The sequence below is a fragment of the Gordonia sp. PDNC005 genome, assembly GCF_016919385.1.
GTDB lineage: Bacteria > Actinomycetota > Actinomycetes > Mycobacteriales > Mycobacteriaceae > Gordonia.
Map to the genome: position 1 here is coordinate 1,885,339 of NZ_CP070351.1, position 230,686 is coordinate 2,116,024.

Genomic DNA, 230,686 nt, shown 5'->3' on the forward strand with positions numbered 1-230,686 from the left:
GCGACGAAGATCGACTGGATCCGGGGGCTCGCGGCCCAGCAGGGCCGGACGGTCACGTTCGGCGTGCGACTGCACGTCATCACCCGCGACACGTCGGAGGCCGCCTGGGCCGAAGCAGGACGGCTCCTCGAGGCTCTCGACGCCGACACCATCGCCCACGTGCAGGACGGACTCGGCCGGAGTGAGTCGACCGGGCAGGCATCGATGCGCGCCCTGCACGAGCAGAATCGCGCTGACGGATCATGGCAGAATCCGCGCGCCCTCGAGATCGTGCCGAATCTGTGGTCGGGAGTCGGCCTGGTTCGTGGTGGTGCAGGCACAGCTCTCGTCGGGTCGCACTCGGAGGTGGCCGACTTGATCGCCGAGTACGCCGCAGTCGGTGTCGACGAGTTCGTGCTGTCCGGCTACCCGCACCTCGAGGAGTTGTACTGGTTCGGCGAAGGAGTGGTGCCCGAACTGACCAGACGAGGACTGTTCGACAACCGACTGAGCCGTTCGATCACGACTACCGGGACACCGTTTGTTCCGGCCGCCCGCTGAGCGGGACCGACACCCACTCAAACCGCAGGAGTCAGGACATCATGACAGCCATGCTCGCATCTTCCGTCAGCAGTGATCCCGCCGAACTGCGCCGCGTCTTCGCCCAGTTCCCCTCCGGCCTCGTTGTCGTCGCCGCGCTCGGCCCCGACGGCCCGGCAGGCATCGTCGCGTCGTCGTTCACGTCCGTGTCCCTTGATCCGCCGCTGGTCTCGGTCAACATCGCACGGACCTCGACGACTCTTCCCGTGCTCAGCGACGCCGAGCACTGGGGCGTGAGTGTGCTCTCGCACGAGCAGCACCAGGTGGCCGACCTGCTTCGACGGCCGGCCTCCGAACGATTCGACGGAGTCGACTGGGCGGCGACCGACGCAGGCGCCGTGCAGATCGACGGCGCGACCGCAGGCTTCCACACCCGCGTGCACAGCATCCTCCCCGCCGGTGACCACGTGATCGCGCTCCTCGAGGTCCGCGGGCATTTCACGTGTCCGGACAGCGATCCACTCGTCTTCCACCGCAGCCGCTTCCGCCGCCTCGAACAGGAGAACAACTCATGACCACCGCACTCCGAATCGCCGTCCAAGCCGACGACGCCGAATGGATCGAACTCACGCCGGCCGACGACACGCCGGTCACCCGGATCCGGACCGGGAGCCTCGGTGAGGCCGCGCACGCGACATCGCGATCCGCACGGCCGGTGTTCGTCGACCTCGACGTGCATGTCGCCGACACCGTCTCGCACGCCTACGCGGAATACGCCGCGCAGCACCCCGGCTGGACCGCGGGTACCCGGACCGGAACGATCGTCCATCCGGGCACCGCGTCGACACTCGCGAATCTGCTCAACGACGTGTCCGCCGCACACGTGGCCGACGGGGTCACGCTTCGTGGACCCGACGCATCGAGCCTCATCAGGGTCCTGCTCGACGACGTCGCTCCCCTGCTCGCGGCCCGCGGGATCGCGCTGCGCGATCCCGCTGCCGCGTAGGGTCCGCCTTCCAGCGAAACTACTCGGCGAAAGCGTCGAGAGGCGGGCAGCTGCAGACGAGGTTTCGGTCGCCGAATGCGCCGTCGATGCGGCGGACCGACGGCCACACCTTCGGGCGTGCACCCGACGAAGGGAGTCCGTTCGGGTAGACGGCCGTCATCCGGTCGTAGCCGTGGTTCCACTCGTTCACCAGGCTCTCGGCGGTGTGCGGCGCGCCGGCCAGCGGGTTGTCGTCGACGGCCCAGGTACCGTCGGCCACCTTGTCGATCTCACCGCGAATCCTGATCATCGCGTCGATGAATGCGTCGATCTCGGCGAGGTTCTCGCTCTCGGTCGGCTCGACCATCAGTGTGCCTGCGACGGGGAAGCTCATCGTCGGAGCGTGGAATCCGTAGTCGGCGAGGCGCTTCGCGACGTCGTCGACGCTGACACCGGACTCCTTCGAGATGTCGCGGAGATCGAGGATGCACTCGTGCGCCACCCAGCCGTTCTCGCCCGTGTACAGGATCGGGTAGTAGTCGCTGAGACGGCGCGCGATGTAGTTGGCCGACGCGATCGCCGTCAATGACGCGGCACGGAGCCCCTCGGCGCCCATCATCGCGATGTACGCGTAGGTGATCGGCAGGATCGAGGCCGAACCGTACGGCGCCGCCGAGATGGTCACGCCCGTCTCGGGGAGTTCCGACGCCAACGGGTGGCCGGGAAGGAACGGCGCGAGATGCTCACGGACCGCGACCGGTCCGACACCCGGTCCGCCGCCGCCGTGCGGGATGCAGAACGTCTTGTGCAGATTCAGGTGCGAGACGTCGCCACCGAACTGACCGGGACGGGCGAGTCCGACCATCGCGTTGAGGTTTGCGCCGTCGACGTACACCTGGCCGCCTGCCTCGTGAACCGCGTTGCAGATGTCGGTCACCTCGTGTTCGAACACACCGTGTGTCGACGGGTAGGTGATCATGATCGCGGCGAGTTCGTCCCGGTGCTTCTCGATCTTGGCACGCAGGTCGTCGATGTCGACGTCGCCCGTGTCGCGGCTGGCGACCACAACGACGCGCATTCCGGCCATGACCGCTGATGCGGCGTTGGTACCGTGGGCACTCGATGGGATGAGACACACCTCGCGAGCGTCGTCGCCACGCGAACGGTGGTAGTTGCGGATTGCGAGGAGACCGGCGTACTCACCCTGCGAGCCCGCGTTGGGCTGCAGGCTGACGCGGTCGTACCCGGTGACGGCGACGAGCCAGTCCTCGAGAGTGGTGATGAGCTCGCGGATGCCTTCGGAGTCGCCGAGCGGCGCGAACGGGTGCAGTCCGCCGATCTCGGGCCAGGTGACGGGCTCCATCTCGGTGGCGGCGTTGAGCTTCATGGTGCACGAACCGAGCGGGATCATGCTGCGGTCGAGCGCGATGTCCTTGTCCGACAGCTCACGCAGGTAGCGGAGCATCGCGGTCTCGGTGCGGTACGCGTGGAACGCGATGTGCTCGAGGTAACCGCTGGCCCGGGTCTCGATGGCCTCGGCGAACGTCGCCGGGGCCGTCTCCGCGGCGCCGAACGCGTCGAGCACGGCCGCGATGTCGGTGTCCGTCGTCGTCTCGTCGCAGGCGATGCCGACACGATCGGCGTCGACCAGCCTCAAATTGATCCCGTGAGCCTTCGCGGCTGCGACGACCTCCGCAGCGCGTCCTTCCACGAGCACCTGGACGGTGTCGAAGAAGGATGCGTGCTCAACGGTGCAGCCTGCGCCGGTCAGCCGGTCGGCCAGGTCGGCGGCGTGTCCGTGGACACGCCGCGCGATGGCCTTGAGTCCCTCGGGGCCGTGGTACGAGGCGTACATCGCCGCCATGATCGCCAGGAGAACCTGCGCAGTGCAGATGTTGCTGGTGGCCTTCTCGCGGCGGATGTGCTGTTCGCGGGTCTGCAGTGCGAGGCGGTAGGCGATGTTGCCGTCCGCATCCTTCGACACGCCGACCAGCCGGCCGGGGAGCTGCCGGGTGACCTTGGTGGGGACGGCGAGGTAACCGGCGTGCGGACCGCCGAAGCCCATCGGGACGCCGAAACGCTGGGTGGTGCCGAAGCAGGCGTCGGCTCCGAGCTCTCCGGGCGCGGTGATGAGGGTGGCGGCGAGGAGATCAACCCCCGCGGCGACCAGGGCGCCGCGCTCGTGCGCTGCGGCGATCACCGGTCCGGCGTCGATGATCCGGCCCGATGCACCAGGCGTCTGGAAGATGACACCGAAGAAGTCGCCGTCGGGCAGACCCGCGTCCGCCGCCGTCGGGTCGAGCTGAGCCTCGACCACCTCGATGCCAAGAGGCTCGGCACGGGTCTCGATCACTGCGCGCGTCTGTGGGAACAGGTCCGCGTCGACCACCAGCCGCGGCGACTTGGACTTGCCCGCGCGGCGCAGCAGTGTCATCGCTTCGGCCGCCGCTGTCCCTTCGTCGAGCATCGAGGCGTTGGCGACCTCCATGCCGGTCAGGTCGGCGACCATCGTCTGGAAGTTGAGGAGCGCTTCGAGTCGGCCCTGGCTGATCTCCGGCTGGTACGGGGTGTACGCGGTGTACCAGGCCGGGTTCTCCAAGATGTTGCGCTTGATGACCGCGGGCGTGTGCGTGTCGTAGTAGCCCAGGCCGATCATTGACCGTGCAACGACGTTCCGGTTCGCGAGTTCACGCATCGCAGCGGTCGCGGCCGCCTCGCTCAACGGCGCCGGAAGTGCATCGAGCCCGGTGGGAACGCCGTTCTCGTCAACGCCGTCAGCGATCGTCGCCGGCACGACGTCGGCCGCCAGTTCGTCGAGCGACGAGATTCCGAGAACATCGAGGATGGTCGCGAGCTCGGCCGAATCGGGTCCGAGGTGACGCTGGGAGAACGGCGAAGCGGGAGCCGAGTTCGGCAGGGACGTGTCCGACACGAGGGGACCTATCTTCTTCGGTCCGAACAGCGTGCTCGGACACCGGTCCTCTCCCTCTGTCGTGTCGCGAGCGACGCCTGAGAGATTCGGCTGCGGTGACCGCAGCCTTTCACCGTGGGCGGACGAGCGGACCCGTCACTTTCCAGAGACGCCGGCAGTTGCCACGGTCCCGGGTGCCTGAGAGTTTGACGGAGAGGTGTTGCTCCTTCGGCGGCCGTCCGAGGTGATCGGACGACGCTCTCCCGCGGCGTAGCGGCGCACGCACAGGATACCAAGGTGCAGCAATGAATCCGCGTTCGGCGATCGGACGCGGGCCTCAGGCCCAGTCCGCGTCCTCGGCAAGCGGCCCCGCGAGGAGCCCTCCGTCGACGACGAAGTCTGCCCCGGTGCAGTAACTCGACTCCGACGAGATGAGGAATCCGATCATTCGCGCAACTTCGTGCGGTTCGCCGATCCTCCCCATGGCCACCGTCGCCCCCGAGTGTCCCTTGTTCGCCCGAATGCTCTCACGTTGGCCCGAGCCCTGGCCACCCATCATCGTGTCGATGAATCCCGGCAGCACTGTGTTGACACGGATTCCGTCGACTGCCAGCTCGGTGGCCGCTTGCCTCGAGATCCCCCGAACCGCCCATTTCGCAGCACTGTAGGCGCCGAGACAGGGCTGTCCGACAGCCCCGGACACCGACGAGACATTGACGATCGAGCCGCCGCCTGCTGTGCGCATCGGTCCGACGACAGCCTTGATTCCGAGCCAGACACCGGTCTGGTCGACTGCGATCGTCCGGTGATAGTCGTCCATCGGCGACGATTCGATGGTCCCGTCCAATGCTATGCCCGCGCAGTTGACGAGTCCTGTCACCGGACCGAACCGGTCAGTGGCCATCGCAACCGCGCTCGACCAATCAGACGGGTCACTGACGTCAAGCTTCTGGTAGACGAGTGAACCGTCAGTGTCCAGCTCGTTCTCAGCGGCGATGTCCCCGATCACGACGCTCGCGCCGCGAGCAGCGAGCAGCCGTGCCGTCGCCCGCCCGATACCGTGGGGCGATCCGCCGCCGGTGACGATGACCACCTGACCGTGGAGCGAACCCACCTGGAGTTCATCCGACATCAGATGATCTCCTTCGCATCGGTCTCGTCACTGTCCATGTCGGTGGCGATCTTCGCGTAGTCGTCTGGCCTGCCGCTCTTCATCCAGACACCGTAGACGCCGCCGATCACTGCGACCACAACAAGGCCCCACGGAAGTGAGTTGATTACCGGCGACGACACTCCCGTGAGGAGATCGAAGTTCTTCACACTCATGACGACCAGAGCCGCGAGGCACACGAACGCCACCGCTGTCGCAGCGAGAGTTCCGGGCAACTTCTCGCCGCGCCGCACGAAGTACGCGCCGATGGCGGCCGACGCCGCGAGCTGCAGCAGGATCACACCGAGAGTGCCGAGACCGGTCATCGACGTGACGACGTCCAGGTACGGATCGAGACCGGCGCTGACCGCCACCGCCACGACGAGCAGACTGACGACGGTCAGGATCAGGCTCGCGCGCGACGGAGTGCGGTACTTCGGGTGCGCCTGCCCCACCCAGCGCGGGAGCGTCCCTTCGCGTCCGCCGACGAAGACGTAGCGGTTGCCCGCGTTGTGCAGAGCGAGCATCGCGGCCAGAAGGCTCGTCGCGTAGGCGACCTGCATCACGTTGGTCAACGTGTGCGATCCATACTGGTCACTGAGGTTGAAGAAGGTGTCGACGAGCTCGGTCGAGGCCGTCTCCTGAACCTTGTCCGGCCCGATGGCGCCGACTGCGATCCACGACGAGAAGAAATAGAACAGCGCGATGATGGCGACCGACAGGTACGTCGCGCGCGGGACGGTCTTGCGCGGGTCTCGTGCTTCTTCTCCGTAGAGCGCAGCCGATTCGAAGCCGATGAACGACAGCAAGGCGAACATGAGACCGATCGCGAAGTTGCCGTTGTTGAGCATCGCACTTGGGGTGAGCACCTCCAGTGGGAATGCGGCCGCGCCCTTGTGCACAACAATCGATACATCCAGGATCACGATGACAATGACCTCGACGATCATAAGGACCACCAGCACGCGCGCCGCGAGATCGATCTCCCGATAGCCCAAGAACCCGACCACGAGCACCGCGAGGACAGACAGCACGGCCCAGTTGATGTGCCAGCCGAAACTGGCTTCCAACGTCACACTGCCGAAGTAGCCGATTCCAGCGACACATGTCAACGCCACAGCGATGTACGCGACGATCGCGACGAACGACGCCGCGACCGCCGGTGGCTTGCCCAGTCCTCGGGCTATGTAGTGATAGAACCCGCCTGCGCTGCTCATACGACTGCTCATCGCAGTGAATCCAACTGAGAAGATGAGGAGTACAACTCCCGCGATCAAGTACGCCATCGGAGTGGACGCACCGCTGCCGATCGCGAAGCTCAGCGGCATGATGCCTGCGATACACGAGATCGGCGCGGCGGCGGCGGCCACCATCACCGTGATCTTCGTCGTCGTGAGTCCGCCTTTGAGCGTGTTGGCGTCCGCGTCCTGTTCAGGACTGTCGCCGACCGTCTTCTCTACTGTCAATGCACCCACCTACTTCTGTCCAGGTCACCGGGCCGGGAGAGTCCCGGTGGGCCACATCACTGTGAACCACAGCATCATCCTGGTCCTGGAGTGCCATAGGCGACACTCCGAATCCGTGAAACACGGTTCACCGTTGCGCACTATCCGCAACTCCGAACACACGAATCGACCCCCGGCGGGTGCCAGGGGCCGACGTATCAGTGACTGCCTTGCTGCTAGCCGGTCTTCGCGGTCCGGTTCTTGCGACGCGCGGCGAGCTCGTCTTCCGGCGATTCCTCGCTGAAGCCGCCGTCGGCCCGCTCGGCCGGGAAGTCGGAGATGGTGCCCGTCAGCTCACGCATGGCGCCGGAGACGGCGATACCAAACACGCCCTGACCGCCCTGGAGGAGGTCGACGACCTCTTCGGCCGACGTGCACTCGTAGACGGTGGTGCCGTCGGAGAAGAGGGTGATCCTGGCCAGATCCTCGACGCCTCGCTGGCGGAGGTGATCAACGGCCACGCGGATGTTCTGCAGTGAGATTCCGGTGTCGAGAAGTCGCTTCACGATCTTCAGGACCAGGATGTCCTTGAAGGAGTACAGGCGCTGGGTGCCCGAGCCGCCCGCACCGCGAATGGACGGGACGACGAGTTGCGTGCGCGCCCAGTAGTCGAGCTGGCGGTAGGTGATGCCGGCGATCTGGCATGCGGTCGGAACGCGGTAACCGACGAGTTCGTCGGGAACGACGTCGTTGGGGAACAGACCTGGCGCGATGTCGTCGAGACCACCCTGCACAGGCTCGGTGACGGCATCGGACCGACGATCGGACGGCATATCGCCCACGGTGACTCCCTCGTGAACAGGACTGCGAACGCGAGCCCCTCTGACAAGGGTACTCCCGCAGGCAGTCTGCGTGAATCCCGAAGCGAACTGCTTCGGTGCTGGGAATGAAATTAGGGGGCTTCGCGGCCGCAATCAACGCAACACACCGTAAACCTCAACTTTAGGTTCAGCTGTGACTATTCCGTTACCAATGAGGCTGATGTTACTCGTGTGACTGGAGAGGCGACTGGATCGACTCGCGGCGACGCCTAGGAGTCGGATTCGGGTCCGAGAAAGTCCTCCGGCGACACCTGATCGAGGAACTCACGGAACGCTTCAACAGCTTCGTCACTCGAATCCGACTCTTCCGCGGCAGCGGCCGAATCGTCTTCATCGGGGATCAACAGGCCTGCATCGTCGAGGACGTCGTCGGAGGCGACGATCGGCGCTTGAACCCGCATGGCGACCGCGATCGCGTCCGACGGTCGCGCCTGCACCACGACGTCGCCGTCGAAGACCATCTCCGCATAGAAGGTGCCTTCTTGCATGTCGACGATCCGGACCTGGACCAGCTCACGACCCAACGACTCCACGAGCGAGACGATCAGGTCGTGCGTGAGCGGGCGCGGGGGTTCGACGCCGCGTTGCTCCAACGCGATCGACGCCGCTTCGCTCTGCCCGATCCAGATCGGCAGGTACCGCGGGCCGGTCACCTCACGCAGCAGGAGAACCGGCTGGTTCTGAGGGGGCTCCACTCGGATCCCCACGATGCGCATCTCGCCCATGTCTCGGGCCTCCTCACAGTGACGTGTCAGTCGAGTGCGGTGCGGACCGCGGCCTTGACGAGCTGGGTGTGGAGCGTGACGGACAGCGCCGCCATCTCCCGAACCAGCTCTTCGGCACGGTCGCGGGCACCGGTTCCCTTGCCCTTCGCGATGGGGCCGGCGATCTGCGCGACCAGCCCGGCCTCGCGGTCCGCGCTCACCTTGAACGCGCGGAGATGACGCGTCTCCACGCCGAAGTTCGCGAGCGCCGCAGCTGCCTCGACGAGACGCACCGCGTCCTCGTCGAAGAATCCACCGGGGCCCGACGACAACAGGCCGTTGCGCATCAGTTCGGCGATGAACGCCGAGTCGACACCGGTCCGCTCGATGAGCGATTCCCGGTCCACACGTCCGCCGCGCGACGCGAAGTCGGTGGCGGGTGCGACGGCCGTTCGAGCCGAGGTCAGCAGGCGAGCGCCGCCTGCCGCCTCGGACGTCTGGCCGTCGATGGCGTCGAGCTGCTCCCGGATCACCTTGAGCGGCAGGTAGCGGTCACGCTGCGCCGTCAGGACGAACCGCAGGCGTTCGCAGTCCGCGTTGCTGAAGCGACGGTAGCCCGACGGGGCGCGCTCCGGGGTGACGAGCCCCTCCGCTTCCAGGAAGCGGATCTTCGAGATCGTGACGTCCGGGAAATCCTCACTGAGGATCGCCAGAACCGACCCGATCGACATCGCAGCATCGCCGCCGGCGTCCGAACGTGCAGCGGAAGCGCTCACGCTTCCCCTGCGCGGGGTCCAGCGAGGAACACCAGACGGAACTTGCCGATCTGGACCTCGTCGCCGTTGGCCAGGGTCGCGGTGTCGACCGGCTCGCGATTGACGTACGTGCCGTTGAGGCTGCCGACGTCGACGACCTGGAAGTCGTCTCCGTCACGACGGAACTCCGCGTGGCGACGGCTCACAGTGACGTCGTCCAAGAAGATGTCGCTGTCGGGGTGACGGCCCGACGACGTCGCCGCCTGGTCGAGCAGGAAGCGCGAGCCCGCGTTCGGGCCGCGCTTGACCACCAGCAGCGCGGTGCCGGGCGAGAGACGCTCCACACCGGTGTCGGCGGGCTCACCCGTCGTCGCGGGAGCATCGATCTCCTTGATGAACTCCTCGCGGAAGACCGAAGTCGTCTCCACAGGCGCCTCAAAACCGTTGTCGTTACCGGTCACCACATCTCCTTAACCACTGCGATCGCCTGGTCCGGGGTTCCCGAACTGTGCGACCGCTCGCCTATTCGTGTGCAACAGATCGCGTTTCGACGTTGAAACGGCTGCTAGCCGGCAGATCCGGATGGTCACATCCGAACTTACCGTTATTGTCCACTCACCACCCAGGGTCGGGCGGGAATGAACGAACACTGGTAATCATATCCGCCCCCACCGACTCGGTGAGAGTTCGTCGACGCTGACGTGACGGATCGTTAGCCAATCGTTCAGATTGCGGCCGCTCAGCTGCCGATGACTGCGGCGTAGCCGGCAGCGTCGAGCAGGTCGTCGAGGACGGCGTCGAGATCGACGTCGTCGCCGACGGTGATCTCCACCAGCCAGCCGTCGTCGTAGGGCGACGAGTTGACCAGTTCCGGTGCCCCGTCGAGGGCGTCGTTCGCCGCCGAGACGGTTCCGTCGATCGGACCGTAGATGTCGGAGACGCTCTTGGTCGACTCGACCTCGGCGAACGATTCGCCGGTCTCGACTGCGCTGTCGGTGTCGGGGAGCTGGACGAACACGACGTCGCCGAGCGCGTCCTGCGCGAAGTCGGTGATACCGATGCGGACGGTCTTGTCGCCCACCTTCGAGATCCACTCGTGCTCGGCGGTGTACTTCAGATTCTCGGGGATCTTCGTGTCGCTCACGACAACTGCCTCTCTGGTTCGGACGGACTACGACGCCAGGAGCACTTCCCCCGACGTGACGGAACAGAACTCTATCGTCTGCGTTGCCGTCGATATGGCGGAGGGCGCAGATTCAGGCCCGAACCGACGGCATCGTACGGACGACGTCGATCGTCTGAATCCAGTACAGGACGAGAGTCCACACGTACAGACCAACACCCCACAGCAGGAAAGCCCACCCGAACGGGTACGTGATCGTCCCGACGAGTCCGTCGATCTGACCTGCCAACAGCCACGGAAACGAACTCATCAGCGCGAACGTCGCCGCCTTCCCCACGTAGAGAGTCGGAAGGGCACGGACGCCGCGAGACGCAAGCAACGGCGCCGTCGCGAACAACAGCACGTCTCGTCCGACGATCACCGCGATAAGCCACCACGGCACGAACTCACGTAGACCGAAACAGATCGGGATGACGATGACGTACAGGCGGTCGGCCGCCGGGTCGAGCAGCGCGCCGAGTTTGGACGACTGCCCGAGCCAACGCGCGAGCTTGCCGTCGAGCCAGTCGGTGAGACCGGACACGAACAGCACCACAAACGCCCAGCCCGCCGACTCCTCCACCATGAGGAGCCAGATGAACACCGGGATCAACGCCAGACGCAGCACACTCAGCGCGTTCGGCACCGTCCAGATCGCGTCGCTCTTTTCCGGCGCGACCCGCGGCGACGGCTCCTCGGTCACCGGAAGATGCCCACGATCCCCTGGACGGCCTGTGCGCCCGCGGATGCGAAATGATTCTCGTGGACCAGGTAGGTCCAGGTCATCGTCGAGCGGTGCATGTCGGCGTCGTCGAAGTCGATGCCGTCTGCGGTGATCGTCGCGGTCGTGAAGGTCTCGCGCGCCGCCTCCATCGCCTCATCGACGAGTTTGGTGAACTCGGCGAAGATCAGCTTGTGGAACTCCTCCAGCGGACTCTGCTGACCGAGAGCGCGGAGATGGATGCTGGCCTGCACATCGGCCACGTACGCCAGATGATCGGCCCACGCGCGGTCGAGGTGGAACAGCACGATCTGCCGTGCCACGTCTTCGAGGACGTCGTCACCGATCGTCTTCGACAGTTCCCCGTAACGCTCGGCCTCGAGTTCCTTCAGGTCGGTGAGCGCCTGGTCGGTCTTGAGGATCGACATGCGTCGACGCACGATCGAATTGCGCTGCTCGTTGACCTGCGCGTTGAAGTTCCACGTGTTCGCGTGCAGCTGCAGCATCGCGCCTTCGGCGATCCGCTGCGCCTGCTGGACGATCTCCACACCGCGAGGTCCCATCGAGCCGTCGCTGTCGATCGGCTGCGACTCGCGAAGATGCGTGTGGTTCTTGGTGACGAGCGGGTCCTCTAGGCTCGAGAAGAAGACCGACCGGCCCGGGTCGCCCTGGCGGCCTGCACGTCCGCGAAGCTGATTGTCCAGGCGCTCGGTGTCGTACCGACCGGTTCCGACCACACACAGGCCGCCGAGCTCCACGACCTCGTCGCGCGCCTCGTCGTCGCCGTCCGATCCGCCGAGTCGGATGTCGGTGCCGCGGCCCGCCATCTGCGTCGACACGGTTACCGCGCCCTTGCGGCCGGCCTCGGCGATGATCGCGGCCTCTTCGGGATCGTTCTTGGCGTTCAGCACCACCGACGTGACACCTGCGCGTTCCAAGAAGTACGCGAGCTCTTCGGACTGCGCGACATCGTGCGTACCGATCAGGACCGGCTGTCCCGTCTCGTGGACGGTATGCACATAGTCGACGACGGCCTCCATCTTGTTGGCCTTGTTGTCGTAGACGCGGTCCGGCTCGTCCTCACGAATGTTCGGCATGTTCGACGGGATCTGAGATACGCCGAGATTGTAGAACTGTCGAAGCTGTTCACCCGCCGCGATGGCCGTTCCGGTCATGCCCGCCACGCGTGGGTAGCGGCTCATCAACGCCTGAACGGTGATCGTGTCGATCACCTCGCCCGCCGCGGTGGGCTTGAGGCCCTCCTTGTACTCGACTGCGGCCTGGACACCGTCCGGCCAGCGCTGCAGGCGCGCCACGCGACCACGTGAAGCGTTGATCAGGTGGACGCCACCGTCGCGCACGATGTAGTGCACGTCGCGTTCGAGCAGGTAGTAGGCGTAGAGCGCGACGTTCACATGGACAAGCGTCGTGCCGACGTGGTCGTCGCCGTAGAGGTCGATGCCGCCGAGCGTGTCTTCGACGAACCGCGCCCCCTCTTCCGTCAGGGAGACGTTGCGTCCGTCGGTGTCGACGTCGTAGTGCTTGCTCTTGAGGTGCGAGACGACTTCGTGAATCGCGCTGTTGGGCGTCTCGGCCTCGGTCGAGCCCGCCAGGATCAGGGGAACGAGTGCCTCGTCGACGAGCACCGAGTCGGCTTCGTCGACCAGAACCACCTCGGGAACTGGAGCGACGAGTTCGTCCTCGTGCAGCGCCAGCTGGTCGCGCAGAACGTCGAAGCCGATCTCATTGACCGACGCGTACGTGACATCGGATTCGTATGCGGCGCGCCGCTCGTCACGAGTGGAGTGCTCGGAGATGGCTCCGACGGTCACGCCGAAGAGGTCGTACAGGGGACGCATCCACTCCGCATCGCGACCGGCGAGGTAGTCGTTCACCGAGACGACGTGCACGTGTTTTCCTTCGAGCGCGTACCCGATCGCCGCGATCGCGCCGGCAAGCGTCTTGCCTTCACCGGTCGCCATCTCCACGACATCGCCGTCGAGCATGCGGAGGGCGCCCTGCAACTGGACGTCGAACGGCGTCATCGACACCGCACGGGAGCCGCCCTCTCGGATCAGAGCGAGGAACTTCACCCGGCCGTCGACGGTCTCGATCTCGAGTTCAGCCGCCTCGCGTGCGAATTCATCGTCTTTGAGTTCCTGAGCCCACGACTCGTGCTCGTGTGACTGCTCGATCAACGAGATGGACTGCGACTGGTTGCGCGACGCCTGAGCGCCGAGCAGGCGCCACATGGCGTTCGAGAACTTACCCACTAGCTACCTGTTCCTCACGTGATGGTGGTGTCCGATCGTGATCTACCGTACGCGGCGCGGCGCATGATCGACCGGTGCGGCTGCACTACCGTTGCCGTCATGGAACACCGACACGATCGTGGCCCCATCCGCCGGACCCGGCTCCTCCCCGTGATCGCCGCCATCGGCGCATTGACACTCGGGGTCGCCTCGTGCGGTTCAGACTCGTCGTCCACGGCGTCGTCGACATCGGATCCCGCGGTGCTCGACGGCAAGACCTTCGTGTCGGACGACGCCACGAACAAGGTTGTGCCCGGCAACGGACCGCTCACTGTGTCGTTCGGCGCCAAAGGCCAGATCAGCGTGAACGGCGGCTGCAACGGACACGGCGGAACGGCGGCGTTCGAGGGCGAGACGATCACCGTCAGCGGCCTCGTCGGCACGATGATGGCCTGCCCGCCACCCCGCGACAAGGTCGACGGCTGGATCAACACGCTGTTCGAATCCCCTGTCACGTGGCGCCTGGACGGCCGAACACTTACGCTGACGGGCGACGACGTCACCCTCACCCTCAACGAACGCGTGACGCGTGCCGTCGCAGGGACCACGTGGACGGTCAAGGCGTTGGTCCGGAACGAAGCCGTTGAGAGCTCGGCGGTCATCGAGAGAGTCAAGCCGACCGTGCGGATCGGAGCCGACGGATCCTTCACCGGTTTCGCGGGCTGCAACCAGATGCACGGCGATGCGACGGTCGTCGGCTCCGGAAGCGAGCAGAAGGTCACCTTCGGCCCGATCGCGACGACCCGCAAGATGTGCCCACCGGAGGTGATGGACGTCGAGCAGGCTGTCACAGCGGCGCTCGACGGTGAGGTCACCGCATTGGTGGACGGCGACGAACTCCGCCTGACGAACGTCAAGAACCCGACGATCGGACTTCGACTCACCGCAGCACCGGCGACTGCGGGCAACTGACGGCGGCGGACCTCTAAGATCGTCCGCATGGCGAAGAATCCGGCACCTGCCGCGGAAACCAAACTCCCCAAGGACGTGTACGAAGCCGAGCTGTTCCGGCTGCAGACCGAGCTCGTCGCGTTGCAGGAGTGGGTGCGAGCAACCGGAGCCCGCGTCGTCGTGATCTTCGAAGGCCGAGACGCCGCGGGCAAGGGCGGCGCCATCAAGCGCATCACCGAGTACCTCAGTCCCCGCATCTGCCGTGTCGAAGCACTGCCTGCACCGACCGACCGTGAGCGCGGTCAGTGGTACTACCAGCGGTACGTCGAGAAACTCCCCACGAAGGGTGAGATCGTTCTGCTCGACCGCTCCTGGTACAACCGGGCAGGTGTCGAGAAGGTCATGGGCTTCTGCACACCTGAAGAGCACACCCGATTCCTCCGTCAGACTCCGATCTTCGAGCAGATGCTGATCGACGACGGCATTCTGCTGCGAAAGTACTGGTTCTCGGTTTCCGACGACGAGCAGCTCCGTCGATTCCGCGCACGCCGCGACGACCCGGTCCGCCAGTGGAAGCTCAGCCCGATGGACCTCGAGTCGGTGTACCGCTGGGAGGAGTACTCCCGCGCCAAGGACGAGATGATGGTCCACACCGACACGTTGACCAGCCCGTGGTTCGTCGTCGAGTCGGACCATAAGAAGAACGCCAGGATCAACATGATCTCGCACCTGCTGTCCACGATCCCGTTCACTCATGTCGAGCAGGAACGGGTGAAACTGCCCAAGAAGCCGATCGCCACCGGAAACTATCACCGTCCGCCTCGTTCGCTGTCGAAGTTCGTTCCCGACCACGTCGCGACTCTGCTCGGCGACCGCGAGAACTGACACGATGGCGCTTCCCTCCGTAACCGAGGTCGCCCAGCGGACCCGGTCGGTGCGTGCCAAGGTCCGCTCACGTCTCGATTCGGCAGACTTGATCTATCTGGTCACCACGGCAGGCTTCCCGAACTTCGGTGACGAATTGATCACCGAGGCGTGGCTCCGGCACATCGCACTCCGCAGGCCGATGGCACGGGTCGTCGTCGACTCCCCTCGCCCCGGTCAGGCGTCGTTGCTGCTCCGCCACGCGAATCGGCGCGCAGTGTTCGTGGACACCCTGTGGGAACTGGTTCATCACTCGGTGTCCCCGAACGCTGAGGACGTCGATCCCGACGTCCCGTGGGAGTGGGTCGCCGATACGGCGAGCAGGCTCGGCGCGTCACCCCGCAACGACGCGGGGATCGACATGCTGCTCCGAGCGGGAACGATCCATCTCGTCGGCGGCGGATATGTCAACGCCGTGTGGCCGCACCACGCGGCTCTGCTCTCCGCGATGGCCTCCGTCGCCGAGAAGACCGGGGCGCGGACCGTTGCGACCGGTGCCGGTTTCACCCCCGCCGTCGACGGTGCAGCGGGTGTCGCGATGCTCCGCGCCGCCTCCCGATTCGACGTCGTCGACGTCCGTGACGCTCCGACAGAGACGCTGCTCGCAGGCGCCCCCGGGCTGTCACGTACCGGAGACGACGCCTGGCTCTCCCCCATCCTCGCTCGACCTCGCACCCCTGCCGGCACCGGAGTCGTGCTGTGCGCTCAGAGCGATCTCACCGACACGTTCTCCTGGGACGGGCGGACCGGAACCGATGCGCTCGCGTCGTTCATCCGGGCCACCCTGGACGCCTGGGATGTGCCCGGTCGGGACGTGACCGTCGTCGAATGCATCCCGGGCCACGACTACACCGTCCCGACGATGCTGGCCGATCGCCTCGACGGTGCGGCGGTGATCCCGTTCCGGAATCTGTGGCGCGACGGACTTCCCGTCAACCGCGGCACCTGGCTGTCGACTCGGTATCACCCGCACATGATCGCTGCCGCGGCAGGCGACTCGGGGGTCGCGATCTCGGCGAGCACCGACTACTACGCCACCAAGCATCAAGCATTGATCGACGCCGGGTCGGCGTGGACCGTGGTGTCCGGTGGTGACCGCCTGCAGACTCCGGCCCGACCCACCGCGGGCGGCTACACGCCCGAAGCGGTGCAGGAGAACGTCAGGCGGAAGAAGTCGCTCGCCGACAGCCTCTATCCGATCGGTGTCCGAATCAGGTAGAGTCGGCGCTTCTATGTGGATCGGTACTCTTGAATTCGACTTCCTTCTCGGCGACGTCCACTCCCTCAAGGAGAAACGTTCGGTCATCCGCCCGATCGTCGCCGAGATCCGCCGCAAGTATTCAGTCTCCGTCGCGGAGACGGACCATCTCGACCTTCACCGCCGCGCGGGTGTCGGCGTCGCCGTGGTCAGCGCCGACATCGCACACGTCGCCGACGTGCTCGACACGCTTGAACGGCACGGGGCGTCTCGACCCGACGTGACACTCCTGTCTGTCCGTCGACGCGTCGTCGACACCGGCGAGCTGTAAGAAGCACAACTCAGACGCGAGCGGGGTCGTCGGCCTCCTCCGCGACGTCGTCGGCTGTGGAGGCGTACTCGGCCGACACGCTGCGATACACGGGAGTCGCGAAAGCGATCGCCGCGGCGAGCACCGTCAGCGCGCCCGCGATCAGGAAGACCAGGGCGATGCCACGTCCCGGCCCGGTGCCCAGCAAAGGTTCGAGAGTGGTGGCGCCGTCACCATCCGCCCACGGGATCACGAAGGCTTCGGCTATCGGCGCGATGAGGAACGCCGTCACCGGAGCAGCCGCTGCCTCGAATGCGCCAGCGAATCCGAACACGCGTCCCTGCTGCTGCAGTGGCACCACGCGTTGGATCACCGTCTGCTCGGCGGCCTCCACCGCGGGCATCGTCGCCATGAAGAACCAGGCGGCGATGATGCAGAGAACAGGCGACGCCCGGAACGAGATGGCGGCGCCGATCACTCCGGTGACCATCACAGCGATCAACATCGTCCGCATCGGGTTGGCCCCGAGGCCGAAGCGTCCGATGAGGGCTCCTCCGACCATGAACCCGGTGGCGCTGATCGCGAAGACCACACCCCACATCTGAACGGAGAACAGTTCAAGTCCGTACGGGTCGAACAACGCCATGTGGACGCCGCCGACGAAGTTGTTGAACGTCGAGAAGATGATCAGCGCGAACAGCCCCGGAACGGCGTGCACCGCTCGAAGGGAGCCTCGCAGGTCGAACGCGCCGACTGCGTCGGAGGCGACGACCTCTTCCTCCTCGGGCATCGTCAGGAACAACAGGTGGACATAGCCGACCGCGACGAACACGATCGAGATGACAATCGTCGGACCCATGCCGAGGAACCCGACGGCGAGCCCGGAGAACACGCTGGTCACCATGAACGAGAGACCCTGAACTGTGCCGACCCAGCCGTTGGCCTTATCGCGGCGGTCGGCGTCCACGAGGATCGTGACCGTCGTCGACAGCGCTACCGACCTCATATTCTCGATCACGGCGCCCACGAGGACCAGGAGCGCGAACACCCACAGCCACGGCGAGGTGAGCGACACGTCCGACGAGTCGGGCATCGCCACATACGCGGCTCCTGCGAGCAGGAACATGACCAGTGTGAAGAGCGCGGACCCGCGCATCACGACGAGTTTTCGGAATCGATCAACAATGGTGCCGAATCCGATGCTCGCCATCGCGATGATCAGCATGTACCCGCCACCGATCACACCCGTGGCGATCACGTTGCGGGTCTCGAGATACAGCCAGAAGGTCAGGGCGAACCACAGGAAGCTGGTGGTCACATTGGCGATCGCAGTGTTCAGCATAATGTTGGCGAACGTGCGATCGCGCTCCTTCACCGAGCGCACGACTGAGTTACTCATAGCTGCTCCAGGCTAGTTCGCGACATATCCGCCGAACAACCGAATTTCCACAGCCCAACCTTCGGCGGTCAGCCGTGTTCGGCGATGCAGAACTCGTTGCCCTCCGGGTCGGCGAGTGTGGTCCATGTGAAGCCGGGCATCGACCGCTCCCCGACAACGGTCGCGCCCGTCGACACGAGTCCGGCGACGGCAGCGGCCATGTCGTCAACCCCGAAGTCGAGATGTAGACGATTTCCGCCTGCCGGGGCGTCGACCTTCTGGAACGCCAACCCCGGCCGACTCTCGCCGAGCGAGACGAAGACGAACCAGCCGTCGTTCTCGTCGACGATTCGACCGTCGAACGCGGTCGCCCACCACTGTGCGAGACCGAGTGCGTCCGTCGTGTTGAACGTGATGTTGAGGAGAGAGTTCTTCATGGCCTGGACGCTACCGCCGGGGTCCGACAATTCCGCTCAGCGACCGAAACCCGCGTCTCGCAGCGCCTGCGCCATCGAGCCGCTCGCGTCACGCTGGCCACCTCCGCGCTGACCGCCGTTCCGCTGCCCGCCGCCCTTCTGACCGCCACCGCTTCGCTGACCTCGATTCTGTCCGCCGCGACCGGCGCCGGAGTTGTTCTGCTCAGCGCGAGGCCGGCCTCCGCGGCCCTCCTGTCGGGCGCCCTTGTCCCCCGGCTCGTCGTTGAGACGCAACGACAGGCCGATGCGCTGCCGATCGACGTCTACCTCCATGACCTTCACCCGGACCACCTGGCCGGATCGGACGACGTCGTGCGGATCGGAGACGAACTTGTCCGACATGGCCGACACGTGGACCAGGCCGTCCTGGTGAACGCCGACGTCGATGAACGCGCCGAATGCGGCGACATTGGTGACGACGCCTTCCAGGACCATGCCCGGTCGCAGGTCCGACACCTTCTCCACGCCGCTCGCGAACGTGGCGGTCTCGAATGCCGGGCGCGGGTCGCGGCCCGGCTTCTCCAGTTCGGCGATGATGTCGGTGACGGTCGGGACACCGAACCGCTCGTCGGCGAACGACTCCGGCTTGAGAGCACGAAGCGTGCGGGTGTCGCCGATGATCTCACCGAGCGGCCGCCCCGCACCGTCCAGGATCTTGCGGACCACCGGGTACGACTCCGGGTGCACGCCCGACGCGTCGAGCGGATCGACGCCGCCGCGGATGCGCAGGAAGCCGGCGCACTGTTCGAACGCCTTCGGTCCGAGTCGCGGAACGTCGAGCAGCGACTTCCGGCTCGCGAACGCGCCCACCTGGTCACGATGAGCGACGATCGCGGTCGCCAGACCGGGCGTGACACCCGACACCCGCGACAGGAGCGGCGCCGAGGCTGTGTTCAGGTCGACGCCGACTGCGTTCACCGCGTCTTCGACCACTGCGTCGAGGCTGCGGGCGAGCGTGGCCGGCGCGACGTCGTGCTGGTACTGCCCGACGCCGATGGATTTGGGATCGATCTTCACGAGCTCGGCGAGCGGGTCCTGCAGACGGCGAGCGATGGAGACCGCGCCGCGGATCGCGACGTCCAGCTGGGGCAGTTCCTGCGATGCGTATTCCGACGCCGAGTACACCGATGCACCGGCTTCGCTGACCACGGCCTTCGCCGGAGCCTTGCCGCCGCCCGCGGTGATCTCGGCGATGAGTTCGGCGGCGAGCGCGTCGGTCTCGCGAGACGCGGTGCCGTTGCCGATGGCGATCAACTCGACCTCGTGCCGGAGGACGAGCGCCGCAAGTTCGGCCTTCGCGCGGTCCCATTGCTTCTGCGGCTGATGAGGGAACACCGCTGTGGTGTCGACGACCTTGCCGGTGGCGTCGACGACGGCGACCTTGACTCCGGTCCGGAAACCCGGGTCGAGGCCGAGAGTGGCACGGGTGCCCGCAGGAGCCGCGAGCAGCAGATCCTTCAGGTTCGTCGCGAAGACCGCAACGGCCTCCTCTTCGGCACGCTGCCGCAGACGCATCCGCGCTTCGATGGTCGCGGTGATCATCAGCTTTGTGCGCCATGCCCATCGCACGGTGCCCGTCAGCCACGTGGTGGCTCCACCCGGTGTCGAGAGGTCGACACCGAGGGTCTGAGCGACGAGGGCCTGGTACGCCTCGTCCTCGCCGCCGTCGAACGTCAACGACAGCGCCTCCTCCTTCTCACCGCGCAGCACGGCGAGCACACGGTGCGACGGCATGTTGTCGAGTGATTCGGAGAAGTCGAAGTAGTCGCGGAACTTCTGCGCGGCGGGCGTCGCTTCCGCACCAGTGCGGACCTCGGTCCGCAGGCGGCCCTCCGACCAGAATCTGGTGCGGATCGCGCCGACGAGTTCGGCGTCCTCGGAGGCTCGCTCTATGAGGATGTGCCGCGCGCCGTCGAGCGCTGCAGCGACATCGGCGACGTCGTCGGTGAGGTACGCCGCAGCCGCCTCTTCCGGCGTGCGCGAGGGGTCGGCGAGCAGTGCATCGGCGAGCGGTTCGAGCCCCGCCTCGCGAGCGATCTGTGCCTTGGTCCGTCGCTTCTGCTTGTACGGCAGGTAGATGTCCTCAACACGCGCCTTCGTGTCGGCCGCGAGCAGCTGTGCACGAAGGACGTCGGTCATCTTGCCCTGCTCCTCGATCGAGGAGATGACGGCCGAGCGCCGTTCGTCGAGTTCACGCAGGTAACGGAGGCGTTCATCGAGCAGGCGGAGCTGAGCGTCGTCGAGGCTCCCGGTCACTTCCTTGCGGTAGCGGGCGATGAAGGGAACGGTCGAACCGTCGTCCAACAACGCGACGGCGGCCGCCACGCGCCCCTCGGCTACGCCGAGTTCACGGGCGATTCGGGCGTTCACGGACTCGACGGGCACAGTGTTGCTCACCCGGAGCAGGCTACCGAAGCCGTCCTCAGCCCGACGAACCCGCAGGAGCCACCAGGTCCGAGACATGGCCTAACGTGGGCGGCATGTCGGAACTCCCTCTTGTGGGCATCACCGTGGTCTCCCTGGAGCAGGCGGTGGCCGCTCCCCTCGCAACGCGTCATCTCGCCGATCTCGGCGCCCGCGTGATCAAGATCGAACGTGTCGGTGAGGGCGACTTCGCGCGCAACTACGACACGGCTGTCGACGGTATGGCGAGTCACTTCGTGTGGCTCAATCGAGGCAAGGAGTCGATCGCCCTCGACCTCAAGTCGGCAGAGGGCCTGACGATCGCCAGGGAACTCGTGACCCGCGCCGACGTCTTCGTGCAGAACTCGGCCCCAGGAGCGGCCGCGCGGCTCGGGCTCGACCCCGCCGAGCTCGCGACTGCCGATCCCGCCCTGATCACCGCGAGCATCAGCGGCTACGGCACGTCCGGTCCATACCGCGACCGGAAGGCGTACGACCTGCTGATCCAGGCCGAGACCGGATTGGTCTCGCTGACCGGCAGTCCAACCGAACCCGCCAAGACCGGAGTGCCTGCGTCCGACATAGCAGCAGGCCTCTACCTCGCGCAGTCGATCCTCGCTGCCTTGTTCCGGCGGTCCCGAACCGGCCGCGGCGGTGTTGTCGACGTTTCGATGTTCGATGCGACAGCCGAGTGGATCGGCCACCCCATGTACATCCAGATGCACACCGGGCGACAGACTCAGCGGCACGGACTCGGGCACGCGGCGATCGTCCCCTACGACTCGTTCCCGACGGCAGACGGTCGTCTCCTGATCGGGGTGCAGAACGACCGCGGATGGCAGGCGTTGATGAGCGGCGTGTTCGGCCGTCCTGATGTCGCCGACGATCCCCGGTTCGTCACCAACACCGACCGCGTGGCTCACCGGGTAGAGTGCGACTCCGCGGTGGCCGCCGAGACCATTCGGTTCACGGGGACCGACCTCACGACACGACTCGACGCCGCAGGCATACCGTCAGCCGTCGTCAACGATGTCGCAGGGCTGGTGAATCACCCGCAGCTGGCCGAACGCGAGCGCTGGCGCACGATCGGCACTCCCGTCGGGCCGGTTCGGGCGCTACTGCCTCCGATGGGCTTTGCCGACGTTGAACTCGCCATGGGCGACGTCCCGGCTCTTGGACAGCACACGCGTGCCCTGCTGGACGAACTCGGCTATCCCGCCGCGGTGTCCGCCGAGTGGATCTCCTCCGGCGTCGTCGGCGTCTGATCGGTACTCGCCGCCGCGCCGAACCGCCGTACCAGAACGACAACGACGACGATCATGCTCGCCTGTACCAGCGCGCCGCCGATCAGGGGCGCACGAGGGCCGAGCCATTCAGCGAGCAACCCGAGAAGCGGTGAACCGATCGGTGTACCGCCCATCAGGACCGTGATGTACAAGGCCATCACGCGCCCGCGGACCTGCGGATCCACACTGGTCTGCACGTACATGTTGGTCGACGTGAGGGTGATCAGTGCGGACAGTCCGACCAGCGGCAGGGTGATCGCGTACAGGAGGTAGGTGGGCGCCGCACCGGAGACTCCGATGAGCACGGCGAACACCAGCGACGAGCCGACGACGAACTTCAGACTCGGGGCAGCCTTCCGACGGGCCGCGAGAAGCGCTCCGAGCAGCGATCCGATGCCTAGCACGGAACCGAGGACACCGTAGGTCTGGGCTCCCAGTCCGAACTCGTTGCGAACCATCAGAGCGTTTGTCATCTGAAAGTTCATGCCGAAGGTGCCGACAGCAAAACCGACCCCGAGCGCGATCAGGAGGTCGGCGCGCCGTGCGACGTATCTGAAGCCCTCCCTCACTTGGCCTTTGGCCCGTGGGAGCGGCTCGCTTCGAACAAGTTTCGACTCGTCGAGGAGGACGAGCGCCAGCAGGAACGCGACATAGCTGACGCCGTTGGTGAGGATCGCCCACCCGCTGCCGAAGGCGGCGATGACGAGTCCCGCAACGCCTGGTCCGATGAGCCGGGCCGCGTTGAACGCGGAACTGTTGAGGCCGATCGCGTTGGTGAGCCGGTCCGCGCCGACCATCTCCGAGACGAACGCCTGCCGGGCCGGAACGTCGAGCGCGGAGCCGATGCCGAACACGAACGCCAACACGTACACGTGCATCGTGGTCGCGTCCCCCGCGACCGCCAATGCGCCAAGGATCAGCGCGGACACCGCCATCCACGACTGAGTGGCCATGAGCAGCCTGCGCTTGTCGAAGCGGTCGGCGAGAAGACCTCCAACCGGCGACAGCAGCAGTGCCGGAAGGAACTGGAGCGCCGTTGTGATGCCGACAGCGACCGCTGAGCCGTTCGAGAGTTGAAGGACCAACCAGTCCTGAGCGACGCGCTGAACCCACGTCCCGATGTTGGACACGAACGCCCCGGTGACGTAGGTACGGAAATTGGGTACGGAGAGGGAGGCGAACATCGTCGAACTCCCGCGTCTCACGCCTGCACTCTCCTCATCGTCCAGCGTTGTGCAACACCGCCCCGTAGCGATCTATTCCCCCGGGCGGCGGCACCGTGAAGTCACTAGTGTGGACTGCATGCGCGGAGTGATCATGAATGCCCCAGGCCAGGTGTCCGTCGTCGACCGGCCCGACCCGGTGATCGTCGAACCGACGGACGCGATCATCAAAGTCGCGGCCACGTGCATCTGCGGGTCGGACCTGTGGCCGTATCGCGGTGCCAACGACGTCCACGACGCACCGATGGGTCACGAGTACGTCGGCTACGTCGAGGAGGTCGGCTCAGCGGTCACAACCGTGAAACCGGGTGACTTCGTAGTCGGCTCCTTCATGGCGTCGGACAACACTTGCGAGATCTGCCAGGCCGGGTATCAGTCCAGGTGTGTGCAGGTCCACGGCATGGGCGGCATCGGGACACAGTCCGAGTACGCGCGGATCCCGCTCGCCGACGGCACGCTCGTCGCCACCGCCGAGGCGCCGGACGCGGACCTCGTCCCGGCGTACCTCGCAGCGTCCGACGTGCTCGGCACCGGGTGGTTCGCAGCCGTCGCGGCCGATGTGAAACCCGGATCGACCGTGGCCGTGGTCGGCGACGGCGCCGTCGGCCTCCTCGGCGTGCTCGCAGCACGAGAGCTAGGTGCCGAACGGATCATCGCGATGAGCCGCCACGCCGATCGTCAGGAGCTCGCGCGCCAGTTCGGCGCAACAGACATCGTCGCCGAACGAGGACGGGACGGAGTCTCGGCGATCAAGGAACTCACCCACGGCCTCGGCGCGCATTCGGTGATCGAGGCGGTCGGCACTCAGGAGTCGATGATGCAGGCGATCCGATCGACCCGACCGGGAGGCCACGTCGGCTACGTGGGTGTCTCGCACGGCGTGGAGCTGCCCGGAGACAAACTGTTCTATTCCACCGTCCATCTGCACGGCGGCCCGGCTCCGGTCCGCCGTTTCCTGCCCGACCTGTTGGACCGCATCGCACGACGCACCATCGATCCAGGCAAGGTGTTCGACCTGACGCTTCCGCTGGAGCAGGCGGCCGACGGGTACCGTGCGATGGATCAGCGCACCGCGATCAAGGTGCTTCTCGAGCCCTGACCGCACGCGCGGACCAGCGGCCGGCGTCGTGGCCGACCGTGATCGGGTGCTCGAAAGCCCGACTGATGATCTCACTTGTCACGACGTCGCCGACACGGCCGGAGGCCACCTGAGCGCCGTGCGCGATCACGAGTGCATGGCTCGTCGATTCTGGCAACTCCTCCAAATGATGAGTGACCAGAATGGATGCGACGTCGGGCGCGGTGACGGCCAACCCGTCTATCGTCTCGAGGAGCTGTTCGCGCGCGGCGACGTCGAGGCCGGTTGTGGGCTCGTCCAGCAGCAGCAGCTCCGGATCGCCTGCAAGCGCCCGAGCCACCAGCGCCCTGCCTCGTTCCCCCTGCGACATCGTCGGCCACGTGCTCGCGCGCCGTTCACCGAGTCCGACGTCGTCGATCAGCGCGTGCGCGCGGTCGATCTGCTCAGTGGTGGGCGTCCACCTCATCGGCGTGTCGATGGTTCCGGTGATACCGGTGAGGACCACATCGACGACGCTCAGCGGCGACCGCAACGGATGACGCGGATTCACGTGGCCGATGTGTCGGCGGAGTTCCTGCATGTCGACACGGCCCAGCCGCTTACCGAGGACGTCGACAGTCCCGGTCGTCGGGTGGGTCTGCGCCGCACAGAACCCGACGATCGTCGTTTTACCCGCACCGTTCGGCCCGAGGAGCGCCCAGTGCTCACCCGCGCGGACTGTGAGGTCGATGCCGTGCAGGATCTCTCTGCCGTCCCGCCGGAACGTCACCTGCGAGAGCACCAGAACATCGCCTGCCTCGGTACCGGAGGCGATTTCAGGGTCAGCGGTCATGACAGGGCCTCCTTCAAGGCGGTCAGGTGTTCACGGCTGGCGCGGGCGGCGTCCTTCACCCGGCGCTCGGCGACGGCGTCGGCGAGGACGACGTGAGCGGCATGGTCTGCGTCGGAACCGAAATGCCCGGCGATCGCCAGCATGTCGATCATCGACTCCCTCATGCGCGGCGTGGACAGGTCGTACAGGTCGGTCAGAACGGGGTTCCCGGCCGCAGCGACAACGGCGCGGTGGAACGCGAGGTCGGCGTCGATGTGCGCGGCCGCGTCGTGAACGGCCTCGGCGCGTGCTGCCAGGGTCCGGCGGATCTCCCGCATCTGTGCCGGGGTCCGACGACCCGCGGCGAGGGCGGCGGCTTCCGCCTCGATGGCCACTCGCGCCTCGATCACCGCGACGATCGATGCACGGCGTAGGACTTCGGCTCGGTCCTCGGCGGCGTCGAGTGCCGCAACGAACACTCCGGCCCCCTGCCTGCTGGTGAGGACACCACGACCCGCGAGTTGCCTGATCGCCTCTCGAACAGTGGATCGCCCGACCCCCAGTTGCGCGGCGAGAGTGGTTTCACCTGGGAGTTTCGCTCCGAGTGCCCACTCTCCACCACGGACTCGATCAAGAAGGAGCGCGGCGGCCTGGTCGGCCAACGGCATTCTCGTCACCCTTTGAGTCACTGGGACACCTCTACTTGTCTGACAACTTCTGTTACATTGTAGCCATGCGTTCGAGCCTTCTCCTCCTTCTCCGCCACGGCGAGTCCTGATCCCAGACCGGCGACTCTCCGTGGGGTTCACGCGCCGGTCTGAAGGTCTCGCAGAAGAAGGCTCACCCAATGAATCGCCAGCAACCGTCCCCGATGCCGTCCCACCGCTACCGCGACGTGTTCGATCGCGTCGACGTTCCCCTCGTCGACCGGACGTGGCCGTCCAATAGGATCACCGAGGCGCCCCTCTGGGTACCGGTCGACCTCCGCGACGGCAACCAAGCACTGCCCGAACCGATGGACCCCTCACGCAAGCGGGAGTTCTTCGAGTTGATGATCTCCATCGGCTACAAGGAGATCGAGGTCGGGTACCCGTCGGCGTCCGCCACAGACTTCGACTTCGTCCGGCTGCTCGCCGAGCAGCGGCTGATTCCCGACGATGTGACGATCGTCGTCTTCACACCCGCGCGCCGCGACTTGATCGAGCGAACGGTGCAGTCCGTCGCGGGCATCACGAGTGACGTTGCGATCCACATGTACACCGCTACCGCCCCGGTCTGGCGCGATGTGGTCCTGCAGCGCGACGTGGAAGACCTGAAGCGGTTGATCGTGCGAGGCGGCGAGGACGTGCTCGAGTTCGCGGGCCACGCAGACAACATCCGTTTCGAGTTCTCGCCCGAAGTGTTCAACCTGACCGAACCCGACGTGGTGCTCGACATCTGCGACACGATGACCACCTTGTGGGATGCGACCCCGGACCGTCCCGTGATCCTGAACCTCCCGGCGACCGTCGAGATCGCCACTCCGAACGTGTACGCCGACCAGATCGAATACATGCACCACAATCTGGCCCGGCGCGACTCGGTGATCCTCTCCGTGCACCCGCACAACGACCGAGGCACCGGCGTCGCATGCGCCGAACTCGCCGTTCTCGCCGGTGCCCAGCGAGTGGAGGGCTGCATCTTCGGCAACGGCGAACGGACCGGCAACGTCGACATAGCCACTCTGGCACTCAACCTGCACGCGCAGGGCGTCGACCCGAAGATCGACTTCTCCGACATCGACCGGATTCGGCGAGTAGTCGAGCGCGCGAACGGAATCGAGATCCATCCGCGCCACCCGTATGTCGGCGACCTGGTGCACACGGCCTTCAGCGGCACTCACCAGGACGCGATCAGGAAGGGCTTCGCGGCGCACAGCCGTGACGCCGCCGACCGGGGCGTCGCCGAATCCGACGCCCCGTGGGCGGTGCCGTATCTGCCCATCGACCCCGCAGACATCGGTCGCTCATACGACGCGGTGATCCGCGTGAACTCGCAGTCCGGCAAGGGCGGGATCGGATATCTCATCGAGTCGGCCGCAGGCCTGACCTTGCCGCGTCGCCTCGAGATCGATTTCGCCGCCGCCGTGCAGCGGCATACCGACGGGTCGGGCGCGGAAGTGACCGCCACCGAACTGTGGACGCTGTTCCTCTCGACCTACACGCGGACGTCCGACGGCGACGGCGTACCCGTCGGTGTCGTCGATCGGCATGCCAGGAGTGCAACCGTCGACGGCCTGACCGTGACCGTCGTCCTCGTCGAGTGGACGGCAGGCACCGGCACTCGATGGGCTGCGGGTGTCGGACACACCGCCGAGTCGGCGGAGGCGTCAGCCATCTCCGCGGCCGCGGTGATGGCGTGCGAGCATCAGCCGTCGGATGCGAGTGTGCGGTCGTAGGCGTCGTTGAACGCCTTCAACTGGGCGAGCAGGCCTTCGGGTGTTCCCGGCGCGAGATCGGAGAACACTCGGTCGAGCCGCTGCGCGCGGAGGAGGCCGTCGTGCGCGAATGCACGACGTCCCTCCTCCGTGGGCCGGTGCAATCGGCTGACCTGACCTTCCACCTCATACCGTTCGACGTAGCCGCGCTTGATCGCGGCGTTCACCTGCCGGTTGACCGTCGATTGTTCGAGTTCGAGCGCGTCCGTCAGTTCACGGAGGGTTCGACCACGACCGTCGTTCAGCTGCCAGAGAATGCTGAATGCAGAGCCGTCGAGAATCGCACCGTTGTGTTCGTCGGACCTTCGCTTGCGCATGCGCAGAAGCTCTTCCACCAGACCGCGGTACACCGGCGACGACCAGATCGAGTCGTCATCCTCCGACAACACGCATACTCCCTCTTCAGCCATCTCCACCCCGCTCTCCGCGAATGTCGCAGCCGAGTATGCCACATGCCCGATTTTGAATGTGCATCGTGCATATGTACCGTGCATAGTCTAATCGAAGTACCCCTCAGATCCACGGAGAAGGACACCCATGTCACTCGACACCGCACCTGACGAGTCGCCTGAGCAGAACCGCTCGGCACTCCTCGTCGTCGCAGTGCTCTGCTTCGGCGGGCTCGTGGCGTCACTCATGCAGACCCTGATCATCCCGATCCAGCCCGAGCTGCCGACCCTGCTGAGCACCAGCATCGGCAACGCCTCATGGATCATCACGGCGACACTGCTGGCCGCAGCCGTAGCGATGCCGATCGCGGGCCGCCTCGGCGACATGTTCGGCAAGCAGCGAGTGCTCCTCGCGAGCGCCGTCCTCCTGGTCGTCGGCTCACTGATCTGTGCGCTGTCGACATCACTGATCCCGATGATCGCAGGCCGCGCCGTACAGGGCCTCGCAATGGGCTTCGTCCCCGTCGGCATCAGCCTGATGCGTGAGGTCACTCCCCCACGGCTGACCGCCGTCGCGGTCTCCGCGATGAGCGCAACCCTCGGCGTCGGCGGCGCGATCGGATTGCCGCTGTCGGCCTGGATCGCGCAAGATCTCGACTGGCATGCCCTGTTCTGGGTGGCCGCAGGGCTCGCCGTGGTCGTCGCACTGCTCGTCCAGTTCGCCGTCCCGCACATCGACGACGCCGTCGGCGGCCGCTTCGACGGCATCGGAGCCATCGGCCTGACAATCGGCCTCTCGAGCGCTCTCATCGCCATCACCAAGGGCAACGACTGGGGCTGGGGCTCGGGCGCCACCCTCGGATTCCTGCTCGGCGGCATCGCCGTCCTGCTCGTCTGGGGCGCCTTCGAACTGCGTCAGTCCAGCCCGCTCGTCGACCTTCGGACCACTGCCCGTCCGGCCGTGCTCCTGACGAACCTGGCCGCGATCGCCGTCGGCTTCGGCATGATGGCGCAGGCCGTTGTGATGCCGATGCTGATGGAGCTCCCTGAGGCCGCAGGCGGCATGGGGCAGTCGATCCTGCACGCCGGCCTGTGGATGGCGCCCGGCGGACTGATGATGCTGGTGTTCGCACCCGTGTCGGCGTCGATGATGAACAAGTTCGGCGCAAAAGTGACCCTCGCGGTCGGCGCGACCATCCTTGGTGTCGGCTACCTGTGCGCCTACTTCCTGATGAACGCGCCGTGGCAGTTGGCTCTCGCCTCGGTGATCGGTTCGGCGGGTGTCGGTATCGGCTACGCCGCCATGCCTACTCTGATCATGGGCGCCGTCCCGATGACCGAGATGGGCGCGGCCGTCGGCCTCAACGGACTGATGCGTTCCATCGGCACCACCCTGTCGTCCGCCGTCATGGCCGTGATCCTGACCAGTTCCACATTCACGCTGGGCGTCAAGGAGGTCCCGACGAACGACGCGTTCAAGTGGTGCTTCCTGATCGGTGCGATCGCCGCATTCGTCGGCGTCGCCATCACCCTCGCCATTCCCGCCGTCAAGAAGCTGAAGCAGGACGACGTTCCGGTCAAGGACGAAGCGCTCGTCTGACGCCTTCGCGGCCCTCACTGACGAACGCTGCGCTCCTCGACACAGATCGACACTTCATTGACAAACGCGGCCTCTATGGAGGCCGCGTTTGTCAATGAAGGTCGCGACGGTGTTGAGCCGGTCTTCTGTGTGACACGTCAACTCCCTTCGGGAGCGTTGCCAAATGCGCTAAGACGACGGCACGCGCCACAGCAAGCACAAATCCGCACGTCCCCTCTGGTCACGGCATCTCTTGAGCCGCTCAAAGCACGCCTTTTCGCCGCCGCGACCCTCAACGACAAACGCGGCCTTCAGGAAGGCCGCGTTTGTCGTTTGAGCGTCGGTTTGCATCAAAGAGTGCAGCGTTGGTCTGCAAGCCTGATGGCAGACCTGCCCCTTGAGCGAACCTGCCAACCTGCTCCTTGAGCGAGCTCTCATTCCTGCTCCTTGAGCGAGCTTGCGAGTCGAAAGGTGTTGCTGCAAAGGACCTTTCGACTCGCTCCGCTCGCTCAAGGAGCAGGGGAACGATCCGCTCGCTCAAGGAGCAGGGGGACGATCCGCTCAAGGAGCAGGAGAGGCTAGACCAGCGGGGCCGGAGCGGTGCCGCGGCCGAAGGGCGAACCGCCGAGCGCTTCGCGGCCGTGCGGATCGGCCCAGTTCGCGAGGTCGGGGCCCTTCGGGACGATTCCCGACGGGTTGATGTCGCGATGCACCTCGTAGTAGTGCGATTTGATGTGGTCGAAGTTCGTCGAATCTCCGAAGCCCGGCGTCTGGAACAAGTCGCGAGCGTACGCCCACAGCACCGGCATCTCCGACAGCTTCGCTCGGTTGCATTTGAAGTGGCCGTGGTACACCGGATCGAACCGGGCGAGCGTGGTGAAGAGACGGATGTCGGCCTCGGTGATCGTGTCGCCGACGAGGTAACGCTGGGTCTTCAGCCGATCGCTGAGCCAGTCCAGGCGAGAGAACAGTTGATCATAGGCGGCGTCGTACGACTCCTGCGAGCCTGCGAATCCGCACCGGTAGACGCCGTTGTTGACGTCGCGATACACGAGTTTGTTCACCTCGTCGATCTCGGTCCGGAGATCTTCCGGGTACAGGTCCGGCGCCCCCTCGCGGTGGAAGTCGGTCCACTCGAGCGAGAAGTCGATGGTCATCTGCGGGAAGTTGTTCGTGACGACGGCTCCCGTCGGAACGTCGACGATCGCCGGCACCGTGATCCCCTTCTCGTAGCCGGGGACTCGGGCGAAGTAGGCGTCCTGCAGCCGCGGGATCTGCAGCACCGGATCGAGGTGTCCCGGATCGAGGTCGAACGTCCACGACCGACTGTCGTGCGTCGGTCCGCACACGCCCATGCTGATCGCGTTCTCCAGGCCGAGGAGACGCCGGACGATGATCGTCCGGTTCGCCCACGGACATGCGTAGGAGACGACGAGGCGATACCGGCCGGCCTCCACCGGGTAGCCGTCTGCCCCGTCACGCGTGATCCGCGTCTCGATGTAGCGCGTGTCCCGCTCGTACGGCTGGTTCGCCTCGACGTACGTGCCCTGCTCTGCCATTCCTATGCCATCCCTTCGAATGCTCGGCCGAGTTCCACGTCGACATCGATGAGTCGTGCCTTCTTGACCTCGGGCTTGTCGACCTCGTCGGCGACGAAGCGCGCGATCACGCGCCGGATCTCGTCGTCGACCTGCGCGAGGTAGCGGATTATCGATCCGCGGATGTTGTGGGAAGCGACGTCGACGAAGACGTCGCGCGGCCTAGGCGTCTCGACCTCGATACGCAGTTGGAGCGGTTCGGCGCACCGGACGGCGAGCGGCAACGTGACCAGACCGTCGACGTCGTAACGGATGCGGTCGACCTTGAGGTCGACGACCAGACCGATCGACAGCGGAAGCTTCACCGTGAACGTGATCGTGTCCGCGACTTGCCGGGTGATCTCCGGCTCGTCGATCTTGACGTTGGCCTGGACCTTGACCACACCACCGGGCCCGGCGGCGATCGGGCCCACCTGGAACTCCTCACCGGCGATCGCCGTGAAAGCGGCACCGATACGAGCCTCGGTCACTGCGACCTCGAAGAAGCGCCTGCCGAACTGCTCGTACGTCAGGTACGCACGGCCGTCATCGGTGGACTCGACCGGGGCACTCACCTGGACGACCTCACTGACTTCGCCTGTCACTTCTTCGGAAACCACGTTCTCGGGCACCATTACATCGTGCCGCATCTGCGAGGGAATCGCCTACCTCGCTATGCCACCCTCAGCGGCGGCGCGCACTCACCTAGCGCTTACTCGCGTCCGGGACGCGAGGTCCGCACCGGACGCCGGGCACCGTGGTGAACTCGAAATGCCACCACTCATTGTCGAAGGTCCGACACAGTCCGTATCGAAACCCGTGCCGTTCGAGCCACGCGGCTCCCTGCCGCGGTCCCACGTCGATCGCACGGCCTGTCACATGGGTCGACCTCGACGGAGGAAGCACCCACCTACTCGCGGCGGCGGCACTGCCGTAGCGGCGGACGCCCTCGCGCCACATCCGGTCCTGTTCGCCCCACGAGCGCTTGCCCGACGTGATGTGCATGGGTGTCCCGGCCCGCTGCGCGTCCGAGCGCGCCACCGTGTAGGCGATCGCGAGCTGCGGCGTCAATCCGGCAGTGCCCGGCGCGAGCCGTACTCCCAGCACGTTCGCGGCCGGTTCGGCCGCTGCCGATCCGGCGTGGGCCGTGAAGAGCAGTCCGACCGCCGCCATCACCGCACATGTTCCAGCACGCTTCATGGGGTCGACGTTACCGAGACCGACGGACTTTCGCGCGCACTGACTTCAATTCGCGCCCACCTCGGCCGGGTGGCGCAATCACCCTGACCGATCCGGATAACCGCAGTTCATGCGGTGTCCGGCCGGCTCACGGCATGGCGGGTTCGGCGGGGCGCGAGCGACGTGCCCGCCGTCCATCAGGACCTCTGTCGAAACGCCCATAGGCTCCCTCCCATGCCGATCACGACTGACCCCCGCCGACGCCGGGCCGACGACGCACGCGTTGTCGCCGACGTGTTGCGGCGCGAGATCGACCGAGGCGACCGGACCGGTGCACTCGACGAGAACGCGTTGGCCGCGGAGTTCGACGTGTCCCGCAACGCCGTTCGTGACGCACTCGGTCTGCTCTCCGCTCAAGGCCAGATCGATCGGGCACCACGGGTCGGAACTCACGTCGTGCGCCGAAAAGTCGAGCACGGCATCGATGAACTCCGTGGACTCAAAGAGACCCTGCTCGGACACGGCGACGTCCGCAACGAGATCCGCGTCGCGACGGTGCTCCGCGCTCCGGTCGCAGTCGCTCATCGCCTGCACCTCACGCCGGGAGACGACGTGGTGTACATCGAACGACTCCGCTACCTCGACGACGAACCCGTCAGCCTCGACCTCACGTATCTGACGCCCGACGTCGGGATACCCCTCCTCGATCACGACATCGAGAACACAGACGTCTTCGTCCTGCTCGAAGTGGTGTCCGGCGAGCGCCTCCATTCGGCCGAGCAGAGTGTCGAGGCAGCCAACGCCGATCCGCACTCTGCGGCCAACCTCGACGTCCCGCCCGGTACCGCCGTCCTCCTCATGGAACGGCTCACTCGCCTCGGGCAGAACGCTCGCCCCGTCGATCTCGAGTACCTGCGGATACGAAGTGACCGGATCAGTCTGCACGCCACCGCATTCCGCGACACACCAACGACCATCCCTTTGATCGGAGATTCCCGATGAGCCTTGTCAACAACCGCACTGATGTGCCGGTGACGATCGACGAGTCGCTGTGCATCGACGGCTGCACCCTCTGCGTCGAGGTCTGTCCCCTCGACTCCCTCGCCATCAATCCCGAGTCCGGCAAGGCCTTCATGCACGTCGACGAATGCTGGTACTGCGGCCCGTGCGCCATCCGGTGCCCCACCGGCGCAGTCACCGTCAACATGCCCTATCTGCTGCGCTGACGCGCACCGTACGTTCTCCAACCGCTCCCCTCACAGCCCCGAGGTCTCCCATGCCAAGATTTCGTCCTGCCGTCGCGGCCGCCGTCGCCGCCTTGATCGCCGCGTCCACGGCTGCCTGCTCACTCTCTCCCGAAGCCGACGGCGATTCGACGGTCGTGGTCGTCGGCTATCAGTCGAAGACGATCAACACAGTCACCGCGGGCACGCTGCTTCGTTCGCGCGGAGACTTCGAACGCAGGCTCGACGACGTCACGAAGCGAACCGGCACGAAGTACACCGTGCGGTGGGAGGACTACGACACGGGCGCGCCGATCACCACGGGCATGATCGCGGGCAAGATCGACCTCGGCTCGATGGGTGATTACCCGTTGCTCATCAACGGCTCACGCGCCAACGGCAACCCGGCGACTGCCACATCGATCCTGTCGGTGACCGGGTCATCGCCGAAGGGATCACTGAACATGGTGGTCACCGCACCCGATTCACCGATCTCGTCGATCCGCGACCTCGGCGGCAAGCGGGTGTCGGCGAGTGTCGGGTCCGCAGGTCACGGCACTCTGCTGGCCGGCTTGTCGAATGCCCACATCCCCGTCGACGACGTCGAGGTCAGCAACCAGCAGCCGCAAGTCGGCGCATCGGCCCTGGAGAGCGGAAAGGTCGACGCCCTCGCCCAGTTCGTCGCATGGCCCGGTCTCCTCGTCTTCCAGAACAAGGCCAAGCTGATCTACGACGGCGCGCAGTCCGGCCGTCCCACCCTCCACGGCACCATCACACGCAACGCTTTCGCCAAGGACAATCCCGACGTGGTCGAGGCGTTCCTTCAAGCACAGTTGGACGCGACGAAGGCTCTGGTCAGAGATCCCCTCGAGGCAGCGCGTGAGGTCGCCGAAGCGAGTGGCCTCCCCGCCGAGGTGGTGTACCTCTACAACGGCCCCGGAGGCACCGACTTCAACCCGGCGCTCAAGCCGAACCTGGTCGACGCGCTGACTGCCGACACGCCGTATCTCGAGTCGATCGGCAAGTTCCCGAACCCCGTCGACCTCGGAACCTTCGTCGACGACAAGCCGCTGCGCGCAGCGGCCGGCGCGACGGGCACTGACTACCCGGCGCTCCTGGCCCGCACCGGCAACGATTCCACGGCGGTCGGCGAAGTGTGGTACTCGGGTTCGACGACGACCAAGGTCGACGACGCGACCGCAGTCCTGCGCCTGGTCCGAGCAGCGCGCGTTGCTAAGAAGACCGTGACGGCCGCGTACATCACCGACGCCCTCGTCGGCACCCGGTGGTTCGCGGACCACGCTGTCTGGCTCAAGGACGGCGGCGTGTTCCACGCATTCACCACCGCAGACAACGCAGCCGCCTGGAGGTCCACCCACCCGACCGCCACGCCTGTGACGTACGCCGAGGCTCTCGCACAGGTTCAGTCGTGACTGCCTCGGCCGTCTCCGCCCGGCGGACGGCGACCGCGGTGGGCCTGCGCGACGCGGGACGCTGGGCGCTGCGGATCTCGGCAGTCCTGGTCGCCGTGAGCGTCTGGCAGCTCCTGGCGGCCAACAACGTCGTTCTCTGGTTGCACTTCGACACCGTCCCGTCGCCGATCGAGGTCCTCGACGCGTGGGGCGACCGCCTCGGAACACGCGCCTACTACCTCGACATCGGGCAGTCACTCGTCCGGATCGGTACGGGCTTCATCCTCGCCGGCGGCGTCGGTGTACCGCTCGGAATCGCGCTCGGCAGGTCCAGGCTCGCGGGTGACACCCTCGGCACCCTGACCGAGTTGGCGCGACCGATCCCGGCGATCGCCCTGGTACCGATAGCGATCCTGGTGTTCCCGAGCGATGAGGCGGGAATGGTGTTCATCACCTTCGTCGCCGCCCTGTTCCCGATCGTCGTGTCGACGCGGCACGCGGTCAGAGCACTCCCGACGATCTGGGAGGAGTCGGTGCTGACCATGGGCGGGACACGACGTGACGTTGTGCTCCGAGTGATCCTGCCCGGCATAACGCCAGGGGTGTTCGGCGGTCTGTCCGTCGGAATCGGCGTCGCCTGGATCTGCCTGATCTCGGCGGAGATGATCTCCGGCCGTCTCGGAATCGGGTACCAGACCTGGCAGAGCTACACGGTGGTCGACTACCCGGGTGTCTTCGTCGGAATGTTCACGATCGCCGCCCTCGGCGCCTTCACATCGGGCGCCATCGAACTGATCGGCCGCCGGGTCACCGGCTGGCTTCCTCGAGGAGAGAGGCCCTCATGAGCACGGCAATCGACATCAACGGCCTCACGTTGCGCCACGGCGACCGGATCGTCGTCGATCGACTCTCACTGGCGATCCGGCAGGTCAGATCCTGGTCGTCACCGGCCCGTCCGGCTGCGGAAAGTCGACATTGTTGCGCGCTGTCGCAGGACTGCGCCCCATCGACGGCGGCGCCATCACAGCGGACGGCGAGCCCGTTGTGGGAACGTCGAGGGACCGCGCGATGGTCTTCCAGGACGACGCGCTGCATCCCTGGCGGACAGTCCGCCGGAACATCACGCTCGCACTGGGCCTGCGCGGAGTGCCACGGGCCGAGCGCTCCGCAGAGGCGAATCGGTGGATCGACGAGATCGGTCTCGACGAGTTCGCGGATCATCTGCCGCGCGAACTGTCCGGAGGGATGCGGCAGCGTGTCCAACTGGCACGCGGCCTGGCCGGCGCACCGCGCACGGTTCTCATGGACGAACCCTTCGGCGCCCTCGACGCGCAGACCCGGCAGTCGATGCAGCAACTGTTGATCCGCACACTGCGCGCGCATCCGGCGACCATCATATTCGTCACTCACGACATCGACGAAGCCGTGCTGCTCGGCGACCGGATCGTCGTGCTCGATCACGCGGGCCGCGGGATCCGCCGGATCGTCGACGTGCCGCACCCCCGCTCGGCGTCCGTCGCCAACCAGTCCGCTCGCGACGAGGCGGCCGACGCCCTCGCCAGCGGTGCACTTCTGAGAGAAAGGGTCGTCGCATGACCACCCCGACCACTGCCGAGGCGTTCAGCGCCCCCGACATCACCGACGCGATCCGACTCGACTGCGATGTGCTCGTGGTCGGTGGCGGCACGGCGGGTTCGATGGCGGCGCTCACTGCGGCGGAGAACGGCGCACAAGTCCTGCTGCTGGAGAAGGCGCACGTCCGTCACTCGGGAGCACTCGCCATGGGCATGGACGGCGTCAACAACGCGGTGATCCCGGGCAAGGCCACACCCGAGGACTACGTCGCCGAGATCACCCGCGCCAACGACGGGATCGTGGATCAGAAGACTGTCTATCAGACGGCGACGCGGGGCTTCGGCATGATCTCGCGGCTCGAACGGTACGGCGTGAAGTTCGAGAAGGACGAGTACGGCGAGTATGCGGTGCGCCGAGTGCACAGGTCCGGGTCATACGTGCTGCCCATGCCGGAAGGACGCGACGTCAAGAAGGTTCTCTACCGGGTGCTCCGACGACGAGACATGCGCGAGAAGATCACCATCGAGAATCGCCTGATGCCTGTACGAGTCCTCACCGAGAACGGACGCGCCATCGGCGCCGTGGCTCTGCACACGCGGACCGGTGAGTTCTACGTGATCGCCGCGAAGTCGGTGATCCTTGCAACCGGCCCGTGCGGTCGGCTCGGCCTCCCCGCATCGGGATACCTGTACGGGACCTACGAGAACCCGACAAACGCAGGCGACGGCTACTCGATGGCGTACCACGCGGGCGCCGAACTCAGCGGGATCGAGTGCTTCCAGATCAATCCCCTGATCAAGGACTACAACGGGCCGGCCTGCGCCTATGTCGCCAACCCGTTCGGCGGCTACCAGGTGAACGCTGACGGTGATCGGTTCGTCGACTCCGACTACTGGTCGGGCGACATGATGACCGAGGTGGTCCGTGAGATCGACTCCGCGCGCGGACCGATCTATCTCAAGGTGTCTCATCTGCCCACGGAGACGATCAACACGCTCGAATCGATTCTGCACACCACCGAACGGCCGACTCGCGGCACGTTCCACGCCAACCGCGGTCACAGCTATCACACGCATGACATCGAGATGCACGTCTCCGAGATCGGGTTGTGCAGCGGACACTCGGCGTCTGGTGTGTGGGTCGATGAGAACGGTGCGACCTCGGTCGACGGGCTCTACGCGGCGGGCGACCTCGCATGCGTCCCGCACAACTATATGATCGGCGCCTTCGTGTTCGGCGAGCTCACCGGCCGCCACGCCAGTGAGCGGGCCAAGGACGTCGAGGCGCCCGCCGAACTTCCTGCAGGGCAGATCGCGGACGCTCACGAACTGATCTACCGGCCGCTGCGGAATCCGGACGGTCCCCCGCAGCCGCAGGTGGAGTACAAGCTTCGCCGGTTCGTCAACGACTACGTCGCTCCGCCCAAGACGTCGAACAAGCTCGGAATCGCCATCGAGACGTTCGAACGCATGAAGAGCGAGATCGCGGAGATGGGGGCTCGGACACCCCATGAGTTGATGCGCTGCGCGGAGGTCACGTTCATCCGCGACTGCGCCGAGTTCGCGGCCCGGAGTTCGCTGACGCGCACCGAGAGCCGGTGGGGCCTCTATCACCAGCGCGACGACCTGACGGAACGTGACGACGCCGCGTGGGGCTACCACTTGAACCTGCGGAAGTCTCCGACGGGTGAGATGGAGTTCCTCGGGCGTCCCGTCGCCCCGTATCTGGTGCCGGTCGACGGCCTCGATCATCTGCCGCCGGAGGACCGCGCGGTGATCTCGATCGAGCAGCCGACCGTGCACGTCGGTCCACGCGACGGATTGTCTACAGTCGGGTCGACACGTCCGGTCGCGAGTCCCGGCGCGCCGCCCACACCTCGCGAGCCCCTGTCACCGCGGATCGCCGAGCTCGTTCAGATGGAGGCGCCGACACTCGACGAACTCGCCGGATATCTCGACGACGCCGACGCTCCGGTCCGACGGACCGCCGTCGCGACCCTCACCGAGCACACCCCGGACGGATTCGAGAGGGCCCTCGCCGCGGTGCTCGGGGACGACGACGCGGGCGTCCGCCGGTCCGCCGTCGACGCGCTTCGCGAGCTGGTGGAGGTCCTCGCCGGCAAGCCCGAATTCGTCGACACGCTGACCGTCGCCGCGGCCTCGCACGATCACCTCGTCCGGGCAGGCGTACTCGACCTGCTTCGCTCGCTGAAGGCCGCCGACGTCGAGTTCTTCAGTCGGTTCCTGCACGACCGGCACCACCGGGTCCGCATCGAAGCGATACGGGGCCTCGTGTCGTTGGACGCCCACGCACCCATCTCCGTCGCCGCCGCCGACCCCGACCGAGAAGTCAGAGTCGTCGCGGCGCAGGGCCTGGAGACGGTCGGCGCGGGAGTGGAGACTCTGCGAACACTCGCAGTCGACGTCGATCCGCTGGTCCGCGCCGCCGCGCTCGCCGCTTTGTCCACACTCGGCGACGCCGACGTCGACAGTGCGCTGCTCCGCAAAGCGCTGAAGGACAGCGCGTGGCAGGTCCGCAAGGGCGCCGCGACCGGTCTTGCCGTCGCGCCGGGCCCCGAGTCGGCTGCTGCGCTGGCCTCGCTCGTCTCGGATCCGCACGGCGACGTCCGCAAAGCAGCGGTGCAGACGCTCCGACCGTGGGCGGACGATCCGACTGTCGCCGAGCTGCTGGTACTCGCGCGGTCCGACGAGGACGCCGACGTTCGTGCCGCCGCACGCTGACGGAGACCGCGACCGCCCTAGTGAGGTTCGCCCGCCCATTCGGCGTAGAACGGCGGCATCTGCGACGCGCGCGAGGTGAAGTCGGGCGTTCGCTTCTCCACGAATGCACGGACGCCTTCGTCGCCGTCCGCGATGCTCGTGTAGAACATCGCGAGCGAGTCGACGCGGTGAGCGTCCGCCGGGTCGGGCGCCGCGGAGTTGCGGAGCAGCATCTGCCGCATCAACGCCACCGACACCGGCGAGCGGCCCTTTGTCCACGCATCGGCGAGCGCGCGCGCCTGCACGAGCAGGTCATCGGGTTCGTGCACACTCTGCACCAGCCCGACCTCCTTCGCGGCCGCCGCGTCGAGGATGTCCGCGCGATACACGAGGTCGAGTGCTGCGGGCATCCCGACGATGCGTGGCAGGAACCAGGTCGAGCACGCTTCCGGCACGATGCCGAGCCTGCCGAACACAAACCCGATGCGGCCCTTCGTCGACACCAGCCGCGCATCCATGGGGAGCGTCATCGTCGCGCCGATACCCACCGCGGCACCGTTGATCGCGGCGATGACTGGCTTTCGACACGCATGGATCGCGAGGGTCACCCGACCGCCGGTGTCCCGGATCCGTTCGAGCGAAGGGTCGTCGAGGTCGGTCATGTCCCGGAGCGTCGGTGTGGCCGACTCGTCGAGACCGAACACGTTTCCGTCGCTCGCCAGATCCATGCCAGCACAGAACGCCCGACCGTCGCCGGTCACGATCACCGCACGCACCGAGTCGTCGGTGTTCACGGACGTGAATGTGTACTCGAGTTCGTTCGCCATCTCGACGGTGAACGCGTTGAGGTTGTCCGGGCGGCTCAGATGGACGGTGAGGATGCCGTCGTCGAGGTCGTGCCCGATCGTCGTGAAGTCCATGACCTGGACCCTATCGAAGGATCACGAGTTCGCGGGTCGAGCGCGTCATGGCGACGTACCTGTCGACGGCTCCTGCGATCTCCGTTCCGAACTGCTCGGGCTGCACGAGGACGACGAGGTCGAATTCGAGTCCCTTCGCGGTGACCGGCGTCAACGTTCGAACGCGCGGGTCGGAGACGGGGGCGGTTGCGCCGATGACACACACGGTCCCGTCGTTGTCGGCGAGCCACGCGGTGACGATGGTGTCCAGGTCTGTCGCGACGCCGAATCTGACCGGCTCCCCCGACGCCCGGACAGCTGTCGGAACGCGTGCGTCGTGCAAGGCTGCCGTGATCTCCGGTCCGGCGACCGCCATGATCTCCGCCGGCGTCCGATAGTTGACGGTGAGTGTGCGGGTTGTGATCTCGCCGAGCGCGGCGCGAGTCAGTCCGACGCGCCGGAAGCGTTCCTCCCACGATTCGGTGAATCCGTCGCGTGCCTGCGCGCGGTCCCCGACGATCGTCATGCTGCCCGAGGGGCACCGGGCGATCAGCATCTGCCACTGGGCGTCCGACAGTTCCTGTGCCTCGTCGACGACGATGTGCGCGAATGGGCCGGCGAGCGCATCCGGCTCCGCTCGATACAGGTCCGAGTCGTCGACGATCACTCCCGCGATGTCCTCGGCGCGGAGCATGGTCACGAGACTCCCTGCGTCGTCGGCCGCGTCGATGAGGTCGTCGACGACGCTGTCCATCACCCGGCGACGTTCGGCGCTCTCGGTTCTCGCCGCGGCGGCGCGGCGGGCGGCCCCCGAGTCGCCGAGCCGGCGGGCCGCGGCGTCGAGCAGTGGGACGTCCTCGGCTGTCCAGGCCTTCGGGTCGTCGCGTTGCAGGAGGCCGATCTCGTCTCCACTGAGCTCGGGCGCGCATCGACGCAGGTAGGCGGGCACACTCCACAGGTCTGAGACCAGATCCTCGGGTTCGATGAGCGGCCACACCCTGCCGATCGCACGATGCAGATCAGCGTTGCGGGACAGCTCGGCCCGCACGACGCCCGCATCGGCGTTGTCGGAGATCGTGTCGACGAGAATGTCGAGCACCGCGGCCCAGAGGTCTCCGCGGGCTTCGTTGTGCAGGGTCCCCGGCGGGACGGCGGCTATCGCTTCTGCCCAATCGGCGGGGCTCATCCAGAAATCGCCGTAGTCGGTGTCGATGTCCGTGCCGTCGCGTGGTGGCTCCTCGTAGAACGCCACAGCCGGTTCGATCGCCTCGACCATCGCGGTCTTCGACTTGAGCGCGGTGACACGTGGATCAGCGTCGGCGGGGTAGCGCTCTCCACCGTCGACGGTCTCGGCGAGTGTGCAGGCGGTGACACCCTCCTCGCCGAGACTCGGCAGCACGTCTGAGATGTACGCGAGATACGGGCGGTGCGGTCCGACGATCAGGAGCCGCCCACGGCCTCCCTGCAGGCGGGGATCGGAGTACAGCAGGTACGCGGCGCGGTGGAGCGCGACGACGGTCTTGCCGGTACCCGGCCCACCGTCCACCAGCAGCACCCCTCGCGACGAGGCACGTATCGCCGCGTCTTGATCGGCGGCGATGGTTCCGAGCACCGACTGCATCGTGGACGACCTGCTCGCGCCGAGGCTCGCGATGAACGCCGACTGCGCGTCCAGCGCCGCCGATGCGGTGTCGTCGCCGGTGAATCTCTCGTCCCAGTAGTCGACGATCGAACCTGAGGCCCACCGATAGTGACGCCGGTTCGACAGTCCGCGGGGATCGGCGAGGGTCGCGGCGAAGAACGGCGCGGCATCGGGTGTGCGCCAGTCGACCAGAAGCGTCGTGCCGTCGGCGTCGCTCAGGCCGATCCGCCCGATGTAGACGGGTTCGCCGTCACGCGGGTCGATCCGGCCGAGCACCACATCGGCGCCGAGCCGAGACAACGTCCGCAGGCGGGTCTCGAGCCGGCGGATCTCCAGGTCTCGTTCCACACCGGCACCGCCGCGCAGGTCGGTGAGACGGCGTGCCGCCGACAGTTCGTCCTTTGTCCGGGTGGTCTGCTCAACGATCCGGGCGGCGACCCTCGACAGGTGAGCGATGTCGGCTTCGATGAGGCCGGGCGCGCCTTTGGCGGCGGCGGAAAGTCGGAAAACAGTGCTGGTCACAGAGCCCTCTCGTCGGTGAGTGGACCATTGTGCACCCGCCACGGGGCCTTGCGGCAAGCCCACCTCCAGAGGTTATGGTGGAAGGGGAAGGAGCGGTCAGCGCACTGTGGTCGCGAGCAGTTCGGCCAATGCCGTGAGTTGAGGCGCCGCCGCATCCGCCCGCCACATGAGTCCAAGACGGCTCGTGTTCTCCAGCCCCCGCACCGGAATGAACCGGACGTCCGACCTCGGGTTGTACTCGATGTACGCCCGGCAGACGAGCATCGCGTGGTCACCGGTCGCGGCCAGCACCAGCCCCTGCTGCATGCTTGTCACACCCGTCGTGGACACGATCGGAAGCCCCTTGGGGGTGACGACCGGGGTGTGCACCAGCTTCCAGTGCTCGGGCGCGTCGCCGTCGCGGTGCAGCATGTCGAGGACCGCGAGGTCTTCGACGTCGATCGCCTCTCGATCAGCGAAGGTGTGCCCGCGACCGACGGCCACGAGTCGATCCTGCGCCGGGAACTCGAACCCGATGACGAGTCGGTCGTCGTCGGAGGGCAGTTCGACGATGGCGGCGTCGACATCGCCTGCGAGCAGTGCGGTGAACGGTGACCCCAGTGGCAGATCGACACTGTGCACACGTACTCCGTGAGTTCTGCGGAGTTCCAGGAAGGCCGCCGTCACCTGCTCGTACACCATCCCGCTGAACCCGATCCTGACCTCCTCGAGGGCGCCGCGCATCGCGCGGTCGCGGGCACGTCGGAAGGTCGTCAGGAGCCCGGCGTATGCGGGTGTCACCTCGTCGACGAACTGCTCGCCGACGCGTGTGAGCGCCACCCGCCTGCTGGTGCGTTCGACGAGCCGTGCCCCCACTCGCTGTTCGAGTTGACCGATCAGTTGACTCACACGCGACTGCGAGTAGCCGAGCCGTTCCGCGGTGCGGCCGAAGTGGAGTTCGTCGGCGAGCGTGATCAGGCACTCGATCTGCTGCACGTTCACCTGGTGCATCGTCGGTTGGCGTGAGGTCATATCGATCACTTTAAGTGATCGATCAGTGAGAGAGTCGGCGTTGATCGGCGTGCACCCCACGGGTGGAATCGATGGTGTGACCGAATGTCTTTCACCTGTTGTTGCATCGCCTTCCCCACCGTCCGCATCGCGCCGCCCCTGGGCCTGTGTCGCCGTGATCGCCGCCGGGACCTTCCTCGTGGTGACCGCCGAGATGCTGCCGATCGGTGTGCTCACCCCGATGTCGTCCGACCTCGCGACGTCCCCCGCTTCGATCGGGCTGGCGGTGACCGTCACCGGGCTGGTCGCCGCAGTCGTGGCGCCCGTGGTGCCTCACCTGCTGGGCGGACGGGATCGACGGACGGTCCTGGTGACCGCTCTCGTGGTGCTCGCCGTCGGCGACGTGATGACGGCCGTCGCGAGCAGTCTGCCCGCGCTGTTGGGGTCGCGGCTCCTGGTGGGGCTCGGCATGGCGACAGTGTGGGGCATGGCGTCCGCGCTCGCAGCCCGACTGGTTCCGGGGCGACGCGGTCCGCTGGCGGTGTCGATCGTCATCGGCGGGGTGGCCGCCGCCTCAGTACTCGGCGTTCCGCTGGGAACCCTCATCGGGAACGTGTTCGGGTGGCGGGCGGCTTTCATCGGTATCGGAGTCGCCACAGCAGTCGTCGGCGGTGTTGCGCTGCGCGTCATGCCGGAGATGCGTCGCCCACCGGAGGTCGAGTCACCGACCGGCCTCGTTCGGCCGCGCTTGCTGCGTCCGGCCGTGATGATCGGCGCGTTCACGGTGGCGTCGGTGGTGACCGCCCACTTCGCCGCGTACACGTACGTCCGGCCGCTCCTGGAGGAGCACTCCGGATTCACTGCAGCCGCTGTCACGATTGCGCTGCTCGTGTACGGCGTCGGCGGTCTCGTCGGAAACTTCGTCGCAGGATCGGTGGCGTCGCGGGCTCCACGAGCGTGCATGGCGACTCTTGGTGTCGGCATCGCCGTCGCCGTTGTCGTCCTCGCGACTCTCGGCGCTGTGCCGGCCGCCGCGATGGCAGGGATCGTGCTGTGGGGCGTCGCCTACGGAGGCGTCTCGGTGACCGGTCAGCTGTGGATGACAACGGCCGCGCCCGACCGGATCGAACAGGTGACGGGCCTTTACGCCGGTGTCTTCAACGCATCGATCGCTCTGGGTGCGTTCATCGGCGGACGCGTCGTCGGCGTAGGGCAGACTCCGCTGCTCTGGCTCGCGGCGGGGATAGCAGTCGTCGCGGCCGGGGTGGCCCTCACGCCGACGCGGTGACGCGGACCTGCACGTTCTTCATCAGTGGCTGGTCGCTCTGAACGCTGTAATCCGCCGCGCCGATCAACGCATTCATCTCGGGCATGTAGCCGGCGGCCGCACCTCGTGGCAGGTCGTATCCGACCGCTCGGTACCGGCTCAGGGATCTCTGCGAACCGTCTTTCGACGTCGAGACGATGTCGACGTACGCGCCTTCGGAGAGTCCCCTGTCGTCCATGTCGGCGCGATTCATGAACACCAGTTCGCGGAGATTCTTGATGCCGCGGTACCTGTCGTCACTCGAGTAGATCGTGGTGTTCCACTGATCGTGCGACCGCATCGTCTGCAGGACCAGGACGTCTGACGACGCCGGAATCACATCGGGAGTCGGCGCGTGGCTGAACTCGGCGCGACCACTCGGTGTACGGAAGATCCGCTCCCGAGCCGCCTGCGGGATCCGGAAGCCCTGCGGGCGTCGAACGAGGTCGTTGAACCCTTCGAACCCGGGCAGCACCCGCGACATCGCGTCTCGGATCAAGTCGTAGTCGTCGACCATCGCCTCCCAACGCGTTGCGCTCGTCGGCAGTGTCGCTCGAGCCATTCCGCCGAGGATCGCAGGCTCCGACTTGAGGTGTGGTGACGCGGGCTTCCGCTTGCCCGCGGACAGCTGGACGTTGCTCATGGCGTCCTCGCACGAGACTCCCTGGGCTCCGCTCGCCTGCACGTCCGCTTCGGTACGACCCAGGCACGGCAGGATCAGCGCCTTGCGCCCGTGGACGAGGTGGCTTCGGTTCAGCTTGGTGCTGACCTGCACTGTGAGGTCACATCGAGTCAGCCCCTGTGCGGTGAACTTGGTGTCAGGTGCGGCGAGGACGAAGTTTCCACCGAGTGCGACGAACACCTTCACCGTCCCGTCGTTCATTCCTGCGACGGTCTTCACCGTGTCGAGCCCGTGCTCACGCGGCGAGGTGATCCCGAACTCCGCGTCGAGCGCGGCGAGGAACGCCTCTTTCGGCCGGTGGTCGATGCCGCATGTCCGGTTGCCCTGCACGTTGCTGTGCCCGCGGACGGGCGACGGTCCCGTCCCCTCCCGGCCGATGTTTCCGCGCAGAAGTAGAAGGTTGGTGAATTCGCGGACCGTGTCGACTCCGTGTTCGTGCTGGGTGACGCCGAGGCACCACGAGATGATGGTGCGCGGCGACGCGAGGTACAGCTTCGCCAACGCCCGGATGTCGCTCTCGCTCACCCCGGCCTGCGCGGTCAGGTCGTCCCATGTCGCGGCGTCGACGATCGACCGGTACTCGTCCAACCCGCGGGTGAACCTGTCGAGGAACTCGTGATCGAGCGCACCGCTTCCGGGGGCCGCGTCTTCGGCTTCGAACACTGCTTTCGCGACGCCGCGGATGAGCGCGAGGTCGCCTCCCGGCCGCACCTGCACATCCATGGTGCCGGTGTCCGTTGATTTGAACATCGCCATCTCGAGGACCTCGTGCGGGACGATCGTCCGGGTGGACGCGACTTCCTTCATCGGATTGATGTGGACCACCTGCGCACCGCGCTTGACCGCATGGGCGAGCGACGTCAGCATCCGCGGCGCGTTCGACGCCGCGTTGACACCCAGCACCAGCAGCAGGTCGCATGCGTCCCAGTCGTCGAGTGACGCGGTTCCCTTGCCCGTGGCGATCGATGCCGTCAAGGCACGACCGGACGCCTCGTGACACATGTTCGAGCAGTCGGGCAGGTTGTTGGTGCCGAACTCCCGAGCCCAGAGCTGATACAGGAAGGTGGCCTCATTGCTGAGTCGGCCGGACGTGTAGAAGGCCGCCTCGCTCGGGCTGTCGAGGCCGCGCAACTCCTCGCCGACCAACGTGAACGCATCGTCCCAGCTGATGGGGACGTACCGGTCGCTCGACGCGTCGTACACGAGTGGCTCCGTCAGCCTTCCCGCGTCTTCGAGGTCGAAGTCTGTCCACTGGGACAGTTCCGCGACTGTGTGTCGGGCGAAGAAGTCGGCGTCGGCGCGCTTGTGGGTCATCTCCCAGGTGACGTGCTTGATTCCGTTTTCACAGATGTCCAGCTTCACGCCGTGATTCGAGTCGGGCCACGCGCAGCCGGGGCAGTCAAAGCCGCGGACCGGATGGTTCATCTCCAGCATCGCCTTGGTGCCCGCGAACAGTTCACGTTCGGAGATCAGCACCTTCGAGACCGACCTGGCGGCGCCCCACGCCGCCGCCGGATGGTGATACGGCGAACTCGACCACGGTTTGGTCGTCGACGGGCCGAACCCGCCCTGGCGCGGCATGTCGGCCAGCAACCCCGGGACCTGCTTCTGTCCGTGGATCGAGTCGGTCATGACACTGCTCCTTCGGTGACGCCGATCGGGTTCTCGACCCGCTGGGGGTGGGTGTACACGTTCATGGTGCGTCCGCGGAGAAAGCCGACGAGTGTCATTCCGGAGTCGCGGGCGAGTTCGACGGCGAGCGACGACGGCGCGGAGACCGCGGCCAGCATCGGAATCCCGGCCATCACCGCCTTCTGGACGAGTTCAAAACTCGCGCGCCCGGACACCGCGAGCACGATTCGCCGCAGCGGCAGCAAGTTCTCGCGGAGTGCCCAGCCGACGACCTTGTCGACCGCATTGTGTCGCCCGACGTCTTCGCGGAGCACGAGGAGTTCACCGCTGTCGGCGTCGAACAACGCCGCAGCGTGCAGTCCGCCGGTCTTGGCGAAGACGGTCTGCTCGGCGCGCAGCTTGTCGGGCAGTCGCGACAGGTCGTCGGCGGACACTTGGACGTCGTCGGCGGCGACGTCGAAGGTCGACACCGTAGACACCGCATCGATGCTCGCCTTCCCGCACACGCCGCAGGCGCTTGTCATGGAGAACGATCGTGCGTGATCCCTGCTCGGCAGCTCCGCGTCGGCGGCGAGCGTCACGTCGAGCACGTTGTAGGTGTTCTGGCCGCCTCCGGTACCCGGGCCCCCGCATGCGATGGCCGCGACGAACTGATCGCGGCGGCGGACGATCCCTTCGGAGACGAGGAATCCCGCAGCGAGATCAACGTCGTTTCCCGGCGTCCGCATGGTCACGACCAGTGGCGACCCGCCGACCCTCAACTCAAGCGGTTCCTCGACCGCGAGCACGTCGACTCGAGTGCTGTTGCTCTGCGCCACCGACATCTTGGTGATCGGCCACCGAGCGGTAATTCGTCCCACGCTTCGACAGTACGTCCGGTGACCCTCATTCGTCTGCCGGTACCACCCGAAGCCCACGAGGTGCGAAGTCGAAACTGTCGCCCGGGGACGGAAGCGCGCCGTCTCCCAGCGCCCGCGCCACGTCCACCGTCAGTTCGGCGGAGATGCCGGCATCCGTGTCCAAGCACACCACACCCGCCTGTACCGACACACCCGTCACCACTGCCGTGAGCACACCCGGACGACCCGATCGGGTGGACACGACCAGCTCTCGCGGGGCGACGATTCCGACGGCTACCTGTCCCGCGAGCACCTGCTCCGCGTCGCCCGGAAGTTCCACACCGCGGACGTTCAGGGCTGACCCGGTCCACCTGCCGCGCAATACTCCGAACCCGGCCAACAGAGCAGTGAACTCTCGGCGCGGACGCATCGTCAGCTGGTCCGGGGCACCGTGCTCCACCACACGACCGCGGTCGAGGACCAGACACTCATCGGCCCATTGCCAGGCGTCCGCGAGTTGGTGGGTCACCAGGACTGCGGTGGTCCCGGTACGCGCGAGTTCCTCGGCAAGCACCCGCCGGACGATCGGCCCGCTCTCGGCGTCGAGCGACGCGAAAGGTTCGTCGAGCAGGATCACGCTCGGTCGCGACGCGAATGCCCGCGCGATCGCGACGCGCTGCTGCTGTCCGCCGGACAGTTCGTGAGGTTTGGCCCGGGCCCGATCGGCGAGCCCGAGCCGTTCGAGCCACCCGTCGACGACTGTCCGCACCTGAGCTCGTGGCAGGCCGAGTGCCCGTGGACCGAAGGAGAGGTTCTTCTCCACGGTGAGGTGCGGAAACAGTCGTGACCGCTGGTCGAGAAGTGCCACTCCCCGATCCTCCGGAGGCACTCGTCCACCACCCGCGCTCTCGAGCAGGCGCCCGTTCAGGTACACCGTTCCCGACGCGAGCGGAGCGAGGCCGGCCAGTGCGGCGAGGATCGTCGACTTGCCGGCCCCGTTGGGCCCGAGGATCGCCAGACATCTGCCGGGTTCGACATCGAAGGACGCCGTGACGGGGAACGGCCCCCTGTTCACCACGATGTCCGCGGAGAGCGAACCCGTCATCGGACCGCGTCCTCACGCCACGATCGCAGGCCGCACACCACGATCGCTGCGCTGACCAACAGCAGGAGCGACAGCGCGACCGCCGAGTCCTGTGTGACACCGACCCCGTTGAACGCGGTGTAGATGGCGAGAGGCATCGTTCGGGTGACTCCCGGCGCATTGCCCGCGAACAACGCGGTCGCGCCGAACTCACCGAGTGCCCGTGCAAACGCCAGGACAGTGCCCGCGACGAGGCCGGGAAGCACAAGCGGGACGGTGATCTGCGACAACACCCGCCACCGCCCTGCACCCAACGTGGCCGCGATCTGTTCGTGACTCACCCCCGATGTGCGGAGTGCTCCCTCGACGGTGATCACGAAGAACGGCAGCGCGACGAACGACTGTGCAACGACGACTGCCGCCGTCGTGTACGGCAGACTGTGGCCGCTCCAGGTGAAGATCGGCTCCCCGATCAGACCGGACCGACCGAGCAGGGACAGCAACGCGAGGCCACCGACCATCGGCGGCAGCACAAGCGGAACCAGGACCAGGGTCCGCAGCAGCGATGCCGTCCGACGCGCAGCGCGCGCCATGACAACAGCCATCGGCAGACCCAGAACGATGCACACCACGGTCGCCGCCGCGGCAGTCACCAGCGACAGTCGCAGCGCGGTCATCGACGCGTGGGAGAACAGGTCGTCGCCGAGCGTCGCCCAGCGCACGCGCGACACGAGGCCGACGATCGGCAGAATCAGGAACGCCGTCCCGAACGCAGCCGGGATGTACAGGACGCGAGGCAGACTCACGGCGCGCCGAAACCGTGCTTTCGCAGGATCGCCTGGCCCGCGGGACCCCGGACGAAGTCGACGAACGATCGTGCCTCGTCGGGGAGCGTCGCGTCGGTGGCGACAGCGATCGGGTACCTGTTGATCGCGACGGCGGCATTGGCCGGGGTGACACCGACGACAGCCCCGTTCGCCCCGGCGACATCGGTCGTGTACACCAGTCCCGCGTCGGCTTCACCGTTGCGTACGCGAGTGAGGACTGCGGTCACGCTCGTCTCCTCGCTGACCGGCGTCACGGCCACATCCGCGTCTTTCAGGAGAGTCTGTGCAGCGGATCCGCACGGCACCTCGGGAGCGCACAGCACCGTCGCGACCCCGCCCTTCGTCAGGTCGGCGAGCCCTGTGATGCGTTTCGGGTTGCCCGGCGCGACTGCGATCTGCAGGGTGTTCGTCGCGAACACGACACCCGCGTTGGACTTCTTCGCGTCGACGACGGGGCCGAGACTCTTCTGACTCGCGAACGCGATCACGTCGACGTCGGCCCCCTCGACGATCTGCTGAGCCAGCGCCTGCGAGCCGTCGTAGACGATCGGCGCCACGTCGATGTCGGGGTGCACGCGGGTGAACGCCTCGACGAGTTCGTCGAATGAGCCTTGAAGCGACGCCGCGGCGAAAATCGTCAAGCGAGTCCCGGATGCATCGCTTCCGCACCCGGCGACCAGCAGACTGACAGCCGCGAGAACAGCAACGATCAGTGCCCGTGTCCGCTTCATCGATCGGCCTCTCCGGCAGTGGCCGACGTCTCGACGATGACCGTCGTGGCTTTCACGGTGGCGGTGGCGAGGGAACCGACTTCGAGGCCGAGTTCCCGGACCGCCTCTGTCGACATCAGGGACACCACGCGGTGCGGTCCGCAGCGCAGTTCCACCTGAGACATGACCGTGTCGCTCAGCACGTCGGTGACGATGCCGACGAACCGGTTGCGGGCGCTCGATCCACGGTTGATGGGATCACCGGGATCACGCGACTCGGCGGTCAGGAGCGTGGCGAGATCCGCACCGTCGACTACTGCGCGTCCGGCCTTGTCGGTGTGGGACTCGATGCGGCCCGCGTCGATCCACCGCCGGAGGGTGTCGTCGCTGACGCCGAGGAGTTCGGCAGCGCGGCCGATCCGAAAGACCGTCATCGTGCGACCCTAGCACCGCAGCTGCGTGTTCATTTGGCCAAGTACTCCGTGAATGCGGAGGTCGACGGGAAGGAGCGAGCAGGCGATACTGTTGTTCCATGCCGCTGCCTCCGCTGGTGGAACCCGCGCCGTCCCTGCCGCCGGACGAGTACACCCGCGCTGCGCGGCAGATCCGGCTGGCCTCGATCGGAGACGTGGGCCAACGTCGTCTCGCGGCCGCGCGCGTGTGTGTTCTCGGCGCAGGCGGTCTCGGCTCGCCCGCTCTGACGTACCTCGCCTCGGCAGGAGTTGGAACCATAGGAATCGTCGACGACGACACCGTCGACCTGTCGAACCTGCAGCGTCAGATCATGTTCGGCGTCGACGACGTCGGTGCTCACAAGACGTCCGTCGCCGCGGCCCGCATCCGTTCGATGTCGCCTCATACGCGCGTCGTCGAACACGTCGAGCGCCTGACCGCGGCGAACGCATCCGCGGTACTCGGCGACTACCACCTCGTGATCGACGGCACCGACAACTTCGACACCAGGTACTTGGTGGCCGACACCTGTGAGGACCTCGGCATCCCACTCGTATGGGGATCGGTGCTGGGGTTCGACGCGCAGGCGACGGTGTTCTGGTCGTCGCCGCCCGCCGGCCTGGGGGTCACCCTTCGCGACGTGTTCCCAGCCCCGCCGCCGCCCGGAGAAGTCCCGGACTGCGCCGAAGCGGGTGTACTCGGTGCTCTGTGCGGCCAACTCGGCTCGATTCTCGCCGCGGAGGCCGTGAAGTTGATCGTCGGGATCGGCGACCCGATCCTGGGACGGATGCTTGTCCTCGACGGGCTCACCGCCCGCATCGACGAGGTCCCGCTCGCGCCTCAGACCGACGTCGCCGGAATTCGGAGGGTCGACACCTCGACGCTCGCCGACCCGAATCTCCCGAACACCGTGATCCTCGACGTCCGCGAACCCGACGAAGTCGCCGCCGGAGCGATCCCCGGCGCGACGCCGATCCCCCTCGACATGTTGCTCGCCGACGCCGCCGCCGTCGGCGTCGGCACACTGACCGTCGTCTACTGCCAGCGCGGACCCCGCGCGAGGGTCGCCGCCGCGGCGTTGCGAGCCGTCCACCCCACCGCCGACATCGCCCTGCTCGACGGCGGCTACGCCGCATGGGCCGAAAGGACCGCTTCCCTGTGAGAACCGTGGACGAGCATCGTGCTCGCATACTCGACGCCGCGGCGCCGCTTCCCGTCGAGGCTGTCCCGCTCAGCGAGGCTCTCGGACGGGTCCTCGCCTCGGACGTCCGGTCTCGCTGGCCGGTCCCCTTGTTCGACAACTCCGCCATGGACGGTTACGCCGTACACGGCGTGGACGCGACTGCAGGAGCCGAACTGCGCGTCGTGGCCGACGTCCCCGCTGGATCGTCGCTCGATCCGGCGATCGGACCGGGCGAGGCCGCCCGCATCATGACCGGTGCACCAGTCCCGACCGACACCGACGCGGTGGTTCCCCTGGAGCACACTGATCTGGGCACCGAGGTCCGCGCCGCCGCGCCCGACCGGATCATCGTGACGACAGCACCCCGCCCCGGCGCGCACATTCGACGGGCAGGTGAAGACGCTGAAGCCGGATCCCTGACCGTGGGCGCCGGGACCGTTCTCGGGCCGTGGCAGCTCTCGGCGGTGGCGTCCGCAGGCCACGACGTGGTCGACGTCCGCCGATCGCCTCGCATCGCAGTCGTGTCCACGGGGTCGGAACTGATCGCGCCGTCGGGTGAGCCGCTACGCGGACAGATCCCGGAGTCGAACTCGGTTCTGTTGGCGTCCGCAGCCGCCGCCGCGGGTGCCGACGTAGTGGCCGTGCACACCGTGGCAGACGACGAATCCGACCTGATCACCGTGCTCGACGGAGTCGACGTCGATGTCGTCGTACTGTCGGGCGGAGCGAGCGTAGGAGCATTCGACGTGGTCAAGGCGGTACTCGATCGCACCGGGAGCATCGAGTTCGGGCCCGTCTCCATGCAGCCCGGCAAACCCCAGGGCTTCGGCGTCGGCACCGACGGCGCCCTCTATTTCTGCCTACCCGGCAACCCGGTGAGCGTCGCAGTGTCGTTCGAGATGTTTGTACGACCAGCACTGCTCACCCTGGCCGGTCGATCCGACGTCGACCGGCGCCGGGTCACCAGGCGCGCTGCTGTCGGCTGGCGCACTCCGCCGGGGCGGACTCAGGTCCTGCCGGTGGTGTTCGACGACACAACCGTCCGCCCGGCCACGGCCGGCGGCAGCGGCTCGCATCTGGTGAGCTCATTGTCTGTCGCACAGGCACTGGCGATCGTTCCGGCCGGAATCGAGCGGGTCGAGGAAGGCGCAGCGGTGGAAGTGATGGTGTTGACGTGACGCAGGGACATCCGTTCACTCACCTCGACGCGGCCGGTCAGGCCCGCATGGTCGACGTGACCGAGAAGCAGCCGACGGTGCGCAGTGCAACGGCGACGGGTTTTGTTCGTTGCACTGCCACGATCGTCGCCGCCCTCCGCGACGGTTCGACTCCGAAGGGCGACGTCCTGGCGGTCGCCAGGATCGCCGGCATCGCTGGGGCCAAGAAGACTGCGGATCTGCTGCCTCTCGCCCACGTGATCGGCGTGCACGGCGCCGTCGTCGATCTGGAGGTGACCGACGTGGGTGTTGCGATCACGGCGACTGTCCGGACAGCGGATCGCACCGGAGTGGAGATGGAGGCGTTGACCGCGGTGTCTGTCGCGGGACTCGCCGTCGTCGACATGGTGAAGGGTCTCGACAAGTCCGTGGAGATCGAGCAGATCCGCCTCATCCGCAAGACTGGCGGCAAGAGCGGCGACTGGCAGCGATGACCGCCGCCATCGTTCTCGGCGGTGGACGCGCCACCCGGCTGGACGGCGCCGACAAGGCTTCGATCACGGTGCGCGGTCGGAGTCTCATCGACCACGTGTTCGCGGCGGTCGCGGCCTGCCCGCAGGTGATCGCCGTCGGCCCCGACACGCTCGCCCGTCCGGGGGTGACCGTTCTGCGCGAGGACCCGCCTTTCGGCGGGCCGGTCGCGGGCATCGCCGCAGCAATGCAGGCTGTCGAAGACGATGACGTCTGGCTACTGGCGTGTGACCTGCCGCGCGCGACCGAGATCGTCCAACGTCTCGCTGACGAGCCCATCGGCGACGACGACGGAGTGATCCTTGTCGACGCCGCGGGGCGGGCCCAATGGCTCGCGGGTCGCTATCGGACGGCCGCTCTGGGGTCCGCCCTCTCCAGGATCGGTGCTCCACACGGGGCGTCCATGCGACAACTCGTCGACGGCCTGAATTTACGGGCCGTCCACGATCACACTGGTGCCACAGCCGACCTGGACACCTGGGCCGAGGTGGCGGACTATCGGCTTCGAACGAAGGGAACAATCCATGACTGACATGCAGTCACCGAATCTCGACGCATGGATCGCCGACCTGAGCCGTGAGCTCGGGCTTGGTGATGTCGACGTTCCGGTGCACGAGCTCCTCGATCTGACGCGCGACGTGGCTCACGGCGTCGCTCGTCCGGCCGGCCCGATCAGCACCTTCCTTGTCGGTCTCGCCGTCGCACGTGGAAGCACGGTGGCCGACGCCCAGACAGCTGTCTCAGCTCTCATCGAGGCTCGCGCGTGAGGATCCGGCTCTTCGCGGGCGCGGCCGAAGCAGCCGGGCGCCGGGAGCAACAGGTGGCCGGCTCGATGACGCTCGGTGAGCTCCGGCGGGCGCTCTCCGCAGGCAACGGCGTCGAGTTCCCGGCCGTTCTGGCACGGTGTTCACTCATGGTCGACGGCGTCCGGCTCTCCGACGACACCGTTGTCCCCGACACTGCGACGGTCGATGTCCTGCCGCCGTTCGCGGGCGGCTGACGAGCCAGCACACCCGAGGCCCGCTCAGCCGCCGATCGCCGACATCGGCCGGTCGGGCTGGAGGAAGTCCACGTCGTTTATTCCGTGACCTGGCGCTTTTCCTGTGATGGACCTGCGAATCATCGCGGCCAGATCGGCGTCCGACCCCCCGGACCGCAGGAGCCCGAGGACGTCGGACTCGTCTCGGGCGAACAGGCAGTTGCGGAGTTGGCCGTCGGCAGTGATGCGAACACGGTCGCACGCGCCGCAGAACGGCGCGGTGACCGATGCGATGACGCCGACTGTGCGTGGGCCGCCGTCGACGGAGTACAGGGCTGCGGGGTCTGCGCCCCGACCGGGCAGTTCCGTGAGGTCGAACGCCTCCGAGAGCCGATCCAGAATCTCGGCGCCACTGACCATCTCGGCTCGGGACCAGGTGTGTCCGGCGTCGAGCGGCATCTGTTCGATGAAGCGGAGTTCGGCGTCGTGGTCGATAGCGAACCGGAGCAGGTCGACAAGCTCGTCGTCGTTGACCTCGCGCATGGCGACGGTGTTGACCTTCAGCGGGCGCAGGCCCGAGTCCCGTGCAGCGCGGATGCCTGCGATCACCTCGCCGAAACGGTCTCGCCTGGTCAACTCTTGGAAACGTTCCGGGCGCAACGTGTCGAGGCTGATGTTGACGCGTTCCAGGCCTGCGTCGACGAGCTCGGGCATCACCGCGGCGAGGCGTATCCCGTTTGTCGTCATCGACACCCTCAGCGTGCCATCGCGCGTCTGGATCGCGGCCAGTCGCCGCACCACGTCGACGGCGTCGGGCCGCAAGAGCGGTTCACCGCCGGTCAGGCGGACCTCGTCGACGCCGAGGTCGGCGAACACGACCGCGACTCGTTCGATCTCGTCCGTGGTCAGCAGGTTCTGCTTCGCGATCCACGGAACGCCGTCCGCGGGCATGCAGTAGGTGCATCGGAGATTGCACTTGTCGGTCAGCGATATCCGCAGGTCACGATGCACGCGCCCGTATCGATCGACCAACGGCGGCGTCATACGAGACCGCCCAGGCCAATCCACGACGATGTGCCGTCGGCTTCCACCTGCTTCTTCCAGACGGGCAGTTCGGCCTTCACACGCTCAACCACATCGCGGTTCACCGCGTAGACATCACGTCGGTGTGCGGCCGAGACCGCGCACACGATCGCCACGTCGCCCACGGCGAGATCACCGACACGATGGCTGACAGCTATCCGAATGCCCGGAGCGTCCAGTCCGTCGACAATCGACGTGAGGATCGTCGGTGCGTCGGGGTGAGCGCTGTACTCGAGGCGTTCCACGCGGCCGGTCGCGTCCGGGTCGTGGTCGCGCACCGTCCCGACGAACAGTGCTGTGGCGCCCGCCGACCGCTCGACCACGGCGTCGAGGTGCTCGGTCACGTCGAGCGGGGTGTCACTGATCCGCGCGAAGACGATCATGGTCACCTCCGTCCACTTGCGACACGACGTGTGCCGCCACCTGCAGGATCACTGGTACACCGTCCTTGACCGCACCCGTCGATCCCGCGAGATTCACCACGAGCGCACCGTCGACGATGCCCGACCGGCCGCGCGACAGCATCGCTTGAGGCAGTACCGCGACGCCGACGGAACGGATCGTCTCGGCGATGCCGGGCACCTCCGGATTCAACAACGACGCGGTCGCTTCCGGAGTCACGTCGCGCGGTCCCACACCGGTGCCACCTGTCGTGATGACAAGCCGTGACTTCTCGTCCACCGCGCCCATGATCGCCCACGTGATGCGTTCGCGTTCATCGGGAACCACCACGACGTCGACGTCCCAGCCGGCCTCGATCAGCATCTGCTGCGCCAGCGGGCCCGAGACGTCGACGGCGTCACCCGCCGCACACCGGTCCGAGACGGTGATGACGGTCGCGCGCGGATTGGTCTGGTCAGTCGCGTCGGTCATCCCTCCAGTGTTCCACGCTCGGAGTGGGCCCAAATGGTCCCGTACCGAAGGTGAGCGCGTTTACTGGTCACCATGACTTCCCGTGTGCGGGCGATCGTTCCGCTTCTCGTCGTGCTCGTGGCGGCCCTCGGTCTGTTGACGGCCTGTTCGTCGAGTTCAGACTCGGGGAACTCGGGCGTCATCCGCTTCGGAACCGAGGGGACGTACTCGCCGTTCAGCTTCCACGACCCCGCCACGGGCGAACTGACCGGCTACGACGTGGACGTGGCGAAGGCCGTCGCCGAGAAGATGGGCAAGCGTGCCGAGTTCGTCGAAGCGCCGTGGGATTCGTTGTTCGCGGCATTGGGCGCCGATCGGTTCGACGTGGTCGCGAACCAGGTGACGATCACACCCGAGCGCGAGTCGAAGTACTCGATGTCCATCCCCTACGCGGTCGGCGAAGGTGTCATCGTGACACGTGCTGACGACACGTCGATCACGTCACTCGACGATCTCAAGGGGCGAACGTCGGCGCAGTCGGCGACCAGTAATTGGACCGGGGTCGCGACGAAGGCCGGTGCCCGAGTCGAGACAGTCGAAGGTTTCGCTCAGGCCATCACCCTGTTGAGGCAGGGCAGGGTGGACGCCACCGTCAACGACAGTCTCTCGGTGTACGCGTACCTCGCCGAGACCGGTGACACCACCGTGAAGATCGCCGCGAAGGTCGGTGAGCGCAGTGAGTCCGCGTTCGCCGCACCGCGAGGCAGTCCGTTGACCACCGACATCAACAAGGCCATCGAAGCACTGCAGGCCGACGGGACGCTCAGCGAGATATCGAAGCGCTACCTGAAGACCGATGCCAGCGGCGCCGTCCAGAAGGCCGCCGAGCCTCAGTCGACATGGGATCTCGTCCGCACGAACCTGTGGCCGATGGCGAAAGCCACGGTCACCACGACGATCCCGCTCGCGGCGATCAGCTTCGTGATCGGCCTGGTGATCGCGTTGGTCGTCGCGCTTGCCCGTCTGTCCGAGAGACCCGGGGTGGCCTGGCTCGCGCGGGTCTACATCTCGATCATTCGCGGCACACCGCTACTGGTCCAGTTGTTCATCATCTTCTATGCGCTGCCCGAGATCGGGATCAAGGTCGAGCCGTTCCCGGCCGCGATCGTGGCGTTCTCGTTGAACGTGGGCGGTTACGCCGCCGAGATCATCCGTGCCGCGATCATCTCGGTGCCGAGCGGACAGACCGAGGCCGCACAGACGATCGGCATGGACTATGCGACGACCATGCGGCGGATCATCCTTCCGCAGGCGGCCCGCATCGCGGTCCCCGGACTGTCCAACACCCTCATCTCCCTGGTCAAGGACACATCACTGGCTTCAGTGATACTCGTGACCGAGCTGTTCCGCACCGCCCAGATCGCGGCCGCGCCAACCTTCGAGTTCCTCCCCCTCTACGTCACTGCCGCCGTCTATTACTGGGTGGTGTGCCTGGTGTTGTCCATGCTTCAGGGTCGACTGGAGCTTCGTCTCGGAAGGTTCATCGCATCATGACCGAACTGATCTCCGTCCAAGGGCTGCACAAGGCGTTCGGTGGACTCGAGGTGCTTCGCGGCATCGATTTCACCGTCGACGAGGGCACCGTGACCGCGGTGATCGGACCTTCCGGTTCCGGAAAGACGACACTGCTGAGGTCGTTGAACGCTCTCGATCTGCCCGACGCGGGTGTGATCCGAGTGGCCGACTCGACGATCGACTTCTCGACTCGCCCGCAACGTGAAGCCATCACCGAATACCGTGCGCAGTCGGGTTTTGTATTCCAGAGCCACAACTTGTTCCCGCACAAGACGGTGCTGGAGAACGTCATCGAAGGCCCCGTGATCGTGCAGAAGCGGCCGGTCGCCGAGGCCACCGCCGATGCGCGTGCACTCTTGGAGAGCGTGGGTCTCGGCGATCGCCTCGACTCCTATCCCAGCCAGCTGTCCGGCGGCCAGCAGCAGCGGGTCGGCATTGTCCGTGCGCTCGCGATGAAGCCCAAGGTTCTGCTGCTCGACGAGCCGACGTCCGCCCTCGATCCGGAACTCGTCGGCGGTGTCCTCGCGGTGATCAAAGACCTCGCCTCACAGGGCTGGACGATGGTCGTCGTCACGCACGAGATCGCCTTCGCCCGGAAGGTGGCCGATCAGGTGCTGTTCGTAGATCAAGGCGTCATCGGCGAGCGCGGGTCCCCGTCGGCCGTGATCGACAACCCGTCAGAAGAGCGCACCATTCAGTTCCTTCGCCGGCTGACTGAGGTCTAGATGATTGATTCCCGGTGGCGACGACCCGCTCCTGCCGGCGTGACCGCCGGAGAGCAAAGGGTTCCCGCAGACGGCCGGATCACGGGTGAGACTGCGCCGAGGCCCGCAGGTCCGACGCACCGACGGCGGCCGCAAGGAGCGCAACAACGCCTGCGAACACGAGGCCTGCCTCTCGGAGGCCGAGCGGGATCGCAAGGAGCCCGACGCCGACCGCGGGAAACGCGAGCATCATGTAGATGACCGCGAAGAACGCCGACGACACGCCACCACGAAGTGACGCAGGGACACGTTCGACTGTTGTCGACAAGCCGACGTTCATGCACACACCGCACCCGAGGCCGACCGCGACGGCTGAGGCGATGAGAGGCGCCAGCACTTCACCGGCCAACGCCCAGGCGAGCAGCCCGGCCGACAGCACAAGCACACCGCAGGCGCCAGGCATCGCCCACCGCGACGGGATACGCCTGGTCAGGAGTTGCCCTAGTGCAACGCAGGTGAAGATCAGGCAGACGATGGCACCGATAGCCGAATGGCTGGAGATTCCCAGGTAACGCACCAGGAAGAGCCCAGTCGTCGCGGTGAGCACGCCGCTCGAGGCGAAGCCCGCGCCGGCGGACAGAGTTCCGCGCGCGAAGGCCCCTCGGATCTCGCGCGGCACGGTCAAACGCTCGAGACGGAGCACCAGACCACCGCGTCGTCGATCGTCGACCCCGAACACGAGCAGACCGACCATCGCGAGAAGCGTGAGACCGAGATGGATGGCAAAGGGCACCACCAGCGGGGACGCGCTCAGATCGGCGACAACCCCGCCGAACAGGTTGCCGAGCCCGAGACCCCCGGAGTTGACCGCGACGGCCAGCACGCCCGCGGTGGCCCGACGCCCCACCGGATACAGGTCGATGATCGCGGCTGTTCCGGTGCCGGTCATCAGGCCTGCGCTCACTCCGGAGAGCAACCGTCCGACAATGAGAGTCACAAGGCTCGGCGGCACCAAGAAGACCGCCGCGCTGAGGACGGCGAACACAAGCGCCGCGATCAGAACCGGGCGACGTCCGACCTGGTCGGAGACACGCCCGAACAGAAGGAGAGCTGTGAACACACCTACTGCGTACACGGCGAAGAGCACGGTCACCGTCAGCGAAGTGAAGCCGAGTCGATCAGAGTAGATCGGGTACAGCGCAGTCGGAATCGTGGTCCCGATCATGGCGACGGTGAAAGCGAATGCCGTCACCGTCACTGCGCGGACATTGATCATCGGTTGCTCACCACCGGCACCAGTTGCTCGTCCGCCGTCCACGCACCGTGGTGACCCGGCATCGCGGCTTCGATGGGCTCGGCTTCCGGCCGCACCAGAACGGTGTCGCCTTCGGCCACGACGATGAGGTCGCCGATACGCGCCCGTACGAGATCCGACGGCGCCATCGACCCGAACCAGTGCTCCTCCAACGCCTGTTCGCGGGTGACCACCTTCGCGTGAGAACCCAGGGCTCCCGCCCACGCCGAAGCCACGTCGTCTCGAGCCGATGCGTTGTCGAGGTATACGTGCCGAACTCGCGCCTCGCCTGCGATCAACCGAACTCCCCGGTGCAGGTCGACGTCTGCGTCAAGATCGACTGCCGTGCCTGCACGGATCATTCCGTGGTCCCCGGTGACAAGCAGCGTGCACGTGGTCGGGAGGTCGGAGAACAGATCGGCGACGAAACCGTCGACGGTTTTCAGGACAGCCAGCCATTCCGACGACTCGGGCCCGTGCAGGTGACCGTTCATGTCGAGATCGGGGTAGTACGCGTAGGCGAAACGTCGCTGCGGGCCGTCGTGTCGCGCAACTGCAAGTATTCCGTCGCGCAGTTCATCCAGAGTCTTGGCCGGGTGGAGGACGCCGGTGGCCCGGAACGCGGCTCGGGTGAGCCCGGAGGTCGCCTGGTACCCCGGTATGACGTAATGGACATCGATGTCCGCAGCGGCGAGGTCCTGAAGCCGACTGTTCACCGGCTGTGCGGCCTCGGGCTCTACAAGGTCGCGCGCATCTGGCCCTTGTGCCGAATCGAGTGTCCACCGCAATGCGTTGAGTGTGCGGATGTCGCCCGCCTGCGGCACCGCGAAGCTGTAACCGACCACCCCGTGGACCGCGCACGGGGCGCCGACGGCGAGAGTCGTCAGACTCGTCGCCGTGGTGGCGGGAAAACCCGCCTGGACAACGTGAGCGACATGGGAGTTCAGCGTCGGCGCGATATCGGCGTGGCGAGCGACGAGCTCCGCACCGAGCCCATCGATCAGCAGGACGACAACATCACGATTCGGTTGCACCGCAAGCGGGTTGGCCTCGTTGAGACCGTACGAGGCGGCGACTGATCCCATGACGTCGGCGAGTGTGCGCAGCATGTCTCCACCCTGACACAGGGTGTTCTCGCCGGTGTCAGTTCAGGCTGTGCGAGAGAACGCGCGCGCCGACAGGACCGACTCGAGGATCTCGCCGGAACGTATCGCGATGTTAGACAGCAACGACGACGTGAGCCCATGCGTGTGTTCGGTTCCGCCTTGGGTGTAGACGGCTCCCGAGATGGGCCGAGTCGTGACGACGCGGTAGTCGCGATCGACTCCCCCGTTCGCCTGATCAGGCTCCACCAGGTCGCCGAGCAGGCTGCTCAGGTCGGTGGGCGTGAAGCCGGTCGCGTACACCACCGCGTCCACGGCCATCGTCTCCGCATCGCCGGTGAGCAGGTTCTCGATCGTGACCTGCACGTCGTCGTCGGTCTCATCCGAGCCGACGAGTTTGGATGCACCGCGCATGAACAGTCGCCGGTCTCCATCGACGTGTTCGGCGTACTCACGGCGGTACAACTCCCGAATGAGGTCAAGATCAACGCACGAGTAGTTGGTCGAACGGTGGTAGTTGAGGAGCGAAGCGCGCTGAGCTTCATCGGCCGAGTAGAAGTCGTCGACAGCGGTGGCGTCGAATATCCGGTTCGCATACGGACTGTCGTCGGCGGGCACGTACCCGTACTTCGCGAACACGTTGTGAACCTCGGCGTCGAGGTAGTTGTCGTGCAGGTACTCGACGACCTCCGCCGCACTCTGGCCTGCACCGACCACGAGGAAGCGGTTGTGCCGAGTCGACGGCAACCCGTCGAGGTGATCGAGAAGGCGATGATTGTGGAACTGGCGAGCCGAGGAGGTGACTCCCTCGGGCAGCGATTCGCGCAGGCCACCGGCTACGACCACGTTTCGTGCGTTCAGCGTGATCGGCCCGTTCGGTCCGGTCGCCTCGACGACGAGGTGACCGTCGGCCTCCGCGACGGCGGTGGCCCTGGCGCCGTAGCGAACGTCGGCCGACACCTTCTTCTCAGCCCACCCGAGGTAGTCGTGGAACTCTCGTCGCGTGGGGAAGAACGTCTGATGGTTGATGAAGTGGGCCATCCTGCCCCGGTCCGCGAGATAGCTCAAGAACGAGAACTCACTCGTCGTGTTGCGTTGTGTGACGAGGTCTTTGAGGAAGGAGATCTGCATGGTCGTTCCGGGGAGCAGCATGCCCGGATGCCATGCGAACGCATGTTTCGACTCGACGAATGTCGCGGTGAGCCGATCCGCCTGCGGCGCCGTGCTGTTGTGTTCTTCGATCGCGATCGCCAAGCCGAGATTCGACGGCCCGAATCCGATGCCCACGATGTCGATAACGCTTGACGGGTCGGTTCGCATGAGCACGTGTTGCCTCTATCCTTCGAGAGTCGTTCGTTCATTTCGCCGAACGCGGATCGTTCGATCTTTGGTTAGCCTAACCTATATTCTTGTGAATGGCACTTGTGCCGTCGATCTCAGACGATGCCGCGTCCATTCGCCCACGCGCGCCAGATGTCGCTGTAGCGGCCTCCCGACGCCACCAGTTGCGCATGCGGGCCGGATTCGACCACTCGCCCACCTTCGAGGTGAATGATGCGATCTGCCACGGCGGCCTGGCTGAGGCGGTGGGCGATGATCAATGCCGACCGTCCCGCGAGCACAGCCGCTGCAGACTCTTCGAGTACACCCGCGCCGACGCTGCCCGCATCGGCCGTGGCCTCATCGACGATGACCACGTCAGGATCGAGCAGTTCGATTCGGGCAAGAGCCAGTTGCTGCGCCACCATCGCGTCAACCTGGTGTCCATGCTCCCCGACAACTGTGTCCAGCCCCGCGTCCAAGCCTCGAACCCAGTCCGCTGCGCCGACGGTCTCGAGAGCAGCCCAGATCCGTTCGACGTCCGCGTCGGGTCGAGCCAACATGAGGTCTTCTCGAAGAGGCCCGGAGAACACGTGGACCTCTTGAGTCAGGAGAGCGACTCGCCGAGCCCGGTCGGCGTCCGGGATGTCGAGCACCGGCGTCCCTCCGAGCGTCACCGATCCCCGTCCCGCGGGGTGGATGCCCGCGAGGATCGTCGCGAGAGTGCTCTTTCCAGCACCGGACATGCCGACCAGCGCAACGTGCTCACCCGGCCGAACCGCGACCGAGACGTTGTGGAGGATCTGATGGTCGACCGAGTAGCCGAAGTGAACGCCGTCGGCGACGAGGCCCGAGCCGTCGTCCTGGTTTCGACCGTCGTCGGACGGCACGTCGTCGCGCGGCATGTCTAGAACCCCGACGATGCGACCGAGCGCCGCGGCGCCGGACTGCAGATCGTCGAGCACGTACATGACCTGCCCGATCGGGTCGAACAGCGCGAGGAAGAAGAGCATGGCCGCAGTTGTCGCACCGACTGTGATCGCGCCGTCGCCGACAAGCGCGAATCCGACCAGAAGGATCACGGTCATGCCGATGAACTCACCGAGATTCAATCGTCCCGCCAGCCTGTTCTGCAGAACCACCGCCTGCATCGCGCGGCGGACCACAGCCCACGAATGCGTGTCGATCCGGTTGCTCAGCGGCCGTCCGAGATCGAAGGCGCGGACCGTCGGCAATCCCTGCACCGGCCCCAGGACGTGGTGGGCACGATCGGCCGCCGCAGTGCGTTCAGCGGCATAAACGGCGGGTGCATGCCGGATGTACATGCGCGCGGTCATCACGTACAGCGGCGCAGTGACGACTGCGACAAGCAGGAACCGCCAGTCGATCGCCGCCAGACCGATCACCGTGACGACCACGCCCGCTTGCGCCATGAGCAGTGCGGGCAGCGCTTTTCCGATCGCTTCGCTCACCTTGTCCACGTCGTCGGTGGCCCGGGAGAGGACATCTCCGCTGCCCGCAGCCTCGACCCGCGCCACGGGGAGTCGCAGAACGGTCTCCAGCATCTCCTCGCGCAGGTCGGCAAGCACCGCTTCGAAGACGGTGGCGGCGGCGGCGATGCCGATTCCCGCGCAACCTGCGCAGGCGATCGCCGCCAGTGCCATCAGCCCCGCACGAACGAGCACCTCCGAAGCGTCTCCACCGGTCGCAACGACGTCGACGATGGATCCCAGCAGCCGTGGCGTCACCAGCCCGAAGGCTCCCGAGGCGGCCATCGCGACGACAACCGCCGCCAACCGAGCCTTGTGCCGACCGAGATGCGTCAGCAGGCGCCGGATGGTGCGCCGCCAGTCGGCGACCGGCAGGTAGACGTGATCGGGCCGGTCGCTCATCTGTTGGCCTCCTGTGCTGCGGCGTCGAGTCGGACAACGGTGTCGGCGGCGGCGACCCACGCCGGCGATTGGGTGAACACGATGGTCGCGGCGTCGGATCGGGCGGCGCGCACACGTTCGACGACTGTCGCCTCGGTGATCGAGTCCACCGCTGTCGTCGGATCGGTCAGGACGAGGAAAGCAGACTCGGCTGCCAACGCCCGAGCCAAGCCGACTCGCTGGCGCTGACCTCCGGACAGCATCTGTCCGGCTTCGCCGACCGGTGTGTCCAGGCCGTCGCGGAGGACCGCGGCCACGTCGTCGCAGGCCGCGGCGAACACTGCACGGGTGACCTGATCGGCGCCCGCTTGACCGTTGTCGGCGACGGCCGCGATGTTGTCGACGACGGAACCCTCGAACAGGTGCGGAGTGTGCGGCGCGACGCGGACTACCGTGCGACCGGCGGCCAGCTCGAGGTCGTTGATGTGGACTCCTCCGACTCGGACAGACGACCCTGAAGGCGCCTCTTCGCGCGCCAGTGCAGCGGTGAGCGCGCGCGCAGCGGCCTGGTCGGCGCTGATCACGGTGAGCCCTCGCTCCGGAACGTCGATGTCGGGGATGCCGTGGTGGCCGCGTATCTCTAGTGGTCCCGTCGCTTCACGTTCAACACCGGCGCGTACTCCGGGGCCGGCTTGGAGTACCGACAGGACACGCGCGGCGCTGGGGACCGCGCCGTTCCACACGGCGCCGAAGTTGGTGCCGATCGCGTTGAGCGGGCCCATGATGAATTGAGTCAGACCGACGACGGTGATCAACTGTCCGAGGCCCATCTGCCCGTCGACCGCCATGACTCCCGCTGCGAGACCCACCGCGATGATGAAGATCGACGACACCGTCTGCAGAAGTGCGACGTACGCGCCCTCGGTCCGCATCGCAGCGATCGCGTGGTCACGCGCCCGCCCACTGGCCGCTCGGTATCGTTTCGCGGCTTCTCCCTCGGCTCCGATGCCTTTGAGCACCCGGAACCCCGCGACGAGATCACCCGCGGTGCCCGCGGCCAATCCGACGGACTCCTGCTGCTGCTCAGTCCTGGAGCGCAGCGGGGCTCCTGCCCTGTCGAGGATCCAGAACATCGCTGGCGCGCCGAGCAGGACGGCGACCCCAAGCGGCCACGATATCCAGAGCAGGATCACGCCGGCAACGACAACGGACGCCATCTCGCCGACCGGAAACACCGCCAGGAGCACCGCACGTGACAGCCGTCCGACGTCCGAGGTCGCGATGCTCAGCGCGGTGCCCGGCAGGCGTGCCGGGCCGTCGGTGCCCGCCGGGTCGAGCATGCGGTCGGTGACTCGCATCCGAAACTGGTGCTCGATCACGTTGAGCCCGTACACGGCCATCCGGTCGCCGAAACGCCACGTGAACGACAGGAGCGCAAAATCTGCGGCGAGGACGAGCAGCCACCTCAACAGCGCGTCCCAGTCTTGCGTCAGGACGGCTCGGTCGATCGCCAGGCCCATGATGACCGGCACCAGCGCTTCGCCGACGAAGTGCAGGACGACGAGGATCATCGCCGGAATCGTGTAGCGGTTGGCTCCCCACATCGTGCGAAGCACAAGTCGACGGGGTGTCGTCTCCTCGTCGACGAGCACGTGCGTGCCGCGTTCGGCCGGCCGATCCCCCGCAAGGAACCCAGTCGGGATCATCCCAGTCGGGATCATCGCAGTCGGGGTCATCGTCGGTCCTTTCGTCTCGGTCGGCGTCACAGAGTCATTGGCCACAAGGTTAGGGTAGCCTACGCTTGAAGCAGCGTGGAGTTCGCCCGCTGAACTCGAGTCCGACCGCGCTCGCGAGTCCATCTACGACAGGAGTTCCGTTGTCCACCAATCCTTTCGACGACGAGTCGGGCACGTTCTTCGTGCTCGCCAACGACGAGGAGCAGCATTCCCTGTGGCCGTCGTTTGCCGACGTTCCCGCAGGTTGGCACGTCGTTCACGGCGCCCCCGACGGCACCGACCGCGCGTCCTGCATCGACTACGTCGAGCAGAACTGGACAGACCTCCGCCCGCGGAGCCTGCGCGAGGCCATGGCGGCAGACTCCGCAGCGAACTGAAGCATTCCCCACCACCGACCGAAAGGTTTCGACCGAATGAACCGCACCCTTGTGAACGGCAAGATCCATCGCGCCACTGTGACCCAGGCGGACTTGCACTACGTGGGATCAATCACCATCGACGCCGACCTGATGGCGGCGGCCGATCTGGTCGAGGGCGAGCAGGTGAGCGTCGTCGACATCACCAACGGCGCTCGTCTTGAGACCTACGCCATCACCGGAGAATCCGGATCCGGCCGCATCTGCATCAACGGAGCCGCCGCCCACCTGGTGAATCCGGGCGATCTTGTCATCATCATGTCGTACGGCCAGTTCTCCGAGGCAGAGGTCGTCGTGCACGAGCCCAAGGTTGTGCACGTCGATGCCGACAATCGCATCGTCGCACTGGGCAACGATCCCGCGGAGCCGGTTCCCGGCGCCGTCGATCAGTTCGCGTCACGCTGACGCACAGGCCCCGGATCTTTCTCGATCCGGGGCCTGCGCTCGCATGCCGACGAAGAGTCAGCCGAGGTCGATGTAGCCGCCGCGAGTGCCGAAGAAATCTGTCGCCGACACTTCTGAACCGTCGTCCAGGCGCAGCGTCTCGAAGACGATGGCGGCTTCGGGCGTGATGCGCGACGAACCGCAGACAACAGCCACTCCCCCTTCGTAGGGCACGGTCACTCGGCCGGGGGTGCCGCCGAATCGGCCCGTGGACACATGCGCCTTCAGCACACGGACGCGCGCGCCCCGGAACGTGAAGTGCGCGTTCGGATACGGATCAGACTGTGCCCGCACCAGCAGTTCGATGTCGTCGGCGCTCGCCGTGAAGTCGATTCGGGACTCGAGGTCGGATCGCTTGTGGAAGTAGGTCATCGACGCCGGGGCCTGGACGGTGTCGTGCAGGGTTCCGGCCGCGAGTTCGGAGAGTGAACGGACCACAAGGGGCTCGATCAGGTCCATCGTTGCGAGGACCAATTCTGTCGTGGTGCTCGTCGGACCGACGGGAACCGCCTGCTGTGCGACGATCGGTCCGGTGTCCAAGCCCTCGTCCATCCGGTGAACGGTCACCCCGACATGAGACTCTCGATTGAGGAGGGCCCACAGGATCGGCGAGAAGCCCGCGTACCGCGGCAGCAGCGAGTCGTGGATGTTGAGCGTGCCGTGCGTCGGAGCTGCGTAGATCTCCCGCGGCAGCCATGTCCGCCAGTTGTTGGCGACGATCACGTCCGGCTCGGCCGCCACCACCGCGTCGATCAGCTCCTGGTCCGCGCGTGTCGCCACGTGAACGGGCACACCGTTGGCACGCGCGAGGTCCTCCACGGAGTCGGCCCACATCTGCTCGTAAGGGTGATCGCTGGCCGGATGAGTCACCGCCAGCGCCACCTCATGATCGGTGCCGAGCACCGCGGAGAGCGTCCGATGTCCCCAGGTCTGGTAGCCCAGTGTCACAACACGCATGTCACACCTGCCCGGTCAGTTCGCGAACCCACGCGCCGACTTCCGGTACTTCGGCGAGTGTCACGAGGTCGACGTCGACGGCCCCGGCTGCTCGCCATCTCTCGACCAGCGACATGAGACGCACCGAGTCGAGCCCCATGTCGAGAACGTTGACGTCGTCACCGAGTTCGTCGGACCCCACTCCGAGCATCTCGGCGAGATCGTCGACGATCCGCTCACGTGTCAGTGTCGATTCGCTCGCTGTCATGTGGGTGTTCACCTTTCATCCGCCGCGACCGTTCGCGGCTTGTTCTGTTCGGTCAGGAGCTCGCGCAGTCGACGCCTGCTCACTTTGCCGACACCCGTCTCCGGGAATCCGTCGACCACCACGACGCTGTCGGGCAGCTTCCAGTCGGCGAGTCCGCGATCACGCGCGAACGCGCGGAGCATCGGCAGGCTCGGCGGCTCGCTGGAGTCGGCGGCGATCACATATGCGCAGGTCCGCTCGCCGAGGTATTCGTCGGCGACGGCCACAACGATCACGTCCCGTACGTTCGGGTGCTCAAGGAGATGTTCCTCGAGTTGCTCTGCGGACACTTTTTCGCCGCCGCGGTTGATGCGGTCGCCGCCGCGCCCGAGAACCACCAGGTCGCCCCCATCGGTGATCTCGACGACGTCCCCCGTGCGGTACCAGCCGTCCGGCGCGAACGACGCCGGGGCCGCGCCGTTCCAGTACCCGCGGATCGTGTACGGCCCCTGAACCTCGAGGAAGCCCGGTCCCGTGACGACGGGCGCACCGTCGTCGTCGACCAGTCTCAGCTGGTCCAGCGGCGACATCGGGCGCCCCTGTGTCCGCGTCACGACGTCGATGGGGTCGTCGAGCCGGGTGTAGCAGACGAGCCCCTCCGCCATGCCGAACACCTGCTGCAGAGTGACGCCGAGTGCAGGGCCGATCCGACGAGCGAGTTCATCCGGGCAGCGCGCTCCACCGACCTGGATAGTCTCGAGACTGGAGATGTCGTGTGTCGTCCCGCGTTCGGCCGTTTCGGTCCACAGTCGCGCAAGTGGTGGAACGAGTCCGACCATCGTCGCGCGTTCGCGGTGCACAAGCGGCCATGCCGCCGACGGGGCGGGCGACGGTGCGAGCACCACTGTCCCGCCCGCGTACAGCGCACCGAGAATCCCCGGCGACGACATCGGGAAGTTGTGTGCGACAGGCAGCACGACGAGGTAGACGGTGTCGCGCGACACGCCGCACACCTCATTGCTGCGCCACACGCTGTACAGGTAGTCCGCGTGGGTGCGGGGAATCAGTTTGGGCACGCCGGTGCTGCCTCCCGAGAGCTGCAGGAACGCGACGGACGAGGGCTCTGATCGCGGGTGGTCACGCGGGTCGGTGTGCAGGGCTTCGAGGGTGTCGATCGGAATCAAGTGCCGAACGGTGTCGACCTGGTCTGCGACGGACTGCGCGAGCGCCGAGTGATCGAACCGCTCATGCACCCGGGGATGAATGATCGCGACCGCATCCGCGGCGCGCGCGATGCCGACGAGTTCGGCCTCCCGGTGTGCGGGCAGGCCGAAGACCGGCAACGCACCGAGTCGGAACAGTGCGAACACGGTCTCCACGAAGCCGACCGCGTTCGGCATCTGGAGCAGTACACGTTCGCCTGGTTCGATCCCGAGTGCCGAGAATCCTGCGGCGAGGCGTCCGACCCGTAGATCTAGTTCGCGGTAGGTCCACGAACGATCCACGTCGACGACGGCGGTACGGTCGGCTATCGACGGATCTGCTGCACGCGCGGTCAGCACATCGTCGAACGTCTCGGCGCGCCACAGCCCCTCGGATTGATACTGTTCAGCGAGTTCAGAGGGCCAACTGGTGAAGGTCACAAGGTAAGGCTAGCCTAATGGCATGCCGATTCCATCCATCGCCCCGTACCGAATCCCGCTCGGCCCCTTCCCCGCTCGTGTGGAATGGGACTTGTCCGCCGACCGGACAGCCCTGCTCATCCACGATATGCAGGAGTACTTCATCGACGCCTACCAGCGAGATGAAGAACCGATGTCGACAGCCTTGGCGAACATGGTCCGCATCCGCGAGGCCGCGGAGGAGTCCGGTGTCCCAGTGGTCTACACGGCCCAACCCGGCGATCAGCACCCCGCTCGGCGCGGCATCCTGCGCGACTTCTGGGGAACGGGCCTCGTGTCCGGGCGTGACGAACAGATCGTTCCCGAGCTCGCGCCACGCGACGGCGACATCCAGGTCACCAAATGGCGCTACTCAGGGTTCGCCCGAACCGATCTGCGCCAACTGCTCGCCCATCACGGACGCGACCAGCTCATCGTGATCGGCGTCTACGCCCACATGGGCTGCATGATCAGTGCGACAGATGCGTTCATGAGCGACGTCGCGCCGTTCTTCGCCGTTGACGCCATGGCCGACTTCAGCCGTGACGAGCACGAGATGGCCGCCACCTACATCGCCAAACGAGCAGGTCTTGTCATGACGACCGACGCGATCGTCGACGCCCTCCTGTCATCTCGGACCCGCGCCAGCGCCTGACAGGTTCGCCACCCGATTCAGCCGGGCAGCAGCCGCCGTATCGTGCCGATGGTGTCGGCCTCGGACGGCGGTTTCGCGTCCACGCCGGTGCGGTACCGCTTGACCCGGGCGAAGCGAAGCGCGGCCCCGCCGGGATATCGAGTCGACCGCTGCACACCGTCGATCGCGATCTCGACGACGGTCTCGGGACGAACGTGCATCACGTGGCCGTCTTCGCCGGTGGCGATCGTCGGGAAGTGAGCGGTCTGCCAGCGGAGCGTCTCGTCGGTGAGTCCTTTGAACGTCTTGCCGACCATGACGAATCCACCCGGCTCGCCGAACTCGCCGTCCGGATCGCGCGCTCCGAGATGGAGGTTCGACAGCCACCCCGACCGACGGCCCGAGCCGCGCTCAACGGCGAGCACCACGAGGTCGTAGGTGTAGACGGGTTTCACCTTGACCCAGTTCGCACCGCGTCGTCCAGCTGCGTACACCGAGTCGAGCGACTTCACCACGATCCCCTCGTGGCCTCGCGCCAAGGCCTCGCCGAGCACGATCTGCGCCGCGGCCGGATCGGCACCGGGCAGGACCGACCCGCCGATGACGTGCTCGCCGGCGACCCGCATGAGCACCTCGCGTCGAATGGACAGCGGTTCGTCGATCAACGACCGCCCGTCGCCGTACAGGACGTCGAAGAACCACACGTGCAAAGCAGACGCGGCATCCCGACCGAGTCCGCTCATCGTGTCCTGGAAGGGGCGCGCAGCACCGGACTCGTCGAGTGCAAGCGTCTCCCCGTCGAGAACCAGGTCGCCTCCGGGGAAGGTCGCAACCAGCGCAGCGATGTCTGGGACTCGATCGGTGATGTCGGCGAGGCTCCGCGTGTAAGCGGTGACCACACCGCCCACGCGGTGCACCTGTAGCCGCGCGCCGTCGAGCTTGTACTCGACGGACGACGCACCCATGCCCTCTGTCGCCTCACCAGCGGTCGGAGCCGATCCGGCCAGCATCGGCTGGACTGGGACGCCGGGCGTCAGATCGACGGCCCTGAGGTCGGCGCCCGACAGTGCCGCGCGGACAGTGGCGCCGAGGTCACCGCTGAGCATCGCCGCGCGACGGACGATCTCCTTCGGTGTGTCGGTCGCCAGTGCGGCGGCGTCGAGGAGCACTCCTTCCAGCGCTCCCGTTCGCATCTCGCCGATCATGACGCGCATCAGATAGTCCTGTTCGGCGACGTCGGCTCGGCCGAGCAATCCGTCGAGCGTCTGTGCGCGCACGGCAGCCGACCCGGTGCCGTGTGCTCCGGCGAGTGTCTGGAAGGCCGCGTCGACATCTGTCACTGTGAGCACCGACCCAGGCCCCGGCTGGGGCCGTGCCTTGCTCAGTGTCCGCCACCCGATGCCGAGTCGGCCTTGGCGCGGACGCCCGAGGATGAGCCCGACGGCAGCGACGGCTTCGTGTGGCTCGAGTCGCCCGACGACGTCTGCCAAGGCCCGTGTCTTCGCCAGCCTGGAGCGAGTGGCGGCCACCGTCGACGCCGCGGCGACGAGTTCGCTGAGCAGCATCAGGACCCGAACGCCGAGCCGTCGAATCGCTCCCGGGTCACGAACGCCTCCACTTCGGCGCGGCGCAGCCTGGTCAATTGCTTCACCGGTCGCCCCAACGGGACGACGGCGGCCAGGGCGTGCGGCTCGGGAATCCCGAGGAGTTCACGGACGGCAGGCTCCTGAGCCACCGCCATCGTGGTGATGGTGCCGCCGTACCCCGCCGCCCGCGCGCCGGTCAAGATGTTCCATACCAGCGGATACACGGACCCGCCAGGCACGACCGCTATGCGGTCGAGATCGGAGTCCAGCGCTGCGACCGCTGCCAAGTCGATCGTGACGACAAGCACCACCGGCGCATCGGCGATCGGCGCGACAAACGCATCGAGACCTCGGACATCGTCCAGATTCGACTGGGTGACAGTCGTCGGGTGGACAGGATTCCAGGGGTTCTCCCCTGCCGCCTTCTGAGCGAGGTACCGGCGGGCACCGGTCCTGCTCAAGTCGGCCAGCGCCCTTTTCGTCTCCGCGTCGCGGACCACAACGACGTGGGCTCCCTGGCGGTTGCCGCCGCTCGGCGCGAACCTCGCGGTCTCGAGAATCCGGTAAAGGTCGTCGTCGGACACGTCGTCGGCGGTGAACTCGCGCGCGGCGAACGTCGTGCGGACCACGTCGTCGTATTCCATGGTCCGATGGTCGCACCCGGACGAGACCGGCGCTACCGCTTGGTGAACGCGATCGTGCCTCCACTCGACGGCGGCTTAGCCGACGTGCCCGGGCCGAGGAAGTCACGGCCGATCCAGACTGTCGAGGTGAGTCTCCGATATTCGTGCGTGCTAATCATCAAGCCGCCGAAATCGCGGCTGAAGTCGGCCGTCCACGCCGGTCGCCGATCGGCGAACGAACGTGGCGCGAACACCACAGGGCCTCCCGCGTCTCTGCCCGTGATGTAGTTCTTGTACACCCACGGCTGGCCTTGAGGTCCTTTCGCAAACGTCAGTCCGTCGCCGAGCCTCGACTGAGTCGTGGTGAAGAGTTTCGAGTCCTGGTAGTCGTCGATACCGTTCTTTCCCTTCTGCGCGGGAAGCAGGTAGAGGCGGTAGCGGCCCGGATCGGGGAGGGTTCCCGGGGCCGCGGAATCGAAGAGGTCGAGAATCTGCTTGCTTGTGCAGTGATCCATCAGGCTGTCTATCGTCTTCGCAGCGCTGGTGTCGTCGATGACGCACCTGCCGTCCGGATCGCCAGGAGCAGCGGACGCGACACTGGCCGAGGCGAGAGCCACGACGCCGACTAGCGGGACTAGCACCATGCGCATCAGTGCTGACTTGGTCATTTCACGATCACCTTCGTCTGGTCGAGAATGCTCTGCGCGAGCGGCCCGAGGTTGAACAGGACACGGTGTTGCTGCAGCTGACGATCGTACGGCGTACGCATGTAGGCGGCGAGGGCGTCCCAGTTGTGCGCCACCTGCCACTCGTATTTGGGCAGCAGTTCGGCGTTGATGTACTCCCAGCGCGACGCGAAGACCGACCAGTTCCACGAGGGCAGCGGTGTCACGACACGAACGGTCCGCCCCTCGACTCGGGTCGTCACATCGTACGGTCGATGAGCCCTCATCGGCCGCACCCCGGCCACGGACGGCGAACCGACGATTGTCGACGCGTAGGTCAGCGCTTCACCGACCGGGGCGCGGTACGCCCTCGTCTCATCCCATTGGCGCGCGACCACCGCCTCCTGCTCCCGACGGAGGAGTGCGCCGTTGCCTGCAGAGATGCGGTCGGCGCCACCGGATGCGATGTCGGTGAACGCGTCGAGCACGTCCGGCGGGTAGAGGCCGGTGCGGACGAGTTCGCGGACGGCGCCGAGGCCTCCGGCGACGTAGGCGGTGTGCAGCGGCATCAGGTCGCCGAAGATGTTCTTCTGCATAACGAGGATCTGTCCGATCACCGCGGTGATGTCAGCGGGTGTGATCGTCGCACCGACCTCGGCGAGCGCACGCACGCCTCGTGGCAGCGCCGCTACCAGTCGGTCACCGCCCGCGGCAGATGATCTGCGGACGATCTCCGCCATGACCGGTTGAAGCCGCGAGATCTCGAAGACACGTCCGCCCAGTTCGAGGTCGATCAGCCCACCGCCGAAATCCGCCCCGACCTGGCCTGCCATTCCAGCCCAGCGGAGTTCGCGATGAGCTAGCTGGAGATCCTCGTAGTAGCGGTAGGAGCGTTCGAGATTGGACAGGTTCGCTGTTGCGCCGGCACGAGGATCCCACCGCTCGAGGTCGATCCCGGCTTTCTCCGTGGTCCGCAGCAGCCAGTACGCGTACAGCAGCGCTCCGTAGCGTTTCGGCGACAGTCCTTCCGACCGCGCCTGTACGAGCAGCGGGCGGATATCCGAACTGCGGTGTGGCAGGTCGGGATTGGGTGCGCCGACGCCGTGCGACGCGTCTCGATTGGGCAGCGGCGCATCGAGGTACCGCGCGAGACTCTCGGGTGTCGGCGACGCCGTCACCGCTCCAGCCGGTATCAGCGCGCACGTCAGAAGCGCCGCGCCAATAACCGTCGTGATTCTTCGCCTCATACCGCCTCGATCCGTCGTCGGCCGTCCCCGATGACCGGCGACGTGCGGCGGCCAGACTACGACAGACTCCTCGAGCGGTGCCAAACGAGGCACAGATCAGGCGGTGTCGCCTCGTCGTGGGCCCCGGAACGCTGACGGTGGCGATCCGAGGGCTTTGGTGAACGCCGCTGTGAAGGAGGCTGGTGAGGAGTATCCCAACCGACCCGACACCTCTGTGACCGTATCCGTCATCAGCATCGGCATCGATGCGAGCAGGCGGGCCCGTGTCCGCCACACCGCAGCGCTGAGGCCTGTCTCCGCGCGGAACCTGCGGTCGAACGTGCGCATGCTCATCGAGGCCGCGCCTGCCCATTCGCCTGTGGTCAGGCCCGCGTCCGGGTGCTCGAGGTAGTTCCGACACAGTCCGCGGAGTGGTTCGGAGTCCGGGAGGATCACCTCGAACGGCGACGGTGCGAGGGCCCTCACCTCGTGCAGCATCAGCGAGACGAGCGTTGCGTCGCGCTCGGACCGCATCGGGTCGATCGGTATTCGACTGACCTCGCCGAGGATCTCGCGAAGCAGCGGTCCGACGTCGATCACCCTGCAAACCGTCGGCCACCACGGCACGGCGCCAGGTTCGATGTACACGCTCCAGGTGGACACCCCGTGCATGTGCACCTGGTGAGGGGTGAGGGGCGGGATGAGCACGGCGCGCTCGGCCGGTACGAACCATCGGCCGTCGTCTGTCACGACGTCCATCACTCCGCGCGATCCGTACAGCAACTGCGCCCGACGATGGCTGTGCAGCGGGAGAACGGTGTCCGCACCGTAGTCGGTACCGACCGGGAGCACTTCGATCGGAAGGTTGTCGTAGTCGTCGATCGCCAATCCGAACACGGCTCCGATCCTAGTGGCCGATATTCGATGATCAATGGCAGACCATCGATTGCTCGCCGCGGCGCGTCTCGGCTGGACTGAAGCCATGACAACAACCGTGCTCTTGATCATCGGCGTGGCGGTGGGCGTCACCACCGTCCTGTTCGGCTTCGGCGGCGGGTTCGTGACGGTCCCGGTGATCACCATCGTCGACGCCGCGCTCGGCGACGGCGCCATCCGAGTCGCCACCGCAACGTCGGCGCTGGTGATGGTGGTCAACGCCGCGGTGGCCACCGCGTCCACGCGACGTCGTGTGCTCGCACGACTCGGCGGCCGGGCCGGACTGGTCGGGTTGCTCGCCTTCGGCGGAGCCCTCGGCGCGTGGGCGGGCCGTCTCGCACCGGACTCGGTGATCGCCTGGGGCTTCGTCGCCTATGTCGCTGTGACGGTTCTCGACCTTGTGCTCCGACCGGGTTTTGTCCGACGACTGCGAGTGAATCCGACCGCGGACATCGGGACTGCCGGTCTACCGACGTGGACGGGTGTCCCGATCGGAACGGTCGCCGCCTTCCTCGGTGTCGGCGGGAGCGTCATGACGGTGCCGCTTCTGCGCCGGGCCGGGTCGACTATGACCGACGCCGCGGCACTCGCCAACCCGCTCACCCTTGCGATCGTGATTCCTGCAGTCGTGGTGTCCCTCGCCGGACGCTCCGACATGGCTCCGGCATCGGATCTTGTCGGGTCCGTTGACGTCCGTGCGGCCGCTGCCCTCCTCGCGGCGTCGATACCCGTGGTGGTCCTGCTTCGACGCCGTCCGCCGACGATTCCCGATCGTCTCCACGCGATCGTCTACATCGTGTTGTTGATCGCCGCCGGCGTTGTCGTCGCGACCGTGCACTGACCGCGCCCCGCGTCGTCGGCCATGATGGACCCATGACAACACGTACCGGAACGGTTCCCGGCGAGATCGACTTGTGCTTCGAGGAGTTCGGCGATGCGGCGGACCCGGCGGTGCTGCTGATCATGGGCCTCGGCGCACAGATGGTGCACTGGCGGACCGAGTTCTGCGAGAAGATCGCCGCCGCCGGTTACCACGTGATCAGGTTCGACAATCGCGATTCAGGGCTGTCGGGCAAGCTCGACGGGGTGCACTCCGGAGGTGCTCCACTGCCGATCAAACTTCTGCAGTTCTTCGTCGGCATGCCGGTGTCGGGGTCCGCCTACACGCTGAACGACATGGCCGATGACGCACTACGGGTCCTCGATCACGTGGGCGTCGACCGTGCGCACATCGTCGGCGCATCGATGGGCGGGATGATCGCGCAGGTGTTCGCGGCCGATCATCCTGACCGCACGCTGTCGGCGACCGTCATCATGTCGAGCAACAACCGCCCGTTCCTCCCGCCTCCCGGGCCCCGTCAGATGCTCGCGTTGATCTCGCCTCCCCCGAAGGGCGCGACTCGCGAACAACTCATCGAACGCAGCGCGCGCATGTACGGAATCATCGGGAGCCCGGTGTTTCCGGCTCCACTCGACGTCGCGATCGCCAACGTCACCGAGTACATCGAACGCTCGTACTACCCGATAGGTTTCGCCCGCCAGTTCGCGGCCATCCTGGGGTCCGGCCGCCTCGACGGACACAACCGCCGGACGACAGCACGAACGCTGGTTCTGCACGGCACCCACGACAAGCTGATGCGGCCGTCCGGTGCGCGCGCCGTCGCGAAGACTGTGCCGGATGCACGCCTGGTGATGGTCGAAGGCATGGCCCACGACCTGCCGGAGCCGCTGTGGGACCAGATCGTCGGCGAGTTGACGGCGCACTTCGCGGATTGACCGCGTTCGCTCGTCAGACGGCGCGCAACTGCACAGCCCGCAGTGCCACATAGAGCTCGGCCGACTGAGCCGGGTCGGTGGTGTCACGACCGGTCAGGTCGCTGATCTTCCGCATCCGGTAACGCACCGTGTTCCGATGGCAGAAGAGCGCCTCGGCGACCGCCGCGGCCGACCCACCGCAACGGAACCATGCGTCGAGGACCGCGAGCAGGTCGGTGCGCTCAGTGTCGGACAGACCGAGGACCGGCCCGAGAATCTGAGCGGCTGCCACGTCCCCCGCCGCGGTGTCCGAGGCCAGCAGATGCGCGATCGGGTCGTCACCGAACCGTGTCACACCCATGCACCCCGCCCCAACCGCACTGCGCGCCTCCGCGAGTGCGGAGACGATGGCCATCGGCGACGAGAACGGGGATCCGATGCCGACCCGGCCATCGGTCGTGGCGCAGACGTACTCGGCCGCCCGGTACGCGTCATCGACGGTCGGCGCGATGACCAGGCCGACCACCGAATCGACGTGCATGTCCCAGGCCGACTGCACACCCAGCGCCGCCACCCCTCGGCGCAGACTCGCCGCCGTCAACGTGGTCGGGTCGCAGTCGGCGACGACGACCCCGAACACACCGGATTCCGGAAGCCCAAGACCCCGCATCGCTTCCAGCAGCCGCGACGGGTGCCCGGAGTGATCGTCGAACAGCGATCTGACGAGCCGTGCCGCTCGCATCTCGTCGGCCCTGGTCAAGTCGATCTCGGTGTCGTGATAGGCCTGCACTGCCGCATCGGAGTAGGTGTCGACGATCTCCCACAGGTCGGCGGCGACCCCACTCAACTCGATGTCGCCTGGGCCGTCGGCGAGTTCGGTGATCCGATCCCATAGCGCTCGTCCACCGAGGCGGAATGCTCGCAGCAACGAGGAGATCGGGATGCCGAGTTCGGCTTTGAGTCGACCGGCCGCGTGTGCCGGACGCAGATCGATTCGCGACCGGTCTGCCAGTGCTTCGACCATCGCGCGCAGATTTCCGACACAGGCCTCGCGCAACTGCTCGGCGGTCAACATCGTCGCCTCGGCGTAGTACGAGTCCGAGGCCACGATCGCACTGATCAAAGCGTCGACAACAGTTTCGTCGCCGGCGCGCACCTCGGCGGCCACACGTTCGGCGAGGCTCCGGGCCACAGGCACCGACAACACGGAAGTCATGTCAGGAATCGTAGACCTTCCCTAGTGATCCACGCCACGTCGATCTTGTGCTTGCGCACAATGACTGGCACCGAGACGGCGGCATCGGCACATATCCTCGCTGCCCCCGCACATGATCGAATGGACGCACACCGCGCCGCGCCCGAAGATGCGGCACACCTCACCGAGACGGAGCACCCGTGGCATCCACGACCGCCGACCAGTCCATCGCCGCCGTCGACCGAGCGATCGCCGACCTCACCGACGGCGAGCGCCGCTGGGCCGCCCTGTCGCTCACCGAGCGCGCCGATCTGTTCGACACGGTCCGAGACCTCGCCGTCGCGCATGCAGGCGAATGGGTCGACGCCGCGATCACGATCAAGAAGCTGGATCCGGAGTCTCCACTCGTCGGCGAGGAGTGGATGTCGGGGCCGTACGCGTTCGCGGGCGGTCTCGGTGTGGTCGCCCAGTCACTGCGCGCACTCGCCGCAGGCGACAGCCCACTCGCCGGCGCCACCTTCGGTGAGGCATCGGGGCACACCACCGTGCAGGCGATGCCGGCAGGCCTCAACGACATGCTTCTGCTCAGCGGATTCTCCGCCCAGGTGTGGCTGCAGGAGGGTGTGACCCGAGCCGACGCGCTCCGCGATGCCGGTCTCGCCCAGCACCACCCGGAGCAGACCGGCGGTGTCGGAGTGGTTCTCGGCGCGGGCAACATCATGTCGATCGCCCCGCTCGACACGCTCTACGAACTCGTCGCGTTCAATCGTGTCGTAGCACTCAAGCTGAACCCGGTCACCGACGCGTTGCTGCCGACGTTCCAGACCGTCTTCGCACCGCTGATCGAACTCGGGGCAGTCCGAATCCTCACCGGTGGCGCCGACATCGGAAAGCTGCTCGTCGAGCACTCGGGTGTGGCCCACGTCCACATGACCGGCAGCGCGATCACCCACGACGCAATCGTGTGGGGCACCGGACCGGAGGCCGCGGAGCGCAAAAAGGCCGGCACTCCCCTCCTCTCGGTGCCGGTGACGAGTGAACTCGGCGGAGTGTCGCCGACTATCGTCCTGCCCGGCAAATGGTCACGCGCCGACCTCGAATTCCAGGCCGCGCATGTGGCTACGCAACGCCTCCACAACGGCGGGTACAACTGCGTGGCTTCGCAATCGGTGATCGTCTCCGCCGATTGGCCGCAGCGCGACGAGTTCCTCGCCGCCTTGAAGAAGGCATTCGACACCGCACCGGCTCGACCCGCGTACTACCCGGGCAGCGACAGCCGTGTCGACGGCGCGGTCGCAACGTACCCCGAAGCAGGACGATTCGGCCCGGGCGGTCGACGTGTCCTCGTCGAAGGTCTGGCGGCCTCGAAGGACGAACCTCTCCTGACCACCGAGTACTTCGCTCCGGTCCTGGGCGTCGTTGAACTGCCAGGTGCCGGGGCCGAGTTCGCACGCGCCGCGGTCGACGCCGCGAACAACGAGTTCGCCGGCACACTCGGCGTGAATCTGATCGCGCATCCCAAGACGATCCGCGAACTCGGCGCCACGTTCGACGACCTGATCGCCGACCTGCGGTACGGCACCATCGCTGTGAACGCCTGGACCGGCCTCGGATTCCTCACGCCAACCGCGACGTGGGGCGCCTTCCCCGGCCACACGATCGATGACGTCCAGAGCGGGATCGGCGTAGTCCACAACGCGTGGCTCATCAACCGCCCCGAGCGCACGGTGATCCGCGGTCCGTTCCGCCCAGCACCACGATCGGTCATCCACGCCGAGTGGGCGCTGTCGCCCAAGCCGCCGTGGTTCGTCAACAACCGTTCGTCGGCGACCACCGGACGCCTGCTCGCTCAATTCGCGGGCGCACCGAGCCTCACCAAGCTGCCCGCCATCGTCGTCTCGGCGCTGAAGGGCTGACACGTGACCATCCCCACGCAGACCGAGTACATCGTCGTCGGAGCGGGTTCGGCAGGCGCAGTCGTCGCCGCGCGTCTCGCCGAACGAGGACGGCAGGTTGTGCTCCTCGAGGCCGGCCCAGAGAAGAAGGACAAGTTCACCGCCATCCCCGCGGCCTTCTCCAAACTGTTCAAGTCCGACCTCGACTGGAACTACCAGACCGCGGCCCAGCCCGGCCTCGGAGGCCGCAGCATCTTCTTTCCTCGCGGGAAGGTTCTCGGTGGGTCGTCGTCGATGAACGCGATGATGTGGGTCCGCGGCTTCGCCGCCGACTACGACGCGTGGGCGCAGGCCGCAGGCGACGAGTGGGGCTACGCGAGTGTGCTCGAGTATTTCAAGCGGATCGAGGCCGTCGAGGCCTCGAATGACCCCGACCACGGACGCAGCGGCCCACTTCACGTGTCCAAGCAGCGGAGTCCGCGCGAGTACACCGAGATGTTCCTCCAAGCCGTCGAGAAGGCAGGCTATCGGCGCGAGCAGGCGAACACGGCGTCACCCGAGGGTTTCACCGAGACGATGGTCAACCAGCATCGCGGCGCTCGCTGGAGCACCTCGGAGGCGTACCTCGATCCGGCACGCAGCCGCAAGAACCTGACGATCGTGACCGGTGCACTCGCGCGCAAGGTGGTGTTGGACGGGACCCGCGCCGTGGGAGTCGAGGTGAGCCACGGCGGACGGACGCAGACGATTCGCGCGTCACGCGAGGTGATCCTCAGCGGCGGTGCGATCAACACTCCGCAGTTGCTGATGCTGTCCGGGATCGGGGCACCCGACCAGTTGCGGCCACTCGGCCTGGATGTTGTCGTCGACGCCCCCGAGGTCGGCGCCAATCTCTCCGACCATCTCGTCTCGATGTTCGGCTATCGCGTCCCCTCCGGCACTCTCGCCGATGCGGAGAAACCCCTTCAGCTCATCAACTACCTGGCTCGACGCCGCGGGATGCTCACGTCGAACGTCGCCGAGGCGTACGGGTTCTTCCGTTCGCGCGATGATCTGGAACTGCCCGATCTCGAGATGATCTACGCACCCGCGCCGTTCTACGACGAGGGCATCGGGGAACCCGACGGGCACGGCCTGGTCGCGGGACCGATTCTGGTCGCGCCGAAGAGTCGCGGGACCGTGACCCTCACGTCCGCCGACCCGACGGCCAAGGTGCTCGTGGATCCGAAGTACCTGTCCGACCCCGACGGCGCCGACCGTGCCGCGATGCTTCATGGCCTGCGCGTGGCCCACACGATTCTGCACACCGAACCGATGCGCAGTGTGATCGGCGACCTGGCCCGCCCGAGACGCGCGGCGTCGACGCTCGACGAGACAGTCGCGATCGCGTTGGAGCAGAACTCGCACACCCTCTATCACCCGACCGGAACGTGTCGGATGGGCTCGGACGAGGCGAGCGTGGTCGCCCCCGACCTGACGGTCCGCGGGATCACGGGGCTCCGTGTCGCAGACGCGTCGGTGATGCCGACGATCGTCCGCGGCCACACTCACGCGCCGTCGGTCGTGATCGGTGAGCGGGCCGCGGATCTCATCACGGCGTGAAGGCGGGGATCGAGGTAGAACTCACCGCCGCAGGCCGTGCTTGCGAGCGATGATCGACGACACGATTCCGACGGGCATGAGCCGTTTGAGCAGGAAGACGACCGGAGCGTTCGACCCGACCGCGTAGAACTCGCGCGGCGGGTCGGCTTCGATCGCCTTGACGATCACTTCGGCGACTTTGACGGGCGAGATCCCGCCCTTCTCGTTGGCATCGAGATGGGTGATCATCGTGTCGACGTCCGCCTTGTAGACCGAGTCGTCGGCGGTGTACTTGGTGCGGCGTTCACCGATCCCGGTCGCGATCGATCCCGGTTCGACGTGTGCCACCCAGACGCCGAACGGCGAGAGTTCCTGACGCGCCGATGCGGCGAAGCCCTTCAGCGCGGCCTTCGCGGCGACGTACGAGCCACGGAACGCGAGCGGGAAACTCGCAAGCATCGACCCGACGGTGATGACGCGGCCGTACCCGCGGGCCCGCATGCCGGGCAGAAGTCTCTGGGTCAGCTGGACGACGCCGAACACGTTGGTCTGGAACAGTCGGTCCACCGCATCGGCGGGAAGTTCCTCCAGGGCACCGGACTGACTCTCGCCTGCGTTGTGCACCACGATGTCCACGTCGCCGACGGCATCGGCGCACGCCACGATCGAATCGCGATCGGCGAGGTCGAGGGCGACGTACTCGACACCGGCCAACCTCTTGTCCGCTGGGATCGTCGCCGGATTGCGCGACGTTCCCAGGACTCGGTACCCGCGCGCCGCGAGCAGGCGGGCTACCTCGAGTCCGATTCCCGACGAGGCTCCCGTCACGAGTGCCGTCCGAGTGGTGCTGTTCGTCATGCGTTGCCTCCCGTGATTCGGGCCGCTGCCCGTCCTGCCGCGCGTCCGGAGAAGATGCAGCCACCCAGGAATGTGCCCTCGAGTGCGTTGTATCCGTGGACGCCCCCGCCGCCGAACCCTGCGACCTCACCCGCAGCGTACAGCCCCGGAATCGGCGTCCCGTCCTCGCCGAGTACGCGGGAGTCGAGATCGGTGTTCAGACCACCGAGCGTCTTACGGGAGAGGATGTTCAGCCGAACAGCGATGAGCGGACCGTGTGCCGGGTCGAGGAGGCGGTGCGGCGACGCGACACGAACCACCTTGTCCCCGAGGTAGTTCCGGGCGCCTCGGATCAGATGAAGCTGAGCGTCTTTGCCGTACTTGTTCGCCACTTCGCGGTCTCGGGCCTCGATCTGTTCGCGAAGCCGCTCGACCTCGACAGTGCCGCCGCGAGAGAGCTCGTTCATTCCCTTCACCAGTTCGTCCAACGTGTCGGCGACGACGAAGTCGACACCCTTCTGCTTGAACGCCTCAACCGGGCCTGGAGCTCCCTTGCTCTTGATGCGCCCGAAAGCGAGCTTGAGGTCCTTCTCGGTGATGTCCGGGTTCTGTTCCGACCCGGACAGCGCGAACTCCTTCTCGATGATCGACTCGGTGAGCACAAACCAGGAGTAGTCGTGCCCGCCCTTGAGGATCGCCGCCATGGTGGCGTTGGTGTCGCAGCCGGGAAAGTTCGGTGCGGGCAGTCGTTCGCCGTCGGCGTCGAACCACATCGACGACGGTCCGGGGATGATCCGGATCGCATGGTCCGGCCAGATCGGATCCCAGTTGTGGATGCCTTCGGTGTAGGCCCACACCCGATCCCGGTTGACGATGCGTCCACCGGCCTGCTCGGTGATCCCGAGCATCCGGCCGTCGACGTGCGCAGGCACACCGGCGATGATGTGCTTCGGGAACGGTCCGAGGCGTTCGGTGGGCCAGTATTGCTTCATGAGGTCGAAGTTGTGGCCGATGCCGCCGGAGGTCACGAGCACGGTCGGAGCCCGGAATTCGAAAGCGCCGACGACGTCGCGGCCGGTCGCCACACCGCGGTCTGCGTCTGTCGCCTCCAAAACACTGCCCGAGACGCCGACGACCGCGCCGTCGTCGGTGATCAGCTCGTCGACGCGGTGGCGGAATGCGAAGCGGATGAGGCCGCGAGCTTCGGCCTTCTCGACGGGTTCGCGGAACACTCGGACCACTTCGGGGCCGGTTCCCCACGTGAGGTGGAAGCGCGGCACCGAGTTGCCGTGACCGTCGGCGACCGTACCGCCCCGCTCGGCCCAGCCGACCACCGGAGTGAACCGGAGTCCGAGGGCGTGCAGGTAGTCGCGCTTCTCGTGTTCGGCGAAGTCGAGGTAGGCACGCGCCCACCGCTCGGGCCATTCGTCTTCGTTGCCCGCACCGAGCCGGTCGAACGCCGCCGAGCCCTTCCAGTCCTGCCACGCGAGCGCCGACGAGTCTTTGATTCCGAGTCGACGCTGTTCGGGCGAATCGACGAGGAAGAGTCCGCCGAGACTCCAGAACGCCTGGCCGCCGAGATTGTTGCGGTTCTCCTGGTCGAGGATCAGCACACGCCGACCGGCGAGCGCGAGTTCGTGCGCGGCCACGAGGCCCGCGAGCCCGGCGCCCACGACGATCGCGTCCGGCGTGAACCCATTGATGTCCGTCGTACTGTCTGTCACCGCGTGACCTCTCGTCGTCTCCAGCAGATCATTCATAAATAGAACGATGGTTCTTGTTATGCGTATGGTGTCATGTGATGCCGCACACGGTCAATGGTCCGCGACGAGAGGGACAGTCATGGCAAAAGGGGAACAGACACGCGCCCGCACCGTAGCCCGTTTCCTCGAGGCGGGCGCCGAGGTGTTCGCCGAGCGTGGATTCCATGCGGCGACGATGGCGGAGATCTGCACACGAGCCGACTTGTCACGCGGAGCGTTCTACTCGAACTTCGACGGCAAAGAATCCCTGTTCCTCGCCTTGTTCGAACAGCACGCGGCCGCCCAGCTCGACGCGGTGGCCTCAGCCTTCGAGGGGTCGCCCGACCTCGCAGGCGCGATCTCGGCAGCCGTGCACGCCGCGGTGGCCGACGCGGATGCGGAGCGCCGATGGTTTCTCATCTCAACGGAGTTCACCATCTACGCCGCCCGCAATCGCGACGCTGCACGCCTGCTCATCGAGCACGACGATCGGGTCCGCCGCCGCCTCGCGACGACGATCGCCCGATTCGCCTCCGGCGACGACTCCGCAGAGCCGACCGACGACGACCTCGCCACCGCGCGGTTCACGATCGCTCTCTACGAAGGCGCCCACCTCGGCGCGCTCGTCGACAACAACACCGACCAGGCACGCCGCACCCTGTTGGAGTTTCTTCCGATGGCGATTCAGCGCTCCCGCACCAGTCAGGAATGAAGAAGCGCCGGTCCAGGCGTCGCCCTACGCTGAAACCATGGCCGAGAACAGCTCTTCAACAATTGATTTCCACGCCTCTGTGGAACAGGTCGGCGACCGAAAACTCCTCCGCCTGCCCGCGGACGCGAGTGCCGCACTGCCCTCCCGAGGCCAGGTCGCAGTTGTCGGGACACTCGCAGGCCGAGAGTTCACGACAGTTGTCGAGCCCGACGGCAAGCGAGGCCACTGGCTCAATCTGGACCACACGGGCCTGCCCGCGGGCGACGCGGTCTACGCGAGCCTGAGCCCGACGAAGTCGTGGCCGGAGCCCGCGATCCCCTCTGATTTCCAGGACGCCCTCGACCAGGCGCCAGACACCCGCGAACTGTGGTCGGCGATCACGCCGATGGCCCGGTGGGAGTGGATTCGGTGGGTGCAGGCGACGAAGAACTCCAACACTCGAGCGCGACGCGTCGACGTCGGGATCTCCAAACTTCGTGATGGCAAGCGCCGACCGTGCTGCTTCGACCTCGCATCGTGCACGGACCCCGAGGTCGCAAAAAGCGGTGTCCTCATCGACTGACCGTCCACTTCCGACTCCACCACCGTCTCCAAATAATAATGAGACAATATGCAATCATTTAGAGAGTCTCCGGCTTGCCTCATGACCAGCTATATAGGAGTCCGCGGTCGGCGGGTCCCGTCTTGAATCTCAAATAGTGAGCGTGTCACCCACCAGCTTCTGCGACATTTTGAGATACGATTCGCGACATGAATGACTCGGCCACGAGCGGCGGCATGCTGCTCGGTTACGCGAGGGGCAGTGTTCGAGCCGCTCCGATCGAAGCGCAGATCGACACGCTCTCCGACGCGGGCGTCGTGCCCGCACGCATCTACAGTGACGACCGCCGCACCTCCGATGGCGGCTACGAACGTCCCGGTTGGACGGCCCTTCTGGACTACGCCCGATCGGGTGACACCGCCGTGGTCGTCGGGATCGATCGGCTCGGCCGGACTGTGCCCGAAATGCTGGCGAGCGCTCGAGATCTGTCCGACCGTGAGATCGGCCTGCGGTCGATCCGGGAGGGTGTCGACACGTCGGATCCCGCAGGGTCGATGATCGTCGGGGTCCTCGCATCTCTCGCGTCACTGGAAGAGGAGTCGAGGCCCGTCGGCCGTCGACGGCGCTCGCGCGGCGCGGAGCCCTCGGTCGGCCGACCACGCGCACTCGACGACAATCAGATCGCGACCGCCGAGCGCATGCGCGCCGACGGAGTCCCTGTCCCTGCCGTCGCAGAGGCGCTCGGCGTGAGCCGCGCGACGCTGTACCGTGCGCTCGCCGAGCGGAGGTCGGTCCGGTGATGTCATCCACTCCGCCGGAGTACCCCGAACTGGACATCGTCACCCCGTACGGAATCGTGACTCGTCTGCCGACGTCGTTCCCGATCATCGACCCAGAACTCGACGGCCACCTCGACCCGTGCCTGTTCCAGGCGGGGTTCGACGACGCCAACATGCGTCTCGGCGCGTTCCCGCCGTCGTGGGCCAGGCATCACGCGTCAAGCGTCCTGGACACCGAACCTGCGGTCGACGACGAACCGAGCTACACCCGCGGGTACCGAGCGGCGCTGTACGGGTACCTCAAGCACACGTCGGATTGATCAGCCGTGTCTTGATCGACGGCGTCAGGCACGCGGGCGCAGGATGACCACTGGAATGTCGCGGTCCGTCCGCTGCTGGTAGCCGTCGTAGCCCGGATTGGCTTTGACGATCGTCGGCCACAGCGCAGCTTTTTCGGCACTGTCAGCGTGGTGTGCAGTCCACTCGGTCGTCACATCGTCGACGGTCACTTCGACGTCCGGCTGTGCCACCAGGTTCTTGAACCAGTCCGGGTGGTCGGAGTGCCCGCCCTTCGACGCGACGACCACTATGCGATCCGCCTCGTAGACGGGCGCGGTGAGCATCGTCGATCGGCGTTGTCCCGACTTCCGTCCGACGGTGTGCAGTTCGAGCGTCTGCATTCCCAGCATCTTCTTCGGGAAGCGTCCGCCGGTGACGGCGAGGAGCGTGCGATGCCCGTTCTCGAGGATCCAGGCTCCGGCTGAGGCTGTCGTGTCATGCAGGTTCATGGATCTATTGTGCACCGCCGGTCACAGTCAAGCATTCTGCGCGGACCGACGGGAATGCACTCGACCACGCCCGTGACCGCGTTGTGCCTGTGGACCGCATGTTCTCATTCGTCAGGAGTTCCGCAATGACACAGACCGTATCGACGCCAGACCGCTTCGCCACCGATTGGGAGGAGTGGCACGATTCGCGCGAGCGCACCCTCAAGGATCCGCTCGGCTGGTTGTCGATCAATCGGCTCGAATGGCTCGACTCCGAGCCTCAGCGATTCGACGAACTGCCCGGTGCCTGGTGGACGGACGGCGACACTGCGCATGTGACGGCGGCCGATCGCGAGACGTTCGATGATCAGTCGTTCACCCTGCACCCGACGGGCGCGGGTGAGGTCGTTGAACTGGCCGGAGTGCACGTCGAGGTCGCCCGGCGAGGCGCGGGCTACCTGATCCGCATTCACGACCCGGAGGCGTCCACGCTCGCAGCTTTCCGCGGTGTCCCGACGTTCAAACCGGATCCCGCGTGGCAGACCGCGGGACGATTCGAACCGTACAGCGAGCCTCGGGACATCGCCGTGGGCGCCGTCGCCGAAGGGTTGGAACACGTCTACGTCTCCCCCGGCGAGATCGTCTTCGAACACGACGGCGCGGAGCATCGCCTCATCGCGTTCAACGGGCATTCCGGAGGGTTGTCGGTCCTCTTCACCGATTCGACATCGGGAGTGTCGACATACGCCGCCAATCGCAGTCTCGCGGTCGGTGCCTCCGACGACGTGGTTCGCAACGGCGGCGATGTGGTTCTGGACTTCAACCGTGCGACGAACCTTCCGTGCGCGTTCATCGACTTCGCGACGTGCCCGCTCCCACCCGCCGGGAATCACCTTCCGTTCGCAGTGACCGCGGGAGAGAAGACTCCGTACGAGCGGAGCTGACGCGCGACGATATCGTGCTGGGCGTGGCCCATCTCCTGTTCTCCTACGGAACCCTTCGCCTGCCCGCCGTCCAGGCGTCCCTGTACGGCGGGCCGGTCCCGACCGTCGACGATCGTCTCCTCGGATTCCGCGTCGATTGGGTGCAGATCACCGATCCGGCGGTGGTGGCGGCCAGCGGATCCGACCGTCATCCGATCCTGGTCAGGGGTGGCCCCGAGGACGCCGTCGACGGGTCATGTCTGACGTTGACCGACGACGATCTGATTGCGACCGACGACTACGAGGTGGACGACTACCGTCGCATCGAGGCCGACTTGGCGTCAGGTCGTCGAGCGTGGGTCTACGTGTCTGCCGACACCGAGGCTTGAGTTGATCCGCTGGTCCCCTCGTCCGGCGTCCATCGACGCAGTAGCGGCATGACGCCCCGCCGGGCGACGCCCGACAGGAACAGTACGAACAGCGAGTAGTACCCCACTGACGGCGCGGCGACGGCGAGAGCACCTGCCGCGAAGAACAGGATCGCTGTGGCGACGCTGTCGGCGACTCCTCTGCGCACCTCGTCGCCGCGGAGGTCATGCAGGTCCGGGTGCCGCCCCAGATACACGCGGACGGCCAGCCACATCACGGCCGTCGCGAGCATGCTGCCGATGTACACGACAACCGTGTCCGACGAGCCGCTCGCGGAACGCCCCGTCAAAGCTGTAGCGACAGGAAGCCACACGATAGTGAGCAGCCAGCCGATGCTCAGCCACAGGAGTGGCAGTGAGACGTGCTCGACGTGCGAGAACACCCGGTGATGCCCGAGCCAGAACGAACCGATGACCGCAAAGCTGATCAGGAACGTGATGACCTGTCCATTGTGTTCTCCGAACCAGTCCCCTACCGCGGTGTGTTCCCCGGTCTCCGACGCCGATTCCATGAGCGGCAGGATCAGCAGCGTCATCGCGATCGCTATCACCGCATCGATGAACGCTTTCGCTCGCTCCGCGGGCAGCAGTTGAACGATCGCGGCGTCGGTGTCAGACCTCTCATCCATTCCGCTCACGGTAGCCGCGACGGATCCCTTCGACCACCGGAGATCCGAGTCCGAGCACAGGGATGCAAGAAGGCTCCTTCCGATCTCTCGGAAGGAGCCTTCTTGTTCGGTCGGGCTGACAGGACTTGAACCTGCGACCCCCTGACCCCCAGTCAGGTGCGCTACCAAGCTGCGCCACAGCCCGTCCACTTCCCTTGGGAAGCGAGATTCACCTTAGCCCACTCGACTGCCAGTCGACGAATCGCCTGGTCGGAGGGCCTGGAGGGCGCCGCAACTGATCAAGCCCTGGCTGATCACATAGGTCGCCATCGCCAGCGGGTCGAACCATCCCGGCGAGGTGTCGGGAAGGAACAGAAGCAGCGCCAACAACGAATCGCTGGTCAGGAACAGCGCGGCGCCGACGGCGATCGTCCGGTTGCATCGGGACGCGGTTGCCGCCGTGGCCTGGAGCACCAGCCCGTAGGCTCCGACTCCGAGGAAGAGCGCGCCTGCGCGCAGGCCGACCACCGCGACCATGACCACCCACCAGACCACATACACGAGTGCCCATCGCGGCATCGGGCCGATCGCCAGCACCCGAACGAACAGCACTATGTACGCGACGTGCGCAGCGGCGAAGAACAGCAGCATGAACGGCAATTCGTCGCCGTCGGACACCACCGCCCCCGCACTGTCACCGAGCCAAGAGAACAGCAGAGCCGCACCGATGAGCACGATCGCTCGACGCTCGGCCCCCTTGGCCGCTGCGATCACCGGTATCGCCAACAAAGGCATCAACAACAGCTTCGTCGGCCCAGCGATCGTGCTCTGAGCAGCGAGCGACCCGACGTGCACGGACGCCACGACGACGTACGGAAGCCAGAGCGCGATGTCCCGCGCCTTCGGTGTCATGCGCCCATGCTAGGGCGGACACCCAGTCTCACATTCACCGGATCGCCGGGATCGGCATGAAAATCATGCCATCGTCCGACGCATTCGGTTACTTGCGGCGCTGTTCTCGCTTGTCGCGGACTCGAACGTTCACACGTACCGGCGAACCGTCGAACCCGAACTCCTCTCGGAGACGACGCTCGATGAAGCGTCGGTAGCCGGCCTCGAGGAATCCGCTCGTGAACAAGACGAACGTCGGAGGACGGGTCGCAGCCTGCGTCGCGAACATGACACGAGGCTGGCGGCCGCCACGAACGGGCGGCGGCGTGGCCGCGATGACGTCCTTGAGCCAGTTGTTGAGGCGACCGGTCGACACACGCCGGTCCCACGACTCCAAGGCGCCTTCGAGCGCCGGAACCAGCTTCTGGACACTTCGGCCGGTGTGCGCCGAGATGTTGACTCGCCGCGCCCACGGGACACGGGCGAGTTCCCGGTCGATCTCCTTGTCGAGTTCGTACCGACGGTCCTCGTCCACCAGGTCCCACTTGTTGAAGACGACGACGAGCGCGCGGCCCGTCTCGACGATCAACGACAGGATGCGGAGATCCTGCTCGGTGATCGGCTGGCCCGCGTCGATCAGAAGCAGCGCGACCTCGGCCGACTCCAGTGCTGCGCGAGTGCGCAGCGATGCGTAGTACTCGTGGCCGGTCGCCGTGTGCACCTTGCGGCGCAATCCCGCGGTGTCGACGAAGTGCCACGGCTTCCCGTCGAGTTCGATCATCTCGTCGACGGGGTCGACCGTGGTGCCTGCGACGTTGTCGACCACCGACCGCTCCTCGCCTGCGAGGCGATTGAGGAGGGAGCTCTTGCCGACGTTCGGCTTGCCGACCAATGCGACGCGACGCGGTCCGCCCGGCGCGAACCGCTCACGCGGCTTCTCCGGGAGCTTCTCCAGGATCAGGTCGAGCAGTTCCGCGGTGCCGCGTCCGTGCGCTGCGGAGATCGTGTGCGGTTCGCCGAGTCCAAGCGACCACAGGACCGCGGCGTCGGCCTCGGCGCGTTCGCTGTCGACCTTGTTCGCGGCCAGGATCACCGGGGCCTTGGCACGGCGGAGGACGCGGGCGACTGCCTCGTCGCTAGCCGTTGCGCCGACGGTCGCGTCCACGACCACAACGATCAGATCAGCGGTGCGCATCGCCAATTCGGCCTGCGCCGCGATCGACTGGCCCATGCCCTTCGCGTCCGGCTCCCACCCACCGGTGTCGGTGACCATGAACGGCGTCCCGGTCCACTCGGCGCGGTACGACACCCGGTCGCGGGTGACGCCGGGGACGTCCTCGACGACGGCCTCGCGGCGACCGAGGATGCGGTTGACCAGAGTCGACTTGCCGACGTTGGGGCGGCCGACCACGGCGACCACCGGCAGCGCCGGAGCCTCGTTGAAGACGTTCTCGCTCAGGAACTCCCCGAGTTCCCAGTCGGATTCGCTCTCCCACGTGCCGTCGCCCGCGGTGTCGGGCGCCTCGAGCGCGTCCGTGTAGTCGTCAGTCATCGGTTTTCTCCGATCCGCTCGGAAACGAGCTCGGTGAGCCGGTCGAGGACCTGCTCCAAAGTCATGTCACTGGTGTCGACGAGAACCGCGTCGTCCGCGGCGCGCAGCGGTGACGCCGCGCGTGTCGAGTCCAGATGGTCGCGTCGGTTGACGCTGTCGAGCACCTCGTCGAGGACGCTCTCGCGGCCCGCCGCGATGTTCTGGCGGTGCCTGCGTTCGGCACGCGCCTCGGGGGTGGCGGTGAGGAACACCTTCAACGCCGCGGTCGGAAACACGACGGTCCCGATGTCGCGTCCTTCGACGACGAGCAGCGCTGAATCCGCGTGATCACGCTGCAAGTCGACGAGGCGTTCCCGCACGTCGGCGTTGGCCGACACCGCGGACACGTCTGCGGTCACGGTGTCGGTACGGATCTCGGCCGAGACGTCGTCACCGTCGAGCGTGACGACGGTCGTGCCGTCCTCGCCCGGGGCGAGCCTGATGTCCGCGGCCGCAACCACACGCGCGACGTCGTCCGCATCAGGGGCGACGTTTGCACGCTGGACGGCAAGGGTCGCCGCGCGGTACATGGCGCCGGTGTCGAGATAATGGGCGCCGACCCGGTCGGCGAGACGCCGCGCGACGGTCGACTTGCCGGTTCCGGCGGGTCCGTCGATGGCGACGACCGACATCACAGGCCCACCGCCTTGTACAGCGCGCCGATCTCCTTGCTGTCGAGCGCGCGCAGACTGCCCGGGCGCTGCGTGCCGAGATTCACCGCGCCGATGTCGGTGCGGACCAGGCGGATCACCGGGTGGCCGACGGCGTCCATCATGCGTCGGACGACGTGCTTGCGCCCTTCGTGGAGGGTGAGACGCACCAGGGACTCGCCCTGGTAGAGCTCCATCTGCGTGTAGGAGTCGACCTTGACCGGGCCGTCTTCGAGTTCAACGCCTTCGCGCAGGCGGCGACCGAGACCACGGCCCACCTCGCCGCGCACCGTCGCCATGTACGTCTTGGGAACCTCGAACGACGGATGCATGAGCCGATGCGCGAGTTCCCCGTCGTTGGTGAGCAGGATGAGCCCCTCGGTCTCGGCGTCGAGGCGCCCGACATGGAACAACCGCTGCCCGGACATGACGCGTTCGGCGACGAGGTCGCCGATGCACGGCCGGCCCTGGTCGTCGCTCATCGTCGACTGCCAGCCCTTTGGCTTGTTGAGCGCGAGGTACTGCTTCGTCTCGTCGATGACCACACGCGCGCCGTCGACCTTGATGATGGCGGTGTTCGGGTCGATGCGGAGACCCTGCTCCAGCACGATCTCGCCGTCGACCTCGACTCGACCTGCGGCGATCATCTCTTCCGCGCCGCGTCGCGATGCGACACCCGCTGCGGCGAGGACCTTCTGGAGGCGCATGCCGTCGGCGATGTACGTGGCGCCGTCACCGTCGACGACGGGCTTCTGCGTACGTGCCGGGCGTGAGTTGTTGTACCGGATCTTGCCGACCTCGGCGTTCGGGCGTGAACCCTTGCGGTGCTGCTTGCGGGTGCCCTGACCGCCGCGGCCCTGGGCCGCTGCGCCGCCCTTGCTCTGGCCTGATGCGGACTTGCCGCCGGTCTTCTTACCCGTCGGCTTCTGGCCGCGAGAGTCGCCGGCACGGGATCGTCCCGTACCTTCTCCTCGTCCCGGTCTGCCGTCTCGGCTAGCGGATGCCATGAGTGAATCCTTCGATTGCTGGTGTGCAGTTGTGTATGACGCGAACGCGGCGCGAGTTATTCCTCGTCGGCCTGCCGGAGTGCTTCCTTCGACGCGTCAACCTCTGATTCTGACGGACGAGCGCTCAGTTTGGCGAATCGCGGATCGTCGAGGAGTTCGTCGCCGAGGTCGTCGATGACGTCGACGTCCGGCAGCAGCGGAGCGAGATCTGGCAACTCGCTGAGCGACGCGAGACCGAGCCGCTCGAGGAACAGCTCACTCGTCGCGTACAGGGTTCCCGTGGTCTGGGGATCGTTCCCCACCTCGTTGACCAGGCCCCGAGCGACAAGTGTGCGCATCACACCGTCCACGTTGACGCCGCGGATCGCGCTGACTCGCGCACGCGTGACGGGCTGTCGGTAGGCCACGACGGCGAGCGTCTCGAGTGCCGCACGTGTGAGTTTGCTGCGTGTCCCGTCGAGAAGGAGACGTTCGACATAGGGCGCATACTCGGACCGTGTGTAGAAGCGCCAGCCGTCGCCCGCGTACCGCAGATCGATGCCGCTGCCGGCCTCGGAGAGGTCGCGGCTCATCCGGGTGAGCATGTCGCGAACTCGTCTGACCTCGTCCTTGACGGCGTTAGCGAGTTCCTCAGCTGTGACCGGCGTGTCGACGACCAGGAGGACGGCTTCGAGCGCCGACCGGAGTTCGTCGTCGTCGAGCCGGTCGAGGTCGTCGACGCCGACATCTGCGGGGTTCTCGGTCATCGGTGTTCCCTCACCCATAGTCTTCCGTGGTGTCGATGTCGATCTCGTCGGTGTCGCGATCGCTGCTCCAGACCACTTTGAGTTCACCCAGCGCCTCCGGCTGGGAGAAGAGAACGGCTCGTTCGCGATACAACTCGAGCAGACCGAGGAATCGCGCGACCACTTCGAGTCCGCTGGTGCACTCCGCGACGAGTTGGGAGAAGCTGAGCCACTCCCCTTTCGCGTCCGCCAGGAGTTCCGACAGTCGTTTGGCCTGTTCCGGCACCGACACCGGCGACCCGTGCAGGTGATCGAGTCCGACCGTCGGAATCGGCTTCGGTGCGATCGCCGTTGCGGCGATCTGCGCGAACTGCGCGACGTCGACACCGATCGTCACCTCGGGCAGCAAGTCCACGTAGCGGTCATCAAGCGATACTGCACGTGGGTAGCGTTGCAGTGCAGCAGCTTCCAGCTCGGCGAACAGGACTGCGACCTGTTTGAACGCTCGATACTGCAGAAGTCGCGCGAACAGCAGGTCGCGCGCCTCGAGGAGCGCAAGGTCCTCCGGGTCGTCCACCTCACCCGACGGCAGCAGTCGCGCCGCCTTCAGATCGAGCAGCGTTGCCGCGATCACCAGGAACTCGGTGGTCTGCTCAAGATCGGAGTCGGGACCGAGCGCCTTGGTGTAGGCGATGAAATCGTCGGTGACCACGTGCAGGGCCACTTCGGTCACGTCGAGGCGGTGCTGACTGATCAAGTTCAACAACAGGTCGAACGGGCCCGTGAAATTGGTCAGCTTGACCGTGAACTTCCCGTCGTTCGCGGGATCGGCCTCAGTAACGTCCTGATCAGGATCGTCCTGGGCCGCCTCGTCGAGGACGGGAGTCTGCGTCACGTGCGCGTTTCGTTGTGCGCGATCACCTCTCGCGCAAGACTGCGGTACGCGGCCGCGCCCGACGATTTGGGCGCCCACGACGTGATCGGTTCGCCGGCTACCGACGTCTCCGGGAACCGCACGGTCCGATTGATGACGGTGTCGAAGACGGCGTCGCCGAACACCTCGACCACACGGTGCATCACGTCCCGCGAGTGGAGCGTGCGCTGGTCGTACATCGTGACGACGATTCCGCCGAGTTCCAATCGCGGGTTGAGCCGGTCGTGCACCTTGTCGATCGTGTCGGTGAGCAAAGCGAGTCCACGGAGGCTGAAGTACTCGCACTCCATCGGGATCAAGACGTTGTCGGCGCACGCAAGCGCGTTGACCGTCAGCAGACCGAGTGACGGCTGGCAGTCGATGAGGATGTAGTCGTACCGATCGGCGACCGGATGCAGTGCTCGCGCCAGCGCCTGCTCACGACCGACCTCGGTCACGAGCTGAATCTCGGCGGCCGACAGGTCGATATTGGACGGAAGAAGGTCGAGTCCGTCGACACGAGTACGCATCAACACGTCATCGGTGGCCGCATACGGCGGGACGAGGAGATTGTGGACGGTCTGCTCGAGCTCATGGTGCGGCACTCCGAGTCCAGCGGACAGCGCACCTTGGGGATCCAGGTCGACGAGCAGCACACGTCGGCCGGCCTCGGCCAGCGATGCTCCGAGGTTGATGGTCGACGTGGTCTTGCCGACGCCACCCTTCTGATTGCACATCGCGATGATGACGGCTGGGCCGTGCTTGTCCCGCGGAGCCGGATCCGGGATGTCGCGATAGGGACGGCCGGTCGGTCCGAGCTTGTCGGCGGGGACGTCGAGCTCGCCCTGCGTCGCCTTGGCACCGGCTTTGTAGTCCACCTGTCCGATGCTCCTTCTCAGTGTTCGACGGTCCACTGGCAATCCTAGAGGGTCGCCGCCCGAAGGGGTGCGACGCCGTCGGCGAGCCGCGCATCGTTCATGGTGAGCGACGACAAGAGCCTAGTCTCAGACCCTTTGGCCTAGTCGAGAACGCTTCTCACGCATCCCACTAATTACCTATTGCAGACATTCGAGATCAGCGTTAGTATTAGAACATCAGTTCGAATTCTTCTTCCACCTCCCCGCCGCAGGCCGAAAGGAGTCCGACAATGACCAGCACCATCACCGGTTCGCTCGGCGTCGTCACCTCGGGCAACGACTTCGACGATCTCTCCGCGGTCCGGACGCTGATCGCCGATGAGGCGAACTTGGCGTGGCGTCGCCTGCAGATGATCGGTGGGGTCGCTGCTCGTCGTGAGACCGCCGCAGCCGACGGCGACGACACGCTGCTGCTGAACGTCACCACCGTGCTCGGTGCCGAGGTGTCCGCGATCATGTCGGTCGGTAAGAGCACCGGGTCGGCCCTGGTCGAGTTGGCACTCGACGCACTTGATCGCCTCCCGCGCGTGGCGGGACTGTTGCGCGACGGCCTGATCTCCTTCGCCACCTTCCAGACGATCGTCCAGCAGTGCGCGGCGGTCGACGACACCGACACCATCGCCGCCGTCGACGCCGACCTCGCCCAGGAACTCCGCGACAGTGGTGCCGTCTCGTGGAGCACCGGCAGAGACACCGCCCGCCGGATCGTCGCCGAACACGACCCCGACGCCGTCCGCGAAAGCCGCACCGCCCGCGGCAAGGGCGTCACCGTCGCCCACGACGGCGACGAGTCGGTCCTGACCGTCGCCGCCGACCCGGAGCAGGTCCTGCTCGCGAAGAAGGCCATCGATGCCGACGCTGCAGCGCTGACCTGTGACGACGACACCCGGTCGGTCGGCGCACGACGCTCCGATCTAGCGGTCGCCCGGATGACCGGCGACGCGTTCGTATGCAACTGAGGCAACCCCGACTGCCCTGTCGCGGCAACCGTCGCCGAGATCGGTGAACGGTTCACCAAGGTGATCGTCCACGTCATCGCCGACGCGACGACCCTCAGCGGGGAGTCCACCAAGGCCGGCTGGATGGACGGATACGGCGTCATCGACGCTCACCACGCACGCGAGATCGCAGCCAAGCCCGGCACTGTCGTCCGGCCGCTCGATCTGACCGCCGCCACCGCGAGACCGACTGATTACCGTCCAGGCGCGGCCGCCGACACCGCCTCACGCGCGGTGCACGGACGATGCACCGTACCCGGCTGCAACCGGACCGCGTGGGACTGCGACCTCGACCACGTCACCGAGTTCAACCACAACCGCCCAGCAGCAGGCGGCCCGACGTGCCCATGCAACCTCGGCCCGAAGTGCCGGTTCCACCACGTGGTGAAAACCCATGTCGCCGGCTGGCTCGACGACCAGATCATCGACGCGAACGGTGTCATCTGGACCGAGACCACCACCCCGTCCGGCCACACCATCCGCGCCCGAGCGCGCAACTACTGGCTCCTACCAGGCCTGGGTCTTCTGCCCTGCCGACACGGCGCGCCCGTAGAACCCGGCGTCGACACCAGCGAGGCACCGACGCGCAGCAGAACCCGCACACAGGCCAAACACGCCTACCGCATGCAGTTGCGGTCGAGGCGTCGGTTCACCCGCGCCTGCACGGAAGCGGCACGCGAAGTGGAATTCGACTCCGCTGGGCCACCACCGTTCTGAGCGGCGTTTCCGTACAGTCGGTCATATGCGTCATTGTCGCCCGGCCGCGTTGTTGATCGCTCTCATCGTGTTTGCACTCGGTGTTGTGTCGATGATCGGGGCGGGTGCGGCGTTGGCAGACTGTATGGGCTACAAGGACGATCAAGCTCGGATCGATTCCACGCTCGGCAACGATGGAGCGCGCACCTATGCTGCGGTCGCCAAGGGGCGAGTGGTGGACCAGAAGACCATCGAACGTGATGTCACCGGTTCGTTGCGTCTCACGCTGGTCGATATCAAGGTCACCGAGGCGTACCGCGGCGTCAGTGTCGGCGAGGTTATGCGCGTGGCGACTACCCCAGATATCTCTACTTGGCGCGAGTTCACTACCGGATCCGACTACTTCATCGCCCTTAAGGAGTTTCGGGGCGGAGAGTTCGTGGACCTCGATGTGTCGCGATGGGCGCACCTGTACGACGACGACTGCAGCCCGACTGTCCCGACCGATGAGGTCGGACCGGAGTTCTTCGCAGAACTCCGCGCGAAGACTGGAGTCACCGCGGCGCCGAGCTGTGAGACCTCCGCGGCCGATCCCGGTCGATCATCCGACGCCACATTCGTGTGGCTCGGCGCGGCAGGCGGCGTTGCCCTGGTCATTGCCGCTGCAGCGCTTGTGTGGAGGGCACGCCGCGACAGAGATCAGTAGGCGTCAGCGTGCTCGAGGATGGGCCGTGGCGTACACCTCGCGCATCGTGGTGACGGTGACGAGCGTGTAGACCTGCGTGGTCGTGACCGACGAGTGCCCGAGGAGTTCCTGCACCACGCGGACGTCGGCTCCGCCGTCCAGGAGATGGGTCGCGAAACTATGGCGCAGAGTGTGCGGCGAGACGTCCTTGGTGATGCCGGCCCGGTCGGCCGCGTCAACGAGGACCTGCCATGCGCTCTGCCTCGACAGCCGACCACCCCGAATGTTGAGGAACAGCGCGGGTGTCCCCTTCTTGACCAACGCTGGACGGCCACGCACCAGATACGCATCCACCGCGGCGAGCGCAGGACGGCCGACCGGAACGATCCGCTCCTTGCCGCCCTTACCCCGCAGGACGACGGCGCGATGCTCCACGTCGATGTCGTCGACGTCGAGTGACGTGACCTCGGAAATGCGTGCCCCACAGCTGTACAGCAGTTCGAGCAGTGCCCGATCACGAAGGGCGCGAGGGCCTTCCGACGCTCCCGCAGCATCGAGGATCGCGAGAACGTCGTCCACCGGCAACGACTTCGGGAGTCTCCGGGGAGCCTTCGGCGGCCGCACGGCATGTGCCACATCCTCGGGCACGAGACCTTCCGCCGCCGCGAACTTGTGGAAACCACGGGCAGCGATCAGCGTCCGAGCCACCGAACTGTCCGCAAGCGGGGCCACCTCCCCTGCGGGATCACCACGTCGGAGTGCAACGAGAAACTCCCGAACCGTCTCCTCGCGGACATCGGCGAGATCCGTCACTCCCCGGCCGGCCAGAAACTCTTGATAGCGGCGCAGGTCACGGCGGTACGACGAGATCGTGTTGACGGCAGCACCGCGCTCCACCGTGAGATGGTCGAGATAGGCAGCCACCACGTCATCGACGCCGGACCGGCCCGCCATCAGGAGTTCCGACGCGTCTCGAACGCCCTGGGTCGATCACGCCACACGTCATCGACGCCACGAAGTTCGGCGCCGGTGGCGTCGGCGGCGGCAAGAGCAAGGAGCCCCGCGACCGCGGTGGCATTGACGATCTCTCCGGACAATGTCAGCCCGACTGCCTCCGACAGCGGGTACCACTCCAGAGCCAAGTCTGCCTCTTCGTGCTCACGCTCCGCCTCGGGAAGCGTCGTCAGATCCTCGGCGAGGTAGACGCGCAACGCCTCATCCGTGAATCCCGGCGACACGTCGAGGTCGACAAGCACACGCCACCGGCCGGCTGCCAGATCGGCTTCCTCAGCCAATTCACGTTTGGCGGCATCGAGCGGTTCCTCCGACGGCCCGCCGTCGAGCAGACCTGCCGGAATCTCCAAGAGGCGTCGTCCCACCGGATGCCGGTACTGGCGGATCAATGCGACCCGCCCCTGCTCGTCACGCGCGACGACCGCGACCGCGCCGTGGTGTTCAACCACTTCGCGGCGTGCCGTCCTACCGCCGGGCATCTCCACCTCGTCGAGGCGGAGCGCCAGGATCGCACCCGAGAAGACGGTCTCCGACCCTGCTGTCCGGAAGTCGTGCGATCCCGGGTCGCTCACTCCGCGACCTGAGCCTGATCGTCTTCACGGTCGGGGGCGTCGTATCCGTCAAGCTCGACTGGAAGACGGGTGGCCTGCTTGTAGCGCAGCGCTGCATCGATCAACGACTTGAACAGCGGATGCGGACGGGTCGGGCGGCTCTTGAGCTCCGGGTGCGCCTGAGTGGCGACGAGGAACGGGTGCATGTCCTTCGGGTACTCGACGAACTCGACGAGACGACCGTCGGGTGAGGTTCCGGAGAATACGAGGCCCGCTTCGGCGATCTTTTCGCGGTAGTCGTTGTTGACCTCGAACCGATGGCGGTGGCGTTCGCTGACATCGGTGGAACCGTACGACTTCGCGACCTGCGAACCCGGGATCAGAGTGGCCGGGTACGCCCCGAGACGCATCGTGCCGCCGAGGTCGGCGTCGCCGGCGACTGCAGCTTCCTGATCGGCCATGGTCGCGATGACCGGCGACGGGGTCTCCGGGTCGAACTCCGTGGAACTCGCATCAGACAGTCCGGCCGAGCGCGCCGCCTCGATGACCACACACTGCAGTCCGAGGCACAGGCCGAGCAGTGGGATCTTGTTCTCGCGGGCGTAACTGATGGCACCGAGCTTGCCTTCGATTCCGCGGATGCCGAACCCACCGGGTACCAGAATCGCGTCGACGTCTCGAAGCGCGGTGTTGGCGCCTTCGGGTGTCTCGCAGTCGTCGGACGGCACCCACTTGATCTCGGTGCGCGCACGGTGGGCGAACCCGCCTGCGCGGATGGCCTCGGTCACCGACAGATAGGCGTCGGGCAGGTCGATGTACTTGCCGACCAGTGCAACGGTGACGGTCTCTCGCGGATTGTGGACCCGTTCGAGAAGGTCGCCCCACACGGTCCAGTCGACATCGCGGAACGGCAGACCGAGCTGGCGGACGACGTACGCGTCGAGCTGCTCGGAGTGCAACACCTTCGGGATGTCGTAGATCGACGGAGCGTCGGGCGTCGAGATGCAGCCGTCGACGTCCACATCGCACATCAACGCGATCTTCTTCTTCAAGCCGTCCGGCACGGGCCGGTCGCAACGCAGGATCAGGGCGTCCGGCTGGATGCCGATGCTACGGAGAGCGGCGACGGAGTGCTGCGTCGGCTTGGTCTTCAACTCACCCGACGGCGCGAGGTACGGAACCAGCGAGACGTGGAGGAAGAACACATTGTTCCGGCCCAGGTCGTGGCGGATCTGGCGAGCCGCTTCGATGAAAGGCAGCGACTCGATGTCACCGACGGTGCCGCCGATCTCGGTGATCACCACGTCGGGGGCCTCCCCGGACGAATCAGGCTCGTGCATGGCGAGCATGCGGGCCTTGAGCTCGTCGGTGATGTGCGGGATCACCTGCACGGTGTCGCCGAGGTACTCGCCGCGTCGTTCCTTCGCGATGACGGTCGAGTACACCTGACCGGTCGTCACGTTGGCCGTACCCGACAGGTTCCGGTCGAGGAAGCGCTCGTAGTGACCGATGTCGAGGTCGGTCTCGCCGCCGTCCTCGGTGACGAACACTTCACCGTGCTGGAACGGATTCATCGTTCCCGGATCGACGTTGAGGTACGGATCGACCTTCTGCATCGTGACGCGCATACCGCGAGCAGTGAGGAGCTGACCCAGGCTCGAAGCGGTGAGCCCCTTGCCGAGCGAGGATGCGACACCGCCCGTCACGAAGATGTGCTTGGGGCTGACACGCTCGGAACGCAGTGATCGCAAATGATTCTCCCGTCGGGGTGTATCAGGATTGCCGAATACCTGATGACCTACGGGACTTCAGCCTAACAGGGTTTCGCACGGGTGCGCGCGACACGCCGCCGCTATCTTGCAGGTTCGGCTCCGACCGTGATGGCCGTCGCACCCGGGCCCGTGCCGAACGCGCCGGAACGACCCGAGATCTCTTCGCCGAGCGCCAGAATCGTGGTCAGTCTCCCCGTCTCACGGTCGACGTTGTCGACAGTCGAGACGGCATTGCCGAGGCCCGGGTCGGATCGGATGACCCCGATCGGCGAACCGCCCTCGGCCGAACCCGTGCGCCCGACGAGTGCGCCGCCCTGCCCTCGCATCGCCATGGTGGCCGCGAGTCGACCGACGAGTTGCCCCTGAGCGCCGGAGTCCTTGCCCATCTCGCCGCCTGCCACCACCAGAACGAGGTCGGCGGGCTTCACGTTGCCGTCGGCGAACTCGATGAACTCGCCTCCGCGCAGCGTGTCGAGAACTGTGCGACGGTCTGCGTCCGATGCCGCACGCTGACCGCTCCGATGCAACAGCGTGACGCCCAGCAGGTCGCCGGTTCGCGATCCGGAGTCGGTGAACTCGACGCGCAGTTGAGCACCGGTCGGGATGGACTGGTCGATGACGGTCCGCAGTTTCGATGCGTTCTCGTCTCGGATGAACGACGTGGTGAGTCCGATCTGGCCTGCGAACGTCGCGCCCGCGTCGTTCAGCAGTTCTTTGAGCGCAGTCACGTCGGCGTCTGCGGCGTCCGGTGCCGTGACCACCAGCACCGACCTGTCCTTCAACACACCCTTGGTGAGTCGTCCGGCGATGGCCGATGTGAAGCTGTCGGCAGAGTTGACCTGAGCAGACAGATCATCCCGCTCGTCCTGCAGGGAGCTGATCTTGTCTCGGTCGGTACCGGTCAACGCGTTGACACGGTCACCGATGAACCCTGAGCCAAGGAAAAGACCGAGCGCAAGCGCGAGAAAGACCGCGATCAGTGAGATCGCATGTTGACGCATTGTGATCATTTGGTGTTCCACACAGCTTTCATTTGGTGTTCCACACCCCGGAGATCCAGTCGACGAACACATTCCAGCGGTCGACGATCCAGCCGGTCATGTCGCTGCCGCCCTGAGTGATGATCACGGTCGCGATGATCGCGATCAGAGCTGCCAGCATCAGCATGGCGATCGCCGTCCCGCTCACCCGACTGCGGTAGAGCGTTGAGACCGCTTTGGCGTCGACGAGCTTCGGACCGACCTTCAGACGGGTCAGGAATGTCGACGGGATCTGATCGCGCAGTTCACGATCGAAGAAGTCGTTGAGCGAACCTCCGAGGCCGGCGGTCACGATCAGGTCGGCACCGTGAAAATCGGCCAGCAGCAGCGCGAGATCCGCGGCGGAACCCGCGGCGGGGAACGTCGTGGCGCCCACACCGAGATCCTGGATCCGTTCGAGCCCCGGCGCGTGGCCGTCCGGGTCGGCCGGCAGTACCAGCTCTGCACCCGACTTGAGGGTGTCATCGTTGATCTCGTCGGGGTCGCCGATGACGATCGCCGGACGGTACCCGGCCTTCATCAATGTGTCGGCGCCCGCGCCGACACCGATCATGATCGGCTGATACTCCTTGATGAACGGTTTGAGCGACTTCAGATCCGCGCCACGGCCGACGCCTTCGGCGACGACGACCACATGGCGTCCTTCCAGCTTGCAGTGCACATCGGGGATGCCCACCCCGTCGATGAGCAACGGCGACTCGCTGCGGATGAACTCGATCGTGTTGCCCGAGAATGCTTCGAGATGGTCGACGAGCCCGGTCTTCGCATCCAGCATGCGGTCGGCGACGATGCGCTCGTCCAGCTCTTCGCCGCGCGCCACAACCCGGTCACCGACGTAGAGCCGCGCGTCGTGTAGGCGTACCTTCTGGCCGTCTTTGATTCGCGAGAAGACCTCGTCACCGACGTTGTCGAGCAGCACGATGCCCGATGCCGCCAGGACCTCGGGTCCAAGATTCGGATACCGACCGGTGATCGACTCGCTGACGTTCACCACGGCCGCGACCTTCGCCTCGATCAGCGCGTCGGCGGTGACGCGGTCGAGATCGACCTCGTCGAGGACCGCGATCTCGTCCTCCCCGATCCGCTGCAGGAGTCTTTTGGTGTTCTTGTCGATCCGCACAATGCCGATCAGACCGGGAAGTACTTCGGTGTTCCGCGAGAGCAGGGCAGGCATCCTCATGCCTGTCATGGTGGGCCGGACTGGCGACGATAACCAGGAGGCGCGCCGTAACTCAGGAAACTTTAATCACATGAGTCACACGCGTCCCGTGCTGTCAGGGCAGCGCAGACGCCTCAGTGTTCCGCGCGGGCGGCCTCCGCGGTCTGCAGAAGCTCTTCGGCGTGGGCCCGGCCGGTGTCTGAATCACCAAGACCCGCAAGCATTCTGGCCAGTTCGGAGACACGGGCACCACGATCGAGCGTGGTCAAGGTCGACCGTTGCCGTCCGGCGGAACCGCCGCCTTCCTTGCCGATCAGCAGATGGTTGTCGGCAAAGGCCGCCACCTGCGGCAAGTGCGTCACCACGATCACCTGATGCCGCCGCGCGAGACGTGCGAGGCGAGCACCGATCTGGACCGCGGCAGCGCCGCCCACCCCGGCATCGACCTCGTCGAAGACCATCACAGATCCCGAATCAGGCTCGGCCAGAACCACTTCCAGCGCAAGCATCACGCGAGAGAGTTCACCGCCGGAGGCCGACTTCGCGATCGGCAGGGGTGCGGCCCCCTTGTGCGCCACCAATCCGAATTCGACGACATCAGCCCCGTGACCGCCCGCGTGAGCCGGTGTCCCGTTGACGTCGATGGCGAGGCGGGGATCGTCTGCGGGGCGCAGCGAGACGACGACGGCGAGTTCACTTCCGCCCATCGCCAGTCCGGCCAACTCACCGGACACCTTGGCCGCCAACGACTTCGCCGCTTTCGATCGCTGGCCGTGCAGCTTGGCCGCCAGAGCGGCGACCTCGTCACGAATGGTGCGCGACGACGCTTCCAGTTCGTCGATCCGCGCCTGCGGATCGTCGATTTCAGTGAGGCGGCGGCGCGCCTGCTCCTGCCACTCGAGCACACCGTCGACGTCGGCCGCGTACTTGCGAGTGAGAGATTTGAGCTCGGCCTGTCTGGTCAGGAGCGCATCGAGATCGGCGGCGTCGTCCGGCAGTCCGGCGAGGAAGCCGGTCAGTTCGTCGCCGATGTCGCCGACTACGGCCAGTGCCTCTTCAATCCGTGGACGCAGGTCACGCAACGCTTGATCGGCGGCCGACTCCAGCAGTGACCGAACGGTACCGAGTGCGTCGACCACCGAACCGGAGTCACCCGCCACGATCCCCTGCGCCTGCGATGCGGCACCGCGGATGTCCTCCAGGTCGGTGAGCCGTCGAATGATCTCAACGAGCTCCGTGTCCTCACCCGGCACAGGTTTCACGGCGTCGATCTCTTCGAGACCGAACCGCAGACGGTCCGCTTCCTGGGCCATCTCCCGTGAATCGGCTCGCAGTCGATCGAGTTCGTCGAGAACCTTGACCCACTTGTCGCGGGTCTGCCGGTACTTCGCCAACGTCTTCGCCACGGCGTCACCCGCGTAACGGTCGAGCGCGGCCCGCTGTTGGTCACCGCGGATCAACCGGAGTTGATCGTTCTGGCCGTGAATCGCGAGGAGTTCCCCGGTCAGGGCACCGAGGGTGCCTACCGGTACGCTGCGGCCGCCCAGCCGCGCACGTGACCGCCCGTCGGCGTTCACGGTCCTGGACGCGATCACGGTGTTGTCGTCGTCGACGTCGGCACCGGTCTCATCGAGGAGTTCGGAGATCGTCGTGGTGTGCTCGCCTGGCAGACGAAAGCGTCCTTCGACGACGGCCCGGTCGTCGCCGGTGCGAACGCGCCCGGCGTCGGCCCGCCCTCCGGACAGCAGCCGGAGGCTGGTCACGATCATCGTCTTGCCCGCTCCGGTCTCACCGGTGAGCGCGGTGAACCCGGGATGGAACTCGGCAGACGCCGACTCCACCACGCCGAGGCTTGTGATCGACAGTTCTTCGAGCACCGCGGATCAGCTCCTTCCCCGCCAACCCGTGACGGGCAGCGAGAACTTCGTGACGAGTCGGTCGGCGAACGGTTCCGAGTCGATCCGGACCCAGCGGAGGGATCGCGGAGCGCGCACGACTTCGATCCGCGAGCCCGCGGGGACGTCGATGGCGCGTCTGCCGTCGCAGAGTGCAACCCCGTCACGACCGCCACGGTGGATCTCGACCGCGACACGGGATCGCGGGGAGGTGACCATCGGCCGTGCGAACAGCGCATGTGCGTTGCTGGGAACCACGAGGATCGCCTCCAGGTCCGGCCACATGACGGGACCGCCCGCCGAGAACGCGTACGCAGTGGAACCGGTCGGCGTCGCAACGAGCAGACCGTCGGCACCGAACGCCGAGACTGGTCTGCCGTCGACTTCGGTGACGAGTTCGAGGACTCCGCTCTTCGCCTTGTTCTGGATCACCACCTCGTTCAGCGCCCACGTACGGCTTCGCGGCGCCGTCGCTCCCGGATCGCTCACCGTGACGTCGAGCACCATCCGGTCTTCAACGCGGTAACGTCCGGAGATCAGCATGTCGAGCACTTCGTCGACGCGGTGTGACTCCGCCTCGGCGAGGAACCCGATGTGTCCGAGATTGATGCCCATCAGCGGCACCGACGATGGGTAGGCGAGCTCGGCGGCGCGGAGGAATGTGCCGTCACCGCCGAGGACTATCACTAGTTCACAACCGGCCGCAGACGCGGATACCGGATCGGTCACTTCGACGTCGGCCCCGGTGCGGCGCAACACCTCGGGATCGATGGGATCGGCGGCGGCCGTCTGGTCCGGGTGACCCGAGTTGTGCAGGTCGTGGTCGACCAGACGCACCGCGACGCCAGCATCGGCGCATCGCCGCGCGATCGTGGTCAGGGTGGTCGTGACTGCGTCGCGACCGGAGTGCGCCACCACCATGAAGGTGCGGTCGGACATGCTGGCCTCGCCTTCGGAGTTCATTCCGGACCGTCGGCGACGGCCTGGACGATCATCTGCCACACGTCGTCGTCGATCGGCGGCACCTCAACGGTATCCGCAGGCCCCGTCGACGTTTTCGCCGTGTCCGTCTTCCGCAGCCACAAGAAGTACTCGACGTTGCCGGACGGTCCCGGCAGCGGGCTGGCGACCACACCGAGGGTGGTGAGTCCGAGCGTCCGTGCTGTCCGGGCGACGTCCGCGACCACTTCTGCGCGGAGCGCCGGGTCCCGGACGACTCCTCCGGAGCCGACCCGCTCCTTGCCGACCTCGAACTGCGGCTTCACCATCGGGAGTGCATCCCCTCCGACGGCGAGACACGCCGCAAGCGCGGGCAGCACGAGGCGTAGTGAGATGAACGAGAGGTCACCGACGATCAGGTCGACCTCTCCCCCGATCGAGTCTGCTGTGATCGTTCGGACGTTGGTGCGATCGTGGACGTGTACGCGCTCGTCGGTCTGCAGCTTCCACACGAGCTGGCCGTAGCCGACGTCGACGGCTTCGACCTCTCGGGCTCCCCGACGTAGGAGCACGTCGGTGAAGCCGCCGGTGGAGGCTCCCGCATCCAGGCAGCGCCTTCCAGCGACGGAGACTCCCCGCGGTTCGAACGCCTCAAGGGCACCGAGCAGCTTGTGCGCTCCACGAGACGCCCAGTCGTCGGTGTCCGGTTCGGTGACGAGCACCGGTGTGTCTCGTGCGACGTTGGTCGCGGCCTTGGAGGCCACGGTTCCGTTGACTTTCACCTTGCCTGCATCGATCAGTTCGCGGGCCTGCTCACGTGACCGGGCGAGACCGCGGCGGACGAGCTCGGCATCGAGGCGCGCACGGGCCGCCATCAGCGTGCGTCCTCGAGGGCGGCCGACAATGCGTCGTGCGCCTGAGTGAGCAGCTGTGCCTGCCGAGACACTGCGCCGAGGTCGAACTCGTCTCCGACAACGGCAGAGATCATCGAGGCCTCCTCCAGGAGTTCGTCCACCGCACCTGACACCGGATGATCTGCCGGGTCACCCGGCTCTGCGTTGCGCTGAGCTGCGTGTGCGGCCATCGCCCCGGGTGACGGATGTCCCGCTGTTGGACCTGTATGGGTAGGGCCTGCCTCAGGGTTCATAACGTCTCCAGGCTAACGCAGGACGTCGAGGCCGACCGCCGAGAGTGCCTCCGCCGCCGTGTCGTCCTCCGCCGCGATACGCAGGTCACGGCTCCAGACGTCGGCCGTCCAGACCGCGTGGGCCAAAGTCGGCAGGAGAGAGTTCGGATCGCCGTCACCGCGAGAGGCCACAGTGACATGCTCGTCGATCACCGTCACACGCCAATCATCATGCTGTCCGATGCGCTGCGAGTCGGCGTCCGAGGCGAGCCCGGCGAGCCCGCTCGCCGCGACATACGTGGGTCGGCTGTCAGGGGCTGCGGCGAGCAGGTCCGCCGCAGACGACACTCCGGTCAGCACGAGAAGGCTGTCGAGACCGACTGTGTGCGCACCTGCGATGTCGGTGTCGAGTCGATCACCGACGACCAGCGGACGGCGTCCCTCTCCACGGGAGAGTGCATCACGCATGATCGGCGCCGCGGGTTTTCCCGCGACGAGCGGTTCCGCTCCGGTGGCCGACTTGACCGCCGCGACCATCGAACCATTGCCGACGAGCAGACCTCGCTCGTTGGGAAGTGTCGTGTCGACATTGCACGCGACCCACAACGCACCGTTGCGGACGGCGAGCGCGGCTTCGGAGAGTTCGGCCCACCCGGTGTCGGGTGAGTGTCCTTGAACAACGGCCGCCGGCTCGTCGTCCGCGGAGTCGACGACGAGCAGGCCTCGAGCAGTGATCTCGTCCCGGAGGCTCTGCGCACCGACGACGAGTACGCCGCTATTGGCAGGCACACGCTCAGCCACGAGTGCCGCACCTGCCTGTGCACTCGTCACGACTTGCTCGGGGCGTGCCTCGAACCCGAGAGACGTGAGATGTTCGGCGACCTGAGACGGAGACCGGCTCGCGTTGTTCGTGACGAACAGGACGCCGGCGGTGGCGTCGTTCACTGCCGCTACTGCATGTGGAAGCGCCGATGAACCGGCGAACAGCGTCCCGTCCAAGTCGAACAGCAGTGTGTCGTACTGAGCACCGAGAACCGAAGACTCCTCGCCCGCGCTGTCGGCGCCGGCTCCGCCGGGACTCGGCTGATCATCCCCCGTAAGCTCCATCAGCCGGAACTCTGCGTCGGTGAGGTCCTCGACGTCGGCGGCCGCCGCGTTCTGGAACCAGGTCAATGCGTCCGCACGCCGGCCTGCGGCTTCGAGCGACGATGCGTACGCGTAGAAGAGTCGCGCCGCGTCGCTCCCTACACGCCCTGGTCGCAGATCGCCTGTCTCCAGGAGCGCGACTGACCGTTCGGGTTCCCCGAGGTCGAGACACGCGCCGGACGCCACGATGAGCATTTCAAGGGCTTCATCACCGGTCAATGAACGGCCGTCAGCACTCTCGGCGATCTCTACGGCACGTTCAGGACGACCGAGACCGCGCTCGCTGTCGGCGATCAGCGGCAACAGTTCGTCGGCCCCCGTCATGCGGCGTGCCGCACGAAGCTCGGTGATCGCCTCCTGCCACTCTCCAGCGTTGTACGCAGCGATTCCCGCCGTCTCACGCACGACGCCGACCCGCGCGCCTCGCGCGCGAGCGGCGCGGGCGTGAGCGAGCGCCGCATCGGGGTCGACACCGAGCAGGTCAGAGGCCATGACGAGGTGGCGAGCCACGCGATCAGCAGTCGTCCGATCCAGTGCCTGGAGGTCACGTCGGATCTCTGGATCGAGGTCCGACGCCGACACATCGTCTGGCAGTGCCGGCTCATCGATTTGGGGCTTGCTCATGTCGTCCAATCTACCCGGGTGCACAAAGTATTCGAGCCCCTCAACCACAAGGGTTGAGGGGCTCGAATAGAGTTGAGTTCGGCGGTGTCCTACTCTCCCACACTGACTAAAGTGCAGTACCATCGGCGCTGGAGGGCTTAGCTTCCGGGTTCGGAATGGGGCCGGGCGTTTCCCCTCCGCTATAGCCACCGAAACAATATGAAACTATCACCAACCACAAACCTAAACGGTCGTGATCGTGTGTTGTTTCAGAAGTAGATAGTGGATGCGACCATCACAGACATCAAACAAAATGTGTGTGAGTGTTGTTAGTAAGTCCTCGGCCTATTAGTACCAGTCACCTGAACACATTACTATGCTTACAGTTCTGGCCTATCAACCCCATAGTCTGTAGGGGGCCTTACCCACCCCGAAAGGTGGTGAGAAACCTCATCTTGGAACAGGCTTCCCGCTTAGATGCTTTCAGCGGTTATCCCTTCCGAACGTAGCTAACCAGCAGTGCTCCTGGCGGAACAACTGGCACACCAGAGGTTCGTCCGTCCCGGTCCTCTCGTACTAGGGACAGGTTTCCTCAAGTTTCTAATCGCGCGCGGCGGATAGAGACCGAACTGTCTCACGACGTTCTAAACCCAGCTCGCGTGCCGCTTTAATGGGCGAACAGCCCAACCCTTGGGACCTACTCCAGCCCCAGGATGCGACGAGCCGACATCGAGGTGCCAAACCATCCCGTCGATATGGACTCTTGGGGAAGATCAGCCTGTTATCCCCGGGGTACCTTTTATCCGTTGAGCGACACCGCTTCCACTTGCCGGTGCCGGATCACTAGTCCCGACTTTCGTCCCTGCTCGACATGTACGTCTCACAGTCAAGCTCCCTTGTGCACTTACACTCAACACCTGATTGCCATCCAGGCTGAGGGAACCTTTGGGCGCCTCCGTTACATTTTAGGAGGCAACCGCCCCAGTTAAACTACCCACCAGGCACTGTCCCTGAACCCGATCAGGGTCCGAGGTTAGAAGCCCAATACGATCAGAGTGGTATTTCAACAACGACTCCACCAACACTAGCGTGCCAGCTTCACAGTCTCCCACCTATCCTACACAAACCGTACCGAACACCAATACCAAGCTATAGTGAAGGTCCCGGGGTCTTTTCGTCCTGCCGCGCGAAACGAGCATCTTTACTCGTACTGCAATTTCGCCGAGTCTGTGGTTGAGACAGCAGAGAAGTCGTTACGCCATTCGTGCAGGTCGGAACTTACCCGACAAGGAATTTCGCTACCTTAGGATGGTTATAGTTACCACCGCCGTTTACTGGGGCTTAAATTCTCAGCTTCGCGGATTACTCCACTAACCGGTCCTCTTAACCTTCCAGCACCGGGCAGGCGTCAGTCCGTATACATCGTCTTACGACTTCGCACGGACCTGTGTTTTTAGTAAACAGTCGCTTCTCTCTGGTCTCTGCGACCACAACCAGCTCACACCGCAAAGGTGATCACCAGCCATGGCCCCCCTTCTCCCGAAGTTACGGGGGTAATTTGCCGAGTTCCTTAACCACAGTTATCTCGATCGCCTTAGTATTCTCTACCTGACCACCTGTGTCGGTTTGGGGTACGGGCCGTGCACCAACTCACTAGAGGCTTTTCTCGGCAGCTTAGGATCACTGAATTCACCTGAACGGCTACGCATCACCTCTCAGGATCAATGTGACACGGATTTGCCTATGTCACTCCCTACAGGCTTACACCAGTACAACCACTGACTGGCCCAGCTACCTTCCTGCGTCACCCCATCGCTTGACTACTACACCCAAGGTCCCACGCAGCCACACTAAGACAACCCCGAAAGGCTGAAGCAATGCTTTTGGATGGTTAGTACAGATGATTCGCCACTGGGCGCGGATACACGGGTACGGGAATATCAACCCGTTGTCCATCGACTACGCCTGTCGGCCTCGCCTTAGGTCCCGACTCACCCTGGGCGGATTAACCTGGCCCAGGAACCCTTGGTCATTCGGCGGACAAGTTTCTCACTTGTCTTTCGCTACTCATGCCTGCATTCTCACTCCCACACCCTCCACCACTAGATCACTCTGTGGCTTCCACGGATGCAGGACGCTCCCCTACCCACCCACACCACTAGACAACACAAGGTTGCCGATGTACATGTGTGAGTGCCGCGGCTTCGGCGGTGTACTTGAGCCCCGCTACATTGTCGGCGCAGGATCACTTGACCAGTGAGCTATTACGCACTCTTTCAAGGGTGGCTGCTTCTAAGCCAACCTCCTGGTTGTCTTCGCGACCCCACATCCTTTTCCACTTAGTACACGCTTAGGGGCCTTAGCCGGCGATCTGGGCTGTTTCCCTCTCGACTACGAAGCTTATCCCCCGCAGTCTCACTGCCACGCTCTCACTTACCGGCATTCGGAGTTTGGCTGACGTCAGTAACCTTGTAGGGCCCATCGGCCATCCAGTAGCTCTACCTCCAGTAAGAAACACGTGACGCTGCACCTAAATGCATTTCGGGGAGAACCAGCTATCACGGAGTTTGATTGGCCTTTCACCCCTACCCACAACTCATCCCCTCCATTTTCAACTGAAGTGGGTTCGGGCCTCCACAAAGTCTTACCTCTGCTTCACCCTGGCCATGGGTAGATCACTCCGCTTCGGGTCTAGACCCAGCGACTCATTCGCCCTATTCAGACTCGCTTTCGCTACGGCTACCCCACACGGGTTAACCTTGCCACTGAGCACTAACTCGCAGGCTCATTCTTCAAAAGGCACGCCATCACCCCACCACAAAGGGAGGCTCTGACGGATTGTAAGCGCTCGGTTTCAGGTACTATTTCACTCCCCTCCCGGGGTACTTTTCACCTTTCCCTCACGGTACTAGTCCGCTATCGGTCACCAGAGAGTATTTAGGCTTACCGGGTGGTCCCGGCAGATTCACAGCAGATTCCACGAGCCCGCTGCTACTTGGGAAACACCAAAGCCAGACCACAAGTTTTCGGTTACGGGACTCTCACCCCCTACGGCAGACCATTCCAGGCCACTTCACCTAACCCATGATTTTCTTACTGACCTCACCGCCGGCAGACGATGACATGATGCTCCCACAACCCCACACGCACAACCCCTGCCGGGTATCACATACGCGCGGTTTAGCCCCATCCGCTTTCGCTCGCCACTACTCACGGAATCACTATTGTTTTCTCTTCCTGTGGGTACTGAGATGTTTCACTTCCCCACGTTCCCTCCACACTCCCTATACATTCAGAAGTGGGTAACACGACATAACTCGTGCTGGGTTTCCCCATTCGGACACCCTCGGATCACAGCTCGTTTGACAACTCCCCGAGGACTATCGCGGCCTACCACGTCCTTCATCGGCTCCTGGTACCAAGGCATCCACCGAACGCCCTAAAACACTTACAACAACACCCACAAACACACCACAACAACAACCACCCCACAAAGAAACAGGACAGCCACCACTGTGACACGAATGTGGACATCACAATAGATTCAACATACTTTTTGAAATTGCAATACAATACACCTTGAACGTGTCAAGATGCTCGCATCCACTATCCACTTCTCAAACAACACACACCCACCCACCCCCACACCCCAACACAGAGGCGGAAAGTCAGCGAGCAGCAGAAAAAACAACAACAACCGACAGAAAAAATCCGCCGGCCGGTGTGTTCTCTCAGAACCCCGATAGTGTGTATCTAGCAGCCATACAGTCACCCGCATGACTCCACCCACATAAAAGCGACCACACATAATTGTGCTCGCCGCAGGCGCGTCTTGTGTTTCACCCTGAACAAACACCGATCTCGACCGCATTCGGGTTGAGCATCGGTATTGTTGTTTGCTCCTTAGAAAGGAGGTGATCCAGCCGCACCTTCCGGTACGGCTACCTTGTTACGACTTCGTCCCAATCGCCGATCCCACCTTCGACGGCTCCCTCCCCGAGGGGTTAGGCCACCGGCTTCGGGTGTTACCGACTTTCATGACGTGACGGGCGGTGTGTACAAGGCCCGGGAACGTATTCACCGCAGCGTTGCTGATCTGCGATTACTAGCGACTCCGACTTCATGGGGTCGAGTTGCAGACCCCAATCCGAACTGAGACGCGCTTTAAGGGATTCGCTCCACCTCACGGTCTCGCAGCCCTCTGTACGCGCCATTGTAGCATGTGTGAAGCCCTGGACATAAGGGGCATGATGACTTGACGTCATCCCCACCTTCCTCCGAGTTGACCCCGGCAGTCTCCTGCAAGTCCCCACCATTACGTGCTGGCAATACAGGACAAGGGTTGCGCTCGTTGCGGGACTTAACCCAACATCTCACGACACGAGCTGACGACAGCCATGCACCACCTGTACACCAACCACAAGGGGGGCTATATCTCTATAGCTTTCTAGTGTATGTCAAACCCAGGTAAGGTTCTTCGCGTTGCATCGAATTAATCCACATGCTCCGCCGCTTGTGCGGGCCCCCGTCAATTCCTTTGAGTTTTAGCCTTGCGGCCGTACTCCCCAGGCGGGGTACTTAATGCGTTAGCTACGGCACGGAACTCGTGAAATGAGCCCCACACCTAGTACCCACCGTTTACGGCGTGGACTACCAGGGTATCTAATCCTGTTCGCTCCCCACGCTTTCGCTCCTCAGCGTCAGTTACTACCCAGAGACCCGCCTTCGCCACCGGTGTTCCTCCTGATATCTGCGCATTTCACCGCTACACCAGGAATTCCAGTCTCCCCTGTAGTACTCAAGTCTGCCCGTATCGCCTGCACGCCTGCAATTGAGTTGCAGAATTTCACAGACGACGCGACAAACCGCCTACGAGCTCTTTACGCCCAGTAATTCCGGACAACGCTCGCACCCTACGTATTACCGCGGCTGCTGGCACGTAGTTGGCCGGTGCTTCTTCTCTAGGTACCGTCACTTGCGCTTCGTCCCTAGCGAAAGAGGTTTACAACCCGAAGGCCGTCATCCCTCACGCGGCGTCGCTGCATCAGGCTTGCGCCCATTGTGCAATATTCCCCACTGCTGCCTCCCGTAGGAGTCTGGGCCGTGTCTCAGTCCCAGTGTGGCCGATCACCCTCTCAGGTCGGCTACCCGTCGTCGCCTTGGTAGGCCATTACCCCACCAACAAGCTGATAGGCCGCGGGCCCATCCCAAACCGCAAAAGCTTTCCACCAACCACCATGAAGCGGAAGGTCATATCCAGTATTAGACCCAGTTTCCCAGGCTTATCCCAGAGTTTGGGGCAGATCACCCACGTGTTACTCACCCGTTCGCCACTCGAGTACCCCCGAAGGGGCCTTTCCGTTCGACTTGCATGTGTTAAGCACGCCGCCAGCGTTCGTCCTGAGCCAGGATCAAACTCTCCAACAAAAAATACAGAAAAACACAACCCCACAAAGAGGCCGATCATTTCAGCACAAGCCAGAAAGCAAAACCTGACCAAATCCAAAAAACTGACAAAGATTCAATCATAAACAAAACAAAAACAAATTCTTGTCCGTCACAACATCCTCAATGCCACAAAACAAAAATAATGTGGCACAAGAACATCTATCTACACACTATCGAGTTCTCAAAGAACACACACCCACCAGCACCAACCCACACAAACACAGGCCGAACTCCAGTGAACTCAATTATCCGCCGACCGTTTCGGGCCAACTCTTCCAGCCTACCAGGCTGGTTTCTGCTCCGCAACCGTCATTTCGTATCCCGTTTCCGGGAAAGTTGATCTGGTTGGTCGAGCGGGTCTCAACTGTACCCTCCGCGATCTCGGTCTTGCAACCGGCCGGGATGGAGTTGATGTCCGCGCGGTGTCGCGCTGACTTCGAATAAGTTACACAGCTGTCGCCGTAAGGACAAACTCGCTGGTCGTCAGCCGATACGTGCGCCGGCGAACGTCTTCTTGCCTCGACGGAGCACCAGCCAGCGTCCGTGGAGCAGGTCGTCGGGCGTAGGAGTCCAGTCCGCATCGGTGATCTTGGCGTTGTTCACGTACGCACCGCCTTCGTCGATCGCACGGCGTGCGGCCTTGTTCCCGTCCGCGAGCCCGGACTCCACGAGCAGATTGACGATTGTCGGCGTCGCGCCTGCGTCGAACTCGGCGACTCCGGTCTCGCTGAGGGCTGCGGCGAGGGTGCCCTCGTCGAGGCCGTCGAGCTCTCCCCTGCCGAACAGCGCCTGGCTGGCGAGTTCGGCGGCGGCAGTCATCTCGGCGCCGTGAATGAGCGTGGTGAGTTCTGCGGCGAGCCGCTTCTGGGCGAGTCGGAGGAACGGCTTCTCCGCAGTGGCCTGCTCGAGTTCGGCGATCTCCTCGCGCGAGAGGAAGGTGAACCACTTGAGGTAGCCGACGACATCGGCGTCAGCGGTGTTCACGAAGTACTGGTACCAGGCGTACGGGCTGGTGAGCTCGGGATCGAGCCACACGCTTCCCCCGCCGGTCGACTTCCCGAACTTCTTGCCGTCGGCAGACGTGACGAGCGGAACGGTCAGTGCGTGCGCGGTCGCACCTTCGACCTTTCGGATGAGGTCGACGCCGCCGACGATGTTGCCCCACTGATCCGAACCGCCGATCTGCAGGCTGGCCCCGTAGCGGCGGTGAAGCTGAAGGTAGTCGTGCGACTGGAGGAGGAGGTAACTGAACTCGGTGTAGCTGATGCCGTCGCTTTCGAGCCGACGCTTGACGGTCTCCCTGGCCAGCATGACGTTCACCGAGAAATGCTTGCCCACGTCACGCAGGAACTCGATGGTGCTGAGAGCGCCGGTCCAATCCATGTTGTTCACCAGGACGGCGCCGGTCGTGGAGTCGTTGATGTCCACGAAGCGCTCGAGCTGTCCGACGATCTTCTCGGCCCAACCGGCGACGGTGTCCGTCGAGTTCATCGAACGCTCACCGACGTCTCGGGGGTCTCCGATCAATCCCGTCGCGCCGCCCGACAGGACGATGGGCCGGTGCCCGGCGAGTTGGAAGCGGCGGAGGGTCAACAGCGGTACAAGGTGCCCGGCGTGCAGACTCGACGCGGTCGGGTCGAATCCTGCGTACAACGAGATCGGACCGGCGTCGAGCGATTCGCGCAGCGCGTCACGGTCGGTGGTCTGGCCGATCAGGCCGCGCCATTCGAGTTCGTCGAGGATGTTCTCGGTCACTCGGGTCACTGTCCGTTCTTCGTCAACGTGAGGTGCTCTTCGTCGGAGACCGCGCGTGCGTCATCGATCAGCATGTTCGGGATGCCGAGTTCGTCGATCCGGTACGCCACTCGCAGCCGCGGGTTGTACAGCTCATCCCCCGCGTTGATCAGTTCTCCGAGGTCCTGTGGGCAGACGAGCCGGTCGCGGACGACCGGGTCGAGACGTTCAGCGCGTGTGCTCATGGCTCCCTAGGTTACTCGGCCACATCAACGAGGCCGTCGACCGTCTCGCCGTGTGCCGTCGGCCAGCTCCAGTCGATCGACTTCGCCACGCTCGGGGTGTAGCGACGGTATCGGCCCTCCGAGTCCCGGTACCAGACCTTCGAGCCCGGCTTGGGAACGCCTCTGGCGACGAGCCCGGTGGCGATGGGACGGAACGACTCCGACACCGGGATCGAGTCGGTGACCCAGATGATGTCGGGACGATCGGCCGCCTCCAGCTCACCGAGACTGACCCGAAGCATCGTCGGCGTGACCGACGGTCCATCCGCACAAAGACTGATCGCGGCTACCGCCAATTGAGCGCCCTCGTGACGGACGCCGTACACGGCAACCTGCTCGACGGCCGACAACGCCGACAGCGCGTTCTGGATCGGCACCGGATACACGACGCCGCGCGCGGTGCGAATCACACCTTGCGCGGAGCTCATGTACCAGAGGTCGCCGTCGGCGTCGGCGCGGAAGAGACTGCCCGACACCTCCCAACGGTCGTGCGATCGGAACACGTCACGCAGGACGAGACCCGCCGCATCGAACTTCTGCGTGGCCTGGGAGACGAGCATGCCGACTTCCCCGGGGTTCGCCTCCCGGATGAAGCCACGGTCACGGTCCACTGCGAGTTGCTCCGTGTCGGTGTCGTACGCGGCGATTCGGACGTTGTTGGTCCCCGGCAGCGAACGGCCCATGGCACCGATCTTGGTGCCATCGACATTGGCCAGGATCGCCGAGCCGTCTGCGGTGGCGAAGAACTCGAGAACCTTGGCCTTCGGAAGTGCCTCCTGTATCTCCGACCACAGGCCCGATGTGAGTCCGGAGCCCATGAACAGTCGGACGGTCGCCAGTTGAGCTGCATCGAAGTCGTCGCGGCGGATGATGTCCGCGAGCATCGACCACGTGTAGGAGACCACCGTGACGCCGTAGTGACGCACTTCGAATGCGAAGCGGTCCGGATCGACACCGTTCGAGAGCGCGATGCGCGATCGTCCGGCGACGGTGGCGCCGAGTGTCGTGAGCAGACCCGACGCATGATGCAGCGGCGGAAGGCAGTACACGGTGTCGCGGTTCGAAAGCCCAGCCGCGGCGGCCGCACCGAACGCCGACATCGCGAAACGATGATTGGTGATCGACCAACGCGAGATCCGACCGTTGATCTTCGTGAAGAGGATGAACGCCAGGTCACCCGCGAGACCGGGATCCCGTCGGTACCAGACGGGCATCCGCACCTTGTCCGGATCGATCTGCTCCATGTCGACGATCGTGACGCCGTCGGCCCGATCGATGACACGCTGATCTCCGCCACCGAGCACAAGGACTCTGTCGCTGACCGCCGTGGCCACGTCCAGGTGGTTCGGATCCGTCAGGATCACGTTGGTGTCGGCCAGCGTCAGCATCTCAGGCAGGTCGTCGCCGGACGACACGATGACCGCGACGGCGCCGAGGCGGGACAGTGCGGCGACGACGACGAGCGCGGACGGACGAGTGTCCATCAACACGCCGACGTGCTCCCCCGGTCGGATACCGCATTCGATGAGGCCTGCCACGACGTTGTCGATACGCGTATTGACCTGGTCATGCGTGAGGACACGGTTCTCGAAGAGGAACAGTTCGTCGTTGGGAGTGCGCTTCTCGTTCTCACTCATCAGCTTCGCGAGCGAGATCCGCGTCGACGGCTGAATCTGACCGAGTCGGAACAGTCGCGGAACCGTCCGCACCGATTCGGATGCGACGGCGACCGTCGTCCGTTGGATGGAGGAGACGGCGTCGATGAGTTCCTTCGACACCGCGGTTCCCGCGCCCGCGACCTGACCGACGCCATAGGTGAGTCGGTTCGCCCAGCTGATGCCGCTACCGGTCGTGACTGACGAATCCATCTCCTGCGCGGCTTCGGGTCGTGGTCCCTTCGAGTCGCGCCAGAGGATCCACTCCGCCGTGGTCGGCCACGACATCCGACCCGCCGTCGATCCGACGACCAGACCGAAGTGGCCGGCCGGGATCGTCGACTCGAAGACGTCGGCTTCGGGTGCGGCGCGTTGGATGCCGCGGACGGCGACAGGTTGGCCGATGTCGTCGGTCTCACCGACGAAGGCAAGGACAGGGCACGTGATGTCGCTCATCGACACGACGTCGCCGTCGATGACGAACCCGCCGGACATCATGCGGTTGTGGACCACGAACTGTCGCATGAGTTCGGCGACGGCCGGGCCGGACCATGCGACCCAGCCCTCCTGCTCGATGAATCGGCGCTGGTCCTCGCGTGGGAGAAGCGCGTCGCGATCATGAAGTTTTCGGAGGAAGTCGATTCGGCTCTTGGCCGTCTTGACCGGGTCGGCGAGTTGGAAACCGGTGCGGGCCAGCCAACTCGGCACCCAGATGTTGGAGAAGACGCGGTCGCCGAGGAACTCGACACCGGGGACGACAAGATTCGCAGGCAAGCCGAGCGGCATCGCAGCGGTTATGTCGACGGGACTGCCGTAGGTGAGGAGGCTCGCGAGTCCGTCGGCCCTCCGGTATGCGGCGGTTTGATACGCGAACATGCCGCCCTGCGAGTACCCGCCGAGGTGCACGTCCCGTCCGACGACACCGCGGACCAGGTCGATGGCGCGGCTGATCGCCACCACATGGTCGGTGAGGGTGCGCTCCATGCCGCCCTCTTCGTGGTCCGGCGACCCGAAGTCGATGACCCACGGGATGATTCCGTGGCGGTGCAGGACGGAGACTGCTCCGTTGTGCTCGGTGACGTCGTAGACGTTCGCCGACACCATCATCGGCGGGATCAGGATGATGTGCGACGCACCGTCTCCGGCATCGTCAGGGAAGTATCGCCGCAGCCGGAACATCTTTTCGGTCTCGACGACCCGGAACGGGGCGGGCTGCGTACCGGTCTCCAGTCCGCCGAGCCGGATCACCTCCAGCCCGTTCTGCGCGGTCGCGACGATCCGGCCGACAGCGGCCCCTACGTTGGGCAGTCCCACAGCCGTCCCTCTCTCCGCCGCGGCATCGGTCGTCACCGCTGATGCGGGTCCGCGACGCGCATCACCTTACCCGTTGCGTGCGGTAGCAGACACGTTCGCCCGGCCCACTGCACAAAACTGTCAGCGGCCCCGTCCGGGTACGCCGACTCAGGACGGGAGCAGCCGCGCTCGCAGGTCTGCAATCGTCGCGGTTGCGACCTCGATCTGCCGTTCCACCTGCGTCGATGACGTTCCGCCCAGCGCGTTGCGCGACTCGATCGACCCGATCACGGTCAAGACGTCATGGACGTCGTGGGTGAGTGCCGGATTGATCGATGCGAGGGTCTCGTCGTCGAGATCGGCGAGACCGATTCCGCGGGATTCGGCCTCGCGGACACACGCTCCCGCGACTTCGTGCGCCACGCGGAATGGAACTCCTTGACGCACAAGCCATTCCGCGATGTCGGTGGCAAGCGTGAAGCCTGCAGGCGCCAGTTCTGCCATTCGCTCGGGATGGAAGGTGAGCGTTGCGACCAGTCCGGTCACGGCGGGCAGCAGCAGCTCGAGCTGCGCGACCGAGTCGAACACCGGTTCCTTGTCCTCCTGCAGGTCCCGGTTGTACGCCAGCGGCTGAGCCTTCAGCGTCGCGAGAAGACCCGTGAGGTTTCCGATGATCCGGCCGGCCTTGCCGCGGGCGAGTTCAGCGACGTCCGGATTCTTCTTCTGCGGCATGATCGAACTGCCCGTCGACCACGCGTCGGCGAGGGTGACGTACCCGAACTCCGGTGTGCTCCACAGAATCACATCTTCGCCGAGGCGCGACAGGTCGACGGCCGCCATCGCGAACACGAAGGCCGCCTCGGCGGCGAAGTCGCGTGAGGACGTCGCATCGATCGAATTGTCAGCTGCGCTGTCGAAGCCGAGGTCGGCGGCGATCGCGGCCGGGTCGAGTCCAAGGGACGACCCGGCGAGCGCGCCCGACCCGTAAGGCGAGACGGCAACCCTGCGATCGGCGTCGGCCAAGCGAGCCACATCGCGGAGAAGCGGCTGGGCGTGAGCCATCAGAGTGTGTCCGAGCAGCACGGGCTGAGCCGCCTGGAGATGCGTCTTGCCCGGCATGACAACACCGGGGTTCGCCGCAGCCTGGCCGACGAGCGCTTCGGCGACGTCGAGCAGTCCGGCGCCGACGCGGCGCATCCCGTCCCGCAACCACATGCGGAACAGCGTCGCCACCTGGTCGTTGCGGGAGCGCCCGGCGCGCAGGCGCCCGCCCAGTTCGGTGCCGACCCGTTCGATCAGGCCGCGTTCCAGTGCACCGTGGACGTCCTCGTCCGACTCTGCGGGCCCGAAGGTGCCGTCGGCGACGTCGGCGGCGAGCTGGTCGAGACCTTTCTGCATCGCGGCCAGATCGTCATCGGTGAGCAGGCCCGCACGGTTGAGGACCCGTGCGTGCGCCTTCGACGCGGCGACGTCGTACGGAGCAAGAGCCCAGTCGAAGTGCGTCGACTTGCTGAGCGCGGCCATCGCCGCTGCGGGGCCGTCGGCGAAGCGGCCACCCCACAGGGCGCCTTCGTTGGTGCCCTCTTTGCGCGGAGTGGCTGCGTCGGTGCTGTCGGCCATGGGTGTCTCTAGCTCCTTGAAGAAGTCGGTAGTCAGGGTCAATTGTGCATGGCGCGTCCGCCCCTCAGACGAGGGACTCGATCTGTTGGGCGAGATCGGAGCCGGACAGCGGTCGTCGCGCGAGAACGAAGACGGTGTCGTCGCCCGCGATCGTGCCGACCACACCGGGAAGTCGTGCGCGGTCGAGTGCGCTGGCGAGATAGCCTGCAGCGCCCGGAGGGGTGCGGAGGACCGCCATGTCCCCCGACGAGTCCGTCGACACGAGCAGTTCGGCCAGCAGTCGCGCGACGCGGTCGGTGCCGCCGGACACACCTCGCACGGGACTCCCGTCCTCGGGCACCACGTACACGCCCGCTCCCCCGTCCGCGGCCCTCAGCTTCACCGCGCCGAGCTCGTCGAGGTCACGCGAGAGGGTCGCCTGTGTCGCCTCGACCCCTTCTCCCGCGAGCCGCTGCTGCAATTCTGCTTGGCTCCGGACCGACTCGGCCGCGAGGATCTCCACGATCCGGGCATGCCGTCCCGCGCGAGTCGCGGCCAGGCGACCGGACTCCGACGCGTCGGTCATTGGTTGCCCAACAGCCACGCGAGCAGCGCCTTCTGAGCGTGCAGGCGGTTCTCGGCCTCGTCGAACACCACGCTGTGCGGGCCGTCGATCACGTCATCGGTTATCTCCTCGCCGCGGTGCGCGGGAAGGCAGTGCATCACGATGACGTCGGCGGCGGCGAGCGCGACGAGCTCCGCGTTGATCTGATAGGGCCGGAACGGTCCGACGCGGTCGAGGCCGTCGCCCTCCTGCCCCATCGACACCCAGGAGTCTGTGACGAGCACATCGGCGCCTGCCGCCGCGGCCTGCGGGTCGTCGATGACGGAGACGCTGCCCCCTGTGGCCTTGGCCTGCCGCTGAGCGGTCGCGACCATGTCGGGATCGGGACGGAACCCGTCAGGTCCACTCACACGAACATGCATCCCGGCCATCGCGCACCCGATCATCAACGAGTTGGCCATGTTGTTCGCGGCGTCGCCCAGATAGGTCAACGTCAACCCGCGGGCATGCCCCTTGTGCTCGATGATCGTCTGCAGATCGGCGAGGATCTGGCACGGGTGGAACACGTCGCTCAACGCGTTGACCACCGGGATGGAGGCGAACTCGGCGAGGTCGTCGAGACGGTCCTGACCGAATGTGCGCCACACGACGGCGTCGACGAATCGCGACAGGACCCGGCCGGTGTCGGCGAGCGATTCGTCACGGCCCATCTGCGTCGTCGAACCGTCGACCACAACCGCGTGACCGCCGAGCTGCGAGATCCCGACCTCGAACGAGAAGCGGGTACGTGTCGAGTTCTTGTCGAAGATGACGCCGACGCACTTCGGTCCGGCCAACGGCCGATGACCGAGAGGGTCGGCCTTCATCTGTGCGGCGAGGGCGAGAACCTGCGCCTGCTCATCAGGCGTCAGATCATCGTCTCGCAGGAAGTGCCTGGTCATGATTGGTTCTCCGACTCTGCCGCCAGTGCGGCGTCGAGGATCGCAGGCAGATCGGCGACGAACGCGTCGGCCTGCTCATCGGACAGGATGAGCGGCGGGGCGAGCCGTAGGACGTTCGGCGCGGGTGCGTTCAACAGATAGCCCGCGTTCCTCGCCGCGACGTCGACCCGGCCCGACAGCGGCTCGCTGAGCACAACGCCGAGCAGCAGACCCTCGCCGCGAACGTGATCGATCAACGGGTGCCCGATCCCCTCGATGCTCGCTGCAAGGCTCTTGCCGAGCGAGTCGACCCGACTGCAGAGATCCTGCGCGTCGATGTAGTCGAGCACGGCGAGGGCGGCAGCGGCGCACGCCGGATTGCCGCCGAACGTGGTGCCGTGATGGCCCGGGCCGAACAGGTCGGCGGCCGGTCCGGTCGCGATGCAGGCGCCGATCGGCATCCCACCACCGAGTCCCTTGGCCAGCGTGATCACGTCGGGGACGATGCCGACACGCTGATGAGCGAAATACACGCCGGTTCTCGCGATCCCGGTCTGAACCTCGTCGAGCATCAACAGAGCCCCGTGCCGCGAGGTGATCTCGCGCGCTGCGGCGAGATACCCCTCCGGAGGCACGATGACGCCGTTCTCGCCCTGGATCGGCTCCAGGATCACCGCGGCCGTGTCCTGGGACACCGCCGCTTCGAGCGCGGCGACATCGCCGTAGGGAACGAAGTCGACGCCTGCCGGCATCGGGTCGAACGGCGCACGCTTGGCCGGCTGACCGGTCATGGCGAGGGCACCCATCGTCCTTCCGTGGAATCCGCCTTCTGCGGCGATGATCTGCGGACGACCCGTGCGACGTGCGAGCTTGAAGGCGGCTTCGTTCGCCTCGGTACCCGAGTTGCACAGGAACACCCGGCCGTCGTGACCGAACGCTCCGAGCAGACGCTCGGCGAGATCGACGACCGGCGGCGCGATGTACAGGTTCGACACGTGGCTCAGCGTCGACAGCTGTGCGGTCACCGCTTTGATGATCTCGGGGTGCGCGTGCCCGAGCGCGTTCACCGCTATGCCGCCGAGCAGGTCGAGGTACTGCTTGCCGTCGGCGTCGTACACGACGGCGCCCTCACCACGGACCAACGCGACCGGAGGTGTGCCGTAGTTGTTCATCAGCGATGCGTTCCACCGCTGCTGCAACGGTGCGGTCATGCGTCGACCCCTTCTCCATTGTCCGCGACGACCGATGTCCCGGCCGTCGACGCGGTGAGCAATGCGGCCAGCACCGCATGCGGTTCCCGGCCGTCGATGACGTGAGCTGCGCCGATGCCGGATTCGACGGCCCGCAGGCACGCCTCCATCTTCGGGACCATGCCGGCGTCGAGGCTCGGCAGCAGTGCCGCGACCTGCGACGCGCTGATAGTCGACACGAGCGACGACCGGTCTGGCCAGTCGGTGTACAGACCCTCGACGTCGGTGAGCATCACGAGATGTTCCGCCTGCAGAGCAGCGGCGATAGCCCCCGCAGCGGTGTCGGCGTTGATGTTGTGGACCACACCGTCGACGTCCGGCGCGATTGTGGAGATCACCGGGATGCGACCCGCGGCGATCAGATCGTCGACGGCCGACGTGTCGACCGCGGTGATGTCGCCGACGAGCCCGATGTCGGTGGCCTCACCGTCGACCATCACGGAACGACGCGACGCCGTGAACAAGTGCGCGTCTTCGCCGGTGATGCCGACCGCGTAGGGGCCGTGTCGGTTGATCAGACCGACGAGTTCACGGCCGACCTGGCCGAACAGCACCATGCGAGCCACGTCCATCACCTCGGGGGTGGTGACGCGGAAACCGCCGCGGAACTCGCCGTCGAGGCCGAGCCGGGCGAGCATCGCGGAGATCTGCGGGCCTCCGCCGTGCACCACGACCGGATGAATGCCACAGGCGCGCAGCAGGACCATGTCGGCGGCGAACGCCGCCTTGAGATCGTCGTCGACCATCGCGTTACCGCCGTACTTGACCACAACACGCTTGCCGTGGAGAGCCTGCAGCGCAGGCAGCGACTCGGCGATGATTCCGGCTTTCGCCAAAGGCGTGAGGTCTGTCATGACGAGTACGCCGAATTCTCTTCGACGTACGCGTGCGACAAGTCGGTGGTCCGGATCGTCGCGGAGCCCTCACCGAGCTTCAGATCGGCGACGACATGGATGTGATCGCCCGACAAGTCGACATCGCGCGCCCCGGGAACACCGGTGCCGTTCTCGCACACCATCGACCCGTTGAACGACACGGCGACGGCGTCCGGATCGATGATCACCGGAGTCACGCCGATCGCCGCGAGCACACGCCCCCAGTTCGGGTCGGACCCGAACAACGCGGTCTTCACCAACGAGTCCCGTGCAACCGACCGTGCGACGACAAGCGCATCGGCATCAGTCTTCGCACCGGTCACCGTGATCTCAACACGCTTGGTGACGCCCTCGGCGTCGTTCTGCAACTGCGCTGCGAGGTCGTCGCAGACGGCGAACACGGCGGCGTCGAGCTCATCCTGCGACACCTCGATCGCACTGGCGCCCGACGACAGCAGCAGCACCGTGTCGTTGGTCGACATGGCTCCGTCGATGTCGAGCCGATCGAAGGTCCGCTCAGTCGCGTGCCGGAGCGCGGCGTCAAGCTGCTCCGGGGTCGCCTTCGCGTCGGTCGTCAGAACTATCAGCATCGTCGCCAACGACGGCGCGAGCATGCCCGCGCCCTTCGCCATCCCGCCGACATTCCAGCCGCCGGGATGATGCAGAGCGACCTGCTTCGGGATCGTGTCGGTGGTCATGATGGCGTACGCCGCGTCAGTCCCGCCTTCGATGCCACCGCCCATCTCGTGCACGATCTCGGTGACACCCGCGAGGACCTTGTCCATCGGCAGCCGATCGCCGATCAGGCCCGTCGAACAGACCGCGATCTCGCCCGCGCCGGTCTCCGTGCCCCAGTTCGACAGCGCCTCGGCCAGAGCCTCCGCCGTCGCATGAGTGTCCTGGAAGCCGCCCGGACCGGTACACGCGTTTGCACCGCCCGAGTTCAGGATCACCGCGCGCAGACGCTGCGCCTTGAGCACCTGCTGCGACCAACGCACCGGAGCCGCCTTGACCTGATTCGCGGTGAACACACCCGCCGCGTCGTACTCGGGTCCCTCGTTGAAGACCAGTGCGAGGTCGGCGTTGCCGTTGACCTTGATGCCCGCCTTGATGCCGGCCGCACGGAACCCGAGCGGAGCAGTCACGCCCTGGCGACGAACCATGCGACCCCCCGACACCTCATCGGTGAACTCCACCGGCGTCATCGGCGGGTTGGTCGTTGATGCGGTCACTGTCTCTTCAGCTCCTGTCGTCATGGTGCGACTCCTACGGTGGTCAGGCCCTCGGCCTCACCGAAACCGACGGCGAGATTCATCGATTGGACGGCGGCGCCGCCGGTCCCCTTGGTCAAGTTGTCCACCACGCCGATCGCAGTGAACGTTCCCGTGCGCTCATCCACGGCGATGCCGATCTGCACAGCGTTCGACCCGATCACCGAACCCGTCTCCGGGAACTCGCCCTCACCGAGCACGTACACGAACGGCTCGTCGGCGTACGCGGCCTCGTAGACGGCACGGAGTTCGGCCTCGGTCGCCGCGGTCCGCGCCGTGCACGTCGCGAGAATCCCGCGCGACGTCGGCACCAGGACCGGAGTGAACGAGACGTCGACCGGCGCGTTCGCCGCTGCGGACAACGCCTGCGTGATCTCCGGTGTGTGCCGGTGCGCGCCTCCGACGCCGTAGGCGCGGACCGATCCGATCACCTCGGACGCCAAGAGGTTCACCTTCGGCGCCCGGCCCGCACCCGAAGTTCCAGACATCGCGACCACATTGACCCGAGTGTCGACGAGGCCGGATGCGATCGCAGGCAACAGCGACAAGATCGAGACCGTCGGATAGCAGCCGGGAACGGCGATCCGCGTCGCACCGGACAACGTCTCACGATTGCCGGGCAGCTCCGGCATCCCGTACGGCCACGTTCCGGCGTGCTGGCCGCCGTAGTACTGCGTCCACTCGGAAGCGTCCTTGAGCCGGAAGTCGGCGCCGCAGTCGACGATGAGCGTCGACGGCGGCAGAGCGTCGGCGATGACCGCCGACTGCCCGTGCGGAAGACCCAGAAAGACGACGTCGTGGCCTGCGAGGATTTCCGGAGTGGTCTCGTCCAAGACTCGATCCGCCAGGGGCAACAGATGCTTGTGGTGCTCACCCAACCGCGTCCCGGCATTCCCGCCGGCAGTCAGCGAACCGATCTGGAGTTCACCGGTTGCCAGACGCGGGTGGCCGCACAGCAGTCGGAGGATCTCGCCGCCTGCGTATCCACTCGCTCCGGCTACGGCAACCTTGATAGTCATGTGATCATTATGCATCATCGCGTAAATAGATGCACACCCTTTCGACTCGGGTCGACACGTGACCGCTCGGGAGACAGCTGGGGCTCGGTCGACGCGGCGCGAGGGATCACTGCCGCAAGGTCAGCACCGTGATCTCCGGAGGCGCGAGCACTCGGACCGGCGGACCCCAGGCCCCGGTCCCCCGCGTGACGTACACCGGCACTCCGTCCACATCGCCCCAGCCGGCGCGCACCGGCTGCTGCAACGCCACGATGTACGTGTTCGGCCAGAGCTGCCCGTCGTGCGTGTGGCCGGACAACTGCAGTTCGGCACCACCGAAGTCTGCGGCGTCGAATGCCTGCTTCGGCTGGTGGGCCAGCAGGATCAGTGGTCGAGAAGCGTCACGCCCACCGAGTGCCGCGCGGTAGTCGGGCTCGTATGGCGCCGGCGCGGTCGCGTCGTACACACCGGCCAGATCGACCACGCCGTCTCCCTTGCGCAGCTCCACCCGTTCGTTGCGCAGTACCGTGATCCCGAGAGTCTCCCAGAAGTCGAGCCACGCGCCGCCGTCGTCGACGTAGTACTCGTGGTTGCCGCTGATCGCGAACACACCGAGCGGTGCGTGCAGATCGCGGAGCGGCTCGAGGTCGGATCCGACCTTCGCGACGGTGCCGTCGGTGAGATCACCGCCGAGCACGATCAGATCAGGCTTGCTCGCATTGACACGCTCGACGACCTTGCGAGTGAAGTCGGCGCCACGCGCCGGTCCGACGTGCACGTCGGTCACCAGGGCGACACGAACACCGTCGAAGGACGCCGGCAGCTTCGCGACCCTCGCGTCGACGTCGACGACCCTGGGATTCGCGGCCTCAGTCAGCCCGTATCCGGTCAGCGCCAACGCCACCACCACGACGACAGCGGTCGCCGGTGCGAGCACACGTCGACTCAATCCGTCGCCTGGTCCTCCGCGGACCTTCCGGATGAGCCTGACAGCAATGGATGCAAGACCGATCAGGACGATCCCGACCGCCAGGTAATAGATGGCCGCCGCCCAGGTGAAGCCGACGAACCCGATCGGCCGAGCCCACGACGGATCGAGGGTGTCTCCGACCTGGAACGCGGCCGCCGTCGTGGCTCCGAGAACCACAAGAGCGATGTTCGAGACGAGTGCCCACCGCCCGGTGAGTCCGGGCGCCCTGACCAGTCGTCGGTGCAGCCAGAACGTGATCAGCGCCGCGACGACGACCTCGACGACAGAGCGGATCACCGCAGGCGGGCCCCGACACGCGAGGTCGCACGTTCGACCGCCGACAGCTTGGCTGCGGTGGCGTCGTCCTCGGTGAGAGTCCGATCGTCGGCCCGGAAGGTGAGCGCAAACGTCAACGACTTGTTGCCCTCGCCGACCTGCGCACCGGTGAACACGTCGAACAGGGTGATCGCTTCGAGCAATTCGCCTGCACCGTCACGAAGGGCGTCGAGCACTTCCTGTGCGGGGACGTGGGCTGCGACCACGACATTCACGTCCTGGAGGACCGCGGGGAACGGCGACACCTTCGGCGACGGCAGCACCTGCGTCAACGGCAATGCGTCGACGTCGATCTCCACCGCGCACAGCCGTGCGGGCAGACCGGCACGCTCGAGAACGGCCGGATGCAGTTCACCTGCATGTCCGACGACGACTCCGTCGACTTCCAGACGCGCGCAGCGGCCGGGATGCCAGGGAAGCGTGTCGTCGGCGACCAGCGTCAACTCGACGCCGGCCGCCGCGGCGATCTCACGTGCGGCGGCGAACGCGTCGTACGCGTCGGCGGCGCGACCGGGACCCCATGGGCCCGCGGGATCGCGGAGTCCGGCGAGCACTGCGGCGGCGTGCAACGGTTGACGCGGAAGCGACGCGTCGAGAGCGGCCAGCTCGTCGTCGGACGGACGTCCACTCACATCGAGCGCGCCGACCGTCGGGCCCTGGTCACCGCCGAGGACGACCTGTCCGATCGTGTACAGAGCGAGGTCGCGTCGGCCTCGTGCGATGTTGCGCGCAGCCATCTCGAGAAGGCCCGGCAGCAGAGTCGTGTTGAGTTGGGGACGGTCGGACTCGAGCGGGTTGAGCACGGAGACCGCAGCCCGACGCGGGTCATCGTCTGCGAGACCCCATGTGTCGAAGACACCCGCAGGCATGAAGGGATACGGAAGCACCTCGACGAAGCCGTCTGCCGCGAGTGCAACACCGATCGCCCGGCGGCGACGCTGCGCCGCTGTCAGACCCGTGCCGCCGGGAGCGCGCGGAACAACTGCCGGAATGTCCTCGAGCCCTTCCAGACGCAGCACTTCTTCCACCAGATCCGCACGCTGTCGCAGGTCGGGACGCCACGACGGCGGTGTCACCGCCAGCAGCTCACCGGAGTCGTCGACCGTACAGCCGACTTCCCGCAGGCGGGCGACGGTGGTGCCTGGCGCGTACTCCACGCCGGCGGTCGCATCGGGCTGGTCCGGTGCGATCTCGATCGCAGCGGCAGGAGCCGCATCAACACGAACGTCGGCAATCGGGCCTGCGATCTGACCACCTGCCAGTTCGACGATCAGCGACGCGCCGCGATCCGACGCCACCGCAGTCAGTTCGGGATCGACGAGACGCTCGAAACGCTTCTGCGCCTCCGAGCTCATCTTGTGCCGCTTACCGGTACGGAACACGCGGACCTGATCGAAGTTCGCGGCTTCGAGGAGGACAGTGGTCGTTGAGTCGGTGACCTCGGTCGACGCACCGCCCATCACACCGGCGAGTGCGATCGGACCCGAGTCGTCGGCGATGACCACGTCTTCCTGGTCGAGTGTGCGGACCACGCCGTCGAGCGTCTCGAGCGTCTCCCCCGCTCGCGCCGAGCGGACAGTGACTGTGCCCTGCACCTTGTCGGCATCAAACGCGTGGAGGGGCTGGCCCAATTCGATCATCACGTAGTTCGTGACGTCGACGATGGCCGAGATCGGTCGGATGCCCGCGACCATGAGCCGCTTCGCGATCCACCACGGTGACGATGCTGTCGCGTCGACCCCGGTGATCACGCGTCCGGTGTACCGCGTCGCATCGGAGTCGGCGTCGATCGCAACCGGCCACGGCTCGCGGTCGACATCGGCTGCAAGCGGATCGCCCGGCAATCCGGCGTCGACGAATGGAACCGAGAACGCACTGGCGAGCTCGCGACCCAGACCACGCATCGAGAACGCGTAGCCACGGTCGGGCGTCACGTTGACGTCGATCGCCGTGTCGTCGAGACCGAGCACCTCGCGGGCGTCGGCACCCGGCTCCGCTGTACCCGGTGTCAGCACCAGGATGCCCGAGTGGTCGTTGCCCACCCCGAGCTCGGTGACCGAGCAGATCATGCCGTCGGACGTCTTGCCGTACGTTTTGCGAGTCGCGATCGCGAACGGCCCCGGAAGGACGACGCCGGGAAGCGCGACCACGACGAGGTCGCCGACAGAGAAGTTCCGCGCGCCGCACACGATGTCGCGGGGCGCGTCCTCCCCGACCTCCACCTGGCAGAAGCGGATCGGCTTCTTGAACTCGGTGAGCTCTTCGATCGCGGCGACACGGCCGACGACGAGTGGCCCGGTGATCTCCGGGAACGGCTCGACGTCCTCGATCTCAAAACCGACGCGGACGAATCCTGCGTCGATCTCGTCGGTGGTCGCGGTCCAGCCGGGAGTGCCGTTCTGCAGGACTTCGGTCAGCCAGGACTGTGGGAGTCGCACGGGGTAACCAATCTTCTTTCGTGTCGAACGAGTGGTGGGCGCGTCAGAACGCCGGGCCGAAGGGGGTGGTGAAGCGGACGTCGCCCTCCACCATGTCGCGCATGTCGGGCAGGTCGTTGCGGAACTGCAAGGTGCGTTCCAGGCCCATTCCGAACGCAAAGCCGGAGTAGACGTCGGGGTCGATCCCATTGGCGCGCAGCACGTTCGGGTTGACCATTCCGCAGCCGCCCCACTCGACCCAACCGGCGCCGCCCTTCTTGGCGGGGAACCAGACGTCCACCTCGGCGGACGGCTCGGTGAACGGGAAGTAGCTGGCGCGCATACGGGTGGTGGTGTCCGGGCCGAACAGCGCCTTCGCGAACACTTCGAGAGTGCCGCGCAGGTTGGCCATGGTCAGCCCCTTGTCGACGGCCAAACCCTCGATCTGATGGAACACCGGCGTGTGAGTCGCATCGAGCTCGTCGGTGCGGAACGTGCGTCCCGGGCACGCCACGTAAATCGGCACGTCGCGGTTCAGCATGGATCGGACCTGCACCGGAGAGGTATGGGTCCTCAGCACTTGACGCGACCCCTCGGGCGCGATGTAGAACGTGTCCTGCATCGATCGAGCCGGATGGTCCGGGAGGAAGTTGAGTGCGTCGAAGTTGTGGTGCTCGGTCTCCACCTCGGGGCCTTCGGCGATCTCCCAGCCCATGCCGACGAACACGTCCGCGACCTGCTCGGCGATCACCGTGATCGGGTGACGCGCCCCGGTCCGGCGACGTTCCGCGGGAAGCGTGACGTCGATCGACTCGGCCACCAGGACTGCGGCGTCGCGTTCGGCGGTCAGCACGGCGGTCCGCTCCTCCAGAGCCGAGGAGACCTGTGCCCGGAAGATGTTGACGAGCTTGCCCGCCTCGGCGCGTTCACTCTTCGGAATGGAGCCGAGCGCACGACGTGCGAGTGCGATCGGCGACTTGTCGCCTACGTGGGCGACCTTCGCTGTCGCGAGCTGGTCGAGGTCGGCGGCAGCGGCGAATGCTGCGCGCGCCTCGTCGACGACCGACGCGAGCTGCTGCTCGGTCGGGAACTCATTGGCTTCGCTTGGGGTACTGACGTCGGCCACCTGGCTCGCATCTCCTACACCTGGGGTGGAAAAGGACCCTTTCAGGGTAGTCGACAACACCACGGCCTCCCGACGCGGTCGACCCGGCGACGCGTCGCGCATCTGAGCGACATCGTCGCCGCGCGTCTGGACCCAAGTCCACGACGACCAGTTCCCGGGGCGCATCCCTCAGTCGAACGACCCGCGCCTCGTTCACGGATTAGTCTGTACGAGTTCACGTCCGCCCCTCGAAAGGACCTCGACGTGCCAGCGCAACCGGGAAGCCAGATCGCCGGATACACAGTTCTCTCCCTGCTCGGTTCAGGGGGCATGGGTGAGGTGTACCTCGTCGAGAACGAACAACTGCAGCGCCGCGAGGCGATGAAGGTCATCTCGGTGGCCGGGGCGTCGAACCCCGACTTCCAGCAGCGGTTCACCAACGAGGCGCGCACGGCGGCGTCGTTGGATCATCCGAGCATCATCACGATTCACAACCACGGCATCGCTGAAGAGTCGCCCTGGTACACGATGTCGTACCTCGAGGGTCCGGACCTGGCGTCCACACGGTTGACGCCCGCCGAGGTCGGGAATGTGCTGCGTCAGGTCGGCGACGCGCTCGACTACGCCCACCAGCATCATGTGGTGCACCGCGACATCAAGCCCGCGAACATCGTCGTGACCCGCGACAAGGACGGCGCCATCCGGCGCGCGGTGGTCCTCGATTTCGGCATCGCGAAGCTGGCGAACTCTCCGCAGCTCACTGCGATGAACTCGATCGTCGGCACGATGACGTATACGGCGCCGGAGGTGATCGGCGGGCAGTCCGCGGGCCCGGCAGCCGACCAGTACTCGCTCGCATGCGCGACGTACCAGATGCTCGCCGGCAATCCTCCGTTCGCCGCGGACAACGCGACGGCGTTGATGATGGCCCACGTCCAGCAGCCGGCACCGCATCTGGGCGCACTCCGACCCGATCTCGCCGCAGTCGGACCCGTTCTGCAGCGCGGGATGGCGAAGAACCCCGCCGACCGGTTCGCGGACTGCAGCACTTTCGCCGCCGAATTCAACCGAGCGTTGAGCACCACGAGCTCCGGTACGCAGACCACGGTCGCCCCTGTCCCCCAAGCGGGCTTCGGGGCGCCGTCCGGTTCGGCGGCGTTCAGCCCGATGCCGCCGTCGTATCAGTCCGGACCGCAACACCAGTCCGGCCCACAGTTTCAGTCGGGGCCACAGCACCAGTTCGGCGGGCAGCACCCGCCGGGGCAGCAGTTCCAGGGCACTCAACCCGTCTCCGGTCCACAGTTCCAGCCGGGGGCCGCGTTTCAACCGCAGCCCGGCCAGTACGGGCAACAGCCGTACGGGGCAGTCGGCGTCGCACCGAAGAAGTCGAAGAAGGGCCTGTTCATCGGCCTCGCCCTTGTCGCGGCCGTGATCGTCGCAATCGCGGGCACGTCGCCGCTGTGGTGGCCGTCGTCGGAGACGGCCACCGCCGATCCGCTTGTCGCACCGCTCGCGTCGACCGCCGTGGACACCACGTGCATGGTCGATTCGAAGAAGGACCTGTACTGCTGGGGTCAGAACGACCACGGACAACTCGGCGACGGCTCCGAGTCCAAACGCACCACACCAGCCAAGGTCAACGGCGTCAGCAACGTCACGGCAGTGACCGTCGGCGGATACCAATCCGACGAGTACACCCGAGTCACGACCTGCGTCGCCGCATCCGACGACGCATACTGCTGGGGCGCCAACCTGTTCGGTCAGATCGGCGACGGCTCGAGCGATGACCGATCGACCCCGACCAAGGTCGCGGGCCTCGGTAAGGTCACCGGCATCACCACTTCGTGGGATTCCACCTGCGCAATCTCCGACGGAAACGTGTTCTGCTGGGGCGACAACGGACTCGGACAGCTCGGCAACGGTGGGACGTCCTCGAACAAGACCCCGACGAAGGTCGCGGGCGTCAGCAACGTCACCTCCATCTCATCCAACGAGGGCACTGTGTGCGCAGTCGCCGACGCCTCGCTGTACTGCTGGGGAGTCAACCGCGACGGACAGATGGGCGACGGCACGACCGACAACCACTACACCCCGGTGAAGGTGCCGTCGTTGACCGACGTCACGTACGTGTCGGTCGGCGCGGGGCGCTCTGACGGAACGCCCTTCTCCAACACCTGCGTCGTCGCAGGCGGCGAGGTCTACTGCATGGGCGCGAACGGCAACGGGCAACTCGGCGACGGCGGTTCGACGTCCAGTTCCAGCCCGCGCAAGGTCAACGGAGTCGAGAAGGCCACGACGGTTGCAGTAGACGTCGCGACCACCTGCGCGACGGCCGACGGCGGGATCAAATGCTGGGGCAACAACAAGTTCGGCCAGGTCGGCAACGGCGGAACCACCACCGTGTCGACGCCGACCACGGTGAACGGCGTCAGCGGTGCACAACAGGTGACCACCGGGTGGAGCATCACCTGCGCGATCGCGGGCGACAAGCGGTATTGCTGGGGCGCCAACGGCAATAACCAACTCGGCCGCAGCGACATCACGTCGACCGAGCAGACGTCTCCGCTGGAGATCACTCTCGGCTGATCCGCATACGAGAAGACCCCCTGCACGCCGTTGTGCAGGGGGTCTTCTCAGCGCTGTCGACCTCTACTTGACCGCGGCGAAAGCCGGGCTCAGCTTGTCGAGCAGCGCCGGGATCGAAAGCGCGGAAGGAGTGTTGAGGCCGAAGATGTCCACATACGACGTCCAGGCGACCGCGCCGTTGCGAACTGAGTTGAGGGACTTGTACGACGGCAGGTTCTGCAGCGTGTTCTTCAGTTCGTCCGAGACTGCCGCGATGACCAGCAGGTCAGAATCCAGGATTTGGACGTTTTCCGGGCTGACCTGGAAACGCGGAGTCCCCTCCGCCTTGGCGCGATCGAGCTGCGCCTGAGGGAAGGAGAGACCGAGTTCGGTGAACAGAGCCGCTGCGCCGTCGTTGTTGTCCGCGAGCAGAGTGATCATGGTCGGCGACTGGAAAGCCGCGAACGAGTAGGTCTTGCCGGCGAGCTTCGGATTCGCGCTCTTGATTGAGGCGATCTTGTCGTCGATCGACGTCTTGACCTCGGCGGCTTCGTCCGTTCTTCCAAGCGCCGTTCCTGCTGCGGCGAGGAGGTCCTGCCACGAGTCGACCTGCTGCTTGCCGACAGCCGCGATCACCGGAACGCCGGTGTCCTGCAGCTTCTTGAGAGTCGGAGCGTCGGTGATGCTCCCCTGCGTGAAGATGACGTCGGGATCGAGGTCGGCGATCTGAGTGACGATGTCCTTCTTGATGTCGATCTCACGACCGTCCCCGACCTTGCCCGCGAGCCACGGCGCGACGGTTCCGGTGGTGGCCTTCACCGCGTCGTAGTAGGCGACGGGCTGCTGGCCGAGCGCGACGACCGTCTCAGTCCACTGCGAGCCGATGGTGACGATCTTCTCCGGTGTGCCGTTGATCGTGACCGGACCGTTGGCGGTCTGGACCTGGACCGAGCCGGATGCGCCCTCGGACCCGCCGTCGTCGGTCGATCCGCAGGCGCTGATCGCGACTACTGCGGTCGCCGTGGCGAAGGCGGCGAGGACTCGCCGCGTGGTGATGCTGACCTTCATGTGGTTCCAGGCTCCTTGCTCATGCACCCCATCAGACGGATGAAGTAGGTGAGCCTAACCTTATATCAAACTCATGGCTTGCTGAGAAGGGTGCCCGTACGTCGACGCGCAGATGCGACGGTGGGGACCACCAGCGGTCCACCGGTCTCCGGATCGGTCAGCACCTGCGCGGACAGCCCGAAGGCGTCATCGAGCACGTCGACGGTCAGCACCTCGGCCGGGGTTCCGCGAGTCAGCACGACGCCGTCGCGCATCACGATGAGGTGATCACTCGACCGCGCCGCCAGGTTGAGATCGTGCAGGACCATGACCACGGTCTTTCCGTGATCATGACGGAGTTCGTCGACGAGGTCGAGAACGTCGACCGCGTGCGCCAGGTCGAGGTAGGTCGTCGGCTCGTCCAACAACACGAGGTCGGTGTCCTGCGCCAATGTCATCGCGATCCACGCGCGTTGACGCTGTCCGCCGGACAGATCCTCGACCGGACGATCCGCTAGTTCCAGAATCGAAGTGAGGCGCATCGCCCGGGACACCGCCTCCTCGTCGTCGGAGCTCCACTGGCGGTACCACGATTGGTACGGGGACCGCCCACGGGAGACGAGGTCGAGAACAGACAGGCCGGACGGTGCAATCGGATTCTGCGGCAGCATGGCGAGCCGTCGTGCGATGTCTCGCGGCCGCAGCGAGGCCAGGTCGACGCCATCGAGGCGGACCTGCCCTGCTGTGGGAGTCAGCAGCTTCGACAAGGTCCGGAGCAGCGTCGACTTGCCGCATCCGTTGGGGCCGATGATCGTGGTGACCTCGCCCGCGGCGATGTCCACGTCCAGGTCCGCGACGACGATGTCGCCGTTGTAGCCGACCGACAGTCCATGTGCTGACAGGATGGGGTTGGTGGTGGTCACAGACGCCCCTTCATCTTGGCGATCACGAGTGATGCGACGAGCACCGGCCCGCCTACTCCGGCGGTCACGACCCCGACGGGAATGCTGCTGGGCAGCAGCGTTCGGCAGAGGAGTTCACTGAGCAGAACGAGCAGTGCGCCGCAGAGACCACTGGTCAATGGCCCCGGCACGGTCCCGCCCGTCACACGTAGCGCAATCTGCGGTGCGAGGAGCGCGACAAACGCTATCGGCCCCACACCCGACACCGCGACTCCGGCGACCGCGACGCCGATCGCCATCGTGACACCTGTTGTGAGGGCGGGTCGGGTGCCGAACGATCGAGCGAGGTCCTCACCCATGCTGATGGCGGACAGCCGTGGTCGCAGCAGCAGCGAGGCTATGACGCCGATCGGCACCACGACGAGGACCGGTGTCAGGGTGTCCCAGGACGCGCCCGACAGGGACCCGACAATCCACCGTTGCGCTTCCTCAACCTCCCAGACCTGTGCGCGCGTCAGCAGGTAGCTGGTGAGCGCAGTGAAGAACCAGGTGGCGGCCACGCCGACGAGTACCAGGCGGGTGGTCTCCAACCCGTTCCTCCACGCGAGCGCGTACATGGCCAGAGCGGTCCCCGCCGCACCGACGAGTGCAGCGCCGGGAACACCGATTCCGTCGAACCAGGCGCCCCACGACCCCGCGAACGCGATGGCCAACACCACCATCGTCGACGCACCCGCTGTGATGCCGAGCATGTCTGGGGTGGCGAGCGGGTTGCGTGCCACGGTCTGCATATTGGCGCCTGCCACGGCGAGCCCGGCACCGGCGAACGCGCCGAGCAGGACGATCGGGAGTTGGCCGTCGACGATCGCCTGACGAGGTAGTCGTCCGCCACCGCCGAACAGGGCCTTGGTGACGACGTCCGGGGGCAGGGTCTCGATGTACAGCAGTCCGAATCCGAGTGCCACCACCGACGCCGCCAGCACCAGCGCTACTGCGACTGCCCGCGGTCGCACGATGACGCTCACCAGTCCGGCGCGGATCACGTTGCGCCTCAGGGGCCGGTGGCCCACTTCGAGGGTTGCAGTCACAGGGTCACCAGCTTCTTCCGACGAATGATCGCGATGAACACGGGTGCTCCCACCGCGGCGAGCACCACCGCTACGGAGATCTCCCCCGGGCTCCCGAGGACTCGACCGATCACGTCGCAATAGAGGAGCAGACACGCACCGAGCACTGCGGAGAATGGAACCATCAGCCGGTAGTCGGGCCCGGTGAACACCCGCGCGATGTGCGGGACGACCAATCCGAGGAAGGCGATCGGTCCGCAGGCCGCGGTCGCGGCGCCTGCGAGGACCGCGACTGCGGCGACGCCGGAGAATCGGATCCATCCGACACGCGACCCGAGCGACTTCGCGACCGAATCGCCGAGCGCGAGAATGTTGAGGAAGTAGCCGCCCGCGAACGCCGCGATCAGACCGACGATGATGAACGGCGCCGCCGCGCCGACCACGTCCCAGTCACGTCCACCAGTGGCTCCGACGTTCCAGTACCGCCACGCGTCGAGCGAGCGCACGTCCGACAGCACGATCGCTGAGGTCACCGCCACGAGGAACGCCGACATGCCTGCACCGGACAGAATGAGCGTGAGCGGCGAATTGGCCCCACCGCCGACCGCGAAGGCAAACACCGCGGCCGCGGCGATCAGGGCACCGGCCATCCCGAACCACATGTAGGCCCACGGGGATGCGACGCCGAACGCGAAGACGCCGAGCACGACACCGAGACTCGCGCCCCCGTTGACTCCGAGCATTCCGGGGTCTGCGAGCGGGTTCCTGGTGTGTCCCTGGACGAGAGCGCCGGCCGCGCCCAGTGCTAGCCCGACGAGAAGCCCGAGAACAGTGCGCGGAATGCGCTGGGAGAACACGATGTCGTTGGCTCGCGACAACCCGGTCGACGAGGCAAGTTGATCGGCGGACGCCCACAGCGAGGTCCACGCGTCACCGGCGGACAAGTGCTCGCCGGACCCGAACAGCACGGAGAGGACGAGGCCACCGACGAGCGTTATGGCGCCGAGCACAAATCCGATCGCACTGCGCGACGCAGAACGCTGAAGCGGTTCGTCGACGGCCTTCGTCAAGGTCATCGCATTAGGTTAGCCGAACCTATGTCATTGTCGCCCGTCAGCCCTGCGCTCGCGCGCTCGCGTACAGGCAGATCGCGCTGGCGGCGGCGAGGTTCAGACTCTCAGCACGGCCGCGAATCGGGATCGACAGGCGGTGATCGGCGCCCTTGAGAAGTTCCGAGGGAAGTCCATGCGCCTCGTTCCCGAACAGCCAGGCATGCGGCCGGGCGAGGACGGGTGCGGCGTCGTCCAACGACAACTCACCGTCCATCGTGGTGGCGAGGGTGACAATCCCACGTCGGCCGATCGCCTGCAGGGCCCGCTGCACGTTCGCATCACGGACCACCGGGATGTGGAAGATGCTGCCGGCCGAGGCCCGCACGGCCTTGGCGTTGTGCGGGTCGACGGTGTCGCCGAGCAGGACGACGGCATCGGCCCCCATCGCGTCGGCACACCGAGTGAGTGTTCCGACGTTGCCGGGCTCCCGCGGTTCGACGGCGACGACGAGCAGAGTCGGATCGGCGGCGAGCACATCGTCGAGGTCGGTCGTGACGAGCGAGCACTCGGCGAACACACCCGGTGCCGTCGTCGTCTCAGACAGCCGGTCCGCGGCCTTGTCGGACAGCCAGTACAGCGGAATGTCCGCGTCCAACACACGGTCGACGAGACCGACGTGCTTGTGAGAATCAGAGTCACGCACCAGGACAGACAGGACCCGGCCCGTCGACAAGGCGGCGTCGACCGAGTTGAAACCTTCGACGAGGAATCTCCCCTCGGCTTTACGCGCCGAGGCCCGTCGATACTTGACCAATGAGACGACCCGCGACGAACGTTCGGAGAGAACGTCCATCGCGGGTCGATACGAGTTCATATCTCGCGTCTGCTCAGGCGATCAGGCAACCGGAGCGTTGACGTCGGCAGGCAGTGCTGCGCGAGCGATCTCGACGAGGCCGGTGAAAGCTGCCGGGTCGGTGACGGCGATGTCGGCGAGCACCTTGCGGTCCACCTCGACCTCAGCCAGCTTGAGGCCCTGGATGAAGCGGTTGTAGGTGATGTCATTGGCGCGAGCAGCCGCGTTGATGCGGGTGATCCACAGCTTGCGGAAGTCGCCCTTGCGAGCCTTGCGGTCGCGGTATGCGTAGGTCAGCGAGTGGAGCTGCTGCTCCTTGGCCTTGCGGTAGAGGCGCGACCGCTGTCCGCGGTAGCCCTTCGATGCCTCCAGAACGGAGCGGCGCTTCTTCTGGGCGTTGACGGCCCTTTTCACACGTGCCATTAGTCAGTAATCCTTTGAAGTCTTAGTCGTCAGGGAAAGATCAGCGGTTGAGCAGTCGCTTGATGCGCGGGGCGTCGTTCTCGCTGACGACCTCGGTGCCGCTCATGCGACGGGTGACGCGCGACGACTTGTGCTCCAGGAGGTGGCGCTTGCCCGCCTTCTCGCGGACGATCTTGCCGCTGCCGGTCACCTTGAAACGCTTCGCGGTGCCCTTGTGGGTCTTGCTCTTCGGCATGGTTTTCCTTCATTCGGGCGAACTCCACCGGCACCGCCCTCGCGGTGCTCGTGTGGAATCCGCTGGTGCGGGTGTGGTGCTTGGCCTATTCGGCGTTCTGCTGGGCCTTGACCCTGGTCTTCGCGCCCTTGTGCGGGGCGAGAACCATCGTCATGTTGCGGCCGTCCTGCTTCGCGGAGGTCTCGACGAAGCCGTACTCGGCGACGTCGTTGCCCAGGCGCTGCAACAGTCGGAAGCCCAGCTCGGGGCGGGACTGCTCGCGTCCGCGGAACATGATGGTGACCTTCACCTTGGAACCCGCTTCGAGGAACCGGACTACGTGACCCTTCTTGGTCTCGTAGTCGTGGTCGTCGATCTTCGGGCGGAGCTTCTGCTCCTTGATGACGGTCATCTGCTGATTACGGCGTGATTCGCGCTGCTTCTGCGCTGCCTCGTACTTGAACTTGCCGTAGTCCATGATCTTGCACACGGGCGGGCGAGCGTCAGGCGCTACCTCGACCAGGTCCAGGTCGGCTTCGTAAGCCAGGCGGAGCGCATCTTCAACACGCACGATGCCCACCTGCTCTCCCCCGGGACCGACAAGACGGACCTCGGGAACGCGGATGCGCTCATTGATGCGGGTTTCAGTGCTGATGTGGCCTCCTCGATAAATGTGTACTCACGTGGCCGGCCAGAATACTGGCAGCAGGAGACATCGAGACCGAAAAACACTCGTCACGCGCGGAAGCAGCCGAGAATGTAGATCATCTCGCTGCTCCGTCGTCTCGCGACGGTGTGACCGGAACCGGACAACTCCTCGCCCGAAAGCGTGTGTCGTACGGTGGGACCTCGAACATCCTCTTGCTACCCCGGCGTGAGCCGGAGCGGTCATGCTGTGAAAGTCTAACAGGCGTGAGCGCTAACTCCTATTCGACCGGCCGCCCCTCCTCTGACGACGCGCATGCGCACGTCGCTCCAGGTGGAGCCGAAGACGTCAACGTCCGCGAGCTCGCGACCATTCCCGCGGTCGAGGTGACCACCCGTGCAGCGATCATGCTGATGAGCGCTGCGGCCGAGAAGATCGGTCCCGACGCGGGCGGCGAGGAAGAGCACAAGGACCTGCCGGAGGCGCGCGCCCTGATCACAGCCCTCGCTGGCCTCGTGACAGCGGCTTCGATGGACCTGGGCTTGCACCGCAAGCCCATCCAGGACGGCCTTAAAGCCCTCCAGCTCGCGTTCCGCGAGGCGTCGTCGTATCCAGACGCCCCTGGCGAAGGTCCCGGCGAGAAGTACACCGGCCCGGTCAAAGGCTGAGCTCTTCGCATCGACGACGCGCCGGTCGGACTACCCTGGTCTCATGACCACAGGTGACGACGATCTGGAACCGATCGACGCGGAGATCGTCGAACCAGTCGGCACGCCCGATTTCACCCCAACGGTCCAGGCTCCGTCGTTCGCAGACGTCACGGGCTACACCGAGGCGGGCGTCCCCACGTTCGACCATGTCCGCGACAAGATCGAGAAGCGGACCACCACTGCGATCGGAAGCCAGGAACTGTCCGAAATGGGGCGTGAATCGACCGCCCTGGACGAGGCCATCGCCAAGCGCGACGAAGCCGCCAAGAAGAAGCTCGAGGAGATGAGGAAGTCACTCGGGTTGTGATCAGCCGCCGGTGATCGGCGCGACGGGCACGCAGGGCACCGGCCGAGGATGCGCCGGATCGAGTGCGTTCAGAACCATGGCGGCACTGCGTCGGTTCGCTGTGATCGACATGTGATCCGACCGGTCCTGGGCACACCCGTCCTGGACGACGATGTTCGTAACGTGTGTGCCGGCAGGTCCGGGAAGGAGCCCGGCGGTGTACGGCGTCACCATCTCGTCGTCGCGCGTCACGATGTTCGTGTAGCGGACCGCCGTCGAGTAGGGCGTCGGGAGCCGTACGGCACGGTTGAAGTTCAGGCCCGCCTGCGGCAGCGTGCACTCCGGGCATGCCGGTCTGATCGGCTCAGGAACACCCAGTCGCGCGCGGAAGGCCGCGATCATCTCTCCTCGGGCGTCGTCCTCGTCAGGCCCCTGTCGCCAGTAGGGCGCGAGCGAAACGTAGTGGGCCACCCGGCCCCGGCCACCGAGGTACTTCATCCAGTACACGCCCATCTCGGTGCCGAGCGAGTGTCCGACGATGTCGAGCTGCGCCACGCCCGTCCTGCTCAGGACGTCGTCGGCGAACAGTTTCACGTCCCATGCGCTGTCCGGCTTGGGGCCGAGACCGCCGAGCGCCGACGCAGGCCATACACTCGACAGCTTCCCGTAGGTCGGCGCGAACACGCAGTACCCGTCACGAACGAGGACTGCGGCGAGGCTCGCCCAGTTCGTCTGACGGCCTCCCCCACTTCCGTGCAGCAACATCACCGGGCGCGGGTGGCGCGAGCTCGGACGACACGAGAAGTCGTTTGTGCCCGGCAATGACCCGCCAGGGTTGGCGAGCTCAGCTCGGATCCCGTCGAGGAAGCTGTAGGTGATCCGATCCGCCCCGGCCGGGGCGGCGGCGACCCCGACTGCGAGCGCCGCCACGACACTTGCCACAAGCAGTTTAGAGACCGTCCGGATCATGCAGCCACACTAAACCTGATCCTCACCATCGTGAGGTCCGATCAGCTGACCTCTTCGACCGCGGGAAGAAGCTCGCCGATGAAGCCTCCCGTATGCGACGCCGCGACCGAGGCCACGTCCTCCGGTGTGCCCTGCGCGACGACGGTGCCACCGCCGCTGCCGCCCTCGGGGCCCATGTCGACGATCCAGTCGGCGGTCTTGATCACGTCGAGGTTGTGCTCGATGACGATGACCGTGTTGCCCTTGTCGACGAGTCCGTTGATCACGAGGAGGAGCTTGCGGATGTCCTCGAAGTGCAGTCCAGTGGTCGGTTCGTCGAGAATGTAGATCGTCCGTCCCGTCGAGCGTTTCTGCAGTTCGGCGGCCAACTTCACACGCTGCGCCTCGCCGCCGGACAGCGTCGGTGCGGGCTGACCGAGCCGGACGTAACCGAGGCCGACGTCGACGAGCGTCTTCAGGTAGCGGTGGATCGAGGTGACCGGCTCGAAGAAGTCGGCGGCCTCGTCGATCGGCATGTCGAGGACCTCGGCGATCGTCTTTCCCTTGTAGTGCACCTCGAGCGTCTCGCGGTTGTAGCGCGCGCCATGACAGACCTCGCACGGCACGTAGACGTCGGGCAGAAAGTTCATCTCGATCTTGATCGTGCCCTCGCCCATGCACGCCTCGCAGCGTCCACCCTTGACGTTGAAGGAGAAGCGCCCCGGCTGGTAGCCGCGGACCTTCGCCTCGGTGGTGGCGGCGAACAGTGTGCGGACCTTGTCGAATACGCCGGTGTACGTGGCCGGGTTCGAGCGCGGGGTGCGCCCGATCGGCGACTGGTCGACCTGGACGAGCTTGTCGAGCTGCTCGATTCCCTTGATTCGAGTGTGATGTCCCGGAACCTGGCGTGCGCCGTTCAGCTTGTTTGCGAGAACGGTCGCGAGGATGTCGTTCACGAGTGTCGACTTGCCCGAACCGGAAACGCCGGTGACCGCGGTCAGGACTCCGAGGGGGAACGACACGTCGATGCCGTCGAGATTGTTCTCGCGGGCGCCCACGACGGTCAACTGCCGCTTCTTGTCGACGGGGCGTCGGATCGCCGGAACCTCGAGCGCTTCGCGGCCCGACAGGTAAGCGCCGGTCAACGACTCCTGGTTGTCGAGAAGCCCCTGGTAGTCACCGCTGTGCACCACGCGGCCGCCGTGCTCGCCTGCGCGCGGACCGATGTCGACGATCCAGTCGGCGGCCCGAATCGTGTCCTCGTCGTGTTCGACGACGATCAGGGTGTTTCCGAGGTCGCGGAGCCGGACGAGGGTGTCGATGAGCCTGCGGTTGTCTCGCTGGTGGAGTCCGATCGACGGCTCGTCGAGCACGTAGAGCACGCCGGCCAGACCTGCGCCGATCTGTGTCGCGAGGCGGATGCGCTGAGCCTCGCCGCCTGACAACGAGCCCGCGGCCCGCGATAGCGACAGGTATTCGAGTCCGACGTCGAGCAGGAAGCGGATGCGGGCCTGGACTTCCTTGAGGACGCGGCCGGCGATCGCGGCCTCGCGTTCGCCGAGTGCGAGTCCGTCGAGGTAGTCGGCGCATTCGGCGACCGACAGCGCCGTCACGTCGGCGATCGACTTCGGTCCGTGGACCGGGTGATCGAGCGTGACGGCGAGAATCTCGGGACGGAGTCGGGTGCCCGCGCACGCACTGCACGGCACGTCACGCATGTATCCCTCGTACCGGTCCTTCATCTGCTCGGACTCGGTCGTGTCGGCTCGGCGTGACAGGAATGCCATGACGCCTTCGAACTCGGTGTAATACGAGCGTGTGCGGCCGTACCGGTTCTTGAACTTGACGTGCACCTGGTGGTCCGAGCCGGTGAGCAACGCCTTGCGCGCGTTGCGCGGCAGTTTGTTCCAGGGAGTGTCGACGTCGAACCCCATCTGATCGCCCAGGCCTTCGACGAGGCGAAGGAAGTAGCTCGCGTTGTGCCCGCTCGACCAGGGCGCGATCGCCCCGTCTCGGAGGGTGGTGTCCGGGTCGGGAACGACGAGGCTCTCGTCGACCTCCTTCTGAACACCGAGGCCGTCGCACTCGGGGCAGGCGCCGAACGGCGAGTTGAACGAGAACGCCCTGGGCTCGAGATCGTCGATCGCGATGGGGTGGAAGTTGGGACACGCCATCTTCTCGGAGAAGCGACGCTCACGGTTGGCGTCGTTCTCATCGAGGTCGACGAAGTCGAGGACGACGATCCCGTCGGCCACACGCAGAGCGGTCTCGATGGAGTCGGTGAGTCGCTGTTTCGCCGACGGCTTCACGACGAGTCGGTCGACGACCACGTCGACGTCGTGCTTCTCCTGCTTCTTGAGCTTCGGCGGATCGGCGAGCTGATGGACGACGCCGTCGATGCGTGCCCGGGCGAATCCCTGCGTCTGCAGATCCGTGAAGAGATCGACGAACTCGCCCTTGCGCGTGCGGACGACGGGCGCCAACACCTGGAAGCGTGTGCCCTCATCCATCGCGAGGATCTGATCGACGATCTGCTGCGGCGTCTGACGAGCGATCTTCTCACCACACACCGGGCAGTGGGCGGTGCCGGCTCGCGCGTACAGCAAGCGCAGGTAGTCGTAGACCTCGGTGATGGTGCCGACCGTCGACCGCGGATTCCGGTTGGTCGATTTCTGGTCGATCGACACCGCAGGCGAGAGGCCTTCGATGAAGTCGACGTCCGGCTTGTCCATCTGACCGAGGAACTGACGCGCGTACGCCGACAGCGACTCGACGTACCGTCGTTGGCCTTCCGCGAAGATCGTGTCGAACGCCAACGACGACTTGCCCGACCCCGACAGCCCGGTGAAGACGATCAGCGAGTCGCGCGGCAGATCAACGTCGATCCCCCGCAGATTGTGTTCGCGCGCGCCACGAACGATGAGCCGATCAACCACTAGTTTTCCTCACATCGCACGACTATCTTCCCCGGTCGACCACAGTACGCGGCCCCTCTGACAATTCTGGTCGAGCTCGCAGCGGACTGTGTCTGAGGTGACAGCTACGGTGGAGCCATGACGCAGCAGATCAAAGTCTCCGACGACTACACCGGCGCCGTCTCGTCTGACGGCGAGCAGCAGAATCTCGCACAACGCCGGACACTCGACAACGCGACGATCGTCAAGGTGTCGGTCGGTCCGATGGACAACAACTCCTACCTCGTCACCGACGCAGCCACCGGTGATGCTCTGCTCATCGACGCCGCCAACGACGCGGGCGTGCTGCTGGCGCTCGCCGACCAGGAGGCGGGCACCGTGCGTCAGATCGTCACCACTCACGGGCACTTCGACCACTGGCAGGCCCTCGTCGAGGTACGCGACGGGCTCGACGTCCCGCACGCGATCGGCGAGGACGACGCTGACGATCTGCCCATCACCCCGGATCGTCGCCTCTCCGACGGAGACACGATTCGAGTCGGCGAGCTGACTGTCCAGGTCATCGGCATCCGCGGTCACACACCCGGTTCCGTCGTGCTGGTGCTCACCGAGAAGTCGGGTCGTGTGCACCTTTTCACCGGCGACTCCCTGTTTCCCGGCGGTGTCGGGAAGACCTGGCAGCCGGGCGACTTCGAGATCCTCCTCGGCGACGTCGAGGACAAGCTCTTCGGCCGATTCGACGATGCCGACGTCTACCCGGGTCACGGCAAGGACACCACTCTCACCACGGAGCGCCCCTCTCTCGGCGACTGGCGTGAAAGAGGCTGGTGACCGGACGGCATCACTCCCCCGCGTAGCTGCTGAACGTCCAGACGTGTCCTTCCGGGTCGGCACATGTGTACTCGAGGACGCCTGCGAGTGACTTGTGGACCGGATTGAGGATGCGCGCGGACGACGTCTCAGCGTGAGCCTGGTGCTGCGCCAGCTCGCCTTCCGGCACTCGAATACACAACGCCTGGGTAGTGCCCCGGAGTACCTCCGGGCTGTGCATCCCGTATCGGTCGGCTTCGTGGTCGCGGCTCAGAAAGACAAGGTTCGTGCCGACCAGTAGCTGCGCGTGTTCCACGTCTCCGTCATCTGCGTCGACGATGAAGTGCACGTCGAATCCGAAAGCCGACGACAGGAACTCAATCGCGGAACGCGGGCTCGCGTACCGCAGGTTCGGAAACACCAGCTGACCACTCATAGCGTCGCCCATGAACAAGATGGTAGCCCGTTCAGACGACCACTGGTGGGCCTCGACGCACGTTTGCGACCGAGACGAATTGGGTACCTTCGAGAGAGACGGCGTGCTAGACCCGCGGCCGACCACTCGTTCGACGTCGATGCCGACTCGCGCCGTTCCACACCGCTCGACGAGACGAAAGGCATACGCCATGATCCTTCGACGAATCGCACGTCCGCTGCTCGGAACGGCCTTCATCGCGTCCGGAATCGACGCAGTCACAGCGCCTGCCGGTCCAGCACGAACGGCCGAACCGCTCCTGGAGAACGTCCCTGCCGACACCGAGACCGTCATTCGCGTGGCAGGCGCCGTGCAGGTCGGCGCCGGTCTCGCACTGGCCTTCGGCAAGGCGCCGCGGATCGCGTCCACCGTGCTCGCCGGAACCCTCGTTCCGACCACCGTGTTCGCCAGCGACTTCTGGAACGAGAACGACCCGGCGGTCCGGAGCGCGAAACAGTCGGCGTTCGTGAAGAACCTCGGCCTCCTCGGCGGCGTTCTGATCGCGTCCGCGGACACCGAGGGGCGTCCTTCGCTGGGCTGGCGGGGCCGACGCCGGTTGGTCGACGCTAGAGAGTCGATCGTCGAGGCACTGCCCGGGGAGTCGGGGCAGGACACGTTGACGGCATCGGTGAACAAGGCGGAGCAATGGGCGCATCAAGCCGCCGACCGCGTGCCGACCGACAGAATCGCGGCGAACGCGTCGACACTTGCCGCCTCGGCCAGGTCACGCGCCGAGGATCTGGCGCACACCGTCGCAGATCGAGCTCCCGACGTGATCGACGCGACCCGTCAGCGTGCAGAACAATGGGCCGACGAAGTGGCGCACCGTGCCCCCGAGGCCGCGGACACCGTCGCCGACACCACGCGCCGATGGCGGCGCGCCCTCGCACGCTGACTGCGTGAGCCGACGTCGCCGCGGTGACGGGCACCACGTTGTGGGCCCGCCACCGGCGGCGATCCGCCGGTAATATGGAACGACTGTGACAGCCGAAACGCCCGATCCCCGCCTGCCAGACGAGCAGATTCATCTCGACGCGGTCTACGCGCGCCTCGACCGTATGCGCGCGACCACACGCCGCCGCCTGAACGAGACGCTGCGCGAATCCGCGGGGACGCCGCAAGCACTGTCGGAACGCGAATCGTACGAGCGCATGTACACCGATGAGCTCACCAAGATCGACGCTGCCGAACACAATTTGTACTTCGGGCGTCTCGACATGATCGACGACGACGAGGTCCGGCGCATCGGCCGTATCGGCATCCTCGACGACGACGACCGCGACACGACTCTGCTGCTCGACTGGCGAGCGCCCCTGTCGCGGCCGTTCTATCTCGCAACTCCGGCGACTCCTGAAGACGTGGAACGTCGCCGCCATATCAGGACGCGATCTCGTGCGGTCCGGAGCGTCTCCGACGAGAACCTCGTCTCCGGCGAGATAGTCGACTCCGATTCGTCACATGACGTGTCCGGTGCGAACGTCGTCAACGAGTCGGCACTGGTCGACGCCCTGAACGCCGCACGCACCGGCGAGATGACCGACATCGTCGAGACGATTCAGCGCGAGCAGGACGAGATCATCCGCTCGACGCATCGCGGCGTTGTTGTGGTGCAAGGCGGTCCAGGTACCGGTAAGACCGCCGTCGCCCTGCACAGGGCGGCGTATCTCCTGTATACCCACCGCGACCTGCTGTCCCGGAGCGGTGTCCTGATCCTCGGGCCAAACGAGGACTTCCTGCAGTACATCGGCCAGGTGCTTCCGTCACTCGGCGAGACGGGTGTCCTCCTGTCCACTGTCGCCGACTTGTTCCCCGACGTCCGCGCGCGTGGTCGTGACACGCGCGAGGCCGTCGCACTCAAGGGCGACCAGCGGATGCTGAACGTGCTCCGTGCTGCGGTACGGGCCCGCGAATCACTGCCCGCGGCCGGACTCACCACCCGCTTCGACGGGTACGACTTGCCGATCGACCCTGAGATCGTGAAGGACGCACGCGCTGACGCCCGGTCCACTCGGCGTGCACACAACCTCGCCCAACGGACCTTTCTGCGTACGGCGCTCGACCGACTCGCCGGCGTTCACGCGCGTCGAATCGGTTCAAGTCAGCTCGACGGTTCTCAGCTGTTGACCGCGGGTGACCTCGACGACATCCGTGTCGAGCTCGAAGCGGATCCGGATGTGACGGCGACTCTCCTCGAGTTCTGGCCGACGCTGACGCCGCAGGGTGTGCTCCGCGACCTGTACGACGATCCGTCATTCCTCCGGAAGTCGACTCGGGGCTGGACGGATGCCGAACGTGAGGCGCTGTACCGACAGGCCCGTCCCCTCCGCGAGGACGCGGACCTGTCAGCCGCGGACGTCCCGCTGCTCGACGAGCTCGCCGAGCTCATCGGATACCGGACGGACGAAGCCGACCGGGTGAACCGGGCACGGTGGCGCCAGCAGCTCTCCGAGGCTCAGGACGCATTGGACATCCTCACCGGGTCGGCTCCACAAGATCTCGAGGACGACCTCGATCCGGAGATCTTGATGGCGTACGACCTGATCGATGCGGAGCAGCTCGCCGAACGTCAGGTGCACACGGCTCGACGGACGACGGCCGAACGGGCCTACGAGGACCGGACGTGGACGTTCGGTCACGTGATCGTCGACGAAGCGCAGGAACTGTCGCCGATGGCGTGGCGAATGGTGATGCGACGGATCCCGAACCGCTGGATGACGGTGATCGGCGACACCGCGCAGACCGGCGACGCGGCAGGCGCCACGTCGTGGTCGGACGTGTTCACCCCGTACGTCGCCGACCGGTGGCGACTGCACGAACTGACCGTCAACTACCGCACGCCGTCGGAGATCACTCACTACGCGAACCGGGTTCTCGACTGGATCAACCCCGACCAGTCACCGCCGACGTCGTTGCGTTCCAACGGGATCGAACCTGTGGCGATCGCGACCGCCGACGTCGCATCCACCGTGTCCGAGCTCGTCTTGTCGTCGGACTGGACCGGACTCACCACGGTGATCACCTCCGACGGGACGGCCGACACGCTGCGCGCGGCGCTCGCCGACACGAGCACCGCGGTGACCGTGCACCCGATCACCGCGGCCAAGGGGCTCGAGTTCGACACCGTGATCCTCGTTGATCCCGCGGATCTGATCAGCGAGTCTCCCCGTGGCTACAACGATCTCTACGTCGCCCTCACACGTGCGACCCAGCGTCTCGTCGTGGTGCACTCACGCCCGCTTCCGCCCGACCTCGCCGACATGCCGCGCTGATCGCGAGAACACAAAAGGCTCACTTCCATCGAGGAAGTGAGCCTTTTGTCGTGAGCCCGAAACGGACTACGTGGTGTGAACGATCAGCACGTCGCAGGCTGCCTTGCGGGCGACGTCGGCCGGAACCGAGCCGAGCAGGCGTCCGGCGATCGAGTTGAGGCCCTTGTTGCCGACGACCAGAAGGTCGGCCTGGACGTCGACGACGAGCTGCAACAGTGCATCGACCGGTGCGCCCTGCACGGCGCGCTGAACGACGGTCGCGGCACCCGCGGCCTTCGCGCGCTCCTTGGCCGTGCGCAGGATCTCCTCGGTGGGCGAGCTGCCCATCACCTGGTATGCCTCGTCGCGCAGAGTGTCGGACGCAGAGCTAGCGGCCTTGCCGTCGTTCGGGAAGTAGGCGCAGGCGATGACGACGGTGGCGTCGCCGGCGATCGCGCCCGCACGCTCAACTGCCTTCAGCGAAGATTCCGATCCGTCGGTGCCGACGACGATCGTCGAGTATCCGCTCATGTGTGAGTTTCCCTCCAGCTGATGAATCGCAGATTCTCATCTCCATTGTGGAGACGAATTCTTATCCGTTCATGAACATACCCTGCGCACGGCCCATTGCCAGATGCTTGTGTGCGACTTGTCGCCCAACGAGCATCGCTGATCGGTGTGCAAGATACGTCACTTTATGCCCGCGGCGTCCATTCCGCGCAGTTCCTTCTTCAAATCGGCGATCTCGTCGCGGAGTCGGCCTGCGAGTTCGAACTGCAGATCGCGCGCCGCATTCATCATCTGGTCGGTGAGTTCATGCACCAGATCGGCGAGCTCTGCGCGAGGCATCGACGACGTGTCGCGCTGTTCGTACACTCCCGCACTGACCGACTTCGACACCTCCCCCTGTGCACGGCGACCGCGGCTCGCGTTCCGCCCCGACCCGCCGACATCCACCGTGTCTTCCGCTTCGGCGTACACGGTGTCGAGGATGTCGGCGATCTTCTTCCGAAGCGGCTGAGGATCGACGCCCTTCTCTTTGTTGTAGGCGATCTGCTTGGCACGGCGACGATCCGTCTCTTCGATGGCGTTCTGCATCGAGTCGGTGATCTTGTCGGCATACATGTGGACTTGACCCGACACGTTTCGCGCGGCGCGGCCGATGGTCTGGATCAACGACGTCGTGGAGCGCAGGAAGCCCTCCTTGTCGGCGTCGAGGATCGCGACTAGCGACACTTCGGGGAGGTCGAGACCCTCACGAAGCAGGTTGATCCCGACGAGCACGTCGTATTCACCGCTGCGGAGCTGCCGAAGGAGTTCCACACGACGCAGAGTGTCGACCTCCGAGTGCAGATAGCGGACTCGGATCCCGAGTTCGAGAAGGTAGTCCGTGAGGTCCTCGGACATCTTCTTGGTCAGAGTCGTGACGAGCACACGTTCGTCACGAGCCGTCCGCTCACGGATCTCGTGGACCAGATCGTCGATCTGCCCCTTGGTCGGCTTCACCACGATCTCCGGATCGAGCAGTCCCGTCGGTCGGATCACCTGCTCCACGAACTGGCCGCCCGACTGGCCGAGTTCGTAGGGCCCCGGAGTCGCCGACAGGTACACCGTCTGCCCGATGCGGTCGACGAACTCGTCCCAGGTGAGCGGTCGGTTGTCGACCGCCGACGGGAGTCGGAAGCCGAACTCGACGAGGTTCCGCTTGCGCGACATGTCGCCTTCGTACATCGCCCCGATCTGCGGCACCGTCACGTGCGACTCGTCGATCACGAGAAGGAAGTCGTCCGGAAAGTAGTCGATCAGGGTGGCGGGCGCGGTTCCCGGGCCGCGGCCGTCGATGTGCCGCGAATAGTTCTCGATGCCGGAGCAGAAGCCGACCTGCCGCATCATCTCCAGGTCGTACGACGTGCGCATGCGCAGACGCTGGGCTTCGAGCAGCTTCCCCTTGGCCTCGAGGTCGGCGAGCCGTTCTTCGAGTTCTTTCTCGATGCTCGCCATCGCCTTCTCCATGCGCTCCGGCCCGGCGACATAGTGGGTGGCCGGGAAGATGCGCAGCGAGTCGACCTGCCGGACGACGTCGCCGGTGAGCGGATGAAGGTAGTACAGAGACTCCACCTCGTCGCCGAAGAACTCGATCCGGATCGCGAGTTCCTCGTACGACGGGATGATCTCCACGGTGTCTCCGCGCACGCGGAAACCGCCGCGCGTGAACGACATGTCGTTCCGGGTGTACTGCACGTCGACGAGAAGTCGGAGCAGAGCGTCTCGATCGATCGTCTGCCCCACCTCGAGCTCGACGGACCGGTCGAGATACGACTGCGGAGTGCCCAGACCGTAGATGCACGACACCGACGCGACCACCACAACATCGCGCCGCGACAGCAGACTCGACGTCGCCGAGTGGCGAAGACGTTCGACGTCGTCGTTGATCGAGCTGTCCTTCTCGATGTAGGTGTCGGTCTGCGCGATGTACGCCTCGGGTTGGTAGTAGTCGTAATACGAGACGAAGTACTCGACGGCGTTGTTGGGCAGCATGTCGCGCAGTTCGTTGGCGAGCTGCGCGGCGAGCGTCTTGTTCGGGGCCATGACCAGCGTCGGGCGTTGCACACGCTCAATCAGCCACGCGGTGGTGGCCGATTTACCGGTGCCGGTGGCGCCGAGCAGGACGATGTCCTTCTCGCCCGCCGTCAGACGATTCTCGAGGTCCGCGATGGCGGTGGGCTGATCACCCGCGGGCTCGTACTCGCTGACGACGACGAAGTCGGCTCCCGACCGCTCGATGTCGCCGACGGGCCGGAACTCCGAGTGTGCGACGATCGGCCGCTCTGCTGCGAATGCCATGAGTCCAGCGTAGACATCCCCTCTGACATTTTCGTTTCGGCCGACTTCGTTCCTGTGACGGCCGCCGGTTTCAGCACGCGGCACCGCGTCAGCTGTTCCAATAGGTGAGGATCACAGTCCCGACCAGCCCAGGGAGCCACGATGACCGACACCACCAAGATCACCCCCGAATCGACCCCGCGGCCCGGGGTCTCCCGCCGAGCCCTGCTCGTCGCGGCGCCGATAGCCGTGGCCGCGGTCGGCGTAGGAGTCGCAGCGTGTGGCAGCGACGACTCGTCGACCACGAGCGACGCATCAACCACCCCCGCCGACACCGGCACCAGTGGCGCATCCGGAGCCGACGTCCTCGCATCGACGACTGACGTACCCGTCGGCGGTGCGAGAGTTGTCGGAGACGTAGTCGTGACTCAGGCTACGGCCGGAGCATTCGCCGCGTTCTCGACCCGCTGTCCTCACATGGGCTGCGCCGTCGCACCGAAGGACGGCACGCTCGACTGCCCGTGCCACGGCAGCGAATTCAAACTCGACGGGTCCCTGGTCAAAGGCCCGGCGACGACTGGACTGACCGCTGTTCCGGTGAAGGTCAACGGGACCGACATCGTCAAAGCCTGATCGTCACCACCCGATGGCCGCGCTTCTCGGAGCGAGCGCCCGTATGGTCAGCCAATGACGGTCCACGACATGCACCCGCCCAAACGGGAGGTGTTCAACGTTCCCGCGATGACGAACACCGACAACAAGGGTTTCGTCCGGCCCGTGGAGGTGTACCGCGAGACGCCGTACGGCCTGTACATGTCGCGAACCGCCGACCATCCGAGGTTCGACCACCTCGAACTGTGGCTGCTGCCTGCGCTCGGACTTCGAGCGAACATCTTCCACTTCACCGACGGGTACCGCCCGGGTCAGCGCCTGTACCTCGACATCGGCGAGTTCATCGGTCCCGACGACGCCGGGCGCTGGCACTCGACCGACTGGTACCTAGACCTCGTCGACACCATCGGTGCGCCACTTGAACTGATCGACGTCGACGAGCTGTTCGACGCGCACGCTGCCGGTCACCTCACGACCGCACAGTGCGAAGCGGCGGTACTCATCGCGACGCGGACGATGACCGGTGTTGCAGCCGTCGGCGATGTGCAGGCCTGGCTGGATGCACAGGTCGGTGAACGCCTCACCTGGCTCGATCGACGTTAAGCAGGCATGCCAGACTCGGACACATGACGACGCCGCCTCATGGAGGGCCGTACCCTCAGCAGCCGAATCCGCAGCAGCCGGGGAACTACGACCAGACACAAATCGGTCAACCGGCCTTCGGGCAACCGTCGACTCCGCAGGGCCCGGGTCCGCAGGGAGCGCAGGGGCCGCAGCAGGTGTACGGTCAGCCGCCCGCTTACGGTCAGAACCCGTTCAGCCAGCCGACCGGCGGACAGGCCCCCTATGGGCAACCCCCGTACGGACAGCAGCAGTACGGCCAGAGCCCGCACGGGCAGCCTCCGTTTCAACAGCCCCCGACGCCGCAGAACAGTTCGACGCGCATCGTCATCGCCGTCGTGGCCGTCATGGCAGTCATCGCTTTCGGCGGTCTGGCATTCCTGGTCTTCGGCAGCGGTGACGACAAGAAGCCCACCGACGCGGCGGCCTCATCGTCGTCGACCACGCCGTTCACACTTCCCACGTCGACGACCGGAGACGGGACGACGGTCGATTCGAGCCCGGTCGGCTCGTGCATCACAGTCCGCGGCTCCACGTCGGTCACCACTGAGTCGGCGAGTTGCAGCTCCAGCCGTCCGACGTTCATCGTGGCGGCGAAACTCTCCACCAGCCGGGGGTGCGACGCAGCGAAGTACCCGTTCTCGGTGACCGAGTACAGCTCTCGCGGCCGCGACAACGTGATGTGCCTGGTCCCGAACTACCAGGTGGGGACCTGTTACACGCAGTCGCAGTTCTCAGTGGGAATCTCTCTCGAGACGGTGTCGTGCAGCCAGGATTCGACGACGAACACCACGAACTTCAAGATCACCGAGCGGTCCGAGTCGAGCTCGGTTCCGGATTGCTCGGACTCCGACAAACAGCGGAGCGACACGTTCACCATCCGTACGTCACCTGCGCGAAAGCTGACCATCTGCCGCGAGATCCTCGGCGACTACGTGTGGAAGTGAGCCAGTTCACGCCGTGACGCGGGCCGTCGGGCGGACTCGGCGCACAGCGTCCACCGAACGTATGTCACACTTTGACGGAATCTCTCATCTGTCTCACAGGAAAGTCCGCCAAGAATGACGACGCCTCCTCCCGGCCAGCCAGGCCAGCCCGCTCCCGGAAACCCGTTCGGCGCTCAGGGCCAGCCGGTTCCCCAGCAGCCCGGCCAGCCGGTGTACGGCCAGCAGCCGCCCCAGCCCGCACAGCCCTACGGCGCCCAGCCCGGTCAGCCCCAGCCCGGTCAGCAGCCCTACGGCGCCCAGCCGGGTCAGCCTCAACAGGGACAGCCGGGCGGCTATGCTCCCGTCGCCGGCGGCACCGACTACGCAGCGGGCGCACCGCAGGCCCCGCGTCCGAATCCGCTTCTGCGCATCCTCAAGTTCGTCGGACCGATCATCGCTGTGATCGCGATCATCGCCATCGCAACGCAGGTCTTCGGCGACAAGGACAGCGGCACGTCCGTGGAGTCGAGCCCGGTCGGCTCCTGCCTCACGGTGGAGGGCACGACATCTGTCACGACCAAGGCAATCGACTGCAGCACGACCGACCCGTCGTTCATCGTCGGGGCCAAGCTGGACAACAGCGACGCTTGCGAGAGCGCAAACTACGAGTTCTCCGTCACCGAGTACGGCAACGGCGCCAGCGACAAGGTCTTGTGCCTGATCCCGAACTACCAGGTCGGTACGTGCTACACCCAGTCGAGCTTCTCTATCGGCATCGAACTGAAGACGGTGGCGTGTTCCGAGGAGTCGACCATGTCGACGACGAACTTCAAGATCACCGAACGCAGCGAGACCGGTTCCGTCCCGAACTGCACTGATTCGGACACGCAACGAAGCGACACGTTCAACATCCAGGCCGACCCGGCCCGTCAGATGACGATCTGCCGCGAGATCCTGGGCGACTACACCTGGAAGTAGTTCGACGGCATCACCTCTTCAGAACCGCCTCGGCCGCCATTGGCCGGGGCGGTCCTGTCATCTCCGGGCCAGACCGGCGATGAGCGCGGTGAGACCGAAGTCGTAGGCGTGATCGGCGTTGCCCGGTCCAGAGAAGAGTTGGCCGACAGTTGTTCCGACCCGCGATGAGATCGGGTACGCCCCGGGTGGCATGGCGTCGGCGAGCGCCGGTCCGGCGATCTGCCACCACTGCTCGTCGTCGAGTCCGGATGCCGCGTGCTCGGACATCTGGTGGATCCTCATCCGCGCGTTACCGGTCGCGAAGGATCGCAGCGCGGCGATGACGGCGTCGAGGGTCACGTCGTCCACCTCGATGTCGCCGTACGCGCGTGTGAGAGCGGCGAGTTGTTGTTCGTACCGCCGCGACGATCCGGGGCCCGGAACCGGTCGCCACGCCGGAACGTCGACTAGCCACGGGTGCCGCAGCAGTTCATCGCGGTACTGGTGTGCGATCAGTCGCATGCATTCGGCCAGGTCGAGGCCCAGGTCGATGTCGGAGGCTTCGAAGGCGACGGCGTCGACCATCAGTGCAACGAGCACGTCGCGGTTCGGCACGTACGTGTACAGGCTCATCGGTTTGAGACCGACACGTGCTGCCAGCGAACGCATCGACAAGTGCGCCAGTCCGTCGGAGTCGGCGAGGTCTATGGCGGCTCGCACCAGATCGTCGACGCTCGTACGCCTTCCCGGACCGGACCTGGGCCCAGTCGCTTCTCGTCGCCAAAGCAGGTCGACGGTGCGTCCGACGTTGTGGTCGTGATCGGCCACGGGGCTCCTTCCGGCGAGCTTGCAGACATACACCGTAAGGCGTACGGTGTCTATTCCGTACAGCATACGGCATCTGCTCGGCCGACCCGGAGGAAGACCACTGCCTGCTTCGACGACTCATTCGCACGCCACATACCTGATCGATCGCCACGTGTTCGCAGTCTGGACGGGTGAACCACCCGCCGCAGACTCACCCACTCTTCGGATGCCTGTCCCCGTCGGCTACGGCAGGGACACGACGTTGGCGGCGACTGAACTCGCGCATCAGATCGTTGATGTTGCCGACCTGCCACCCGGCGACACCGCGTCGCTCCGGGCGTGGCGTGAGCTTCGGGCCGACCCCTCGGGAGACGTCGTGCTGCCCGCCGCAGCACACGCGGTTCTCAACGCGGTAGGCGACGCCGTCGTCTCCGCGGACTACGCGCGCCAGACGTTCGCGGCGACCGTTGAGGTCGAAGCGAGGCTCATCGAGCGACTCACTGCCGACCTCCGCGCCTACCAGGTCCGTGGGATCTCGTGGTTGGACGAGGTGTGCGGCGACGGAGGCGGCATCCTCGCCGACGAGATGGGGTTGGGTAAGACTCTCCAGTCGATCGGGCACCTCGCACTGTCGGTGTCGGGGCCTGCGCTGGTCGTCGGCCCGACGGGGCTGGTCACCAACTGGCTGCGCGAGATCGCGCGATGGGCGCCGGACGCCTTACGTGCCGTCGACTATCGTGGCGGCGATCTCCCGGAACTCGGCGGGGATGTCCCGACCGTGGTCGTCACCGGGTATCCGACGCTGCGGAGGCACACCGACGCATTGGCAGCCGTCGAATGGTCGCGGGTGATCTTCGACGAAGCGCAAGCGTTGAAGAACTCCCGCACTCAGGTGTCGAAGGCGGCACGACGCCTTCGGGCCGACGCGACGATCGCGCTGACGGGCACCCCTGTCGAGAACAGTCTCGACGAGCTCTGGTCGCTCTTGAATCTGGTCGCTCCCACCGAGTTCGGCAATCGGGCATTGTTCCGGCGACGGTATGCCGCGCCCATTCAGGCGGGATCGTCTGAGGCGAAACTGCGGATGCACGATGCGATCTCCGGACGCGTCCTCCGGCGGACCAAGTCGGACGTCGCAGCGAGCCTCGGACCGAAGATCCACACAGATATCGAGTGCGACTTGTCGAGCGAGCAGGCGAGGCTGTACGACGCGATCCTCGATCAGGCGTCGAACGACGGCTTCGGAGACGGCATCGGCCGACGCGGCGCGATTCTTGCAGCCCTCACCAAGTTGAAGCAGGTCTGCAACCACCCGATGCTCGCGGGAGCGGGCCGGCCCGGCGACGTGGACGGCCGTTCCGGCAAACTCGACGTCGCGACCGACATCGTCGTCACGAACCTCGAGAACGACTCGCCCACGGTTGTGTTCACTCAGTACCGGGAGACCGGCGATCTGTTGGCCTCTCACTTCGGCTCGGTTCTCGACGCCCGAGTTCCGTTTCTCCACGGCGGCCTGTCTCGTGCCGAACGCGATCGGATTGTCGACGACTACCAGGCCGGACGCGGCTGCGGTGTGCTCGTCGCGAGCCTGAAGGCTGCAGGCACCGGTCTCACGCTCACTCGCGCGGCCGACGTCATCCACTTCGACCGCTGGTGGAATCCCGCGGTCGAAGCTCAGGCGACGGACCGTGTCCATCGGATCGGCCAGGACCGCGTCGTCACCGTCACCACACTCACGACCGCGGGCACCGTCGAAGAACACATCGCGGCGATGCACGACCGCAAGTCGGCGCTTGATCTCGACGCCGATGCGGGCGCGCTGGCGGTGTTGACCGAGCTGTCCGACGAGAAGCTGATCGAGGTGCTGCGCCGCAACCGAGAGGAGACCGCATGACCAACGTCAGCGCCGAATACGGCTACACCGTGTGGGGTCGGGACTTCCTCCGGGTGGTGGAGCCGACGAGCATCACCAAACCGGAACCGATGCTCCCCCGCGCACGCAGCCTGGCACGGAACTCCGTCAGCGGCGTCGTCGTCGACGGCAGGCACGTGCGCGGAACCATCGCCCGCGGTGGTACAGCGTCGGTCGCGTACCTGGAGTTCGCACCGATGGACCGTGCGCCCGCAGAAGCCTTGGCGGCCGTCGTCGGATCGGCTCCGACAGCGTCGGCCCTCACCGAGCAAGCACACGACACGATCGTGGGCACACCCGAACTCGCCGTCGTCGACTGCTCGTGCAAAGCCCGGACCGCGCGGTGCATCCACGTCCTGACGCTTCTGTACGAGACCGTCAGGCGGGTTGACGAGGATCCTCGGATCGCGTTGCAACTGAGGGGATTCCACGACTCCGTCGACGCACCCCCGGAGTCGGAGGCGGTTCCGCGCTGGACTCCCCTCTCCGCCCTCGACCCGGCCGCCTTCTACGGCTGACCGTCTGTGCCGTTGATCGTGACCACTATGTGGTCACGATCAACGGCACAGTCACTTGTAGCGGGCGAGCATCCCCGCACCAACGAGATATAGCCGCGGACCAATCTGCACCCACCGGCTGCCGTGCTCGGTGGGCGGGAGTCGCCACGCGAGTCTGCCGCTTCCTATGTCGATCGCAGTCAACTGCGGAATCGACGGTAGGCGATTCGGGTCGGGATCGCCGTCGACCACGAGTCGTTCTCCGTCGAAGCCGGTGAGTTCCCGCGCGCTGGTCGACGCGACAGTCCGTGTGCGAGTACCGGTCTCAACGTCATTCACTTCCCACACCATGCCGCGCCGCATTTCTGCGGCCATGATCTCGTACGACACGAGGTACCGTCCGCCGATCACATCGACGAAGCCGAACCCGGGGCTGAACGGCTCAAAGCTCCCGTCGTTCACCGACACGACTCCACGGTCGGTGGTCCCTACAAGTCTGACCGGGATCATCGTTGTGTCTCGCGACTGCGCAAGCACCGTATTGCCGATATCCGACAACCGGAATGGACGGAGTTCTGACACCACCTCGCCATTCGTGTCGTACACGGTGAGTGCACCGGGGCTGGACTCGGGCGGACTCACGGCAAACCCGCCGTGGAAGAGCACATAACTCTCGTCAGCGTCGTGGGACTCGTAGACGAGCTTCCCCGTGTCGGCACGGTACAGCGAGAACCCCGAGTCTTTACCGTCGGCGGCGATCAACTGCGAGGTCAGCGATCCCCTCACGTCCAGGTGATTCACCGGCGGGTCGACCGACCACGCCTCTCTGCCGGTCGGCGAGAACACGACCAGCGACCCGCGCCTATCCGGCGATGAGGTTCTGTACAAAATGACACCGCCCTTGGTACGCAGGTCCACTTCGGTCGGGATAGAGATGTTCTCGGTTCCGTCGAAGGCCACGACGAAACGTTCTCCTGCAGCGTGAATCGACGGCCAACCTGTCCGGCGAACAGTCCTGGTCTGCTGAAGCTCCCCGGTGCGGAGATCTATGAAATCCACCCGACCCACGGTCTCGCCATCGACCCGGTCGAGCCCTACGCAAGCAAGTCGGCCACCTCCGCTGATCGCACACCCCTCCGAGCTGTCCACGTGCGGCTTCCGCCAGAGTGTTCGGCCCGTTGCAGCATCGATTGCAGTGCGGCCAGACCTCAGGTCCCCACGAAATGCACCGGCGAGCAGGATGACGCCGTTTCCTCCCGCCTCAATCCGCAGGGAATCCGGGGCCGCCGAATCGCCGAACAGCTCAACGCTGCGTACCTCCCACTGACGATGCGGGCTCTGTGGCATCGCCTCAAGCAAAGTCGTCCCTTGCGGCTCGGCCATCACAGGCTCATGTCCCCTCGGCCACAGCACCACCCCGACGACGACAACCATGGTCACCATCAGCGCACCGACCACAGTCGGCAAACGTGGTTTCACAGGTGTCTCCAATCAGTTCCAGCGAGTGCCTGACCGGTCGGGTTCGGAATGGCCGATCACGAATAGCGCGCCACATATCCCTCCCGGTATCCAGTCGCGCCAGTCAAAAGCAAGAGCGGACCGGCCTGTTTCCAGTCGGCATTCCGGTCAGGGGCCACGAACTCCCAACGGATCGCGCCACTGGACGGGTCGACCGCCGCGAGTCGCGGCGAGTTGGGCTGTTGCTGCGCATCCGGGTCTCCGGCCAGTATCAGTCGGGTTCCGTCGTAGCCGAGCAGCCATCGCCCCCACTTCGTTGAGAACGAACCACTCGGCTCGCCTGAGGCAAGATCGACAAGCGACATCGTGCGGAACACGTCGTCGCTCGGTCTGATGTCATCCGCGACAGTCACCAAGTGCCGATCATCAACCACGCGGATGGCCGGAGCATGCGCTTGATGCGTCCAGCGGAATTTGCCCGCATCCACATCGAGCACACCGACTTCGCCGGTCCATGATCTGACCAGGGGGAAGTGCTTGCGGTCAAGGAGCGACAACGAAGCGGCTGGCCCATTGTCCTCTGGGATCTGCCAGGCGGCGAACGATCCGATCGGTGCCCCTTCACTGTCGAAAAACGTCGTTCGCGGCACTCCGTCATATCGAGTTAGCGCGTACCCGCCGCTGATCAGAAACGAACTTTGTCGGTGCCGTCGAACCACCTGCAACGACGGTGCATATGCCACCTCCGGTGTCGAGGCACACCGATCGTGTCGGCGGCGGACCCGGTTCACTGTGGAGTCGCCGCCCGTCGTCCACTCGGTAGATCTCAAAAGCTCCACGGGCTGCTCCCCAGTCGTCTGCGGTCACGACGACCACGTCTGCGCCCGGGACCGATACAACCCCGGAAACTCCGGGCGCCGTCTCGGAAGTCCACAGCCGCCGACCGTCCGCTGAGAAGCGAGTGATCACCGAAGTGTGGCCCGCGCCCGTGTCGGCTGATTCTTCTTTGGATCTTGACGGCAGCGATAGCGGACCCTCCTCGAGGAGGGGGTTCCGATCCGTGTGCGCCACAGCCACGACCACGCCGTCGTCCACCCCGACGATGCTGGGCCTGCCATGGTTGCGAATTGTTCGGGTGAACTCTACGTCGCCCGACGTAGCATCGATGAACACAACGTTGACCGCGACAGTTCCTTGATCACGCGCGATTTTTACACACGCGAACACTCCGTCACCACCGTACGCGCACCCGCTCCAGTGACCCGGGCTGCGGTAATGCCAGGCCACCTTGCCCGACACCACGTCGATCGCCGCGAGAGTAGTCGTGGCACTGTACGGATCCGCGACACCCTCGACAAGCAGAACACCGCCTGACTCCGCGACGACGTTCAGTTCCCCTGACGCGCCCTCGTCTCGAAGGATGTCTCGCGCCGTGACCTTCCACGCTTCAGTTGGTTGTGTCGACAATGGCCCCAGCATCGGCGGCCCGAATACGTTCGAGGAGATCTCGGCCCTCGGCCACAGCACCACCCCGACGACGACAACCATGGTCACCATCAGCGCAACGATCACAATGGGCAAACGCGGTCTCACCGACATGTCCCCCATCCAATCAGTTGAACGGTCTACTGTCCGAGTTCTCGCGAACGGATCTGACACACTGGCAGGCGTGATCAGAGTGGGACTGACCGGCGGAATCGGTGCCGGCAAATCGACGGTGGCCAAAACGTTGATCGACCAGGGTGCGTATCACGTCGACGCGGACCGGATCGCCCGTGAAGTGGTCGAGCCCGGCACTCCCGGCCTGGCCCAGCTGGTCGAGGCGTTCGGGCCCGAGATCTTGGACGCCGACGGCGCGTTGAACCGGCCTGCGCTCGCAGCCCGCGCGTTCGTCGACGACGAGAGTCGGAAGACGCTGAACGGGATCACTCACCCGCTGATCGGCGCACGGACGCAGGAGCTGACCGACGCGGCACCCGCGGACGCGGTGATCCTGCACGACGTCCCACTGCTCGTCGAAGGCCACATGGCGCCGTTCTACCACGTCGTCGCAGTCGTACACGCCGACGCCGACCTTCGCTTCGAACGTCTCACGACCCTGCGTGGCATGGACCCCGACGACGCCCGCGCTCGCATCGCCGCACAGGCCACCGATGACCAGCGCCGCGCCGTCGCCGACATCTGGCTCGACAACTCCGGCACCCCCGACGCGCTCGCCGCGCAGGCCCTCGACGTGTGGAACAACCGACTGATTCCATTGCGCGACAACGTGTCCGCTCGTCGCGCCGTAGAACTGCCGACTCATGTCCAGGCCTACGACCCCGAGTGGGCAGTGCTCGGCAGGCGGCTGGTGAACCGAGTGTGGGCGCTCGTCGGCGCGAACGCGACAGCGGTCGAACACGTCGGACCGACGGCGGCACCGGGAACTGCCGCCGCTCCGGTCATCGACATCGAGGTCGCGGCCACGGGCGACGTCACCGACGCCCTCGCCGCCGGCGGCTTCCCGCAGACCGCGCCAGGCGTTCACGTCAGCGCCGACCCAGCCAGATTCGCCCGCGTGACGATACGCGTGTAGATCGTTACCCGATTCGGGTAACGATCTACACGCGAGAATTGCAGAGCTTACGAAGCCTGGGCTTCCTCGCGCTCCTCGACCAGAGTGAGGGCGATGTCGACGATCATGTCCTCCTGGCCGCCGACGAGACGGCGCTCGCCGCAGACCGTGAGAATGTCGCGGACGTCGAGCTCGTAGCGCTGCGCGGCTGCCTCGGCGTGGCGCAGGAACGACGAGTACACACCGGCGTAGCCGAGCGTGAGGGTCTCGCGGTCCACGCGGACCGGACGATCCTGCAGCGGACGGACGATGTCGTCGGCAGCGTCCTCGAGCTTGTTGAGGTCGCAGCCGTGCTCGAAGCCCGACAGGTTCGCCACGGCGACGAAGGGCTCGATCGGGCAGTTGCCTGCACCTGCACCGTGCCCTGCGAGCGACGCGTCGACGCGGTACACGCCGTTCTCGACGGCGACGACGGAGTTCGCGACCGACAGCGACAGGTTCTCGTGCGCGTGAATGCCGATCTCCGTCTCCGGGTTCAGCACGTCACGGTAGGCCTTCACGCGGGCGACGACGTCGTTCATGGTCAGGCGGCCGCCCGAGTCGGTGATGTACACGCAGTGCGCGCCGTACGACTCCATCAGCTTGGCCTGCTGTGCCAGCTTCTCCGGCTCCGACATGTGCGACAGCATCAGGAAGCCCGACACGTCCATGCCGATCTCGCGCGCTGCGGCGATGTGCTGCGCGGAGACGTCGGCCTCCGTGCAGTGCGTGGCGATTCGAACCGAACGAACACCGAGGTCCCAGGCCTTCTCGAGGTGCTCGACGGTGCCGACACCCGGAAGCAGCAGAGTGGTCAGGCGCGCATTCTTCAGCACGCTGGCGGCCGCCTCGATCCACTCCCAGTCGGTGTTGGAACCCGGGCCGTAGTTGACCGAGCCGCCGGCGAGACCGTCTCCGTGAGCCACCTCAATGGCATCGACGCCCGCCTCGTCGAGCGCACTGACGATGCGCTTGACGTCGTCGGTGCTGATCTGGTGGCGGAGTGCGTGCATCCCGTCACGCAGGGTGACGTCCTGAACGAAGATCTTTGTCATGCGCCTGCTCCTTCAGAGTCTGCGGTCTCCTGCGCCGCGACTGCGGCGATCCGCTCGGCGTACTGGAGGCCCGCCGAGGTCATGATGTCGAGGTTTCCGGCGTAGGCCGGGAGGTAGTGAGCGGCGCCCTCCACTTCGAGGAACACCGACACCTGGTGCGTGGGAGCCGACTCCGGCTCTTCTGCCATGAGGGTGCCGACGGGCGACGTCTCCGAGATCGGGTTGATCTGCACCTTCTGCTTGAGCCGGTAGCCGGGGACGTACGCCGACACGTCGGCGACCATCTTCTCCACCGAGTTGCGGATCTGGTCCTGCGTGTCCAGGTCGGGTGCATCGACTAGGGCGTAGACGGTGTCACGCATGATCAGCGGCGGCTCGGCCGGGTTCATGATGATGATCGCCTTGCCGTTGGCGGCGCCGCCGACCGACTTGATCGCGTTCGACGTGGTCTCGGTGAACTCGTCGATGTTCGCGCGAGTGCCGGGTCCGGCCGACTTCGATGCGATGGATGCGACGATCTCCGCGTAGGCGACGGGCGCGACGCGAGAGACGGCTGCGACGATCGGGATCGTGGCCTGCCCGCCACACGTGACCATGTTGACGTTCTGCGCGTCGAGGTGCTCGTCGATGTTGACCGCGGGCACCACGTACGGGCCGATCGCGGCGGGCGTCAGGTCGACGAGACGCTTGCCGAGCGGCGCCAGGATCGACGCGTTGTACTCGTGCGCCTTGGCCGACGTCGCGTCGAACACGATCTCGATCTCGTCGAAGTTCGGCATGTTGACGAGGCCTTCAACACCCTCGTGGGTGGTCGGCACACCCATGCGTGCTGCCCGCGCGAGACCGTCGGACTCGGCGTCGATGCCGACCATCGCCCCCATTTCGAGGTGCTTGGCGGTGCGGATCACCTTGATCATCAGGTCGGTGCCGATGTTGCCCGAGCCGATGATGGCGACCTTGGTCTTTTTACTCATGTGCGTTTCCTTCACTGAACTTCGCGACGACCGTGCCGAGACCGGTGATCTCAACGGTCACCTCGTCACCGGATTCGATCGGCCGCATGGGACCGAGAGCGCCGGACAGGATGACCTGACCTGCGCGAAGAGGCTCGCCGAAGTCGCGGGCGGCCTTGGCGAGCCATGCGACAGCGTTGAGGGGATCACCGAGGCAGGCCGCACCGTTGCCGGTGGACACCTCCTCGCCGTTGATGAGCATGCGCATGCCGACCTCGACGGGCGCGAACTCGTCGAGCGTCTTGCGGTCGCTTCCGAGCACGTAGACGCCGGACGACGCGTTGTCGGCGACCGTGTCGGCGAAGGCGATGTCCCAACCGTCGATGCGGCTGTCGCACACTTCGAGAGCGGCCACTCCGTAGTCGACGGCGTCGCGGATCTGCTCGATGTCGAGTGGGCCCTCGGCGAGGTCCTTCTTCAGGACGAACGCGACCTCGGCCTCGGCCTTCGGCTGAAGAAGGCGGTCCATCGGAACCACTTCGTCGCCCGTGTACGCCATGTCGTCGAAGAGGACGCCGAAGTCGGGCTGGTCGACACCCATCTGCTCCTGGACGGCCGCCGAGGTGAGCCCGATCTTGCGCCCGACGATTCGCGCGCCGCCCGCGACCCGGCCGGCGGTGAGACGCTCCTGCACGCGGTAGGCGGCCGGCAGATCGGTGGGCCCGATGAGATCACGGACAGGGGTGCATGCGGTGCGGGTCTGCAATGCAGAGAGGAGTCGCTGTGCCGCCTGGTCTTCGGCGACGTCGCGATCAACAGAAGAAGTCATGAGACGATCGTCACCCGGTTCGCCGACGACGCCAAGGGTTCCGTCTCGCTGAGTGAGACACAGAGCTACAATCGGCATGTGACCAGCACAGATCAGACTCAGACAGTCATCGGCAAGGTGATGCTGATCCTGCATTCGTTCACTGTGGACGACCACGATCTGCCCCTCGCCGAGATCGTCCGGCGATCGGGCCTACATAAGGCGACCGCCCACCGGCTAGCAGGCGAGCTGGTGACCGCACGCCTCCTCGACCGCACGGAGAACGGCTACCGCCTCTCCGGCGGGCTGTTCGAGCTGGGGATGCGCGCGTCGGTCGAACGCGGACTGCTGGAGATCGCGATGCCCTTCCTCCAAGACCTCTACCAACGGACAAGGGAGACGGTGCATCTCGGTGTCCTCGACGGCCACGAAGTGGTCTACGTCGCGAAGATCGGCGGACACCGTCAGGCGAGCGCACCGTCGCGCACCGGAGGACGAATGCCCCTGCACTGCACGGGCATCGGCAAAGCACTGCTCGCGCACGCCGATCCGGCGCTGCGTCACGACGTGCTGAGTGGCCCGCTGGCTCGGCTGTCGCCTCGGACGATCGTCGCGCCCGGCCTGCTCGCAGCCCAACTCGACGCGGCCCGAGAGACCGGCGTCGCCTACGAGTTCGAGGAGTCGACCCGTGGCATCGCCTGCGTCGCCGCGCCGATACTCGACGTCGCGACTAACGATGTCGTGGCGGCCATCAGCGTGACCGGTCCGCTGAGCCGCTATCGCCCCGAACCCCACGCCGACGCGGTCCGTGCTGCTGCAGGCGGAATCGCGTCGACCCTGCACCGCCGTCGCGCCCTGCAGAAGTAGAAATACAGCGAAAAGCCACAGAAGTCGCGCAGTGGTCGTGTTCATCCACGACCACTCCGTGACTTCTGTGGCGTTCGGTGCTTGCTGTTGTTACACGGCGGCCGACGCCTCGGTCCGTTCGGCCGGAGCCTCAGCAGGCGTGCGGAACAGGACTGCGGCGCAGACCAGGCTGAGCGCACAGACGATGGCGAGATACACGGTCACGCCGGCCGAGCCGCCCGACTCGCCCACCAGAGCGGACGAGATGATCGGCGCCAGTCCGCCGCCGAGGATCGCGCCGACCTGGAGGACGAGCGACGTGCCGGAGTAGCGGACCGACGCAGGGAACAGATCGGCGATGATCGCCCCCTGAACGCTGTGTGTCACCGGGACGATGAACCCCATGCCGAGGAACGCCACCGCCGCGACGGCGTTGCTGCCCGTGTCGAGCATCGGAAGGAACGCCACACACCACACGAGAAGTGCGAGCGATCCGCCGATGAACATCGCCCGGCGACCGCTTCGGTCGGCGATGCCGGTCCAGTACGGGATCGTCGCGAACCAGATGACCGCCGCCACCGAGACGCATGCGATCAGGAAGGTGCGGTTGTAGTCCAGGTGTTTGGTGCCGTACGACAGGGTGAAGACCATGAAGACGTAGGCGGCGGCCGAGTTCGCGACCATGAGACCGACGGTGAGCGCCATCCGTCCGACGCCGACACGGACTGCTTCACGCAACGGGAAGCGTTCCACCGCGCGGTGGCTGACAACGGATTCGAACGTCGGCGACTCCTCGACGTGGAGACGGATCGCCAGCCCGACGATCACCAGCAGACCGCTGAGCAGGAACGGGATCCGCCATCCCCAGGAATCGAACGCATCGGACGGCATGAGGGCATTCGTCGAGAGGAACACCACATTGGCCAGGACCAACCCCGCCGGGGTGCCCATCTGCGGGAAGCCCGCATACAGGTTCCGTTTGTCGGCGGGAGCGTGCTCCATAGACATCAGCGTCGCACCGGCGCCCTCGCCGCCGAGGCCGATGCCCTGCACCACGCGGAGGAGCACGAGCAGCACCGGCGCCCACACTCCGATCGACGCATAGTTCGGGACCACACCGATGAGGGTCGACGCGATGCCCATCATCAACAGCGACACGATCAGCGTGTTCCGCCGACCGATCCGATCACCGAAGTGCCCGAAGACGAGTCCGCCGATCGGGCGTGCGACGAAGCCGACCGCGAACGTGCTGAACGCGGCGAGGGTGCCGGCCGTGGGACTGAGCGACGGGAAGAACTGCTTGTTGAAGATCAGCGCCGCGGCGGTGCCGTAGAGGAAGAAGTCGTACCACTCGAGTGTGGTGCCGACGAGCATCGCCGATCCGACTCGACGCCGCTTCTGCATGTCTGTCACCGCCTGGGGCGACGAGTGTTTCTGGGTCATCGGGATGCCTTTCTGGAGCTGCTCGGGGTTGGGGCGATCGATTCGGGAGGGTCGATCCACTGCGGGTAACCCGCCACACCTCAAGCCAATGTCAGTGCTTCATGTCACACAAATGCTCTTTGTCGCTGCCGCCATGCCTGCGTGAGCATGGCAGTGGAGACAGATCGCGGCACGTCACGACGTCGACAAGCCGAGGAACCGTTCGGCGTTCCCCCTCAGGATGAGATCGCGGGTCGCGGGCTCCAGGAATTCACTCTTGACGACCACTTCGCCGACCGGCCGCTCCCCCAACGGGTACGGATAGTCACTGCCGACCATGACGCGTTCAGATCCGATCGTGTCGACAAGCAGTCGCAGGGCGCGGTCGTCGAACACCACCGAGTCGACGTAGAACCGTCCGAGGTAGTGCGACGGCGGGAACTCCGAGGTTCCGATGACGTCGTTCCGACGGTGCCACGCGTTCTCCATGCGGCCGAGCCAGAACGCGAAGGATCCACCACCGTGGGCGAACCCGATCTTGAGCCGGTCGTCGACCCGATCGAAGACGCCACCGAGGATCATCGCAAGGATCGAGAGATGTGATTCGGCCGGCATTCCGACAAGCCACTTGGCCATCCACCGATCGAGCCTCGGCGATCCGGTCATGTCCCACGGATGGACGAACACCGGCACGTCGCGGGATGCGCAGTGCTGCAGGAACTCGACGACGCCCGCGTCGTCGAGGTCGCGGTCGCCGACGTGATTGCCGATCTCGACACCGCGGTGACCGTTGTCCAGGCACCGGTCGAGTTCCTTGCAGGCGAGTTCGGGATCCTGCAGAGGGACCTGACAGAACGGGATCATCCGGTCCCCCGCCGGCCCGGTGATGTCCAGGGCGAGATCGTTGAAGATCGTCGCGATCTTCGCGGCCTGCTCTCCGGTGCGCGCGTAGTTGAAGAACACAGGCGTAGGTGAGACGACTTGTGTCTGCACGCCGTCGGCATCCATGTCGGCGAGGCGGACCTCGGGATCCCAGGCGTCTGACTGAATGCGACGGAACTCGACGCCGCCGGTCATCATCATCGCTTCACGTTCGGACTCCACACGCAACCACGGCGCGTCCGGGCCCGCGACGTCGCTGACGTCGGGCCAGCCGTGCGGAACGTAGTGGGTGTGGACGTCGATGGTCCCCGCCATCTCAGCCCTTTCCCGGATGGAGGGCGCCGCACCGACCGCATGTCCGTGCGTCGATGTCCTCGTGGAATGCAGCGAACACCGGGGGCATGTCCTTCACGAGATCCCGCACCTGCAGGCGGACCTCGTGAACCAGCGCGTCACACTCCAGGCAGTACCAGCGGAAGTTCTCAAGAGTGCCCTCGTGCCGCACCCGCTCGATGACGACGCCGATCGACTCCGGGTCTGGTCGCTGCGGAGAGTGAGCGATGTTCGCAGGCATCAGCCACGTCTCACCCTCGCGGATGTCGACACGTACGGGTCCGTCGTCGGTCATCAGGTTGACGTGCATGTCGCCCTTCACCTGGTAGAACCATTCCTCGTACGGTTCGAAGTGGTAGTCGTGGCGCTCGTTGGGCCCGCCGACCACCTGGACGATGAAGTCGTCTCCCAACGCCATCATCTGGTTGTTCACCGGCGGCTTGAGCAAGTGCTGGTTGTCGCGGATCCAGCCGTGGAAGTTGATGACCGGAGGAATGCTCGTCATGTCTGGGTCTCCTGTTAGTGAATGGTGGCCGGTCACGACCGGGTTGGGCGGTGCGCGATCGCTTGAATCTCGATGAGAAGGTGCGGGTGCGGCAACTGGTGGACGGCGACGGTCGTCCGCGTGGGGCCGTTCTCGTCGAAGTACTCGCCGTACACCCGGTTGTAGACACCGAAGTCGTTCATAGACACGAGATACGTGGTGAGTTGGCAGACGTCCTCGAGACCCGCCCCGACCTCGCCGAGGATGTCTCGGATGTTCTCGATGACGGCTCGCGTCTGCTCCTCGATGCTGAGGTCGGTGGTCCCCATCTCGTCGACTTGCACACCGACGAACGTGTTGTCCGCACGCCGCGAACTGGTTCCGGACACGAAGATGAGATCGCCCACGACTTTCACGTGCGGGAATCGTCCACGGGGCTTGGCGCGGCCGGCGAGGACTCCCCCGGTCGATGCAGTCGTGTCGCTCATGCCGTCACCTCCGACGCGTGTGCGGTGAACCCGACCGAGCCGACACCGTCGACCACACATGACACGGACGTCGCAGTGAGTGCAGTGGCCGCCGTCGCGGCTCCGGCAAGCACGATCTGACCGGCCCGCAGCGGGATACGGTGACGGCGGCACATGTCGAGCAAAGCGGTCAGCGCGTTCGCCGGATCGTCGAGAATGGCCGCCGTCGAGCCGGATGTCACCTCGTCGCCGACCGTCATTGTCACGGCGCAGTCTGCGGCTTCGCGCAGCGGCACCCACTCTCCGAGGGCGAATCCCGATGCCGACGTGTTGTCGGCGACGACGTCCGCGTAGGTGAAGACGAAGTCGAGATACCTGGAATCGATCACCTCGACGGCCGCGGCGATGGCGTCGACGTGCTCGAGCATGTCGACGTCTGGATCGTCGAGGTCCACGTCGCAGGAGATCCGGTAGGCGACTTCCGGTTCGACCTTGGGATGGATGAACCGTCCGAGGTCGACTACTCCGCCGTCGGTGATCTTCATGGCGTCCGTGAGGCGTCCGACGATGACGTCGGAGACTCCCATCTGGGCCATCTTGGCTTTGCTCGTGAAGCCGAGTTTGACGCCGATCACCTTCTCGCCGCGCGCTTCTCGCCGCGCGATCAACTCGTCTTGCACGCGGTATGCGAGAGCGACGTCGAAGTCCGGCGACAGCTCACGATCGGCTTCGATGCTGGTCGTCTCGATCCGACGGGTCTGTGCATCGTCGAGCCGCTCTGCGAGTGCGGCCACCTGATCGTTCATTCGGGTCTCCTGGTTGATGGTCGTGGTGCTCACAGGCGCACGCACACGTTGGTCGGTTCGGTGTAGAAGTGGAGCGACGATTCGCCGCCTTCGCGCCCGATCCCGGATAGGCCGACACCACCGAACGGCGACCGCAGGTCGCGCAGGTACCAGGTGTTGACCCACGACAGTCCGACGTTCATCCGGCCTGCGACGCGGTGTCCGCGCCGCAGGTCGTTCGTCCACACTGCGGACGCGAGTCCGTACTCGGTGTCGTTCGCGAGAGCGACCGCCTCGTCCTCGGTGTCGAAGGGAACAAGCCCCGCGACGGGACCGAAGATCTCTTCGCGCATCGTCCGGTCGGTGTTGGTCAGGCCGGTCCAGAGAGTCGGCTGCATCCAGAACCCACCGTCGAGTTCCGTTCCGAGCGTCGGCGCTCCGCCGCCGACCAATACGTCCGCCCCCTCCTCGACCGCCAGGTCGAGGCAGGCTTGCACCTTGTCTCGGTGCTTCGCCGAGATCAGTGGGCCGGTCGTGGTTTCAGGGTCGGTCGGTACCCCGAGAGTCAGCGCGTTCGCTGCGTCTACCAGACCCGCGACGACATCGTCGAACACGTTGCGCTGGATGTAGACGCGCTCAGTACAGAGGCACACCTGTCCGGTGTTGGTGAATATCGACCGGCTCAGACCGTTCACCGCTTCGCCGACGTCGACGTCGTCGAAGACGATCGCCGCGTTCTTTCCGCCGAGTTCCAGCGACACAGGCCGAACCCGTGGCGCCACGGTCTTCATGACGTGCGATCCGGTCGCCGACGAGCCGGTGAAGGTGACGCCGTCGATCTTCGGGTGCGACGTCAGGAACTCGCCCGCAGAGCCGGCGCCGAACCCGTGGACCACGTTGTACGCACCTCGCGGCAGGCCGGCCTGTTCGAGGACTTCGGCGAGCAACGACGCGCTGCCCGGCGTGTCCTCACTCGGTTTCACCACTACCGCATTGCCGCACGCCAATGCGGGTGCGACCTTCCACGTCAGCAGGAGAAGCGGCAGGTTCCACGGCACGATCACGGCCACCACACCGAGCGGCTTCCGCACCGTGTAGTTGAGAGCCCGTCCCCCGTCCGCGGTTTCCGTGGTGAACGACTGCTCGCCCGCTGCGGCAACCATGTCGGCGAACGCACGGAAGTTCGCGGGTGCACGTGCGACGTCGAGCGACCGCGCCTGAGTGATCGGCTTACCGGTGTCGGCGAGTTCGGCCGCGATGAACTCGTCAAACCGTTCCTCGATCAAGTCGGCTGCGCGGCGCAAGATCCCGACCCGGTCGGCGACGGGCCGATCGGCCCACCCGTCGTCAAGGGCGCGCCGAGCCGAGATCACCGCGCGATCGACCAGTTCACGGTCGGCTTCGTGAACGCGTGCATACACCCGTCCGGTTGAGGGATCCACTGCGTCGAAGGTCTGCCCCTGTCCGGGGTCGGTGAAGGAACCGTCCACGTAATTGCGGATCCACTGTGAGGTGCCATCGGTCATGCACCTACTGTGATCCATGTCGCCATGCTGAACAAATGCCTAATCACGTGAACGTCATACCCTTTTACGCATACCTCGGCATACCAGGGTGGGCATACCCACAAGGCCGATTGGCATTGGACAGGAATAGCCGAAGTGACGGAACCTGGCGGACGTCACCAGAGAGGACACAGTTGTGCCGAACCAGACCGCTGACGCCTACAACGCGCAGGCCACCGTCACCCCGGACCGCTTCCGACACGTCATGGCCGAGTACCTTGCACAGTCCGCGCACGCCACGGCTGATCTTTCCGGACACGCCGGCGTGGTGTACGACGGGCGCAGCGGTCAGCGGCTCGACGTGTGGGGTGTCGGAGAGACTCCACGCCCGACGTTCTTCGTCGTGCACGGCGGATACTGGCGGGCGCTCTCCCGTCAGCACACAGCGTTCATGGCCGCGGTCCTCGCCGACCGCGGGATCGCCACCGTTTCAATCGATTACGGCCTGGCTCCGGCCACCACGCTGCCTGAGATCGTGCGGCAGGTTCGCGCGGCATACGCGTTCGTCCGCCTTCGAGGTCATGATCTCGGCATCAACACCGAGCGAGTGGTCGTCGGCGGGAGCTCGGCTGGCGCCCACCTCGCCGCGATGACGATGGTCGGCGGGCAGTGGACACACGACATCGGCCTCGGGGGCCGAGCCGCCACTGAAGGACTACTGATCAGCGGACTCTACGATCTCCGCCCGCTCGTGGACGCGCCGGCGAACGCATGGCTGAACCTAACTGAGGGCATGGCTTCGGAGGTGAGCCCCCTGCTCGCACCGCCGCCCCGCGGCGACTCGACCGTGGTCATCGCCCGTGCTGCGAATGAAGCCCGCGGATTCTCCACCCAAAGCGACGAACTCCACACTCGATGGTCCCCGTTCCTGACGTGCCGGTCGATGACCATCCCCGACCGCGATCACTTCGACGTGTTCCTCGACCTCGCGGAGCCGAGCAGTTCCCTGTCCGCCTCACTCGCAATCCTCATCGAGTCCACCCGCGGTCGAACCGGGAGCTGATCAGATGGACGTCCCAAAACTTCTCGACGGCCGGCTCAAGATCCGCCACCTCGTGTTGATCGACGCGCTGAGTCGGCAACAAAGCGTTGTCGGAGCGGCCGCCGAACTCCACATCACCCAGCCCGTCGCCACCCGAAGTCTGCGCGATGTCGAAGCGCTACTCGGCGTGGAGCTCTTCAAGCGTGGGCCGCGCGGCGTGACGCCGACGATCTTCGGGATCGCCTTCACCGAGCACGCACGAGCCGTCCTCGCACAGTTGAACCAAGCGGGTCGACACGTTGTGGAGTTGGCTGACGCGGATCGCGGGACCGTGTCCGTCGGAACTCACCTCGCCGGTTCCAATGTCCTGCTGCCACAGGCGATCGCCGATCTCAAAGCGGACCGTCCCCTTCTCACGGTCATCGTTCGGGAGGGGTCCCCGGAAGCTCTGTCGAGTGAGCTCGAGGCCGGCCGGATCGACATGATCGTCGGCAGGCTCACCGCGCCGAGCACATCGACACTCACCCGGATCCCGCTCTACGAAGAGAACGTCGAAGTGTTCGCGGGCATAGGGCATCCGCTCGCCGACGCCGATCGACTGTCGCTCGCCGATCTGTCCGATCTCCCGTGGATCCTCCCCGGCACCGAGACCGCACTCCGACATGAACTCGAGGAGGCGTTCGCACGGACAGGCGCACCCCTGCCCGAGGACCGTGTCGAAGCGACCAGCTTCCTGACAGTGAGGGAGTTGTTGCGACGCACCAGGACGATCGCAGTCCTCCCCAGTCTCATCGGCCGGGCCGACTCGCACCTCGTCCGACTCCCGGCGGATCTGCCGAACGTGAGTCACAGCGTCGGGCTCACCGTCGTCGCGCATCGACCGCTCAGCCCCGCGGGCCGGGCCCTCGTCGACAGCCTCCGCCATGTAGCCGAACAGCGTCTCTCGGGGGACGGCGAAGCCGAGGTCTGACCCCCGTCCGAGTCGGTTGTGCCGCGAGCACAAACGCGCCCGAAAAGTCTGGCCTCGCAGGCCGTATCAAGTCACATCGCCCATCAATAGTGTCAGTGGTCACAGCAATGAAAGGACTTGCTCACGTGACCACCAACGGATACTTCGCATGGAACCTCGCCGACCGCGGCGACCGCGCCTGCGTCCGGGACGACCACACCGCGTTGTCATACCGGCAGTTCGCCGACCGCGTGGATGCCGCGGCACAGCATCTCGAGAATCTCGGCATCGCGCGGGGAGATGTGGTCGGAACGTTCCTCCACAATCGGGTCGACCTCGTGATCGCGCTCATGGCCGCGTGGCGACTCGGTGCGACGGCGACTCCCGTGAACCCGAACTTCACTGCAGCCGAAGCCGACTACCAGCTCGACGACGCCGCCGTTCGTGTGGTCGTCGGACGCACCCCGGGTGGCCCGGTGGCAGGACGGACCGAGCTTCATCCGGACGAGCTCAACACAGTCCCCGATCCGACGTGGATCGCGCCCGCCGAACCTGCGCCTACTGACGTCGCGCTGATCATCTACACGTCGGGGTCCACCGGGTCGCCCAAAGGCGTCGAGCAGACCCACGCGAACGCGTTGTACATGGCCACGGCCATCGCCGGACACCTCAGCCTCGACGCCGACGACCACGCCCTGCTCATCCTCCCGTTGTTCCACTCGAACGCCCTGTACGCCAGCTTCCTGCCGATGATGTTGGTCGGCGGGCAACTCAGCATCACCGGATCGTTCTCGGTCCGCCGCTTCTTCACCGACGTCGCGACCCTGCGCCCCACCTACTTCTCCGCGGTGCCGACCATCTATGCCCTGCTGACGTCGTCGCCGGACATCAACGACGCCGACGTCAGCAGTCTCCACTTCGCGATCTGCGGCGCGGCCCCGATCTCGAAGGAACTGCTCGACGCCTCCGAGTCGAAACTCGGCGTCACCATCGTCGAGGGGTACGGGCTCACCGAGAGCACGTGCGTGGCGACCTGCAATCCCCGTTTCGGCGTGCGCAAGCTCGGGACGGTCGGAGTCGCCCTGCCCGGTCAGAAGGTCGAGGTCGTCGACTCCGACGGCAAGGCACGGCCGACCGGCGAACGCGGCGAAGTCGTGATCTCCGGTCCCAACGTGATGCGGGGCTACCTGGAGCGGCCCGAGGCCACAGCCGCCGCGGTCGTGAACGGGCGTCTGCACACCGGCGACATCGGCGTGCTCGACGCCGACGGCTACCTGTCCATCGTCGACCGCATCAAGGACATGATCATCCGCGGCGGCGAGAACGTGTACCCGAAGGAGATCGAAGCGGCCATCGCCACCCACCCGAGCGTGCTCGAAAGCGCCGTGGTCGGAGCGCCGGACCCAGTCCTCGGCGAAGTCCCCGTCGCCTTCGTCGTCACGTACCCGAACGCCCCGCTCGACAGCGACGAGCTTGCCGAGCATCTACGCGCCGTCCTCACGAAGGCCAAGCGCCCCACCGAGATCCACATCGTCGACGCGCTCCCCCGGAATCCGGTGGGCAAGGTCGACAAACCGTCGCTCCGGCAGCAGACCCGCACCGCCGTCGACGCCTGACACCACCCACCCACTGAGATCGGACAGCACCATGGGACTGCTCAAGCCCAACTTTCCCCCTGTCGACCCGGAGACGTTCCTCGACAGGCCGTTCATGGACCGGCTGCAAGTCCTCGGCGCCCACTGGGCCGAGTACGGATTCGGCACACCGAAGATCATCAACATCATCTATCTGGTGAAGGTCGCGGTACTGCACATCGCGCTCGGCGTCACCATCGCCACGACGACCTCGGGTCTTGGTGTCTTCGACATCACGACCTGGTGGAATCAGCCCATCGTCTACCAGAAGCTCGTCCTGTGGACGATGCTCCTGGAGATCCTCGGACTCGGAGGATCCTGGGGACCCCTCGCAGGCCACTTCAAACCGATGACCGGCGGGTTCCACTTCTGGCTCAAGCCCAACACTCTCAGGATGGCCCCGTGGCCGGACAAGGTCCCGTTCACTGGAGGTGACCGGCGCACACTGTTCGACGTCGCGCTGTATGCCGCGATCCTGATGAACGTGGTGGTTGCGCTCGTGTTGCCGTCCGTCGACAACACGACTCTCGAAGCGCTCCGTCCCGGCTCGGCAGGACTGGTGAACCCCGCCGCCCTCTACTCGCTGATCGCGATGGTCGTTGCCATGGGCTTGCGCGACAAGGTCGTCTTCCTCGGTGGTCGAAGCGAGCAGTATCTGCCCGCAGTGGTGTTCTTCGCCGTGATGCCGTTCATCGACATGATCATCGCGTTGAAACTGCTCATCGTGATCGTGTGGGTCGGCGCCGGAGTGTCCAAGTTGGGGCATCATTTCTCGATGGTCATCCCACCGATGCTGTCGAACACGCCGTGGCTGCCGTTCAAGGGGATCAAGCGCGCCCACTATCGCCGATTCCCCGACGACATGCGTCCGTCAGTCCTGGCAGGCGGAGTCGGCCACGTGCTCGGTACTGTCGTCGAGATCATCACTCCGCTCGTCCTGCTGTTCTCGACGAACCGAACGCTCACCTTGTGTGCCGTCGTCCTGATGGTGGCCTTCCACCTCTTCATCTTCTCGACGTTCCCGCTGGCCGTTCCGTTGGAGTGGAACATCTTGTTCGCCTACGCAGCGGTCTTCCTCTTCTGGGGATTCCCCGCGTGGGACGGCTTCGGCGTGACTGACGCGACCGCCCCGTGGGCGATCGTCCTCGCCGTCGCAGTGATGCTGTTCTTCCCGATCCTGGGCAACCTTCGACCCGATCTGGTGTCGTTCCTGCCGAGCATGCGGCAGTATGCAGGCAACTGGGCATCGGCCACGTGGGCCCTCGCGCCCGGCGCCGAAGAGAAGCTGGAGGAGTTCGTGGTCCGAGGAGCGCAGAACACCCGAACGCAGCTGCTCGGGAGCTACCCGCCCGACGTCGCTGACGTCGTGATGCATCAACTCATGGGGTGGCGTTCGCTCCACAGCCAGGGTCGTGCGCTGTTCTCCCTCATGCAACGTGAACTCGGCGACGACATCAACACGTACACCCTGCGGGAAGCCGAGTTCGCGTGCAATTCGATCCTCGGCTTCAACTTCGGCGACGGCCACTTCCACAACAAGCACCTGATCGACGCTCTGCAGCGCCGGTGCAACTTCGCTCCGGGCGAGTTCATCGTCGCCTGGATCGAATCACAGCCGATCCACAAAGGCACACAGGAATATCAGATCATCGACGCAGCCCTCGGTGTGGTGGAGCGAGGCACGTACCGAGTGAACGACGCGATCAACACACAACCGTGGTTGCCCGACGGTCCGATCCCGTTCGACGTCCACTCCCGCGCGGACGTCGCCCCGTTGGCCGGAACGCGCTTTGCACAGGCGACGGCGTCAGCTGGGACCGCAACGGCATCACCTGCCGCCGGCGAGATGGTTGATCGATGACCAACGCGGTCATCGTCGGCGGCGGGCCCAACGGGCTCGCCGCCGGTCTCCACCTCGCCCGCAACGGTGTGGACGTCCAGGTCATCGAAGCAAACGAGGACATCGGCGGAGGAGCCCGTTCCGCGGAATACACAGTTCCGGGCGTCATCCACGACGTCTGTTCTGCGTTCCACCCGATGGGTGTCGGGTCGCCGTTCTGGAAAGAGGTCGATCTCGAATCGTACGGTCTGCGTTGGCGTTGGCCCGATATCGACTGCGCACATCCACTCGACAGCGGCTCCACCGCCCTGCTGCACCAGTCGATCGACGCCACGGCCGCAGGCCTCGGCGTCGACGGCCGCCGATGGAAGGCCGTGTTCGGCGATCTCGCACGGAACTTCGACGATCTAGGCCATGACCTTCTCCGTCCAATCGCCAACGTGCCCGCGCACCCGATCAAGCTGGGTGTGTTCGGTCCTCGCGCCGTTCTCCCGGCCAGCGTGCTCGCCCGCGCGTTCCGGACACCGGAGGCACGCGCACTGTTCGGCGGCATCGCCGCTCACGTCTACACCAGACTCGACCGGCCCCTCACTGCATCACTGGGCCTCATGATCGGGGCCAGCGGACACCGCTATGGGTGGCCCGTCGCCGAGGGAGGATCGGGGTCGATCACCAAAGCGGCCGCGGCAGCGCTGTCCGACGCCGGCGGATCGATCACCACCGGCACTCCCGTCACATCACGCTCAGACATCCCGCCGGCGGACATCGTCCTTCTCGACCTGTCCCCGACGCAGGTCGTCTCACTGTACGGCGATGAGATGCCGGCCAGGATCCGGCGACGCTACGAGAAGTACTCGATGGGTTCGTCTGCGTTCAAAGTCGACTTCGCGGTCCGCGGCGACATCCCGTGGGCCGACCCCGATTGTGGTCGGGCCGGCACCGTTCACTTGGGCGGCGACTTCGCCGAGATCCGCGAATCCGAGCGGCTGCGCGCCACCGGAGTGATGCCAGACCGCCCGTTTGTTCTGGTCGGGCAGCAGTATCTCGCCGACCCGACCCGCAGTAGCGGTGACATCAATCCCATCTGGGCGTACGCGCATGTCCCGTTCGGGTACACCGGCGACGCCACGGAGGCGGTGATCAACCAGATCGAACGGTTCGCTCCGGGTTTCCGCGACGTCATCGTCGCAACCCATGTCACCTCAGTCGCCGGAATGGCGGAGAAGAACCGGAACTACGTCGGCGGCGACATTCTGGGCGGTTCGAACGCTGGCCTGCAGATGCTGCTGCGGCCACGTCCCGCAGTCGATCCCTACCGGACCGGCGTCGCCGGCGTGTACATCTGCTCCCAGTCCGCACCACCTGGTGCGGGCATCCACGGACTGTGCGGATACAACGCCGCAGAGTCGGCGCTCCGTGGTCTCGGTCGGCGGCGCCCATGATGAAAGCCGCCGAACTCACCGAGCACACCCACGTCATCGCCCGTCGGCTCCGCGACGACGAGGTTGCGGCGACAGCGTCGGTGACCGGGGAGATCCTCGAACGCATCGAGGGTCTGGGTGAGGATGCCGTGCTCACCGAGATGCTCGACGCCAGCGTCCACGGAAACGTCACGACCATCATCCATGTGCTCGCCAACGACATCTCGATCAGCCGACTGCAGCCGACCACAGCGGCCGTCGAGTACGCACGCCGTCTGGCTCAACGCGACGTGCCTTCGAACTCGCTGGTCCGGGCTTACCACGTCGGACAGAGTGTGCTGCTCCGGGACGTTTACGCGAAGGTCGACGAGCTGTCGCTGAGTACAACCGATTCGATGCAGGTGGTCCGGCACATCTCCGACACCGTCTACGAGTACATCGACTGGATAACCAAATACGTCTTCGAGGCGTATGAGGACGAACGTCGTCGGTGGATGGGCGTGGAGAGCAATGTCCTCACTTCGGCGATCCACGCTCTCCTCGACTCTCCTGCCGGAGACCCGAGCCATCTCGAACGGGACAGCGGCTATCGCCTCGACCAGCGTCACGCGGCGATGGTCGTGTGGTCGACCGACGAGGACTGCAGCGTCCGCGATCTCGACCGCACCGCACGGACTCTCGCCGGCCGGTTGCGGGCCGAGGGCGATCCTCTGATCACCGCGATCGACCGCAGGACCGTCTGGGTCTGGGTTCCGCTCGGCCGACGCCAGGACCGGACGATCGACGTCGGGGGCGTCGAGTCCGCGCTCGGCCCCGACCACCCGATCACAGTTGCCGTCGGCTTTCCTGGGGACGGTGTGAGCGGTTTTCGACGCAGCCACCAGCAGGCGAAGGCTGCATTCAACGTCGCGACCTCGACAGCCGTCGACGACGATCGACGACAGCGCAGCCGTGTGGTCGGGTACGGAGACCGCGGGGTCGGTCTGGTCGCCCTTCTCGCCCGGGATCTCGACTCGACCAGGCAATGGGTCCGTGACGTACTCGGTCCTCTCGCCGCCCCAGGTGAGACCTCCGCCGTTCTCCGCGAAACTCTCGACGTGTACTTCGAGACCGGCGACAGCCATCTGCGGGCAGCAGAACGTCTCAACGTCCACCGGAACACAGTCAAGTACCGCGTGACCAAGGCACTCGCCGAAGCGCCCGGTTCCGACCATCTCGACATCGCCACGGCATTGGTCGTCTGCAAGCTTCTCGGTCCGGCCGCCGTCGGCGACGACGCCTCCTGAACAGTTCACTCCAACCGGTCCGACGAAAGGATCGAACATGTCCACATCACTTGTCACTATTCCTGGCCCTACCGCATTCAAAGGCCGCACCGTGGTGATGTCCGGCGGAAGTCGCGGCATCGGACTCGCCATCGCGACCGAACTCGGACGACGCGGAGCGAACATCGTCATGCTCGCCAAGACCGACAGCCCCGACCCCCGCCTGGAAGGCACCATCCACACCGCCGTCGACACGGTACGCGCAACCGGAGCGAACGCGATCGGAGTGATCGGTGATCTGCGGAACGATTCCGACATCGCGCGCCTGGTCCGAACTGCTGTCGAGGAGTTCGGCGGCATCGACATCTGCGTGAACAACGCCAGTGCACTCGCTCCGACTGCGACCGCTGATCTGTCGATGAAGAAGTACGACCTGATTCAGCAGGTCAACGCACGCGGCACATTCGCTCTGACGCAGGCATGCCTGCCCCACCTTCGCCGATCCGATCACGCTCGCGTCGTGACGTTGTCTCCACCGATCAACCTCAACCCGGACTGGCTCGGGAAGTTCCCCGGATACATGGTCTCGAAGTACGGGACGACACTGGGTTTCGCCGCCGAGTGGCGCGACGACGGAATCGCGTGCAACTGCTTGTGGCCGGAGACGACAATCGCCACCGCGGCAGTGCAGAACCTCCTCGGCGGCGACGAGACCGTCGCGCATTCGCGCAGTCCGCAGATCATGGGCGATGCGGCTGCATTCCTCGTCGGCGCGTCGGCCGATGTCACCGGTCAGTGTTTCATCGACGCCGACCTGGTCCGCGACGCCGGCGTCACCGATCTCAGGCCGTACGGCGGCGTAGAACCGCTGGAGTACGACTTCTTCCTTGATCCTCCGGCGGCGAAAGGGCAACGAGATGCCCCAGAGATCACGCGGTGGTCGTGTTCGTCCACCACCACTGCGTGACTTCTGCGGCATCCTGCGCTTTTCCGGTCAGCCCGAGACTGCGGCGGTCTCCACCACTTGGACATCCAGCGTGGTCCGGGCGGTCTGCTTGCCGCTGTAGATGTCGATCGCGGTCAACGTTCGCGCCTTCGGATCGCTGACGTACGCCGTACCGCCGACAACCTCGAGCGAAGGCATCGGATCCTGCCATTCGACAGGTTCGGTCCAGGGGTCGATCACCTGATGCCGCGCCGTCTGACGTCCGGTCTCCGGGTCGAACACGTAGACCGCCCCGTCGGTCCCCAAGATCATCGCCTGACCGTCCTGACCGCGCGCCAGGGATCGGAAACTGTAGCTCGTGGGGAGATCGACGATCCGGAGGGACCCCGTGCGAGTGTCGGTCAGTGAGAACCTGCGCGGCCGTTCGATCTCGTCGTCGGGCAACTGATCAGAGGGGCGAGTCTTGTAGTCGCCCAACACGATCGGCGATTCGTCCGAGCCCGCTTGATTGCCGATCCGGCCGTAGACGTCCGGTGACGCGACTTTGGTGATCGAGTTCCCTCGAACCACGAGGATCCCGTTCTGGCATCCGAACGTCAGAACGCCGCCCGACGCCGCGGCCTCACCGTGCACCCCCGGGCAGTCGGATGACGTCGCCAGCTGCCTCTGCTCGGCGTTCACGATCCGAATGCCCGATCGGGACTCCGCGGTCCCGTCAGTCACGACGAGAGAGCCGTCGGCGCGCGACACGGCGACTCCGTGGTGCGGGTGCGGAGTGCGATAGTCGGCCACGTTCGGGGCTTCGTCGCCGAGCGCGGATCGCTCAATGGTCTTCACGTCACCCGTCCCGTCGAAGAACAGGGTCAGGCGGTCGTCGTGGGCCACGGCATGGCCGGGCTCCGAGCCCTCGAAGGCCGCCCCGGTGAAGCGCGGTTCGGAGACCTTGTAGTGCGCGTGGTCCCCGTGCTCTTCACGCCATGTGCCCGAATCGAGCACCTCGAACCCGCCCTCGGTCGTGACGATCACGTGGCGATCGTCGCCTGCCGGGTTGAGCCGGAGGAATCCGCCCTTCTGCAGGTCGGCGACTTTCTCGAGCGTCTTTCCGTCGAGGACGCGAAGTCCCCCGTCGTACGAGACGACAACTCGCGGCGTGGCACGAGCACGTTCGGTGACGTTCGGCGACGGCGACTCCTCGTCGTCGGAGGGGCCCGCACAGGCGGTGAGGGTTGCCGCCAATGCGACAAGCACGGCGGAGGTCCGGATGGAGAGAGATTTCTGCATGCCGGACAGTCAACACTTTATTGAAAATTATTGTCAACAACGCATGGGTTCAATGGTGAAATGGAGTCGTCTCGCTCGCATGCGGAATCGGTCCGTCCAACCGGTCGAGATACGCCACTTCTGCCCGCAGATCGTCGAGCAACGCAGAAGCGAGATCACGACTGAATCCGTTGCGGACCACGATCCGCTGGACGACGACATCCGTCAGATCATCGGGAAGCGGATACGCAGGGACGAGCCAGCCCTTCATGCGCAGGCGGTCCGAGAGGTCGTACAACGTCCAATTGGTCGTGTGCCCGTCCCGCAGACGCCACGCGAACACCGGGATGTCCCTCCCGTCGCTCCACAGCTCAAAGGCGTCCATCTCCCCTATCGCCTCCGACAGATACGCGGCGACGTCGAGCGAGCACTGCTGCACCTCGCGATAGCCCTCGAAACCGAGGCGCAGGAACAAGTAGTACTGCAGGAGCACCTGAGCACCCGGCCGAGAGAAGTTGAGTGCAAACGTCGGCATGTCGCCGCCGAGATAACTGACGCGGAAGATCAAGTCCTCGGGGAGCGCCTCCAGGTCTCGCCAGACGATCCACCCGACTCCCGGGTACACGAGCCCGTACTTGTGGCCTGAGGTGTTGATCGACGCGACGCGCTCGATCCCGAAGTCCCACAACAGATCTGGACGGGAGAACGGTGCCACCATGGCACCGGACGCGCCGTCGACGTGAATCGGCACGTCAACGCCCGTGTCGTCTTCGATGGCGTCGAGTGCTGCAGCGATCTGCGCAACGGGTTCATACGAACCGGTGTAGGTGACACCCATGATCGCGACGACGCCGATGGTGTTCTCGTCGACGTACGACTGCAGGTCGTGACCGTCGAGAAGACGGTGATCCTCGGACACCGGGACGTACCGCGGCTCCACCTCGAAGTAGTTGCAGAACTTCTCCCAGCAGACCTGGACAGCACTCGACAGGATCAGGTTCGGCTTGTCCGTGGGGAGCCCGGCCTCTCGACGTGCGTGTTGCCACCGACGCTTGAGAGCAAGACCCCCGAGCATGCAGGCCTCCGATGAGCCGATCGTGGACGTGCCGATTGCGCGCGCCGGATCGGGCGCGTTCCAGAGGGCGGCCAGCATCGACACACACCGATTCTCGATCTCGGCGGTCTGCGGGTACTCGTCCTTGTCGATCATGTTCTTGTCTGCCGACTCGATGTACAGACGGTTGGCGTGATCGTCCATCCAGGTCCCGACAAAAGTCGCGAGATTGAGGCGCGCGTTGCCGTCGAGCATCGCTTCGTCGTGAACGAGTCGGTACGCGGTCTCCGGTGCCATCGAGGAGTCCGGCAGCCGGTTCTTCGGCACTTCGACGTCCTCGCCCGGAGCGACGGTGGCCGGATTCGGCCGCACCGTGTCGCGTGTGCCCACAGCTCTGCCTCGAAACCCTCGTGCACGCTCGGAACCGGTCATCGCTTCGCCTCTCGTCAGCAGTCGACAGTCGCCACCATTCTCACTGCTGCGTCATGGATTCGCCATCGTCGACGGGCGGAGCAGGCCGGGAGTCGACGAGCGATGCACCCGACAGGAGGGACGGCAGCCCCTTCCCGTGCCGCGTGAACACCATGAGTATCAGCGCGAGGGCCGCGAATCCCCACGCCACGGCATCGTACGGATCCGGCAGCAGCGTCACGGCGTAGTACATGCCGATGCCCGAGGAGAACCTCACAACGCGAAGGAGAGCCACGGGGAGCGGGCCTCCTCGGTATTCGAGTTCCACGCACAAGTCCCCGATCGATCGACCGGTCCCCGCGATCACCAGGAACCACACGACCGCGGGCACCGCGCCGCCGACTGCGGCTGCGAGTTCACCGGACAAGACCGCAGCGCGATCGTCGGCGACATACTCCAGCCAGAGTTGGACGCTCACCGATACGAGGGCCGACAGCATCGCCGCCGCGAGAACGTCGCACCAAGCTCCGACTATGCGGCGAGACTTGGTGACAGGCGACGCGACATCGCTTTCCGGGCGCCTGGACATGCCCCGCATACGCCGAGGCACGACCAGAGCCATGACCGAACCGAGGACAGCACCTACGGTGTTCGTGACCAGATCGTCGACGTCGAACACTCGGTACGCACAGTCGTATATCCACCACATCCCGGTGACCTGGGTGGTCTCCACAAAGAGAGAGACACCAGCTCCGGCGACCAACGCAGTCGGCAGTCCCCGTCCACCGAGGACCCGGATGAACACGCCGAGCGGGACGAAAAGCAGAACATTGAGGGCCAACTGCAGCGTCGCCGGATCAGTGAAGGGATGCCCCCGGTCCCGGGCGCCCTCGATATCGCGCACCGCCTGCCACAGGTCGGTGTTCGTTCCGACGCACACCAGGTGTTCCGGGTCAGGCAGAGGGAAGAGCGTGTAGGTCCAGATCGCACAAAAGTAGACGAGGGCCGCGACCCACAACAATGACCGCCCCACAGTGAGGCCACCCCGTCGTCGATAGCTCAGGGCGACGAATGGAACGAACAGCAGCAGGCCGATCGCCACGCCCGCACCGATCGCCAATCCGCCCGACAGCACTTCATTTCCCACGGCCCCAACAGTATTCGGCCCCTGAATGCACTGAACCCCGGGACCAGGGGTCCCGGGGTTCAGTGAGATCTAGCTACGTGATCAGGCGTTGCCCGACAGACGCTCGCGCAGAGCAGCGAGCTGCTCATCGCTGGCCAGCGAACCACCGGTCGACGCTGCACCGGTCGACGACGTCGGCTCGGAGGTGGTCGACGATGCCGACGACGACGAGTAGTCGGTCGGAGCGTTCTCTGCCTCGGCGGCTGCAGCGGCGAACTTCTCCATCTGCGTGGTGTGCATCTTGTGGCGACGCTCGGCCTCGGCGTACCGGGCCTCCCATGCCTCACGCTGCTTGTCGAAGCCTTCGAGCCATTCGTTGGTCTCGGCGTCGAAGCCCTCGGGGAAGATGTAGTTGCCCTGGTCGTCGTAGCTGTCGGCCATGCCGTACTTCGACGGGTCGAACTCCTCCGCGTAGTCCTCGTTGGCCTGCTTCAGCGACAGCGAGATGCGACGACGATCGAGATCGATGTCGATGACCTTGACCATCGCGTCGTCGCCGACGGACACGACCTGGTCCGGGACCTCGACGTGGCGCTCGGCCAGCTCCGAGATGTGGACGAGGCCTTCGATGCCCTCTTCGACGCGCACGAACGCACCGAACGGAACCAGCTTGGTGACCTTGCCCGGGACGATCTGGCCGATCGCATGGGTGCGGGCGAACTGACGCCACGGGTCTTCCTGCGTCGCCTTGAGCGACAGCGACACGCGCTCGCGGTCCATGTCGACGTCGAGGACCTCGACAGTGACCTCGTCGCCCACGGTGACGACCTCGGACGGGTGATCGATGTGCTTCCACGACAGCTCGGAGACGTGCACCAGGCCGTCGACGCCGCCGAGATCGACGAATGCGCCGAAGTTGACGATCGAGGACACGACGCCCTTGCGGACCTGGCCCTTCTGCAGCTGGTTGAGGAACTCGCTGCGGACCTCGGACTGGGTCTGCTCGAGCCATGCACGGCGCGACAGGACCACGTTGTTGCGGTTCTTGTCGAGCTCGATGATCTTGGCCTCGACCTCCTTGCCGATGTACGGCTGGAGGTCGCGGACGCGACGCATCTCGACGAGCGATGCGGGCAGGAAGCCGCGCAGACCGATGTCGAGGATCAGGCCGCCCTTGACGACCTCGATGACGGTGCCCTTGACGGCCTCGTCCTTCTCCTTGAGTTCCTCGATCGTGCCCCAAGCGCGCTCGTACTGTGCGCGCTTCTTCGACAGGATGAGGCGGCCTTCCTTGTCCTCCTTGGTGAGGACAAGTGCTTCGACCTCGTCACCGACGGTGACGACTTCGCTCGGGTCGACGTCGTGCTTGATCGACAGCTCGCGCGACGGGATGACACCCTCGGTCTTGTAGCCGATGTCAAGCAGAACCTCGTCGCGATCGACCTTGACGATCGTGCCTTCGACGATGTCTCCATCGTTGAAGTACTTGATCGTGGCGTCGATGGCAGCGAGGAAATCCTCAGCCGAGCCGATATCGTTGACGGCGACCTGCGGCGAGGTGATGGTGGGGGACGACATGTGGTGAGTTGCTCCGGACAGGTAAGTAGTAGGTACGTCGCTCCCGTGCGATCCGTGCAGGCCACAGCGGGTTTGACGATGATTGGACGCGCATGCCGGGCACGCGCGTATACCAGGTTACTACCCGGCGCTGGCCTGCACAAATAGAGCCCCATCGTCTCACGACTGGCCGTCGCCGCGGGCCGAATGACAGGATCGTCATCGTGGCCGTATCAATTGAACTCCTCCTCGACGACGCCGCGGACGCCGTGATCCGCGACCGGTGGCGTTCACTAGCCGCTTTCGGAGTGAATCCGGCGATCGGCCGACCGCACTGCACCTTGATCGCAGGCGCCGCCATCCGCGGCGCGGACACCCGTCTCGCGACGGTTGCTCAGCGCCTTCCGATCCCGGTCCTGATCGGACCGCCGGTGGCGCTTCCAGCAGCTCACGGTCTGTTCACCCTCGCCGCGTCAGTGGTTCCGTCGAGCGAACTCCTGTCGATTCACGCGACCGTTCACCGCCTGTGCGGCGACGGAGTCGACGGCCTTGTCGACCACGTGGCACCCGGATCGTGGACGCCGCACATCACTCTTGCCCGACGCCTCACAGCCGATCGGGTGGGCTCGGCCCTCACGCTTGACTGCTCCCCGATTCGGGCGCATGCCAACACCATTCGCCGCTGGGACGGCAATACCGGTTCGGAGACGGTGGTGACCGGCCGTGCCTGCTGACACTCCCCGCCCGCCGCGTGTGCTCGGCGACGTCGACACTCCGACCAGCGAACGCGCCAACCGCTCGTGGTGGGACGCCGAAGCCGCCGAGTACCACGCTGAGCACGGTCAGTTCATCGGTAATCAGACGCCTGGCGGCGAATTCGTCTGGGGCCCGGAGCGTCTCCGCGAGTCGGAGGTCCGACTCCTGGGCGATGTGGCGGACCGCGACGTGCTCGAAGTGGGATGCGGGTCGGCACCGTGCGCACGATGGCTCTCGGCGCGCGGCGCCCGCGTCGTCGGGCTCGACGTGTCCGCGGGGATGCTCGCGCATGCCGTTGACGCGATGAAACTCGACGAACGCCCGGTGCCCCTGGTTCAGGCCGGAGCCGAACGCATCCCCTTCGCTGACGAGTCGTTCGACCTCGCATGTTCGTCGTTCGGGGCCATCCCGTTCGTCGCCGACTCTGCGCGGGCGATGCGCGAGGTCGCTCGAGTACTTCGCTCGGGCGGGCGGTGGGTGTTCGCCGCGAACCACCCGATGCGGTGGATGTTCCTCGACGATCCGGGACCGGACGGACTGGTCGTCCGGATGTCGTACTTCGACCGCACGCCCTACTCCGAGGCCGACGACGACGGCGTCGTCACCTATGTCGAGCACCACCGAACGATGGGCGACCGCATCCGAGAGATCGTCGGCGCCGGCCTCGTACTGGACGACGTCGTCGAACCGGAGTGGCCTGACGACCTCGATCAGGAGTGGGGCCAGTGGTCTCCACTGCGCGGTTCGTACTTCCCGGGGACCGCGATCTTCGTCTGCCACAAGCCATGAGCGCCGAACTCACCTACCGCGAAGTAGGCGCCAGCCTGCAGGGTGTGGTGCCACCGGGATTCCACGCTCTCCACCGCGAGTCGATCATCGGACGCGGCGCGGACACTTTCACCTCCGCTCGTGAGGCGCTTCTGGGCTGGCAGGTCCAGCGGCGTTCAGGGGTGCGCGTGCAGTCCGCGTCCGACGTCGTCGCCGACGGTGTCGAAGCCGTAGTCGGCATCGGGGTGGGACCGGTGCACATCAGCGGTCCGGTCCGTGTGGTCGCGGTGATCGACGAACCGACCCGCGCCGGTTTCGCCTATGGAACGCTGCCCGGACACCCGGAGATCGGCGAGGAGTCGTTCATCGTCGAGATGGACGACGAGGGCGTGGTCCGCTTCGTCCTCACCGGCTTCTCCCGTCCGGGCACGCTCCTCGCGAAACTCGGCGCGCCGGTCGCGTCACTGGTCCAACGCGCAATCACCGACCGCTACGCCCGCGCGCTGCTCTGACCCGGCCGTCCGCCCGTCGAGCGGAGTCGAGACGCCGACGACCCGCTCAGAGCAGCTTCGACAGGAACGACTGCGTGCGTTCGTGTTTCGGGTTCGAGAGGATCTCGCGGGGATCGCCCTTCTCGACGACCACTCCCCCGTCCATGAACACGAGCTGATCGGCGACCTCGCGAGCGAAGCCCATCTCGTGGGTCACGACGACCATCGTCATTCCGTCGGACGCCAGACCGCGCATCACTTCGAGCACATCGCCGACGAGTTCCGGGTCGAGCGCCGACGTCGGCTCGTCGAACAGCATCAACTTGGGTTCCATCGCGAGCGCGCGGGCGATCGCGACGCGCTGCTGCTGGCCGCCGGAGAGCTGCGCCGGGTACGCGTCGGCTTTGGCTCGCAGTCCGACCTGAGTGAGCAGGTCGAGTGCTCGCTCAGATGCCTGCGCCTTCGACTGCCCCTTGACCAGAACCGGCGCCTCGATGATGTTCTCCAGCACGGTGCGGTGCGGGAACAGGTTGAAGTGCTGGAACACCATGCCGATGTCGCGGCGCTGGCGGCCGGCTTCCTTCGGGCTGAGTTCATACAGCTTGCCGTCACGTTCGCGGTAGCCGATGAGCTCACCGTCGACGGTGAGTCGTCCGGCGTTGACCTTCTCAAGGTGGTTGACACACCGCAGGAACGTCGACTTGCCAGAACCGGACGGCCCGATCAAACAGGCGACCTCGCCGCGGTTCACTTCCAGACTGACACCGGTCAGCACATGTAGTGCGCCGAAGTTCTTGCAGACCTGGTCGGCGACGACCATCGGGGTCTCAGTGGTGGTCACAGACTCATCCTCCGATGAGGTTGGGATTGTTGGCAGCCGCGAGGTTCTCGAGCTGCGCGTCCGAAAGATTGCGGGATGAGCCGCGAGCGTAGCGCTTCTCGAGGAAGTGCTGGCCGACCATCAGAACGCTGGTCACCGCGAGGTACCAGGCCGACGCGACGAGTAGCAGCGGGATCGGCTGGAAGTTGACGCCCGCGATGTCGCCCTGGCGGCCGAACACGTCGAGAGTGAACGGCACCGCCGACACGAGGCTGGTGGTCTTGAGCATGCTGATCAATTCGTTGCCGGTCGGCGGGATGATCACTCGCATCGCCTGCGGCAGCACCGTCCGTCGCATCGTTTGTCCCCACGTCATACCGAGCGCGGTCGACGCCTCCATCTGGCCCTCGCCGACCGACGAGATGCCTGCCCGCACGATCTCGGCCATGTACGCGGCTTCGTTCAGTGCCAGTCCGATTGTCGCGAGTACAAACACATGCTGGAGGCTGAACTCCTGCGCATCCCATTCGACGAACGTCGGGCCGAACGGCACGCCGATGTTGATCGTCGGGTACAGCGAACCGAACAGGCCCCACAGGATCAGCTGGACGTAGACCGGTGTTCCGCGGAAGACCCACAAGTAGATCCACGCGGCCCAACGGAAGACCCCGTTCGGGGACATGCGCATCACCGCGAGCAGCACGCCGAGAGCCACACCTCCGACCATTGCGAGAATGGTCAGTGCCAGCGTGTACCCGACGCCCGATAGGATCCTGACCTCGAAGAGGTACTTCCCGAACGTGTCCCAGTGATAGTTGTCATTGGTCGCCGCTCCGTAAATGAACAGCCCGGCGAGGACAACCACAATCGTGCCCGCGACCCACTGTCCTGGGTGCTTCACCGGTATCGCTTTGATCGGGGCAGGCCTGCCACTTTCGGCCGTCTGCTTGTCGTCAGTAGTCATGAGTTATTCCTTCGCCCCGTTGATCTCTGCGTGCTCGATCATTCCGGCCTGCACGCCCCAATGCTCGTTGATCGTCCGGTAGTAGCCCTTGTCGATGAGGTGCTGCATCGCCTTCTGCACCGCGGCGGCGAGCGGAGAGCCCTTCTTGATCGGAAGTCCGTATGGCGCGGCGTCGTACGCGGGGCCGACCTGGTGCAGTTGGCCGTCGGTCTTTTTGATCGCGTACGCGGTGACGGGTGAATCCGCGGAGAACGCGTCCACCTGGCCGAGGAGCGTGGCGTTCACAGCTTGGTCCTGGCTGTCGAACTTCACCTTGATGATCGGATCTTCGCCACGCGCTTCGCACGCCGCGCTCTTGGCGGGCACTTCGTCCGTGTCTTCAACGGTCGTCGCCTGGACCCCGACGCGCAGACCGCACGCGTTGTCCGGGTCGATCTCACGTCCCTCCTTGGTGGCCCACTGGACGCCAGCGCTGAAGTAGGTCACGAAGTCGACCTCCTTCTCGCGTTCCAGCGAGTCGGTGAATGACGACATACCCATGTGAAACGTTCCGGCCTGGATGGCGGGGATGATCTTGCCGAAGTCTGCTTCGAAGAATTTCGGCTCAAGTCCGAGGACCTGACTCACAGCAGTCACCAGGTCGACATCGAAGCCGATGATCCGCCCTGCGCTGTCCTTGAACTCATTCGGCTGATAAGGCACGTTGGTGCCGACCTTCAGCACTCCCCCTGCGCGGATGTCGTCCGGAACGAGCGCCGCGATGTCTCGCTGCTTCGCGATGTCGAGGGTGATCGGCTTCGTGTCGTTGGCCGACTCGTCGACGACACATCCGGCCATCAGCAAGGCCGCACAGGCCAGCACAGCTGCCAGACGCACACGCATGAGTACCTTCTTGTTCTGTCGCATCGATTGATGAAACTACTTCAGTCAGAAACACGAGTATTGCCGATTCGTGTTCTCCGCCACGCCATTGGGTCCGGCGACGGAACCGAATCGTGAGTCTGGACGTCTAACAGTCGACTCGGGATGACCGCACGCGATCTTGTTGAGTTACGGTTCGTCAGCCCTAATTCACAAGATTCACAGCACGGCCAGGACTGCAGAGCTGAACTCCGCTGTCGTCGCCGTTCCACCTAGATCTGCGGTGGCCGATCCGTCGGCTACCACGTGCGCGACGGCCACGTCGATCGAATCGGCGGCAGCCCGCAGCGCGTCGGCGTCCCGGCGTTCGCCCTCCCAGCGCAGGAGCATGGCCACCGACAGGATCGTGGCGATCGGGTTGGCGATTCCCTGCCCGGCGATGTCCGGAGCGGCACCGTGCACGGCCTGGGCCATCGCACGCTCCGTCGAAGTGTTCAGGGATGCCGCGAGGCCTAGAGACCCCGACAGCTCAGCGGCCAGATCCGAAAGGATGTCGCCGAACAGATTCTCGGTGACGATCACGTCGAAGGCGGCAGGACGCCGGACGAGGAGGGCGGCCATGGCGTCGACGTGCTCCGTGTCGACGGTGACGTCCGGATACCGCTCGGCTACGTGAAGACACACGTCTCGGAACAATCCCGTCGTCAGCCGAAGCACGTTCGCCTTGTGCACCACGGTCACATGCCCACGCCTACGCCGTGCCGCTTCGAACGCCTCCACTGCGATCCGTTCGGTCGCGGCACGCGTGATCACTCCGACGGACAGCGCGACGTCGGGGGTGGGCATGAACTCGCCACTTCCGACAGCCATGTTCCGGTCGGCATACAGGCCTTCACTGTTCTCGCGCACGATCAGTAGGTCGATGTCCGCCGCCGTCGCAGGCACACCGGGCACAGCGCGGGCGGGCCGCAGGTTGGCGTACAGGTCGAACTGTTTGCGCAAGACCGCACCCGGCGCCGGATGCCGGAACGCAGTCGGGTACGCCGCGCTGTCGTGCGGTCCGACGAGCCACAGATCGATGCCGGACAATGCGTCCAACGTCGACTCGGGAACGGGGGCGCCATGCGGTTCGATCGCGGCTGCCCCGAACGGGAGTGCAACAGTGTCCAGCCCGACACCGTGGGCCGTGAGAGCACGTCGAGCCACCTCGACCGCCGCCGGCACCACTTCCGGACCGATTCCGTCGCCTTCGAGCACCGCGAGCCGAACGGTCTGGGTCTCGGTCATCAGTCCTCCTCAGCTTCACAGTCCGGAAGATCCGCATCGGCCAGTTCCAGTGCGGACTCGTACGACCTGGTCATCGTGACTCCGTTCAACGGCGTATAGGAACCTTCGTACACGCGGTGCACACACGACAGTTCAGGCGGAGACGGTTCGACCACCACGAACATGACTGCTGCGACCACGCCAACGACGGCGACAACGGCGGCGAGAAACCCAGGAACCAGCAGATCTGCCCTCGTCCGCACGATCACTCCGCCGAATGGCGCACATAGCATGCGCCGGAGCCGTATCCGCTGCACACGGACTCGGCTTCGGACTCGCTGGCGACGGGGACCACAACGACCCACGTCGACGACGACCCGACGACGTATCCGGGCCTGATCACGGCACCGTGTTCTGCGGCCGCCGCCTCTGCATTCGACCGATCGTTGAACGCGCCGAGCTGGGCGTACCATCCCCCGGCACCGGATTCGGTACTGGTCGGCTCGGCGTCAGGCGGCGGCGTATGTGTCTCAGTGACGGTGACGGGCGGGGTGACCGTGACGGTCGCGGGAGTCGGAGGCGCCGCACTCAGCGACGACGATGCGGCCGCGGGCGCCGCTACCGTGCCGGACGAGTCCTTCAGAATGAGCCAGCCGACGATCCCGAGCACCCCGAGCAGGGCGACGATCACGGCGATGATCGCCGGCAGCACCCAATCCTGGCGACCGCTGCTCATCAGTGAGCGGCTTCGTCCCACGTACGGCCGAAGCCGACCGACACCTCAAGCGGCACGGACAGCTTGATCGCGCCGCCCATCTCCTCGCGAACCAGCTTCTCGACGGCGTCGCGCTCATCGGCGGCGACGTCGAGCACAAGTTCGTCATGAACCTGCAACAGCATCCGCGACCGATGCCCCTCTGCCGCGAGTCGGTTCTGGACCTTGATCATCGCGACCTTGATGATATCGGCCGCGGTGCCCTGGATCGGCGCGTTCAACGCCATGCGCTCGGCCGACTGACGGCGCTGGAAATTGTCCGAGTTCAGATCGGGCAGGTAACGGCGACGGCCGAACAGGGTCGCCGTGTACTCATTGCGACGCGCTTCGACGACAACGTCGTGCAGGTAGTCGCGCACTCCGCCGAAGCGGTCGAAGTACTGCTCCATCTGCTGCTTGGCCTCTTCTCGGCCGATACCGAGCTGGGCGGCAAGTCCGAAGGCGCTCAGCCCGTACGCCAGACCGTACGACATCGCCTTGACCCGCGACCGCATCTGCGCGTCGACCTGATCGACCGGAACGCCGAACGCGCGCGAGCCGACGAAGTTGTGGAGGTCCTCCCCCGATCGGAACGCTTCGATGAGTCCTTCGTCCTCCGAGAGATGCGCCATGATGCGCATCTCGATCTGCGAGTAATCAGCAGTCATCAGCGCGTCGAACTCCGGTGCCACGACAAAGCCACCGCGAATCTGCCGTCCGGCATCCGTGCGGACCGGGATGTTCTGCAGGTTCGGGTCGGTCGACGACAGACGGCCGGTCGCGGCGACCGTCTGGTTGAACGTCGTGTGAATACGGCCGTCGTCGGCGACCGCCTTCAGCAGTCCATCGACGGTCACCTTCAGCCGGGTGGCGTCGCGATGCTCGAGCAGGAACTTCAGGAACGGATGCTCCGTCTTCTCATACAACGAGGCCAACGCGTCGGCGTCAGTTGTGTAGCCCGTCTTGGTCTTCTTCGTCTTCGGCATGTCGAGCTTGTCGAAGAGGATCGTCTGCAGTTGTTTCGGCGATCCCAGGTTGACCTGTTCGCCGATCACCTCATACGCCGACTCGGCCGCGTCACGGACGCGCTGTGCGAATTCACGCTCCAGGTCGGAGAAGTGCTCAGTGTCGACACCGATGCCGACCGCCTCCAGGTCGGCGAGGACAAACGCGAGAGGCAGTTCCATCTCGGTCAGCAGCGACGTCGAATCGATGCGCTCGAGTTCGGTGTCGAGCGCATCGGCGAGCTCGGCGACCGCGCGTGCGGACAGCATCAGCGTTTCGGCGGCCCGCGCCGAATCGGCGTCGTCGTCGAGCAACGACAACTGACCTCCGTCGTCCACCCCGTCATCGGCGCGGAGTTCACGACGCAGGTAGCGCAACGCGAGGTCGTCGAGGTTGAACGTCCGCTGGCCCGGCCGCACCAGATACGCGGCGAGCGAGGTGTCGGATGTGACTCCGGCGACAGTCCAGCCGCGACCGCGGAACGCGTGCACGGCCCATTTCGCCTCGTGCACGGCCTTCGCGACCGAGGCGTCTGCCAACCAGTCGGCGAGTGCGGCCTCGTCGTCAACCGACAGTGCGACGGGGTCGATGAAGGCCGCGTCGCCGTCGGCCGCGGCGATGGCCAACCCGTCGACGTCACTGCCGACGACAACATGCTTGGCATCTACCGCCAGACCCGCGCGACCGGTCCTGGCATGAGCGTCGAGCCAGGCTGCAACCTCGTCTGCGCCGAGTCGGGTTCCGTTCACTTCGAATCCCTCGTCGGCCTCCGGCTCCACCGACGACAGCGTCGAGAACAGGCGGTCGCGCAGGACCTTGAACTCGAGGTCGTCGAACAACGCGTGGATCTTGTCGCGGTCCCAGGCGTGCAAGGCGAGTTCGTCCGGTCCCGCGGGCAGTTCCATGTCTCGGACGAGTTCGGTCAGCCTGCGATTCATGATGACCCCGGCGAGGTTGGCACGGAGCGAGTCGCCGACCTTGCCCTTGACCTCGTCGGCCCGATTGACGAGTTCGTCGAACGAGCCGTACTCGCGGATCCACTTGGCAGCGGTCTTCTCGCCGACTCCCGGGATACCGGGCAGATTGTCCGACGGATCCCCACGCAGGGCCGCGTAGTCCGGATACTGGGCCGGCGTCAGGCCGTACTTCTTCTCGACCTCCTCCGGCGTGAAGCGAGTCAACTCCGAGACACCGCGCTTGGGGTACAGCACGGTGATGTTGTCGTTCACCAGCTGTAGCGAGTCGCGGTCTCCCGTGACCACCAGGACGCGATAGCCCTGCTGGTCGGCTTGTGTTGCGAGCGTTCCGATGATGTCGTCCGCCTCGAACCCGTCGATCGCCATGACTGGGATTCCCATGGCCCCAAGGACGTCCTTGGTCAGGTCGACCTGACCGCGGAACTCATCGGGCGACTTGCTGCGCTGCGCTTTGTACTCGGGGAACATCTCCGACCGGAACGTCTGCCGGGAAACATCGAATGCCGCGGCGATGTGGCTCGGTTCCTCGTCACGAAGCAAGTTGATCAACATCGACGTGAAGCCGTACACGGCGTTGGTGCTCTGGCCGGTGTTGGTCTTGAAGTTCTCCGGAGGCAGCGCGAAGAACGCACGATAGGCGAGAGAATGCCCGTCGAGCAGCATCAAAGTGGGGCGGTTCTTGCTGGCGTTCGTCTGCGCTGGGCTCACACGCCTGAGTCTAGTGGCGACCCCCGACAGCCTCGGCCGTGGCCGTCAGTCGCCGAGTGTGTCGACGACGATCTCGGCGACCGCCTTCATCGTCACGCGACGATCCATCGCATTGCGCTGGATCCAGCGGAACGCCTCAGGCTCGGTGATCTCCTGCTTCGTCATGAGCAGACCCTTCGCCTGCTCGATGAGCTTGCGCGTCTCGAAACGTTCCGACATGTCGGCGACTTCGTTCTCGAGCGCCTTCAGTTCGCGATACCGGCTCAGTGCGACCTCGATCGCAGGCACCAGATCGGCCTGGTTGAACGGCTTGACCAGGTACGCCATCGCACCGGCATCGCGGGCTTTCTCCACGAACTCGCGTTGGCTGAACGCAGTCAGCATCACCACTGCCGCCATCCGCCTCGCGGCGATCTCACTCGCCGCGTCGATACCGTCGCGGACGGGCATCTTGACGTCCATGATGACCAGGTCGGGATCGAGCACCTCGGTGAGGTCGACGGCGACCTGGCCATTCGGGGCCTCGCCGACGACGTCGTAACCCTCTTCGCGGAGCATCTCGACAAGATCGAGACGAATGAGCGAATCGTCTTCCGCCACAACGACGCGGACCGCGCTCGCGGGTGTCGCGTCGGACATTGTGAGCCTTCCGTTCGTCGTGAGGAAGTGCGTGCCCCGGGCCGGACTCGAACCGGCACCCCGTTAGAGACCGCATTTTGAGTGCGGCGCGTCTGCCAATTTCGCCACCGGGGCAGGTGGAAATTTCTTGCGATGCACAAGTGTACGGACCCACCCCGTTCGATTTCCACTCGGGTCTGAAGTGTTCTGCGGCAAGAGAATCGACCCTCGACTATGACGGCCCCTACCCTTATTGTTACCTGAGAGTCAGGTCACAGATCGGTCGCGAACTCCTCACGGCCGCAGCTCGGCCCAACTCGTCGGGGAGGTAATCGCACGTGAGCGTGTCGCGCCGGATGGTCCGGCAGTTGTTAGTTCTGATGGTCACCGCAGTCACCGTGGTCGCCGGAGTCGGGCTCGTGCCCGCAGTACCAGGTGCCGCAAACGCCGAACTGTACGGCGCACTCGGCGCGAAATGGACTCGGACCCATGACGGGCCGTCGAGATACAAGGGCTACAAGGTGACGCCGGACGTCCCGATTCGGATGTCGGACGGCACCGTTCTTCGCGGCAACCTGATCCGGCCTACCGACCGCAACGGTCGCCCGGTCAGCGAGAAGCTGCCCACCGTGGTCAACATGACGCCGTACACCAAAATGGTGTCTGCGCTGGCCTCCGAGTCGATGAACTACCCCGTGCTCGTCCCGCAACTCATCGAGCTCCTCAACTCGATCAACCTGCAGGGCACCTTCCTCTCCGGCTACAACGAGCTGGTCGGCGCTCTCCGCGGCGGACTGATCAACACGTTCTCCTACGACCCGAAGCTCATCAAGAGCGGTTACAACATGCTCGTCGTCGACGTGCGCGGCACCGGGTTCTCCCAGGGCACCTGGCAGGTGTTCGGCGATCGTGAACGCCGCGACACCGTCGAGGTGATCGACTGGGTGAAGCGACAGAGCTGGGACAACGGCAAGGTCGGCATGGCAGGCGTGTCGTACTCGGCGATCAACCAGCTCCAGGCCGCGTCCGACGCCCCCGGCGAACTCGGCGCGATCTTCCCGATCGTCCCGGGCGCAGATCTGATCCAGGACGTCATCGCCCCCGGAGGCGGAGTCGGCATGGGCTTCCTCGCACCGTGGCTCGGTCTGGTCAACGGAACCAAACTGATCCCGAACGTCGCGTCCATGCTGAACGGAACGTTCGATTGGAAGTGGCTCGGCGACCGCGTCAAGGATCCGCTCACCTACTTCGACGTGATGATCGAAGCCCTCACCACAAGGACGCCGAACGGCCTGCACGGCACCACCAAAGACCTCGTCACCGCCGGCTCTGCACGCCGCAGATCCCTGCACACGGACACCTCGAAGATCACCACTCCGACGTTCGCGATCGGCGGGTGGAACGACCTCTTCACATTCAGCGAATCTCGTCTGCTCAGTGGATTGACGTCCCTTCCAGACGGTCAGCGCAAACTGATCATGGACGACGGCTACCACATCACGTCCGGATCGAACTTCGGCCAGCGCGGTTACCCGCCGCGAGCCGACGTGCTGGCCCGCGCCTGGTACGACAAGTGGCTCAAAGGCATCAACAACGGGATCGACCGGTACTCCCCCGCGACCCTGTCGCAGGAACCGAGCGGAGCCTTCGTACAAGGACCGAGCTTCCCGCTGCCCGGCCATCAGCGACAGCGCCAGTATCTGTCCGGTCGACCCTCCGGCACCACGAAGACTCCGGTGGCAGGTGACGGATCGCTTTCATCGGCGGCTCCCGCGAACCGCGCCACGCGCCGGGTCGCACCCGGATTGTCGACGGTGTGCAGTCGTGACGGAGCGCAGTCGGCGGCAGGCATCACTGCTCTGTTCGACTTCTGTGCACGCGACTCCCGAGTCTCCGAGATCGCCGCGCAGACGTTTACGTCGGCCCCGGCCACCGCGACGACGACCATCAGCGGCACACCCGTCGTCCACCTGCGGCAACGACTCAACGCCCGCGACGGATACTGGCACGCGACGGTGAACGTCGTCTCGCCGGACGGCCGTTCGACGACCGTCTCGATGGGTCAGTTGATGGTCTCGCTCCGCACCCTCGACAAGCAGCGGTCCGGGTTTGCACCCAACGGCGACGTCATCGACGCCATCCCGACTCTGTCGCTGGACGAGTACCGTCCGGTCCGGCCAGGTCAAGTGTTGACGATCGACATCCCGATGACCGCGACCCAGGCGAAGCTGCGGCCGGGTGATCGCCTTCGGGTCGACATCTACGCGTTCAACTTCCCGAAGGCCGTTCCACTCGGGCCCGGCCTGTGGTCGTCGCAGCTGCGGCCGCAGTACATCGAGATCGATCCGGCGAACCCGAGCTGGGTGAACGTCCCCGTCTCCCGGCCGCTTCGATGACGGCGTTGGAGATCGCGGTGCAGGACGCCGCGGGCGCAGCCGTCGCGCTCGCGGGCGGCGCCGATCGAGTGGAGTTGTGCGCGGCGCTCGGCGCCACCGGCGGGCTCACGCCCTCTCCAGCCACGATCGCCGCGGCCGTGGCGACCGGCGTCGAGGTGCACGCACTGATCCGCAACCGACCAGGCGGCTTCGTCTACACGGAGGACGAGATCACCGTCTTGGCCGACGATGTGCGGCGAGCCGTCGACCTCGGCGCCACCGGTGTTGTCATCGGGGCGCTGCGACCAGACGGTGCACTCGATACGGCGGCCACCGCGATTCTGCTCGACGCGGCAGGCGACGCCGACGTGACATTCCATCGTGCGATCGACATCGTAAGCGATCCCGTCCGGGCGCTGCGGCAGCTCGCCGACATCGGCGTCCTGCGGGTTCTCACGTCCGGAGGCGCACCGAAGGCGGGTGATGGTCTCGACACGCTCTCCGCCCTGATCTCCGCCGACACCGGGGTGGAGGTGATGGCAGGCGGAGGGGTCACGCCGGAGTCGATACCGGCGCTGCTCGCGATCGGCGTGGACGCCATCCATCTGTCGGCGAAAGCAGTCGTCGCCGATCCGGGCGCAACGGGCCCCGGCGGCGGCACCTCGGTCGGCCTCGAAACGACCGACCCGGCAGTCGTCGCCGCGGCGCGCGCCGGGATCTACACGAAGAGGTAGCCGGCTCGAAGGCCTTCCGCCGTCACCAGACTGCGGAAGGTCTTCCCCATCCGCACGACGTACACGTCGACGGTCTTCACATCGCGAAGTTCGAACTCGGCGAAACAGGTGTCGCCACCCATCACACGCAGCTTGTCCAGGCGAGTCGTCGCCAACGGCCCGCCATGGACATCGTCGGCGTCGTACAACGCGACGGCGTCCCCGAACGACACCTGCGCCGAACCGACTGCTGCACGCGTGCCGCAGTCGATGGTCACCGCCCCGGTGGCGGTGATCGTGGAACGAGAGTCGACGCCGACCACGAGGGCGAGAACGCCCAACACGGTCACGGCCAGCGCGACGACCACACTCCCGATCCTGATAGGCCACCGGTACCGCTGCTGCCACGATTTCGGCGGCAACGGCGGGCCCGGTGGAAGATGGAAGCGGACATCGACCTGCTGCGTCGGGGCGGTCATGAGCGTGGCGGGAAGTGTTTGATCAACGCTTCCTGCACGACAGACGCCGCGAGGGTGCCGTCCCGCATGAAATATCGACCCGAACCGATACCGCGGGATCCAGCCGCCACCGGCGACTCTGTCGCATACAGCAGCCAGTCGTCGAATCGGAACTCACGGTGGAACCAGATCGAGTGGTTGACCGTGGCCGCGAACAGGCGATCTATCCCCCCACGACAACCCGTGTGTCGTGATGATCGAATCCAGGACCGTCGTATCCGACGAGTACGCGAGTGCACCCATGTGCAGCAGCGGGTCGTCGGACATCGGACCGTCGGTCTTCATCCATGCACGATTGTGATTGAGCTGTTCGCCGGTACCTTTCATCTTCCATGTGGGTGCGTTGGCGAACCGGACGTCGATCGGATGGAGGGCTTTCACGAACGCTTCGACAGTGTCCTCGTAGCCCTCGAAGTGCTCACTGATGGGCGGCAGGTCCTCCGGGTACGGAACCTGCGGAATTTCGACCGCGTGTTCGAGTCCGGCCTTGTTGTCCTGGAACGCGACGAGCATCGTGAAGACGACCTCGCCATCTTGCATCGCCGTGACCTGCCGGTTCGCGAAGGCTTTTCCGTCGCGGAACCTGCTGATGTGGTACTCGAGGGGCTTCGTGACGTCACCGCCCCGAATGAAATGGGCGTGCAACGCGTGGACCGGAGGGGCGCCGCGAGTCAACGATCGTCCCGCGGCAACGAGACCCTGTCCGAGCAGCTGGCCGCCGAACGTACGAGCCATCACCTGATCCGGGTGCTGCCCGATGTACAGATCATCGTCGACGCGCTCCACGTCGAGCAGTTCGAGGAGGGTCCGCAGGTCGTCGGACTGGACTGCTGCCGTGGCGTCGGTCATGCCACCCACCATAAACGACGCGCACCGTCGGGTTCCCGACGGTGCGCGCGTGTGTCAGCGTGAACGGACCGGCGTCAGTGGTCCTGCTCGCCGATGCGGTGGACGTGGACGAAGTTCGTCGAGCCGATCACCGATGCCGGCGCACCAGCCACGATCACAACAACGTCGCCATGCTTGAGATGCCCGCTCTTGACGAGCACGTCGTCGACCTGGTTGATCATCTCGTCCGTATGGGAAAGGCGGATGACAAGGTTCGGGTCCACACCCCAGCTCACCGACAGGTAGTTGCGCGTCGACTCGGTCGCGGTGAATGCGAACAGCGGAACACGCGGATGAAGTCGTGCCACACGGCGCGCAGTGTCTCCCGACTCGGTGAACGTGACGATCGCGTCGACGTTGAGTCGTTCGGCGATGTCGCGTGCGGCGTACGTGACCACTCCGCGGCGAGTCCGGGGCACGTGCTTGAGCGGCGGGACGTCGCGGCTGCCGCCTTCGGCGGCCGAGACGATGCGCGCCATGGTCCGCACGGTGTCGTGCGGGTACTTGCCGACAGACGTCTCGCCGGACAGCATCACAGCGTCGGCGCCGTCGAGCACTGCGTTCGCGACGTCGGATGCCTCCGCTCGCGTCGGGCGCGAGTTCTCGATCATCGAGTCGAGCATCTGCGTCGCGACGATGACCGGCTTCGCGTTCTCTCGGGCCATCTGGATGGCGCGCTTCTGGACCAGCGGAACCTGTTCGAGGGGCATCTCGACACCGAGGTCGCCACGGGCCACCATGATGGCGTCGAAGGCGAGGACGACGGCTTCGAGGTTGTCGATCGCCTCGGGCTTCTCCAGCTTCGCGATCACCGGGACGCGGCGGCCCACACGATCCATCACCTCGTGCACGAGCTCCACATCCGCCGGGCTGCGCACGAACGACAGAGCGACCATGTCGACGCCGAGTTGGAGGGAGAACTCGAGGTCGGCGACGTCCTTCTCCGACATCGCCGGAACCGAGATGTTCATACCCGGCATCGACAGGCCCTTGTTGTTGCTGACCGTCCCGCCCTCGGTGACGGTGCAGACCACGTCGTTGCCGTCGACGGTGTCGACAGTGAGCCCGACTTTGCCGTCGTCGATGAGGAGCCGGTCGCCGGGGCGAGCGTCGATCGCGAGGTTCTTGTACGTCGTCGACACTCGATCGTGATCCCCGATGACGTCGTCGACGGTGATGCGGACCTGCTCACCGTTGTTCCAGTCGACGGCGCCGTTCGGGCGACCGTTGTCCTCGAACTTGCCGAGGCGGATCTTCGGGCCCTGCAGGTCGGCCAGAATGCCGACGGTCTTGCCCGTGTTGACGCTCGCCGCGCGTACCGCCTTGTACACGCTTTCGTGGTCGCTGTGGGCTCCGTGGCTGAAGTTGAGTCGCGCGACGTTCATGCCGCACTCGACAAGAGTGGTGATGCTCTCTTCAGTGTTGGTAGCAGGGCCCAGGGTACAAACGATCTTAGTTCGACGAGTCACCGCTCAAGGCTATCGGTCGAGCACCTCGACTCCCAACCTACTTGCGAGTATCGGCGAGACGTTCACCGGCTATTCGCTTTGGGCCTGTTCAGACTCCGTCGTTCGGCTCGTCTTTCGGTGCGGCGGGGCGGATCTCGATAGCGCCGGCGGACCATCCCGGGTTCTCTTCGACGACGGTGATCGCGTCCAGACCGGAGTCCGACGACGACACGGTGAACGACTCTCCCACCTCATGCGCGACGATCGTAGGTGTCCCCGACCGAACCTCTTCGACCGTCGGCACATCGAGCTCTTCGACTTCGTCTTCTACGTCGACGATCGTCGGTTCCGCTTCCGCGTCGCCGTCCTGTCCGCCAGTTGTGACCACATGCGTGACAGAACTGGCGGACGGAGTCTCTTCTGCCTCGGCGGGCGCGTCTTCGACAACATCGCTGACCGACTCCTCGACGACGGTCTCGGCAGGCTCGTCCTCAACAACCGCGTCAGCCGCGTCCTCAGCAGGTTCCTCGACCACGGCGTCGACCGACTCCTCGACGAAGGCCTCGACAGGCTCGTCCTCAACAACCGCGTCAGCCGTGCTCTCGACGGAACTCTCGTCGACCTCGTCCTCAACAGGTTTCTCCACCACGGCGTCGACCGACTCCTCGACAGGCTCGTCCTCAACAACCGCGTCAGCCGCGTCCTCAGCGGGTTCCTCGACCACGGCGTCGACCGACTCCTCGACAGAGGTATCGGTGTCTGTGCCGTCGATCGTGTCCACGCGCTTGTCGAGATCGACACCGTCGGCAGAATCTTCGACGGCGTACTCGTCGTCGACGTAGTCCTCCTCATCGGCGTCGTCGTACTCGAAATCGGAATCGTCGTACTCGTCATCGAGAGTCGGTGGAATGTAGCCGACCTCGCCTTCGGAGGCCAGAAGCTCGGCGCGCTCCGGGCGGAACATCGACAGGCCCTCTTCGCGGCCCTTCGGCGCGATGACGACGTACAGGGCTGCGCCGAGGAACACGAGCGCGGCGACCAAGACGTTGACCCGAAGTCCGAGGATGTGGGTCGCCTCGTCGGTTCGCATCAGTTCGATCCAGAAGCGGCCGACGCAGTAGCCGGCGACGTACAGCGCGAAGAGCCTGCCATGACCGATCCGGAAACGGCGGTCGACGAACACGAGTGCGGCGACGATCAACAGGTTCCAGACGAGCTCGTACAGGAACGTCGGATGCACAACGCCGACGACGTGACCGTTCGAGACGCCGTCGATCACCGAGACTCCGGCGGCACCGGTGTCTGGGTTGACGCGTTGGTACAGCTCAAGACCCCATGGCACCGTCGTCGAATCGCCGTACAGCTCCTGGTTGAAGTAGTTGCCGATTCGGCCGATCGCCTGAGCGGCGAGAATCGCAGGTGCGAGGGCGTCGCCGAACGGCGGCAGTTTGATGCCCTTCCAGCGGCAGCCGACCCACGCGCCGACGCCACCGAGCGCAACCGCGCCCCAGATGCCGAGTCCGCCGTCCCAGACCTGGAAAACGGCTGCCAGGCCTTTGCCGTCGTCGCCGAAGTATCGCCACCAGTCTGTGACGACGTGATACAAACGGCCGCCGACCAGGCCGAACGGCACCGAGATGAGTGCAACGTCCAGCACGTCGCCCGGCTGGCCACCGCGCGCTTGCCAGCGACGGTCACCCCACCAGACCGCGACGATGATGCCGACGATGATGAACAACGCGTACGCACGAAGCGGCAGCGGGCCCAAATGCCACACGCCCTGCGGCGGGCTCGGGATATAGGCGAGGACGACGTCTCCTGCAGTCACAGGTGCCACCCTAGTGCACGCCCGTCAGGCGCGAGCCCGGCGCACTCCCTGTGCCAACTCGTCGACCAGCGACGCCACGGCCTTCTGGCTGTCCGCTGCGGCACTCACGATCGCCGAGCCGACGATCACACCGTCGGCGTATGCACCGATCTCAGCCGCCTGGTCACCGCTGCGGACACCGAGGCCGACGCCGATCGGGATGTCCGAGACCTCTCGGACACGGCTGCACAATTCCGGCGCAGCACTCGACACGGTCGACCGAGCACCGGTGACACCCATCGTCGACGCGGCGTACACAAACCCACGGCACTCATTGACAGTCATCGCCAGCCGCTCAGGCGTGGACGACGGCGCGACGAGGTAGATGCGGTCCAATCCGTGGGCGTCGGACGCCGTGTGCCACTGCGCGCCCTCCTCCGGGATGAGATTCGGGGTGATGATCCCGAGCCCGCCGGCGGAGGCGAGGTCGCGAGCGAACGCGTCGACGCCGTACTTGAGGATCAGATTCCAGTAACTCATCACGACTGGCTTCGCGCCGGCCGCAGCCACGACCTCGGCGGCGGCGAACACGTCCCGGACTCGCGTGCCCTGTGCGAGCGCCGAGATGGCGGCCTTCGCCACCGTCGGGCCGTCCATCACCGGGTCGGAGTACGGGATGCCGAGTTCGACGATGTCGCAGCCCGCGGACACCATCGTGCGCAGTGTCTCCAGCGAGCCGGCGGGGTCGGGGTAGCCGACCGGCAGGTAGCCGATCAGCGCCGCGCGATTCTCGTCACGGCAGGCGGCGAACGTGTCGCCGAGGCGGGATGCGGGTGCGGTGACGGTCACTTGTCTTCCCCTGTGGTGGATGCGGCCAACTGAGCGGCGTACTCGGTCTCTGACGGCGGCTTGCCGAACAGACCGAACCACTCGGCGGCGGTGTCGACGTCCTTGTCACCGCGGCCGGACAGGTTGACGACGATGACCGCGCCCTCCCCCAGTTCCTGGCCGAGCTCGAGTGCGCCGGCAACGGCATGTGCAGATTCGATCGCCGGGATGATGCCTTCCCGTCGTGACAGCAGCGCGAGTGCGTCCATGGCCTCGGTGTCGGTGACGGGTCGGTACTCAGCCCGACCGATCTCGAGCAGGTGAGCGTGCTCCGGACCGACACCCGGGTAGTCAAGACCAGCCGAGATCGAGTGCGATTCGATCGTCTGCCCGTCCTCGTCCTGGAGGAGATAGGAGTAAGCCCCCTGGAACGCTCCGGGGGTTCCGCCGGTGAACGTGGCCGCGTGACGACCGGTCTCGACGCCGTCGCCTGCCGCCTCGAATCCGACGAGACGAACACTTTCGTCGTCGATGAAGGGATGGAAGATGCCGATCGCATTCGATCCGCCGCCGACACACGCAGTGACGGCGTCCGGCAGCCGACCGATCTTCTCGAGAATCTGGTACCGCGCCTCCATGCCGATGATCCGCTGGAAGTCGCGAACCAACATCGGGAACGGGTGCGGTCCGGCCGCGGTGCCGAAACAGTAGTAGGTGTTGTCGGCGTTGGTCACCCAGTCGCGCAACGCTTCGTTGATCGCGTCCTTGAGCGTCGCAGAACCGGATTCGACAGCGACGACTGTGGCGCCGAGCAATTGCATGCGGGCGACGTTGAGCGCCTGGCGCTCGGTGTCGACCCGGCCCATGTAGATGAGGCATTCGAGATCGAGCAGTGCACACGCTGTAGCCGTCGCCACGCCGTGCTGTCCCGCCCCGGTCTCGGCGATCACGCGGGTCTTGCCCATGCGCTTGGCGAGCAGTGCCTGGCCGAGGACATTGTTGATCTTGTGCGAACCGGTGTGGTTCAGGTCCTCACGCTTGAGGAACAGTCGTGCACCGCCTGCCGCCTCCGACAGGCGCGTCGCCTCGTACAGCGGAGAGGGACGGCCCGAATAGTCACGCTGCAGGCGATCGAGTTCCTCGAGGAACTCGGTGTCGGTGCGGAGCTTCTCGTAGGTGACGGTGACCTCGTCGATCACCGCCATCAACGCCTCGGGCACATGACGACCGCCGAACTCGCCCCAGTGGCCGTGCTCGTCAGGTCCGATCTGCGCGATGTCGGCGACGCCGTCGCTGGCCTTGGGAAAGTCGGTCTGATCGGTCACGTGATCCATCATCCTCATCGGGCTCGGGTGACGGCAAACGAATATACAGTCGCGTCGCACGCTGCCGCCCGCGCCGACGCTGTTGTCACATCGGAACTTCTCAGCGCGAGGGCTTCGGGCACGACGGATGCGCACCCGCTGCGACCAGGTCGGCGACGGCCGCACGAGGGTCGCCCGACGTCACGAGTCCCTCGCCGACGAGCACCGCGTCGGCGCCCGCGCCCGCGTACGCCAGCAGATCGGCGGTTCCGCGAACACCCGACTCGGCGATCCGGACGACGTCCGACGGCAGACCGGGCGCGATCCGTGAGAACACGTCGCGGTCCACCGTGAGGGTCTTCAGATCGCGGGCGTTGACGCCGACGACACTTGCACCCGCTTCGAGCGCGCGGTTCGCCTCTTCCTCAGTGTGCACCTCGACAAGAGCGGTCATGCCCAACGACTCCGTGCGGTCGAGCAGCGACGCGAGCACCTTCTGCTCCAGAGCGGCGACGATCAGCAGGATGACGTCGGCACCGTGAGCCCGTGCCTCATGGATCTGGTACGGCCCGACGATGAAGTCCTTGCGCAGCACCGGGATGTCCACGACGGCACGAACGGCGTCGAGGTCGGCGAGCGAACCGTTGAACCGGCGCTCCTCGGTGAGGACGCTGATGACCCGCGCCCCACCGTCCTCGTACTGTTTGGCGAGGCTCGCGGGATCGGTGATGTTCGACAGCTGCCCCTTGGACGGGCTCGCTCGCTTCACCTCGGCGATCACTCCGATGTCGGGCATGCGGAGCGCGGCGGCGGCGTCCCGGGGCTCGGGAGCCTTCGCGGCGAGTGCCTTCACTGCGGCCAGGTCGAGCACGGCTTCGCGCGCCGCGACGTCGGCCTTGACACCGTCGATGATCGAATCGAGCACTGACTGGCTGCTCATGCGGACGCCCCTTTCTCGCGCTGTTCATCAAGAGTAAGCATCGACCGAACTCTGGTCAGGGCCGGGGTAGGTTCGCCTCCTGAACCGCGTCGAGCATCACTTCCACGGCGTCCAGTCCCGCCAGCGCGTTCGCGCGGTGAGACCAGTCCGGATAGCGCGTCGTGTCGCCGTGCAGGCACCGCAGTATCCGCACGCCGGTACGACCCGCGCGCTGCATCGACGGCGCGACGACCCCTTCGATCTTCAGTTGTCCCACCGCGGTCGCGATGCAGGCGCGTGCGACGGCGATCAAGCGGGGTTCGTGCGTCTCGTTCTCGGCGACCAGGGCGAGCAGTTGTGAGTTCGAGAGGTCGAGGACGTCTGCCGGGAGTTCGTAACCCCAACCGGCGAGCAGCTCCGAGAGGAACTCGGACGGGTCGGCGGCATCGTGACGCTGCTCGTACCAGGCCTCCATGTCACGGAAGGCGTCGTTGCCGTCGTCGCTTCCGAATGGAGCGAAGTCGTCCGTCGCACTGTAGAACCTGGGCGGAGCGAGCGATACGAAGCGCGGGTGACTCGTCGCCGGGTCCAACGATTCGGCTGCCTCGTCGATGTAGATCGTCATGTCGCCTCCTGTGCCGGCAAGTCGAAGATCTGGTTGTACAGCGGTTTCAGATCGTCGGGGGCTTTCGCTGCGATCGACGCTGCTCCACTGTCGGAGTCCGCGTCGCGGCCCCACAGCGCGAACAGCGCGGCGCGCCATGCGAACTCCGGTCCACGCAGTTCGAGGAGCGCACGGAGCGCGTCAGGATTGGCCATCATCGCCGCATAGGTCGGCCGATGACGCAGATGTTGAATGTTCCCCGCGCACGCGACAAGGTAAGTCAGTGCCTCGACGGTCGCACCGTGAGTGTCGATGTACGTCTCGACGAACTTCGCCTGCATCGACTGGTGTTCGCCGTCGACCAGCTCCAGATAGTCGCGAACAAGCGTCGCGAACTATCGGTCCGCCAGCCCGAGGGCGAACACCGCGAATGTCCCCGGCATCGCGCACTGCTCGTCGTGGAGATTCTCGTACCAGGAGTTCTCCCGCATCGCCGATCGCGCGTACTTCTCGATCAGGGGATGTAGTCGTGGATGCCTCGCGGCCAGCGCGAATAGCTGGTGGATTCCCTTCTTCGGCAGCCCCTTTATCGGCAGGTACACCTTGGCCGGTCCGCGGAACTCGATCGAATAGCTTCGCGGAAAGTCTGTCGAGTCCAGAAGCCGCACGAGGTGATCGAGGACTGTTTCGTACGCGTGCGCGGCATCGTTTCGGACAACGATCCGGACCACGGCGAGTGCATCGTTGGCCGTGATCGTCACGTCGTCGAAGCGGACGCGCGCCAGATCGAGCGGCAGGTCTCCGGTGCCGTGCTTCTTCAATCGGGCGGGCAGGTCGGAGCCGAGCGCGCTCACCCAGCCGAAGATCCGGTTCGCCGACACCGACGCGTAGCTCGGTCCGTGCTTGAGTTCACCGATCGCGATTCGGCACGCGAATTCGTAGAACGAGTCTGGAACACCGCTGGTGTCCGCGTCGGGGCGCAACACCCACTCCTGGTCCCAGTCCCGTCCCTTGTTGACGAAGTACGGTGCGCCGAGCCGACGTTCCACCCACATCTGGAGCTGGTAGTCCATCTCGTTCCACCCGATGAGGGGTCGCAGCCGTTCGACGAACGCCCACGCGGAGTCTGCGTCGAACGTCTCAGCGGGTCCGGCACCGACGCCGACTCGGTACTCGAGCAGTCCACTTCCGAGGATCTTCTGACCGTCGGTCACGACGCCGACCGGGTACGCGGCGTCGACGACCGCGGTACCAGCCCCGACCTGTTCGACGGCGCGGTCGAACAGAGCGCGCACAGCCGGGTCTCGCTGGGCATCACCGACGATCAGGTAACCGCGGCTGGTGGCCACCGTCAGTCGTCCGTCGGATCCACACCGCTGTCGAGCGAGTCCCACATGAGTCGCTCGTTTCCGTCCGCAGCGCCCGGAGCGTTGTCGTTCCCCTCCGCGGCGAGACGACGCTCGCGTTCGGCGAACACCTTCTTCTCCAGTTCCTCTTGGCGGGCGGCTGGAGAGCTGTACTTCGACGACATGCCTCGGGCCGACGCGCCGCGCATCATCAGGACGGCCGCGACGACGGCACACACCGCACCCGCGAGCAGGAGGTACCCGGGTGTTGTGTTCGCAGTGACGGCCTCGATCTTGTAGCGGCCGGGGATGTCGATCCGGGTCGACGCGTACAGGTCGTCCGCACCGTCTCTGATCAGTGTGAACGCAGGAACGGCCGACAGGACTCCGGCGACGGCGATGATGACTGCGACCACCCTCAGCGCCCAGCCGCGGACCGCGAACTGGGCGACGACACCCGCGCCGAACAGCGCGGCGACGCCGGTCAACCACGGACTCCAGTCCGATCCGAGTACCTCGAACACCCTCGGCAGGGACATGCCGTCGGCGCCGAGCACCTCCGCCCACTTCATCCGCGACGATCCCCACAGCGCGCCTGCCGCCGCGATCAGCAGCAGACTCGCGATGCCCTGGAGGCGACGGTTCGGCTTCGGCTGGTCGGTCGTGTCGTCGCTCATGAGTTGTCTCCGACTCGTGTCACGGTCCCGGCCGCCGCAACTGCGTTGAGAACGGCCGTCGCCTTGTTGCGCGCCTCGTTGAACTCGTACTCGGCGTCGCTGTCGGCGACCACGCCCCCGCCGGCCTGCACGAATGCCGTGCCGCCGGACATCAGCGCGGTGCGGATCGCGATCGCGGTGTCGGCGTCGCCCGCGAAGTCGAGATACCCGACGATGCCGCCGTAGAGGCCACGCCGAGTGAGCTCGTGCTCCTCGATGATCTCCATGGCCCGCACTTTCGGCGCCCCGGTCAGGGTGCCCGCAGGGAAACACGCGGTGACGGCGTCGAGCGCGTGCTTGCCGTCGCGCAAGCGTCCCGACACCGTCGACACCAGGTGCATCACATGGCTGTAGCGCTCCACCCGACGGTAGTCCGTCACGCGGACCGTGCCCGGCTCGCACACGCGGCCGAGGTCGTTCCGTCCGAGGTCGACGAGCATCAGGTGTTCCGAGTTCTCCTTCTCGTCCTCGAGCAGGCCCTTGGCGAGGAGTTGATCCTCCGCTTCGGTGGCTCCGCGCCAGCGGGTGCCCGCGATCGGGTGCGTGGTGGCGACTCCCTCGGTGACCGTGACGAGAGCCTCGGGTGACGAGCCGACGATGGTGAACGGGTCACGGCCCACACCGGGCACCCGGACAAAGTACATGTACGGGCTCGGATTGGACGCCCGGAGCACACGGTAGACGTCGAGCGGGTCGGCACCCGTGTCCATCGAGAACCGCTGCGAGGGCACCACCTGGAACGCTTCGCCTGCCTCGATCTCCTCGACCACGTCCTCGACGATCACCCGATACTCGTCGAGGGTCCGCTGCGAGGTGTAGTCCGGCGTCGGGCGCTCGAACGTCGACACGGTCGACGGGGCCGGCGCCGCGAGTGCCGCGGCCATGTCGTCGAGACGTCGGACCGCGTCTGCGTACGCCTCGTCGGCCCGTTCGTCACTGCCGTCCCAGTTGATCGCGTTGGCGATCAACGTGATGGTGCCTTCATGGTGATCGAACGCCGCGAGCTCGGATGTCAGCAGCCAGAACATGTCGGGCAATTCGAGGTCGTCGACCGTCGTGGACGGCAGTCGCTCCAGCCGTCGGACGAAGTCGTAGGCCATGAACCCGACGAACCCGCCCGTCAGTGGCGGCATGTCAGCGAGCGCTTCGGTCTGCAGCAGACGCAACGACTCGGCGAGCGCCGCCAGCGGATCACCTCCGATGGGGGCGCCCGCGGGCACCGAACCCCACCAGTGCGCGGCGCCGTCGGAGACTGTCAGCGCCGTCGAGCCGGACCCGATGAACGACCAGCGGGACCACGACTGCCCGTTGGGCGCCGATTCGAGCAGAAATGTGCCGTCGCGATCGCCCGCAAGCTTGCGGTACGCCGAGAGCGGGGTCTCCGAGTCGGCGAGCAGCTTACGCGTGACCGGGACCACGCGGTGATCGGCCGCCAGGTCGAGGAACTCGTCGAGCGACGTGGTGTGCGGGCTCATCCGAGAGGTTCCCCGCCGACGCCCCACTGACTGCGCGGGATCTCGGTGATCGTCACCCACACCGAGTCGGGGTTCTTGCCCGTCGCCTTCGCGTAAGCGTCGGTGACGGCGGCGATCGTCTCACGCTTCACCGCGTCGGAGAGTCCTGCGGTCTGCGAGATCTGGATCAGCGGCATTTCACTGCCCTCCTGTGTCGGGATCGGTGGAGTCGATGACGGAGTCGGCGAACTCCAGCGGCTCGGTGTCGAAGCAACTGTGATTGCCGGTGTGGCAGGCCGCGCCCACCTGGTCGACGGTGAGGAGCAGAGTGTCCCCGTCGCAGTCGATCCGGATGTCGTGCACGTACTGGGTATGACCGCTCGTCTCGCCCTTGACCCAGTACTCCTGGCGCGACCGCGAGTAATAGGTGCCTTTTCGGGTGGCAAGGGTCCGCTCGAGAGCCTCGTCGTCCATCCACGCCATCATCAGGACGATGCCGGTGTCCCGTTCCTGAGCGATGGCGGCGAACAGGCCGTCCGGACCGCGTTTGAGTTTCGCCGCGAGTTCTGCGGGCAATGCCATGGGAACAACTCCTCGTGGAAGTGAGTGTGAGATCAGCGGACGGTGATGCCGTCGGCCCGCATCGCGTCTTTGACCTGGCCGATCGTCAGCTCTCCGAAGTGGAAGACGGATGCGGCCAACACTGCGTCGGCACCCGCGTCGACGGCAGGCGCGAAGTCGTCGACAGCGCCTGCGCCGCCGGACGCGATGACCGGGATCGTGACGGCCGCACGCACCGCGCGGATCATGTCCAGGTCGAACCCGTCCTTGGTCCCGTCCGCATCCATCGAGTTGAGCAGGATCTCCCCCACACCGAGCTCCGCGCCGCGACGTGCCCATTCGACAGCGTCGATCCCGGTGCCGCGACGACCACCGTGTGTTGTCACTTCCCACCCGGACGACGTCTTCTCCCCTGTCTCGGGAACAGTCCGAGCGTCCACCGACAGCACGATGCATTGCGAGCCGAAACGACGGCTCATCTCGTCGAGCACCTCGGGACGGGCGATCGCCGCCGTGTTGACGCTCACCTTGTCGGCTCCGGCACGCAGCATGGTGTCGACGTCGTCGACGGTGCGGATGCCGCCGCCGACGGTCAGCGGGATGAAGATCTGGTCCGCGGTCCGACGGACCACCTCGATCATCGTCGACCGGCCCGAACTCGACGCGGTGACGTCGAGGAAGGTCAGCTCGTCGGCTCCCTCCGCGTCGTAGCGTGCGGCGAGCTCGACAGGATCGCCCGCATCACGCAGGTTCTCGAAGTTGACGCCCTTGACCACCCGGCCGCCGTCGACGTCCAGACACGGGATGACCCGCACCGCAACACTCACTGCTCCACCTTGCTCTCGTTGCTTCGTCTGTCCGGCACACCGCTCTGGGCGACCACCGTCAGCAATTCTTCATGAAGTCGCCTGTCCCCGGCCACCATCGACCGTGAACCGACACGCCACGGATGCCCGTGCACGTCGGTGGCGATGCCACCCGCCGCCCTGATCAGTGCCACACCCGCCGCGTTGTCCCACGCATGTCTGCTGAACGACACCGCGCCGCCGAAGATTCCGGCGGCGACATACGCCAGGTCGGCACCGGTCGAACCGGTCATCCGCATCCGACGCGCCCGGTAGCTGAGCATCCGATACAACTCGGCGCGGGCTGCGCCCGAGTACCGTCCACCGCTACGGGCGTTGTACGACCCGCACCCGATGACCGCCGACGACAAAGCGGTGTCGACCAGCGGAGCGCCGGGATCGCCGTTGACCGTGAACGACTCCCCGACCACCGCCGCATACGACTGATTGAGGATCGGCAGGCGAGTGACACCGATGACGGGTTCGCCCTCGATGGCCAACGACAGCAGCATCGACGCCATCGGGAGGCCCACCGAATAGTTGTACGTCCCGTCGATCGGATCGAGGATCCACACGGTGCCTGCTTCGGACGGCGGGCCGCCGAACTCCTCGCCGTGGACCTCGATGCCCGTCAGTTCCTGCAGTTCGGCACCGATCCGGCGTTCCAGCGACAGATCGACGTGGGTGGCGAAATCGTCGCCTGTCTTCGACACGGCGCTGGGCGCACCCAGCCCGTCGATGAACACGTCCTGCACCGAGTCGAGCACACCCTCGGCCACCGACAGCAGACGCTGCAGGTCGAGGTCGGCCGGAACAGGCACGGTCATGCTCCCGACGACACCGCAGCCAGTGCTTCGGGGAGGGTGAACCGTCCCGCGTACAGTGCCTTGCCGATGATCGCACCTTCCACTCCGAGGTCGGTGAGTTCGGCGATCGCGACGAGATCGGCGACGGTAGACACACCTCCGGAAGCGACGACCGGCGCGTCGGTCGCGCGCGCGACCTGTGCGAGCAGTTCCAGATTGGGGCCCGTCAGGGTGCCGTCCTTGCTGACATCGGTGACCACATAGCGCGAGCAGCCGTTGTTGTTGAGGCGTTCGAGGATCTCCCACAGGTCTCCGCCGTCGGTGACCCAGCCGCGCCCGCGGACCCGCCACGCGTCACCGTCGCGCAGCACGTCGAGTCCGACGGCGATCTTGTCACCGTGCTCGGCGATCGCCCGCGCGCACCACTCCGGGTTCTCGATCGCGGCCGTGCCCAGGTTCACTCGGGTCGCGCCAGTCGCCAGAGCTGCGGCGAGCGTCGCGTCGTCGCGGATGCCACCGGACAATTCCACTTTGATGTCGAGTTCTCCCGCGACCTCTGCGAGCAGTGCCCGGTTGTCACCGCGACCGAAGGCCGCGTCGAGGTCCACGAGGTGGACCCATTCGGCACCGCCCGCCTGCCATGCTTGCGCGGCGTCGCGCGGCGACCCGTACGAGGTCTCCGAACCGGCCTCGCCCTGCACCAGGCGGACGGCCTGTCCGTCGACCACGTCGACGGCAGGGAGCAGTTCCAGGGTCTTCATGCCCACAGTGGTTTTCTCTCTCGTTCTACTTGTCGTCCGCCGCCGCGCGGCGTTCATCGATCTCTCGCTGGACTCCGGCCAGCATGCGCTTGGACACCAGTGCGATCACCGTGACCATCACCACCACCGCGACGACGGCGACGATCAGTGCCGCAACCGCGGACTTCTGCGCGACGACGAGGATGATCAGAACCGCGACGACGAGCACAAGCACACCGGCGCCGAGTGCGTACGCCACCGACTTGCCGTACGAGTAGTCGTCGGCCGCAGACGTCTTTTTGGCTGACATGACCTAGAGGCTCTCGATCCAGTTGATGAGAAGTTGCGAACCGACGTCGCCCGACTTCTCCGGGTGGAACTGCGTCGCCGACAGCGGTCCGTTCTCGACGGCAGCAAGAAAGGGTCCGCCATGATCAGCCCAGGTCAAAAGCGGTGCGGCGATGTTCGATGCGACCGAGTCCATCTCCCACTCCTGTACCCCGTACGAGTGCACGAAGTAGAAGCGCGCGTCGTCGTCGATGTCGGCGAACAGCGTCGAGTCAGCAGGCGCCTGGACGGTGTTCCACCCCATGTGCGGGAGAACGTCGGCCTGCAGGCGCGTGACCGACCCCGGCCATTCGTCGCATCCGGCGGTGTCGACGCCGAACTCGACGCCTCGTGAGAACAGGATCTGCATGCCGACGCAGATGCCGAGCACCGGGCGTCCGCCGGCCAGACGGCGACCGATGATCCGGTCGCCCTGTACTTCGAGCAGACCCGCCATGCAGGCCGCGTATGCACCGACGCCGGGCACGAGCAGGCCTTCGGCGTTCAATGCGGTCTCGAAGTCGGAAGTGATCTCGACGTCCGCGCCCGCCCGCTCGAGAGCACGCTGCGCCGAGCGGAGGTTTCCCGAGCCGTAGTCGAGGAGGGCGACCTTCTTCAGCGCACTCACAGGCTGCCCTTCGTGGACGGGATGCCGCTCACACGGGGATCGGGTTCGACGGCTTCGCGCAATGCTCGCGCGACGGCCTTGAACTCCGCTTCTGTGATGTGGTGCTGGTCGCGCCCGTACAGGACTCGGACGTGGAGTGCGATCCGCGCGTTGAGGGCAATCGACTCGAACACGTGACGGTTGATGACAGTCGAATACGACACGACCGGGCGATCACCGCCGGAGTAGCCGCCGATGGTCGCGGTCAACAGGTGCTCGGGTTCGCCCGTGTGCACGCAGTACGGGCGGCCGGAGACGTCGACGATCGCCTGAGCGAGAGTCTCGTCCATCGGGATCCACGCGTCGCCGAAGCGGCGGATCCTCTTCTTGTCGCCGAGTGCCTCGCCGATCGCCTGCCCCAGCACGATCGACGTGTCTTCGACCGTATGGTGCGCTTCGATATCGATGTCGCCGGTCGCGTGGACCGTCAAATCGAAGCTGCCGTGCGCGCCGAACGCCGTCAGCATGTGGTCGAAGAAAGGGACGCCCGTGTTGATGTCGGTGACGCCGGTGCCGTCGAGGTTGATCTCGACGACGATCGAGGACTCACGAGTGGTGCGTTCGACACGCGCGATGCGGGCCTGCGGTGCTGTGGTCACGCTGACTGCTTTCGGTCGGTGTCGGCCAGCTTCTCGCTGACTGACAGGAAGACATCGTTCTCGGCTGCCAGTCCAATCGTCGCACGCAGGCGACCGGGGATGCCGACGTCCCTAATCAGCACGCCGTCGTCGAGATAGCGCTGCCAGGTGGCGGGCGCGTCGGCGAACTCGCCGAACAGAATGAAGTTGGCATCGGACGGGACGACGTCATATCCCATCTCGGTGAGGGCTGCGACCACTCGCTTGCGTTCGGCGATGAGCGTCGCAACGCTGCCGAGAGTCTCTGCACTGTGGCGAAGCGCTGCGCGCGCGGCCGCCTGGGTCAGGACCGACAGGTGGTACGGCAGGCGCACGAGGAGGATCGCCTCGATGACGGCGGGCGAGGCCGCCAGGTAGCCGAGTCGGCCGCCCGCGAAGGCGAACGCCTTGCTCATGGTGCGCGACACGATCAGCTTGTCGCCGAACTCGTCGAGCAACGTCACCGCGCTCACCTGCGACGAGAACTCGCCGTAGGCTTCGTCGACGACGACGATGCCGGGTGCCACCCGGAGGATCGCCGCGATCTCCTCGACCGGCACACTGGCCCCGGTCGGGTTGTTCGGGGACGTCACGAACACGACGTCGGGCCTCTTCTCAGTGATCGCCGCGATAGCCGCATCGACGTCGAGACCGAAGTCGTCGGCGCGCTGCGCGGCGATCCAGGTGGTCTGCGTGCCGTCCGAGATGATCGGGTGCATCGAGTACGACGGGACGAACCCCATCGCGCTGCGCCCAGGACCACCGAACGCCTGCAGGATCTGCTGGAGCACTTCGTTGGAACCGTTTGCGGCCCACAGGTTGTCGACGGTCAGCGGAACGCCGGTCACGCCTGCGAGGTAGGCGGCGAGGTCGGTGCGCAGGTCAACCGCGTCGCGATCGGGATAACGGTGCAGGTCTTCGGCCGCCGATCCGACCGCTTTCGCGACGTCGTCCACCAGCGCCTGCGTCGGCGGGTGCGGGTTCTCATTGGTGTTGAGAACCGCTCGAACCTGCAACTGCGGCGCGCCGTAGGCCGATTTGCCTCGCAGCGACTCGCGGAGCGGGAGGTCGGCGAGGGTGAACTTGTCGCCGACGCTCATCGGGTGAATCGTTCCGGCGCCGGGAGCGGAGCGAGCGGGCCGAATCTCGCCGTGACGGCTTCGCCGTGCGCGGGCAGGTCTTCGGCGTTGGCGAGGGTGACCACGTGATCGGCCACTCCGGCGAGTGCTTCGCGGTTGTAGTCGATGACGTGGACGCCGCGCAGGAACGTCTGAACCGACAGGCCCGAGGCGTACTTGGCCGAACCGGTGGTCGGGAGCACGTGGTTCGAGCCCGCGCAGTAGTCGCCGAGACTCACCGGCGAGTACGTGCCGACGAAGATCGCGCCCGCACTGGTGATGCGCTCGGCGACCGCTGCAGCGTCTCGGGTCTGGATCTCGAGGTGCTCGGCAGCATAGGCGTCGACGACCGCGACACCCGCGTCGACGTCGTCGACGAGGACGATGCCCGACTGCTTGCCCGCGAGGGCCTCCTTGACGCGCTCGGAATGCTTGGTGCTGTTCGCGGCCTCTTCGACGGCGACATCGACGGCATCCGCGAACTCCTCACTGTCGGTGACGAGCACCGATGCGGCGAGGACGTCGTGCTCAGCCTGGCTGACCATGTCGGAGGCGACGATCGCCGGGTCGGCCGAATCGTCGGCGAGGATGGCGATCTCCGTGGGGCCTGCTTCGGAGTCGATCCCGACCACACCGCGCACGAGCCGCTTGGCGGCGGTCACGTAGATGTTGCCTGGTCCGGTGATGAGGTCGACCGGGTCGAGGTTCTCCCCCGTCAGGTCGGTCCCACCGTATGCGAGGAGTGCAACGCCCTGTGCACCGCCGACCGCCCACACCTCGTCGACTCCGAGCAGCGAGCAGGCGGCGAGGATGGTCGGGTGCGGCCAACCACCGAAGTCCGCCTGGGCGGGCGACGCGACGACGAGCGACTGCACGCCCGCCTCCTGTGCGGGAACGACGTTCATGACAACACTCGACGGGTACACCGCGTTGCCGCCGGGCACATACAGACCGACGCGTCGAACGGGGATCCACTTCTCTGCGACGGTTCCGCCCGGAACCACCTGGGTGACCGATGTGGAGCGGCGCTGCTCGGCATGCACCAGACGGGCGCGACGAATCGACTCCTCGAGCGCCGCGGTCACATCGTCGTCCAGTTCTGCACGGGCCCGTGCGATCACCTCGGCGGGAACACGCACAGACTGCGGACGGATCCGATCGAACTGCTCGGTGTAGTCGAGCGCCGCATGCGCTCCATGCTGTGCCACCGCTTCGACGACGGGTGTGACGACGGGCATCACTGCGTTGACGTCTGTTCCGCCGCGAGGCAGCGCACGACGCAGTTCGCTCAGCGTCGGGGCGGCACCCCGCAGATCGGTTCGGGCGAGCATGCGAGACTCCAGTTTCTCAGAGGATTGTGAATGTCACCAGGATATGCGGTCAGCGCAAACTGTTTGGAATCGCCTCTGCGGCATGTGACGTGATCGGCTGCTCAGAGCACACGCTGCCCGCCGCGGTACAGATGCCCGCCGGCGTTGACGACGGATCCGCCGACGAGTTCATCGAGTGGGAGACTCCACAGTTCCGCGTCCGAGTCCGGGCCGAACACGGTGATTCCCTTGTCACCGGACACCGCAATCCGTGTCCCGTCAGAACCGAGGGTGTCGTACAGCGAGGCGATCGTCCGCGACGCTCCGACTCCGGTGGCCAGGTCGTACCACGCGAATCGACGTGCGTCGTTCTCTCCGCTGCTCATGTTGTCGATGATCACGCCACGTCCAGACGCCTTCGCATGTGCGCTGTAGGCACCGTCGAGTTCGCGAGACCAGAGGACCTCTCCGTTGGCGGGGTCGATGACGCCGATCTGCTTGTCGAGGTTCGCCATCATCGGCAGCGCCGGAGCGGGCACGGTGAGTACGCTGCCCTGCGCGACATAGATCGGCTGCCAGCCGCCGGGAATCGCAGCGAGCTGCTTACCGTCGTTGTTGTAGAAGTGGTCGCCCAGGACAAAACCCGACGCGTACGGCGTCAGACGCGGTTCCTCCACATACTTGTCGTCGGGTTTCGCCACCCGGGCGAGGTCTTTGCCGTCGCTCACACGGACAGCGATCGTCTCGGCCTTGAAGAATGCGTCGCCGTTCGGCGCAGGTGTCACCGCGACAACGGAGCCGCCGAGAATCACCTTCTTGGTGGACTCCCGCTCCCACACGGTTCCGCCTCGACTGTTCACCACCGTGACCGAATAGTCGTCGCCCGATCCGGTGGACATCACAACCGAGTCCCCTACCACCGCGTACGACATCGACGACCCGGGTGCGCTCGTCGAACCGGTGACCGCTGCTCGTGCGAGATCAACGATCACGATCCGACCGTTGTACCCGACACGACACGCCGCCCACGCGCCTGAGCCGTTGATACCGCAATCGGTGGGAGCGTCGTCGCCCGAGATTCGTGCAGTTCGGAGGAGTTTCGCCGTCGATGTGTCAACGATGTCGAGGGCGCCGTCACGGCCGACGAGCACCATGTCGCCGACCGCACCGACAACTCGTACCCCGTATGTCTGGTCGACGCCCGGCGGCGCGTATCGCCACGCGCCCGCGGTCGGTTCGGCCTCGAGCGACGCCAAGGCCGGCGTCACTTCGGGCAGTTCGAGCGCGCGGGCGGCATCTGTCGGTTCCTGGACGAAATCGCCCTGCCCTGCTTTGAGAGTGTCTGGAAGTGCAAACCAGACCCCGCCTGCGACGACGATCAGGGTGGCGATGATCGCACCGACGACCAGGGCCATGCGTCGGCCCGATCGTGGCCGCTTCGGTGATCCGGCGGCCATCGCGCGTGGAGCGTGGACAAACACCTGCGGTGGTGACGAGATAGGCGGCAATGTCGGCGATGCGGCCCGCGGCACCCGCGCCAAAGCCTGGTCGAGCGCCGCGGCAAACTCCGCGGACGTGGTGAATCGTGCCGCGGGATTCTTCGCCGTCGCCCGCTGGAGGACATCGTCGACGGCCGGTGCGAGATCCGGCCGAACGGCCCGCACGCTCGGCAGCGGGTCGTTCAGTTGACTGACGATCACCCGCGCGGCGCTAGACGCGGCGAACGGTGCGCGGCCCGTGAGCAGAGCGAATACCGTGCAGGCCAGCGAGTACTGGTCGCTCCGACCGTCAACGTTCAGACCCTGAAGTTGCTCAGGCGATGCGAAGTCGACGGTTCCGACGGCAGTCCCCGTCGACGTCAGCGCGGCGTCGACAGATGTAGACCGTGCGATCCCGAAGTCGGTGAGCAAGATGTCGCCGTCCTTGCTGAGCAAGATGTTCGCCGGCTTCACATCACGGTGGACCAGCCCGCGCGCGTTCGCTCTGTCGAGCGCGCCAGCGACCGTGCTGGCCACGAGTCGCACCTGGTTCGCAGGGAAGGGACCGTGTGCTCGGAGCCGATCCGCTAGGTCTTCGCCGTCAACGAACGCCATCGCGATCCAGAGTCGACCGTTGTGCTCGCCGCGGTCGTGCACGGGAACGATCGCCGGGTGCCTCAGCGCAGCTGCGAGTTCGGCTTCGCGCTCGAAACGCGCCCGGTAGTGGGGATCCGATGAGAACTGCGGAGCCAGCACCTTCAGCGCGTCGTGCCGGGGCAGTCGTGGGTGCGTGGCGAGGTAGACCTCGCCCATCCCGCCGGCACCGAGCAATCGCTCGATCACATACCCCGCGAACTCACTGCCGACGTCCAGGTTCACGCACGTCACGGTACACAACGGATCCTGTCAGATCCGGCAGTGTGTCATTCGTTCGACGACCACGACTGCCGCGCGACACGAAGGAAGTTGCCTCCGAGCACCGCCGCGACGTCGTCCTCCGACCAGCCTCGGTCGGAGAGTGCCTCACCGAGCGTCACGAACACCTCGGGCTGCATCCACCGGATCAGGCCCCACCGCGTGTACGACTCGTCGAACGCCTCTGGGTGTTCGGCGACTTCGCGTTGGAAATCGTCGACATCGAACGAATGGTCCGAGCTGATGCCGACGTGGTTGATGCCGACGACATCGACGGCGTATTCGAGGTGACGGATCATCATCTCGAGTGTCGGAGTGTTCGGGCCGAGGAAGATCCCGACCCCCGTTACACCGACGACGCCGCCGGTCGCTGCACAGGCGAGGGCCTGCTCATCGGTGATGTTCCGCGGGTGCTCCCACACCGAGTTCATGCACGAGTGGCTGTAGATCATCGGTGCCGCCGTCACATCGCTCATGTCGAGCGCGGTCCTACGCCCACAATGCGAGCCGTCCGGCACGACGCCGACCTCGTTCATGTGCCTGACCAGGTCTGCACCCCAAGGAGTGAGACCGCCGTCGGCGGCGTCGAGGCACCCGCCGCCCGCGCGATTCTGATGGTTGTAGGTCGGCAACATCGTCCGGACGCCGAGGTCAGCGAGTCGCCCGAGGTTGTCGAGGTCGCCGTCGAGAGGTGCGGAGTCCTCCAGGTCGAAACCGATCGCGATGTCGCCGCGCGCACTGATCTCCAGGACGTCGTCGACGCTCGCAGCTAGTGCCATGCCCTGCGTCACATTGACTGCGCTGCGAAAGTAGTCGAGCAACGCGACCGTCTGGGCGAAACTGTGCGGCGAATACCCTGCATTGACCGAGACGTACGTCGGTCGTGAGTTGTCGAACCGATTCAACTGGTGCACATCGGCCCCGACTTCGAGCGGCAGGCACGCGTGCTGGTCCCAGAGAAGACTCATGGGCACGATGCTGTCACAGCGATCAACGATGGCGACGTTTCCGGTCTCACATCGAAAATCGTCGCCGAAGTTCTCAGCGGCGCATGGGTACGTGGGGAATCCCGTCTTCGACGAACTCCGGGCCGTCGGCGACGTAGCCCCAGCGGGCGTACATCTGTTCGAGGTGCGCTTGAGCGTCGAGGACGCTCGGCCGGTCACCGATATCTGCGACGATCCGGTCGACGAGGAGTCTGACCAGACCGTTTCCGCGAAGTTCATGGCGAGTGCACACGCGACCGATGCGCAGCAGCATGGTGCCGTCCGGGAGTTCGTCGGTCAGGAGCCGGGCCGTGGCGATCGGCGCGCCGTCGAGGTCGGTGCACCAGTACTGAACCGCCGACGGCTCAAGGTCTCGACCGTCGAGCTCGGGGTAGGCGCACTCCTGTTCGACCACGAACACATCCACCCGCAACTGCATCAACCTGTAGAGGGTCACCGGATCGATGTCGGCCAGAGGTGCGGCGTGCACGGTCGGATTCACCGTTCCATGATGCCGCGCAGCGGATTCGTCACGTCAAGCGGCCGCCGCCCGGCGGGATCTGCGAGCCAGCACAACTGCGACGACGTGCACGCCGGCACCAATAGTCAAGCGATGAAACACGCTGTTGTGCGCCGATCGCCTGACGATCCAGGTCTCGGCCATACAGTTCGGCGCGGAAGGCATCGCGAATCGGCGACTGCCGCACTTGACGCGGTTCCCTGATCCGGTGCCAACGACCGAGTCGCCGAGCAGAAGCTCGACGCGACGTACACGTCCTTCGGCCGGTCCGGCCGGGCATGAGTCAGTCCACCACTCACATGTCCAGACCGAGGTCGAGGACGGTGACGGAGTGTGTGAGCGCCCCGACAGCGAGGTAGTCGACACCGGTCTTCGCGTAGTCGCGGGCGACGTCGAGCGTGAGGCCTCCGGACGACTCCAGTTTCGTGTCCGGGGCACGCTTGTCACGACGCTGGACGGCCATCTGCGTGGCCCACGGCTCGAAGTTGTCGAGCAACACCAGTTGGGGCGAGAGGGCCAGGACCTCATCGAGTTGGTCGAGCGAATCGACTTCGACTTCGACCGGCACGTCGGGCGCCGCGGCGCGAACCGCGTTCAGCGCTGCGGCGACCCCGCCTGCGGCGACGACGTGGTTGTCCTTGATGAGCGCGGCGTCGCCGAGACCCATGCGATGGTTGACTCCACCGCCGGCTCGGACAGCGTACTTCTGAAGCACACGCAGGCCGGGGAGCGTTTTCCGTGAGTCACGGATCTTGGCGCCGGTGCCCTCGACCTCGTGGACCCATGCGGCTGTGGCCGTTGCGATTCCGGAGAGATGGCAGAGGATGTTCAGTGCGGTTCGTTCGGCGGTCAGCAGGGCACCCGTCGGCGCGGTGACGGCCAGCACCACGGTGCCGGGCTCCACCCGCGAACCGTCGGCGAGCTCCTCCGAGACCGTGTAGCGGTCTGCGCCGATCACCTCGTCGAACACCGCGCGGACCACCGGCAGCCCGGCGATCACACCGGACTGCCGGGAGACGACTCTTGCTTCGGCGACCGCGTCGGCGGGGACTGTCGCGAGAGACGTGATGTCCGGCCCGTACCGCAGGTCTTCGATGAGAGCGGTCCGGATCAGCGCGAGGACGTCCTCGCCGATCTCCACGCTCAAGTCATCGTGTACGTCGGAGTCTCCGATGAAGCTTCCCCCCGCTTCGCTCGCCCGGGACGTCATTCGCCACCGCCCGGATTGCCGATCTCGATCATCCGCTGGACCGACGCGCGAGCCCGCTCGGCGACGTCGGGCGCGACGTGCACCTCGTCCTTGCCCTCACGCAGGCAACGCAGCAGCGCCGCCGGGGTGATCATCTTCATGTACGGGCACGCCGCACGCGAGTTGACCGCCTGGAAATCGACCTCGGGGGCGGCCTTGCGCAACTGGTGCAGCATGCCGACCTCGGTCGCGACCAGGACCTGCTTGGAGTGCGTGGCCTTGGCGGCGTCGATCATCCCGCCCGTCGACAGGATCTGGACGCGGTCCGCGGGCACCGTCCCCTCACCCGCGAGGTACAGCGCCGACGTCGCGCAGCCGCATTCCGGGTGGATGAAGAGTTCCGCGTCGGGGTGCGAGTCGACCTGATCGGTGAGCTCGTCGCCGTTGATGCCGGCGTGAACGTGGCACTCGCCTGCCCAGATGTGAATGTTGTCGCGGCCGGTCTCGCGCTTGACGTGCGCGCCGAGGAACTGATCCGGGAGGAACAGGACCTCACGGTCCGGGTCGATCGAGGCGACGACGTCAACTGCGTTCGACGACGTACAACAGATGTCCGTCAGTCCCTTCACCTCGGCCGTTGTGTTCACGTAGGACACGACGAGGGCGTCGGGGTAGTCGGCCTTCCACGCGCGCAGGTCGTCGGCGGTGATCGAGTCGGCGAGCGAGCATCCGGCTCGCTCGTCCGGGATCAGGACACGCTTGCCCGGGCTGAGGATCTTGGCGGTCTCCGCCATGAAGTGAACGCCGCAGAAGATGATCTCGTCGGCGTCGACCTCGGCGGCGATGCGCGATAGTGCGAGCGAGTCGCCGACGTGGTCGGCGATGTCCTGGATCGCGGGCAACTGGTAGTTGTGGGCCAGGATCGTCGCGTTGCGGGCCTTGGCGAGCCGCTTTATCTCGGCCGCCCAGGCGGCGTCGGCCTCGACTCCCCCGTACGCGGCGGGAATCCCGTGGCGCGGGTCGGGCATGCCGAGGTCGGTCTCGGTTCGTGTGATCACGGTGTCTGTGGTCATGGCGAGGAACACTCCATTCGCAGCGTCTCCGACGACGGGCTGAGCCGCCGGAGCAGGTTTCCGACTGATGGTCGATAACCCTGCGGCCATGGTAACACCCTAGAATCGACGCATGCCGAGCTCCGTGGACGTCGAGGTCCTCACTGCCGTGTTCCAGGTCCGCGAGTGCGGTGACCGCGGACACACGCTGCATGTGCTGCTGCATCGCGCATCCGACGAGTCCGACCCGTGGCGGCTTCCAGGAGGACTTGTCGGCGACCGCGACACGCTCCCGACATCGGCCGGTCGTCACCTCGGCGAACAGGCCGATCTGACCCGAGTCGCGCACCTGGAACAGCTGTCGGTGTTCTCCGACCCGGATCGAGTGCCCGCCAGGCGAACCATCGCATCGACTTTCCTCGGGCTCGTTCCCCGCGACATCCCGGCCGATCCGGCTACCGCCGCGGCAGCGTGGTTCGACGTCGACGATCTGCCGGAGCTCGCCGGAGACCACCGCGACATCGTCGACCTGGCGCGTCAACGCCTCGCCGGGAAACTCTCCTATACGAACATCGCGTTTGCACTCGCCCCGGGAACGTTCTCGATGTCAGAGCTTTCCGAGATCTACGGGGCCGCCCTCGGTTACCCCGTCGACGCGACCAACCTGCTGCGGATTCTGTCCAGACGCGGTGTTGTGGTCGCCACCGGGACGGTAGGTCGCACCGGCCGGACCGGCGGGCGCCCACCCAGCCTGTACGCCTTCGCCGATTCCCGCCTGCGCGTGACCGACGAGTTCGCCACCCTGCGTCCCCCACTCTGACCCCGCGGGATCACCCGGCCGGAGGGTCGGATTCTTCGCCGTCAACACGCAGATCAAGTAGACGATCAGGGCAGCCGTCGGCGCACAGATGAGCAGCAGCCACGGCGGAGTCGATCCACTGTCGAACCACAGCTTCGTGGTGAGGTGGTACTCGCCGGGACTCGCCCGGTTGAGGTCGGGGCGGACCGCCTCCGCTATCCACGTCCCTATGTTCATCGCCAGCCCGGACGACACCACTGCCATCACCGTGGTCAGGATCAGCCCCGGCACACCGCGCATGTGCGGGAGGCCGAACCAGCCGGCGAGAGCGAGCACCGCACCGAGCCCGAACGACAGCAGCGCGAACACCGCGACTCCGCCGAACAGGTTCGCCGACGCTCCCTCAGAGAACCGAGCGTCTCCGCCATGAAGGACCGTCACCGTCACGGGAGGCGCGAGCCACACCCACAGTGCGCCGACCAACACCGACAGTCCGAGGACCACCAGTACGAACGCCACCGGAGTACGACGGTCCACCGTATTCGGGCTCGCAGGGGCACGGCGAGAAGGTGCGGCGGTGGTCATCGACGCCCGAGCTCCACCGAGTCGACGGTACCGTGACGTGAACAGCGAGCGTCCCAGCCGTCCGGACGCACCTGTACCACCATCCGACGGCCACACTGTCCGCAGAATCGTGGCGGTTCGAGACCCATTCGGGCCGCTGTCGGCACGGCGTCGTCAGCCTGGACTTCCAGCTCCACCCCGGTGAAGACACCGAATTTCAACGGCTCTGCGAGCGGTGTCGGGACCATCAGGCGTCTGCCTCCTTCTTCAGGCGAATCCTTCACAACGCTACACCCCGCGGACGACGTGTCAGATCGTGTCATTGAGCGCCTTGATGGGCATCGACAAATCGGCGAGGAGATCGAGGTCGCTCTCGGCGGGGCGGCCGAGAGTGGTCAAGTAGTTGCCGACGATCACCGCGTTGATGCCGCCGAGGATTCCCTGCTGCGCTCCGAGGTCGCCGAGGGTGATCTCGCGCCCACCCGCGAACCGCAGAATGGTGCGCGGCAGCGCCAGCCGGAACGCGGCGACGGCGGCCAGCGCCTCGGAGGCGGGCAGCACGTCGAGGTCTCCGAAAGGGGTGCCCGGACGCGGGTTCAGGAAGTTCAGCGGAACCTCATCGGGGTCGAGGGACGCGAGGTCGGAGGCGAACTCGGCGCGCTGCTCGAGGGTCTCGCCCATGCCGAGGATGCCGCCGCAGCACACCTCCATGCCCGCATCGCGGACCATACGCAGCGTTCCCCACCGCTCCTCCCACGTGTGGGTGGTGACGACGTTCGGGAAATGGCTGCGGGCCGTCTCCAGGTTGTGGTTGTACCGGTGGACGCCCATCGCCGCCAACTCGTCGACCTGCTCCTGGGTGAGCATGCCGAGGCTGCACGCGATCTGGATGTCGACTTCGTTGCGGATCGCTTCGATGCCTGCCGCGACCTGGCTGAGCAGGCGCTTGTCCGGTCCGCGCACGGCTGCGACGATACAGAATTCGGTGGCGCCGGTCTTGGCCGTCTGTTTGGCGGCTTCGACCAGTGACGGGATGTCGATCCATGCACTGCGGACCGGCGAGGAGAAGAGTCCCGACTGACTGCAGAAGTGGCAGTCCTCGGGGCAGCCCCCGGTCTTCAGCGAGATGATGCCCTCGACCTCGACCTCCGGGCCGCACCAACGCATGCGCACATCATGCGCCAGCGCCAACAGTTCGGTGAGCCGGTCCTCCGGCAGTTGCAGGACACGCAGCACCTGGTCGCGGTCCAGCCCCACTCCGCGTTCGAGGACCTGCTCCCGGGCGATCGCGAGGATGTCGTCGGTGGCCGTCCCGGTCGGGTCGTTCTGCTGTTCGGTTGTCGTCACGGGTGTACTCCTGGCTGTGTGGTGATCGGGCTGGTGATGGGGCTGCGCACCCAGGTGGGTGCGTGGTTCTGGAAGGCCGCCGGGTCGAGCGATCCGGCACCGGCAGGCAGGACCGCGACGATCGGCACGCCGGTGAGCCGTTCAAGGTCGTCGCGATTGCACGTCATTGCGAGATCGGGCTGTCGCGGCCACGATCCGATGATCAGGCCGTCGACCCCGAGTCCCGCGCGCCTGATCTCTCGGACGGTGAGTTCGGTGTGGTTGAGCGTTCCGAGACCGGGATCGGTGACGACGAGAACCTGCGCTCCGAGGTCCCGCGCGAGATCGAGAACCGTGAGATCGGGCGCGAGCCGGACGAGAACTCCCCCCGCGCCTTCGACGATCACGAGATCGCACTCATGTGCCAGGTCAGAGACGGCCGCGCGAACGTCGTCAAGCGTCACAGGGGCCTGACCCGCGCGCCGCGCGGCGGTCTCCGGAGCGAGAGGCTCGGGGTACCGAGCCGGTTCACGAGTCGGGACGTCACCCACGAGAGCGGTCACCACGGCGAGGTCCCCGGACTCACCGGGCGCGACGCCCGTCTGGGCCGGTTTGCAGACGCCGACGCTCAGTCCGTTCGCCCGCGCCGACGCCGTGAGGGCCGCGACTGCGATCGTCTTTCCGACGTCGGTCCCGGTACCTGTGACAACGACGATTCGGGCAGTCACGCCGCACCAGCCACGCCGAGGGCGTTTCGGACGACCGCTGCGACTGTGGTGATGGTCGCGTCGTCGACGTCGGCGCGCATCGTCAACCGCAAACGCGAGGTGCCCTCCGGCACCGACGGCGGCCGGAAGCAGCCGACGAGCACTCCCCGGTCTCGGCATTCCTGCGCTGCGGCGACTGCCGCGACGGGGTCGCCGACGACGAGCGAGACGACTGCCGACTCGGGCCTGGCCGCGCCGATCGCAGCTGCGATACGCCGCGCGCCGGCGAGCAGGCGCTCGGGGAGGTCCTGGTTCGCGACAAGCACACGCAACGCGGCGTGAGCGGCGCCGACCGCTGCCGGATTCACACCGGTGTCGAAGATGAAGGTCCGCGCATGGTCGATCAAATGGTCCCGGAGCAGTGCCGACCCGGCCACCACGCCACCCTGCGCACCCAACGACTTCGAGCACACCGCGGTCACCACCAGGTCGGGGGCACCCGCGAGACCGCATTCGGCGACCAGTCCCCGACCACCCGGTCCACGCACACCGATCGCGTGAGCCTCATCGACCAGCAGAGTCGCGCCCGTTGCACGAGTCGCGGCGTACAACTCACGCAGCGGTGCCAGACCTCCGTCGATGCTGTACACGGAGTCGGTGACCACAAGCGCCCGGTCCTCTGTCCGCTCGGCCAGCACACGGCGCACGGCGTGATGATCTCCGCGATCGACGACGACAACACGAGCGCGAGACAGTCGGCAGCCGTCGATCAACGAGGCGTGCGCTCCCGTGTCGCTCACGATCAGATCGCCTCGGCCGGCCAGCGCGGTCACGGCTCCGACGTTGGCGAGGTATCCCGACGAGAACATCAGTGCCGCGTCGGCGCCGACGAAGTCGGCGAAGTCCCTCTCGAAATCGATGTGCGCCTGAACGGTGCCGACCACGAGTCTCGACGACGTCGAACCGGTGCCCCAACTGTCGATCGCGGCGTGTGCGCCCGCGATCACGTCGGGATGCGTCGACAGTCCGAGGTAGTC

214 protein-coding genes, 2 tRNA genes, 3 rRNA genes, 4 pseudogenes and 1 riboswitch (2 of these 224 running past the window's edge) are annotated in these 230,686 nt (G+C 65.9%); of the genes and pseudogenes, 69 read left to right on the top strand and 154 right to left on the bottom strand.

Annotated features, from left to right (window positions below):
* The 3 genes in view from JVX90_RS08965 to JVX90_RS08975 are tightly spaced (at most 41 nt apart) and all read left to right on the top strand, a layout consistent with a single transcriptional unit that may run on beyond the window.
* A protein-coding gene (locus tag JVX90_RS08965; protein WP_205331997.1) for an LLM class flavin-dependent oxidoreductase crosses the window boundary here: on the top strand, positions 1-540 show its 3' portion. It extends 633 nt beyond the left edge of the window; 540 of the gene's 1,173 nt are visible here — the last part of the coding sequence; its start codon lies beyond the left edge, outside the window; it ends in the stop codon at positions 538-540.
* 41 nt (positions 541-581) lie between these two features.
* A complete protein-coding gene (locus JVX90_RS08970) occupies positions 582-1,094 on the top strand; it encodes a flavin reductase family protein (protein ID WP_205331998.1) in 513 nt (170 codons plus the stop codon).
* A complete protein-coding gene (locus tag JVX90_RS08975; RefSeq protein WP_205331999.1) occupies positions 1,091-1,525 on the top strand; it encodes a hypothetical protein in 435 nt (144 codons plus the stop codon). The genes JVX90_RS08970 and JVX90_RS08975 overlap by 4 nt, the downstream gene beginning before the upstream one ends.
* Positions 1,526-1,544: 19 nt before the next feature.
* On the opposite strand, the gene gcvP is transcribed toward JVX90_RS08975, so the two are convergent.
* The 10 genes from gcvP to secA2 form a co-directional block, all read right to left on the bottom strand.
* A complete protein-coding gene (gene gcvP, locus JVX90_RS08980; protein ID WP_205332000.1) occupies positions 1,545-4,436 on the bottom strand; it encodes an aminomethyl-transferring glycine dehydrogenase in 2,892 nt (963 codons plus the stop codon).
* 154 nt (positions 4,437-4,590) lie between these two features.
* Positions 4,591-4,691, bottom strand: a riboswitch (glycine riboswitch).
* Positions 4,692-4,752: 61 nt separating this feature from the next.
* Positions 4,753-5,547 (bottom strand): SDR family oxidoreductase, encoded by a 795-nt coding sequence (locus JVX90_RS08985; protein ID WP_205332001.1) that lies wholly within the window; start codon positions 5,545-5,547, stop codon positions 4,753-4,755.
* On the bottom strand, positions 5,547-7,031 hold the full coding sequence (locus JVX90_RS08990; RefSeq protein ID WP_240194112.1) for an APC family permease: 1,485 nt from the start codon (positions 7,029-7,031) through the stop codon (positions 5,547-5,549). Before JVX90_RS08990 ends, JVX90_RS08985 begins: the two co-directional genes overlap by 1 nt.
* A gap of 215 nt (positions 7,032-7,246) precedes the next feature.
* On the bottom strand, positions 7,247-7,843 hold the full coding sequence (locus JVX90_RS08995) for a MerR family transcriptional regulator (protein WP_240194113.1): 597 nt from the start codon (positions 7,841-7,843) through the stop codon (positions 7,247-7,249).
* Positions 7,844-8,100: 257 nt separating this feature from the next.
* Positions 8,101-8,616 (bottom strand): bifunctional nuclease family protein, encoded by a 516-nt coding sequence (locus tag JVX90_RS09000; protein WP_205332003.1) that lies wholly within the window; start codon positions 8,614-8,616, stop codon positions 8,101-8,103.
* A gap of 26 nt (positions 8,617-8,642) precedes the next feature.
* Positions 8,643-9,326: a MerR family transcriptional regulator gene (locus JVX90_RS09005; RefSeq protein ID WP_205332351.1), complete on the bottom strand. Its 684-nt coding sequence runs from the start codon at positions 9,324-9,326 to the stop codon at positions 8,643-8,645.
* Positions 9,327-9,367: 41 nt separating this feature from the next.
* Positions 9,368-9,814: a glycogen accumulation regulator GarA gene (garA, locus tag JVX90_RS09010; protein ID WP_008376559.1), complete on the bottom strand. Its 447-nt coding sequence runs from the start codon at positions 9,812-9,814 to the stop codon at positions 9,368-9,370.
* Between the two features lie 275 nt (positions 9,815-10,089).
* The gene (gcvH, locus tag JVX90_RS09015; RefSeq protein WP_205332004.1) at positions 10,090-10,494 is read right to left on the bottom strand and encodes a glycine cleavage system protein GcvH; all 405 of its coding nucleotides are present in this window, start codon (positions 10,492-10,494) and stop codon (positions 10,090-10,092) included.
* Positions 10,495-10,606: 112 nt separating this feature from the next.
* A complete protein-coding gene (locus tag JVX90_RS09020) occupies positions 10,607-11,215 on the bottom strand; it encodes a CDP-alcohol phosphatidyltransferase family protein (protein WP_205332005.1) in 609 nt (202 codons plus the stop codon).
* Complete coding sequence (gene secA2, locus JVX90_RS09025; protein WP_205332006.1) at positions 11,212-13,506, bottom strand: accessory Sec system translocase SecA2; 2,295 nt, start codon at positions 13,504-13,506, stop codon at positions 11,212-11,214. The genes JVX90_RS09020 and secA2 overlap by 4 nt, the downstream gene beginning before the upstream one ends.
* 99 nt (positions 13,507-13,605) lie before the next feature.
* Between secA2 and JVX90_RS09030 the strand changes: the two genes are divergently transcribed.
* Genes JVX90_RS09030 through JVX90_RS09045 form a run of 4 tightly spaced genes read left to right on the top strand, consistent with a single transcriptional unit; the run spans position 13,606 to position 16,889 of the window.
* Positions 13,606-14,457, top strand: a complete 852-nt coding sequence (locus JVX90_RS09030; RefSeq protein ID WP_205332007.1) for an META domain-containing protein — start codon at positions 13,606-13,608, stop codon at positions 14,455-14,457.
* Positions 14,458-14,484: 27 nt separating this feature from the next.
* A complete protein-coding gene (gene ppk2 / locus JVX90_RS09035; RefSeq protein WP_205332008.1) occupies positions 14,485-15,321 on the top strand; it encodes a polyphosphate kinase 2 in 837 nt (278 codons plus the stop codon).
* Positions 15,322-15,325: 4 nt separating this feature from the next.
* Complete coding sequence (locus JVX90_RS09040; RefSeq protein ID WP_205332009.1) at positions 15,326-16,579, top strand: polysaccharide pyruvyl transferase family protein; 1,254 nt, start codon at positions 15,326-15,328, stop codon at positions 16,577-16,579.
* A 13-nt stretch (positions 16,580-16,592) separates the two neighbouring features.
* Positions 16,593-16,889: a DUF503 domain-containing protein gene (locus JVX90_RS09045; RefSeq protein ID WP_205332010.1), complete on the top strand. Its 297-nt coding sequence runs from the start codon at positions 16,593-16,595 to the stop codon at positions 16,887-16,889.
* Positions 16,890-16,899: 10 nt separating this feature from the next.
* Here the strand turns inward: JVX90_RS09045 and JVX90_RS09050 are convergent, their stop codons facing one another.
* The 3 genes from JVX90_RS09050 to JVX90_RS09060 form a co-directional block, all read right to left on the bottom strand.
* Positions 16,900-18,267, bottom strand: coding sequence for an MFS transporter (locus JVX90_RS09050; protein ID WP_205332011.1), 1,368 nt, complete (start codon positions 18,265-18,267; stop codon positions 16,900-16,902).
* A 68-nt stretch (positions 18,268-18,335) separates the two neighbouring features.
* Positions 18,336-18,683 carry a VOC family protein gene (locus JVX90_RS09055; RefSeq protein WP_205332012.1) on the bottom strand — a complete coding sequence of 116 codons (348 nt, stop codon included), beginning with the start codon at positions 18,681-18,683 and terminating at the stop codon, positions 18,336-18,338.
* A gap of 36 nt (positions 18,684-18,719) precedes the next feature.
* A complete protein-coding gene (locus tag JVX90_RS09060; protein WP_240194114.1) occupies positions 18,720-21,119 on the bottom strand; it encodes a Tex family protein in 2,400 nt (799 codons plus the stop codon).
* A gap of 83 nt (positions 21,120-21,202) precedes the next feature.
* On the opposite strand from JVX90_RS09060, the gene JVX90_RS09065 reads away from it, so the two are divergent.
* The gene (locus tag JVX90_RS09065; protein ID WP_205332013.1) at positions 21,203-22,390 is read left to right on the top strand and encodes a CaiB/BaiF CoA-transferase family protein; all 1,188 of its coding nucleotides are present in this window, start codon (positions 21,203-21,205) and stop codon (positions 22,388-22,390) included.
* On the opposite strand, the gene JVX90_RS09070 is transcribed toward JVX90_RS09065, so the two are convergent.
* The gene (locus JVX90_RS09070; protein WP_205332353.1) at positions 22,336-23,595 is read right to left on the bottom strand and encodes an MFS transporter; all 1,260 of its coding nucleotides are present in this window, start codon (positions 23,593-23,595) and stop codon (positions 22,336-22,338) included. The two genes, JVX90_RS09065 and JVX90_RS09070, sit on opposite strands and share 55 nt — an antisense overlap.
* Positions 23,596-23,713: 118 nt before the next feature.
* Here JVX90_RS09070 and JVX90_RS09075 point away from each other — a divergent pair, with 118 nt between their 5' ends.
* Positions 23,714-24,733, top strand: coding sequence for a zinc-dependent alcohol dehydrogenase family protein (locus JVX90_RS09075; RefSeq protein ID WP_205332014.1), 1,020 nt, complete (start codon positions 23,714-23,716; stop codon positions 24,731-24,733).
* Here the strand turns inward: JVX90_RS09075 and JVX90_RS09080 are convergent.
* Positions 24,711-25,544: an ATP-binding cassette domain-containing protein gene (locus JVX90_RS09080; RefSeq protein ID WP_205332015.1), complete on the bottom strand. Its 834-nt coding sequence runs from the start codon at positions 25,542-25,544 to the stop codon at positions 24,711-24,713. The two genes, JVX90_RS09075 and JVX90_RS09080, sit on opposite strands and share 23 nt — an antisense overlap.
* Complete coding sequence (locus JVX90_RS09085; protein ID WP_240194115.1) at positions 25,541-26,191, bottom strand: FCD domain-containing protein; 651 nt, start codon at positions 26,189-26,191, stop codon at positions 25,541-25,543. The genes JVX90_RS09080 and JVX90_RS09085 overlap by 4 nt, the downstream gene beginning before the upstream one ends.
* A 179-nt stretch (positions 26,192-26,370) precedes the next feature.
* Between JVX90_RS09085 and JVX90_RS09090 the strand changes: the two genes are divergently transcribed.
* A complete protein-coding gene (locus JVX90_RS09090) occupies positions 26,371-27,960 on the top strand; it encodes a 2-isopropylmalate synthase (RefSeq protein WP_240194116.1) in 1,590 nt (529 codons plus the stop codon).
* Here JVX90_RS09090 and JVX90_RS09095 read toward each other — a convergent pair.
* Positions 27,930-28,409 carry a MarR family winged helix-turn-helix transcriptional regulator gene (locus tag JVX90_RS09095; protein ID WP_205332354.1) on the bottom strand — a complete coding sequence of 160 codons (480 nt, stop codon included), beginning with the start codon at positions 28,407-28,409 and terminating at the stop codon, positions 27,930-27,932. The genes JVX90_RS09090 and JVX90_RS09095 overlap by 31 nt on opposite strands.
* 127 nt (positions 28,410-28,536) lie before the next feature.
* On the opposite strand from JVX90_RS09095, the gene JVX90_RS09100 reads away from it, so the two are divergent.
* Positions 28,537-29,988 (top strand): MFS transporter, encoded by a 1,452-nt coding sequence (locus JVX90_RS09100; RefSeq protein WP_205332017.1) that lies wholly within the window; start codon positions 28,537-28,539, stop codon positions 29,986-29,988.
* 557 nt (positions 29,989-30,545) lie between these two features.
* Here JVX90_RS09100 and JVX90_RS09105 read toward each other — a convergent pair.
* From JVX90_RS09105 to JVX90_RS09115, 3 genes are all read right to left on the bottom strand, one after another.
* Positions 30,546-31,526, bottom strand: a complete 981-nt coding sequence (locus JVX90_RS09105; RefSeq protein ID WP_205332018.1) for a glutathione S-transferase C-terminal domain-containing protein — start codon at positions 31,524-31,526, stop codon at positions 30,546-30,548.
* A 2-nt stretch (positions 31,527-31,528) separates the two neighbouring features.
* A complete protein-coding gene (locus JVX90_RS09110; protein WP_205332019.1) occupies positions 31,529-32,119 on the bottom strand; it encodes a hypothetical protein in 591 nt (196 codons plus the stop codon).
* Positions 32,120-32,249: 130 nt separating this feature from the next.
* The gene (locus tag JVX90_RS09115) at positions 32,250-32,717 is read right to left on the bottom strand and encodes a M15 family metallopeptidase (RefSeq protein ID WP_205332356.1); all 468 of its coding nucleotides are present in this window, start codon (positions 32,715-32,717) and stop codon (positions 32,250-32,252) included.
* Positions 32,718-32,957: 240 nt separating this feature from the next.
* On the opposite strand from JVX90_RS09115, the gene JVX90_RS09120 reads away from it, so the two are divergent.
* The 6 genes and pseudogenes from JVX90_RS09120 to JVX90_RS09145 all read left to right on the top strand — a co-directional run bounded on the left by JVX90_RS09120 (position 32,958) and on the right by JVX90_RS09145 (position 39,674).
* A complete protein-coding gene (locus JVX90_RS09120) occupies positions 32,958-33,725 on the top strand; it encodes a GntR family transcriptional regulator (RefSeq protein ID WP_205332020.1) in 768 nt (255 codons plus the stop codon).
* Positions 33,722-33,949 carry a ferredoxin family protein gene (locus JVX90_RS09125; protein ID WP_205332021.1) on the top strand — a complete coding sequence of 76 codons (228 nt, stop codon included), beginning with the start codon at positions 33,722-33,724 and terminating at the stop codon, positions 33,947-33,949. The genes JVX90_RS09120 and JVX90_RS09125 overlap by 4 nt, the downstream gene beginning before the upstream one ends.
* Positions 33,950-33,999: 50 nt before the next feature.
* Positions 34,000-35,379: an ABC transporter substrate-binding protein gene (locus JVX90_RS09130; RefSeq protein WP_205332022.1), complete on the top strand. Its 1,380-nt coding sequence runs from the start codon at positions 34,000-34,002 to the stop codon at positions 35,377-35,379.
* Positions 35,380-35,417: 38 nt separating this feature from the next.
* Positions 35,418-36,203: an ABC transporter permease gene (locus JVX90_RS09135; RefSeq protein ID WP_240194163.1), complete on the top strand. Its 786-nt coding sequence runs from the start codon at positions 35,418-35,420 to the stop codon at positions 36,201-36,203.
* Positions 36,200-36,954 (top strand): annotated as a pseudogene (locus JVX90_RS09140) (ABC transporter ATP-binding protein). Before JVX90_RS09135 ends, JVX90_RS09140 begins: the two are co-directional and overlap by 4 nt.
* A complete protein-coding gene (locus JVX90_RS09145) occupies positions 36,951-39,674 on the top strand; it encodes a fumarate reductase/succinate dehydrogenase flavoprotein subunit (RefSeq protein WP_205332024.1) in 2,724 nt (907 codons plus the stop codon). Before JVX90_RS09140 ends, JVX90_RS09145 begins: the two are co-directional and overlap by 4 nt.
* Positions 39,675-39,691: 17 nt before the next feature.
* Here JVX90_RS09145 and JVX90_RS09150 read toward each other — a convergent pair whose 3' ends face one another.
* The 3 genes from JVX90_RS09150 to JVX90_RS09160 all read right to left on the bottom strand — a co-directional run bounded on the left by JVX90_RS09150 (position 39,692) and on the right by JVX90_RS09160 (position 43,727).
* A complete protein-coding gene (locus JVX90_RS09150) occupies positions 39,692-40,573 on the bottom strand; it encodes a crotonase/enoyl-CoA hydratase family protein (RefSeq protein WP_205332025.1) in 882 nt (293 codons plus the stop codon).
* 10 nt (positions 40,574-40,583) lie between these two features.
* Entirely contained in the window at positions 40,584-42,716 is a 2,133-nt protein-coding gene (helR, locus tag JVX90_RS09155; protein WP_205332026.1) for an RNA polymerase recycling motor ATPase HelR, read from the bottom strand.
* A gap of 96 nt (positions 42,717-42,812) precedes the next feature.
* Complete coding sequence (locus JVX90_RS09160) at positions 42,813-43,727, bottom strand: LysR family transcriptional regulator (protein ID WP_240194117.1); 915 nt, start codon at positions 43,725-43,727, stop codon at positions 42,813-42,815.
* A 154-nt stretch (positions 43,728-43,881) separates the two neighbouring features.
* Here JVX90_RS09160 and JVX90_RS09165 point away from each other — a divergent pair, with 154 nt between their 5' ends.
* Positions 43,882-44,994: an MFS transporter gene (locus JVX90_RS09165; RefSeq protein ID WP_240194118.1), complete on the top strand. Its 1,113-nt coding sequence runs from the start codon at positions 43,882-43,884 to the stop codon at positions 44,992-44,994.
* Here JVX90_RS09165 and JVX90_RS09170 read toward each other — a convergent pair.
* Genes JVX90_RS09170 through JVX90_RS09195 form a run of 6 tightly spaced genes read right to left on the bottom strand, consistent with a single transcriptional unit; the run spans position 44,978 to position 51,220 of the window.
* Positions 44,978-47,326, bottom strand: coding sequence for an FdhF/YdeP family oxidoreductase (locus tag JVX90_RS09170; protein WP_205332028.1), 2,349 nt, complete (start codon positions 47,324-47,326; stop codon positions 44,978-44,980). The genes JVX90_RS09165 and JVX90_RS09170 overlap by 17 nt on opposite strands.
* Positions 47,323-48,186 carry a formate dehydrogenase accessory sulfurtransferase FdhD gene (gene fdhD, locus JVX90_RS09175; RefSeq protein WP_205332029.1) on the bottom strand — a complete coding sequence of 288 codons (864 nt, stop codon included), beginning with the start codon at positions 48,184-48,186 and terminating at the stop codon, positions 47,323-47,325. The genes JVX90_RS09170 and fdhD overlap by 4 nt, the downstream gene beginning before the upstream one ends.
* A 25-nt stretch (positions 48,187-48,211) precedes the next feature.
* Positions 48,212-49,270: an ATP-binding cassette domain-containing protein gene (locus JVX90_RS09180; protein WP_205332030.1), complete on the bottom strand. Its 1,059-nt coding sequence runs from the start codon at positions 49,268-49,270 to the stop codon at positions 48,212-48,214.
* Positions 49,267-50,055, bottom strand: a complete 789-nt coding sequence (locus JVX90_RS09185; protein ID WP_205332031.1) for an ABC transporter permease — start codon at positions 50,053-50,055, stop codon at positions 49,267-49,269. The genes JVX90_RS09180 and JVX90_RS09185 overlap by 4 nt, the downstream gene beginning before the upstream one ends.
* Positions 50,052-50,807: a molybdate ABC transporter substrate-binding protein gene (modA, locus tag JVX90_RS09190; RefSeq protein WP_205332032.1), complete on the bottom strand. Its 756-nt coding sequence runs from the start codon at positions 50,805-50,807 to the stop codon at positions 50,052-50,054. Before modA ends, JVX90_RS09185 begins: the two co-directional genes overlap by 4 nt.
* Positions 50,804-51,220, bottom strand: a complete 417-nt coding sequence (locus JVX90_RS09195) for a TOBE domain-containing protein (RefSeq protein ID WP_205332033.1) — start codon at positions 51,218-51,220, stop codon at positions 50,804-50,806. The genes modA and JVX90_RS09195 overlap by 4 nt, the downstream gene beginning before the upstream one ends.
* A gap of 98 nt (positions 51,221-51,318) precedes the next feature.
* Here JVX90_RS09195 and JVX90_RS09200 point away from each other — a divergent pair, with 98 nt between their 5' ends.
* From JVX90_RS09200 to JVX90_RS09225, 6 genes are read left to right on the top strand one after another with little or no spacing between them, the layout of a single operon-like run.
* Positions 51,319-52,401 carry a ThiF family adenylyltransferase gene (locus JVX90_RS09200; RefSeq protein ID WP_205332034.1) on the top strand — a complete coding sequence of 361 codons (1,083 nt, stop codon included), beginning with the start codon at positions 51,319-51,321 and terminating at the stop codon, positions 52,399-52,401.
* Positions 52,398-53,600, top strand: coding sequence for a gephyrin-like molybdotransferase Glp (gene glp, locus JVX90_RS09205; RefSeq protein WP_205332035.1), 1,203 nt, complete (start codon positions 52,398-52,400; stop codon positions 53,598-53,600). Before JVX90_RS09200 ends, glp begins: the two co-directional genes overlap by 4 nt.
* Complete coding sequence (gene moaC, locus JVX90_RS09210; RefSeq protein ID WP_205332037.1) at positions 53,597-54,073, top strand: cyclic pyranopterin monophosphate synthase MoaC; 477 nt, start codon at positions 53,597-53,599, stop codon at positions 54,071-54,073. The genes glp and moaC overlap by 4 nt, the downstream gene beginning before the upstream one ends.
* A complete protein-coding gene (locus JVX90_RS09215; protein WP_205332038.1) occupies positions 54,070-54,642 on the top strand; it encodes a molybdenum cofactor guanylyltransferase in 573 nt (190 codons plus the stop codon). Before moaC ends, JVX90_RS09215 begins: the two co-directional genes overlap by 4 nt.
* Complete coding sequence (locus JVX90_RS09220; RefSeq protein WP_205332039.1) at positions 54,635-54,877, top strand: DUF6457 domain-containing protein; 243 nt, start codon at positions 54,635-54,637, stop codon at positions 54,875-54,877. Before JVX90_RS09215 ends, JVX90_RS09220 begins: the two co-directional genes overlap by 8 nt.
* Positions 54,874-55,110: a MoaD/ThiS family protein gene (locus tag JVX90_RS09225; protein WP_205332040.1), complete on the top strand. Its 237-nt coding sequence runs from the start codon at positions 54,874-54,876 to the stop codon at positions 55,108-55,110. Before JVX90_RS09220 ends, JVX90_RS09225 begins: the two co-directional genes overlap by 4 nt.
* A 24-nt stretch (positions 55,111-55,134) precedes the next feature.
* Here JVX90_RS09225 and moaA read toward each other — a convergent pair whose 3' ends face one another.
* Genes moaA through JVX90_RS09240 form a run of 3 tightly spaced genes read right to left on the bottom strand, consistent with a single transcriptional unit; the run spans position 55,135 to position 57,045 of the window.
* Positions 55,135-56,133, bottom strand: a complete 999-nt coding sequence (gene moaA, locus JVX90_RS09230; RefSeq protein WP_205332041.1) for a GTP 3',8-cyclase MoaA — start codon at positions 56,131-56,133, stop codon at positions 55,135-55,137.
* Positions 56,130-56,555 carry a molybdenum cofactor biosynthesis protein MoaE gene (locus tag JVX90_RS09235; protein ID WP_205332042.1) on the bottom strand — a complete coding sequence of 142 codons (426 nt, stop codon included), beginning with the start codon at positions 56,553-56,555 and terminating at the stop codon, positions 56,130-56,132. Before JVX90_RS09235 ends, moaA begins: the two co-directional genes overlap by 4 nt.
* Complete coding sequence (locus JVX90_RS09240; protein ID WP_205332043.1) at positions 56,530-57,045, bottom strand: MogA/MoaB family molybdenum cofactor biosynthesis protein; 516 nt, start codon at positions 57,043-57,045, stop codon at positions 56,530-56,532. Before JVX90_RS09240 ends, JVX90_RS09235 begins: the two co-directional genes overlap by 26 nt.
* Positions 57,046-57,117: 72 nt before the next feature.
* On the opposite strand from JVX90_RS09240, the gene JVX90_RS09245 reads away from it, so the two are divergent.
* A complete protein-coding gene (locus JVX90_RS09245) occupies positions 57,118-58,578 on the top strand; it encodes an ABC transporter permease subunit (protein WP_205332044.1) in 1,461 nt (486 codons plus the stop codon).
* The gene (locus tag JVX90_RS09250) at positions 58,575-59,324 is read left to right on the top strand and encodes an amino acid ABC transporter ATP-binding protein (protein WP_275889949.1); all 750 of its coding nucleotides are present in this window, start codon (positions 58,575-58,577) and stop codon (positions 59,322-59,324) included. The genes JVX90_RS09245 and JVX90_RS09250 overlap by 4 nt, the downstream gene beginning before the upstream one ends.
* Positions 59,325-59,403: 79 nt before the next feature.
* Here the strand turns inward: JVX90_RS09250 and JVX90_RS09255 are convergent, their stop codons facing one another.
* From JVX90_RS09255 to JVX90_RS09275, 5 genes are all read right to left on the bottom strand, one after another.
* Positions 59,404-60,579 carry an MFS transporter gene (locus JVX90_RS09255; RefSeq protein ID WP_205332045.1) on the bottom strand — a complete coding sequence of 392 codons (1,176 nt, stop codon included), beginning with the start codon at positions 60,577-60,579 and terminating at the stop codon, positions 59,404-59,406.
* A complete protein-coding gene (locus tag JVX90_RS09260) occupies positions 60,576-61,706 on the bottom strand; it encodes an alkaline phosphatase family protein (protein WP_205332046.1) in 1,131 nt (376 codons plus the stop codon). The genes JVX90_RS09255 and JVX90_RS09260 overlap by 4 nt, the downstream gene beginning before the upstream one ends.
* 39 nt (positions 61,707-61,745) lie before the next feature.
* Positions 61,746-63,020 carry a SidA/IucD/PvdA family monooxygenase gene (locus JVX90_RS09265; RefSeq protein ID WP_205332359.1) on the bottom strand — a complete coding sequence of 425 codons (1,275 nt, stop codon included), beginning with the start codon at positions 63,018-63,020 and terminating at the stop codon, positions 61,746-61,748.
* Positions 63,021-63,136: 116 nt separating this feature from the next.
* Positions 63,137-64,912 carry an ABC transporter ATP-binding protein gene (locus tag JVX90_RS09270; RefSeq protein WP_205332047.1) on the bottom strand — a complete coding sequence of 592 codons (1,776 nt, stop codon included), beginning with the start codon at positions 64,910-64,912 and terminating at the stop codon, positions 63,137-63,139.
* Entirely contained in the window at positions 64,909-66,627 is a 1,719-nt protein-coding gene (locus JVX90_RS09275) for an ABC transporter ATP-binding protein (RefSeq protein WP_240194119.1), read from the bottom strand. Before JVX90_RS09275 ends, JVX90_RS09270 begins: the two co-directional genes overlap by 4 nt.
* Before the next feature lie 140 nt (positions 66,628-66,767).
* Between JVX90_RS09275 and JVX90_RS09280 the strand changes: the two genes are divergently transcribed.
* Together JVX90_RS09280 and panD are read left to right on the top strand one after the other, a co-directional pair.
* Positions 66,768-67,004, top strand: a complete 237-nt coding sequence (locus JVX90_RS09280; protein WP_205332049.1) for an MbtH family protein — start codon at positions 66,768-66,770, stop codon at positions 67,002-67,004.
* A 36-nt stretch (positions 67,005-67,040) separates the two neighbouring features.
* Positions 67,041-67,448: an aspartate 1-decarboxylase gene (gene panD / locus JVX90_RS09285; RefSeq protein ID WP_205332050.1), complete on the top strand. Its 408-nt coding sequence runs from the start codon at positions 67,041-67,043 to the stop codon at positions 67,446-67,448.
* Between the two features lie 57 nt (positions 67,449-67,505).
* Here panD and JVX90_RS09290 read toward each other — a convergent pair whose 3' ends face one another.
* Genes JVX90_RS09290 through JVX90_RS09300 form a run of 3 tightly spaced genes read right to left on the bottom strand, consistent with a single transcriptional unit; the run spans position 67,506 to position 70,313 of the window.
* Positions 67,506-68,444, bottom strand: a complete 939-nt coding sequence (locus JVX90_RS09290) for a methionyl-tRNA formyltransferase (RefSeq protein WP_205332051.1) — start codon at positions 68,442-68,444, stop codon at positions 67,506-67,508.
* Position 68,445: 1 nt separating this feature from the next.
* On the bottom strand, positions 68,446-68,691 hold the full coding sequence (locus tag JVX90_RS09295; RefSeq protein WP_205332052.1) for a phosphopantetheine-binding protein: 246 nt from the start codon (positions 68,689-68,691) through the stop codon (positions 68,446-68,448).
* 8 nt (positions 68,692-68,699) lie between these two features.
* Positions 68,700-70,313, bottom strand: a complete 1,614-nt coding sequence (locus JVX90_RS09300; RefSeq protein WP_205332053.1) for an AMP-binding protein — start codon at positions 70,311-70,313, stop codon at positions 68,700-68,702.
* 22 nt (positions 70,314-70,335) lie between these two features.
* On the opposite strand from JVX90_RS09300, the gene JVX90_RS09305 reads away from it, so the two are divergent.
* The gene (locus tag JVX90_RS09305; RefSeq protein WP_205332054.1) at positions 70,336-70,986 is read left to right on the top strand and encodes an isochorismatase family protein; all 651 of its coding nucleotides are present in this window, start codon (positions 70,336-70,338) and stop codon (positions 70,984-70,986) included.
* Between the two features lie 17 nt (positions 70,987-71,003).
* Here JVX90_RS09305 and JVX90_RS09310 read toward each other — a convergent pair whose 3' ends face one another.
* From JVX90_RS09310 to JVX90_RS09330, 5 genes are all read right to left on the bottom strand, one after another.
* Positions 71,004-72,530 carry an ATP-dependent DNA ligase gene (locus JVX90_RS09310; protein ID WP_205332055.1) on the bottom strand — a complete coding sequence of 509 codons (1,527 nt, stop codon included), beginning with the start codon at positions 72,528-72,530 and terminating at the stop codon, positions 71,004-71,006.
* A complete protein-coding gene (locus tag JVX90_RS09315; protein WP_205332056.1) occupies positions 72,530-73,195 on the bottom strand; it encodes a nitroreductase family protein in 666 nt (221 codons plus the stop codon). The genes JVX90_RS09310 and JVX90_RS09315 overlap by 1 nt, the downstream gene beginning before the upstream one ends.
* Positions 73,196-73,227: 32 nt before the next feature.
* Positions 73,228-73,842 carry a hypothetical protein gene (locus tag JVX90_RS09320; RefSeq protein WP_205332057.1) on the bottom strand — a complete coding sequence of 205 codons (615 nt, stop codon included), beginning with the start codon at positions 73,840-73,842 and terminating at the stop codon, positions 73,228-73,230.
* Entirely contained in the window at positions 73,839-75,086 is a 1,248-nt protein-coding gene (locus JVX90_RS09325; RefSeq protein WP_205332058.1) for a hypothetical protein, read from the bottom strand. Before JVX90_RS09325 ends, JVX90_RS09320 begins: the two co-directional genes overlap by 4 nt.
* 96 nt (positions 75,087-75,182) lie before the next feature.
* Positions 75,183-75,962: a helix-turn-helix transcriptional regulator gene (locus JVX90_RS09330; RefSeq protein WP_240194120.1), complete on the bottom strand. Its 780-nt coding sequence runs from the start codon at positions 75,960-75,962 to the stop codon at positions 75,183-75,185.
* 85 nt (positions 75,963-76,047) lie between these two features.
* On the opposite strand from JVX90_RS09330, the gene JVX90_RS09335 reads away from it, so the two are divergent.
* Both JVX90_RS09335 and JVX90_RS09340 read left to right on the top strand, forming a co-directional pair.
* The gene (locus tag JVX90_RS09335) at positions 76,048-76,842 is read left to right on the top strand and encodes a sulfite exporter TauE/SafE family protein (RefSeq protein WP_205332060.1); all 795 of its coding nucleotides are present in this window, start codon (positions 76,048-76,050) and stop codon (positions 76,840-76,842) included.
* 32 nt (positions 76,843-76,874) lie between these two features.
* A complete protein-coding gene (locus JVX90_RS09340) occupies positions 76,875-77,777 on the top strand; it encodes an alpha/beta hydrolase (protein ID WP_205332061.1) in 903 nt (300 codons plus the stop codon).
* A 13-nt stretch (positions 77,778-77,790) separates the two neighbouring features.
* Here the strand turns inward: JVX90_RS09340 and JVX90_RS09345 are convergent, their stop codons facing one another.
* Positions 77,791-78,972, bottom strand: a complete 1,182-nt coding sequence (locus JVX90_RS09345; protein ID WP_205332062.1) for a helix-turn-helix domain-containing protein — start codon at positions 78,970-78,972, stop codon at positions 77,791-77,793.
* A 179-nt stretch (positions 78,973-79,151) separates the two neighbouring features.
* On the opposite strand from JVX90_RS09345, the gene JVX90_RS09350 reads away from it, so the two are divergent.
* The gene (locus JVX90_RS09350; RefSeq protein ID WP_205332063.1) at positions 79,152-80,867 is read left to right on the top strand and encodes an aldehyde dehydrogenase family protein; all 1,716 of its coding nucleotides are present in this window, start codon (positions 79,152-79,154) and stop codon (positions 80,865-80,867) included.
* 3 nt (positions 80,868-80,870) lie between these two features.
* Positions 80,871-82,448 carry a GMC family oxidoreductase N-terminal domain-containing protein gene (locus JVX90_RS09355; protein WP_205332064.1) on the top strand — a complete coding sequence of 526 codons (1,578 nt, stop codon included), beginning with the start codon at positions 80,871-80,873 and terminating at the stop codon, positions 82,446-82,448.
* A gap of 21 nt (positions 82,449-82,469) precedes the next feature.
* Here JVX90_RS09355 and JVX90_RS09360 read toward each other — a convergent pair whose 3' ends face one another.
* Both JVX90_RS09360 and JVX90_RS09365 read right to left on the bottom strand, forming a co-directional pair.
* Positions 82,470-83,285: an SDR family oxidoreductase gene (locus tag JVX90_RS09360; protein WP_205332065.1), complete on the bottom strand. Its 816-nt coding sequence runs from the start codon at positions 83,283-83,285 to the stop codon at positions 82,470-82,472.
* Positions 83,282-84,988 carry an FAD-binding dehydrogenase gene (locus tag JVX90_RS09365; RefSeq protein WP_205332066.1) on the bottom strand — a complete coding sequence of 569 codons (1,707 nt, stop codon included), beginning with the start codon at positions 84,986-84,988 and terminating at the stop codon, positions 83,282-83,284. The genes JVX90_RS09360 and JVX90_RS09365 overlap by 4 nt, the downstream gene beginning before the upstream one ends.
* A 118-nt stretch (positions 84,989-85,106) precedes the next feature.
* Between JVX90_RS09365 and JVX90_RS09370 the strand changes: the two genes are divergently transcribed.
* The 4 genes from JVX90_RS09370 (at position 85,107) to JVX90_RS09385 (ending at position 87,358) form a co-directional block, all read left to right on the top strand.
* The gene (locus JVX90_RS09370; RefSeq protein ID WP_205332067.1) at positions 85,107-85,718 is read left to right on the top strand and encodes a TetR/AcrR family transcriptional regulator; all 612 of its coding nucleotides are present in this window, start codon (positions 85,107-85,109) and stop codon (positions 85,716-85,718) included.
* Positions 85,719-85,755: 37 nt separating this feature from the next.
* Positions 85,756-86,280: a YdeI/OmpD-associated family protein gene (locus JVX90_RS09375; protein ID WP_205332068.1), complete on the top strand. Its 525-nt coding sequence runs from the start codon at positions 85,756-85,758 to the stop codon at positions 86,278-86,280.
* A gap of 215 nt (positions 86,281-86,495) precedes the next feature.
* Positions 86,496-87,059 (top strand): recombinase family protein, encoded by a 564-nt coding sequence (locus JVX90_RS09380; RefSeq protein ID WP_205332361.1) that lies wholly within the window; start codon positions 86,496-86,498, stop codon positions 87,057-87,059.
* Positions 87,059-87,358, top strand: coding sequence for a hypothetical protein (locus JVX90_RS09385; protein ID WP_205332069.1), 300 nt, complete (start codon positions 87,059-87,061; stop codon positions 87,356-87,358). Before JVX90_RS09380 ends, JVX90_RS09385 begins: the two co-directional genes overlap by 1 nt.
* A 24-nt stretch (positions 87,359-87,382) precedes the next feature.
* Here the strand turns inward: JVX90_RS09385 and JVX90_RS09390 are convergent, their stop codons facing one another.
* Complete coding sequence (locus JVX90_RS09390) at positions 87,383-87,826, bottom strand: nitroreductase/quinone reductase family protein (RefSeq protein ID WP_205332070.1); 444 nt, start codon at positions 87,824-87,826, stop codon at positions 87,383-87,385.
* Between the two features lie 125 nt (positions 87,827-87,951).
* Between JVX90_RS09390 and JVX90_RS09395 the strand changes: the two genes are divergently transcribed.
* Together JVX90_RS09395 and JVX90_RS09400 are read left to right on the top strand one after the other, a co-directional pair.
* A complete protein-coding gene (locus JVX90_RS09395) occupies positions 87,952-88,749 on the top strand; it encodes a DUF1684 domain-containing protein (protein WP_205332071.1) in 798 nt (265 codons plus the stop codon).
* A 23-nt stretch (positions 88,750-88,772) separates the two neighbouring features.
* Positions 88,773-89,117, top strand: coding sequence for a gamma-glutamylcyclotransferase family protein (locus JVX90_RS09400; RefSeq protein WP_336819943.1), 345 nt, complete (start codon positions 88,773-88,775; stop codon positions 89,115-89,117).
* Here the strand turns inward: JVX90_RS09400 and JVX90_RS09405 are convergent.
* The 9 genes from JVX90_RS09405 to JVX90_RS09445 all read right to left on the bottom strand — a co-directional run bounded on the left by JVX90_RS09405 (position 89,090) and on the right by JVX90_RS09445 (position 96,419).
* Positions 89,090-89,785 (bottom strand): TMEM175 family protein, encoded by a 696-nt coding sequence (locus JVX90_RS09405; protein WP_205332073.1) that lies wholly within the window; start codon positions 89,783-89,785, stop codon positions 89,090-89,092. The genes JVX90_RS09400 and JVX90_RS09405 overlap by 28 nt on opposite strands.
* Positions 89,786-89,895: 110 nt before the next feature.
* Positions 89,896-89,969: transfer RNA gene (locus JVX90_RS09410), tRNA-Pro, on the bottom strand.
* A gap of 29 nt (positions 89,970-89,998) precedes the next feature.
* On the bottom strand, positions 89,999-90,676 hold the full coding sequence (locus tag JVX90_RS09415) for a lysoplasmalogenase family protein (protein WP_205332074.1): 678 nt from the start codon (positions 90,674-90,676) through the stop codon (positions 89,999-90,001).
* Between the two features lie 88 nt (positions 90,677-90,764).
* Positions 90,765-92,207 (bottom strand): ribosome biogenesis GTPase Der, encoded by a 1,443-nt coding sequence (gene der, locus JVX90_RS09420; protein WP_205332075.1) that lies wholly within the window; start codon positions 92,205-92,207, stop codon positions 90,765-90,767.
* On the bottom strand, positions 92,204-92,878 hold the full coding sequence (gene cmk, locus JVX90_RS09425; protein ID WP_205332076.1) for a (d)CMP kinase: 675 nt from the start codon (positions 92,876-92,878) through the stop codon (positions 92,204-92,206). The genes der and cmk overlap by 4 nt, the downstream gene beginning before the upstream one ends.
* Positions 92,878-93,903, bottom strand: coding sequence for a pseudouridine synthase (locus tag JVX90_RS09430; RefSeq protein WP_205332077.1), 1,026 nt, complete (start codon positions 93,901-93,903; stop codon positions 92,878-92,880). Before JVX90_RS09430 ends, cmk begins: the two co-directional genes overlap by 1 nt.
* A gap of 56 nt (positions 93,904-93,959) precedes the next feature.
* Complete coding sequence (gene scpB, locus JVX90_RS09435; protein ID WP_240194121.1) at positions 93,960-94,649, bottom strand: SMC-Scp complex subunit ScpB; 690 nt, start codon at positions 94,647-94,649, stop codon at positions 93,960-93,962.
* 10 nt (positions 94,650-94,659) lie between these two features.
* Positions 94,660-95,523 (bottom strand): segregation/condensation protein A, encoded by an 864-nt coding sequence (locus tag JVX90_RS09440; RefSeq protein ID WP_205332079.1) that lies wholly within the window; start codon positions 95,521-95,523, stop codon positions 94,660-94,662.
* On the bottom strand, positions 95,520-96,419 hold the full coding sequence (locus tag JVX90_RS09445; RefSeq protein ID WP_240194122.1) for a ParA family protein: 900 nt from the start codon (positions 96,417-96,419) through the stop codon (positions 95,520-95,522). Before JVX90_RS09445 ends, JVX90_RS09440 begins: the two co-directional genes overlap by 4 nt.
* A gap of 269 nt (positions 96,420-96,688) precedes the next feature.
* Between JVX90_RS09445 and JVX90_RS09450 the strand changes: the two genes are divergently transcribed.
* From JVX90_RS09450 to JVX90_RS09460, 3 genes are read left to right on the top strand one after another with little or no spacing between them, the layout of a single operon-like run.
* A complete protein-coding gene (locus tag JVX90_RS09450; protein WP_205332081.1) occupies positions 96,689-97,417 on the top strand; it encodes a DUF222 domain-containing protein in 729 nt (242 codons plus the stop codon).
* A gap of 60 nt (positions 97,418-97,477) precedes the next feature.
* Positions 97,478-98,173: a hypothetical protein gene (locus JVX90_RS09455; RefSeq protein WP_205332082.1), complete on the top strand. Its 696-nt coding sequence runs from the start codon at positions 97,478-97,480 to the stop codon at positions 98,171-98,173.
* A 25-nt stretch (positions 98,174-98,198) separates the two neighbouring features.
* Entirely contained in the window at positions 98,199-98,858 is a 660-nt protein-coding gene (locus JVX90_RS09460; RefSeq protein ID WP_205332083.1) for a hypothetical protein, read from the top strand.
* A 3-nt stretch (positions 98,859-98,861) separates the two neighbouring features.
* On the opposite strand, the gene xerD is transcribed toward JVX90_RS09460, so the two are convergent.
* From xerD to pheS, 26 genes are all read right to left on the bottom strand, one after another.
* Positions 98,862-99,791 carry a site-specific tyrosine recombinase XerD gene (xerD, locus tag JVX90_RS09465; protein WP_205332084.1) on the bottom strand — a complete coding sequence of 310 codons (930 nt, stop codon included), beginning with the start codon at positions 99,789-99,791 and terminating at the stop codon, positions 98,862-98,864.
* On the bottom strand, positions 99,791-100,423 hold the full coding sequence (locus JVX90_RS09470) for an NUDIX hydrolase (RefSeq protein WP_205332085.1): 633 nt from the start codon (positions 100,421-100,423) through the stop codon (positions 99,791-99,793). The genes xerD and JVX90_RS09470 overlap by 1 nt, the downstream gene beginning before the upstream one ends.
* A complete protein-coding gene (locus tag JVX90_RS09475) occupies positions 100,420-102,153 on the bottom strand; it encodes a CTP synthase (protein ID WP_205332086.1) in 1,734 nt (577 codons plus the stop codon). Before JVX90_RS09475 ends, JVX90_RS09470 begins: the two co-directional genes overlap by 4 nt.
* 101 nt (positions 102,154-102,254) lie before the next feature.
* Complete coding sequence (locus tag JVX90_RS09480; protein ID WP_205332087.1) at positions 102,255-103,184, bottom strand: copper transporter; 930 nt, start codon at positions 103,182-103,184, stop codon at positions 102,255-102,257.
* A 19-nt stretch (positions 103,185-103,203) separates the two neighbouring features.
* A complete protein-coding gene (gene steA / locus JVX90_RS09485; protein WP_240194165.1) occupies positions 103,204-104,388 on the bottom strand; it encodes a putative cytokinetic ring protein SteA in 1,185 nt (394 codons plus the stop codon).
* A gap of 119 nt (positions 104,389-104,507) precedes the next feature.
* Entirely contained in the window at positions 104,508-106,250 is a 1,743-nt protein-coding gene (gene recN, locus JVX90_RS09490) for a DNA repair protein RecN (RefSeq protein WP_205332089.1), read from the bottom strand.
* 6 nt (positions 106,251-106,256) lie between these two features.
* Complete coding sequence (locus JVX90_RS09495; protein WP_205332090.1) at positions 106,257-107,207, bottom strand: NAD kinase; 951 nt, start codon at positions 107,205-107,207, stop codon at positions 106,257-106,259.
* 20 nt (positions 107,208-107,227) lie between these two features.
* Positions 107,228-108,082 carry a TlyA family RNA methyltransferase gene (locus JVX90_RS09500; RefSeq protein ID WP_205332091.1) on the bottom strand — a complete coding sequence of 285 codons (855 nt, stop codon included), beginning with the start codon at positions 108,080-108,082 and terminating at the stop codon, positions 107,228-107,230.
* Entirely contained in the window at positions 108,082-108,291 is a 210-nt protein-coding gene (locus tag JVX90_RS09505; RefSeq protein ID WP_240194123.1) for a hypothetical protein, read from the bottom strand. The genes JVX90_RS09500 and JVX90_RS09505 overlap by 1 nt, the downstream gene beginning before the upstream one ends.
* 75 nt (positions 108,292-108,366) lie before the next feature.
* A complete protein-coding gene (locus JVX90_RS09510; protein ID WP_205332093.1) occupies positions 108,367-110,103 on the bottom strand; it encodes an HAD-IIA family hydrolase in 1,737 nt (578 codons plus the stop codon).
* Between the two features lie 76 nt (positions 110,104-110,179).
* Positions 110,180-110,296 (bottom strand): 5S ribosomal RNA (rrf, locus tag JVX90_RS09515).
* 114 nt (positions 110,297-110,410) lie between these two features.
* Positions 110,411-113,536 (bottom strand): 23S ribosomal RNA (locus tag JVX90_RS09520).
* A 453-nt stretch (positions 113,537-113,989) separates the two neighbouring features.
* Positions 113,990-115,509 (bottom strand): 16S ribosomal RNA (locus JVX90_RS09525).
* The 16S, 23S and 5S rRNA genes sit together here, the layout of an rRNA operon.
* Positions 115,510-116,013: 504 nt before the next feature.
* Complete coding sequence (tyrS, locus tag JVX90_RS09530) at positions 116,014-117,285, bottom strand: tyrosine--tRNA ligase (RefSeq protein WP_205332094.1); 1,272 nt, start codon at positions 117,283-117,285, stop codon at positions 116,014-116,016.
* A 5-nt stretch (positions 117,286-117,290) separates the two neighbouring features.
* Positions 117,291-117,509, bottom strand: a complete 219-nt coding sequence (locus JVX90_RS09535) for a Trm112 family protein (RefSeq protein WP_205332095.1) — start codon at positions 117,507-117,509, stop codon at positions 117,291-117,293.
* 11 nt (positions 117,510-117,520) lie between these two features.
* Positions 117,521-120,517 (bottom strand): AMP-binding protein, encoded by a 2,997-nt coding sequence (locus tag JVX90_RS09540; RefSeq protein WP_205332096.1) that lies wholly within the window; start codon positions 120,515-120,517, stop codon positions 117,521-117,523.
* A 147-nt stretch (positions 120,518-120,664) separates the two neighbouring features.
* The gene (gene argH, locus JVX90_RS09545) at positions 120,665-122,116 is read right to left on the bottom strand and encodes an argininosuccinate lyase (protein WP_205332097.1); all 1,452 of its coding nucleotides are present in this window, start codon (positions 122,114-122,116) and stop codon (positions 120,665-120,667) included.
* Between the two features lie 64 nt (positions 122,117-122,180).
* The gene (locus JVX90_RS09550) at positions 122,181-122,681 is read right to left on the bottom strand and encodes an arginine repressor (protein ID WP_205332098.1); all 501 of its coding nucleotides are present in this window, start codon (positions 122,679-122,681) and stop codon (positions 122,181-122,183) included.
* Positions 122,678-123,601 (bottom strand): ornithine carbamoyltransferase, encoded by a 924-nt coding sequence (argF, locus tag JVX90_RS09555; protein WP_205332099.1) that lies wholly within the window; start codon positions 123,599-123,601, stop codon positions 122,678-122,680. Before argF ends, JVX90_RS09550 begins: the two co-directional genes overlap by 4 nt.
* Entirely contained in the window at positions 123,598-124,791 is a 1,194-nt protein-coding gene (locus JVX90_RS09560) for an acetylornithine transaminase (RefSeq protein ID WP_205332100.1), read from the bottom strand. Before JVX90_RS09560 ends, argF begins: the two co-directional genes overlap by 4 nt.
* A complete protein-coding gene (gene argB / locus JVX90_RS09565; protein WP_205332101.1) occupies positions 124,788-125,684 on the bottom strand; it encodes an acetylglutamate kinase in 897 nt (298 codons plus the stop codon). The genes JVX90_RS09560 and argB overlap by 4 nt, the downstream gene beginning before the upstream one ends.
* Positions 125,681-126,910, bottom strand: coding sequence for a bifunctional glutamate N-acetyltransferase/amino-acid acetyltransferase ArgJ (gene argJ, locus JVX90_RS09570; protein WP_240194166.1), 1,230 nt, complete (start codon positions 126,908-126,910; stop codon positions 125,681-125,683). Before argJ ends, argB begins: the two co-directional genes overlap by 4 nt.
* 47 nt (positions 126,911-126,957) lie before the next feature.
* The gene (argC, locus tag JVX90_RS09575; RefSeq protein ID WP_240194124.1) at positions 126,958-127,995 is read right to left on the bottom strand and encodes an N-acetyl-gamma-glutamyl-phosphate reductase; all 1,038 of its coding nucleotides are present in this window, start codon (positions 127,993-127,995) and stop codon (positions 126,958-126,960) included.
* Between the two features lie 106 nt (positions 127,996-128,101).
* Positions 128,102-129,241: a metallophosphoesterase gene (locus tag JVX90_RS09580; RefSeq protein ID WP_205332103.1), complete on the bottom strand. Its 1,140-nt coding sequence runs from the start codon at positions 129,239-129,241 to the stop codon at positions 128,102-128,104.
* Positions 129,238-131,718 carry a phenylalanine--tRNA ligase subunit beta gene (gene pheT, locus JVX90_RS09585; RefSeq protein WP_205332104.1) on the bottom strand — a complete coding sequence of 827 codons (2,481 nt, stop codon included), beginning with the start codon at positions 131,716-131,718 and terminating at the stop codon, positions 129,238-129,240. The genes JVX90_RS09580 and pheT overlap by 4 nt, the downstream gene beginning before the upstream one ends.
* A gap of 43 nt (positions 131,719-131,761) precedes the next feature.
* Complete coding sequence (gene pheS / locus JVX90_RS09590; RefSeq protein WP_205332105.1) at positions 131,762-132,823, bottom strand: phenylalanine--tRNA ligase subunit alpha; 1,062 nt, start codon at positions 132,821-132,823, stop codon at positions 131,762-131,764.
* 243 nt (positions 132,824-133,066) lie between these two features.
* Here pheS and JVX90_RS09595 point away from each other — a divergent pair, with 243 nt between their 5' ends.
* Positions 133,067-135,388 (top strand): protein kinase, encoded by a 2,322-nt coding sequence (locus tag JVX90_RS09595; RefSeq protein WP_205332106.1) that lies wholly within the window; start codon positions 133,067-133,069, stop codon positions 135,386-135,388.
* A 63-nt stretch (positions 135,389-135,451) separates the two neighbouring features.
* Here JVX90_RS09595 and JVX90_RS09600 read toward each other — a convergent pair whose 3' ends face one another.
* From JVX90_RS09600 to infC, 8 genes are all read right to left on the bottom strand, one after another.
* Positions 135,452-136,435 carry an ABC transporter substrate-binding protein gene (locus tag JVX90_RS09600; RefSeq protein ID WP_205332107.1) on the bottom strand — a complete coding sequence of 328 codons (984 nt, stop codon included), beginning with the start codon at positions 136,433-136,435 and terminating at the stop codon, positions 135,452-135,454.
* 71 nt (positions 136,436-136,506) lie between these two features.
* Entirely contained in the window at positions 136,507-137,337 is an 831-nt protein-coding gene (locus JVX90_RS09605; protein WP_205332108.1) for an ABC transporter ATP-binding protein, read from the bottom strand.
* Positions 137,334-138,404 carry an iron ABC transporter permease gene (locus tag JVX90_RS09610; RefSeq protein WP_205332109.1) on the bottom strand — a complete coding sequence of 357 codons (1,071 nt, stop codon included), beginning with the start codon at positions 138,402-138,404 and terminating at the stop codon, positions 137,334-137,336. The genes JVX90_RS09605 and JVX90_RS09610 overlap by 4 nt, the downstream gene beginning before the upstream one ends.
* Positions 138,401-139,459 (bottom strand): iron ABC transporter permease, encoded by a 1,059-nt coding sequence (locus JVX90_RS09615; protein ID WP_205332110.1) that lies wholly within the window; start codon positions 139,457-139,459, stop codon positions 138,401-138,403. The genes JVX90_RS09610 and JVX90_RS09615 overlap by 4 nt, the downstream gene beginning before the upstream one ends.
* Positions 139,460-139,496: 37 nt before the next feature.
* Complete coding sequence (locus JVX90_RS09620; RefSeq protein ID WP_205332111.1) at positions 139,497-140,288, bottom strand: RNA methyltransferase; 792 nt, start codon at positions 140,286-140,288, stop codon at positions 139,497-139,499.
* 42 nt (positions 140,289-140,330) lie between these two features.
* Positions 140,331-140,711, bottom strand: coding sequence for a 50S ribosomal protein L20 (rplT, locus tag JVX90_RS09625; RefSeq protein ID WP_008379955.1), 381 nt, complete (start codon positions 140,709-140,711; stop codon positions 140,331-140,333).
* A gap of 40 nt (positions 140,712-140,751) precedes the next feature.
* Complete coding sequence (rpmI, locus tag JVX90_RS09630; protein ID WP_008379957.1) at positions 140,752-140,946, bottom strand: 50S ribosomal protein L35; 195 nt, start codon at positions 140,944-140,946, stop codon at positions 140,752-140,754.
* A gap of 85 nt (positions 140,947-141,031) precedes the next feature.
* On the bottom strand, positions 141,032-141,598 hold the full coding sequence (gene infC / locus JVX90_RS09635) for a translation initiation factor IF-3 (protein ID WP_240194167.1): 567 nt from the start codon (positions 141,596-141,598) through the stop codon (positions 141,032-141,034).
* Between the two features lie 239 nt (positions 141,599-141,837).
* Here infC and JVX90_RS09640 point away from each other — a divergent pair, with 239 nt between their 5' ends.
* Positions 141,838-142,239: a DUF1844 domain-containing protein gene (locus JVX90_RS09640; protein WP_205332112.1), complete on the top strand. Its 402-nt coding sequence runs from the start codon at positions 141,838-141,840 to the stop codon at positions 142,237-142,239.
* Positions 142,240-142,282: 43 nt separating this feature from the next.
* Positions 142,283-142,588, top strand: a complete 306-nt coding sequence (locus tag JVX90_RS09645; protein WP_205332113.1) for a hypothetical protein — start codon at positions 142,283-142,285, stop codon at positions 142,586-142,588.
* Here JVX90_RS09645 and JVX90_RS09650 read toward each other — a convergent pair whose 3' ends face one another.
* Complete coding sequence (locus JVX90_RS09650) at positions 142,589-143,536, bottom strand: alpha/beta fold hydrolase (protein WP_205332114.1); 948 nt, start codon at positions 143,534-143,536, stop codon at positions 142,589-142,591.
* A gap of 41 nt (positions 143,537-143,577) precedes the next feature.
* Positions 143,578-146,451: an excinuclease ABC subunit UvrA gene (uvrA, locus tag JVX90_RS09655; RefSeq protein ID WP_205332115.1), complete on the bottom strand. Its 2,874-nt coding sequence runs from the start codon at positions 146,449-146,451 to the stop codon at positions 143,578-143,580.
* Between the two features lie 117 nt (positions 146,452-146,568).
* Here uvrA and JVX90_RS09660 point away from each other — a divergent pair, with 117 nt between their 5' ends.
* Positions 146,569-147,261, top strand: a complete 693-nt coding sequence (locus JVX90_RS09660; RefSeq protein ID WP_205332116.1) for an MBL fold metallo-hydrolase — start codon at positions 146,569-146,571, stop codon at positions 147,259-147,261.
* Positions 147,262-147,271: 10 nt separating this feature from the next.
* Here JVX90_RS09660 and JVX90_RS09665 read toward each other — a convergent pair whose 3' ends face one another.
* Complete coding sequence (locus JVX90_RS09665; RefSeq protein ID WP_205332117.1) at positions 147,272-147,688, bottom strand: VOC family protein; 417 nt, start codon at positions 147,686-147,688, stop codon at positions 147,272-147,274.
* A gap of 178 nt (positions 147,689-147,866) precedes the next feature.
* Between JVX90_RS09665 and JVX90_RS09670 the strand changes: the two genes are divergently transcribed.
* On the top strand, positions 147,867-148,610 hold the full coding sequence (locus JVX90_RS09670) for a DoxX family protein (protein ID WP_205332118.1): 744 nt from the start codon (positions 147,867-147,869) through the stop codon (positions 148,608-148,610).
* Positions 148,611-148,695: 85 nt separating this feature from the next.
* Complete coding sequence (locus JVX90_RS09675) at positions 148,696-150,984, top strand: ATP-binding domain-containing protein (protein WP_205332119.1); 2,289 nt, start codon at positions 148,696-148,698, stop codon at positions 150,982-150,984.
* A gap of 66 nt (positions 150,985-151,050) precedes the next feature.
* On the opposite strand, the gene JVX90_RS09680 is transcribed toward JVX90_RS09675, so the two are convergent.
* Both JVX90_RS09680 and uvrB read right to left on the bottom strand, forming a co-directional pair.
* Complete coding sequence (locus tag JVX90_RS09680; protein WP_205332120.1) at positions 151,051-151,494, bottom strand: universal stress protein; 444 nt, start codon at positions 151,492-151,494, stop codon at positions 151,051-151,053.
* Between the two features lie 159 nt (positions 151,495-151,653).
* Positions 151,654-153,807, bottom strand: a complete 2,154-nt coding sequence (gene uvrB / locus JVX90_RS09685; RefSeq protein WP_205332121.1) for an excinuclease ABC subunit UvrB — start codon at positions 153,805-153,807, stop codon at positions 151,654-151,656.
* Between the two features lie 141 nt (positions 153,808-153,948).
* Between uvrB and JVX90_RS09690 the strand changes: the two genes are divergently transcribed.
* From JVX90_RS09690 to JVX90_RS20555, 4 genes are all read left to right on the top strand, one after another.
* Positions 153,949-154,419, top strand: coding sequence for a Rieske (2Fe-2S) protein (locus tag JVX90_RS09690; RefSeq protein ID WP_205332122.1), 471 nt, complete (start codon positions 153,949-153,951; stop codon positions 154,417-154,419).
* 54 nt (positions 154,420-154,473) lie between these two features.
* Positions 154,474-155,001 (top strand): DUF402 domain-containing protein, encoded by a 528-nt coding sequence (locus tag JVX90_RS09695; protein ID WP_205332123.1) that lies wholly within the window; start codon positions 154,474-154,476, stop codon positions 154,999-155,001.
* A 23-nt stretch (positions 155,002-155,024) separates the two neighbouring features.
* The gene (locus tag JVX90_RS09700; RefSeq protein WP_205332124.1) at positions 155,025-155,966 is read left to right on the top strand and encodes a hypothetical protein; all 942 of its coding nucleotides are present in this window, start codon (positions 155,025-155,027) and stop codon (positions 155,964-155,966) included.
* A 114-nt stretch (positions 155,967-156,080) separates the two neighbouring features.
* The gene (locus JVX90_RS20555) at positions 156,081-156,923 is read left to right on the top strand and encodes a hypothetical protein (RefSeq protein ID WP_240194125.1); all 843 of its coding nucleotides are present in this window, start codon (positions 156,081-156,083) and stop codon (positions 156,921-156,923) included.
* Between the two features lie 57 nt (positions 156,924-156,980).
* Here JVX90_RS20555 and JVX90_RS09710 read toward each other — a convergent pair whose 3' ends face one another.
* Positions 156,981-157,730, bottom strand: coding sequence for a TetR/AcrR family transcriptional regulator C-terminal domain-containing protein (locus JVX90_RS09710; RefSeq protein ID WP_205332125.1), 750 nt, complete (start codon positions 157,728-157,730; stop codon positions 156,981-156,983).
* Between the two features lie 205 nt (positions 157,731-157,935).
* Here JVX90_RS09710 and JVX90_RS09715 point away from each other — a divergent pair, with 205 nt between their 5' ends.
* Together JVX90_RS09715 and JVX90_RS09720 are read left to right on the top strand one after the other, a co-directional pair.
* Positions 157,936-159,603: a DEAD/DEAH box helicase gene (locus tag JVX90_RS09715; RefSeq protein WP_240194126.1), complete on the top strand. Its 1,668-nt coding sequence runs from the start codon at positions 157,936-157,938 to the stop codon at positions 159,601-159,603.
* Positions 159,600-160,139 carry a hypothetical protein gene (locus JVX90_RS09720; protein ID WP_205332127.1) on the top strand — a complete coding sequence of 180 codons (540 nt, stop codon included), beginning with the start codon at positions 159,600-159,602 and terminating at the stop codon, positions 160,137-160,139. The genes JVX90_RS09715 and JVX90_RS09720 overlap by 4 nt, the downstream gene beginning before the upstream one ends.
* A gap of 51 nt (positions 160,140-160,190) precedes the next feature.
* Here JVX90_RS09720 and JVX90_RS09725 read toward each other — a convergent pair whose 3' ends face one another.
* The 3 genes from JVX90_RS09725 to JVX90_RS09735 all read right to left on the bottom strand — a co-directional run bounded on the left by JVX90_RS09725 (position 160,191) and on the right by JVX90_RS09735 (position 163,133).
* The gene (locus JVX90_RS09725; RefSeq protein ID WP_205332128.1) at positions 160,191-161,078 is read right to left on the bottom strand and encodes a hypothetical protein; all 888 of its coding nucleotides are present in this window, start codon (positions 161,076-161,078) and stop codon (positions 160,191-160,193) included.
* Between the two features lie 575 nt (positions 161,079-161,653).
* Positions 161,654-162,226, bottom strand: a complete 573-nt coding sequence (locus JVX90_RS09730; protein ID WP_205332129.1) for a hypothetical protein — start codon at positions 162,224-162,226, stop codon at positions 161,654-161,656.
* A gap of 4 nt (positions 162,227-162,230) precedes the next feature.
* Positions 162,231-163,133, bottom strand: a complete 903-nt coding sequence (locus JVX90_RS09735) for a hypothetical protein (protein WP_205332130.1) — start codon at positions 163,131-163,133, stop codon at positions 162,231-162,233.
* Positions 163,134-163,245: 112 nt separating this feature from the next.
* Between JVX90_RS09735 and coaE the strand changes: the two genes are divergently transcribed.
* Positions 163,246-164,151, top strand: coding sequence for a dephospho-CoA kinase (gene coaE / locus JVX90_RS09740; protein ID WP_205332131.1), 906 nt, complete (start codon positions 163,246-163,248; stop codon positions 164,149-164,151).
* Positions 164,152-164,198: 47 nt separating this feature from the next.
* Here the strand turns inward: coaE and dmpG are convergent, their stop codons facing one another.
* The 3 genes from dmpG to JVX90_RS09755 are packed head-to-tail and all read right to left on the bottom strand — an operon-like array spanning position 164,199 to position 167,006.
* Complete coding sequence (gene dmpG, locus JVX90_RS09745) at positions 164,199-165,224, bottom strand: 4-hydroxy-2-oxovalerate aldolase (RefSeq protein ID WP_008380000.1); 1,026 nt, start codon at positions 165,222-165,224, stop codon at positions 164,199-164,201.
* Entirely contained in the window at positions 165,221-166,198 is a 978-nt protein-coding gene (locus JVX90_RS09750) for an acetaldehyde dehydrogenase (acetylating) (protein WP_205332132.1), read from the bottom strand. The genes dmpG and JVX90_RS09750 overlap by 4 nt, the downstream gene beginning before the upstream one ends.
* Positions 166,191-167,006, bottom strand: coding sequence for a fumarylacetoacetate hydrolase family protein (locus JVX90_RS09755; RefSeq protein ID WP_205332133.1), 816 nt, complete (start codon positions 167,004-167,006; stop codon positions 166,191-166,193). The genes JVX90_RS09750 and JVX90_RS09755 overlap by 8 nt, the downstream gene beginning before the upstream one ends.
* Before the next feature lie 120 nt (positions 167,007-167,126).
* On the opposite strand from JVX90_RS09755, the gene JVX90_RS09760 reads away from it, so the two are divergent.
* On the top strand, positions 167,127-167,852 hold the full coding sequence (locus JVX90_RS09760) for an IclR family transcriptional regulator (protein WP_205332364.1): 726 nt from the start codon (positions 167,127-167,129) through the stop codon (positions 167,850-167,852).
* A gap of 90 nt (positions 167,853-167,942) precedes the next feature.
* Here the strand turns inward: JVX90_RS09760 and JVX90_RS09765 are convergent, their stop codons facing one another.
* The 6 genes from JVX90_RS09765 to JVX90_RS09790 form a co-directional block, all read right to left on the bottom strand.
* Positions 167,943-169,235 carry an MFS transporter gene (locus JVX90_RS09765; protein ID WP_240194168.1) on the bottom strand — a complete coding sequence of 431 codons (1,293 nt, stop codon included), beginning with the start codon at positions 169,233-169,235 and terminating at the stop codon, positions 167,943-167,945.
* Positions 169,236-169,448: 213 nt separating this feature from the next.
* Positions 169,449-170,450: an amidohydrolase family protein gene (locus JVX90_RS09770; RefSeq protein WP_205332135.1), complete on the bottom strand. Its 1,002-nt coding sequence runs from the start codon at positions 170,448-170,450 to the stop codon at positions 169,449-169,451.
* Between the two features lies 1 nt (position 170,451).
* Positions 170,452-170,973: a 3-hydroxyanthranilate 3,4-dioxygenase gene (locus tag JVX90_RS09775; protein WP_205332136.1), complete on the bottom strand. Its 522-nt coding sequence runs from the start codon at positions 170,971-170,973 to the stop codon at positions 170,452-170,454.
* 32 nt (positions 170,974-171,005) lie between these two features.
* Positions 171,006-171,440, bottom strand: coding sequence for a RidA family protein (locus JVX90_RS09780; RefSeq protein WP_205332137.1), 435 nt, complete (start codon positions 171,438-171,440; stop codon positions 171,006-171,008).
* Positions 171,437-172,225: a 4-oxalocrotonate decarboxylase gene (locus JVX90_RS09785; RefSeq protein ID WP_205332365.1), complete on the bottom strand. Its 789-nt coding sequence runs from the start codon at positions 172,223-172,225 to the stop codon at positions 171,437-171,439. The genes JVX90_RS09780 and JVX90_RS09785 overlap by 4 nt, the downstream gene beginning before the upstream one ends.
* A gap of 29 nt (positions 172,226-172,254) precedes the next feature.
* A complete protein-coding gene (locus JVX90_RS09790; protein WP_205332138.1) occupies positions 172,255-173,730 on the bottom strand; it encodes a 2-hydroxymuconic semialdehyde dehydrogenase in 1,476 nt (491 codons plus the stop codon).
* Between the two features lie 175 nt (positions 173,731-173,905).
* Here JVX90_RS09790 and JVX90_RS09795 point away from each other — a divergent pair, with 175 nt between their 5' ends.
* The 7 genes from JVX90_RS09795 (at position 173,906) to JVX90_RS09825 (ending at position 182,827) form a co-directional block, all read left to right on the top strand.
* Positions 173,906-174,772 carry an alpha/beta hydrolase gene (locus JVX90_RS09795; RefSeq protein ID WP_205332139.1) on the top strand — a complete coding sequence of 289 codons (867 nt, stop codon included), beginning with the start codon at positions 173,906-173,908 and terminating at the stop codon, positions 174,770-174,772.
* 4 nt (positions 174,773-174,776) lie between these two features.
* Positions 174,777-175,721 (top strand): LysR substrate-binding domain-containing protein, encoded by a 945-nt coding sequence (locus tag JVX90_RS09800; protein ID WP_205332140.1) that lies wholly within the window; start codon positions 174,777-174,779, stop codon positions 175,719-175,721.
* Between the two features lie 125 nt (positions 175,722-175,846).
* The gene (locus JVX90_RS09805) at positions 175,847-177,316 is read left to right on the top strand and encodes an AMP-binding protein (protein WP_205332141.1); all 1,470 of its coding nucleotides are present in this window, start codon (positions 175,847-175,849) and stop codon (positions 177,314-177,316) included.
* 31 nt (positions 177,317-177,347) lie between these two features.
* Positions 177,348-179,195 (top strand): DUF3556 domain-containing protein, encoded by a 1,848-nt coding sequence (locus JVX90_RS09810; RefSeq protein ID WP_205332142.1) that lies wholly within the window; start codon positions 177,348-177,350, stop codon positions 179,193-179,195.
* The gene (locus tag JVX90_RS09815; RefSeq protein WP_205332143.1) at positions 179,192-180,616 is read left to right on the top strand and encodes an NAD(P)/FAD-dependent oxidoreductase; all 1,425 of its coding nucleotides are present in this window, start codon (positions 179,192-179,194) and stop codon (positions 180,614-180,616) included. Before JVX90_RS09810 ends, JVX90_RS09815 begins: the two co-directional genes overlap by 4 nt.
* Positions 180,613-181,881 (top strand): helix-turn-helix domain-containing protein, encoded by a 1,269-nt coding sequence (locus JVX90_RS09820; protein WP_240194127.1) that lies wholly within the window; start codon positions 180,613-180,615, stop codon positions 181,879-181,881. The genes JVX90_RS09815 and JVX90_RS09820 overlap by 4 nt, the downstream gene beginning before the upstream one ends.
* 37 nt (positions 181,882-181,918) lie before the next feature.
* Positions 181,919-182,827 carry an SDR family oxidoreductase gene (locus JVX90_RS09825; protein WP_205332144.1) on the top strand — a complete coding sequence of 303 codons (909 nt, stop codon included), beginning with the start codon at positions 181,919-181,921 and terminating at the stop codon, positions 182,825-182,827.
* A 27-nt stretch (positions 182,828-182,854) separates the two neighbouring features.
* Here JVX90_RS09825 and aztD read toward each other — a convergent pair whose 3' ends face one another.
* The 4 genes from aztD to rpsA all read right to left on the bottom strand — a co-directional run bounded on the left by aztD (position 182,855) and on the right by rpsA (position 188,235).
* Positions 182,855-184,087, bottom strand: coding sequence for a zinc metallochaperone AztD (gene aztD, locus JVX90_RS09830; RefSeq protein ID WP_205332145.1), 1,233 nt, complete (start codon positions 184,085-184,087; stop codon positions 182,855-182,857).
* A gap of 49 nt (positions 184,088-184,136) precedes the next feature.
* Positions 184,137-185,510: a glutamate decarboxylase gene (locus JVX90_RS09835; RefSeq protein WP_205332146.1), complete on the bottom strand. Its 1,374-nt coding sequence runs from the start codon at positions 185,508-185,510 to the stop codon at positions 184,137-184,139.
* A gap of 82 nt (positions 185,511-185,592) precedes the next feature.
* Positions 185,593-186,678 (bottom strand): VanZ family protein, encoded by a 1,086-nt coding sequence (locus tag JVX90_RS09840; RefSeq protein WP_240194128.1) that lies wholly within the window; start codon positions 186,676-186,678, stop codon positions 185,593-185,595.
* An 81-nt stretch (positions 186,679-186,759) separates the two neighbouring features.
* The gene (gene rpsA, locus JVX90_RS09845) at positions 186,760-188,235 is read right to left on the bottom strand and encodes a 30S ribosomal protein S1 (protein ID WP_205332147.1); all 1,476 of its coding nucleotides are present in this window, start codon (positions 188,233-188,235) and stop codon (positions 186,760-186,762) included.
* A 203-nt stretch (positions 188,236-188,438) separates the two neighbouring features.
* Here rpsA and JVX90_RS09850 point away from each other — a divergent pair, with 203 nt between their 5' ends.
* From JVX90_RS09850 to JVX90_RS09860, 3 genes are read left to right on the top strand one after another with little or no spacing between them, the layout of a single operon-like run.
* Positions 188,439-188,948 carry a 2'-5' RNA ligase family protein gene (locus JVX90_RS09850; RefSeq protein ID WP_205332148.1) on the top strand — a complete coding sequence of 170 codons (510 nt, stop codon included), beginning with the start codon at positions 188,439-188,441 and terminating at the stop codon, positions 188,946-188,948.
* Positions 188,938-189,759 (top strand): class I SAM-dependent methyltransferase, encoded by an 822-nt coding sequence (locus tag JVX90_RS09855; protein WP_205332149.1) that lies wholly within the window; start codon positions 188,938-188,940, stop codon positions 189,757-189,759. The genes JVX90_RS09850 and JVX90_RS09855 overlap by 11 nt, the downstream gene beginning before the upstream one ends.
* Positions 189,756-190,250 (top strand): DUF1990 domain-containing protein, encoded by a 495-nt coding sequence (locus JVX90_RS09860; RefSeq protein ID WP_205332150.1) that lies wholly within the window; start codon positions 189,756-189,758, stop codon positions 190,248-190,250. The genes JVX90_RS09855 and JVX90_RS09860 overlap by 4 nt, the downstream gene beginning before the upstream one ends.
* A 46-nt stretch (positions 190,251-190,296) precedes the next feature.
* Here JVX90_RS09860 and JVX90_RS09865 read toward each other — a convergent pair whose 3' ends face one another.
* The 9 genes from JVX90_RS09865 to JVX90_RS09905 all read right to left on the bottom strand — a co-directional run bounded on the left by JVX90_RS09865 (position 190,297) and on the right by JVX90_RS09905 (position 198,337).
* On the bottom strand, positions 190,297-191,049 hold the full coding sequence (locus JVX90_RS09865; RefSeq protein ID WP_205332368.1) for an amino acid ABC transporter ATP-binding protein: 753 nt from the start codon (positions 191,047-191,049) through the stop codon (positions 190,297-190,299).
* 25 nt (positions 191,050-191,074) lie between these two features.
* Positions 191,075-192,013: an amino acid ABC transporter permease gene (locus tag JVX90_RS09870; RefSeq protein ID WP_008380044.1), complete on the bottom strand. Its 939-nt coding sequence runs from the start codon at positions 192,011-192,013 to the stop codon at positions 191,075-191,077.
* Positions 192,014-192,016: 3 nt separating this feature from the next.
* Positions 192,017-192,895 (bottom strand): ABC transporter substrate-binding protein, encoded by an 879-nt coding sequence (locus JVX90_RS09875; protein WP_240194129.1) that lies wholly within the window; start codon positions 192,893-192,895, stop codon positions 192,017-192,019.
* A 198-nt stretch (positions 192,896-193,093) separates the two neighbouring features.
* Entirely contained in the window at positions 193,094-194,161 is a 1,068-nt protein-coding gene (locus JVX90_RS09880; RefSeq protein WP_205332152.1) for an isocitrate/isopropylmalate dehydrogenase family protein, read from the bottom strand.
* On the bottom strand, positions 194,161-194,403 hold the full coding sequence (locus JVX90_RS09885; RefSeq protein WP_205332153.1) for a hypothetical protein: 243 nt from the start codon (positions 194,401-194,403) through the stop codon (positions 194,161-194,163). Before JVX90_RS09885 ends, JVX90_RS09880 begins: the two co-directional genes overlap by 1 nt.
* A 2-nt stretch (positions 194,404-194,405) precedes the next feature.
* Positions 194,406-194,876: an SPOR domain-containing protein gene (locus JVX90_RS09890; protein WP_205332154.1), complete on the bottom strand. Its 471-nt coding sequence runs from the start codon at positions 194,874-194,876 to the stop codon at positions 194,406-194,408.
* Positions 194,876-197,539 carry a DNA polymerase I gene (gene polA, locus JVX90_RS09895; RefSeq protein WP_205332369.1) on the bottom strand — a complete coding sequence of 888 codons (2,664 nt, stop codon included), beginning with the start codon at positions 197,537-197,539 and terminating at the stop codon, positions 194,876-194,878. The genes JVX90_RS09890 and polA overlap by 1 nt, the downstream gene beginning before the upstream one ends.
* A 90-nt stretch (positions 197,540-197,629) precedes the next feature.
* Positions 197,630-198,223 (bottom strand): response regulator, encoded by a 594-nt coding sequence (locus JVX90_RS09900; protein ID WP_205332155.1) that lies wholly within the window; start codon positions 198,221-198,223, stop codon positions 197,630-197,632.
* A 32-nt stretch (positions 198,224-198,255) separates the two neighbouring features.
* Positions 198,256-198,337, bottom strand: a tRNA-Leu gene (locus tag JVX90_RS09905).
* A 203-nt stretch (positions 198,338-198,540) separates the two neighbouring features.
* Here JVX90_RS09905 and JVX90_RS09910 point away from each other — a divergent pair.
* Both JVX90_RS09910 and JVX90_RS09915 read left to right on the top strand, forming a co-directional pair.
* Positions 198,541-200,598, top strand: coding sequence for a CocE/NonD family hydrolase (locus tag JVX90_RS09910; RefSeq protein ID WP_240194130.1), 2,058 nt, complete (start codon positions 198,541-198,543; stop codon positions 200,596-200,598).
* Entirely contained in the window at positions 200,595-201,311 is a 717-nt protein-coding gene (locus JVX90_RS09915) for a copper homeostasis protein CutC (RefSeq protein ID WP_205332156.1), read from the top strand. Before JVX90_RS09910 ends, JVX90_RS09915 begins: the two co-directional genes overlap by 4 nt.
* On the opposite strand, the gene JVX90_RS09920 is transcribed toward JVX90_RS09915, so the two are convergent.
* From JVX90_RS09920 to nadA, 26 genes and pseudogenes are all read right to left on the bottom strand, one after another.
* Positions 201,296-201,769, bottom strand: a complete 474-nt coding sequence (locus tag JVX90_RS09920; RefSeq protein ID WP_205332157.1) for a hypothetical protein — start codon at positions 201,767-201,769, stop codon at positions 201,296-201,298. The genes JVX90_RS09915 and JVX90_RS09920 overlap by 16 nt on opposite strands.
* Positions 201,766-202,669: pseudogene (locus tag JVX90_RS09925) on the bottom strand (acyl-CoA thioesterase II). Before JVX90_RS09925 ends, JVX90_RS09920 begins: the two are co-directional and overlap by 4 nt.
* A gap of 62 nt (positions 202,670-202,731) precedes the next feature.
* On the bottom strand, positions 202,732-204,165 hold the full coding sequence (gene pyk, locus JVX90_RS09930) for a pyruvate kinase (protein WP_205332158.1): 1,434 nt from the start codon (positions 204,163-204,165) through the stop codon (positions 202,732-202,734).
* An 88-nt stretch (positions 204,166-204,253) separates the two neighbouring features.
* On the bottom strand, positions 204,254-205,972 hold the full coding sequence (gene lgt / locus JVX90_RS09935) for a prolipoprotein diacylglyceryl transferase (RefSeq protein WP_336819325.1): 1,719 nt from the start codon (positions 205,970-205,972) through the stop codon (positions 204,254-204,256).
* A gap of 24 nt (positions 205,973-205,996) precedes the next feature.
* Positions 205,997-206,800 carry a tryptophan synthase subunit alpha gene (trpA, locus tag JVX90_RS09940; RefSeq protein WP_205332160.1) on the bottom strand — a complete coding sequence of 268 codons (804 nt, stop codon included), beginning with the start codon at positions 206,798-206,800 and terminating at the stop codon, positions 205,997-205,999.
* On the bottom strand, positions 206,797-208,113 hold the full coding sequence (gene trpB, locus JVX90_RS09945; protein WP_205332371.1) for a tryptophan synthase subunit beta: 1,317 nt from the start codon (positions 208,111-208,113) through the stop codon (positions 206,797-206,799). The genes trpA and trpB overlap by 4 nt, the downstream gene beginning before the upstream one ends.
* Positions 208,114-208,204: 91 nt before the next feature.
* Positions 208,205-209,023 (bottom strand): indole-3-glycerol phosphate synthase TrpC, encoded by an 819-nt coding sequence (trpC, locus tag JVX90_RS09950; RefSeq protein ID WP_205332161.1) that lies wholly within the window; start codon positions 209,021-209,023, stop codon positions 208,205-208,207.
* 55 nt (positions 209,024-209,078) lie between these two features.
* Complete coding sequence (locus JVX90_RS09955; RefSeq protein ID WP_205332162.1) at positions 209,079-209,627, bottom strand: hypothetical protein; 549 nt, start codon at positions 209,625-209,627, stop codon at positions 209,079-209,081.
* Positions 209,624-210,679: pseudogene (locus JVX90_RS20560) on the bottom strand (DUF6138 family protein). Before JVX90_RS20560 ends, JVX90_RS09955 begins: the two are co-directional and overlap by 4 nt.
* Before the next feature lie 278 nt (positions 210,680-210,957).
* Complete coding sequence (locus JVX90_RS09970; RefSeq protein ID WP_205332165.1) at positions 210,958-211,629, bottom strand: TIGR02234 family membrane protein; 672 nt, start codon at positions 211,627-211,629, stop codon at positions 210,958-210,960.
* Positions 211,626-213,143, bottom strand: a complete 1,518-nt coding sequence (locus tag JVX90_RS09975; RefSeq protein ID WP_205332166.1) for an anthranilate synthase component I — start codon at positions 213,141-213,143, stop codon at positions 211,626-211,628. The genes JVX90_RS09970 and JVX90_RS09975 overlap by 4 nt, the downstream gene beginning before the upstream one ends.
* Positions 213,140-213,319, bottom strand: coding sequence for a 4-oxalocrotonate tautomerase family protein (locus JVX90_RS09980; protein WP_008376662.1), 180 nt, complete (start codon positions 213,317-213,319; stop codon positions 213,140-213,142). Before JVX90_RS09980 ends, JVX90_RS09975 begins: the two co-directional genes overlap by 4 nt.
* Before the next feature lies 1 nt (position 213,320).
* Complete coding sequence (hisI, locus tag JVX90_RS09985; RefSeq protein ID WP_205332167.1) at positions 213,321-213,704, bottom strand: phosphoribosyl-AMP cyclohydrolase; 384 nt, start codon at positions 213,702-213,704, stop codon at positions 213,321-213,323.
* 32 nt (positions 213,705-213,736) lie between these two features.
* Positions 213,737-214,510, bottom strand: a complete 774-nt coding sequence (gene hisF / locus JVX90_RS09990) for an imidazole glycerol phosphate synthase subunit HisF (protein ID WP_205332168.1) — start codon at positions 214,508-214,510, stop codon at positions 213,737-213,739.
* The gene (locus tag JVX90_RS09995; RefSeq protein ID WP_205332169.1) at positions 214,507-215,355 is read right to left on the bottom strand and encodes an inositol monophosphatase; all 849 of its coding nucleotides are present in this window, start codon (positions 215,353-215,355) and stop codon (positions 214,507-214,509) included. Before JVX90_RS09995 ends, hisF begins: the two co-directional genes overlap by 4 nt.
* On the bottom strand, positions 215,352-216,101 hold the full coding sequence (priA, locus tag JVX90_RS10000; protein WP_205332170.1) for a bifunctional 1-(5-phosphoribosyl)-5-((5-phosphoribosylamino)methylideneamino)imidazole-4-carboxamide isomerase/phosphoribosylanthranilate isomerase PriA: 750 nt from the start codon (positions 216,099-216,101) through the stop codon (positions 215,352-215,354). Before priA ends, JVX90_RS09995 begins: the two co-directional genes overlap by 4 nt.
* Before the next feature lie 19 nt (positions 216,102-216,120).
* Positions 216,121-216,384, bottom strand: a complete 264-nt coding sequence (locus JVX90_RS10005) for a hypothetical protein (RefSeq protein WP_205332171.1) — start codon at positions 216,382-216,384, stop codon at positions 216,121-216,123.
* A 3-nt stretch (positions 216,385-216,387) separates the two neighbouring features.
* A complete protein-coding gene (hisH, locus tag JVX90_RS10010; protein ID WP_205332172.1) occupies positions 216,388-217,029 on the bottom strand; it encodes an imidazole glycerol phosphate synthase subunit HisH in 642 nt (213 codons plus the stop codon).
* The gene (gene hisB / locus JVX90_RS10015) at positions 217,026-217,667 is read right to left on the bottom strand and encodes an imidazoleglycerol-phosphate dehydratase HisB (RefSeq protein WP_205332173.1); all 642 of its coding nucleotides are present in this window, start codon (positions 217,665-217,667) and stop codon (positions 217,026-217,028) included. The genes hisH and hisB overlap by 4 nt, the downstream gene beginning before the upstream one ends.
* A complete protein-coding gene (locus JVX90_RS10020; RefSeq protein ID WP_205332174.1) occupies positions 217,664-218,785 on the bottom strand; it encodes a histidinol-phosphate transaminase in 1,122 nt (373 codons plus the stop codon). Before JVX90_RS10020 ends, hisB begins: the two co-directional genes overlap by 4 nt.
* Complete coding sequence (gene hisD / locus JVX90_RS10025; protein ID WP_205332175.1) at positions 218,782-220,134, bottom strand: histidinol dehydrogenase; 1,353 nt, start codon at positions 220,132-220,134, stop codon at positions 218,782-218,784. Before hisD ends, JVX90_RS10020 begins: the two co-directional genes overlap by 4 nt.
* A gap of 101 nt (positions 220,135-220,235) precedes the next feature.
* Complete coding sequence (locus JVX90_RS10030; protein ID WP_205332176.1) at positions 220,236-222,470, bottom strand: serine/threonine-protein kinase; 2,235 nt, start codon at positions 222,468-222,470, stop codon at positions 220,236-220,238.
* A gap of 44 nt (positions 222,471-222,514) precedes the next feature.
* Positions 222,515-223,474, bottom strand: coding sequence for a membrane dipeptidase (locus tag JVX90_RS10035; RefSeq protein WP_205332177.1), 960 nt, complete (start codon positions 223,472-223,474; stop codon positions 222,515-222,517).
* A gap of 73 nt (positions 223,475-223,547) precedes the next feature.
* Positions 223,548-223,994, bottom strand: a complete 447-nt coding sequence (locus tag JVX90_RS10040; RefSeq protein WP_205332178.1) for a GNAT family N-acetyltransferase — start codon at positions 223,992-223,994, stop codon at positions 223,548-223,550.
* Positions 223,995-224,307: 313 nt separating this feature from the next.
* Positions 224,308-225,222 (bottom strand): carboxylating nicotinate-nucleotide diphosphorylase, encoded by a 915-nt coding sequence (gene nadC / locus JVX90_RS10045; RefSeq protein WP_205332179.1) that lies wholly within the window; start codon positions 225,220-225,222, stop codon positions 224,308-224,310.
* A complete protein-coding gene (gene nadA / locus JVX90_RS10050; protein WP_240194169.1) occupies positions 225,219-226,229 on the bottom strand; it encodes a quinolinate synthase NadA in 1,011 nt (336 codons plus the stop codon). The genes nadC and nadA overlap by 4 nt, the downstream gene beginning before the upstream one ends.
* Positions 226,230-226,386: 157 nt before the next feature.
* Between nadA and JVX90_RS10055 the strand changes: the two genes are divergently transcribed.
* Positions 226,387-227,073 carry an NUDIX domain-containing protein gene (locus tag JVX90_RS10055; RefSeq protein WP_205332181.1) on the top strand — a complete coding sequence of 229 codons (687 nt, stop codon included), beginning with the start codon at positions 226,387-226,389 and terminating at the stop codon, positions 227,071-227,073.
* 45 nt (positions 227,074-227,118) lie between these two features.
* On the opposite strand, the pseudogene JVX90_RS20565 reads toward JVX90_RS10055, so the two are convergent.
* The 5 genes and pseudogenes from JVX90_RS20565 to JVX90_RS10070 form a co-directional block, all read right to left on the bottom strand.
* Positions 227,119-227,637 (bottom strand): annotated as a pseudogene (locus tag JVX90_RS20565) (DUF2567 domain-containing protein); the annotation flags it as partial.
* Positions 227,634-227,864, bottom strand: a complete 231-nt coding sequence (locus tag JVX90_RS20570; RefSeq protein ID WP_240194131.1) for a hypothetical protein — start codon at positions 227,862-227,864, stop codon at positions 227,634-227,636. The pseudogene JVX90_RS20565 and the gene JVX90_RS20570, both read right to left, overlap by 4 nt.
* A 61-nt stretch (positions 227,865-227,925) precedes the next feature.
* Complete coding sequence (bioB, locus tag JVX90_RS10060) at positions 227,926-228,963, bottom strand: biotin synthase BioB (protein WP_205332182.1); 1,038 nt, start codon at positions 228,961-228,963, stop codon at positions 227,926-227,928.
* A complete protein-coding gene (gene bioD / locus JVX90_RS10065) occupies positions 228,960-229,670 on the bottom strand; it encodes a dethiobiotin synthase (RefSeq protein ID WP_205332183.1) in 711 nt (236 codons plus the stop codon). Before bioD ends, bioB begins: the two co-directional genes overlap by 4 nt.
* Positions 229,667-230,686, bottom strand: the 3' portion of a protein-coding gene (locus JVX90_RS10070) for an 8-amino-7-oxononanoate synthase (protein ID WP_205332184.1). The gene runs 111 nt beyond the window's last position; the window shows 1,020 of its 1,131 coding nt (coding positions 112-1,131); the start codon falls outside the window, past its right edge — the gene reads right to left on this strand; it ends in the stop codon at positions 229,667-229,669. Before JVX90_RS10070 ends, bioD begins: the two co-directional genes overlap by 4 nt.

What these genes read in the sequence shown, in the direction of transcription:
- JVX90_RS08970 (WP_205331998.1), top strand. Translation starts at nt 582, where the DNA reads ATGACAGCCATGCTCGCATCTTCCGTCAGCAGTGATCCCGCCGAACTG.
- JVX90_RS08975 (WP_205331999.1), top strand. Translation starts at nt 1,091, where the DNA reads ATGACCACCGCACTCCGAATCGCCGTCCAAGCCGACGACGCCGAATGG.
- JVX90_RS08985 (WP_205332001.1), bottom strand. Translation starts at nt 5,547, where the DNA reads ATGTCGGATGAACTCCAGGTGGGTTCGCTCCACGGTCAGGTGGTCATC.
- JVX90_RS08995 (WP_240194113.1), bottom strand. Translation starts at nt 7,843, where the DNA reads ATGCCGTCCGATCGTCGGTCCGATGCCGTCACCGAGCCTGTGCAGGGT.
- JVX90_RS09000 (WP_205332003.1), bottom strand. Translation starts at nt 8,616, where the DNA reads ATGGGCGAGATGCGCATCGTGGGGATCCGAGTGGAGCCCCCTCAGAAC.
- JVX90_RS09005 (WP_205332351.1), bottom strand. Translation starts at nt 9,326, where the DNA reads ATGTCGATCGGGTCGGTTCTGGCGATCCTCAGTGAGGATTTCCCGGAC.
- JVX90_RS09030 (WP_205332007.1), top strand. Translation starts at nt 13,606, where the DNA reads ATGGAACACCGACACGATCGTGGCCCCATCCGCCGGACCCGGCTCCTC.
- ppk2 (WP_205332008.1), top strand. Translation starts at nt 14,485, where the DNA reads ATGGCGAAGAATCCGGCACCTGCCGCGGAAACCAAACTCCCCAAGGAC.
- JVX90_RS09040 (WP_205332009.1), top strand. Translation starts at nt 15,326, where the DNA reads ATGGCGCTTCCCTCCGTAACCGAGGTCGCCCAGCGGACCCGGTCGGTG.
- JVX90_RS09045 (WP_205332010.1), top strand. Translation starts at nt 16,593, where the DNA reads ATGTGGATCGGTACTCTTGAATTCGACTTCCTTCTCGGCGACGTCCAC.
- JVX90_RS09050 (WP_205332011.1), bottom strand. Translation starts at nt 18,267, where the DNA reads ATGAGTAACTCAGTCGTGCGCTCGGTGAAGGAGCGCGATCGCACGTTC.
- JVX90_RS09055 (WP_205332012.1), bottom strand. Translation starts at nt 18,683, where the DNA reads ATGAAGAACTCTCTCCTCAACATCACGTTCAACACGACGGACGCACTC.
- JVX90_RS09065 (WP_205332013.1), top strand. Translation starts at nt 21,203, where the DNA reads ATGTCGGAACTCCCTCTTGTGGGCATCACCGTGGTCTCCCTGGAGCAG.
- JVX90_RS09070 (WP_205332353.1), bottom strand. Translation starts at nt 23,595, where the DNA reads ATGTTCGCCTCCCTCTCCGTACCCAATTTCCGTACCTACGTCACCGGG.
- JVX90_RS09075 (WP_205332014.1), top strand. Translation starts at nt 23,714, where the DNA reads ATGCGCGGAGTGATCATGAATGCCCCAGGCCAGGTGTCCGTCGTCGAC.
- JVX90_RS09080 (WP_205332015.1), bottom strand. Translation starts at nt 25,544, where the DNA reads ATGACCGCTGACCCTGAAATCGCCTCCGGTACCGAGGCAGGCGATGTT.
- JVX90_RS09085 (WP_240194115.1), bottom strand. Translation starts at nt 26,191, where the DNA reads ATGCCGTTGGCCGACCAGGCCGCCGCGCTCCTTCTTGATCGAGTCCGT.
- JVX90_RS09090 (WP_240194116.1), top strand. Translation starts at nt 26,371, where the DNA reads ATGAATCGCCAGCAACCGTCCCCGATGCCGTCCCACCGCTACCGCGAC.
- JVX90_RS09095 (WP_205332354.1), bottom strand. Translation starts at nt 28,409, where the DNA reads ATGGCTGAAGAGGGAGTATGCGTGTTGTCGGAGGATGACGACTCGATC.
- JVX90_RS09100 (WP_205332017.1), top strand. Translation starts at nt 28,537, where the DNA reads ATGTCACTCGACACCGCACCTGACGAGTCGCCTGAGCAGAACCGCTCG.
- JVX90_RS09105 (WP_205332018.1), bottom strand. Translation starts at nt 31,526, where the DNA reads ATGGCAGAGCAGGGCACGTACGTCGAGGCGAACCAGCCGTACGAGCGG.
- JVX90_RS09115 (WP_205332356.1), bottom strand. Translation starts at nt 32,717, where the DNA reads ATGGCGGCGGTCGGACTGCTCTTCACGGCCCACGCCGGATCGGCAGCG.
- JVX90_RS09120 (WP_205332020.1), top strand. Translation starts at nt 32,958, where the DNA reads ATGCCGATCACGACTGACCCCCGCCGACGCCGGGCCGACGACGCACGC.
- JVX90_RS09125 (WP_205332021.1), top strand. Translation starts at nt 33,722, where the DNA reads ATGAGCCTTGTCAACAACCGCACTGATGTGCCGGTGACGATCGACGAG.
- JVX90_RS09130 (WP_205332022.1), top strand. Translation starts at nt 34,000, where the DNA reads ATGCCAAGATTTCGTCCTGCCGTCGCGGCCGCCGTCGCCGCCTTGATC.
- JVX90_RS09145 (WP_205332024.1), top strand. Translation starts at nt 36,951, where the DNA reads ATGACCACCCCGACCACTGCCGAGGCGTTCAGCGCCCCCGACATCACC.
- JVX90_RS09150 (WP_205332025.1), bottom strand. Translation starts at nt 40,573, where the DNA reads ATGGACTTCACGACGATCGGGCACGACCTCGACGACGGCATCCTCACC.
- JVX90_RS09160 (WP_240194117.1), bottom strand. Translation starts at nt 43,727, where the DNA reads ATGACCTCACGCCAACCGACGATGCACCAGGTGAACGTGCAGCAGATC.
- JVX90_RS09170 (WP_205332028.1), bottom strand. Translation starts at nt 47,326, where the DNA reads ATGACCGACTCGATCCACGGACAGAAGCAGGTCCCGGGGTTGCTGGCC.
- JVX90_RS09180 (WP_205332030.1), bottom strand. Translation starts at nt 49,270, where the DNA reads ATGACGGGTTCGCTCTCCGCGGACATCGTGGTGAACAGGGGGCCGTTC.
- modA (WP_205332032.1), bottom strand. Translation starts at nt 50,807, where the DNA reads ATGAAGCGGACACGGGCACTGATCGTTGCTGTTCTCGCGGCTGTCAGT.
- JVX90_RS09195 (WP_205332033.1), bottom strand. Translation starts at nt 51,220, where the DNA reads ATGACGGTCTTTCGGATCGGCCGCGCTGCCGAACTCCTCGGCGTCAGC.
- JVX90_RS09200 (WP_205332034.1), top strand. Translation starts at nt 51,319, where the DNA reads ATGCCGCTGCCTCCGCTGGTGGAACCCGCGCCGTCCCTGCCGCCGGAC.
- JVX90_RS09215 (WP_205332038.1), top strand. Translation starts at nt 54,070, where the DNA reads ATGACCGCCGCCATCGTTCTCGGCGGTGGACGCGCCACCCGGCTGGAC.
- JVX90_RS09220 (WP_205332039.1), top strand. Translation starts at nt 54,635, where the DNA reads ATGACTGACATGCAGTCACCGAATCTCGACGCATGGATCGCCGACCTG.
- moaA (WP_205332041.1), bottom strand. Translation starts at nt 56,133, where the DNA reads ATGACGCCGCCGTTGGTCGATCGATACGGGCGCGTGCATCGTGACCTG.
- JVX90_RS09235 (WP_205332042.1), bottom strand. Translation starts at nt 56,555, where the DNA reads ATGATCGTCTTCGCGCGGATCAGTGACACCCCGCTCGACGTGACCGAG.
- JVX90_RS09240 (WP_205332043.1), bottom strand. Translation starts at nt 57,045, where the DNA reads ATGACCGACGCGACTGACCAGACCAATCCGCGCGCGACCGTCATCACC.
- JVX90_RS09245 (WP_205332044.1), top strand. Translation starts at nt 57,118, where the DNA reads ATGACTTCCCGTGTGCGGGCGATCGTTCCGCTTCTCGTCGTGCTCGTG.
- JVX90_RS09250 (WP_275889949.1), top strand. Translation starts at nt 58,575, where the DNA reads ATGACCGAACTGATCTCCGTCCAAGGGCTGCACAAGGCGTTCGGTGGA.
- JVX90_RS09255 (WP_205332045.1), bottom strand. Translation starts at nt 60,579, where the DNA reads ATGATCAATGTCCGCGCAGTGACGGTGACGGCATTCGCTTTCACCGTC.
- JVX90_RS09260 (WP_205332046.1), bottom strand. Translation starts at nt 61,706, where the DNA reads ATGCTGCGCACACTCGCCGACGTCATGGGATCAGTCGCCGCCTCGTAC.
- JVX90_RS09265 (WP_205332359.1), bottom strand. Translation starts at nt 63,020, where the DNA reads ATGCGAACCGACCCGTCAAGCGTTATCGACATCGTGGGCATCGGATTC.
- JVX90_RS09270 (WP_205332047.1), bottom strand. Translation starts at nt 64,912, where the DNA reads ATGAGCGACCGGCCCGATCACGTCTACCTGCCGGTCGCCGACTGGCGG.
- JVX90_RS09275 (WP_240194119.1), bottom strand. Translation starts at nt 66,627, where the DNA reads ATGACCCCGACTGCGATGATCCCGACTGGGATGATCCCGACTGGGTTC.
- panD (WP_205332050.1), top strand. Translation starts at nt 67,041, where the DNA reads ATGAACCGCACCCTTGTGAACGGCAAGATCCATCGCGCCACTGTGACC.
- JVX90_RS09290 (WP_205332051.1), bottom strand. Translation starts at nt 68,444, where the DNA reads ATGCGTGTTGTGACACTGGGCTACCAGACCTGGGGACATCGGACGCTC.
- JVX90_RS09295 (WP_205332052.1), bottom strand. Translation starts at nt 68,691, where the DNA reads ATGACAGCGAGCGAATCGACACTGACACGTGAGCGGATCGTCGACGAT.
- JVX90_RS09305 (WP_205332054.1), top strand. Translation starts at nt 70,336, where the DNA reads ATGCCGATTCCATCCATCGCCCCGTACCGAATCCCGCTCGGCCCCTTC.
- JVX90_RS09310 (WP_205332055.1), bottom strand. Translation starts at nt 72,530, where the DNA reads ATGCTGCTCAGCGAACTCGTCGCCGCGGCGTCGACGGTGGCCGCCACT.
- JVX90_RS09315 (WP_205332056.1), bottom strand. Translation starts at nt 73,195, where the DNA reads ATGGAATACGACGACGTGGTCCGCACGACGTTCGCCGCGCGCGAGTTC.
- JVX90_RS09320 (WP_205332057.1), bottom strand. Translation starts at nt 73,842, where the DNA reads ATGACCAAGTCAGCACTGATGCGCATGGTGCTAGTCCCGCTAGTCGGC.
- JVX90_RS09325 (WP_205332058.1), bottom strand. Translation starts at nt 75,086, where the DNA reads ATGAGGCGAAGAATCACGACGGTTATTGGCGCGGCGCTTCTGACGTGC.
- JVX90_RS09335 (WP_205332060.1), top strand. Translation starts at nt 76,048, where the DNA reads ATGACAACAACCGTGCTCTTGATCATCGGCGTGGCGGTGGGCGTCACC.
- JVX90_RS09340 (WP_205332061.1), top strand. Translation starts at nt 76,875, where the DNA reads ATGACAACACGTACCGGAACGGTTCCCGGCGAGATCGACTTGTGCTTC.
- JVX90_RS09345 (WP_205332062.1), bottom strand. Translation starts at nt 78,972, where the DNA reads ATGACTTCCGTGTTGTCGGTGCCTGTGGCCCGGAGCCTCGCCGAACGT.
- JVX90_RS09360 (WP_205332065.1), bottom strand. Translation starts at nt 83,285, where the DNA reads ATGACGAACAGCACCACTCGGACGGCACTCGTGACGGGAGCCTCGTCG.
- JVX90_RS09370 (WP_205332067.1), top strand. Translation starts at nt 85,107, where the DNA reads ATGGCAAAAGGGGAACAGACACGCGCCCGCACCGTAGCCCGTTTCCTC.
- JVX90_RS09375 (WP_205332068.1), top strand. Translation starts at nt 85,756, where the DNA reads ATGGCCGAGAACAGCTCTTCAACAATTGATTTCCACGCCTCTGTGGAA.
- JVX90_RS09380 (WP_205332361.1), top strand. Translation starts at nt 86,496, where the DNA reads ATGCTGCTCGGTTACGCGAGGGGCAGTGTTCGAGCCGCTCCGATCGAA.
- JVX90_RS09385 (WP_205332069.1), top strand. Translation starts at nt 87,059, where the DNA reads ATGTCATCCACTCCGCCGGAGTACCCCGAACTGGACATCGTCACCCCG.
- JVX90_RS09390 (WP_205332070.1), bottom strand. Translation starts at nt 87,826, where the DNA reads ATGAACCTGCATGACACGACAGCCTCAGCCGGAGCCTGGATCCTCGAG.
- JVX90_RS09395 (WP_205332071.1), top strand. Translation starts at nt 87,952, where the DNA reads ATGACACAGACCGTATCGACGCCAGACCGCTTCGCCACCGATTGGGAG.
- JVX90_RS09405 (WP_205332073.1), bottom strand. Translation starts at nt 89,785, where the DNA reads ATGGATGAGAGGTCTGACACCGACGCCGCGATCGTTCAACTGCTGCCC.
- JVX90_RS09415 (WP_205332074.1), bottom strand. Translation starts at nt 90,676, where the DNA reads ATGACACCGAAGGCGCGGGACATCGCGCTCTGGCTTCCGTACGTCGTC.
- der (WP_205332075.1), bottom strand. Translation starts at nt 92,207, where the DNA reads ATGACTGACGACTACACGGACGCGCTCGAGGCGCCCGACACCGCGGGC.
- cmk (WP_205332076.1), bottom strand. Translation starts at nt 92,878, where the DNA reads ATGTCGGTCGTCGCCATCGACGGACCCGCCGGAACCGGCAAGTCGACC.
- JVX90_RS09430 (WP_205332077.1), bottom strand. Translation starts at nt 93,903, where the DNA reads ATGGCATCCGCTAGCCGAGACGGCAGACCGGGACGAGGAGAAGGTACG.
- scpB (WP_240194121.1), bottom strand. Translation starts at nt 94,649, where the DNA reads ATGACCGAGAACCCCGCAGATGTCGGCGTCGACGACCTCGACCGGCTC.
- JVX90_RS09450 (WP_205332081.1), top strand. Translation starts at nt 96,689, where the DNA reads ATGACCAGCACCATCACCGGTTCGCTCGGCGTCGTCACCTCGGGCAAC.
- JVX90_RS09460 (WP_205332083.1), top strand. Translation starts at nt 98,199, where the DNA reads ATGCGTCATTGTCGCCCGGCCGCGTTGTTGATCGCTCTCATCGTGTTT.
- xerD (WP_205332084.1), bottom strand. Translation starts at nt 99,791, where the DNA reads ATGGCGGGCCGGTCCGGCGTCGATGACGTGGTGGCTGCCTATCTCGAC.
- JVX90_RS09480 (WP_205332087.1), bottom strand. Translation starts at nt 103,184, where the DNA reads ATGATCACAATGCGTCAACATGCGATCTCACTGATCGCGGTCTTTCTC.
- steA (WP_240194165.1), bottom strand. Translation starts at nt 104,388, where the DNA reads ATGCCTGCCCTGCTCTCGCGGAACACCGAAGTACTTCCCGGTCTGATC.
- JVX90_RS09495 (WP_205332090.1), bottom strand. Translation starts at nt 107,207, where the DNA reads ATGTCCGACCGCACCTTCATGGTGGTGGCGCACTCCGGTCGCGACGCA.
- JVX90_RS09500 (WP_205332091.1), bottom strand. Translation starts at nt 108,082, where the DNA reads ATGGCGGCCCGTGCGCGCCTCGATGCCGAGCTCGTCCGCCGCGGTCTC.
- JVX90_RS09505 (WP_240194123.1), bottom strand. Translation starts at nt 108,291, where the DNA reads ATGGCCGCACACGCAGCTCAGCGCAACGCAGAGCCGGGTGACCCGGCA.
- JVX90_RS09510 (WP_205332093.1), bottom strand. Translation starts at nt 110,103, where the DNA reads ATGAGCAAGCCCCAAATCGATGAGCCGGCACTGCCAGACGATGTGTCG.
- JVX90_RS09535 (WP_205332095.1), bottom strand. Translation starts at nt 117,509, where the DNA reads ATGAGCACACGCGCTGAACGTCTCGACCCGGTCGTCCGCGACCGGCTC.
- argH (WP_205332097.1), bottom strand. Translation starts at nt 122,116, where the DNA reads ATGGCCGACAGCACCGACGCAGCCACTCCGCGCAAAGAGGGCACCAAC.
- JVX90_RS09550 (WP_205332098.1), bottom strand. Translation starts at nt 122,681, where the DNA reads ATGACCGACGCGTCGGAGTCCGGTCGCCTGGCCGCGACTCGCGCGGGA.
- argF (WP_205332099.1), bottom strand. Translation starts at nt 123,601, where the DNA reads ATGACCAGGCACTTCCTGCGAGACGATGATCTGACGCCTGATGAGCAG.
- JVX90_RS09560 (WP_205332100.1), bottom strand. Translation starts at nt 124,791, where the DNA reads ATGACCGCACCGTTGCAGCAGCGGTGGAACGCATCGCTGATGAACAAC.
- argB (WP_205332101.1), bottom strand. Translation starts at nt 125,684, where the DNA reads ATGACAGACCTCACGCCTTTGGCGAAAGCCGGAATCATCGCCGAGTCG.
- argJ (WP_240194166.1), bottom strand. Translation starts at nt 126,910, where the DNA reads ATGACGCCGGTGGAGTTCACCGATGAGGTGTCGGGGGGTCGCATGGTT.
- argC (WP_240194124.1), bottom strand. Translation starts at nt 127,995, where the DNA reads ATGACTATCAAGGTTGCCGTAGCCGGAGCGAGTGGATACGCAGGCGGC.
- JVX90_RS09600 (WP_205332107.1), bottom strand. Translation starts at nt 136,435, where the DNA reads ATGAAGGTCAGCATCACCACGCGGCGAGTCCTCGCCGCCTTCGCCACG.
- JVX90_RS09615 (WP_205332110.1), bottom strand. Translation starts at nt 139,459, where the DNA reads ATGACCTTGACGAAGGCCGTCGACGAACCGCTTCAGCGTTCTGCGTCG.
- JVX90_RS09620 (WP_205332111.1), bottom strand. Translation starts at nt 140,288, where the DNA reads ATGGACGTTCTCTCCGAACGTTCGTCGCGGGTCGTCTCATTGGTCAAG.
- rplT (WP_008379955.1), bottom strand. Translation starts at nt 140,711, where the DNA reads ATGGCACGTGTGAAAAGGGCCGTCAACGCCCAGAAGAAGCGCCGCTCC.
- rpmI (WP_008379957.1), bottom strand. Translation starts at nt 140,946, where the DNA reads ATGCCGAAGAGCAAGACCCACAAGGGCACCGCGAAGCGTTTCAAGGTG.
- JVX90_RS09645 (WP_205332113.1), top strand. Translation starts at nt 142,283, where the DNA reads ATGACCACAGGTGACGACGATCTGGAACCGATCGACGCGGAGATCGTC.
- JVX90_RS09650 (WP_205332114.1), bottom strand. Translation starts at nt 143,536, where the DNA reads ATGATCCGGACGGTCTCTAAACTGCTTGTGGCAAGTGTCGTGGCGGCG.
- JVX90_RS09660 (WP_205332116.1), top strand. Translation starts at nt 146,569, where the DNA reads ATGACGCAGCAGATCAAAGTCTCCGACGACTACACCGGCGCCGTCTCG.
- JVX90_RS09665 (WP_205332117.1), bottom strand. Translation starts at nt 147,688, where the DNA reads ATGGGCGACGCTATGAGTGGTCAGCTGGTGTTTCCGAACCTGCGGTAC.
- JVX90_RS09670 (WP_205332118.1), top strand. Translation starts at nt 147,867, where the DNA reads ATGATCCTTCGACGAATCGCACGTCCGCTGCTCGGAACGGCCTTCATC.
- JVX90_RS09680 (WP_205332120.1), bottom strand. Translation starts at nt 151,494, where the DNA reads ATGAGCGGATACTCGACGATCGTCGTCGGCACCGACGGATCGGAATCT.
- uvrB (WP_205332121.1), bottom strand. Translation starts at nt 153,807, where the DNA reads ATGGCATTCGCAGCAGAGCGGCCGATCGTCGCACACTCGGAGTTCCGG.
- JVX90_RS09690 (WP_205332122.1), top strand. Translation starts at nt 153,949, where the DNA reads ATGACCGACACCACCAAGATCACCCCCGAATCGACCCCGCGGCCCGGG.
- JVX90_RS09695 (WP_205332123.1), top strand. Translation starts at nt 154,474, where the DNA reads ATGACGGTCCACGACATGCACCCGCCCAAACGGGAGGTGTTCAACGTT.
- JVX90_RS09700 (WP_205332124.1), top strand. Translation starts at nt 155,025, where the DNA reads ATGACGACGCCGCCTCATGGAGGGCCGTACCCTCAGCAGCCGAATCCG.
- JVX90_RS20555 (WP_240194125.1), top strand. Translation starts at nt 156,081, where the DNA reads ATGACGACGCCTCCTCCCGGCCAGCCAGGCCAGCCCGCTCCCGGAAAC.
- JVX90_RS09715 (WP_240194126.1), top strand. Translation starts at nt 157,936, where the DNA reads ATGCCTGTCCCCGTCGGCTACGGCAGGGACACGACGTTGGCGGCGACT.
- JVX90_RS09720 (WP_205332127.1), top strand. Translation starts at nt 159,600, where the DNA reads ATGACCAACGTCAGCGCCGAATACGGCTACACCGTGTGGGGTCGGGAC.
- JVX90_RS09735 (WP_205332130.1), bottom strand. Translation starts at nt 163,133, where the DNA reads ATGGTGACCATGGTTGTCGTCGTCGGGGTGGTGCTGTGGCCGAGGGCC.
- dmpG (WP_008380000.1), bottom strand. Translation starts at nt 165,224, where the DNA reads ATGACAAAGATCTTCGTTCAGGACGTCACCCTGCGTGACGGGATGCAC.
- JVX90_RS09750 (WP_205332132.1), bottom strand. Translation starts at nt 166,198, where the DNA reads ATGAGTAAAAAGACCAAGGTCGCCATCATCGGCTCGGGCAACATCGGC.
- JVX90_RS09755 (WP_205332133.1), bottom strand. Translation starts at nt 167,006, where the DNA reads ATGACTTCTTCTGTTGATCGCGACGTCGCCGAAGACCAGGCGGCACAG.
- JVX90_RS09760 (WP_205332364.1), top strand. Translation starts at nt 167,127, where the DNA reads ATGCTGATCCTGCATTCGTTCACTGTGGACGACCACGATCTGCCCCTC.
- JVX90_RS09765 (WP_240194168.1), bottom strand. Translation starts at nt 169,235, where the DNA reads ATGCAGAAGCGGCGTCGAGTCGGATCGGCGATGCTCGTCGGCACCACA.
- JVX90_RS09770 (WP_205332135.1), bottom strand. Translation starts at nt 170,450, where the DNA reads ATGGCGGGGACCATCGACGTCCACACCCACTACGTTCCGCACGGCTGG.
- JVX90_RS09775 (WP_205332136.1), bottom strand. Translation starts at nt 170,973, where the DNA reads ATGACGAGCATTCCTCCGGTCATCAACTTCCACGGCTGGATCCGCGAC.
- JVX90_RS09780 (WP_205332137.1), bottom strand. Translation starts at nt 171,440, where the DNA reads ATGAGCGACACGACTGCATCGACCGGGGGAGTCCTCGCCGGCCGCGCC.
- JVX90_RS09785 (WP_205332365.1), bottom strand. Translation starts at nt 172,225, where the DNA reads ATGAACGATCAGGTGGCCGCACTCGCAGAGCGGCTCGACGATGCACAG.
- JVX90_RS09790 (WP_205332138.1), bottom strand. Translation starts at nt 173,730, where the DNA reads ATGACCGATGGCACCTCACAGTGGATCCGCAATTACGTGGACGGTTCC.
- JVX90_RS09800 (WP_205332140.1), top strand. Translation starts at nt 174,777, where the DNA reads ATGGACGTCCCAAAACTTCTCGACGGCCGGCTCAAGATCCGCCACCTC.
- JVX90_RS09810 (WP_205332142.1), top strand. Translation starts at nt 177,348, where the DNA reads ATGGGACTGCTCAAGCCCAACTTTCCCCCTGTCGACCCGGAGACGTTC.
- JVX90_RS09815 (WP_205332143.1), top strand. Translation starts at nt 179,192, where the DNA reads ATGACCAACGCGGTCATCGTCGGCGGCGGGCCCAACGGGCTCGCCGCC.
- JVX90_RS09820 (WP_240194127.1), top strand. Translation starts at nt 180,613, where the DNA reads ATGATGAAAGCCGCCGAACTCACCGAGCACACCCACGTCATCGCCCGT.
- JVX90_RS09825 (WP_205332144.1), top strand. Translation starts at nt 181,919, where the DNA reads ATGTCCACATCACTTGTCACTATTCCTGGCCCTACCGCATTCAAAGGC.
- aztD (WP_205332145.1), bottom strand. Translation starts at nt 184,087, where the DNA reads ATGCAGAAATCTCTCTCCATCCGGACCTCCGCCGTGCTTGTCGCATTG.
- rpsA (WP_205332147.1), bottom strand. Translation starts at nt 188,235, where the DNA reads ATGTCGTCCCCCACCATCACCTCGCCGCAGGTCGCCGTCAACGATATC.
- JVX90_RS09860 (WP_205332150.1), top strand. Translation starts at nt 189,756, where the DNA reads ATGAGCGCCGAACTCACCTACCGCGAAGTAGGCGCCAGCCTGCAGGGT.
- JVX90_RS09865 (WP_205332368.1), bottom strand. Translation starts at nt 191,049, where the DNA reads ATGGTCGTCGCCGACCAGGTCTGCAAGAACTTCGGCGCACTACATGTG.
- JVX90_RS09870 (WP_008380044.1), bottom strand. Translation starts at nt 192,013, where the DNA reads ATGACTACTGACGACAAGCAGACGGCCGAAAGTGGCAGGCCTGCCCCG.
- JVX90_RS09875 (WP_240194129.1), bottom strand. Translation starts at nt 192,895, where the DNA reads ATGCGTGTGCGTCTGGCAGCTGTGCTGGCCTGTGCGGCCTTGCTGATG.
- JVX90_RS09880 (WP_205332152.1), bottom strand. Translation starts at nt 194,161, where the DNA reads ATGACCGAGACCCAGACCGTTCGGCTCGCGGTGCTCGAAGGCGACGGA.
- JVX90_RS09890 (WP_205332154.1), bottom strand. Translation starts at nt 194,876, where the DNA reads ATGAGCAGCGGTCGCCAGGATTGGGTGCTGCCGGCGATCATCGCCGTG.
- polA (WP_205332369.1), bottom strand. Translation starts at nt 197,539, where the DNA reads ATGCTGCTCGACGGGCATTCTCTCGCCTATCGTGCGTTCTTCGCGCTG.
- JVX90_RS09900 (WP_205332155.1), bottom strand. Translation starts at nt 198,223, where the DNA reads ATGTCCGACGCGACACCCGCGAGCGCGGTCCGCGTCGTTGTGGCGGAA.
- JVX90_RS09915 (WP_205332156.1), top strand. Translation starts at nt 200,595, where the DNA reads ATGACGGCGTTGGAGATCGCGGTGCAGGACGCCGCGGGCGCAGCCGTC.
- JVX90_RS09920 (WP_205332157.1), bottom strand. Translation starts at nt 201,769, where the DNA reads ATGACCGCCCCGACGCAGCAGGTCGATGTCCGCTTCCATCTTCCACCG.
- trpB (WP_205332371.1), bottom strand. Translation starts at nt 208,113, where the DNA reads ATGGATCACGTGACCGATCAGACCGACTTTCCCAAGGCCAGCGACGGC.
- trpC (WP_205332161.1), bottom strand. Translation starts at nt 209,023, where the DNA reads ATGAGCAGCCAGTCAGTGCTCGATTCGATCATCGACGGTGTCAAGGCC.
- JVX90_RS09955 (WP_205332162.1), bottom strand. Translation starts at nt 209,627, where the DNA reads ATGACGATCTACATCGACGAGGCAGCCGAATCGTTGGACCCGGCGACG.
- JVX90_RS09970 (WP_205332165.1), bottom strand. Translation starts at nt 211,629, where the DNA reads ATGAGCGACGACACGACCGACCAGCCGAAGCCGAACCGTCGCCTCCAG.
- JVX90_RS09975 (WP_205332166.1), bottom strand. Translation starts at nt 213,143, where the DNA reads ATGAGCCCGCACACCACGTCGCTCGACGAGTTCCTCGACCTGGCGGCC.
- JVX90_RS09980 (WP_008376662.1), bottom strand. Translation starts at nt 213,319, where the DNA reads ATGCCGCTGATCCAGATCTCGCAGACCGCAGGACTCTCCGACGCGGTG.
- hisI (WP_205332167.1), bottom strand. Translation starts at nt 213,704, where the DNA reads ATGGCATTGCCCGCAGAACTCGCGGCGAAACTCAAACGCGGTCCGGAC.
- JVX90_RS09995 (WP_205332169.1), bottom strand. Translation starts at nt 215,355, where the DNA reads ATGACCGTGCCTGTTCCGGCCGACCTCGACCTGCAGCGTCTGCTGTCG.
- JVX90_RS10005 (WP_205332171.1), bottom strand. Translation starts at nt 216,384, where the DNA reads ATGTCAGCCAAAAAGACGTCTGCGGCCGACGACTACTCGTACGGCAAG.
- JVX90_RS10020 (WP_205332174.1), bottom strand. Translation starts at nt 218,785, where the DNA reads ATGAGCGTCGGCGACAAGTTCACCCTCGCCGACCTCCCGCTCCGCGAG.
- hisD (WP_205332175.1), bottom strand. Translation starts at nt 220,134, where the DNA reads ATGCTCGCCCGAACCGATCTGCGGGGTGCCGCCCCGACGCTGAGCGAA.
- JVX90_RS10035 (WP_205332177.1), bottom strand. Translation starts at nt 223,474, where the DNA reads ATGAGTCTTCTCTGGGACCAGCACGCGTGCCTGCCGCTCGAAGTCGGG.
- nadC (WP_205332179.1), bottom strand. Translation starts at nt 225,222, where the DNA reads ATGACGTCCCGGGCGAGCGAAGCGGGGGGAAGCTTCATCGGAGACTCC.
- nadA (WP_240194169.1), bottom strand. Translation starts at nt 226,229, where the DNA reads ATGCCCGACCCGCGCCACGGGATTCCCGCCGCGTACGGGGGAGTCGAG.
- JVX90_RS10055 (WP_205332181.1), top strand. Translation starts at nt 226,387, where the DNA reads ATGCCGAGCTCCGTGGACGTCGAGGTCCTCACTGCCGTGTTCCAGGTC.
- JVX90_RS20570 (WP_240194131.1), bottom strand. Translation starts at nt 227,864, where the DNA reads ATGGTCCCGACACCGCTCGCAGAGCCGTTGAAATTCGGTGTCTTCACC.